Origin of the sequence: Sphaerisporangium krabiense (genome assembly GCF_014200435.1) — a bacterium.
Taxonomy (GTDB): domain Bacteria; phylum Actinomycetota; class Actinomycetes; order Streptosporangiales; family Streptosporangiaceae; genus Sphaerisporangium; species Sphaerisporangium krabiense.
Window position 1 is genome coordinate 509,383 of sequence record NZ_JACHBR010000002.1, and the last position, 230,686, is coordinate 740,068.

Here is a 230,686-nt window from a genome sequence, read left to right on the forward strand (position 1 = left end):
CAGGGTGAGCACCTCGGCGGCGGTCTGGGTGTCGAGCGCGCCGGTCGGCTCGTCGGCGAAGACGACCTCGGGCCTGGTCACCAGCGCGCGGGCGATCGCCACCCGCTGCTGCTGCCCGCCGGACAGCTCCGACGGCCGGTGCCGCGTGCGCCCGCCGAGCCCGACCCGCCCGATCACCTCGTCCAGCCAGGCGTGGTCGGGCCGCGTGCCGGCGAGCCGGAACGGCAGCAGGACGTTCTCGGTCACGCTGAGCGCGGGGATCAGGTTGAACGCCTGGAACACGAAACCCGCCTTGTCCCGGCGCAGCTCGGTGAGCTGGGTCTCGTTCATCCGGGACAGCTCGGTGCCGCCGATGTGGACGGTGCCCGACGTGGGGGTGTCCAGCCCGGCCGCGCAGTGCAGCAACGTGCTCTTGCCGGACCCCGACGGCCCCATGATGGCGGTGAAGTCGCCGCGGGGCAGGTCGACCGTGACGCCGCGCAGGGCGTGCACCCCCTTGCCGTACGTCTTCGTCACCGCGTTGAGGCGTACCGCGTGCGTCGCCATTTACCGTTCCTCGTTTCCAGCGGGTCTCTCGTCAAGGCCACCCTCACGGTAGGGATCCGGGTGTTCCGGGCACGAGCCCGCGGGCTGGACAGCGATGGTAGGGCTGGCTGTACCACCGGTGGTGGGGACGGGCATAGGACGTGGGGATGACAAGCTGCGTGGTGGTCCGGGCGGAGCGTGATTTCTACACTGTGGCCACGCGCCATGTAATGCCCGTAGTCAGGACGGAGTGCCAGGATCCCGGCCATCCCTAGGAGCCCCCTGTGACCATCAAGCGAGCCGTGTCGCACGCCCTGCTCGTCACGTGCGCCTTCGGCCTTTCCCTGACCATCGCCACCCCCTCGGCCGCCGGGGCCGCGTCGTCGGGCCGCGCCGCGTTCACGGTGACGAGCGCCGCCTTCACCGAGGGCGGCCTGATCCCGAAGGTGCACGAATGCACCAGCAGCGGCACCGGCGACCCGCGTCAGAAGAACGAGTCGCCGCCGCTGGCGTGGAGCGGCGCGCCCGCGGGCGCGCAGAGCTACGCCCTCGTCATGCGCGACCTGGACAACAACAACCTCATCCACTGGGTCATCTACGACATCCCGCCGGGCGTGACGTCCCTGCCGCAGAACGTCGACCACGCCTACCGGCCGTCGGTGCCCGCGGGATCCCGGCAGATCTACTACCGCGGGAGCGCGAGCCTGTACGGCTACCAGGGGCCGTGCTCGCCGAGGACGGTGAACACCTACGAGTTCGTCGTCCACGCGCTCAACCGGGCCACCCTGTCGGAGCTGACCTCCTCGTCCTCGACGACCACCGCGGCCCGCGTGATCACCGCCGCCTCGATCGGCTCGGCGAGGATCACCGGCGAGTCGTGAGCGGGGACGTCACATCTGCGCGCGGTTGTGGCCGGCCCCTGTGTCCCGCCGGGGCCGGCCACAACCGGTGACGGCCGGTCAGGTGACCAGGACCGCGGCCGCCTCGCGCGTCTCGTCGGTGAACGGCGTGGGGCGCAGGGTGGCGGGGTCGAGGTTGACGTTCACCCGGCGGCCTTCGGCGTGCACCGTCTCGCCGTCGGGTGACAGGACGCGGAAGCCGTACACGCCGCTGGTGGTGCCCATGTGCTCGATCCAGAACTGGACCAGCGGCTCGCCCACGCCCATGATCGGCACGTGGTAGGTGATCTGGAACTCGCGGACCGCGAGGAAGACGTCCTTGAACCGGGAGCGGGCGGGGTCGAAGTGCCAGCCGAGCTCGGCCCAGAAGGCGCTGATCGCCCGCTCCACCAGTACGCCGTAGCGGGCGTTGTGCAGCAGGCCCATGGCGTCGAGGTCGTCGAAGTGGACCTGGACGGGACGGGTGTGGGACACGGTCAGTCCTCCGGGAGGATCGAGGGGTCGGTGGCGAGCGCGCGCAGCCGGTCCAGGACCGCCGTGCGGGCGCGGCGGTAGGCGGCGTCGCCGGAGCGCATGCGGGCGTGGGTGACGGTGGCCTCGCCCAGCGCCTCGATCTCGTAGGCGAGCTGGGCGGGGTCGGCGGTGAGCTCGCCGAGGTCCACGGCGTCCTTGACCCGGCGTTCCAGGTAGCCGAGCCAGTCGCCCATGGCGGCGGCGACCGCGTCCCTGACGGGGCCGGGACGGTCGTCGAACTCGACCTGGGCGACGAAGAAGAAGCAGCCGCCGGGCAGCACGCCGTCGGAGTAGAAGGCGAGACGGGACTCGTGGAGGGCGAACAGCCGCCGCAGGCCCTTGGGGGCGGTGGCGGTGGGCGCGATCACGCGCTCCTCCCACAGGCGGCGGGCCCAGGCGACGCAGTCGAGCTGGAGCTGCTCCTTGTCGCGCCAGTGGGCGAAGAACCCCGACTTGCTGACCCCGGCGGCCTCGGCCAGGCGCGCGAGCGTGAGCCCGCCGAGGCCGTCCACGGACGCCAGCGCCACGGCCCGTTCCAGGATCGCCTCACGGCTGCGCTGGCCGCGCAACCTTCGTCCATCGTGCATGAGGGCACGCTAGCACAAAAAGAACGATCGGTCGTTTAGTTTTCTGGCCGGCGGCATCTGGTCGCCCGGCATCCTCCGTCGGCGGCTTCCGGCCGGCCTGGGCGACGGACGGCCCTCTGTCGAGGTGCCGGGGGAGGCCCGTGGGGTGGCGGGCGTGCCGTGTCCGTCGCTTCCGTGGTTCGACGTCGTGAAAGATGGTGAGCGGGGGATTTAATGCTCGACGCCGGAATTGCGGCTCTGTGTGCCGTTGAGGGGCGGAAGCTGGATTTGGACGGGGATCGCGGTGGTCGTTGTTCTTGCGCGGTGATAAGTGGGTGAATTCGGGTTATCGGGGCTTCGGCAGGGAATCCAAGCCGCGCTGGCAGACGGCCCACCGAATGTCCTCGCTCAAGGCGTTGGACAGCAGGACGCTGGCCACGATCGGGTCGTGACAGGGCGGGGTTCCGTGCTGGCTGCACCCGCCCTCGTAGGCCGTCGTGCCCTCCCGGTACCACTCGCGCGGCTGGGGTTCGAGTATTGACGTGATGGTTGACTTCATGGGGGGAAGCCTAAGAAACCCGGTCATTGTTCGCAACGGTCGTGCTTGTCCTCCCCGTGCCGTCCGTTTTCCCTATCGGTACTTCCGCGTCGCGTCACGCCGAGGCCGGACGGGTATTCCACGGGCGCGGTGCCGCTCATGGGGCACGAGAAATCTCTGATGTGCAGGAATCAAGGGATATGGGGGACCGGGTGATTCCTCGGGGGCAAGGGCTTCTCGCAGGTACATGGCTCGTGGCGCTCGCGCTCGCCGGAGCGGCCGTGGTGCTGTCCGCCCCGGCGCACGCCGAGGCGGCGGACGTCCACCGGCAGGGGGCGTCGCAGGACACGGGCCACGCCGCGCCGGCCGTCCCGCTCCAGCCCGCGGGCGACGACGAGGACGAGGTCGTCAGCACGAAGAAGAGCTGCGCGAAGTGCCCGCCCGGACCTCCTGGCCCGCCCGGACCGCGGGGCGTCTCCGACGGGATCGACTCCGCGGTGGCCACGCCGGCCGGCCTCACCGCGCCGACGCCCCTCATCTATGTCGCGGTGGCCCAGCCCAACGGCGTCGTGCTGGTCCGGGACCAGACCTCGCTGGGCCCGGCCAACCCGCCCTGGCACGACCTGTCCACGGTGACGAACTATCCGTCCGGCGTCACCGACGTCACGCTGGCCGCCGACCCGCACGGCGACGTCCTGAGCGTCGCGGTGCGCACCCGGACCGGATCGGTGCGCCGGAGCAACTGCGCGCTGTCGGTGAACGTGACCTGGCCCGCCAACTGCACGGCCTTCATCGACATCACCCCGCCGCTGTAGACCGCACCGCACGCCGCAGGGGTGAGGGCGCGCGCCGCCGCCGCGGCGCGCGCCGTTCCTCTAGCTCAGCGCCCCGTCGATGACGACACCCGGCGGCACCAGCAGGAAGACCTTGTGGGCGACGCGGTCCATGTCGCCCCGCAGGCCGAGGACGAGTCCGGCGGCGAAGTCCACCAGGGGCTTGGCGTCGGCATCGGTCAGGCCGGTCAGGTCCATGATCACCGGGAGCCCCTCCCGGTAGTAGTGCCCCACGAACAGGGCCTCGTTGTAGTCCCGGGGGTGCAGCGTCTTGATCATGGAAGGGTTCGGCCGCGGTGTCAGGGGGTCCGCTGGGGACGTGCGCGCGTCGGCGTCGCTGAAGCTCCGGGGGTCTGCCACGCCGCCGACGTTAACACCCGCCCTCCTCGTTCGGCGGGCAGCGCGCCGTGCTTGGGGGGATTCGCCCCGCTTATCCGGCCGCGGCGCCGTGCCGGTCGAGCCGCGGCCGGGGTACGGTCAGCGGGCGTCCCACTCGCTCAGGACGCGGGCCTCCTTCTCCGGCGCGATGCCGTGCCGCCGCCAGCTCGGCAGCCGTTCCTCCAGGGCGGCCACGTCACGGTCCTTCAGCCAGTCCCACGTGTCCCGGACGGTCTCGCGCACCGGACGGCACCGCAGCCCCGCCGCCTCGGCCCTGGCCGTCGCGACGCTCCACGCGCCGGCGTCGCTCTCGCCGGCGGGGATCCACAGCGGCAGCTCGGTCCACGGCTCCACCTCGCGCGCGTGCAGGAAGTCGTCGTCCACCCAGACGAACTCGGCGTCGGACCCGGTCGCCTCCGCGCAGTCGGCCAGCCAGCGGCCGAACGTGGTGTTGCCCGCGGGCCCGGTGAGCAGGAACCGCCCCTCGGTGCCCTTGGCGGCCTGGTCGACCGTGAACGTCGCGATGTCGCGGGCGTCGATGAGCTGCATCTCCTGGCCGGGATCGCCCGGCGCCAGCACCCGGCCTCCCCGGGCGATCCGGCGCAGCCACGCCGGCAGCCGCCCGACGTTCTCCCACGGCCCGAGGATCAGCCCCGGCTGGAGGATCAGCGCGCCGCCGTCGAAGAAGGTCTCCACCGCGCGCTCGCAGCCGGCCTTCAGGACGCTGTAGTCGCCGTCCTCGGGACCGGCCTCCGGGTCGCACTCCCACAGCGGGGCGGTCTCGTCGACGCGCTCGGCCGGCCACGTCGAGATGGCCGAGACGGTGGACACGAACGCGTACAGCGGGGCATGACCGGACAGGGCGCGTGCGGAGGAGGCCACCACCCGCGGCGTGAAGCCGCACACGTCGACGATCGCGTCCCACGTGCGGCCCTCGGCCAGCGCGCGCAGGTCGTCCGGATTCTCCCGGTCGCCGCGCACGGCCGTCACCCCGGGCAGGTCCTCGCCGGACCTGCCCCTGTTGAACGTGGTCACCTCGTGGCCCTGCCGCAGGGCCTCCTCTACGATGGACCGGCCGAGGAACACCGACCCACCGATCACCAGAAGTCTCATGCGACCACTGTGGTGCAGATCACCCGCGATGGCCGAGACGTTTCACAGTGAGCGAATCCGCCCACAGCGGATCACCCGGCCGCCGCGGGTCAGCGCGAGCCGGCCGACACGGGCGTGAAGCCCTCGCGGTCCAGGACGTGGACCCGCGCCGCGCCGATGTCGAAGTACAGCCCGACCAGCTTGAGCCGTCCCTCGGCCTCCAGAAGCGCGATCTCCGGATAGGTGCGCAGGTTGTCGAGCTGCTGGGCGACGTTCACCCGGCACAGCCGGTCGAGCGGCCCGTCCTCCCCGTCGCCCGGGTCGGACAGGATGTAGCGGGCCAGCGTGTGGTCGCCGTGCCGCAGCCAGCGCTCCAGCCCGTGCAGGCCGGAGATCTTCTCCCCGGCGCTCAGCAGGGCCGCCATCGCGCCGCACCCCGAATGCCCGCACACCGTGATCGTCTGGACGTTCAGCGCGGTCGTGGCGTACTCGATCGCCCCGGCCACCGAATCGTCCGCGAGAGCCGAACCGTGCCGGGGCACGAGGTTGCCGATGTTGCGCACCGTGAACAGGTCGCCCGGGCCGCTCGCGGTGATCAGGTTCGGCACCACCCGGGAGTCGGCGCAGGTGATGAACAGGTGCGACGGGTCCTGGGTGCGGGCCATGCGGGTGAGGAACGGCCGGACCAGGGGAGCGGTGCGGCGCTGGAAGTCCACCGCGCCCGCCAGCAGGTCGGGCACCGCGCCCGACTCCTGGCGCGGCGGGATCCACGCGCCGGAGTGCCGGACCGGGATGGCCGACAGCGGACCGCCCCTGCGGTACGCGCGGGGCAGCCACCAGCGCTCGGGAGCCTTCGGCGGCGACTTCGCGGGCGAGGCCCGCGTGCCCTTGGCCGCCGAGGTGTACCACTCGTCGTGCATCTCGTCGATCGTGACCGTGCCGCCCGTGCGCTCGTGCTCGAGGCGCCAGCCGTGCAGGGCCTCGAACGCGGCGTTGTCCATGAAGTCGACGTTCAGGTCCAGGTGGACGCCGGCGCCCGCGGGGACGCCCCGCAGGCCCTCGGTCAGGCGCGGCACGCCCACGAAGGTCAGCGAACCGGTCACCACGACGTGCCACCGGTCGTCCGGCTCCAGCGCCACGTGCACCCACACCTTGGTCAGGCGGCGCAGCGCGAACAGCGCGGCGAGGCCGAGGCCGAGCAGCACCCCCTCCGCCAGGCCGACCAGGATGACCGCGCCCATGGTCAGCACGTAGATCGGCAGCTCGCCGTGCCCGTGCAGCCCGCGCATCGTGCCCAGGTTCACCATGCGGACGCCGATGAACACCAGCAGCGCGGCCAGCGCCTCCAAGGGGATGAGCGTGACCATCCAGCCCAGGCCCACCGCGAACACCAGCACCCACACCCCGTGCAGGATCGCCGACCACCGGCTGCGCGCCCCCGCCCGGATGTTGGTGGTGGTGCGGACGATGACGCCCGCGACGGGCAGGCCGCCGAGCGCGCCCGACACCAGGTTGGCCACGCCCTGGCCGGTGAGCTCGCGGTCCAGGTCCGCGCGCGGGCCCTCGTGCAGGCGGTCGGCCGCCACCGAGCACAATAGCGACTCGACCCCGGCCAGCAACGCCACCAGCAGCACCGCGCCCGCGATGCCGTGCCAGTCGCCCGCCGGCCACACGGGGGAGGCCCACTCGCTGAAGCCCTTGGACAGGTCGGCGCGCGCCACGTCCCAGCCGAACGCCGCCGCGGTCAGCGCCGCGCACGCCAGCGCGGCCAGCGGCGCGGGCACCACGTTCACCCGGGGCAGGCGCGGCCACAGCAGCAGCACCGCGATGGTCAGCACGCCCACCGCGACCGCGTGGCTGTGGTTGTCGATGATCTGGTTCGGCAGCTCGATGAGGTTCTCGACCGCAGAGTTCTGCGGACGGCCGCCGAGCACCACGTGCAACTGGGAGAGGGCGATCACGACGCCGACCCCGGCCAGCATGCCGTGCACCACGGCGGGCGAGACGGCCAGCGCCGTCCGCGCCACCTTGAAGGCGCCGAGCACGATCTGCAGCACGCCCGCCATCAACGTGATCATGCAGGTGGCGCGCCAGCCGTACGTGCGCACCAGCTCCGCCACCACCAGCGCGAGCCCGGCCGCGGGCCCGCTCACCTGCACGACCGAACCGCCGAGCGCCCCCGCCACCAGCCCGCCCACGACGGCGGCGACCAGGCCCGCGATCAGCGGCGCCCCCGAGGACACCGCGATGCCCAGCGAGAGCGGCACCGCGACGAGGAAGACCACCAGAGAGGCGGGAAGATCGTGCCGGAGCACGGAGGTGAGACGCTCGGTCGTCGTACGGCTACTTTGCGTGTCCCCGGTCATGAGGCGACCATACGACGCCGGGGCCGATTGATTAAGCCTTTCCCGGATGCGTTTTACAACTGACGGTGGAAATCTGGGTGATCAGCGGTAATAGTCGGGATAGTCGGTCTCGGTCGGACGGCGGTGGCCGCCAGGCGACGACGACCCCTTCTGCTGCGCCGGATCCTCGCCCGGCCCGCCGTTCCCGTACAGCTCACCGTAGGAGGGCCAGCTTCCGCCGGTGTTCTGGCGCGGCTGCGACCACGCGGACGACACCGGGGAGGACGGGGTCGCGGCCGAGCCGGTGGGATACCCCGCGCCGTAGCCGCCGTAGCCCTGTCCGGAACCGGACGACGGCGGGTCCTCCCGCTTCGGCAGCTCGTGCGCCACCGTGGCGTCGTAGGCCGAGGCGTCGCGCCGGGGGGCCGGCGTGGACCCGGTCACCGCGTCGGAGTCGTCGATGGTCGCCCACCCCGGCCGCACCTCGTACGACTGGGCCGACGGTCCCGCCGGGTAGGCGGTCTCGGGCGTGTACGTCTCGTGCGCGGCGTACCTGTCCTGGCCGGGGAGCTGGTAGTCGGCGCTCTTCCACGTCTCCTTCGAGGACGACACGGCGGGCGTGCCCGCGGGCGGTGTGGCCGGTCCGTCCAGGATGTCGTAGGAGCCGGTGGCCGGGTACGCGGGCTGCGCCGGCCACGACCCGGCGGCCGCGCCGGGCGCGCCCGTGCCCAGCGGGTCGGGCGTGCGGCCGTAGGACGGGGAGGACGCGAACGGGCCGGTCTGCTCGGACCCGGCGCGCGGGGTCTCGAACGCGGGGGAACGGCCCGCGTCGCCCTGCGGACGCCGCCGGGAGTCCTCACCGGAGCGCGGCCGGGTCGCACCGCTGGGCAGCGGTCCGCTCGACAGCGGATCGCCCTGGATCGACGCCGCGGGGAACGCGCCGCCGGGCATGGGGCCGGTGGTCAGCGGGTTGCCGGACAGCGGATCCGCCAGAGGGTCGGCCGGGCGCGCGGCCTCGGGCCGGCCCTGACGGCCCGTCCCCACGGGGCCGGTCGCCGTACGGCCGGAGTCGGCGCGGTCGGAACGGGGGGCGTCGGAACGGCCGGGGGCCGGCGTGCGGCCGGAGTCGGCGCGCGTCGCCTCCGGCCGCGCCGGGGCCGAACGGCCGGGCTCGGCGGGCCTGCCGGGGCGGCCGCTCCTGCGCGGGTCGGCGGGCCGGGCGGGCGGGGTGGTGGCGCGGGAGGCGTCGCCCGCGTCGCCGCGCCGGCGCGGCTTGGTGCGGGAGGAGTCGACGCCGAGCGGGTCGGCCGGGTCGGGACGCGAGCCACGGCCCGGACGAGGGGCGGCCTGCGGGCCGGCGAGCGCGCCCAGCACGTCGGCGGCCGACGCCGCGGGCGGGGCGGACCCGGCGGCCGGCGGCTGCGGCACGGGGGCAGGGAAGGTGACGGTGCGTTCGGAGGCGGCGCCCGACGAGGAGGAAGAGGCGGCGGCGCGCGGAGCGTCCCCCTGGCCGGCATGGCCGGCCGGCCGGGGGGGCAGCGGAGCCTGCACGGTGGCCGCGTTGGCGTCCACCTCGCCGGCGGGCTTGGCCGCGTCGCGCGCGGCGGCCGGCTTGGCGGCCGGAGGGGAGGACGGCGAGGCGAGGTCGGGGCGGCTCGCGCCCATGCGCGCCGCGATCGTGCCGCCGAACGCGCCGTCGTCGGCCCGCACCCGCGTCCAGTAGTCGTCGTCGTAGTCGTCGGAGTCGCCCCACTCGTCGACGCCGCGCCGACCGCGCGAGGCGGCCGCCTGCTTGCCGCGCGGGGCCGAGCGACCGCCGGGCCGGCCCGCGGGCCGCGCCCCGGGCTTGCCGTTGCCCGGACGCAGCCGCGCCGTGGCCCGCTCGGGTTCCTGGAAGGCGTCGAACCCCTCCGGGAAGCTCTCGAAGAACGTCTCCTCGGCGGGGCGGCCGGGGCGTTTGGCCTTGTTGGGGTCCTCCGCCTGCTCGGCCATCTTGCGCAGCCGCTCTGGGGGCAGATTGCTCTCCCGGCGGTTCATCGACCGCATACCGAGTGCCACGACCATCAGTACGAGCAGCACGACGGCGACGAGGCCGACAATGACCGCGATAATCATTGCACCACCTTCATGGCCATGGCCTTCCAGTGGCGCTGGTGAGATCGCGCGGCCATCGACGCGACCTGCCCCCTTTGACCACCTGCGCTCAAGGATTGCACCTGATTCTGTCCGACCACTATGACCGTTGTCACACCCTACGAGAAGATCCGGTATCGAGTATCACCTTCGGTGCGCATCGCGTCACTCGATGTGGGAAGCCGAGAGACGTCCACGGGCGATGGTGTGCTGCGCGATGTGCTCCAACGTCTCTCGCAGGGCGGCGCCCTTCTTCAGATCCAGCGTCTCGTCGAGCGCGTAGACACTGAAACGATAAGTGTCATCTCGTCGGCACGGGGGCGAGTAGCCCACCTTGCCGCTCGACGTCATCCCTTGCACCGCGCCGCGCGGCACGCTGTTCTGCGCGAGCTCGGTCGTGAGCGGGTCGATGTTGAACACCACCCAGTGCACCTCCGCCGCTCCCTGCGCGTTGTTCGCGTCGACCACCAGGGCGATCGACTTCGTCAGCTTCTGCGCCACACCGGACCACCGCAGCGGCGGATTGCCCTCCTTGCCGGCACAGGAGTAATCGGCCGGCAGGGGCGCCTCGTCGCGGAACCTCGGGCTGGAGACGCTGAGCTCGCCCAGCGACCCGTCGGTCGGCGAATTGCTGCCGACGATGCCGCAGCCCGACGTCACGGCGAGCCCCGCCGCGACGACGACCGCACGCCAGTCGCGTCCCGGTCGCCCGGCGCCCACGGACTTTCTCGGCTGCCCCATGCCCGCTGATGCTACGCGGATCTGAGGAGTGCCCTGACCCCATCGCAGGAATGAGGGTCAACGGCGATCGGCCCGATCGGCCACAATCGAGGCATGGAAGGGGTGCGGGCGGTGGCACGGACCGGCTTCGCCGTGCTCGGGCCCCTGGAGGTCCGCCGCGACGGCGCGCCGGTGCGCCTCGGCGGCGGCCGCCTGCGTGCTCTGCTGACGTCGCTGCTGCTCAGCCCCGGGAGGACCGTCCCGTACGACCTCCTGGTCGAGGCCGTGTGGCACTCCGCACCTCCCGCCGGAGCAGGCAACGCGCTCCAGGCCCTCGTGTCACGCCTGCGCGCCTCGCTCGGCCGCGACACGATCCAGGCCACTCCCTCCGGATACCGCCTCGCCATCTCCCCTGAGCAGGTCGACACCCACCACTTCGCCCACCTGACCACCGAGGCCGCGAAGCGTCTGTCCCCCGCCGCGCACCTGTCCGCGTCGGCGTGCTCGCCGGACGCGGCGGAGGCGGTGCGGCTGCTGGAAGAGGCGCTGGCGCTCTGGCGCGGGCCGGCCCTGGCCGACCTGGCCGGGTCCCCGGTCGCGGCGGCCGAGGTCGCCCGGCTGGACGGCCTGCGCCTGACCGCCACCGAGGACCTCATCGACGCGCGCCTCCTGCTCGGCCGACACGAGGAGGTCATCGGCGAGATCGTCTCGCTGATCGCCGCCCAGCCGCTGCGAGAACGCCTGCGCGGCCAGCACATGCGGGCGCTGCACGCGTCGGGACGCCAGGTCGAGGCGCTGGCCGCCTACGAGGCCGCCCGCACCGACTTCGCCGAGCGCCTCGGCAGCGCCCCTTCCCCCGAACTCTCCGCCCTCCACGTCGGCATCCTCCGCGACAACTTCCCGCGCGCATCCGACGACCCGAGCCCGGCCGCCGGCCACCTCCCCCCGGCCCGCCCCATCCCGGCCGCTTCCCCTACGCCGATCGCGCAGGCGGCGACCCGGTCCCGGGGTGACGGCGCCGAGGGGGAGGCGCGGGGGAGCAGGAAGGGGAATCTGCGGGCGCGGCTCACGAGCTTCGTCGGCAGGGAGCGGGACGTCGAGCAGGCGGGGGCACTGCTCGCCCGGCACCGGCTGGTGACGCTGGTGGGGCCGGGCGGCGCGGGGAAGACGCGGCTGGCGATCGAGTCCGGGGCGGCGCTGGAGGACGGGACGCCGGACGGGGTGTGGCTCGCCGAGCTGGCGCCGGTGCGCGACCCGGCGGGCGTGCCGCAGGCCGTGCTGGCCGCGCTCGGCATGCGCGACCTCGGCCGCGCGCCCGTCCGCACGCCCGGCGGGGTCCCCACGGAGGTCGTGGACCCGGCCGACCGGCTGGTGACAGGGCTCGCCGGGCGGCGCAGCCTCGTCATCCTCGACAACTGCGAGCACGTCATCGAGGCCGCCGCGACGCTCGCCGAGAAGCTTCTCCTCGAATGCCCGGACATCCGCGTCCTCGCCACCAGCCGCGAGCCGCTCGGCGTCGCCGGCGAGCTCGTCTGGCCCGTGCGGCCGCTCGACCAGGCGAACGCCGAGGCCCTGTTCGCCGACCGCGCCGCGACGGCCAGGCCGGGGTACCGCGTCGAGGACGAGGCCGGGGCCGTCGCCCGCGTCTGCCGCGAGCTCGACGGCATGCCGCTCGCCATCGAGCTGGCCGCCGCGCGGCTGCGCAGCCTGTCCGCCGCGCAGATCGCCGACCGGCTCGACGACCGCTTCCGCCTCCTCACCGGCGGCAGTCGTACGGCCCTGCCCCGGCATCAGACGTTGCGGGCGGTCGTCGAATGGAGCTGGGACCTTCTCGACGAAACGGAACGGCTGCTCGCCGCGAGGTTCGCCGTCTTCGCCGGCGGCGCCACCCTCGAGGCCGCCGAGGCCGTCTGCTCCGACGCTCCTCCACCTCACGAACACCCTGGCCGCGCGCAGCCGCCACCCGCGTTCGAGTCCACCGCGGCGAACGGTCACCCGCGTCGCCTGCCCGGCGAGGGGAGCCCGGCCGACGGGCGCGCGGGCGGGGGAGTCGCGCGGGTCGGGGAGCAGAGGGTTCTGACGCGTGACCATCGGTCCGCGCGTGACGGGGGTCGTGCCGCGGTGTCGGCGGGGGCGCTCCTGCCGCGCGAGGACGTGCTCGATGTGCTGGCGCGGCTCGTGGACAAGTCGCTGGTGGTGCGCGAGGGCATGCGCTACCGGATGCTGGAGACCGTGCGGGCGTACGCCGCGGAGCGGCTCGCCGAGTCGGGGGAGCGGGACGCCGTTCGCCGGGCGCACGCCGCGTTCTTCCTGGACCTGGCCGCGACCGCCGACCCGGAGCTGCGCCGGGCCGGGCAGGTCGAGTGGCTCGCCGTGCTGTCCGCGGAGCACGACAACCTGACGGCGGCGCTGCGCTGGGCGATCGACGCGGCGGACCGGGATCTCGGGCTGCGGCTGGTCGGGGCGCTCGGCTGGTACTGGTTCCTCGCCGGCCGCCGTCTCGAAGGCGCGCGACGCGCCGCCGAGATCCTCGCCTTCGCCGCCCCCGCCCGGTCGCAGCTCCCCGCCTCCGTCACCACGCCATCACGACAGCCCCTTGCCGCCTCCTCCCCGCCGTCACGACCTGACCCCTTCGCCGCGACGGGGCCGGCGCGGCAGGGAGAGGCGGGGGCGGCGGACGACGGGGCCGTGGGCGTCGATGAGGCGCGGAGCTTCGTGCTGGCGCTCACCGTCCACGGCATCCTGCTGGCCGGCGGGACCGATCACTGGCAGGAGGCCAAGGAGGCGCTGGGGCGCGCGGTGGTGCTGGGCAGGGCCTGGGTGCCGCGTCCGTGGCCGCCGTTGATGTCCCTGGCCGAGCCGGTGCACGCGCTGTTCGTCGAGGACGTGGCCGACGCGCACGGCGTGGTGGGAGCGCTGTTCGAGGACCCGGACCCCTGGGTGGTGGCCTCGGCGCACCTGCTGCGCGCGCACGTGTACTACAACGCCGGGCGGATCGACCTGGGCGAGGCCGACCTGCGGGTGGCCGTCGACAGGTTCCGCGAGGTGGGCGACCGCTGGGGAGTCTCGGTGGCGCTGGGGTCGCTCGCCGAGGCGATCACCGTGCGCGGCGACAACACCACCATCATCGCGGTGATCAGGGAGGCGCTCGCGCTGACCGACGAGATCGGCGCCGTGGAGGACACGCCCTACCTGCGTACCCGGCTGGCGATGGCCCTCAGCGCGTCCGGTGACATCGCGGGAGCCCAGGCGGCGCTGGAGGAGGCGATAGAGATCTGCCGCGCCACGGGCGACCGCATGGGCGAGGTGGGCGTGCAGAGCGCGCGCGGCGACCTCGCGCGTGAGGCGGGCGACCATGTCACCGCCCGCCGGTTCTACGAGGAGGCGGCGGATCTGGTCGCGGACGGCCGGGACTTCCCGGCTCCGTTCACCGCGGTGCTGCACGCGTCGATGGGCATGCTCGCCGAGCAGGAGGGCGACCTGCGAGCGGCGCGGGCCTCGCACGCCGAGGCCCTGAGGCTGGCGCGGAGCACCCACGACAGCGCCGCGATCGGCCTCGTGCTGGTCGCCCGCGCCGGTCTCTCGGTCCGCGAGGGCGACCCCGCCACGGCGGCCAGGCTGCTCGGGGCCGCGGCGGGGATCCGCGGCGCCGACGCGGTGGTCGGGTACGACCACGCCCGCATCACCGAGGCCGTCACCGCCGCCCTCGGCCAGGGCCGGTACTCCCGGCACTTCGCGCACGGCCGATCGATGTCCCGCGAGCAGGCGCTCGGCCTCGCCCGGCCCTGACGGCGGCGAGGAGACGAGGCGGCGAGATGGCGGCATGGGACGGTGGGCTCAGGCGCGGGAGCGGAAGGCGCGCAGGGACAGGGGGATGAAGACGAGGGCGATGCCGAGGGCCCAGATCAGGGAGATGGTCGCGTGGGTGGCGACCGGGCCGCCGCCGAGCAGGCCGCGGACGGCGTCGGCCAGGTGGGTGACGGGGTTCACGTCGACCCATCGCTGCAACCACTCGGGCAGCGTCTTGGTGGGCACGAAGGCGTTGGAGGTGAAGGTGAGCGGCATCATCACCGAGAACGCGATGATCTGCACCTTCTCCGGTTCGGCGGCCGTCAGGCCGATGAGCACCGACATCCAGGACATCGCCAGCGCGAACGCGACCAGCAGCGCCAGCGCGCCGACCACCCCGACGACCCCCGTCTGCACCCGGTAGCCGAGCACGGCGCCGAGGCCGAGGAACAGCGCGAACGCCCAGACCTGCTTCAACGTGTCGGCGACGATGCGCCCGGCGAGCGGCGCGGACCGCGCGATGGGCAGGCTGCGCAGCCGGTCGAAGACGCCCTTGTGGATATCGGTGCTGAGCCCGATGGCCGTCGTCAGCGTCGCGAACAGCATGTTCTGGACGACCAGGCCGGGCAGCGAGAACTGCAGATAGTCGGTGGTCGATCCGGAGATCGCGCCGCCGAAGACGTAGGTGAACAGCAACAGGAACATGATGGGCTGGACCGACAGGTCGAGCAGTTCCATCGGGTTGTGCTTGATCTGCACGAGGCTGCGCCAGGCGAGCGTCATGGTGTGCCGCAGCCCGGCCGCCGGGCCGATCCGGCCGGGGACGGCCGCGCGGGGCGCGGTTTCGGTCAGCGAGGTCACGCGGGCACCTCTTCCTTCTGCTTCTGGGCCTGCTCGGAGGCGGACGGATCTTCGGCGCGGTGGCCGGTGAGGGCGAGGAACACCTCGTCGAGGCTGGACTTGCGCAGGCTGAGCTCGGCGGCCACGACCCCGAGGTCGTCGAGCCTGCGCACGATCGCCGGCACCACCGTGGGGTCCTTGATGTTCACGGTGGCCTCGCCGCCGGTCAGGTCGGGCCGTTCGCCGACGAGATCGGTGATCACCTCGGTCACGAGGGTGAGATGACGCTCGTCCATGGGCCGCACCTGGAGGACCTGCGCCCCGGTGGTCGCCTTGAGCTCGTCGGAGGTGCCCGAGGCGATGACCCGGCCGTGGTCGAACACCACGATGTCGTCGGCCAGCTCGTCGGCCTCCTGGAGGTACTGCGTGGTGAGCAGCACGGTGACGCCGTCGGCCATGAGGTCGCGCACGACGTTCCACAGGTCGGTGCGGCTGCGCGGGTCGAGGCCGGTGGTGGGCTCGTCCAGGAACAGCACCTGCGGGTGCCCGACGAGGCTCGCCGCGAGGTCGAGGCGGCGGCGCATGCCCCCGGAGAACGTCTTGGCCGCCCGGCCGCCCGCGTCCGTCAGGGCGAAGCGGTCGAGCAGCTCGGCGGCGCGCCGCTTGGCCGCGGCGCGGCTCAGGCCCAGCAGGCGCCCGATCATCACGAGGTTCTCGACGCCCGTCAGCGTCTCGTCCACCGCGGCGTACTGGCCGGTGAGGCCGATCTGGGAACGCACCTTGTGGGGCTCTTTGGCGATGTCGAAGCCGCCCACCGTGGCGTGGCCGGCGTCGGCGCGCAGCAACGTCGCGAGGATGCGCACGGCGGTCGTCTTGCCGGCGCCGTTCGGGCCGAGCACGCCGAGCAGACGGCCCTCGGGAATGGCGAGATCGACGCCGTCGAGCGCGCGCGTCTCGCCGTAGCGCTTCATCAGACCTTCGGCCTGGACCGCGTATCGCATGGCATGGACTCCTTGGTCACGGGTTGAGGGTCACACGGCCCGTGGGCCCGGTGACCGCTACGAAGTCTTGCGGACGCCACTGACATTTCTCTGAGCCGTGGAGGCTCAAGCCCCGCCCGGGCTGACATATCGCTGACAGGCCCACCCGAAGGTGGTGGACATAGGGGCATTTGGTGGGATGGAGAGCAGGTGATGGAGATGAGGGCGTTCTCCGGCGATCTAGCTAGGCTGTTTCCGTGACAGCTCCCCTGCGCGACCCCGCCCACAGGGTGGCGCGCCGCGCGATCACCCTGTGGCTGCTGGAGGCCCTGGTCGGGTTCGTCCTGCTGGTCGGCCTGTCCTCTCTGGCGGCGGCCTGGATCGGAGGGTCCGGCCGCCGCTTCCTGCCGGACTGGGTGACCGATCACATCTGGTGGGTTCCCGCCGTGCTCGCCATCGTGGAGCTGCCCTTCATCGTCGTCGAGCCGCTGTGGCGCTACGCCGTCCACCGCTGGGAGCTGTCGCAGGACGTCGTGTACGCGCGGTCGGGCTGGTTCAGCAGGAAGTGGGTCTTCGTCCCGGTCAGCCGCATCCAGACGGTGGACAAGGAGCAGGGCTGGTTCGAACGCCTGCTCGGCCTGGCGACCGTCGAGATCCGCACCGCCTCCTACGCGGGGTCGTCCTCCATCGAGGGCCTGGACGCCGGGGTCGCCGCCCGCCTGGCCGAGGATCTGGCCCACCGCGCCCACCAGCTCAGGGACGACGCGACATGACCGCCCCCGAGCCCACCCCTGCGGGCGAGGGTCCCGCGCCGGGCGGTGGCCCGTTGTGGGTGCCGCCGTCGCGGCTCAGCCCGCTGGTGATCCTGATCGACCCCGTACGCATGCTGCCCTCGCTGTTCCTGCCGCTGGCGGGCGTGCTGTTCTTCGGGGGCCTGTCCGGCAACTCCCTCATCTGGGCCTCGCTCGCGATCGTGGGCTCGGTCGCGTACGCCGCCGTGCGCTGGGCCACCTTCACCTACCGGGTGGCCGGGGACAGGCTGGAGCTCACCCGGTCGCTGGTGAGCCGCTCGGTGAAGACCATCCCCCTGGACCGCGTCCGCGGCGTGGACGTCACCACGCCGCCCATGCACCGCCTGTTCGGCCTCTCCGTCGTCCGGATCGACACCGGGGCGAGCGGCGGCGGCAAGCAGGAAGGGGAGCTGGACGGCGTCTCGCTGCCCGAGGCGGAGCGCCTGCGCGAGGTCCTGCTGCGGCGCAGCCGGACGGTACGCGGCGAGGCGGCGGGCGCGCCCGCCGGCGAGGCGCTGGGCACGGTCGCCGCCCCCGAGACGCCGGTGGAGGAGCGGGTCTACCTGCGCGTGCCCTGGCGGTGGCTGCTGTACGGCCCGCTGTCCGGCGCGTTCCTGTTCGCGCCGTTCGTGCTGGCCGGAGGCGCGATCGGCCTGGTCGTCCAGTGGGGCAACGATCTGGGCTTCGGCGACGACCTGCCGATCACGGTGGGGCAGTGGCTGTGGCATCGGCCGTTCCTGCTGGTCGCGATCGGGGTCGTGCTCGTGCTCGCCATGCCGGTGGCCGGGGGCGCCATGTACATGATCTTCAATTGGCACTTCACCCTCCGCCGCCGCGCCGCCTCGCTCGTCGCCGAACGGGGACTGATCACCCGGCGCAGCGTGGCGCTGGAGCACGCGCGGATACGCGGGTACGAGATCGCGGACGGGCTGCTCGAACGCAGGGCCAAGGTGGCGCGGCTCTGGGCCATCGTCACCGGCCTCGGCGACTCGCGCACCCGAGGGCAACTGCTGCCCGTCACGCCCCTGGCGTCCGTGGAGAAGATCGCCGGCGAGGCCGTCGGCCCCTTCACCGCGCCGCTGCGGGGGCATCCGGCGGCGGCGCGGCGCAGGCGGCTGTTCCGGGCCGTCGCGCCGGGCCTGGCGGTGGCCGCCGCGGGCTTCGTCCTCGGCTGGGCGTGGATCGGCCTGCTCGGACTGGTCGCCGCGGCCCTCGGCGTGCTCCTCGGCCTGGACCGCTACCGATCGCTCGGACACGCCTACGACGGCGCCCGGCTGTCGGTCCGCTCGGGGTCGCTGCCCCGGACGCGGGCGGTCGTCGAGCGGCGCGCGGTCGTCGGCTGGACGATCCGCCAGACGTGGTTCCAGCGACGTGCCCGTGTCCTGACGGTGATCGCGGGCGTCGGCGCGGGCAGCGGCGGTTACTCGGCGATCGACACGGGCGAGGCCCAGGGCGTCGCCTTCGCCGCGGAGGTCTCCCCCGAGTGGATCACCCCGTTCCTGGAACGAGGGAGCTGACCCGCACGGGAACGGCCGCCCGCCGGCCGTCCCGCTCGGGCGGCCGTCCCGTTCAGCCGGAGTGTCGCCGCCGGCGCACCACCCGATCGACCAAAGGGCCTCCATCCACGCGATCGAGGCGGCACCTCGGCGCGGCGAGCAGCTCTCCCGACAGCACGTGACCCGGGCCGGTCGTGATGACCGGCCCGGGTCACGGCGTGGACGCGGGCGGGGCGGGTCAGTCCTGGCGGCGGGCGCCGAACATGATCTCGTCCCAGGTGGGGACGGAGGCGCGGCGGCCTCGTCCGCCCTTGCGGACCGGGCGGGCGTTCGGCTTCGGCGCCTGCTGCGGGATGGGAGGCTCCGGCTTCGGCTTGGCCTCGCCCCCCGGAGCGTCCGGCTGCTCGATCTTGTCCGGCTCCGCGGCGGCGGCAGCGGGGCGGTTGGCGATCTCGCCGCTGTTGCGCGCGGCGGGCACGGCGACCGCGGCGTCCTCGGCCTCGGACTTCTTCGCCGCCGCCTTGCGTGCCGGGGTGCCGACAGGAGCGGGACGCGCGACCGGGGCCGCGGGCCGCGCCGCCTTCCCGGGACGGGGCTCCTCGGACGGCGTGTCGCCGCCGGTCCGCCCGGCCGGGCTCCGCGGGATCGGTGGCCTCGGGACGGGACGGCGCGGGGCACGGACCTCCGCCGCCTCATCGGGACCCGGCGTGCCGGGGGAGGGCGTCACGGGACGCTCCGCACGGTCCTGCGCTGCCGCGACCTCGGCCTCTTCCGGCGCGACCGATCCCTTCTGCGCGTCGGAGCGTTCCGGCGTGACGGGAACATCCGCGCTCTCCGGGACGGCACGCTCGGCCTGAGCCGGGGCGGGCTCCTCGGCCTGAGGCGGGGCGGGCCGCTCGGCCTGAGCCGGGGCGGGCCGCTCGGCTTGGGGCGAGGAGGTGGTGTCGTGCGCGTGGTCCGTGGTGGCTTCGGTCCCGCGAGGGTCCGCCTGCACGCTCTCGACCTCGGACACCGTCCGCTCGGACGCGGCGTGCTCGCTCTCGCGAGCCTCGGCGGTGCGCGCGGTCTCGACCTGAGGGGTCGTCCGCTCGGGTGTGGCCTGTTCGGGCGTGGTCGCCTGCGCCGGAGCGGCCGTCCGCTCAGCGGTGACCTGTTCCGGTGTGGCCGTGGTCGCGGGCGCCTCCGAGGACGCGGCGTCGCGGACCTCGACCGGCGCCGGCCGGTCCTGTGCCTCGACCGGCTCGACCGGGACGCGCGTGACCCTGCTCTCCTCGGCCGCCTCGCGTTCGGGGCGCTCCTCACGCTCCTCGCGCTCCTCGGCCGGAGGCGGGTCGGACTGCGTCATGGAAGCGCGGACGGCGCGGGCCACCGCCTCGGGCGTCGCGACGTCTCCCGCCCCGGCGTCTCGGTCCGGGAGGGCGTCCGTGGCGGATGGGGCGACCGGGCGTAGCGGGGTCGGCTGTGCCGGGGGCTCGGCGGCCTCGGACCGGACGCCGACGTGCTCGGCACGCGCGTCGGAACGCTCCTCACCGGCGCCGGCGAACTCCGGGCCGCGAGACGTCTCGACGGCACGAGACTCGACCGGGGCAGGCTCGGCGGCACGGGGCTCGCCGACATGCTGCTCGGCGGGACGGGAAGGCCGGTCGGCATGGGGGAACTCGCCGGCGTCCCTGGAAGCGCGGGGATCGGCGGACGGCCGGTGCCCGGGGGAGGCGTCGTGGTAGGCGGAGGGGGCTTCCCTCACGGTGGACGACGGCTCGTCACGGAAGCGCTCGTCACGGAAGGCCGCGGGCTCGTGCCGGAGCGCGGGGGGCTCTTCCCGGTAGGCGGCGGGCGCCTGGCGGAACGGATGGCCCTGGAAGGACGGCTCGTCGTGGGCGGACGAGGCATCGTGCCGAGACGGTCCGTCGCGGAACGCGGGCCGCTCCTCGCGGAACGCGGGCCGGTCCTCGCGGAGCGGGGGCTCGTCGCGGAAGACGGGCCGCTCTTCGCGTGGAGCGGGATCGTCGCGGAACGTGGGCCGCTCGTCGCGGAAGGGGGCCTCGTCCCGGAACGCGGGCGTCTGTTCGCGCGTGGAATGTCCGGTGGTGGGCACCGGGGCGAGCTTGGCGGCCAGGCGCGGCACGAACGGCGTGACCGTGGCCTCTTCGACCGGCTCGACGTACTCGGTGGCGGACAGCCGCAGCGCCTCGTCGTCGTACGGCGTCACGTGCCGCCGCCTGATGTCGAACAGCCACTCGGCGTTCCGGGTGTGACCGTTCCACACGAAGCCGAGCTTGATGCGCCACAGGCCGTCGTCGCGCTTGCAGGAGTCCCAGTCGATCTCGTCGCTGGGGACGCCGCGGCGGCTCAGCCGTTCGGTGACGAGTTCGCCGAGGGTGGGCCCCGGAGTGGACTCGCCCGGCAGGCGGACGGCGACACGCTGCGCCTGCTGCGCGGTGTACTCCCGTTCCTGCAGGACCGGTCCCTCGAACCAGCGGACACGCTCCACCGGGATACCCGCGGTGGCGGCGATCTCCTCCGCGGTCTCGCCCGCACGGATGCGGGCCTGGATCTCCTTGGGGCGCAACGGACTCTCCACTTCGATCTCGTACTGGCCGAGACGGGAGAAGTTGCCGCGGACCGCCGCGCGGAGCCGTTCGTCGACGGGAAGCGTGAATCGTGTACCCCGTCCGGCCGTAGCCAGAACGAGGTAGGTGCCGTCCTCGCTTACCGCGACGAGTCGGAGCTCCTGCATGCGAGTCCCTTCGTCGTCGTGCTCATCTTCCCCCGGACCCTTGAGTCTCTCGCGAGAGCCCGTCGCCTGCCAGCACCGTACCCGGCATGTCCGAACATCGCCTTGGTCAGAGGCATGGGGTGGTGATGAGAGGCGGGCAAATATGTCGCTTTCACCCTATCCAGCGGCTGCTCCATATGCAGCAAACGGGCTGGGCCTCCTTCCGGGATTCTCGCGAATCGCGGACCCGCGCGCCCTCCAGTTCACCCAAGAGACACCAGAAATGCCGCGAAGGCAAGGGGAACAAGGCGGCCAGGGGGCCGGGTCCTGCGTCGAGGGGGCGGCCCCGGCGGGACGGGGGACGAGCCCACGGATCCAGGAATCCACCTTCTACCGGGCAAAACCCGATCAAATGTTCAATTCCCCGCATCACGGATAGAAGCGATGTGGCGGGCTCCACAGGCGTGGGATCCGCCCGCGCGCCCCGGACGGGGAGGCGCCCACGGCACGCGAACGCACGAGCACGTCGTCAGGAGCGAGGGCCGATCCATGCGCGGCGAGGAGACGGATGGCTGACAAGAACCGGCTCGATCTCAGCGCCCCGCAGGTCGTGGGCAGCGCTCTGGCGGCGGCGACGGCGGCCGTGGCGGCGTCGTCCCTCGGAGTGGCGGGGACGGTGGCGGGGGCGGCCCTGGCCAGCGCGGCCACCACGGCCGGCAACGCGATCTACACCCACTACCTGCACCGCACCAGGGACCGCCTCAAGGAGGCCCACAGCCTGATCACCGGCGCGCGGGCGGCGGCGGAGGACCACGCCCACGAGGACGCCTCGCTCGCCAGGCCCGGCGAGGAGGGCCTCGCCACGGCCGTCCACGCCACCGTGCGCGACCACGGTCCCGCCGACCTGCCGCTCGACGACGCCGCGCCCCCGGTCGGCGCGGACCAGGCGCCCCCCTTGCGCGCGGAGGGCCCGCGCGTGCCGCTCTGGGCGACGGCGGCCGTGGCGGCGGTGGCGACCTTCGCGCTGAGCATGGGCGGCATCCTGGCGTTCGAGCTGGTCAGCGGCAAGCCGATGAGCGCGACCGTCCAGGGCAGGGGCGGCTCGGGGACCAGCTTCGGCGGACGGGTCTCCGAGCCCACGCACCCCGCCGTGGTCCCCTCCGGGACGAAAGAGCGGGACGCCCGCACGGCCCCGGACCGCGAGGCGCCGGCCAGGACCGCGGAGCCCGGCGGCTCCGCCCCCGCCACGACCGCGCCCGCGGCCCCGTCGGAGCGACCCCCGGCCTCCTCCGCGCCGTCGGCGCCGCCCGCGGACGGCACCGGTGAGGAGCCGCCGCGCGGCGCGGACACCGGCGACGGGAACGGTACGGACGGCGCTCCGGGCGACCAGGGCGGCACGACCGGTGAGGCGCCACGGGAGGTCACCGGAGAAGGCGCCCCCTCCGAAGGCTGACGGGGCGCGACGTCACGAGGCGGGACGAGGAAGGCACCTCAGCCGAGCACCTGGTCCAGGTAGTCGTTGGAGAAGAGACGGTCCGGGTCGAGCGAGTCGCGCAGGGCCACGAAGTCGCCGAACCGCGGGTACACGCCCGACAGGTACGCGGCGTCGCGCGTGTGGAGCTTGCCCCAGTGCGGGCGCCCGTCCAGGCGCACCATGATCTGCTCGACGGCCTCGAAGTAGGCGGGGTTCGGCGTGGGCCGGTAGACGTGGCAGGCGATGTAGGCCGACTCCCTGCCGTAGGCGGTGGACAGCCAGGCGTCGCTGGGCGGGGTGACCCGCACCTCGACGGGGAAGGTGATCCGCCAGTCGCTCAGCTCGATCAGGTCGCGCAGTTCGCGCAACGCCTGCCCGAGACAGGCCCGCGGCACGGCGTACTCCATCTCCAGGAAGCGCACGTCGCGCACGCTGGTGAACACCTTGTAGGCCGTGTCGGTGTGCTCGGAGGCGCCGAGCGCGCCCGCCGATACGCCGTTGAGCCGGGGCACGGCGGCGGGGAAGCGGGCGCCGACGGCGCACAGCGCGCCGAACAGGGTGTTCTCCAGGAACACCTCGTCCAGCCAGCGCCGCAGCGTCCCGGGCGGCGCGGCGGGGCCGGGGGAGCGGTTGTTGCGCTTCACCAGGCAGGTGTCGGTGTGCGGCAGCCAGAAGAAGTCCAGGTGCTCGTCCGCGGCGACGACCTCGTCCAGGGACGCCAGGATGCGGCTGAACGCCATGGGCGTGCGGACGCTGCGCAGCAGGAACGACGGCTCCACCCGGAAGGTGACGGCCGTGAGGACGCCGAGCGCGCCGAGGCCGACCCGTGCCGCGTCGAACAGGTCGCCCTCGGAGACGGTGGTGATCGACCCGTCGGCCAGCACCATCTCCAGTTCGGTCACCTGGTCGGCGAGGCCGCCGACGTCCCTGCCGGTGCCGTGGGTGCCGGTCTGGATGGCGCCGGCGACGGTCTGCTCGGTGATGTCGCCCATGTTGGCCAGGGCGAGCCCGCGCCGGTCGAGTTCCTCGTTGAGGACGCGCAGCGGGGTGCCGGCGGCGACCCGGACCCGGCCCTCACCGGCGGACAGCACGCCGGTGAGGGCGTGGGGGCGCAGGAGGATGCCGTCGGTGAGCGCGACCCCGGTGAAGGAGTGACCCGTGCCGGTCATGCGCACCCGTGTCCCGCGCGCGGCGGCGTCCCGTACGGCGTCGGCCACCTCCCGCGCGGAGGAGGGCACGCGTACCTCGGCAGGTTCGACGGCCTGGTTGCCGGCCCAGTTTCGGAAGACCGCTTTCATGCTGGAGCACGATAACCACGAACGCGCTGACAGACCAGATACATGAGCCGGGCTCATCATGATCCGGTGTCAGCACGTGCTGGGGGCCTCCGAGGGTCCGGTCTCGGGGGTGCGCAGCAGCGTGCCGCCCCCGACGCCGACCGCCAGGGCCAGCAGCGCGCACCCGTACGAGAAGACGTAGGCGTTGGACGGCCCGAACGCGTCGGTCATCCGCCCGCCGGCCCAGGCGCCGATGGCGACGCCGAGCCCGACCGCGGTGGAGATCCAGGACATGCCCTCGGTCAGCAGGTGGCCGGGGACCAGGCGCTCGACCAGCGCGTAGCCCGTGATGATGATCGGCGAGATCGCGAACCCGGAGACGAACGCGACCAGCGCCATGCTCCAGAGGCCGGAGACCAGCAGGATGGGGGCCATCCCGACGGCGAAGATGATCAGGCCGCGCGTGAACCGCCGGCCCAGCGAGATCTTCCAGGCGCGTGAGCCGAACCACAGGCCCGAGATCATGCTGCCGCCCGCGAACGACGCGAGCAGCAGGCCGGAGGCCGCCTTCGCGCCGTGCTCCTCGGCGAAGGCCACGGTGATCAGGTCGATCGAGCCGAACACCGCGCCCATCGCGAGGAACACGCAGGACAGCAGCGCCACCCCCGGGATCATGATCGGGCTGCCGCCGTGCTCGGTGACCGGACGCACCGGCGGCTCGGTGCCGCGCTGCAGGGAGAAGGCGACGGTCCCCGCGACCGTGCAGACCAGCGTGAGGATGAGCCCCGCGTACGGGTTGACCATGGTGGCGAGGCCGGTGACGAGCGCGGGCCCGGCCACGAAGATCATCTCATCGGCCACGGACTCGAACGAGAACGCCGTGTGCAGCATCGCCGAGCGGCCGAGCAGGTGGGACCAGCGGGCCCGGACCATCGAGCCGAGCGACGTCGCGGTGCCGCCGACGACGACGCCCGAGGCGAACAGCGTCCACTGCGGGGCGTCGTACTCGGCGAAGAGCATCATCGACGCCAGCGCGGCGCCGTGCGTCAGGACGAACGGGATGAGTACTCTGGCCTGGCCGAACCTGTCCACCAGGCGGCCCGAGAGCGGCGCCGCGATCGCGTAGGCGACGGAGACGGTCGCCGAGATCGCCCCGGCGGTCGCGTAGGAGCCGGTGAGCGCCGAGATGAGCAGCACGATGCCGATGCCGAGCATCGACATCGGCATCCGCCCGACGAACCCGGCGATGACGAACCCCTTGGCCCCGGGCATGCTGAACAGCCCACGATACGGCCCGACCACGACCCCGCCCCTTTCGCGCGCCCCCGGCGCACGTCGATACGAACCCGCCAAACCCTCGCGTACGGGACGCCGAGGCGGCAAGTGAATTTCGGGCAACCTACACGAATCCGGATTCCCACGGTTAACGTGGGTCGAGTGTCGCAACCTTCTCGGCCGATGCCGGTGGGCGCCGCCGTGGCCGGGCTCGCGCTGCTGATCGTCCTCGGTGTGACGGCCGCCGCAGCACTGCTGATCAGCCGGGACGCCGCCCATGACGGGGCCGCGGAGCGGACCGGGGCCGCGCGTACCGCGTTCGGCGACGTCCGCGACCTCACCGCCCCGGTCTCGCCCTTCCCCGCGCTGCCCGCCGGTCCCTCGTCCCCGGCCCGCGTCGTGCCCTCGTCCCTCACCGGCTCGGCCGTGCGGCTCACCCCGCCCCACCTGATCGCCATCGTGCGCCGCGCCCTCACGCCCGCGGCCCTGGACGGGATCTCCGCGCTGCGCGACGTCAGGAAGGTGGCCGTGGCCGACGCCGGGGCCATCCGCTTCTCCACCGCCACGCTGAACCTGCTCGCCGTGGACCCGGCGGAGTTCCGTGGCTGGGCCCCCAAGTCCGTCGCCAAGGAACCCGAGGTCTGGAACGCCCTCGCGCGCGGCGAGTTCGTGGCCGACTCCAAGATCGCCGCGTCCTATCTGCTGAAGCTCGGCGGCGAGTACGAGACCGGCGGCGGGTCGCGGCTCCGGGTCGCCGCCGCGGCGCCGCTCGGCCTGCCCGGCGTGGACGGCCTCGTCGGCAAGGAGACCGGCCGGGCGCTCGGCCTGCTCCCCGGCGTCGCGGTGCTGGTGCACACCGCGGCGGGCAAGGAGTCCGCCGTCGTCCCGCGGGTCAGGAAGCTGCTGGGCGCGGGGGCCCAGGTGGTGCCGGTCGGCCGCGCGGGGGCGCGCCTGCCCGCCTCCGCCGCGCCGTCCCCGCCGCTGGTGGCCGCCGGTGGCTCCTACCGGGTCGGGCGGCCGAGCAGCTACCTGGAGCTCTACAAGCTCGCCGCCGTCCGGGTCTGCCCCGGCCTGTCATGGACGGTCCTCGCCGCGATCGGCCAGGTCGAGAGCGGTCACGGGCGTAACAACGGCCCGTCGTCGGCGGGCGCGCTCGGGCCCATGCAGTTCATGCCCGCGACGTGGAAGGCGTACGGCGTGGACGGCGACGGGGACGGCACGCCGGACATCTGGAGCCCCTACGACGCGGTGCCGTCCGCCGCGCGCTACCTGTGCGCCAACGGCGCGGCCCAGGGCGGCGCCAAGCTGCGCTCGGCGGTGTACCGCTACAACCACTCGTGGGCCTACGTCGACAAGGTGCTGGGCATCGCCGACGGCTACGCCCGCGCCTACTCCTGAACGGCCTGAGCGGACTGCGCGGCCTGAGCCGCCTGCGTGGAACCGGCGGGCTCGGGACGGCCGGGACGCCGCGGCGCGGGGCAGCACGACGCCCCGCAGGCCGCGGGCTCCGGCTCCGCCAGCAGTTCGGCCACCATGGACACGAACCGCGGGTGGGTGCCCGCCGTCGCCGCCCGCGTCATGGGCAGCCCCAGCTCGCGCGCCTTGGCCGCGGCCTCGGTGTCCAGGTCGTACACGACCTCCATGTGGTCGGAGACGAAGCCGATCGGCACCAGCACCACCGCCGGGGCGCCGGCGGCGGCGAGCGCCTCCAGGTGGTCGCAGACGTCGGGCTCCAGCCACGGCACCTGCGGCGGCCCGCTGCGGCTCTGCCACACCAGGTCCCACGGCCGGTCGCCCGCGACCAGCGACGCGGTGGCGCGGAGCTGGGCCTCGTACGCCCCTCCGGACGGCCCCGAGGACGCGGCCATCGAGACCGGGATGCTGTGCGCGGTGAACACCAGGCGGGCGTCCGCGCGCAGCTCCGGGGGGAGCCGGTCCAGGGCCTCGCGCGTGTGGTCGGTCATGGCGGCGACGAAGCCGGGGTGGTCGAAGTAGTGGCGCAGCCGGACCACCTCCGGCGCGCCCGGCACCTCGGCGCGGGCCCGCGCGATGTCGTCCAGGTACTGGCGGCAACTGGAGTAGGAGCTGTAGGCCGCGGTGATGAACGCCGCCGCGCGCCGCACGCCGTCGGCGGCCATCTCGCGCATGGTGTCGGCCAGGAAGGGGTGCCAGTTGCGGTTGCCCCAGTAGATCGGCAGGTCGACGTGCGGCCGCAGGGCCTCGATCAGGTCGCGGCACTGCCCGTTGATGGGGCTGACGCCGCCGAAGCCCTGGTAGTGCGCCTCGACCTCCAGCAGCCGCTCGCGCGGCACCCCGCGGCCCCTGACGACGTTCTCCAGGAACGGCATGACGTCCTCGGGCTTCTCCGGACCGCCGAAGGAGACGACAAGCAGCGCGTCGTAACGTCCCATGGGACCATCCAACCGCATGTCCCGGGGTGCGGGTGCTATGGGACCGGCAGGCCATGAGGGTAGGTTCGGAAAAGTGAGCCTCTTTAAGGACATTCGCGAATATGTCGGTGTGCCGCGCGTGTTGTCGCTGCGGCTCTCTCCTGACGGATCCCGCCTGGTCTCCGTCGTCCAGGCGCTCGCCCCCGACGGCAGGTCGTACGGGACCTCGATCTGGGCGGTGCCCGTCGAGCCGGGCGGCGAGGCGTACCGGCTCACCCGTTCGGCCAAGGGCGAGACCGGCGCGGAGTTCACCGCCGACGGCGACGTGCTGTTCGTCTCGCGGCGCCCCGACCCCACGGCCGAGGACGAGCCCGAGGACGGGGCCGCCGCGCTGTGGCTGCTGCCCGCCGCGGGTGGCGAGGCGAGGAAGGTCGCCGGGCGTCCCGGAGGCGTCACGGGCGTGCGGTCCGGCGGCGGCACCGTGGTGTTCGGCGCCGACGTGCTGGACGGCGACGCCGCCACGGAGGGCGACCGGCGCAGGACCCGCAAGGAGGGCGGCGTCAGCGCGATCCTCCACGAGGGGTACCCGGTCCGCTTCTGGGACCAGGACCTCGGCCCGGGCCGCACGCGCCTGTTCGCCGCCCGCCTGCCCGGCCTCGCCGAGCCGCGCGACCTCACCCCCGACCCCGGCGGCGCGCTGCTGGAGGCGTCCTTCGCGGTGACGCCCGACGGCGGCGAGGTCGTCACCACCTGGCGCGTCGCCCTGCCGGCCGGCCGGTCCCGCTCGGAGCTGGTCGCCGTCTCCACGTCGACCGGCGAGCGGCGCGTGCTGGTCGCCGGCGACGACACCGACTTCACCGGCCCGGTCGCGGTCTCGCCCGACGGCCGGCACGTGGCGTTCGTCCGCGAGAGCCACGGCACCGAGGAGCGCGCCCCCGAGTTCTCGCTGCTGATCGCGGTCCTCGCCACCGGCGAGGTGGTCGCGCGCGCCGACGACCTGATCCCCGCCGGACTCGCCTGGGCCGCCGACTCCTCCGCGGTGTTCGCGGCGGGCGACCACCACGGCCGCCGCCCGATCTTCCGGGTGCGCCTGCAGGGCGAGGCGGAGCGGCTGACGGCCGGCGACGACTCCTACCAGGAACTGTCCGCCTCACCCGACGGCCGCTACCTGTACGCCCTGCGCAGCTCGCTCGGCCGCCCCCCGGCCCCGGTGCGGGTCACCCTGGACGGGGGAGAGGTCGCCGAGCTGGCCTCGCCCGCCCCCGCCCTGGAGATCCCCGGCACCCTCACCGAGGTGACCGCCGTCGCCGACGACGGCGCCGAGATCCGGGGCTGGCTCGCCCTCCCGGCGGGCGCGTCGGAGCACGACCCCGCGCCCCTGCTGCTGTGGATCCACGGCGGGCCGATCGCCAGCTGGAGCGACTGGATGTGGCGCTGGAACCCGTGGATCATGGCCGAGCACGGGTACGCGGTGCTGATGCCCGACCCCTGCATGTCCACCGGCTACGGCCAGGAGATGATCCAGCGGGGCTGGGGCGACTGGGGGCCGCGCACCCACGCCGACCTGATGGCGATCACCGACGCCTGCGTCGCGCGCCCGGACGTCGACGCGGGCCGCACCGCCGTCATGGGCGGCTCGTTCGGCGGCTACATGGCCAACTGGGTCGCCGGGCACACCGGCAGGTTCAAGGCGGTCGTCACGCACGCGTCCCTGTGGAACCTCGACCAGTTCGCGGGCACCACCGACTGGTCGATGTACTGGCAGCGCGAGTTCGGCGAGCCCGGGTCCGAGCGGTACCACAGGCTCTCGCCGCACAACTCCCTGTCCGAGATCACGAGCCCGATGCTGGTGATCCACGGCGACAAGGACTACCGCGTCCCGATCGGCGAGGCCCTGCGGCTGTGGTGGGACCTGCGCAGGTCGTCGGTGGAGTCGAAGTTCCTGTACTTCCCCGACGAGAACCACTGGATCCTCAAGCCCGGCAACATCGTCGCCTGGTACGAGACGGTCCTCGCCTTCCTCGCCCAGCACGTGCTCGGCGAGGAGTGGAAGCGTCCGGAGTCGCTCGGATGACCGGCTTCCTCGACCTGGCGGCCGGCATCGCCCGCGAGGCGGGGGAGATGCTGCTCGCCAAGCGGCCGGCGCGTCCCGAGGCGGTGAGCACCAAGTCCAGCGCGACCGACGTGGTCACCGCCCTGGACCGCGCCTCCGAGGATCTGATCAGGGCGCGGATCCGGGCGGCCAGGCCCGGCGACGCCGTCCTCGGCGAGGAGGGCGGCGAGAGCGCGGGGGAGGGCCGGGTGCGCTGGGTCGTCGACCCCATCGACGGCACGGTCAACTTCATGTACGGCCTGCCGGACTGGTGCGTCAGCATCGCGGTCGAGGTGGACGGCGAGATCGTCGCGGGCGTGGTCAACGTCGTGCCGCGCGGCGAGCTGTACGCGGCCGAGAAGGGCGGCGGGGCCGAGCTGCTGCGCGAGGGCCTGCCCGCCGAGCGGCTGCGCTGCAACACCGGCGTCCCGCTCTCCCGGGCGCTGATCGCCACCGGCTTCGGCTACCGCCCCGAGCGGCGCGCCGTCCAGGCCGAGGTGCTGGCCCACGTGCTCCCGCGGGTGCGCGACATCCGCAGGGGCGGGTCCTGCGCCGCCGACCTGTGCGCGGTGGCGTCGGGACGCGTGGACGGCTACTACGAGCGCGGCCCCGAGTACTGGGACTACGCGGCGGGCGGCCTGATCGCCGCCGAGGCCGGCGCCAGGATCGGCGGGCTCGACGGCCGTCCCTGCAACCCGGGCCTCACCCTGTGCGCCGCGCCCGGGCTCTTCGAGGAGCTCCACGACCTGCTCGCGCCCCTGGACCCCGAGCGCGACACGTAGAGCGGGGCTTTCGGTCCATGGACGCGACGAGGGCCCGCCCATGACATGGGCGGGCCCTCGGCTGGTCTGGTCGGAGAGAAGTCAGGGTTCGATCGAGACGCCGTTGTCCACGGCGATCCGCCTCAGATCTTCTATCTCGGCGGTGAGAGTGTCGGCGAGGAAGTCGTCGCCACTCGTGCGCGCCTCCTGAAGACCCTTGTAGGCCTGGTCGAGCCGGTGTTCGATCGTGGAGCTGAACTCGCCCATCTCACCTTCTTTCTACGAGGGGGGCGAAAGAGTGGTCGGCCCTTCCGGAGGCATGGGAGACAACCGATCTTCCCCGGCCTTCCCGTTGGGTCTTGGGATCTACCCACTGCGCTGTTGTGCTTAAACCAGGAATGTCGGATGTCCGTCATGTGCTTTACGTCACCGCCGTTGGCATGGTCGGCGCACGGTCGGCGCGTGCTTACCATGCGCTTAAGCCTGATGTGGCGACAATGAACCTTGCGGGTTCCGGCCCGTACCGCCGCGTGACGCGCGGCGCGGGACGGACGCCGTGACCGGCCGGCAGGGGCCGGCCGCGGGCGGGACTATCAGGAGGTGCCAGGAGCCGTGCGCGTGCTTGTGGTGGAGGACGAGCGGGTGCTCGCGGACGCGATCGCGACCGGGCTGCGGCGCGAGGCGATGGCCGTGGACGTCGCCTACGACGGCGCCGGGGCCCTGGAGCGCACGTCGTACATCGACTACGACGTGGTCGTGCTGGACCGCGACCTGCCGAAGGTCCACGGGGACGAGGTCTGCCGCAGGCTCGTGGCCGAACGCACCGCGACCCGCATCCTCATGCTCACCGCCTCCGGTGAGGTCGACGACAAGGTGGAGGGCCTGGAGCTCGGCGCGGACGACTACCTCGCCAAGCCCTTCGCGTTCATGGAGCTCGTGGCGCGCGTGCGGGCGCTCGGCCGGCGCTCGGCCCCCGCGCTGCCGCCGGTCCTGGAGCGGGCCGGGGTGCGCCTGGACCCGGGCAAGCGGCTCGTCACCCGCGACGGCCACGAGATCGCGCTCACCAAGAAGGAGTTCGCGGTCCTGGAGGAGCTGATGCGCGCCGAGGGCGCCGTCGTCAGCCAGGAGGACCTGCTGGACAAGGCGTGGGACGAGAACATCGACCCGTTCACCAACGTGGTCAGGGTCACGATGATGACCTTGCGCAAGAAGCTGGGCGAGCCGGCGGTGATCGAGACCGTGCCGGGAGTGGGATACAAGCTGTGACCGAGGAACGCGAGCGGAACCGGGTCACCGGCCCCGGACGCCCGACCTTCTCGTCGCCCCAGCCGCTGATCGCCCCCCCGGGGGGCGCGGCGCCCGGCGACGCCGCCTCAGCGCAGGGGCAGGGCTACAGCGCCGCGCACGCCCCGGTCTCGCCGCCGCTTGGCCCCTCCGCGACCGGCCCGGATGACGTGCCGGACGGCGCGCCCGCGCCGCGGCCCCCGGGGTTCCGCAGCGAGCAGCCGACCCTTCCGAGCGCCCGCGCCGCGCACCGCCCCAAGTCCCCTCCGCCGCCGCCGAGCGGGGCCCCCGCCTGGGACGGCCCGCCTCCGTTCGCCCCGCGGCCGGTCGCCCAGGACTGGATCACCCGGGCGCGCATGCTGCCCGGGCGCATGAGCATCCGGGTACGGCTGACCCTCACCTACGGCGGCCTGTTCTTCGTGGCCGGGGCCCTGCTGCTCTTCGTCATCTACTCCTTCGTCGCGCGCGCCATCTACGACTCCTGGCCCGAGTTCCCCGTCCCCCTCTCGGAGGACGCGCCGGCGGGCTGGGTCGCCAGCATCCAGAACAGCTGGGCCGCGATGCGCAGTCAGACCATCGCCGCCGCGCAGCACCAGATCCTGATCCGGTCGCTGCTGGCCTTGGCGGGGGTCGGCATCCTGGCCCTGATCCTCGGGTACTTCGTGGCCGACCGGGCGCTGCGGCCGATCCAGAAGATGACCTCCACGGCACGCAAGCTCTCGGAGACCTCCCTCGCCCACGAGCGCATCGACCTGGAGGGCCCGAACGACGAGATCAAGGAGCTCGCCGACACCTTCGACGCCATGCTCACCCGGCTCGGCCGCGCGTTCGACGCCCAGCGCAGGTTCGTGGACAACGCCTCCCACGAACTGCGCACGCCGCTGGCGATCAACAGGACCGTGCTGGAGGTCGCGCTCGGCGACCCGCACGCCTCGGAGGACCTCAAGGTGCTCGGCCGCACGCTGCTCGGCACCAACGCCAGGAACGAGCACCTCATCGAGGGGTTGCTGCTGCTCGCCCGTAGCGAACGCGAGCTGGCCGTGCGCAAACCGGTCGATCTCCTGGAGGTCGGGCGCACGGTGACCGAACAGCACGCGGCCATGGCCGAGGAGGCGGGCGTCACCGTGCACACCGACCTGCGTCCCGCCCTTACGATGGGCGATCCGGTACTGGTGGAGCGCCTGGTCGCCAACCTCGTCGAGAACGCCGTCAAGTACAACATCCCCTCATCGGGACAACTGTGGCTCCGCACGGGAATGGTGGACGGGGCTCCGGTTGTTCAGGTGGCCAACACCGGGCAGCATGTGCCGGCGTACGAGGTGGACGACCTGTTCGAGCCGTTCCGGCGGCTCAACTCCGACCGCGTGGAATCGGCGCGCGGCGCGGGGCTCGGGCTGTCCATCGTCCGTGCGGTGGTCCGCGCCCACCAGGGCATCGTCTCGGCGGTGCCCAGGGAAGGCGGGGGGCTGGTGGTGACGGTGCGACTTCCGGCGGCCTGATACGGCGGGGGTCGTCTCGTTCGCGCCAGACATGTGGTTGGATGTGCCGTCGAACACGATGGGTCCTGTCGCCAATGCTTAGGTTTTCGCCATATTTGGCTAACTCGATGGCGAAGGCGGCAAGGCACTCACGTGTGGGGAGGTTCGCCGACCGTGCCGACGGGGTACCGATTGCAAAATTCCCCGAGAGATACGGGCACAAGACGGACCGCCCAGACGTTACAGACGCGCGACGCGTGACGCGCACTCAATAGATGAGGGGGATGAATACGCAAATGGCCACCGATTACGACAGCCCACGCAAGACCGACGATGACCTGAGTGAGGACAGCCTTCAGGAGCTACAGGCGCGGCGGACCGACAAGTCGTCCGGCAGCATCGACATCGACGAGACCGATCTCGCCGAGTCGCTGGAGCTGCCCGGCGCCGACCTGTCGAACGAGGAGCTCTCGCTGCGGGTGATCCCGCGCCAGGCGGACGAGTTCACCTGCTCGCGATGCTTCCTCGTGCATCACCGCAGCCAGCTTGCCTCCGACAAGGGTGGGCAGCAGATCTGCCGAGAATGCGCCGCCTGACACTCAGGGAGGGTCCGTGACCTCTGGAGCGGATCGATCATCGCAGGACCGGCCCGGCCGGGACCAGGATGAGCCGGACGACGTGGCGGGTCCGCGTCACACCGACATCCCGGACGTCGAGGGCGCCGGGGACACCCCGGGCAGCGGGCTGACCCGGTACGGCGAGGCCGATACCGAGGTCGCCGAGCTGGTCGGGAAGCTTTCCGGCGCCGACGACATGGACGGGGCCGAGCGGCGGCGGCTGCTCGGCCGTCTCAGCATGTCGCTGGTCGCGGCGGCACGGCGGGCGCGGGTGACGGGCGCGGGGCGCGGCCGATGGCTGGCCGACCTCTTCGCGTCCATAGTGCCGCGTCTTCCCATCCGTGACCTCGCGACACTCCAGGAACACCACTACGGTCTCACCGGCGAGGCCCTCGCCGACGACCTGGTGCGCACGGCCGTCAAGGCCACCACCGCCGTCGGAGCGGTCGGCGGCGCCCTCGCGGCCGCCCAGTTCGCCGCCCCGCCGCTGCTGCTCTCCGCCCCCGCCCAGCTCGTCGCCGAGACCCTCGTGGTCGCCGCGATCGAGGTCAAGCTGATCGCCGAGCTGCACGAGGTGTACGGCGTGCAGGTCCCCGGTGCGGGCCCCCAGCGCGCGATCGCCTTCACCGTGGCGTGGACCAGGCAACGCGGCGTCGACCCGATGTCCCCCGCGACGGTCACGCTCGCCCTCGGCACCGCGGCCAAGGCGTCGCTGCGCAACCGCCTCCTTCGCACCCTCGGCCGCCATCTGACCACCCTGGGCCCGTTCCTGACCGGCGCCGTCGCCGGAGGCGCGCTCAACCGGATGGCCACCAAGCGGCTCTCCGAGGCCGTCAGGACCGATCTGCGCCGCCAGCGGGCCCTGCCTCCCGCCTGACCTGGCCCCGCGCGTTCCCCGCGTCCCCCGCGGTTCTTCCCCTCGCCCCACCCCACCTCGCGCGTCGCGGACGGCACCCCTTAACGGTCGCGCACCGCGTTGCGGTTTATGGGCCCATAACCCGATAAATGCCACTTATGTCGGGTACGTGCATACTCCTGCGCCCGAGGCCGTGTACGGAGGGCTGCGACCGGTTTCGTAAGGTAGTCATAAACCGATCACGAGGGAGGACATGTGCGCAGCTCATTCCTGATCGTCGCGAACCGGTTGCCCGTGGACCGGACGATCACCCCAGACGGGACCGCCTCGTGGCGGCGCAGCCCCGGCGGGCTGGTCACCGCGATAGCCCCCGTGATGCAGCGCCGCGACGGCGCCTGGCTGGGCTGGCACGGAGCGCCCGACGAGGAGCTCAAGCCCTTCGAGCACGACGGCATGAACCTGATCCCCATCCCTCTGTCGGCGGGCGAGGTCGAGCTCTACTACGAGGGCTTCTCCAACGCCACCCTGTGGCCGCTCTACCATGACGTGGTCGCCACGCCGGTCTACTCCCGCGTCCTGTGGGACGCCTACCGCGCGGTCAACGAGCGGTTCGCCCGCGCCGCGGCCGACACCGCCGCCGAGAACGCCGTGGTGTGGGTGCAGGACTACCAGCTCCAGCTCGTGCCCGCGATGCTGCGGGCCCTGCGCCCCGACGTGCGCATCGGCTTCTTCCTGCACATCCCTTTCCCGCCGGCCGAGCTGTTCTGGCAGCTCCCGTGGCGGCGCGAGATCCTGGAGGGCCTGCTCGGCGCCGACCTCGTCGGTTTCCAGCGCCCCGGCGGGGCGTCCAACTTCATCCGCCTGTGCCGCCGCCAGCTCGGCCTGCAGAACCAGCGCCAGGAGATCTCCTACGGCGAGCGGACCGTGCGCGCCGAGGCGTTCCCCATCTCCGTCGACTTCAGCGAGCTGGACACCCTGGTGCGCGAGCCGCACATCATGGCCCGCGCCAAGGAGATCCGCGCCGAGCTGGGCGAACCCGAGCACGTCCTGCTCGGCGTCGACCGGCTCGACTACACCAAGGGCATCGGCCAGCGCCTGAAGGCGTTCGGCGAGCTGCTCGCCGACAAGACCGTCTCCCCGGGCGAGGCGGTCTTCGTGCAGATCGCGACCCCGAGCCGCGAGCGCGTCGAGGAGTACCGCAACCTGCGCGACGACATCGAGCTGCGCGTCGGCCGCCTCAACGGCCAGTACGGCGTGCTCGGCGTCCCCCCGATCAACTACTTCCACCAGTCCTACGACCGCGACGAGCTGGCCGCGCTGTACTGCGCCGCCGACGTCATGGTCGTCACCCCGCTGCGCGACGGCATGAACCTCGTGGCCAAGGAGTACGTCGCCTGCCGCCACGACCTGCGGGGCGCGCTGGTGCTCAGCGAGTTCGCCGGCGCCGCCGACGAGCTCAAACACGCCTATCTGGTCAACCCGTGGGACGTGGACGGGCTCAAACGGCAGATGGTGGCCGCGATGCGGGCCACGCCGCACGAGCTGTCGCGCCGGATGCGCTCCATGCGGCGCCGCGTGGCGACCTACGACGTCGACCGGTGGGCCGGCGACTTCCTGGCGGCCCTGGAACGCTGAGCGGCGCCTCCGGCAGCGGCGACGGCGCCGAGGCGCTCCCCGCGCGCCTCCACGCCGTTCGCCGCCGCGGGCTAGACGACCTGCTCGGCCTTACGGGCCACGCTCTTCCACGCCTGGTAGCGCTTGTGGGCCGTACGGGTGGCCACGATGCGGGTGACCTCCATGCCGACGCCCATCACCACGGCGAAGCCGATCGCCTCGGCCAGGCTCGTCTCCAGCGAGTTCGGGTCCGCGGGAGGCTCCTTGCCGGTGGTCTTGCGCCAGCCGTACTCGATCGCCTTGCGGGCGACGAAGCCGACGCCGAGCCCGACCACCGCGCCGATCAGGCGCCACGCCATGTCCTGCTTCTCGGCCTCGGCCGACCTGCCGCCCATGATCTCTCCCCTCGTCGATCTGCCAAACCCTAGTCTGTCGTGCCCGGCGCCGCCGCGACGCCATACCATAGGGCGCCATGACCGAACAGCGACCGCACCGTGCCACCGTTCCCGACAGGCCCTCTCTGGACGGCCTCGAAGCGGTATGGGCGGCTCGCTGGGATGTAGACGGCACCTACCGTTTCGACCGGTCGAAGACCCGCGACGAGGTCTACTCGATCGACACGCCCCCGCCCACGGTGTCGGGGTCGCTGCACGTCGGACACGTCTTCTCCTACACCCACACCGACACCCTGGCCCGCTACCAGCGCATGCGCGGTCGTGAGGTCTTCTACCCCATGGGCTGGGACGACAACGGTCTGCCCACCGAGCGCCGCGTGCAGAACCACTTCGGCGTCCGCTGCGACCCCTCGCTGCCCTACGACCCGGCCTTCACGCCGCCCGCCGAGCCCGACCCCAAGCGCCCGGCGCGGGTCTCGCGGCGCAACTTCACCGAGCTGTGCGAGCGTCTCACCGCCGAGGACGAGAAGGCGTTCGAGGAGCTGTGGCGCCATCTCGGCCTGTCGGTGGACTGGTCGCTCACCTACGCCACCATCGACGCCGCCTCCCGCGCCGCCTCCCAGCGCGCGTTCCTGCGCAACCTGGCGCGCGGGGAGGCGTACCTGGCCGAGGGGCCCACGCTGTGGGACGTCACCTTCGGCACGGCCGTCGCCCAGGCCGAGCTGGAGGACCGCGAGTGGCCCGGCGCCTTCCACCGGATCCGCTTCGGCGGGGCGCCCGGCACCGCCCACGAGGACGGCGTGTTCATCGAGACCACCAGGCCCGAGCTGATCCCCGCCTGCGTGGCCCTGGTGGCCCACCCCGACGACGAGCGCTACCGGCCGCTGTTCGGCCGCACCGTCACCACCCCGATCTTCGGCGTCCCGGTCCCGGTCGTGGCGCACCGCCTCGCCGAGCCGGGCAAGGGCTCCGGCATCGCCATGATCTGCACCTTCGGCGACGTCACCGACGTCGTGTGGTGGCGCGAGCTGGACCTGCCGACCCGCCCGGTCATCGGCTGGGACGGCCGCCTGCTGCCCGAGCCCCCCGACGGCGTCCCCGCCGGGCCGTACGCCGAGCTGGCGGGGAAGACCGCCCACTCCGCCCGCGAGCGGGTCGTCCAGATGCTGCGCGAGTCCGGCGACCTGGACGGCGAGCCGCGCAAGATCTCCCGCCCGGTCAAGTTCTACGAGAAGGGCGACCGCCCGCTGGAGATCGTCACCACCCGCCAGTGGTACATCCGCAACGGCGGGCGGGACGCGGCCCTGCGCGAGGCCCTGGTGGAGCGCGGCCGCGAGCTGGAGTGGCACCCGCCGCACATGCGCGTCCGCTACGAGAACTGGGTGCAGGGGCTCGCGGGCGACTGGCTGATCTCGCGGCAGCGCTTCTTCGGCGTGCCGATCCCCGTCTGGTACCCGCTGGACTCCGAGGGCCGCCCCATCCACGAGTCGCCGATCGCGGCGGACGAGCGGTCGCTGCCGGTGGACCCGGCGAGCGACGCGCCGCCCGGGTACGCCGAGGAGCAGCGCGGCAAGCCCTTCGGCTTCGCCGCCGACCCCGACGTCATGGACACCTGGGCGACGTCCTCGCTGTCCCCGCAGACCGTCTCGGGCTGGGAGCGCGACGCCGACCTGTTCGCCCGCGTGTTCCCGATGGACCTGCGCCCGCAGGCCCACGAGATCATCCGCACGTGGCTGTTCGCCTCGGTGGTCAGGGCCCACCTGGAGAACGGCGTGCTGCCCTGGCGGCACGCGGCCATCTCGGGGTGGATCCTCGACCCCGACCGTAAAAAGATGTCCAAGTCCAAGGGCAACGTCGTCACGCCGATGGCCCTGCTCCAGGAGTACGGCTCCGACGCGGTGCGCTACTGGGCGGCCGGCGGGCGTCCCGGCACCGACACCGCCTTCGACACCGGGCAGATCAAGGTCGGCCGCCGCCTCGCCATCAAGATCCTCAACGCCTCCAAGTTCGTGCTCGGCCTCGGCGAGGCCCCCGCCGAGCCGAGGGAGCGCCACGCGCTGGACGCCTCCATGCTGGCGCGGCTCGCCGCCGTCACCGAGGAGGCCACCGCCGCCTTCGAGGCCTACGACTACACGCGCGCCCTGGAGGCCGCGGAGAGGTTCTTCTGGGAGTTCTGCGACGACTACCTGGAACTGGTCAAGGCCCGCGCCTACGGCGACGACGAGGGCGCCGCCTCGGCGCGCGCCGCGCTGCGCACGGCCCTGGACGTGCTCCTGCGGCTGTTCGCCCCGTTCCTGCCGTTCGTCACCGAGGAGGTCTGGTCCTGGTGGCGCCCCGGCTCGGTGCACCGCGCCGGCTGGCCGTCCCCGGCCGAGCTCGGCACGCTCCCCGGCGACCCCGGCGTGCTCGCCACGGTGTCGGAGGTCCTGCGCGAGGTCCGCAAGGCCAAGTCCTCGGCCAGGCTGTCGATGCGGGCCGAGGTCGCGCGGCTGAGCGTCGCGGGCGCGTCGGTGGCGCTCGTGCGCCCGGCCCAGGACGATCTGTGCGCGGCGGGCGCCGTCGAGGAGTTCGTCCTTCGGCACGACGAGGACGGCGACCTGCGGGTGGAGGTCACGCTCGCGCAGGCCGCTTCCGCCTGACCCCGGTCCCGGTCTTCTCCGTTCCCTCCACGCGTCCGTGAGGCCGCGTGGAGGGACACCGATGACGCCGGCGGACAAGTCGGAAACCGGTTCGGCCGCAACCGGCCGGTAAGCTGCGCGCGTTCGGCGTCCCGGGGTGCCAGTCTGGAGAGGTGATCGTGGAAAGGGAGAGCGACGGGCGCAGCGTGCCGCCCGTGCTGTCGGCGATGGCCGCGTGGAGCTGGCGTCTCATCGTCACGGGCGTGGTCGTCTGGTTCTCGGTGCAGGTGATCGTCAGGTTGAGCTTCGTGGCGCTACCGGTGGCCATCGCGCTGCTGCTCACCGCCCTGCTCTTCCCGCTCACCGACCGGCTGCGCGAGACGGGCATGCGCTCGATCTGGGCGACGTGGATCACCATGCTGCTCGCCTTCGCCGTCATCGTCGGGCTCGGGTTCATCATCGGCATCCGCGCCAACGACGAGTTCCCCCGGCTGGCCGAGCAGGTGCAGGTCACCGCGCGCGAGGTGCAGAACTGGCTGCTGACCGGGCCGTTCAAGCTCAAGGAGGCCCAGCTCACCGAGATCGTCAACGAGATCGTGCGGCAGATCAACACCCAGCGCAGCGCCATCACCAGCACGATCCTGTCCACGGCGACGGTCTTCGTCGAGGTGCTCGCCTCGATCGTCCTGCTGCTGTTCGTCACGTTCTTCCTGCTCAAGGACGGCGGCCAGATCTGGTCGTGGTTCCTGCGCGGGTTCGGCCGCGCCGCGCCGCGCGTCGACAGGGCCGGCCGCGCCGCCTGGCACACCCTGTCCCAGTACATCCACGGCACGGTCATCGTGGCCGCCATCCACGGCGTGGTCATCGGCATCGTCCTGTTCGGCATGGGCGTGCCGCTGTGGGCGCCGCTCGCCGTGCTCATCTTCGTGGCCAGCTTCATCCCGATCGTCGGCATCTTCTTCGCCGGCGGCCTCGCCACGCTCGTCACCCTCGGCGCCAAGGGCATCGTCTTCGCCCTCGTCTTCGTGGGCATCCTCGTCGTCGAGCAGCAGCTCGAGAACCATGTGCTCCAGCCGCTCATCGTCGGGCGCGCGGTGAAGTTCCACCCCCTGGCGATCATCCTGGTGCTGGCGATCGGCGGCGTGCTCGGCGGCATCGCCGGCGCGGCGATCGCCGTCCCGGTCGTCGCCGTCGTCTACCGGGCCCTGCCCGAGCTGCGCCGGCGGCCCCCCGAACTGCCGCCCGCCGTGCCCCACGAGCCCCCACCACCGCCCGAGCCCTCCGGCGACCGCGCGTCCGGCGCGGAGGAGGACGTCTCGCCTCAGCACAGCGGGTAAGGTCTCCCTTCATGAGCACACCGGTGACGCCGCGGCGCCACCGGTGGCGTAGCTTGAGGCTGAGGGCGACGAGGTGAACACATGATCGAGGTGCTGATCCAGCGACTCGACCCCGAACTCCCGATTCCCGCGTACGCCCACCCGGGTGACGCGGGGGCCGACCTCTACGCCGCCGAGGACGTCGAGCTCCTCCCCGGCGAGCGGGCGAAGGTCCGCACCGGCGTGGCCATCGCGCTCCCCGACGGATACGCGGCCTTCGTCCACCCTCGCTCGGGCCTCGCCGCCCGGTTCGGCGTCACGCTGGTCAACGCGCCCGGCACCGTCGACGCCGGCTACCGCGGCGAGATCCACGTGACCATGCTGAACACCGACACCAAGGACGCCTTCCACGTCCGGCGCGGTGACCGCATCGCCCAGCTCGTCGTCCAGCGCGTCGAGAAGGCGGCCTTCCATGAGGTGGAGCGCCTCCCCGGTTCGGCGCGCGGCGCCGGCGGGTTCGGCTCCACCGGCCGATGAGTCGATAAGGAGTGTGAGGGAAGTGTTCCGACGCCGCCGTCGCGACGAGACAGCGGAGACCGCACCGGCCGCCGCCGAGGATGCGACACCGGAGCCGGCCCGCGAGTCGGGACCGTGGGACTCCGAGGAGTCCTATCCCGACATCGACCGGGTGGATCTCGGCGGCATGCTGCTGCCGGTGGGCCCGGGGTTCGAGGTCCAGCTCAACGTCGCCGGCGACCAGCTCGTCGGCGCGGTCGTCCTGGTCGGCGAGAGCGCCCTGCAGGTCCACGCGTTCGCCGCGCCCAAGAGGAGCGGCATCTGGGACGAGGTCCGCGCCGAGCTGGCCCGCGAGGTGACCGGCGCGGGCGGCTCCTGCGAGGAGCGGGAGGGCCCGTTCGGCGCCGAGCTCGCCGCCGAGGTCGAGCAGGACGGCGGCCTCGCGCCGGTGCGGTTCATCGGCGTGGACGGGCCCCGCTGGTTCCTGCGCGGGGTCATCAGCGGTCGCGCCGTCACCGACGCCGAGATCGCCGGCACCCTGGAGGACGTCGTGCGCGACATCGTCGTCGTGCGCGGCGACCAGCCCATGGCGCCCAAGGAGCCGATCGAGCTGCGGCTGCCCACCGAGGCCCGCCAGGCGGTCGAACAGCAGGCGTCGCAGCAGGGCAGGAACGGCCTGAACCCCTTCGAACGAGGACCCGAGATCACCGAGACCCGCTGACGTAAGCTGCGGGCAGGATCGCAGGGGGCTCCCGGAGGAGTTGAGCGGAACATGAGTACGGCAGAGCCTGTCAAACGCGGGCTGCGCGGGTTCTTCCGTCGGCTGACGACGAGCAGGGCCGAGCAGGAGGCCGAGGAGCTCAAGGAGGACCTCGACCAGTACGGCGCCACGCCGATCGCCTCGTGCGCCCAGCGCCGCAGGTTCTGCGTGGCCGGCACGCTCAGGACGGTCACGCTGCGCCCCCGGGGCGGCGTGCCGTCCCTGGAGGCCGAGCTGTACGACGGCTCCGACGTCGTCGACCTGGTCTGGCTCGGCCGCCGCAAGATCGTCGGCATCGAGCCGGGGCGGGTGGTCAGGGCCGAGGGCCTGGTCAGCGTCCAGGACGGCCGCAAGGTCATGTTCAACCCCCGCTACGAGCTGCTGCCGGGCAGCGGCCAGTGACCACGGGTTCCACCAGCCGAGGAGACCAATGACCATGGACCGAGACGGCGCGCGGACGTCGGGCGAGACGCCCGCACCGCCCGGCGAGGGTCACGGGGCCGCGCCGGCGGGCGTCGCCGAGGCCGCGGCCGGCGAGCAGAGAGCCCACGACACCGTCGAGGCGGCCATCCGGGCGCAGCTCGCGAAGGCGCTCGGCGGCGTGCGCGGCATCGTCGAGGCCGCCGTCCCGACGGTGGCCTTCACGATCACCTGGATCACGAGCGAGCAGCTCAAGCTCTCCCTGATCGTCGGCATCGGCGCCGCCGTGCTGCTGCTGGTGGTGCGCCTGGCCCAGCGCTCCACCGTGCAGTTCGTGCTGAACAGCCTGATCGGCATCGGCGTCGGCGCGTTCTTCGCCAGCCGGTCCGGCGAGGCCAAGGACGTCTTCCTGCCCGGCATCTGGTACAACGCCGCCTACGCCGTCGCCATGACGTTCTCGGTCGTCGTGCGCTGGCCGGTGGTGGGCTTCCTGATCGGCTCGGTGACCGGCGACCCGACCGGCTGGCGGCGCGACCCGGGCGTGGTGCGGCTGTGCTCCCGGCTGACGTGGCTGCTGATCCTGCCGTGCCTGCTGCGCGTGGTGGTGCAGCTTCCGCTGTACTACGCGGACCAGGTGGCGGCGCTGGGGGTGGCCAAGATCGCGCTCGGCTGGCCGCTGCAGGTCGCCGGGCTCGCCGCGATGGTGTGGGTGCTCGCCCGGGGCAGGACGCCGATCTCGGGACCCTCCGCGCCGGGCGCCTGACGCCCGGCGCGGCCGGTGCGCTCAGTGCGGGGCCAGCAGGTGCGCCAGCTCCTGCTCGACCTCCTGGTTGGCCACGAACAGCAGCTCGTCGCCCGCCTCCAGCGGGTCGTCGTCGGAGGGCACCAGCACCCGCCCTTCGCGCAGGATCGCCACCAGGGCCGAGTCCTGCGGCCAGGGCACCGAGCCGGCCCGCTGGCCGACCACCGGGGCGTCCTCGGGCAGCGTGAGCTCCACCAGGTTGGCCTGTCCCTGCCGGAAGGTCATCAGGCGCACCAGGTCGCCGACGCTGACCGCCTCCTCGACCAGGGCCGACAGCAGGCGCGGGGTGGAGACCGCGACGTCCACGCCCCATGACTCGTTGAACAGCCACTCGTTCTTGGGGTGGTTGATGCGGGCGACCACCCGCGGCACGCCGTACTCGGTCTTGGCCAGCAGCGAGACCACCAGGTTGGTCTTGTCGTCGCCGGTCGAGGCGATGACCACGTGACAGTTGTTCAGCCCGGCCTCGTCCAGCGACGAGATCTCGCAGGCGTCGGCGAGCAGCCACTCCGCCTGCGGCACGCTGTCGATCTTGATGGCTTTGGGGTCGATGTCGACGAGCAGGACCTCGTGGCCGTTCTCCAGCAACTCGGCCGCGATGGACCGCCCGACGGCGCCCGCTCCCGCGATCGTGACGCGCATCAGTGCGACTCCTCCTCGGGTGCCGCCGCCAGCACCTTGTTGATCCGGTCCATGTCGTTCTCCGCGGCCATCACGTGCAGGATGTCGCCCTCCTGGAGCACGGTGTCCTCCTTGGGCAGCAGGGCCTCGCCCATGCGGTTGAGGAAGGCGACGCGGGTGCCCCCGGCCTCCTCCAGCGCGCTGGTGCGGGTGCCGATCCAGCCCGGGTGGTAGGCGACCTCGGCGAGCATGACCGTGCCGGTCGGGTCCCGCCACAGCGGCTCGGCGCCCTCGGGGAGGACCCGGCGCAGGATCTGGTCGGCCGTCCAGCGCACCGTCGCGACCGTGGGGATGCCGAGACGCTGGTAGACCTCGGCACGCCGGGGGTCGTAGATGCGGGCCACCACGTTGTCGACCCCGAAGGTCTCCCTGGCCACCCGGGCGGAGATGATGTTGGAGTTGTCGCCGCTGCTCACGGCGACGTACGCGCCGGCGGACTCGATGCCGGCCTCCTCCAGCACGTCGCGGTCGAAGCCGATGCCGGTGACGCGGCGCCCGCGGAAGCCCGGCCGCAGCCGCCGGAACGCCTGCGGATCCCTGTCGATGATCGCGACCGAATGGCCGCTGTCTTCGAGGATATGGGCCAGGGTCGAACCCACCCGGCCGCATCCCATGATGACGATGTGCATGCTCCCCCGCTGAAGGCTTAGCGGCGACTTGTGGACCTTATACAGCTACGAGGCCAAGTATGACCCGTTCCGCCAGCGCCGTGTGAGGAGCACCTACGGCCACGACTAGCATCTTCACTCGTGGCGAAGGTTGGAGATATGGTCAAGCGGTTACTCGTGGGCCGCGCGCTGAGAAGCGCGCAGGCGCACGAGCAGTTGCTGCCCAAACGCATAGCGTTGCCGGTGTTCGCCAGCGACGCGCTGTCGTCCGTCGCGTACGCCCCGCAGGAGATCCTGATCACCCTGGGCGTCGCCGGGCTGGCCGCCTATCACTTCACGCCGTGGATCGCCCTGGCCGTCGTCGTGATCCTGCTCACGGTCGTCGCGTCCTACCGTCAGAACGTCCGGGCCTACACCAGCGGCGGCGGCGACTTCGAGGTCGCCACCACCAACCTCGGTTCGAACTACGGCCTGGTCGTCGCCAGCGCGCTCATGGTCGACTACGTGCTGACGGTGGCGGTGTCGGTGTCGTCCGGCGTGGAGAACCTGGGGGCCGCGCTCCCGTTCCTGCGCGACCACAAGGTCGCCGCGGCGCTGGTGATCGTCGCGCTGCTCACGGTGATGAACCTGCGCGGCATCCGGGAGTCCGGCCTGGCCTTCGCCATCCCCACCTACGCCTTCATGATCAGCGTCTTCGGCATGATGATCTGGGGCGCGGGGCGGCTGGCGTTCGGGGCCGAGCTGAAGGCCCCCACGGCCGACTTCACCGTGACCGGCGAGAGCGTGGGCATCGGCGGCTTCGCCCTGTTCTTCCTGCTGCTGCGCGCGTTCTCCTCCGGCTGCGCCGCGCTGACCGGCGTGGAGGCCATCAGCAACGGCGTCCCGGCCTTCAAGAAGCCGAAGGGCAAGAACGCGGCCAACACGCTGCTGGCGCTCGGGCTGCTCGCCGCCACGATGTTCGCCGGAATCACCGCCCTCGCCTACATCACCGGCGCCAAGTTCGCCGACCCGACGGTGGGCAGCGAGGTCCGTGACTCCGCGGGGAACATAGTCGCCCACCCCGACCCGGTGATCGCCCAGGTGTCCCAGACCGTCTTCAGCAACTTCCCGGTGGCGTTCTACATCGTCACCGCGATGACCGCGCTGATCCTCGTGCTGGCCGCCAACACCGCGTTCAACGGCTTCCCGGTGCTCGGGTCGGTGCTGGCCCAGAACCGCTACCTGCCGCGCCAGCTCCACACCCGGGGCGACCGGCTGGCGTTCAGCAACGGCATCGTGATGCTGGCGGCCATGGCCGGGCTGCTGATCTACGCCTTCGGAGCCGACACCACCCGCCTGGTCCAGCTCTACATCGTCGGGGTGTTCGTGTCGTTCACGGTCAGCCAGACGGGCATGGTGCGGCACTGGAACCGGCTGCTGGGCACCGAGACCGACCCGAAGAAGCGCGGCCAGATGCAGCGGGCGCGGCTGATCAACGCGTTCGGCGCGACCGTCACGGGCCTGGTGCTGGTCGTCGTGCTGATCACCAAGTTCACCCACGGCGCCTGGATCGCCTGCGCGGCCATGGCCGTGCTGTTCGTGCTGATGCGGGGCATCAGGCGCCACTACGACAACGTGGCGGCCGAGCTGGCGACGCCGGAGGACACCCATGTCGACGAGTCGATACTCCCGGCGCGCAACCACGCCATCGTCCTGCTCTCCAAGATCCACAAGCCGACGCTGCGGGCGCTGTCCTACGCCAGGGCCACCCGTCCCTCGACGCTGGAGGCCATCTCGGTGGCCGTGGACTCCGAGGAGGCCAGGCAGCTTCAGCGAGAATGGGAGGAGCGGGGGCTGCCCGTCCCGCTGAAGATCCTCGACTCGCCGTACCGCGAGATCACCCGGCCGGTGCTCGAGTACGTCAAGAGCCTGCGCCGCCGCTCGCCGCGCGACGTCGTGACCGTCTTCATTCCCGAGTATGTCGTGGGCCATTGGTGGGAACATCTGTTGCACAACCAGAGCGCGCTCCGGCTCAAGGGACGGCTGCTCTTCCAGCCGGGTGTGATGGTCACCAGCGTGCCCTGGCAGCTGGTCTCCTCCGACCGGCTCAAGGGCAGGCCGGAGTCGTTCGCCCCCGGATCGGTCCGACGGCCCTACGCTGAGGCGCGTAAGGATGATCAGGTGAAGACGTGAGCGGGGGAACCGCAGTGCCGATCGAACTCGACGTGGAGCGCGTGGCCAACGGCGGCTGGTGCGTCGCCAGGCATGAGGGCCGCGTGGTGTTCGTCCGCCATGCCCTGCCCGGCGAGCGCGTGCTGGCGGAGGTCACCGACGAGACCACGCGCTTCCTGCGCGCCGACGCGGTGGAGATCCTCGACGCCTCGCCCGACCGCGTCACACCGCCCTGCCCGTTCGCCGGCCCCGGCCGGTGCGGGGGCTGCGACTGGCAGCACGCCACCCTCGCCGCCCAGCGCGGCTTCAAGGCCGACATCCTCGCCGAGCAGCTCAGGCGGCTGGCCGGGATCGAGGTGAAGGTCGACGTCGAGGAGGTCCCCGGCTCGCCGAAGGGCCTCGGCTGGCGCACGCGCGTGCAGTTCGCCGTGACGCCCGACGGCCACCCGGGCCTGCGCCGGCACCGCTCCCACGAGGTCGAGCCGGTGGACGCCTGCCTGATCGCCCACCCCGAGGTCGAGAGGATCGGCGTCGAGCGGGACAACTGGCGCGGCGCCACGGCCGTGGAGGGCATCGCCTCCTCCACGGGGGAGCGGGCCGTGGTCGTCACGCCGAAGGGCCACCGCACGGTCGCGGTGCCCGAGCTGGGCGCCGACGCCTACGTCCTGGTCGACGAGGGCCGCGGCCACGTGCGGGCCGTCCGGGGCCGCACCGCGCTCACCGAGCGGGTGGGCGCCCGCGAGTTCCGGGTCACCGGCAGCGGGTTCTGGCAGGTCCACCCCGGCGCCGCCGCGGTCCTGCTGGAGGCCGTCATGGAGTTCGCCGCGGTGCGTCCCGGCGACTGGGCGCTCGACCTGTACTGCGGCGTGGGATTGTTCGCCGCGGGCCTCGCCGAGGCCACCGGCCCCGAGGGCGCGGTGCTCGGCATCGAGTCCGACGCCCGCGCCGTCCAGGACGCCCGCCACAACCTGCGCGACCTGCACCAGGCCCGCGTGGAACGCGGCCGTGTCGAGGACACGCTGGACCGCCTGGGCGTCGAACGCGCCGACGTGGTCGTGGTCGACCCCCCACGCACCGGCCTGGGCCGTGACGTGGTCACCCGCGTGGCCGCTCTGGACGCCGCCAGAATCGTCTACGTCTCCTGCGACCCCGCCACCCTGGCCCGCGACCTCGCCTGGTTCGCCGACCACGGCTACCCCCTGGTAGACCTCCGCGCCTTCGACGCCTTCCCCATGACCCACCACGTCGAAGCCGTCGCCCTGCTGGTGAAGGACCCGTCCTAGGCCCTGACCGGGAGCCGTACGACAGATCAAGGGACGGCTACCTGCCGTCCCAGCCCGCGTGCGGGCGGCTCGGCCACGAACCGTCACATCGTTGGAGTGATTCGTCCCGCCCGTGAAGGTCCGGTCCGAGCACCCGGCTTGACCTGTGAGGTCCGGACCTTGCGTCAAGCCGCGGGCCTCAGGTGCTGCCGAGCCCATTCCTCGAAGCCGGTGAGGGAGAGGCCGAGGGCCCTGGCGTACCGCGGGCGGGCCGGCTGGCCGGCTATGTTCATCCACTCGTGTGAGGCGCCCATCGCCGGCATCCCGGCGGCGAGTGCCTGTTCCTCGGTCATGTCCGGCGCGGACAGGTGCGTGCCCAGCGCGCGGGAGAGTACCTCGGCGATCTCCGTCATCGACAGATGGTCACTCGCCAGTTCCAGTTCGACCCCGTGGAACCGCTCCGGCTCGGCGATGGCCGCGGCCGCCGCCCTGCCGATGTCGTCCACCGCGGCGAGGGACAGCCGGGTGTCCGGCTTCACGACGCTCACCAGACCGCCTTCGACGCCGCGCGGGAACAGGAAAGCCATGGACGGCAGGAAGTTCTCCATGAAGAAACCTGGCTTGAGGATGGTCCAGCGGGAGAAGCCGGCCGCGCGAACCCGGTCCTGGATCGTGCTCTTGGCTCCCAGGCTCCCGTCCAAGGAGCCCCACCGGCCCGCGATCCAGCCAGGAGCCTCGGTGTGCTGACCGGCGCCACTGGTGGACGTGTGGACGAACTGTGGCACTCCCGCGGTCTTCGCGCCCTCGATGAGGTTGACGGCCTGGGCCACCTCTCCTTCGAAATCGAAACCTTCGGCGGACAGGGCGGGCATCTGAACGGAGAAGACGGCGCGGACGCCCTTGGCGGCCCGCACCACCGAATCGCGATCGTGGAGATCACCCGTGACCAGGTCGGCGCCCAGCGCCTGGACGGCCTTGGCCCGCTCGGTGCCGGGGTGGCGCACCAGAGCGCGTACGGGAACGCCTGCGGCGAGCAGGGCGCGGGCGGTGGTGCCGCCCTGCCTGCCGGTGGCGCCGGTGACCAGGACGGGTGCGGAATACGCGGACATGGTGCTCCTCAGGGCACTAAACGGCGGGGGCCGCCGTTTCCTGTGCGATACGATATGGCGGACCCCGCCATTTAGCAACGCTGGAGACGACGCCCATGCCCGACCGTCGGCGCGCGGACGCCCGGCGCAACTACGCGCGCATCCTCGCCGTGGCTGAGGAAGAGGTCGCCGCGTACGGGGCCGGCGCCTCCCTGGAACAGATCGCCCGCATCGCGGGGGTCGGCTCGGCCACCGTGCGCCGCCACTTCCCGACCCGCCGGGCGCTGCTGGAGGCGGTCTCCCATCAACGGATCGAGGCCCTGGCCACCCGCGCCCGCGAGCTGACAGGCAAGGGCGACAGCCGCGACGCGCTCCTGGAATGGCTCGGTGACGTCGTCGCCTACTGCGTCGCGGCCCGAGGGCTGGCGGCGGCACTGGCCTACGACGGGGCCGAGCCCGACCCCGTACACGAGAACACCTGCTCGGCGATGATGGCAGAGGCGGGGAACCCCCTGCTGCAGCGCGCCGCGCAGGACGGGGCGGTGGCGGAAGGCGTCACCGTCGCCGACCTGATCGCGCTGATCGTCGGCGTCGTCCTCGCGACGGAGCACCACCCTGACCCGGCCGCCCGCGCGGACCGGCTGTTCCGGCTGGCCGTGGCGGGCCTGAGCCCGCGGGGCTGAGAAGCGTGGCGCGGCGGGCACCGGCGTCCCGGTGCCCGCCGCGGGGCGTTAGGGGCAGGTGGCCGAGGCCGAGTCGCTCCACCACGGCCGGCCCCGGGTGATACCGGCTCTTCTCGGATGTGGAACGGCGGTGCGGATCTCGCTAGGCTGCTTATTGCGAAATAGTCGCAATAGCTAATAGCTAGTATCTACTGAAAGGTCCGTGATGGGCGCGTACACCTTGCCGGACATGCCGTACGACTACGGAGCGCTGGAGCCGGCGATGTCGGGGGAGATCCTCGAGTTGCACCACAGCAAGCACCACGCCGCCTACGTCAAGGGCAGTAACGACGCCCTCGACGCGCTCGCCGAGGTTCGTGACCGGGGAGACTACGCCGCCCTGGTCGGTCTGGAGAAGACGCTGGCCTTCAACCTGTCCGGGCACGTCCTGCACTCGATCTTCTGGAACAACCTGTCTCCCGACGGGGGCGACCGCCCCGAAGGCGAGCTCGCCGCGGCGATCGAGGAGCACTTCGGCTCCTTCGACGCGTTCGCCGCCCAGCTGTCATCGGCGACCAAGACGGTGCAGGGGTCCGGCTGGGGCGTCCTGGCCTGGGAACCGCTCGGCCGCCGGTTGATCGTGGAGCAGGTCTACGACCACCACGGCAACGTCGGCCAGGGCTCCACTCCGATCCTGGTGTTCGACGCCTGGGAGCACGCCTACTACCTGCAGTACCGCAACGTACGCCCGGACTACGTCGACCGCCTGTGGAACCTGGTCGACTGGACCGACGTCACCGCGCGGTTCGCCGCCGCCCAGGCCGCCACCCCGGCGATCCCCGGCCTGGGATGAACCACCCCGACGTGGCGCAGCTGTTCCACCACGCCCAGCAGGCCGCCGGCGTGATCGCCGCCAAACACCGCGGTGACCCCGCCGGCGCCGAGGCTCTGCTCGCCGCGTTCCCCGACGACCCCGCCCGGGTCCGCGGGTTCTGCCTGCTCGCCGAACTGGCCTTGTCCCTGGTACGCGCGCGGACCGGGCAGAGCATGGACGACCTGGTGCGGGAACTCACCCTGCACATGGCCGCCGCCGTACTCGATCCGCCCCCCGGCCGCTGAGAGGACCGGTCGCCCGCCGCACCGGCCACGCCATCGCGGGGCCGAATGCGGCGGGCGTTTCCTCCTCGGACTCCGCGGGGGCGCGGTCCCGGGTGACTCGCTCACGCGGACGGTGGCGGCGCCCTGGGACGCCGCGGCGCAGGCACGACGGCCGGCCGGCGGCGTTTGACTCATGGGAACATCTCGGTGAACATTGCCTCAATGGACATTGAGGGAAATGCCCGGCGTGAGCGTGTCGCGCTGCATCACGCCCTGGCCGACCCGGCCCGGCTGGACATCGTGGACCGCCTGGTGGCCGGCGATCTGTCCCCCGGAGAGCTGGGACGGTCCCTCGGCCTGCCGTCCAACCTGGTGGCCCACCACCTGCGGGTGCTGGAGAACGCGGGTCTCATCGCCCGCACCCGGTCCCACGCCGACCGCCGCCGCTTCTACGTGCGGCTGATCCCCTCGGCGCTGGACGCGCTGACCCCCGGCGCGAGCATCACCGTGCCCCGGGTCGTGTTCGTCTGCACCCGCAACGCCGCCCGCTCCCCGCTGGCCGCCGCGCTGTGGGCCAGGCGCAGCGGCATCCCCGTCACCTCCGCCGGAACCCATCCCGGCCCCCGCCTCAATCCCCGGGCCGTCCACATCGCCCGGAAACACGGGCTGGACCTCGGCACCCGCGGCACCGCCCACGTCCGGGACGTGATCGACCCCGCCGACCTGGTCGTCACCGTCTGCGACAAGGCCAACGAGGAACTGACCCCCACGCCGCGCCGGGCGCACTGGTCGGTCCCGGACCCCGGCCCCGTCGACACCGACGAGATCTTCGAAGAGGTCCTGGCTCGGCTCGGCGAGCGCGTCGACCGGCTCGCCGTGCTCACCACGGTCGCGGGACGGCCCCCTGGTGCCGCGGATGGTGACATCTCACCCCCTTGATCCCGGCCGTCCCCGCACCACGACGCCCACAAGAAGGACACCGGTCTCACGTGAGCCCAGAGCTATCCAGACGGGATGACACTCCGGACGACCCGACCGGCCAGGACCGTGAAGCGGCCCGGCGCCGCCTGCGGGAGGTGGCGCTGGTGTTCCTCAAACTGGGCGCGATCGCCTTCGGCGGCCCGGCCGCGCATACCGCGATGATGCGCGACGAGCTGGTGCGCCGCCGCGGCTGGGTGGACGACCAGCGGTTCGTGGACCTGATGGGCGCCACGAACCTCATCCCCGGCCCGAACTCCACCGAACTGGCCATCCACCTGGGCTACGACCGGGCCCGCGGGCGCGGCCTCATCGCCGCCGGCGTGTGCTTCATCCTCCCGGCCGCGCTCATGGTCACCGCACTGGCCTGGGCCTATGTCACCTACGGTCACACCCCCGCCGTCGAGGGCATCCTGTACGGCGTCGTCCCGGCGGTGATCGCGATCATCGCGCACGCCCTGTTCGGCCTCCTCCGCACCGTCGTCAAGACCGTCTGGCTCGGCGCGCTGGCGGTCGCCGCCCTGGCCGCCTACCTGCTGGGCGTCAACGAGCTGCTGATCCTGGCCGCCGGCGCCCTGCTCGCCGCGGCCGTCCGGACGGCCCGCCGGTGGCGCCGCGACTCCGCCCAGGGGCTGCTGGCCGTACCGCTGCTCGGCCTCGGCGGCTCGCCGGTCTTCCCCGATCCCACCGGGGGGCAATTAGCGCAGTTGTTCCTCACCATGCTGAAGATCGGTTCGGTGCTGTACGGCAGCGGGTACGTGCTGCTGGCCTTCGTGCGCGGCGACTTCGCCGACCGGCTCGGCTGGGTCACCGACCAGCAGCTCATCGACGCGGTCTCCATCGGCCAGGTCACCCCGGGCCCGGTCTTCACCACCGCCACCTTCCTGGGCTACCTCGTCGCGGGCCCCGCCGGCGCGTTCCTGGCCACCGTCGCGATCTTCCTGCCCTCGTTCGTCTTCGTCGGCCTGCTCACCAAACTGACCGACAGGCTCCGCTCTCGCGACTGGACCTCCGCCCTGCTGGACGGCCTCAACGCCGCCGCGCTCGCCCTGATGGCCGGGGTGTCCTACGAGCTAGGCCGGACCGCCATCGTCGACTGGCCGACCACGGCCATCGCCCTGGCCACGCTGGCCCTGCTGTGGAGGACCCGCCTCAACAGCGCCTGGTACATCGCCGCGGGCGCCCTCATCGGCCTCGCCCACGCCACGCTGGGCTGACACCAGGCCGGTCAGCCGGGTGAGCGCGGTGAAGCCGTCGTCGGTGCCCGGCCAGTGCCGGCGGACGGCCTCCAGACCGGCGCGGCGGACGACCGAGCGCAGCACCGCGGTGACGACGATGGCGTCGTCGGCGTAGCCCAGAACGGGGATGAAGTCCGGCACCACGTCGATCGGGCACGCGAGATAGACCAGCAGCAGCGCCAGCCGCACACGAACGCCACGAGGCAGCGCCGGATCGGCCGCCAGCCGGCGGACCAGCCGCAACGTATCGGGCAGCAGCCGCAACGCCTCGCGCATCAGCCCGCCCCGGGGCCGGACGACGGCCAGCGCGCCGACCAGAACCACCCAGGTGACCACCAGCGCGCCCCCGAGCCCGATGACCAGGTCCCATCCCCACGATCCGGTCATGCCCGCCCCGTATCGCCGCGGCCGGTCGCCTCGGCCGCGGTTTCGGCGGACACACTGATCAACAAGCGACGTTGGTCGTCCGAATGAGCCATCGCTCAGATTGTCGCATCTGTACCATCAAGCGTGATCTGCGTGTTCGGCGCGGAGGCCCTGGAGGGCGGGTGAGCGCACACCATTTCCTTGTACTGCTGGCGGCTTCTGGCGCCGCCTTCGTGCTGGCGCTGGTCTCGGCCGTGGCCGGGTTCGGTGGCGGGGTGTTGCTGCTGCCTCACCACCCGAGTCCTGCTCTACGGCGCCGCACTGGCCCCTGCCACCCTGGCCTACCGCAGTGGTCCAACGCCTACAGCTACGCAGGGAACGATCCGATCGGGCTGTCGGACCCTACGGGCCTGAAGCCGGACCCCTGCAACGGAGATCTGGGTCTGTCTCAGAAACGCAAGAACGACTATCTGAAGCGAGGCCGACGTCGTCACCTTCACGGCGCCACGTCTGGGCGGGCAGGCTGGGAGAACGACATCGGTGACGACATCTCCACCAGGACCGGCTGGGACCTCTACGACTACGCGTCGTTCCATGGCCATATGAATCGAGGAAGCTCACGTTGAGGGAACTCTACGACGCCATCATGAGAAGCCTGCCGACCTACATCGAACTCCACGCGCAACAGTGAAGAAGAAGTGAGGACGCGCGTCGCCCTGGCGGCCTCGGCCGCGGGCGTTCTGCTGGTCGTGCTGGCGGCGTTCGGGGTCACGCGATACTGGACGGGTGACGCCGGCGCGGCGGACGTGAAGGATGTGTCCCCCGTCGTGCTCCTCGCCGGGAAGGACGAGTTGCCGGGTCTCGTGACGGCCACCGGGTACGCGGCGGTGCAGAACAAGGACGTCACCGTGCCGCCCGTTCCTCGGCCGTTCGGGGCGGACGGCTTCGCTTTCAGATCGTGGGGACGCTCGGAGGGCGTGCCGGCCTTCGCGCAGATGGTGCTCGAATACTCCTCCTCGCAGGAGGCCGAGCAGGAGTACGACCTCGCTCCCTACGGCAGGACGTACAACGACCCGGAGATGGGCAGGCTGACGCCCGAACCGTACGCGGGGGCCGCGCTGCGGGCCGACTCCTTCAAAGTCGCCTGCCTCCGGTCACCGACGGACCTACGCGCGGGGTGCTCCCGGTGGACGTTCCGCGCCCGCTACGGGAAGTATCTCGTCGAGGTCAACTTCGGTGTCGAAGAGGGCGCGCGGCCCGTCGAACTGGACGCGGAGACCTTCGACGTGATGCTGGCCTCGGTCGACGGGCACGTCGGCGTGGCCCTCCGCGACTGAACGGGAGGTGCGACACGGCCGATCGGCCGAGAGGCTGGGACGCGCCGTCGACAGGGGCGATCTCGACGTCGCCGCCGGAGAGACGGCGGCGATCATCGCGGCGGTGGCCGGGCCGATGACCGGCGTGGCCCTCGCGGTCTCGGTCGTGGCGGCCGCCGGCCCGGCCGTGCGCGGCGCACGCTCCAGCACCGTCAGCGCCCCGGCCGGTGCGGCACGCCCCCCGCGCCGCCCATGCTCCTCGGCGTCCTCGTGGGCGTCTCCCCAGGAGGGTTCCTGCTGTTCGCCGTCGTCGACACGCTCGCCGGCGGCGACGGCGAGAAGGCCACACTCGGGTGATCTCGGGTGGAAAAGGCGGTGACGGGGCGGCGTGGCGTCGAGCATTCTTGTGATCATGCTTGATGGCGCGGCCGTGAAGGCGTTCGTGGCGGACGGGTTCGTCCGGGTCGAGGGGGCGTTCTCGCGCGAGGTGGCGGGGGAGTGCCGGGAGATCATTTGGCGGGATCTGGGGGCCGATCCCGGGGATCCGGGTACGTGGCCGCGGACGGTGGCGGCGCGGGCGGGCTACGGGGACCCGCCGTTCCTGGCCGCGGGTGACACGCCGCGGCTGCGCGCCGCGTTCGACGGCCTCGTGGGGGAGGGGCGGTGGCTGCCGCGTGCCGATCTGGGGGGCTTCGTGATCCGCTTTCCCGGTGACGAGCCGGCCGTCGTCGACGGGTGGCACGTCGATGTGAGCTTTCCCGGGCGGGACTCGGGACCCCGCGACTACATGACCTGGCGGGCGAACGTCCGGTCCAGGGACCGCGCGCTGCTGATGTTCTTCCTGTTCTCCGACGTGGGGGAGGACGACGCGCCGACCCGCCTGCGCGCCGGCTCCCACCTGGACGTGGCGCGGGTGCTGGAGCCCGAGGGCGAGGACGGCCTGGACGCCAGGGAGCTGGCGCGGCGCGCGGAGGCGGCCAGCGGGCATCGGCCGATCGTCCACGCCATGGGCCGGGCGGGGGACGTCTACCTGTGCCACCCGTTCCTGGTGCACGCCGGCCGGCCGAACCGGGGGAGGCGGCCTCGTTTCCTGGGCCAGCCGAAGCTCGCCCCGGCCGTGCCGCTCCGGCTCGACCGGCCCGACGGGGCCTACTCTCCCGTCGAGGCCGCGATCAGAATGGGCCTCGGACGCGACTGACGCGGTTCCCGCCCGCACGCCGGGACTCCGGGAGTTCGTCAGAGCCGCCCCGATGGGCCGGCTCGACGTCGGAAGCACACGCGTCGCCGCCCTCCCCGAGGAGGACGGCGACGCGCGACCTGGCGTCGCCGCGGGTCAGCGCTTGTTGACCCAGTAGCTCTGGAGCGATCCCGTCGCCGGGATGCGCGCCGTCGAGACCGAGCCCACGGGAACCCACGGCCCGGCGTTGGTGAGGACGCCGACCTGCGGGTTCGGGTGCCGGGCGACCAGGTAGACCTGGTGCTCTCCCGTGCCGCTCGTGCAGAGGCTGGAGACGTAACCGTCCGCCACCCAGGTGGTGCAGTCGTCAGGGAGCGCGTAGGCGGTGCCGCCCGGCAGGGCGACGGCGAGCAGCGCGGCGAAGGAGAGGGCAGCCGCCCACTTCCTGGATCTCACGTGTGCATTCCTCCGGTGGTGAAAGGGGGTGGAGGTAGAGCTGGTGGCGGCCGGCCGATTCTTAGGAAAGTTTCCTAACCGAAAGATACCTGCGGGTCGGAGCGCGTCAAGACCCCGTCCGTGGCGGCTTTGCCGTCTTTTGGGGTGCGGTTTCTTATCCTGCGGCCATGGCGCGATGGGTGGGCGGCGGCGGGCACCTCGTGGAGGCGATCCGTCTGGACGGCCGGCCGCTGCTGCGCGTCAGCCAGTACGGCTACCTCGTCGCCTACTGCCGCTCGGTGGCCGAGCTGGCCGCGCACGTCGCGCTGGAGGACCTGGTCGAGGTGATCCCTCTGCGGGCCCGTGACCGGTGACGAGCCGATCGGGCGTGCGGGGGCCCAACCGGGACCGCGGCTTTCCGGAACCGTTTCACCGTTCCACGTCGATCTCACCTGATGAGAATTCAAGGCCGCGCCCCGTGGTAATTGTCCGGCCCATTTCGCGCCGCTTTATCGTGCCGGTGCCCGCGCGTCGTGGATGCACGGCTGGATGTACTCCGGGAATTGATTTCCGGACGTTCTCGGTCGCCCGTTGAGATTCCGGTGGCCCTGTCTTCCGATGTCCTCGTCCGCGGGCCGGCGCGGTGGCCGTGGGCCTTGTGGATGCCCGGACACGCCGGGGGGTCCGGTCGCGTCCGGCGGGATGACGCCGAGAAATATGAATGATACTCATAATGCCTTCCGTGGGATGCGAAGAGGCGGCTCCTCACGCGAATGCGGGGCGTCCGTCGCGCCGAGTGATTACCCGGGCAAGCGTTATCGAAAATAGACGGCCGGGGGCTTGTTGGGTGATATTCCGCTGGCTAGTGTCCAGCGCGGGGACCGCGATTAGGGGGCGACATGAATGTGCTTCTCGTCGAGGACGACCGTTGCCTGGCCGCCGCTTTCGCCGCCGGGCTGCGCAGGTACGGCTACGCCGTCGTTCACGCCTCCACCGGCAGGGAGGCCGGGCAGGCCACGGGGTACGACCTGGTCCTCCTGGACCTCGACCTGGCCGACGAGGACGGCCTCGCCCTCTGCCGGTCGATCCGGCGGTTCTGCGGCGTCCCGCTCATCCTGCTCTCCTCCAGGGGCGCCGAGCAGGACCGCGTCCTCGGGCTGCGCGCCGGCGCCGACGACTACCTGGTCAAGCCGTTCGGCATGGCCGCGCTGGAGGCGAGGATCCAGGCGGTCGTGTGCCGGCCCCGCGCCGCGGCGAACGCCACCATCGTCGTCGACGACCTCACCCTCGACCTCGCCGCGCGCACCGTGCGGCGCGCCGGGCGCGCCATCGGTCTCACCCCCAAGGAGTTCGGCCTGCTCGCGCGCATCGCCGAGCGGCGGGGGAAGGTCGTCCAGCGCGAGCAGCTCCTGCTGGAGATCTGGCACGACACGGGCAGGGCCGCGGCGCGCACCCTCGACGTCCACATCACCCACCTGCGCGCCAAGCTCGGCCGCCCGGCCATCCTGCAGACCGTGCGCGGCGTCGGCTACCGGCTGGGCACGGCGGGCGGCGGCTGATCGGGCGGCCCGGCGGCGCCGCCGCCCGTCATGGGGGGCGGCCCGGGATCCTCGCGGGTGACCTGGCCGGGCGCGAGGTCGCCGCGCAGCCCGCGCCAGGAGGGGTGGCGCAGCCGGTGGTCGGGGGTCCACTCGGCGTACTGCACCTCGCCGACCAGCTCCGGGTCCACCCAGCGCGCCTCCCTGGCCTGCTCGCGCGGCACCTCGTCGGCGAAGGGAGAGGTGTCCCTCTCCAGCGGCCTGAGGACCTCCAGCAAATCGCGCAGCGTCTCCTCGGTGAACCCGGTGCCGACGTTGCCCGCGTACACCAGCCGCCCGCCGTCGTGCACGCCGAGCAGGAGCGAGCCGATCGTGGCGGCGCGGCGGCCCTTGCCGGGGGTCCAGCCGCCGATCACCACCTCCTGCGCGCGGAAGTTCTTGACCTTGGTCCAATCGGGCGAGCGCCTGCCGGGCCGGTAGGGGGAGCTCAGGCGCTTGGAGACGATGCCCTCCATGCCGAGCCGCCTGCTGAGGCCGAGGGCGTGCACGCCGTCGTCGTGGAACCAGGCGGGCACCTGCCAGCGCGCGCCCGCCGACACGACCTCCTCCAGCAGCGCCCTGCGCTCCACGTACGGCAGGCCGATCGCCGGATCGGCGCCGACGTGCAGCACGTCGAACAGCATGAACGTGACGGGCACGGTCGCGACGAGGTGGCGGACGCGCGCCGGGTCGCGCTGGTGCATCCGGGGCTGCAGCGCCGAGAAGCTCGGCCGGCCCGCCTCGTCGAAGGCGACGATCTCCCCGTCGAGGACGACGTCGCGGCGGCCGACCGCGCCCGCCAGCGGGTACAGCTCGGGGTAGGCGGTGGTGACGTTCCTGCCGTTGCGCGAGACGAGCCTGAGCGCGGCGTCCTCGACGTACGCGAGGGCGCGCACGCCGTCCCACTTCATCTCGTGCCCCCACTGCTCGTCCACGGCGGGCGGGGGCAGCGGGCCGGGCTGGGCGAGCATCGGGGAGTACGTAGGAAGTCCCCCCATGGGCGTTTTCCTACCCGTTGCACCGCTGCGTACGAACCCCCCGTGCCTCAAGAGGTGATCATGCGATGTCGGGATAATGGGCCTTATGAAATTGAGGATCTTCACCGAACCCCAGCAGGGCGCCACCTACGAGGACCAGCTCCGCGTGGCCCAGGCGGCCGAACGGCTCGGGTTCGACGCCTTCTTCCGTTCCGACCACTACCTGAACATGGGCGGCGACCCCGGCCCGGGGCCGACAGACTCGTGGGTGACGCTCGGAGCCCTCGCCCGTGAGACCAGCACCATCCGGCTCGGCACCCTCGTCACGGCGGGGACCTTCCGCCTGCCGGGCCCGCTCGCGATCAGCGTCGCCCAGGTGGACCAGATGAGCGGCGGCCGGGTGGAGTTCGGCTTCGGCACCGGCTGGTTCGACGCCGAGCACAAGGCGTACGGGATCCCGTTCCCGCCGCTCGGCGAGCGGTTCGCCCGCTTCGAGGAGCAGCTGGAGATCATCACGGGCCTGTGGACCACCGAGCCGGGCGCCACCTACTCGTTCGAGGGCGCCTACTACCGCCTGGTGGACTCCCCGGCGCTGCCCAAGCCCGCGCAGCGCCCCCGCCCGCCGGTGATCATCGGCGGCACCGGCGCCAAGCGCACCCCGCGCATCGCCGCCAGGTTCGCCGACGAGTACAACGTGCCGTTCAACCCCGTCGACGACACCGCCGCCGCGTTCGGCCGGGTCCGCGACGCCGTCGAGGCGGCGGGCCGCGAGCCGATCGTGCTGTCGGCCGCGCAGGTCGTGTGCGTCGGCGCGGACGAGGCCGAGGTCGCCCGCAGGGCCGCCGCGATCGGCCGCGAGGTGCCCGAGCTGCGCCGCAACGGCCTCACCGGCACGCCGCAGGAGGTGCTCGACAAGCTCGGCACGTTCGCCAAGGCCGGGGCCGAACGGGTCTACCTGCAGGTCCTCGACCTGTCCGACCTGGACCACCTGGAGCTGATCGCCGCGGAGATCCTGCCGCACATCTGAGCCGCGCGGGCCTCGGGAATCCGGTGGCCGGGGTGATCGAGATAGGGAAAAATCGGGCGACGTGCTGCTCGCCATCTCGACGACCACGCGGCCGGCCACCGACCTCGGCTTCCTGCTGCACAAGCATCCCGACCGCGTGCAGGAGTTCGACCAGTCCTTCGGGGTCGCCCGCGTCTTCTACCCCGAGGCCACCGCCGACCGGTGCACCGCGGCGCTCATGCTCGACGTCGACGCGGTGCGCCTGGCCCGCTCGCGCGGCGCCGCGTCCTCGCCCGACTTCAGCCTCGGCCAGTACGTCAACGACCGGCCGTACGCGGCCTCGTCCATGCTCGCGGTGGCGCTCGCCGACGTCTTCAGGACCGCGCGCGCCGGCATCTGCAAGGCGCGGCCCGGTCTGGCCGCGGGCCCGATCGACCTGACGGTCACCGTGCCCGTGCTGCCCTGCCGGGGCGGCGCCGACCTGGCCGGCCTGCTGTTCGAGCCGCTGGGCTGGGGGGTCGAGGCCACGCCGATCCCTCTGGACGAGCGGTTCCCCGCCTGGGGCGACTCGCGCTACGTGCGCCTCGTCCTCACCGGCGCGGTCCGTCTGGCCGACGCGCTGAACCACCTGTACGTCCTGCTGCCGGTGCTGGACGACGCCAAGCACTACTGGATCGCCCCCGACGAGGTCGACAAGCTGATCCGCGCGGGGGAGGGCTGGCTGGCCTCCCACCCCGAGCGGGGGCGGATCACCCGCCGCTACCTCGGCCGCCGCAGCGGCCTTACGCACGCCGCGTTCGCCCGCCTGGCGGAGATCGGCGACGATGTCGAGGAGGACCTGGAGCCTCCAGTCGAGGAGGAGCCCGCGGCCGACACCGCCGAGCCGGCCGGGGAGCCCGCCGCCGATCCGGTGGAGGAGCCCGCCGCGGAGGCGGCAGAGGCCGCAGGGGAGGCTCCGGCACGGTCCGAGGCGCGCCCGCTCAACCTGCTGCGCGTCGACGCCGTGCTCGCCGCGCTGGCCGAGACCGGGGCCGGCTCGGTCATCGACCTCGGATGCGGCTCGGGCCGGCTGGTCGGCGAGCTGCTCAAGAACCCCGCGCTGACGAGGGTCACCGGCGCCGACGTCTCGGCGCGGGCGCTGGCCCTGGCCGCGCGACGCCTGAGGCTCGACCGCATGCCCGAGGCGCGCCGCGGCCGCCTCACCCTCTTCCAGGGCGCGCTGACCTACACCGACGCCCGGTTCGCCGGGTACGACGCGGCGGTGCTGATGGAGGTCGTCGAGCACGTCGACCCGCCGCGCCTGCCCGCGCTCGAACGCGTCGTGTTCGGCGTGGCCCGGCCCCGCACGGTGATCGTGACGACGCCGAACCGCGAGTACAACGCGCGCTACGAGTTCCTCACCGGCATGCGGCACCCCGACCACCGCTTCGAGTGGACCCGCGCGGAGTTCGCGGACTGGGCCGGGCGGGTCTGCGCCGAGCACGGCTACCGCGTGGCGTACCGGCCGGTCGGCGAGGAGGACCCCGAGCTCGGCCCGCCGACCCAGATGGGAGTGTTCACCCGTGACTGACCCCGTGGCAGAGTCATCGGACGTGCCCCTGGACGAGCGCGCGGCCGAGCCCGCGGAGGGCGTCAGGGAGGTCCAGGTGCCCGCGCTGTCGCTGGTCGTGCTGGTGGGCGTCTCGGGCAGCGGCAAGTCGACGTTCGCGCGCCGGCACTTCCTGCCCACCCAGGTCGTCTCCTCCGACTTCTGCCGGGGCCTGGTCGCCGACGACGAGAACGACCAGGCCGCGACGCCGGACGCCTTCGACGTCCTGAACTACATCGTCGCCACCCGCCTGCGCCGCGGCCTGCTCACCGTCGTGGACGCCACCAACGTCCAGTGGGAGGCGCGCAAGAAGCTGGTCGAGCTGGCCAGGAGCCACGACGTGCTCGCCGACGCGATCGTCCTCGACGTCCCCGAGGAGGTCGCCGTGGCACGCAACGCGCTGCGCCCCGAGCGGGACTTCGGCGCCCACGTCGTCGTCCGGCAGCGCAAGGACCTGCGCCGCTCGCTGCCGAGGATCTCCAAGGAGGGCTTCCGCCGCGTCCACGTGCTCAGGGGCGAGGCCATCGGCACGGCCACGGTCACCTACGAGAAGGCGTGGACCGACCGGCGCGAGCTGACCGGCCCGTTCGACATCGTCGGCGACGTCCACGGCTGCCGTGCCGAGCTGGAGACCCTGCTCACCACGCTCGGCTGGGAACTGCGCCGCGACGCGGCGGGCCGCCCGGTCGGCGCCTCCCACCCCGAGGGCAGGACGGCCCTGTTCGTCGGCGACCTCGTGGACAGGGGCCCCGACACGCCGGGCGTGCTGCGGCTGGTGATGGGCATGGTCGCCGCCGGGACGGCGCTGTGCGTGTCCGGCAACCACGAGCAGAAGCTGACCCGCGCGCTGGGCGGCCGCAAGGTGTCGATCACCCACGGTCTGGAGGTGTCCCTGGAGCAGCTCGCCGCGGAGCCGGAGGAGTTCCGCCGCGAGGCGATCGCGTTCATGGACGGGCTGATCAGCCACTACCAGCTCGACGGGGGCAGGCTCGTGATCGCCCACGCCGGGCTGAAGGAGGCCTACCACGGCCGCGCCTCGGGCCGGGTGCGCTCCTTCGCGCTGTACGGCGACACGACGGGGGAGACCGACGAGTACGGGCTGCCGGTCCGCTACCCCTGGGCCACGGACTACCGGGGCCGCGCGATGGTCGTGTACGGCCACACGCCGGTCCCCGAGCCGGAGTGGGTCAACAACACCCTGTGCGTGGACACCGGGTGCGTGTTCGGGGGCAGGCTGACCGCGCTGCGCTACCCGAGCCGCGAGGTGGTCTCGGTGCCCGCCGAGCGGGTCTGGTACGAGCCCACCCGGCCGCTCGCCGTTCCCCTGCGGCGCGACCCCGGCGTGCTGGCGATCGGCGACGTCCAGGGCACCCGGTACGTCGAGACGCGCTACGGCGGCAAGGTCAAGATCCGCGAGGAGAACGCCGCCGCCGCGCTGGAGATCATGAGCAGGTTCGCCGTGGACCCGCGCTGGCTCGTCTACCTGCCGCCGACCATGGCCCCGCCGGAGACGTCCCGGCTGGACGGGTACCTGGAGCACCCCGCCGAGGCGTTCGCCGAGTTCGCCGCCGCCGGGGTCGCCGAGGTCGTGTGCGAGGAGAAGCACATGGGCTCGCGGGCGGTCGCCGTGCTCGCGCGCACGCCCGAGGCCGCGGCGGCGCGCTTCGGCGTGACCGGCGGCGCCTGCGGGACCGTGCACACCCGCACCGGCCGTCCCTTCTTCGACGATCCCGGGCTGACCGGCGAGCTCGTCGCGGGGCTGCGGGCGGCGGTCTCCGACGCGGGACTGTGGGACCACCTCCGCACCGACTGGCTCGTGCTGGACTGCGAGCTGCTTCCGTGGTCGGCCAAGGCAGAGGGGCTGATCCGGGAGCAGTACGCCTCGGTCGGCGCGGCGGCGGGTGCGGCCCTGCCGGAGGCGGTACGGCTGCTGGAGGCGGCCGCGGCGCGCGGCCTGGAGGTGGCGGAGCCGCTCGGCCGGGCGCGGCGGCGCGCCGCCAACGCCGCGCTGTTCCGCGACGCCTACGCGCGGTACTGCGCGCCGGTGTCGGGCCTGGCGGGCATCCGGCTGGCGCCGTTCCAGATCCTGGCGGTGGAGGGACGGGCGACCGCGGCCGAGGAGCCGCACTCCTGGCACCTGGAGACCCTGGCCCGCCTGGACTCCCCGCTCATCGCCCCGACCCGGCACGTCTTCGTCTCCCTGGACGACGAGCGGTCCCGGGCCGCGGCGGCCGAGTGGTGGGAGGGGCTCACCTCGGCGGGCGGCGAGGGCATGGTCGTCAAGCCGGTCCACCCGGCCGCCGGGCGCGTCCAGCCGGGCGTCAAGGTGCGCGGGCGCGAGTACCTGCGGATCATCTACGGGCCCGACTACACCGAAGCCGTCGAGGCGCTGCGGGGCAGGTTCCTCGGCAAGAAACGGTCGCTGGCCCTGCGCGAGCACGCCCTGGGCCTGGAGGCGCTGGCGCGGCTGGCCGAGGGCGAGCCGCTGTGGCGGGTCCACGAGCCCGTTTTCGCGGTGCTGGCCCTGGAGTCCGAGCCGGTGGACCCGCGCCTGTGACGGCCGCTCAGGCCCCGGACCGCGCGGCCGGGGCCGGGAGCTCGGCCACCTCGCGGCGGACGTACGCCCGCAGCTCCTCGCCCTGCTCGTAGAGGTCCTTCAGGACGGCCAGGCAGGGGGCGATCACCTTGGGGTCGGTGATGCGGCGCCCGCCGAGGTGGGCGCCCGCGGCGTCGTACAGCACCTCGTACATGAGGCCGGGGGACAGGACCAGCAGCTCGGGCAGCGGCCCGGACGGCTCGTAGGGGCGCACGGCCGAGGCGGGCACGACGCGGGGACGCTCGCCCGCGTCGGCGCGCGCCGCCAGGACGTGCAGTTCCCACTGCATGTACGGGGTCAGGGGAGACTCGACGACCCGGGCGCGCCGGAACTCCGCGTAGCCCTCGTAGTCGGCGGGCAGGGAGCCGCGCATCTCGCCGATGAGTCGCAGGGAACGTTCCCAGTCGCCCTCGGTCATGGCCACCCAGGACGGCTCGTAGGGCTCGGAGAAGTGCTGGAGGCGTTCGAGCTTCCACACCACGCCCTCGGCGCTCTCGTAGGCGGCGCGAAACTCCGGGCCGTAGATCTCAGGGGGCAGCACCGCCGCCTCCGCCGCGCGCGCCCGCTCGAAGACCTCGGACACCGTGGACGCCTCGCGCGCGCGATGGTCAAGACGGTCGTCGGTGCTCGGGATCATGGGCGGCTCCTCGTCGTTGGATGCGGACTCCGCGCGGCGTCGCGCCGCGGAGCTGTGGCGAGAGGTACGGGGAGGTGCTGTGAGGTGCTGCGGACTGCTCGGCGATCGCTCGATTTCGCTCGGGGTCACTGGGACATCGCGGGAAGAACGTGCGCCACCATGCCCGGAGCCGTCGGCGACGAAACCCGGGAATGACAACGGTCTTCAGAAAACAGGCCGATCATGGGACGGCTGACATGGAGCGTCAAGGCCCAAATCCGGGCGGGGCGCGACGGCGCGGCCACGGAGGGCCACCGATGGCACGGGATCCCCTCCGGATGGGCGTGTCCGGAACGCTCCCCGGACACGCTGATGGCCGGACGGGCGTGGCGCCCGTCCGGCCGGGTGAGCTCACCCCGCGGCGGCGGTCAGAAGCGGCGGCCGGGACGGCCGTGGTGGTGGAGGCGGTGCGCCACGCCGAGCAGGGCGAGCACCAGCCACACCAGGAACAGCACCTTCAGCACGCCGAACATCACCCACAGCGAGCCGGAGACCAGCGAGACGATCAGGGCGACCGCCAGAATGATCATGAACGCCGGCGGGCCGCCGTGGTGGCGCCGGGCCCGGGCGCGCCGGGCGGCCCGCATGGCGTGGTGCGCGGCGAGGTCGCCGGTCCACGCCGGACCGGCCCACGGCGCGGGACCCGCGTGGGGCCCGGGGCGGCCCTGGTGCTCCCAGCGCGCCCACGGCGGGGGAGGCCCCCAGGGGCCGCGCCGGTCGTGCTCCGCGCGCGCGGGCGCGGGGCCGGGTAGGTCGGCCGTCACCCGGCGCAGATCGCCGGCCGTCCGGGCGGCGAGCACGGTGTCGAGTCGTTCGGTCAGCTCGTCATGGGTGAGGCGGCCCTGCGCGAAGTGCTCCCGCAGGGCGGCCATCACCTCGTCGCGTTCCGCGTCGCCGATCCGCAGATCGTCCCGCGAGGTCATCGAGGATCACTCCTCCGAGGTGTCGCCGTCGGCCAGGATCTGGTAGAGCTTGCGCCGGGTCTGGGCCAGGACCTGCTTGGCCTGCCCGATCTGCCCTTCGCTTCCAGTCTGCGCTATCTGGAAGAGCGCCGCGGCGGCCTGACGGGACAGATCGAACAACTCGTACACGGTGTCGTCGACGTCGGGCGTCATCTCCTCCCATGGGGCCCGCACCTCGTCCGGATGCTGGGCGACGTACTCCTGGCCGGTGGGCGTGAGCTGGAAGGTCTTGCGGCCGTCGGTCTCCTCGGCGCGCACCAGCCCCTCGTCGGTGAGCTGCTGCAGCGCCGGGTACACCGCGCCGGGGCTGGGCTTCCACCCGCCCTGGCTGCGCTGGGCGATCTCCTGGATGATCTGGTAGCCGTTGCGGGGCTCCTCGCTGAGCAGCGCCAGGATCGCGGCCCGCACGTCGCCGCGCTTGGCCTTGCGCCCGCCGCGGCCGAACCCGCCGAACGGCCCGCGCCCCCCGCCGAACGGGAATCCGGGGCCCCCGAAGCCGCGCCCGAATTCCCACGGGAACGGGCCGGGACCGCGGCGGCCCCGGTCGCGGCGCTCCCGGCGCTCGTCGTGGTCGTGGGGACCGTGCGAGCCGTGCGGGCCGTGCGGGCCGTGCGGGCCATGGTGATGCCCGTGGTCCCAGCCCGAGGCGGCGGCGCGCAGAGCGGCCACGGCGGCGTCCCCGATCATGCGCGGGTCGGGCAAGGGTCCGCGCCTCGCGTATGCGTACGACATGTCTTCCCCCTGTCTGAACGATCGACCATCGATCGCTCTCGATGCCTCAAAGATATATCGTTACCGTTCTCAGAACAACCCATGGACGAGGGAAAGGCGCGACCCGGCGGCGCGGGCGATCTGCGTGCCCCTGGTGACGCGAGCCCCGTGACGGCCGGGGATTCGCCGCGTCCGGCCCACGGAATCGGGGGCTCCTTCAGGCTGTGGTCAATGCCCAGCTAGGCACGGTCCAAAATTGAGTGACGCAGATCACGAAAATGCGGGAACAGACCGCGGGGTCCGAGCGTTAGCAGCTATCGACGGGTCCGTTCTGCTTTGAGAGGGCTGGGGGGTGCTCTTGGAGCGGAACGGCCCGTCTGCCTTTTCCTGGGCTCTTCCCCAGACTTCCCCGACGTACCGTCCCGTAACGTCTGCATCACCTGTCCGTAACCCGTCGTAGGCAGCATTTCCCGCCTCCGGGGGCAAGCGACACGCCGGTACGTTGATGGCAAACTTCCCGCGTATGGCAAGGATTTTGCCGTAAGGTCCCCGAACGTGATCTACGCATGATGGGGCATACGCACGCGCTGAGCGGGGCCGCGGCCTGGCTCCTCGTCGCGCCGGGGCTCGCCGCGCTTCCCGGCATGGGCGGTCCCCTGGCGGAGCTCGCCCCCATGGTCTCGGGGGTGCTGTCCCCGGGCGAGCTGATCGCCGGCGCGCTGATCTGCGCGGGCGCCGCCATGCTGCCCGACCTCGACCACCCGCACGCCACGATCGCCCAGACCTTCGGGCCCGCGACGTGGGTGCTGAGCAAAGTGGTCAACTGGGCCAGCGGAGGCCACCGCCACGCGACCCACTCGCTGGCGTTCGCGATCGTGGCCGGAGTGGGCACGCACTTCCTCGCCGACCGCTATCCCCTCGCGCGCGACATCGTGGTGGTCCTGATGATCGGCCTGGCGATCCGGGCCGTCGGCGTGGGCATCCCCGGCAAGACCATCACCTCGGCGCTGGTGAACATCGCGCTGACGGCCGCGACGTTCGTCTTCTTCCAGTCCCGCGGCCTGGACTACTACTGGCTCGGGCTCGCCGTCGCGATCGGGTGCCTGGCCCATGTGGTGGGGGACTGCCTGACCGAGCGGGGCTGCCCCGTCCTGTGGCCGCTCCAGCACCGCTGGCTGCTGCCCTGGAAGATCGGCATCAAGACGGGCAGGAAGTTCGAGGTGAAGATCCTCGGCCCGCTGCTGTCGGTGGTCGTGATCGGCCTGTTCGCCCTGCGGCTCATGCCCGCGGTGGCCTGAGGCCGCGCTCCCGTCCCGTCGGGGGTAACTTGATGTCGAGATACATGTCCCGATATCTTGATATCGAGACATCGTGCCGCCGAGGGTGAAGGTTAGGTCTACCTAACTACCAGCGGTGGTCGACCGGTGCGGCAGGATCTATGGGGCGAACCCGGCATTCAGCTGCGTGACCCATCATCATCAGTGGCGATGAGTGGAACAAGGAGGCGAGTCCCCGTGCCCGCAACGTCCGCGAACAGCTTCGGCAGCCGTGACACACTCCGTGTCGGTGACGCGGAGTACGAGATCTACCGGCTGGACGCCGTGGAGGGGTCGGCGCGCCTCCCGTACAGCTTGAAGATCCTCCTGGAGAACCTGCTCCGCACCGAGGACGGCGCCAACATCACCGCCGAGCACATCTCCGCGCTCGGCGCGTGGGACCCGAAGGCCGCGCCCAGCGTGGAGATCCAGTTCACCCCGGCCCGCGTGATCATGCAGGACTTCACCGGCGTGCCCTGCGTGGTGGACCTGGCCACGATGCGCGAGGCCGTGCGCGACCTCGGCGGCGACCCGGCCAGGATCAACCCCCTGGCCCCCGCCGAGATGGTCATCGACCACTCGGTCGTCGTCGACTTCTTCGGCGGCCCCGACTCCTTCCAGCGCAACGTGGAGCGCGAGTACGAGCGCAACCGCGAGCGCTACCAGTTCCTGCGCTGGGGCCAGACGGCCTTCGACGAGTTCAAGGTCGTCCCGCCCGGCACCGGAATCGTCCACCAGGTCAACATCGAACACCTGGCCCGCGTCGTGATGGTCCGCGACGGCGGGGCCCTGCCCGTCGCCTACCCCGACACCTGCGTCGGCACCGACTCCCACACCACCATGGAGAACGGCGTCGGCGTGCTCGGCTGGGGCGTCGGCGGCATCGAGGCCGAGGCCGCCATGCTCGGCCAGCCGATCTCCATGCTGATCCCGCGCGTGGTCGGCTTCAAGCTCACCGGCGAGCTGCCCCCCGGCGCGACCGCCACCGACCTGGTGCTGCGCATCACCGAGATGCTCCGGCGCCACGGCGTGGTCGGCAAGTTCGTCGAGTTCTACGGCGAGGGCGTCGCGGCCGTCCCGCTGGCCAACCGGGCCACGATCGGCAACATGAGCCCCGAGTTCGGCTCCACCTGCGCGATCTTCCCGATCGACGACGAGACGATCAAGTACCTCAAGCTCACCGGCCGCAGCGAGGAGCAGGTCGCGCTGGTCGAGGCGTACGCCAAGGCCCAGAGCCTGTGGCACGACCCCTCCCGCGAGCCGGACTTCTCCGAGTACATCGAGCTGGACCTGTCCACCGTCGTGCCGTCCATCGCCGGCCCCAAGCGCCCGCAGGACCGCATCGCGCTGGACGCCGCCAAGCAGACCTGGCGGCGCGACGTCCGGGTGTTCGTGCCGGAGAACGAGCAGGAATACGACGTGGTGGACGAGGAGGGCAAGGAGTCCTTCCCCGCCTCCGACTCGCCGGCCTCCAACGCCCAGGCCGACGGGCACGACAAGAAGGAGGGCCGGCCGGTCGCCGCGGGCGCCGGGACGGTCGCGGGCCGCCCGCACGCCCCCACCCCGGTCACCCTCTCCGACGGCTCCTCCTTCGAGCTGGACCACGGCGCCGTGGTGATCGCCGCGATCACCTCCTGCACCAACACCTCCAACCCCTACGTCATGATCGGCGCCGCCCTGCTCGCCAGGAACGCGGTGGACAAGGGGCTCACCCGCAAGCCGTGGGTGAAGACCTCGCTCGCCCCCGGCTCGCAGGTCGTGACCGGCTACTTCGAGCGCGCCGGGCTCACGCCGTACCTCGACAAGCTCGGCTTCAACCTCGTCGGCTACGGCTGCACGACCTGCATCGGCAACTCCGGCCCCCTGCCGGAGGAGATCTCCGCGGCGGTCCAGTCCGGCGACCTCGCCGTGACGGCGGTGCTGTCCGGCAACCGCAACTTCGAGGGCCGGATCAACCCCGACGTCAAGATGAACTACCTGGCCTCGCCGCCGCTGGTCGTCGCCTACGCCCTCGCGGGCACGATGGACCTGGACCTGAACACCGAGCCTCTCGGCACGGGCTCCGACGGCGAGCCGGTGTACCTCAAGGACATCTGGCCCTCCCCGGAGGAGGTCGCCGAGGTCGTCAACTCCTCGATCGGCGAGGACATGTTCAAGCGGGACTACGCCGACGTGTTCACCGGCGACGAGACCTGGCGGTCGCTGCCGATCCCGACCGGTGACACCTTCGAGTGGGACCCGGCCTCGACCTACGTCCGCAAGGCGCCGTACTTCGACGGGATGCCGAGCGAGCCGGAGCCGGTCACCGACATCGCGGGCGCCCGGGTGCTCGCCCTGCTCGGCGACTCGGTGACGACCGACCACATCTCCCCGGCGGGCTCGATCAAGGCCGACTCGCCCGCGGGCCGCTACCTCAAGGAGCACGGCGTCGCGCTCAAGGACTTCAACTCCTACGGGTCGCGCCGCGGCAACCACGAGGTCATGATCCGGGGCACGTTCGCCAACATCCGCCTGCGCAACCAGATCGCGCCGGGCACCGAGGGCGGCTTCACCCGCGACTTCACGAAGGACGGCGCACCGGTCTCCACGATCTACGACGCCTCGGCGAACTACCAGGCGGCCGGCGTCCCGCTGGTGGTGCTGGCGGGCAAGGAGTACGGCTCGGGCTCCTCGCGCGACTGGGCGGCCAAGGGCACCGCCCTGCTCGGCGTGCGCGCGGTGATCGCCGAGTCCTACGAGCGCATCCACCGCTCCAACCTCATCGGCATGGGCGTGCTGCCGCTGCAGTTCCCCGAGGGCCAGAGCGCCGCCTCGCTCGGGCTGACCGGCGAGGAGACCTTCGAGATCACCGGCGTCGAGGAGCTCAACGCGGGCACGACCCCGGCCACGGTGACGGTCAGGGCCGGCGACAAGGAGTTCGAGGCGGTCGTGCGCATCGACACGCCCGGCGAGGCCGACTACTACCGCCACGGCGGCATCATGCAGTACGTCCTGCGCTCCCTGCTGGCCAAGAGCTGAGCAGGGGAGGCGGGGCCGCGGCCCCGCCCTCGGGGGTCACGAGACTCCGATGAGGACCGGCCCGCGCGGCGCACCCGTCCGCCGGGCCGGTCGACCCCGGCCCGTCCCCGTACTGGGACGGGCCTTTTAACCTGTTGCGGCAGGTGGTGGGCCCGCGCCTACGTTGAGGCCCATGACTCATGATCTTTTAGTGCTTCTGATCGCCGGCTGCGTGGTGTTCGCCGGGGCGGTGGTCCAGGGAGGGGTCGGGTTCGGGCTGGGGCTGCTCGCCGCGCCGGTCATCACCGTCCTCGACCCCACGGTCATGCCCGCGGCCGTGCAGGTGGTCAACGCCGTGCTGCCGCTGCTCACGCTGGTCGTGGAGTGGCGCGCGATCGACTGGCGCGGCCTCGGCTTCGCGCTGCTCGGCAGGCTCCCCGGCGGCGCGCTCGGCGGGCTCGTCGTCGTGTACGTCAGCGGCCAGGTGCTCGGCGTGCTGGTCGGGGTGATGGTGCTGGCCGCGGTGGCGGTCACCGCGACCGCGGTGGCCGTCCCGCGCAACGGCGCCACGCTCGCCGCCGCCGGACTGCTCTCGGGGGTCACCGGCACGGCCACCGGCATCGGCGGGCCCCCGCTCGCGATCGTCTACCAGCACGACAAGGGCCCGAGGATCCGGGCGACGCTGGCGATGTACTTCTTCCTCGCGGCGGCGCAGTCCCTCGTGGTCCTCGCCGCGGTCGGCAGGCTGCCCCTCAGGGCGCTCGCCGCGGGCGCCCTGCTCGTCCCCTTCCTGGTGGCCGGATTCGCCGTCTCCGGGCCGCTCAGGCGCTTCCTGGACGGCGGACGCGTCCGCGCGGGCATCCTGCTCGTGGCCGCGGCGTCGGCCTTCGTGCTGATCATGCGCAGCCTGGCCTTCTGAGGAGGCCGCGGCCCAAGTGGATTCCTGGGTCAGGCCACCATCGCGGCGCCGGCGATCCAGGTGTTGCACGCGGAGGGCGCCGTCGCCTTGTAGCCGCGGCTCAGCCAGTTGGCGATGTTGCGGCCCTTGCCGTGGTCGCGCACGTCGGCGATCTCGTCGCCGCTGCGCCGGTCGGCGGCCACGAGGTCGTTCCAGTCCTCGGCCGTGCGGTCGAGCGAGGGCCAGACCGCGCCGATGAAGGCGCCCGCGAGGCACTCGGCCTGCAGCTCGTGCCGGCGGGTCTGCTCCAGGTACTCGTTCTTGCCGCGTCCGGGCAGCCCGTCGTAGGCCTTCCACATGCCGGCGAGGTTCTGGACGTGGTGGCCGTACTCGTGGGCGATCACGTCCATGAGGAACAGGTCACCGGGGTCGTTCACGATGCTCTTGTCCAGCAGGAACACGATCTGCCGCGTCGGATTGCAGTAGATGGCCTGGATGTTCTCGCCCCACTTGCGGCCGCACGCCCGCTGCGGCTTGGTGATGAACTTCACAGCGGGCTTCACGAAGGGGAGACGGGCCTTCTTGAACTGGGCGGCCCACACGGTGTCGAGGCACTTCACCAGCGGGACCAGATAGTTCTTGACCGAGGCGACGTCGCCCGCCTCCACCGGCGGCTCCGGGCAGGACGCCGGGCCGAGGGGGCCAGAGGCGTACAGCGCGTTGCGGGTGAGGATGGGGGCGTTCTTGATCGGGTAGGCCCAGGAACGTCCCTGCAGCGCCAGGGTCGTGACCAGGGTTAAAAGGATGGCGAGGGAGAGCTTTCGCATAGCCCGCTGAGGGTACTCGACACGCCCACACCTCGTAAAACCCATCTAATGTGGACAACTCATGGAGGTTTCGTGAGGGTCCAACGGGAGCGGCGCAGGGGTGGGATCCTTGGGCAAATAGACTCGGCGAACGGCGAACAGGCGGAGGAGATGATTCCGTGAGCGAGCGGAGCCAGCGGATCGGCGGTTCTGGCGAGGGCGTGCCCGACCTCTTGGCGTCGGTGAAGGGCCCCGGCGACCTCAAGCGCCTGCCGCCCGGCGAGCTGCCCGCCCTAGCCGCCCAGATCCGGGACCTCCTCGTCGCCACGACCTCGCGCACCGGCGGCCACCTCGGCCCGAACCTCGGCGTCGTCGAGCTCACCATCGCCCTGCACCGCGTGTTCGACTCCCCGCGCGACCGCATCCTGTGGGACACCGGCCACCAGGCGTACGTCCACAAGATGCTCACCGGCCGCGCGGCCGACTTCGCGACCCTCCGCCAGGAGGGCGGCCTGTCCGGCTACCCGAGCCAGGCCGAGTCCGAGCACGACGTCATCGAGAACTCCCACGCCTCCACGGCCCTGTCCTACGCCGACGGCCTCGCCAAGGCGTACAAACTGCGCGGCGAGGCCGGGCGCACGGTCGTCGCCGTCATCGGCGACGGCGCGCTCACCGGCGGCATGGCCTGGGAGGCGCTCAACAACATCGCCGGCCACGCCAAGGACCCCGACCTCCCGCTGGTGATCGTCGTCAACGACAACGGCAGGTCCTACTCGCCGACGATCGGCGGCCTGGCCTCCCACCTGGCCTCCCTGCGCATGACGCAGAACTACGAGCACATGCTGGAGTTCGTCAAGCACAACCTCGGCCGCGTCCCCGTCGTCGGCACCCCGCTGTACGACACGCTGCACGGCGTCAAGAAGGGCCTCAAGGACGTCCTGGCGCCCCAGGTCATGTTCGAGGACCTCGGCCTCAAGTACGTCGGCCCCATCGACGGGCACGACGAGCAGGCCGTCGAGGCCGCGCTGCGCCGGGCCCGCGACTTCCGCGGCCCCGTCATCGTCCACGTCCTCACCACCAAGGGGTACGGCTACTCGCCCGCCGAGAACCACGACGAGGACTGCTTCCACTCCCCGCAGCCGTTCGACCCGCTGACCGGCGAGGAGCAGCCCCGCCCGCACGGCTGGACCAACGTCTTCGGCCAGGAACTGGTCCGGCTCGGCGCCGAGCGGCCCGACCTGGTGGCCATCACCGCCGCCATGCTGCACCCCACCGGCCTGGCCTCGTTCGCCGAGGCGTACCCGGACCGCACCTACGACGTCGGCATCGCCGAGCAGCACGCCCTCACCAGCGCGGCCGGCCTGGCCCTCGGCGGCCTGCACCCGGTGGTCGCCGTCTACGCCACCTTCCTCAACCGCGCCTTCGACCAGCTCCTCATGGACGTCGCGCTGCACCGCCTGCCCGTCACCGTCGTGCTCGACCGCGCGGGCGTCACCGGCGACGACGGCGCCAGCCACAACGGCATGTGGGACCTGTCCATCCTCCAGATCGTCCCGGGCCTGTCGGTCGCCGCGCCCCGCGACGCCGCCCGCCTGCGCGAGCTGCTCGGCGAGGCCGTCATGGTCGAGGACGGCCCGACCGTGCTGCGGTTCCCCAAGGGCGCCGTCGGCCCCGACATCCCCGCCGTGGGCCGTCTCGGCGCGATGGACGTCCTGCGCGGCGGCGAGCCCGCCGACGTGCTGCTGGTGGCCGTGGGCCCCATGGCCTCGATCTGCCTGGACGCCGCCGCGCTGCTGGACGCGCACGGCATCTCGGCCACCGTGGTCGACCCCCGCTGGGTCAAGCCGCTCGACCCGGCGCTGGCCGGCGCCGCGGCCGCCGCCCGGCTCGTCGCCGTCGTCGAGGACAACGGCCGCGTCGGCGGCGTCGGGGACGCGGTGGCCCGCCTGCTCAGGGACTCCGACGTCGACGTCCCGGTGCGCACGTTCGGCGTCGCGCAGGAGTTCCTGAGCCACGCCAAGCGTGCCAAGATCCTCTCCGACCTCGGCCTCACCGGGCAGGATCTGGCCCGCCGGATCACCGAGACCGTCACCCGCCGTGCCCCCGTCCTGGAGGAGCACCCCGCCTCCTGACCGGCCCCGCGGGCCTCCGTCCGCGCGCCGCGCCACCGCTCTGCCGAATCGGGAAGGAATGTTCGACCGGCCGGGGGGTAGGCATGACCTGCGCTTTTCTTACGAAGGCGTACGACGTGGTCAACGGCGATCAGGGGCGTGCCGATGTCTGTACTTGGGTCGATGTTCCGCACGAAATCGATCGAGCGGTCGATCGAGGACACCGAGGCGCCCGAGCACCGTCTGCGGCGCAACCTGAGCGCCCTGGACCTGACGGTGTTCGGGGTCGGGGTCATCGTCGGCACCGGCATCTTCGTGCTGACCGGGCAGGTCGCCCGGGACACCTCCGGGCCCGCCGTCGCGGTGTCGTTCGTCATCGCCGCCGTCGTCTGCGGGCTCGCGGCCCTGTGCTACGCCGAGTTCGCCTCCACGGTGCCGGTGGCCGGCTCGGCGTACACGTTCTCCTACGCCACGCTGGGCGAGTTCCCGGCGTGGATCGTCGGGTGGGACCTGATGCTGGAGATGGCGCTCGGCGGCGCCGTCGTCGCGGTCGGCTGGTCGGGGTACTTCGCCGAGCTGATGGCCAGCCTCGGCATCGACCTGCCTCCCTCCCTGGCCGGCGACCACGCCACCATCAACGTCCCCGCCGTGGCGATCGTGCTCATCCTCACCGGCGTCCTGGTGGCGGGCATCAAGCTGTCCTCCCGGCTCAACCTCGTCGTCGTCACGATCAAGGTCGCGGTCATCCTCCTGGTCATCGTGGCCGGGCTGTTCTTCGTGAAGAGCGCGAACTTCACCCCGTTCATCCCGCCCGCGCAGCCCACCCCGGCCGTCGAAGGGCTCAAGGCGCCGCTGATCCAGTCGCTCTTCGGGCTCACCCCCGCCGCCTACGGCATGTTCGGCATCTTCTCCGGCGCGGCGATCGTCTTCTTCGCCTTCATCGGGTTCGACGTCGTCGCCACCGCGGCCGAGGAGACCAAGAGGCCCCAGCGCGACCTGCCCATCGGCATCATCGCCTCCCTCGCCATCTGCACCTTCCTGTACGTCGCGGTCTCCCTGGTCGTCGTCGGCATGCAGCCCTACGACCGGCTCAGCCGCTCGGCCCCGCTGGCCGGGGCGTTCCGCGTCGTCGGGCAGGACTGGCTGGCGAGCATCATCAGCGTGGGCGCGCTGGCCGGGCTGACGACGGTCGTGATGATCCTCATGCTCGGCCAGAGCCGCGTGTTCTTCGCGATGAGCCGCGACAGCCTGCTGCCCCGCAACCTCGCCGCCGTCCACCCCCGGTTCGGCACGCCGTACGTCATCACGATCATCATCGGGGCCGTCACCGCGCTGCTGGCCGGGTTCATCCCCCTGTCGGCCCTGGCCGAGCTGGTCAACATCGGCACGCTGTTCGCGTTCATCCTGGTCTCGGTGGGCGTCGTCATCCTGCGCCGCACCCGCCCCGACCTGCCCCGCGCGTTCCGCACGCCGCTCGTCCCGGTGGTGCCGATCCTCTCCGTGCTGGCCTGCCTGTACCTGATGCTGAACCTGCCGGCCGAGACCTGGCTGCGCTTCGTGCTCTGGATGCTCCTGGGCATCGCCGTCTACCTGTTCTACGGCCGGCGGCACAGCCGCGTCGAGAGCGGATCACGGGTGGCCGTCAAGTAGCGGCGCGACGCATCGGTTACCGTGCGTATGGGGGATGCGTACGGGGGGCACGGCACCGGGAGGCGGCCATGACCACGCTCGAAGACGTCGCCAAGCACGCGGGGGTCTCGCTGGCCACGGCCTCGCGGGTCCTGAACGGCAGCAGCCGCCACGTGGGGGCGGACATGCGGCGCAGGGTCGAGTCCGCGGCCGCCCGGCTCGGCTACCGCGTCGACGCCACCGCGCAGACTCTGGCGCGCGGGGCCAGCAACGTCGTCGGCCTGGTCATCCAGGACCTCATCGACCCCTACTTCTCGCTCATCGCCGACGGCGCCATCCGGGCGGCCGACCGGCACGGGATGGTCACCACCCTGGGCACCACCTACCGCGACCCCGAGCGCGAGATCGCGCTGGTGGCCACCCTGCACGCCCAGCGCGCCCGGGTGGTGCTCCTGGCCGGATCCCGCGTCGCCGACGAGGCCGTGCTGCGGCGGCAGCGCGCCGAGCTGGACGTGTACCGCTCCGCCGGGGGACGGGTCGCGGTCATCGGGCAGGACGTCCTCGGCACCGACACCGTGGCGCCGAGGAACCGCGAGGGCGCCTACGACCTGGCCGTGGCGCTGGCGGGCCTCGGACACCGCCGGTTCGCCGTGCTCGCCGGCCCGCCCGTGCTGCTGACCGCGATCGACAGGACCCGAGGGTTCTCCGAGGCGCTCGCCGACCTCGGCCTGCCGCCGCCGCTCCTGGTGCACGGCGACTTCGACCGGGACGGCGGCCGTGACGCCGCGTGCCGGCTGATGGCCATGGACCACGGCGTCACCTGCGTGTTCGCCGTGAACGACCTCATGGCGACCGGGGCGCTGGCCGCGCTGCGCGAGTACGGCGTCCAGGTGCCGCGCGATCTCTCCCTGGCGGGGTTCGACGGCACCAGCTACCTGCGCGACCCCGTGCCGTCCCTCGCCACCGTGCGGCTGCCGCTGGCGCGCATGGGCGCGATGGCGCTCGACCTGGCCCTCACCGACGAAGACGCGCCCCGGCGGCAGCACGTCTCCGGAGAGGTGGTGCTGCGCGACAGCGTCGGCCCCCCGGCATGGGCGTCCTCCGCCGCGTACGCGCCCTCCGCGCCCGTTGAGCCCGCTAACCCGTCAGCGGCGTCGCCGGAGGCTCGTCCAGCCCGCCCTTGACGACGAGCCGCACCAGCGCCTTGGACAGCGGGTGCGCCGTCAGCGCGATCTGCCACTCGCGCGCCCCGAGCTCCCGCAGCCGGGCCGACACCCCCTCGTCGCCGAGGTCGGCCGGCGGCTCCCAGGTCAGGCGGCGGATCGTCTCCGGCTGGAGCAGGTTCTCCGTGGGCATGTGGTGGGCGTCGGCGAGCGCGGCCACCGCGGCGCGGGCCGCGGCCAGGCGCTTGGCCGCGGCCGGGTCGCGGTCGGCCCAGCGGTTGGCGGGCGGCGGGCCGTCGCCGGGCCCGGTCGGCTGGGGGAGCTGCGACTCCGGCAGCGCCCGCGCCCGTCCGACGGCGTTCAGCCACTCGCGCAGATGGCGCCGCGCGCTGCGCCCGGTGAACGGCGCGATCTCGGTCAGCGCCTTGGTCGTGCGCGGCTGCTCCAGGGCGGCGGCGACGATCGCCGAGTCCGGCAGCACGCGGCCGGGGGCGAGGTCGGCGGTGCGGGCCAGCTCGTCGCGCAACGTCCACAGCTCGCGCACCACGGCCAGCCCGCGCAGGTTGCGCACCCGGTGGATGCCGGACGTCCGCCGCCAGGGGTCGGTGCGCGGCGGCGAGGGGGGAGTGGCCAGGATCGCGGCGAACTCCTCCTGGGCCCAGGCCAGCTTGCCGTCGGCGGCCAGCTCCTCGTGGAGCTTGTCGCGCAGCTCGACGAGCACCTCGACGTCGAGCACGGCGTAGCGGAGCCAGTCCTCGGGCAGGGGGCGCTGCGACCAGTCGGCGGCCGAGTGCCCCTTCTCCAGGCGCAGGCCGAGGACGTTCTCGACCATCGTGCCGAGGCCCACCCGCTCGTAGCCGAGCAGGCGCCCGGCCAGCTCGGTGTCGAAGAGGGCGCGCGGGACGAAGCCCAGCTCGGCCAGGCAGGCCAGGTCCTGCGTGGCGGCGTGCAGGACGATCTCGGCGCCGGCGAGTGCCGCGTCGAGTTCGGACAGGTCGGGGCAGGAGATCGGGTCGATGAGCACGCTGCCCGCCCCGGCGCGGCGTAGCTGCACCAGGTAGGCCCGGCCGCTGTAGCGGTAGCCCGAGGCGCGCTCGGCGTCCACGGCCACCGGTCCGGTGCCGCCCGCGAACGCGCGGACGGCCGCCGCGAGCGCGGCGGCGTCCTCGATGACCGGCGGGATGCCCTCACGGGGTTCCAGAAGCGGCACTACCTCGGATGCGGGGATGATTTCGTCGTCGGTCACGTCCTGAAGGGCTCCGGGTCTTCTCGACGCGCGGACCGCGGCGGGAGGGCCGCGACGTCAGGTGGCAGGGGTGGGATGCCCGCCGCGAGGCACATCAGGTCACACCAGGCGGCGACGTGGGCCGAGAGGTCCTCCTCCAGGGGGGACCACGACGCGCGCAGCTCCAGCTCGGTGGTGATCGGATCGGCGGCCTTGTTGCCGAAGCCCTCGGACACGGCGCGGGTCACGGTGCCGCCGGCCGCGGCGTACCCGGCCCCGTGGGACTCGAGGGACTCGGTCAGCCAGCTCCACGCCACGGGCCCGAGCATCGGGTCGGAGGTGATCTCCGGCTCCATGTCGGCGCGGACGTAGGCGACCAGGCGGAACGGGCCGTCCCAGCCGCGCTGGCCGTCGGGGTCGAACAGCATGATCAGCCGGCCGACGGCGAGCTCGTCGTCGCCGCGGTAGACCGACCCGCCGACCGCGCCGGAGTAGGGGGCCAGCCGCTGCGGCGCGGGGATGTCCTCCAGCTCGATCTCGGGCCTGACCTCGGCGGGACGCAGGCTCGCGAGGGCCCGCCTGAACGCTGCGGGGGCCGGCGGCGCGTCACCGATGGTCATGATGGCAGCGTAGGCCGGAACGGGTGGTGCCGGGAACAGGGGGGTATGCACGGAAAACATCGGTGGTGATCAAGCCCTCGTCACCGGGGCGCCACCACGCTCCGCACAGCTCCGGACGTGGCGTTCGTCGTGCCCGTGACGGCGGGCCGGCCACGTGGGCCGCCCGTGGCGCCGTCCGCGTTTCGCGCGATCTCCCCGTACTCCGCGTTCCTTGTGTTCTCCGCGCATTCCGCGCACAGTGCGGTGCTCGGAGGAACTCCACATCGCGGTCATCGCCGGGCCTTTCGTCGGATCCCAAGATCGAGAGTTCGCGCGGACAGGACTGGGCGCCGCCTGGCCGGCGCTCCCCCGCGGGCCTTGTCCGTGAACTCGAGGCTGGTCCGACGTTGACACGTCACGGCGACATTTCCCCGCAACGCGCTCGGCGTGTCCCGAAAGTGGTCACCGAATCGACGCCGCGCGGTGATTTGACGAACATTTGAACCAGCCGCGACATGATCACGGACCTCTCGTGAGACGTACTGTACCCGCGCCTGGGAGCGGGTTGACGAGGCCAGCCCTCCGCCGCGGGCCACGACCGGGCCGTCGAACCAGACATAGTGTACGGATCGCGGCCATCATCATCATGACCGGACATCCGCCCGGGAAATATCGTTTTCGCGGCAAGCTTTGGTATGGCCGCCGGGAAGCCCGCCGCCGTCCGGGAATCCGGCCTCCGGCACCTTCGGTCTGCGTGCGCGGGCGCGCGAATGCGCACGCGGGCGGTAGGTGGGCCGGCACCCGGTCATGGCACCCTGGAGGGGTGAATCCCGAGACCGACGAGTCAGCCTTCATCCGCGCCTGCCGGCGACTGCCCGTGCCGCACACCCCCGTCTGGTACATGCGGCAGGCGGGCCGGTCGCTTCCCGAATACCGCGCGGTCCGCGCCGACGTGCCGATGCTCACCGCGTGCGCGACGCCGGACCTGATCGTGGAGATCACGATGCAGCCCGTGCGCAGGTACGGCGTGGACGCGGCGATCTTCTTCAGCGACATCGTCGTGCCGCTCAAGGCCATCGGGGTCGACCTGGACATCAAGCCCGGCGTGGGCCCGGTCATCGCCGATCCGATCCGCGACCGCCAGGGGCTCGCCGCGCTGCGCCCCCTGGAGCCCGGCGACGTCCCCTACGTCACCGAGGCCGTCCAGGCGCTCGCCAAGGAGCTCGGGCCCATCCCCCTGATCGGCTTCGCGGGCGCGCCGTTCACGCTGGCGTCCTACCTCATCGAGGGCGGGCCGTCCAAGAACCACGACCACACCAAGGCCATGATGTACGGCGAGCCGGAGCTGTGGCACGCGCTCATGGAGCGCCTCACCGACATCACGGTGGCCCACCTGCGCGTGCAGGCCGACGCCGGAGCCTCGGCGCTCCAGCTCTTCGACTCCTGGGTCGGCGCGGTCGCGCCCGGCGACTACCGCGAGTTCGTCCTGCCCTACACCAGCCGCATCTTCGCGAGCCTCGCCGACCTCGACGTCCCGCGCATCCACTTCGGCGTCGGCACCGGCGAACTGCTCGGGCTGCTCGGCGAGGCCGGCGCCGACGTCGTCGGCGTCGACTGGCGCGTGCCCCTCCAGGAGGCCGCCGTGCGCGTCGGCCCCGGCAAGGCGCTGCAGGGCAACCTCGACCCCGCCGTGCTGCTCGCCCCGTGGGAGGCCATCGAGCGCCGGGCCCGCGAGGTCCTGGCCGGCGGGCGCGCGGCCGAGGGGCACGTGTTCAACCTCGGCCACGGCGTGCTGCCGAACACCGACCCCGACCGGCTCGCCCGCCTCACCGACCTCGTCCACGAGTCCACCGCCCGCTGAAGCCGCCGGACCACCCCAAGGAGGCGGGCCCGCATACCTGGGCGATCCCCCGGCCGCGCCGTCGGCGACCCGGCCGGGCCGAGTCGCCGACGGCGGCCCACTGCTCGCCGGCGGCTCGCGCGCGGGGGCCGGCCCAGGGGATCCCGCGCCGGCCGGGACTACGGGGCGGGCACCCCGGTGTCAGGCCCCGCGGCCGCCTGCTCGCGCTGGTCAGGGGAAGCGCCGTCGTCCTCGCCGCCGCGTGCGGACGCCGCCGCGCGACGCCTGGAGGGCCGTCGCACGAGCACGACCGCGAACCACAGCGCCGCCAGCACGACGAGCCAGGGGAGCAGCGCGCCCAGCACCATCAGCGCCACCTTCGCGCTGTTCACCATGGCGCGCCAGCCGTCCCGCAGCCCGCTCAGGAAGCCCTGGTCCTCCGGCTCCGGCTCGGTGACCACGGCGGCGGGCCCGATGAGGCGCAACGTCAGCGTGGCGGCGGCCGTCTGCGCGGCCAGGGCCTTCTGGCGGGCCTGCAGCGACTCGAGGTCGGCCTCGCGGGAGGAGATCTCGCGCTCGACCGACAGGACCTCTCCGATGGTCTTGGCCTTGCCGAGCAGCGTGCGGAGCTGACCCAGGGACGCCTGCGCCGACTTCAGCCGGCTCTCGACGTCGGCGACCTGCTCGGTCACGTCCTCGGTGGTCTGGCGCAGCGACTCGCGCTCGCCGAGGTCCTTGCCGAGCTGGGCGACGACGCGCTGGTACGCGTCCGGGGGGATCTTGAAGACCAGCGTCGCGTCCCCGTGCCGTCCGGACGAGGACGACTCCTCGCTGTCCAGGCGCCCGCCCGCGGCGGTGACGATCCGCTTGGCGTTCTCGGCGGCCGCGGTGACGTCCTTGGCGCGGACCGTCATCTCGCCCGTGTAGACGATCGTCCGCGTGGGCCCGGCGATCTCCACGCCGGGGCCGGTCCCGGTGGCGGCCTTCGTCCGCCCGGCCGCGGGCTCGCGCCGGGCGGCCTCTCCCGAGCCTCCGCTCTGGTCGGCGCTCTCGACCTGGACCGCGGGCACCGGCGCCCCGGCCGGAGCCCGGTCGCTGGTGGCGATGGAGCCGCGGTCGCCGCCGCCGCAGCCCGACAGCAGGAGGCCGGCCACCACGAAGGCCGCCGGCAGCGCCGTGCGGCACCGTAATCTGCTCATGCCTTGTTGACGGGCGCGGAGTGCCCCTGGTTGGGCGGCGCGCGTCACAATGCCGTCACGGTCCCCGGCGCCCGGGCCGCGGGGCCGTTCGTGGCCCGGTGGGGACGGCCGTCCACAGGCCCGGCCGGATCGGGACGCGTCGTCCACAGCAGGCCCGGCCGCCGCGCGGGGCGGCGACGCCGGCGGGTAACGTCTTGGGGCATGGAAGGCACTCGGCGGCACGTCGTGATCGTGGGCGGGGGAATCGCGGGTCTGGCGGCGGCGTGGCATCTGCGCCAGGAGGGCGACGGCCTCGCCGTCACCGTCCTCGACGGCGCCCCGCGGATCGGCGGCAAGCTCCGCGTCTCCGAGATCGCGGGCGTCCCCGTCGACGAGGGAGCCGAGGCCATGCTCGCCCGCCGCCCCGAGGGCCGCGAGCTCGCCCGCGCCGCCGGGCTGGGCGACGAGCTGGTCCACCCCGCGTCCGTCGGCGCCGCCGTCTGGAGCAGGGGCGCGCTGCGCGCCATGCCGAAGGGCCAGGTCATGGGCGTCCCCGCCGACCTCGGTGAGCTGGCCCGCTCGGGCATCCTCTCCCCGGCCGGCCTCGCCCGCGTCCCCGCCGACCAGATCCTCCCGGCCACGCTCATCACCTCCGACGTCTCCGTGGCCGCCTACATCCGGGCCCGCATGGGCGGCGAGGTCGTCGACCGCCTGGTCGAGCCGCTGCTCGGCGGCGTGTACGCGGGCCGCTCCGAGTCCCTCTCACTGGACGCGACCATGCCGCACGTCGCGGCCGTGGCCCGCACCGAGCGATCCCTGCTGAAGGGCGCCCGCGCCATCGTCGGCGACGCGCCCAAGGACGCCGGTCCGGTCTTCACGACGCTCAAGGGGGGCCTCGGCGGCCTGCCCGAGGCCGTCGCCCGCGCCTCGGGCGCCGAGATCAGGACCGGCGTCATGGTGCGCGAGCTGCGGCGCACGGCCGAGGGCTGGCGCCTGGTGACCGGCCCTACCAGGGCGCCCGAGACGATCGAGGCCGACGCCGTGGTGGTCGCGGTCCCGGCGCCCGCCGCGGGCCGGCTGCTCGCCTCCGACGTCCCCAAGGCCGCCGCCGAGCTCTCCCGCGTCGAGTACGCCAGCATGGCGATCGTCACCCTGGCCTACCCGCGCGCCGCGTTCCCCGAGCCGCCCTCCGGCAGCGGCTACCTGGTGCCGCCGGTCGAGGGCCGTCCCGTCAAGGCCGTCACGTTCAGCACGGTCAAGTGGCCTCATCTCGCCGAGGCCGATCCCGGCGTGCTGGTCCTGCGCTGCTCGATCGGCCGCCTCGGCGAGGAGTTCATGCTCCAGCGCGACGACGACGAGCTGGTGGCGCTCGCGATGAACGAGATGGCCGAGATCATGGGCGTGCGCGGCCTTCCCCTCGACACCCGGGTCACCCGATGGGGCGGCGCCCTGCCGCAGTACGAGGTCGGCCACCTGGACCGGGTGGCCCGCGTCCGGGCGGCCGTCGCGGTCCAGCCGGGCCTGGCCGTCTGCGGGGCCGCCTACGACGGCCTCGGGGTCCCCGCCTGCGTCGCCTCGGCCCGCGCCGCGGCGGCGAGCGTCCTCGCCTACTTCGCCGACCACCACGACGAACGAACCGGGCGCCGGCCGCGACACCGGGACCAGATCAAGCCCGCCCCCGGCCCCCACTGACCCAACGCCCCCCACATCACCCGCCACCGGCCCGCCCCTTACCGGCTGGACACCGCCCCACCCCTCACCAGCCGGACACGTCGCCTCCTCACCGGACCGGGGGCGTGGCGAAGGGTTCCGGGGGCGGTCTGGGGGAGGGGGCGGGACGGAGTGGTGCGGGCGGGTGGTTGGGTTGTGGTAGGAGCAGTGTTCTGATGGAAGGCGAGTGCGTTCAGTGACGGAGAGCAGTCCGCGGCCGAAGGCCCGCGATCTCAACCAGGTCATCCGCTACACCATGTGGTCGGTCTTCCGGGCGCGCGATCCTCTGCAGGGCGACCGGCAGCAGTTGGCGCACGAGGTCGAGGCCGTGTTCACGCAGGCCGCGGAGAAGGACGTCGTGACCCGCGGCGCGTACGAGGTGGCGGGTTTCCGGGCCGACGCCGACTACATGTTCTGGTGGCACGCCTCGACACCGGAGGATCTCCAGGAGGTCTACGGCCGCTTCCGGCGCACCACCGTCGGCCGCGCCGGCGAGCCGGTGTGGTCGGTCATGGCGCTGCACCGCCCGGCGGAGTTCAACAAGTCGCACATCCCGGCGTTCCTGGCCGAGGAGGAGCCGCGCGGCTACGTCTGCGTCTACCCCTTCGTGCGCTCCCTGGAGTGGTACCTCCTGGAGGACTCCGAGCGCCGGGCCATGCTCGCCGAGCACGGCAAGATGGCGCGCGACTACCCCGACGTGCGGGCCAACACGGTGTCGTCGTTCGCGCTCAACGACTTCGAGTGGATCCTCGCCTTCGAGGCCGACGAGCTGCACCGCATCGTGGACCTGATGCGCCACCTGCGCGGGGCCACGGCCCGCAGGCACACCCGGCTGGAGATTCCCTTCTACACCGGCACGCGCAAGCCGCTGGAGGAGCTGCTGGCCGCGCTGCCGTAGCGTCGAATCTGCATAAAGCGGACAACTGTCACCGAAGCCCCAAACGTCGCCATGTCTGATATTGCTGGAACAAGTCACGCGCGTTCCTGATCTTTGGCATACTCAGGTTGATTCCGGTGTCGACGTGAGGCAGACGGTGAACAGGGGCATAGGGGTGGCGCGTTCCAAGCGCGGGGGTCATCGGCGCCGCAGGACGGGTCGGGTGCTGGTACTGGAGGTCTTCTCGGGCGCGACCGCCGTCGCGGTCGTCGGCCTGGCCGTGGGCGGAGTGCTGGCCCGTCCGGGGGACCGTGCGGCCGCGGCGCCCGTGCCGTTCCCGGCCGCCGTCTCGCCGGGCGTGAACGCCGCGGCCGTCCCCGGCGACCCGGGCGGCGCGGAGGTGACGGCCGCGAGCGCGGGCTCGGCGAAGAAGGCCGAGAAGAAGCGGCGCGACGCCGAGGAGAAGGCCTCCGGGCCGTCCAAGCACACCGACGCCAAGGCCGTCACCTACTTCAAGGAGCGCTGGTCGGGCGACAAGGCCGTCAAGCGCATCACCGACATCAGGTCGGGGGGGAAGTACCTGCGCATCTACACCAACCTCCCCGAGTCTGCGCACAACTCCAAGGCCGCGCTGGACCTGTGCAAGCGGGGCATGGAGTATCTCCTGCAAGAGATGGGCGACCAGAGCCCGGTGGTGTTCGTCCAGGCCCGGTACGGCCAGAACGGCAACCCCGTCCTCGCCAACATCCTCGGCCCCGGCGACACCTCCTGCCGCCTCAGCGCCCCGCGCCCGCGCTGACGCTCCGCGGCCCGCGCGGGCGGGCCGCGACGGTGTGGTGTTCCCGTGACGGCGCCGGGGCCGGGCCGCGCATAGGCTGAAGGCATGGAAAAGGTGGTCAAGAGCGACGCCGAGTGGCGCGTCCAGCTGTCCCCCGAAGAGTTCCACGTGCTGCGCGAGGCGGGCACCGAGCGCGCGTTCACGGGCGAGTACGTCGACACCAAGGTCGAGGGCGTCTACTCCTGCCGCGCCTGCGGCGCCGAGCTGTTCCGCTCCGACGGCAAGTTCGAGTCCCACTGCGGGTGGCCCTCGTTCTTCGAGCCGTCGAAGTCGGAGGCGGTGACGCTGGTCGAGGACCGCTCGCACGGCATGGTGCGGGTCGAGGTGCGCTGCGCCCGCTGCGACTCCCATCTCGGGCACGTCTTCCACGGCGAGGGGTACCCGACGCCCACCGACGACCGGTACTGCATCAACTCGATCTCCCTGCGCCTCGAACCGGCCGGCTGACGGCCCGGTAGCCCTCCGTCGAGCGGGGCGGGCCGTCGGCGGCGGCCCGCCCCGCAGGCGCGTCCACGGGCCCATCCGGGAGTGATCGCGTGCCTGCGAAGAGTAATGAGGGGTGCTTGAGCGTGCCACGGGAGGGTAGACCCGAAACGGGGGTGTGACACCCGCAGACTCTGGTTCCGTTCCGTCTGGAGCTCTGTGCACATACGCCACAGGTGGGAGACCATCGAGGCCATCGGCCAGGTGGTGACCCAGCGTTGCAAGATCTGTGGCAAGACCCGGGTACGGGTGATGAAGCACCCGAAACCCCCTGAAACGCCGCCCTGAATGCCAGAACCGACTACTCCGGCGGTTCCCCGCGCGTCATCGCGGGACGCCCCCCGGCGCCCCCGGTTTCCGGACCGCCGCCGAGCCGATCGCGGGCCGGCCGATGCCCGGCCGCTTTCTGTCGCCCCGGCAAGGTACGGTCGGAACCATGGCGTCGCCGTTCATCGAGCTCAATGTCGGGGACCGGGTCATCAAGGTCACGAACCCGGACAAGATCTATTTCCCCGAGATCGGGGCGACCAAGCGCGAGCTGGTCGAGTACTACCTGTCCGTGGGCGACGGCGCGCTGCGCGCCCTCAGAGACCGGCCCACCTACCTCAAGCGCCACCCGGACGGCGTCGCCACCGAGGCGATCTACCAGAAGCGCATCCCCCCGAAACACCCCGACTGGCTCCAGACCGTCAAGATCCGCTTCCCGAGCGGCCGCTCGGCCGACGCCCTGCGGGTCACCGAGCTGGCCGCGATCGCCTACTGCGCCAACCTGGCCACGATCGACTTCCACCCCTGGCCCACCCGCGCCGACGACGTCGAGCATCCCGACGAGCTGCGCATCGACATCGACCCCCAGCCCGGCACCGGCTTCGACGAGGCCCGCGTCACCGCGTTCGCCGTCCGCGACGTCCTCGACGAGCTCGGCATGCGCGGCTTTCCCAAGACCTCCGGCACCCGCGGCATCCACATCAACGTGCGCATCGAGCGCCGCTGGTCGTTCACCGAGGTCCGCCAGAGCGCCATCGCCCTGGCCCGCGAGGTCGAGCGTCGCCGCCCCGACCTCGCCACCACCGCCTGGTGGAAGGAGGAACGCGGCGAGAAGGTCTTCATCGACTACAACCAGAACGCCCGCGACCGCACCATCGCCAGCGCCTACTCCGTGCGCGCCCGCCCGCACGCCCCCGTCTCCACCCCGGTGACCTGGGAGGAGCTGGCCGACGTCGACCCGCGCGACTTCGACATCCGCACGGTGCCGCCGCGCTTCGCCCGGCTCGGCGACGTCCACGGAGAGATCGACGACCGCGCCTTCACGATCGAGCCGCTGCTGGAGTGGTACGCCAAGGACGAGCGCGGCGACATGCCGTACCCGCCCAACTACCCCAAGATGCCCGGCGAGCCGCCGCGCGTACAGCCCTCACGGGCCCGTCCCCAGGCGGAGGACGCCGGCTGAGCGCGGGGCGGCTCAGCCGAAGACGATGTGCCAGCCGAACCAGGCGAGGAAGCCGAGCAGCGCCGCGCTGGTGGCGAGCCGCCAGTGTTTCACCGGCCTGATGCCGAGCCACTCGCGCAGCCGCTCCGACAGCGTGTCGCCCTCCTGCTTGGTGAGCAGCGCCCACGTCTCCAGGATGGCGAACGACCCCACCGCCAGGCCGGCCCACCACAGCCACACGGTGTTCATCGGCTTCACCGCCTGTCGGTTCCGCGCCTTGTCGGCCCGTCGCCCGCGGCCGGGGCTGGCCGCGCGGGCGACACCACAATAACCGCCCGGCAAGCCCTGGACGGAGGGCCTTTCCGGGGAATTCATCCCAAGTCCGGTCGCTTGAGCCGCACCGGGAGAGCAGGTGCGGATCAGGAGCGGAACAGGGCCTCGGCGAGGGCGCGGTAGCCGTCCAGGGGGTCCTGGCCGGGCGGGGTCACGAGCTGGATGTTCACGTGGTCGGCGCCCGCGGCGAGGTGGGCGTCCACGCGCCGCTTGATCGCGGACGGGTCGCCCAGCGCGACCACCGCCTCGATGAGCCGGTCACTGCCCCCGCCCGACAGGTCCTCGTCGCCGAACCCGAGCCTGCGCAGGTTGGCCACGTAGTTCGAGAGGCTCAGGTACGGCGCCACGGCCTGCCGGGCGACCGCCAGCGCCTCCCGCGGGTCGTCCGACACGACGACCTTCTGCTCGGGCGCGAGCAGCGGCCCCGCGCCGAGGATCTCGCGGGCCTGCCGCGTGTGCTCGGGGGTGGTGAGGTAGGGGTGGGCCCCGGCGCTCCGCGCGCCCGCCAGCCGCAGCACCCGCGGCCCGAGCGCGGCCAGCGCCCTGCCCTCCACCGGCACCCCGGCCGCGTCCAGGCCGTCGAGGTAGGCGGTCAGCGCCTCGTACGGCTTGGCGTAGCGCGCGGTGGCCTCACGGTGCCCGGCGCCGACGCCGAGCAGGAACCGCCCCGGGTGGGCGGCGGCGATCCGCCGGTAGGCGGCCCCGACGGCGGCGGCGTCGTCGTTCCAGATGTTGACGATGCCGGTGGCGACGGTGAGCGTGGAGGTCGCCGCGAGCAGCTCGTCCACCTCGCGCAGGTCGCCGCCGGGGGAGCCGCCGAGCCAGATCGCGCCGTAGCCGAGCTCCTCCAGCGCGGACGCCAGGGCGGGCGTGACCTGCTCGTCGGCGCGCCGCCACACCCCCACCTCGCCGAGCGCGGGCCATGTCGTCATGCTGCTCCTTCACGGTCGGTCGGTCACCCGGGAGCGCGCTCGCCGGGGAGGGCGTTCCCGATCATCAGGTGTCAGTGCCAACCCTGCCATGCGAGCGGCCATTCCCGGCGGCGCGCCGGCTCCGTGCGGCACGCCCGCGGGGCGTCAGGCCTTGCGCCTGTCGGGCAGGTCGGCCCCGGTCGCGACGTCGGCGTGCAGGGACATGGTGGCCGCCGCGCGCCGTACGGCGCCGACCGGCACGGTCGGGACGAGCCGGTCGAGGAAGGCGTAGCGGCGGGCCAGGGACTCGACGTAGGCGCCGCCGTGCCCCGCGGCCTCCCGCACGTCGTGCCACCAGTCCGCGATGTCCCCCCAGCCGGGCGCGGCCAGCGACCCGCCGAACTGCTGCACGGCCAGCGCCGAGCAGACCCCCGCGAACGCCAGCCGGTCGGCCAGCGGCCAGCGCGCCAGCGTCCCCAGCACGAGGCCCGCGCCGAACACGTCGCCCGCGCCCGTCGGGTCCAGCGCGGTGACCCGCAGGGCGGGCACGTACGCCTCCTCGCCGGTGGTGGAGTCGATGGCCATCGCGCCGTTGGCGCCGTCGGTCACCACGGCCAGCGGCACCCGGTCGGCGATCGCGTACAGCGCCTCGCGGGGCGTGTCGGTGTGGGTGTAGGCCATGGCCTCGACGGCGTTCGGCATGAAGGCGTGGCACACCTCCAGCTGGTCGAGCAGGGAGGGGGCCCAGGTCTCGGAGGGGTCCCAGCCGACGTCGGCGAAGACCAGCGCGCCGTCCTTGCGCGCCAGGTCGGCCCAGGTGCCGGAGTCGGAGCTGCCGAGCGGCTCCTCGACCGACAGGGGCGCGATGACGGCGCTGGAGCGGGGCGGGCGGCCGATCATCTCCGTGGCGCCCATGGGCGGCGGGTGGCCGTGGGTGACCATGCTGCGGTCGCGGTTGACGGCCATGGAGACGGTGACGGGGGAGTGCCACTGCCGGAACCTGCGCGACCGGGACAGGTCCACCGACTCCTGCTCGGACAGGATGCGCCAGTTGAAGGCGGCGTAGTCGTCGTCGCCGAACGCGGCGGCCATGGAGGTGCGCAGCCCGAGGCGGCTGGCGGCGATGGCGAGGTTGGCGATGCCGCCCGGGCAGGATCCCATCCCCTCCGCCCACACCTCGGTGCCGGCGGCGGGCATCGCCTGAAGGCCGGTGAAGACGATGTCCAGGAACACGGTTCCGGCGGTGAACACGTCGAACTCCGGTCCGCCGGGAGTGCGTAGTGCGGCCAGTGGGTCGTAGGACTGGACTGACACGGAGCGGGTCCTCCTCGACACTGCGAAGAATGTGCGCACTCTTGCACGTTTTGGCGGTCCGTATCAAGAGTCGACGGCCATTGGTGCTCATTTTTGCTTAGTTGTGCGCGCTGATGACTGATACGATCCTCGCGTGCTCCAGCGCGCCCGGCATGCCGAGATCATGCGGCGTGTCCGTCTCGCCGGGGCGACGAGCGTCCGCGAGCTGGCCGCCCAGTTCGGCGTCAGCCCTTCGACGATCCGCCGCGACCTTCGCGCCCTCGACCGCGACGGCACCCTCAGGCGCGTGCGCGGCGGGGCCCTGGCCGACGCCGAGCCGCACGCCGAGCCACGGGGAGAGCCGCCTGGCGAGCCCGCCGCCTCCGGAGCCGACGCGGACGAGGAGGCGGTGGCCGCCCGCGCCGCCGCGCTCGTCGGCGACGGCGACGTCGTGCTGCTCGACGTCGGCACGGCCACCACGCGCCTCGCCCGCCACCTGCGCGGCCGGCCCGTCACGGTCGTCACCTCCAGCGTGGCCGTCCTCGACGTCCTGCGCGGCGATCCCGCGGTCGAGATGCTGCTGCTCGGCGGCATGCTGCGCCGCGCGCGCCACTCGCTGGTCGGCGTGCTCACCGAGCAGGCCCTGCGCCAGGTGTCCGCCGACCACGTCTTCCTGAGCGCCGGCGGCGTGCGGCCCGACGGGCGGGTCACCGACTCCGCCCGCGCCGAGGTGCCGCTGAAGCGCGCCATGATGGCGGCGGCGGGCCAGGTCGTCCTGCTGGTGGACCGGCACAGGTTCCCGGGCACCGGCCCGCTGCGGGTGTGCGGGCCCGACGAGGTCGACATCGTGGTGACCAACGACGGCGCCGACGAGGCCACGCTGCGCGCGCTCGGCGCGGCGGGCGCGCGGGTGCTGCTGACATGACCGACCGGCCCGCGCCCGGGCCCGGCGAGCACGAGGAGCAGGCATGAGGTTGACCATCCTCGGAGGCGGCGGCTTCCGCGTCCCGCTGGTGTACGGCGCGCTGCTGCGCGACGCCGGACGGCCGCGGGTGGAGGAGGTGGTCCTGTACGACCTGTCGCCCGAGCGTCTCACCGCCGTCGGCCACGTCTGCGCGCAGCTCGCGGCCGGGCACGACGACGCGCCCCGGGTCCGCCTCACCACCGGCCTGGACGACGCCCTGCGCGACGCGACGTTCGTCTTCTCCGCGATCCGCGTCGGCGGCCTGGAAGGGCGCACGGCGGACGAGCGGGTCGCGCTCGACCTTGGGCTGCTCGGCCAGGAGACCACGGGACCCGGCGGCGTCGCGTTCGGGCTGCGCACGATCCCGGTGGCGCTGCGGGTCGCCGAGCGCGTCGCCGCCGTGGCCCCGCGGGCGTGGGTGATCAACTTCACCAACCCGGCCGGCATGATCACCGAGGCCATGCAGCGGGTGCTCGGCGACCGCGTGATCGGCATCTGCGACTCCCCGCTGGGGCTGGTCCGGCGGGCGGCGCGGGCCCTCGGCGTGGAACCCGGCCGCGTCGCCCCCGACTACGCCGGGCTCAACCACCTCGGCTGGCTGCGGGGCCTGACCTACGAGGGCAGGGACGTGCTGCCCGATCTGCTCGCCGACGACGCCGCGCTCAAGGGCGTGGAGGAGGCGCGGCTGTTCGGCGCCGACTGGGTGCGCTCGATCGGCGCGCTGCCCAACGAGTACCTCTATTACTACTACTTCACCCGCGAGGCCCTGGCCGCCATCGGCGGCGCTCCGCGCACCCGGGGCGAGGCGCTGCTGGAGCAGCAGTCCCGGTTCTACGCCGCCGTCGCCCGCGAGCCCGGGAACGCCCTCGCCGAGTGGCGGCGGGCGCGCCGGGAGCGCGACGCCTCGTACATGGCCGAGACCCGCGACGCGGCGCAGGCGGGGGAGCGCGACGAGGCGGACCTCCAGGCGGGCGGGTACGAGGGCATCGCGCTCGCGCTCATGTCCACCATCGCGCGGGGCGGCACCACCACCATGATCCTCAACGTCCGCAACGGCACGGCGGTGGCCGGGCTGCCGCAGGAGGCGGTGGTGGAGGTGCCGTGCGTCGTGGACCCGGGCGGGGTGCGGCCCCTCGCCGCACGTCCCCTGCACGGCCAGTTCCTCGGCCTCGTCCAGCAGGTCAAGGCGGTCGAGCAGCTCGCCATCGAGGCGGCGGTCACCGGCTCGGCCCGCGTCGCCCTGCGCGCCTTCGCCTCGCACCCGCTGGTCGACTCGCTGCCGGTGGCCCGCGCCCTCCTGGACGGCTACCGCGCCCGCATCCCCGAACTGGCCTCCGTCCTCCACCCGGCCGGATGACCCCCCGCTGACCGGCACCCCGGGGTCCGCCCGCAGGGGTGCCTCGCGCGTCAGTCCTGTCGGGATCAGGCGGCCGGGCGGGCGGAGTTCAGCTCGGCGGCGAGGCGGCGGACGTCCACCCCGCCGGCGCGCAGGACGCGCAGTGCGGGGTTGGTGTGGTCGCAGAGCACGCCCCACAGGAGGTCCTCGCCGCGCACCGGCCCCGGCTCCCGCCACCTGCCGGCGGCGACCTCGATCACCTTCCTGGCCCTGCCGGTGAGGACGAGATCGCCCGGCGGGCCGGACAAGGTCACCCGCAGCGGGCGCAGCCGGGCCCGGTGGAGCCGCCACAGCGCCGGGTCATCGAGCGCGACGAGCCCGCGCAGGCGGCGACGCACCTCGTCCAGGTCGACGCCCAGCGCGGCGAGCAGATCGCGGTCGCGCGCGTCCCGGTCGCCGAGCGGGTCACGGTCCCGTGCGTCCCCGCCGTCCGCGCCGTCCGCGCCGTCCATGGCGGCCCGTGTCGCGTTCGGGGTCAGCGTGAAGGCGGTGGGCGGCCGGTCGAAGGGGCGGGTTTCGGTCAGGGCGAGGAGGATGTGGACGTCGTCGAGCGTGTGCCGTCCGGCGTCGGCCGCAAGTATTCCCGCCCGCGCCATGGCGCGCCGGGCCGCCGCCGTGTAGGTGTCCAGGGCGTTGGTCATTCGTGTCCCTCCGTCACGGGCGTGATGATCCGGCGCGCGTGCTTCCTGTGGGCGGTCTGCCGTTTGACGCCGAGGGCGGCGGCGATGGCCTCCCAGGACCAGCCCTGGGCGCGGGCGTTGCCGACGTGCGCCGCCTCCACCTCCTCCAGCAGGCGGCGCAGCGCGGCCACGGCGGCCAGGCCGACGGCGGGGTCGCGGCTGTCGACCGCCTCGGCGAGTCGGGTCGCTGTCGTCATGTACGTCAGCATAAGCTGACAAAGCCTTCCTGTCAGCATAAGCTGACATCTCGATCGGGCGCCGGGATCCACCGTCCAGGGTCGCCCGCGCATGACACGGGCATGACGTGCTCGTGACGCCGCCGCCGCACCTGAGTTCCGCAAACGATGCGCAAGACCGGACGAATGCCCACAAACCCGGGTACATAGCGGGGAGGAACGGCGACGGGAGGGGCTGCTAACCAGACGATTCGCTTTCCGCGTGAGAGGTAGCGGAGCTATGGAGAGCGGCGACCGGCCCGCGATGCGGGTGGTTCTTCTGGGTGGCTTCCGGCTGCTTGCCGGAGACGAGCAGGTGACGGTCTCGGGCGGGTCCGAACGCCTTCTGTCCTTCGTGGCCCTGTCAGGCCAGGCCGTCCCCCGCACGCTCATGGCGGGCCGTTTGTGGCCGGACAGGCCGGAGCGGCGCGCGTACGCGAGCCTGAGGTCCGCGCTGGCCAGGCTGGAGGACGCCGGGCGGCGCGCGCTGGACATCGCCGCGGGCGAGGTGCGCCTCAGCCAGGACGCCAGGGTCGACGTCGAGGAGGCCCGGGCGCTGGCCCGCCGCGTCCTCGACCCCGGCCTCGCCACGCCCGCGCGGGACCTCAGCGCCGACTCGGTGGAGACCCTGTCGGTGGACCTGCTCCCCGGCTGGTACGACGACTGGGCGGTCCAGGAGGCCGAGGAGTGGCACCAGTTGCGCCTGCACGCGCTGGAGGCGCTCGCCGACGACTTCGTCGCGGCGGGCAGGTTCGCCGACGCCGTCGCCGCCGCGGGCGTGGCCGTCCGGGCCGAACCCCTGCGCGAGAGCTCGCACGCCGCGCTGATCCGCGCCCACCTGGCCGAGGGCAACCAGGCCGAGGCGCTGCGCGACTACGAGCGCTACGAGCAGCTCCTGGAGGCCGAGATGGGGCTGCGGCCGACCGCGCTCGTGAGCGATCTCGTCGCCGGGCTGCGCGCGGTCGCTCAGCCCTGACACCGGCGGGCGGGACCGCCGCCGGTCACGTCCGCGTCACGGTGCCGTGGCGGACCGCCCGTAAGGCTGGGATTCGACGCCACGAGGCCACCTGGAGCGTCCGGACGATCAGCGTGGGTGGCCCGCGACGAAAGGATTCGGCCATGGTCAGCAAGCGTCGCCTGATGGTTCTGGGGCCTGCGGTCCTGTCGCTCGGCCTCTTGTCGGCGGGGGTCGCGCAGGCATCCGCCGCACAGCCCTCCCTCGCGCGGCCGGTGGTCGCCTCCGGCGCCGTCACGACGGCCGGCCCGGACCTCCTCCCGCGTGACGAGAAGGACGAGGCCGACTACAACCGGGGCTACGCCGCCGGTCACGCCAGCGGGCGGACGGCCTGCCTGGCGTCGCTGCACTCGCAGGAGATGCCGAGCGTCGCCGGGGTCTCCGAGTTCTACAAGTCCGGCGTACGGCAGGGATTCTCCGACGGTCTCGCCGTGTGCGAGGCCAACAAGAAGGCGCCGGAGGAGGAGCCCGGCGAGTCCCCGGGCGAGGAGTCCGGCAAGATCACTCCTCCGGGGTCGGAGGAGGAGAAGCCCGGCCACAGTCCCGAATCGGAGCAGAGCCAGACCTCCGAGAAGCCGGGCAAGGCCTCCCACACCTCCGGTGAGGCCGGCGAGATCTCCCACGAGCGCATCACCACCGGCGGGATCTCGCAGGAGTCGCTCCAGAAGCCGATGACCGAGGAGGCCGGCGACCGCATCGCCGAGCAGCCCGGCGAGTAGCCCCGGCGGCCGGGAACGGACGAGGGTTGCGGGCCGCGGCCCGCACCCCTCCCGTGCTCAGCGCGCCAGGATGTCGTCCAGGTTGTAGCCGACCGGCAGGTCGAGCTGGTCGTAGGTGCAGGACTCGGGGGTGCGGTCGGGGCGCCACCTGCGGAACTGCGCGGTGTGCCGGATCCTGTTCCCCTCCATCTGCCCGTAGGCGACCTCGACCACCAGACGCGGCTCCAGCGGGATGAACGACAGGTCCTTGGTGGCGTTCCACCGGGAGATCGCGCCCGGCATGCGCTGGGTGGTGTTCTCGTCCTGCGCCGTCCACGAGCTCCACGGGTGGGCGCTCAGATCGGTGAGAAGGTACGGCTTGAGCTCGTCGATCAGCTCGGCCCTGCGCTTCATCGGGAACGACGCCGACACCCCGACGTGGTGCAGCACGCCCGCCGCGTCGTACAGGCCGAGCAGCAGGGACCCGACGATCGGGCCGGACTTGTGCTCGCGGTACCCGGCCACGACGCAGTCGGCCGTGCGCTCGTGCTTGACCTTCAGCATGGTGCGCTTGTCGGGCTCGTACGGCTGGTCGGAACGCTTGGCCACGAGGCCGTCCAGCCCGGCCCCCTCGAACATCTCGAACCACTCCGCCGCCCGCTCGTCGTTGGCGGTGACAGGGGTCAGCCGGATCTGCGCGCCCGCCCCGGCCAGCGCCTCGACCAGGCGGGCGCGCCGCTCGGCGAACGGGGCCTGCATGAGGTTCTCGTCGCCGATGGCGAGCAGGTCGAAGGCGACGAACGACGCCGGGGTGGCCTCGGCGAGCAGCCGGACCCGCGAGGCGGCCGGGTGGATGCGCTGCTGCAGCGCGTCGAAGTCGAGGATCTGCCCCTTGCGCAGCACGATCTCGCCGTCGACCACGCAGCGCTCGGGCAGCTCCCGCTTGACCGCCTCGACGAGCTCGGGGAAGTAGCGGTTGAACGGACGCTCGTTGCGGCTGCCCAGGTACACCTCGTCGCCGTCGCGGAACACGATGCAGCGGAAGCCATCCCATTTCGGCTCGTACAGCAGCCCGCCGTCCTGCGCGGGCACGTTCTTGATCGCCTTGGCGAGCATCGGCGCCACCGGCGGGACGACCGGCAGGCTCATCTCGGGGATCGTCGGTTCCTGCGGCGCTGGCATCAGGGCTCCCGGGTGTACTTGCAGAAGAGGAAGCCGTCTTCCTCAAGGACGTGGGCGAGGGCGAGGCGGACGAACGAGGCGGGGCCGTTGAGGATGCGAGCGGCGTCCCCGCCGGTCAGGACCGGGCTGATCGTCAGGCACAGCTCGTCCACCTGCCCGGCCGCGGCGAGCTGGGCGTTCAGCCGGGGGCCGCCCTCGCACAGCACCCGGCCGAGGCCGCGCTCGCGCAGCGCCTCGACGGCCAGGGCGAGGTCGACGCGCTCGGCGCCCGCCACGATCACCTCGGCGTTCCTGGCGGCCTCCGCGCGGCGGTCGGCGGGCGCGCTCTCGGTGGTGATCACGATGGTGCGTGCGGCCGGCTCGGCCCCGGTGAACAGCGGGCCGCCGAGGTCGAGGTCCAGCTTGCGGGTCACGACGGCGATGGGCGGCACGGGCGGGCGTCCCTCGCGCAGCGCCGGCCACGACGGGCCCGGGCGGGCCGGGCCGTACCCCTCGGTGCGCACGGTGGAGGCCCCGGCCAGCACGACGTCCGCCAGCCCGCGCAGGACGTGGAAGACCCGGCGGTCGCCCGGCCCGGAGAGCCCCTTGGACACCCCTTTCAGCCAGGCGCCGCCGTCGGCTCCGGCGACCATGTTGAGGCGCAGCCAGTGGTCGCGGGGGTAGGCGTAGGCCTCGGCGAGATCCGCTTCGCCCGCGGGGGTGGGAAGGACGCGTCGCACGCTCTCTACCTTGGCACACGGGCCCGGTGGGGCGTGCGCGCGGCCCCGTCAGCGTCGCGCGGTGGACCGCAGGATGCGTATCGAGCGACCGGCCACCGGGACCGCGGCCCCCGGCTCCCATCGCTCGCCCGTGCGGTCGTCGCGGCAGGGCCGCTCGTCGGCGGTGTCCAGCACGGCCTGCCACCCGGGGGCGAACTCGTGGCCGGGCAGCGTGAAGGTGATGTGCTCGTGGTGGCCGTTCACCGCCAGCAGGAACGAGTCGTCGGTGATGCGCTCGCCGCGCGGCCCCGGCTCGCTGATCGCCTCCCCGTTGAGGAACACCGCCATCGCCTTGCCGAACCCGCTGTGCCAGTCGCCCGGCGTCATCTCCTTGCCCGAGGGGGTGAGCCAGACGATGTCCCCGAGGTCGCCCCGGTCCGCGCCGCCGGGCGCGCGGCCCAGGAAGAAGCGGCGGCGCCGGAACACCGGGTGGTCGCTGCGGAAGCGGGCCAGCGTCCTGACGAACTCCAGCAGGTCCTCCTCCTGCCGCAGGACCGACCAGTCGACCCAGGAGACCTCGTTGTCCTGGCAGTAGGCGTTGTTGTTGCCCCGCTGGGTGCGCCCGATCTCGTCGCCGTGCGAGAGCATGGGCACGCCCTGCGAGACGAACAGGGTGGTGAGCAGGTTGCGGCGCTGCCGCCGCCGCAGCCGGACGATCGCCGGATCCTCCACCGGGCCCTCGGCGCCGCAGTTCCACGAGCGGTTGTCGTCGGTGCCGTCGCGGTTGTTCTCGGCGTTGGCCTCGTTGTGCTTGCGGTTGTAGGAGACCAGGTCGGTGAGGGTGAAGCCGTCGTGGCAGGTGACGAAGTTGATGGAGGCGACCGGGCGGCGCCCGCTGGAGGCGTACAGGTCGGAGGACCCGGCCAGGCGCGAGGCGAACTCCGGCAGCACCGACGGGCTGCCCCGCCAGAAGTCGCGCACGCTGTCGCGGTACTTGCCGTTCCACTCGGTCCACAGCGGCGGGAAGTTGCCGACCTGGTAGCCGCCCGGCCCGACGTCCCACGGCTCGGCGATCAGCTTGACCTGGGAGATCACCGGGTCCTGCTGGATGAGGTCGAAGAACGCCGACAGCCGGTCGACGTCGTGCAGCTCGCGGGCCAGGGCGGCGGCCAGGTCGAACCGGAAGCCGTCGACGTGCATCTCCATCACCCAGTAGCGCAGCGAGTCCATGATGAGCTGCAGGGCGTGGGGGGAGCGGACGTTCAGGGAGTTGCCGCAGCCGGTGTAGTCGAGCAGCAGGCGGCGGTCGCCGTCGATCAGGCGGTAGTAGGAGGCGTTGTCGATGCCCCGGTAGGCGAGGGTGGGGCCCATGTGGTCGCCCTCGGCGGTGTGGTTGTAGACGACGTCGAGGATCACCTCGATGCCGGCCTCGTGCAGGGCCTTGACCATGGCCTTGAACTCCAGGACCTGCTCGCCGCGCTGGCCGGAGCTGGAGTAGGTGTTGTGCGGGGCCAGGAAGGCGATGGTGTTGTAGCCCCAGTAGTTGGTGAGGCCGCGCGCCACCATGGCGTGCTCGGGCACGAACTGGTGCACCGGCATGAGCTCGACCGCGGTCACGCCCAGGCTCTTCAGGTGGTCGATCACGGCGGGGTGCGCCAGACCGGCGTAGGTGCCGCGCTGCGCCTCGGGCACGTCGGGGTGGCGCATGGTGAGCCCGCGCACGTGCGCCTCGTAGATCACGGTCTCGTGGTACGGCGTGCGGGGCGGGCGGTCGTTGCCCCAGTCGAAGAACGGGTTGACCACGACGTTCTTCGGCATGTTCGGCGCGCTGTCCTCGGTGTTGCGCAGGCCGGGGTCGGAGAACTGGTAGGAGAACAACGAGCGGTCCCAGCGGACCTCGCCCTCGATCGCCTTGGCGTAGGGGTCGAGGAGCAGCTTGGAGGCGTCGCAGCGGTGCCCGGCCGCGGGGGCGTACGGCCCGTGGACGCGGTAGCCGTAGCGCTGCCCGGGCATGACGCCGGGCAGGTAGCCGTGCCAGACGAAGCCGTCGACCTCGGGGAGGTCGACGCGGCTCTCGTGGCCGTCGTCGTCGAAAAGGCAGAGCTCTACCCGCTCGGCGACCTCGGAGAAGAGCGAGAAGCTCGTTCCGACGCCGTCCCAGGTGGCGCCGAGGGGGTACGGCTCTCCAGGCCAGACCTCACGCATGTAGCCTCATTGTCGTCGTGGAACGGTCCGCGGTGCCGCTCGATCGCGTGCCTTGTCTCCCTCGTTTCCCTCTCATGATCCGGTGCCTCGTGTCGCCTCCTTGAAGGCTCCGTCCGCGTCCTTGTGCGTTCCTGTGGCGGAAGTGCGGGGGTCATGCCTGCGTCCGGCTCTACCGTCGATAGTAGGGCCGGCGGTCCGAATTTCCAGACACTTCCGAGCAGGTGGGGGCGCTCGCCGGACGTCCGCGGGTCGGTCGCGGCGAACCCCGACTTCCGGGTCGCGGGCCAACAACGTACATCAAAACGGACAGTCTTGTATATACCACTTTTACTATCCGTTAACCCGACAGATAGGATCAAGTTGGATGTGGCGCGGCCCCCGCGCGCCGGGTCGCGCGCGGGGGCCGCGGGCCGGGCCCCGGGTGGGGCTCCGGATGAGGCTCAGCCGGCCAGCTCGGCGTTCAGAGTGATCGTGGTGCCGGCGAGGGCCTTGCTGACCGGGCAGTTGGCCTTGGCGTTCTCGGCGGCGGCCTGGAAGTCCTCCGCGGAGATGCCCGGAACCTGCGCCCGCACCGACAGCACGATGCCGGTGATGCCCTCGCCCGGCTGGAAGGTCACGTCGGCCCTGGTCTCGACGCTCTGCGGCGGCGTGCCGGCCTGGGCCAGGCCGTGCGACAGGGCCATCGAGAAGCAGGACGAGTGGGCGGCCGCGATCAGCTCCTCGGGGCTGGTCTTGCCGTTGGCCTGCTCGGCGCGCGAGGGCCAGGAGACGTCGAACCTCCCTACCCCGGAGGAGTTCAGCGCGACGGTGCCATAGCCGTCCAGCAGCGCGCCCTTCCACTCCGTGGTCGCGGTACGTGTCGTCGCCATAGCGATCATCCCTTCGATCATGAGGTGATTCCTAGCCGAACCTACACGCGCGCCCCTCGCGCGCGACGCCCGGCTCGGACGACATCCTCCCGCCCGGCCGGGTCCCCTCCGGACTTTCCCCGGCCCGCGCCGCGAGGCGCCCGTCCTGAAGAAGTTTTTCGTCTCATCCCAATCGCCGGGAAGAACGCGAACAAGGCGACCCGTCGCGTGCGGAACTTCTCTAGAAAGGGGAGGCGCATAGCACATTGTCAAAATTGCCCTGACTTGTGGGGTGCGGTAGGGGTTGTGTGGGGTGTTGAATATGCCCCGGAGGTCCCATTGGAGAAGGGAGGTGCGGGACCGACGCCAGCCCTCCGGCGCCTGGAACCGCAGCCAGCGGATCGGCGTACCCGGGAGGCGTAAGAAACAGTCGCAAGTGGTAAATGGAAAGGGGCCTACTATGGCCATCGCCGAAGGACGCACACCCCCCCTCGTCCGTGCCGGCTCCTCGGAGGTCACAGTCCCCGCCCAGTACATCTGGGCAACCGCACGTATCGCCCTGGGATGGGTCTTCCTGTGGCCGTTCCTCGACAAGCTGTTCGGCCTGGGCTTCGCCACCCCGGCCGACCGCGCGTGGATCGCCGGCGGCAGCCCGACCACGGGCTTCCTCAAGGGCACCGGCCAGCACGGCCTCGGCGGGTTCTTCACCGCCCTCGCCGGGCACGCCTGGGTCGACTGGCTGTACATGCTCGGCTCGCTGGGCATCGGCGGCGCCCTGATCGTCGGCGCCGGCGTGCGGATCGCCGCGATCACCGGCACCATCCTGCTGCTCATGCTGTGGGCGGCCCAGCTCCCGCTCGTCTACAACCCCTTCCTGGACGAGCACATCCTTTACGCCATCGTGCTGATCGGCCTCGCGTCGGTCTCCGCCGGGGACACCTTCGGCATCGGCAGGTGGTGGGGCGAGACCGCCCTCGTGCACAGGTATCCCATCCTCAAGTGACCGATACCTGACGGTCCTCGCAGTGCCCGTCATGACGGGCACTGCGGCGCGACGCCCGGAACCCCGCTCCGGGCGTCCGCCCCGACGACACGCATATCCCCAAATCCCCATAAGTAGCGCGATAGGGTCGGCGCAGCGCCGGTGGACGCGGTCACCGGAGTTCCGGGGGAGGGACGTCTGTGGACTTCGTGGGGACGCTCGTCATCGTCGTCGCGATCCTCGTCCTGATCGGCCTGTTCTCGCTGGTGGCCAGGCGACTGCTCGACCTGCGGTTCGGCCTGGTGCGCGCGTTCGTCGCCGGGGCGCTCGCCTACCTGCTCGCCGGGCCGCTCGCCCAGGCGCTCGCCGGCTCCGTCCCCTTGGGAAGCTCCGGCATCACGCCGCTGTGGTTCCTGATCCTCGCCGTCGCCTGCGCGCTGCTCGCGGCCATGACGTTCCTCGCCATCGCCGAGGCCCTGGTGCCCACCGGGTCCGTGCCCGGCCCCATCGAGCTGGCCCGGTCGCTGCGCGGCAGGGTCGTGCGGTCGCGCCGCTACTTCGCCATCGTCGGCGTCCTGGTCCGCCACGGCCTCGGCCCCTACCTGCGCGGCCGCAGCCCCGACGTCGAGGCCCCCTCCGGGCGGGCACGGCTCGCCCGGTCGCTGCGCGGCGCCCTGGACGACGCGGGCGTCACGTTCGTCAAGCTGGGCCAGATCCTCTCCACCCGCCCCGACCTGTTGTCGCCCGAGTTCATCGACGAGCTGACCCTGCTGCGGGACAGGGCCTCGCCCGCGCCCTGGGACGAGGTCGAGGGCGTGCTCGCCGCCGAGCTGCCCGGCCCCCTCGAGGAGGTGTTCCCGGAGTTCGACCGCCGTCCGCTCGCCTCGGCGTCCATCGCCCAGGTCTACGCGGCGCGGCTGCGCTCGGGGGAACGGGTGGTGGTCAAGGTCCAGCGCCCCGGCATCGCCGACGTCGTGGAGCGCGACCTCGACATCATGGCCAGGCTGGCCGCCTCCCTGGAGGTCCGCACGCGGTGGGGGCGCGCCCTCGGGGTGCGCGACCTGGTGCGCGGGTTCGCCGACGCGCTGCGCGAGGAGCTGGACTTCCGCGTCGAGGCGGCCAACATGACGGCGGTGGCGGCGGTCTCGGCCGGTACGGCGGTGCACGTGCCCGCGGTCCACGCCCCGCTCTGCGGGCGCCGGGTGCTCGTCATGGAACGCCTGGACGGCAGTCCTCTCGGCGAGGACCCGGCTCCCTCCCGCGCGCCCGCGCCGTCCGGAGAGGCCGCCGACCCGCCACCGGGCGGGCCCGAGCCGGCCGCCGGAGACGCCGACCGGAGCGAACTGGCCCGGACGCTGCTGGAGGCGCTGCTCCGGCAGATCATGCTGGACGGCGTCTTCCACGCCGACCCCCACCCGGGCAACATCATGCTGCTGGCCGACGGGCGGCTCGGCCTGCTCGACTTCGGGTCGGTGGGACGGCTCGACGCCGGCCTGCGCGCCTCCCTTCAGCGGCTCCTGCTGGCCATGGACCGCGGCGACCCCCTCGGCGTGTCCGACGCCTTGCTGGAGGTCGTCCCGCGGCCCGGCGAGATCGACGAGCCGCGCCTGGAACGCGAGCTGGGGCGCTTCATGGCCCGCCACCTGAACCACGGCCCGGCGGGCGGCGTCCGGATGTTCACCGACCTGTTCCGGATCGTGTCCGGCCACGGCCTGGCCGTCCCGCCCGAGGTCGCGGCCGTCTTCCGGACGCTCGCCACCGTCGAGGGGACGCTCACCGGGCTGGCCCCCGGCTTCGACCTGATCGGCGAGGCGCGGGCGTTCGCCGGGCGGCACTTCGCCGAGCGGCGCGACCCGGCGGCGATCAGGAAGGCCGCCACCGACGAGCTCGCGGCCCTGCTGCCCATGCTGCGCAGGCTGCCCCGCCGCGTGGAGCGGATCGTCGGCGCGGCCGAGCAGGGCAGGCTCACCGTCAACGTCCGGCTGCTCGCCGACGAGCGCGACCGGCGGCACGTCACCGGGATGCTCCACCAGGTGCTGCTGACCGTGCTGGCCGCCACGACGGGCCTGATGGCGGTCCTGCTCCTCGGCGTCGAGTCGGGGCCGAAGGTCACCGCCGCGGTCACCCTCTACCAGCTCCTCGCCTACAACCTCCTGGTGGTCGCCGCCGTCCTGGCCCTCCGCGTCCTCGTCCTGATCTTCCGCCGCGACCTGTGACCGCGTCCGCGGAGCCGCCTGGATCAGGCGCCGCCACTCCGCGTCCCGGAGCCGCGGTGATCAGTGGTAGGCGTGGACCACGGCGTGGCCCTTGCCGCGGCCGATCAGCCAGCGGTTGACCGGCAGGGTCACCGTGAACGCGAGCGCCAGGGAGAAGGCGAGCGCGCCCCAGAAGAGAACGGTGGCCAACCCCGCGTCCATGGCGCCGGGCACGGCCACCATGACGGTGTTGTCGATGAGCTCCATCACGACGATGGACACGGTGTCGGCCGCGACCGCGACCTTCAGGGCCTGGCGCAGCGGCACGTTCGCGCGCAGGACCCCGCGCACGGTGAGCGCGTAGCCGAAGACGAAGGCCAGCGCGATCGAGATCACCACCGTGGCGGCGTTGTGGAGGCCGGCCGCGGTGCCGATGACCATGCCGAGCACCTCGCCGATGGCGCATCCGGTCAGGCAGTGCAACGTCGCCTGGGCGGCGGTCCGCCACGAGGTCGTGCCGCCGCCTCCGTGGTGCCCGCCGTGGCCGCCGTGCCCGTCGTTTCCGTGCGCATCCGCTCCGTGGTCGCCGGCTCCGTGATCGTCGACTCCGTGTCCGGGGTTGTCGTGGTGGACGTGCGCGGAGTGGTCCATGACGCGCCTGCCTTTCGTAGCCGGTCGATATGACCGGGTCTGCCCGGAGTGCATCTCTTCACACCCCTAGGGGGTATGGTAGCGTACCGCCGAGCGATACCCCCACTAGGTAAATGAAAGGGACATCATGTGCACTGCGTGTGCTTGTGGCACCGAGGACCGGGCCGCGGAGCCGGTCGCCGTCGCCGACGCCGACGAGAAGGCCGGTGACGAGCTCGCCGGGGCCGCGTCCTAGGTGATCGGGTGGTGGGCGCGTACCGATGCGCGCCCACCAGCGAACTTTCCGGAATACCATAGAGGGGTATGGTGTTCCGTACAGAGAACGTCAACGGGGGGAGGCCGCGAGATGGCGGGATACAGCGGTACCAAGCAGGACCATATGCGGCGGCTGCGCAGGATCGAGGGGCAGGTGCGGGGCCTGCAGCGGATGGTCGAAGAGGACAAGTACTGCATCGACGTCCTCACCCAGGTCTCGGCGAGCACGAGCGCCCTTCGATCCTTCGCGCTCGCCCTGTTGGAAGAGCACTTGGCGCACTGCGTCGCGGACGCCACCGCCAAGGGAGGCGACGAGGCCGCGCTCAAGGTCAAGGAAGCGTCCGAGGCCATAGAGCGCCTCGTACGGTCATGAGGTCCGACATGCCGCGATCACAGAGGAGGGAGAGCATGTCCTCGTTCACCGATGAGAGGCCGCCGGGCGCCGGCGGGTCCGTCGAGCTCTCGATCGGCGGCATGACCTGCGCGTCATGCGCCAACCGCATCGAACGCAAGCTCAACAAACTCGACGGCGTGACGGCGACGGTCAACTACGCGACCGAGAAGGCCAAGGTCAGCTTCCCTGAAGGCCTGGATCCGCAGGCGCTGGTCGCCGAGGTGGAGAAGGCCGGATACACCGCCGAACTTCCCGCCCCGCCCGCCCGGGAGGACGAGGGGCAGGCCGAGAGGGCCGACGAACTGGCTCCGCTGCGGCAGCGGCTGATCACGGCCGTCGTCCTGTCGGTCCCGGTCATCGCGATGGCCATGATCCCCGCGCTGCAGTTCTCCAACTGGCAGTGGCTGTCGCTCACCCTCGCCGCCCCGGTCGTGGTGTACGCGGGGTGGCCGTTCCACAAGGCCGCCTGGACGAACCTGCGCCACGGCGCCGCCACCATGGACACCCTGGTCTCGCTGGGCACGATCGCCGCGCTCGGCTGGTCGCTGTGGGCGCTGTTCCTCGGCCGGGCGGGCGTGCCGGGCATGACCCACCCGTTCGCGTTCACCATCGAGCGCACCGACGGCTCGGGCAACATCTATCTGGAGGCCGCCGCGGGCGTGACGGCGTTCATCCTGGCGGGCCGCTACTTCGAGGCGCGCTCCAAGCGCCGGGCGGGCGCCGCGCTGCGGGCGCTGCTGGAACTGGGCGCCAAGGACGTCGCCGTGCTCCGCGGCGACACCGAGGTGCGCGTCCCCAGCGATCAACTGGTGGCCGGGGACCGCTTCGTCGTCCGGCCGGGGGAGAAGATCGCGACCGACGGCGTGGTCGAGGAGGGCTCCTCGGCGGTGGACGCCTCGATGCTGACCGGCGAGTCGGTGCCGGTGGAGGTCGGTCCCGGCGACGCGGTGACCGGCGCCACCGTCAACGCGGGCGGGCGGCTCGTCGTGCGCGCCACCCGCGTCGGGTCCGACACCCAGCTCGCGCAGATGGCCAGGCTGGTGGAGGAGGCGCAGACCGGCAAGGCCGCGGTCCAGAGGCTCGCCGACCGCATCTCGGGGGTGTTCGTCCCGGTCGTGATCGCGCTCGCGCTCGGCACGCTCGGATTCTGGCTGGGCGCCGGCGCCGGCCCCGCGGCCGCCTTCACCGCGGCGGTCGCCGTGCTGATCATCGCCTGCCCGTGCGCCCTCGGCCTCGCGACGCCCACGGCCCTGCTCGTGGGCACCGGCAGAGGCGCCCAGCTCGGCATCCTGATCAAGGGACCCGAGGTCCTGGAGTCCACGCGTTCGGTCGACACGGTCGTGCTGGACAAGACCGGCACCGTGACCGAGGGCAAGATGTCGCTGGCCGAGATCCACGTGGCCGAGGGGCAGGACGAGACCGAGGTGCTCCGTCTCGCCGGGGCGCTGGAGCACGCCTCCGAGCACCCCATCGCCCAGGCCATCGCGCGCGGCGCGGCGGAGAGGACGGGCCGGCTGCCGGCGCCGGAGGATTTCGCCAACATCGAAGGGCTCGGGGTCCAGGGCGTCGTCGACGGGCACGCCGTGCTGGTCGGCCGCCGCAGGCTGCTGGAGGAATGGTCCCAGCACCTACCGGCCGGCCTCGAGCGCGCCGCCCGGGCGGCGGAGGCGGCGGGCCGTACCGCCGTCGCCGTGGGCTGGGACGGTCAGGCCCGCGCGGTCCTGGTCGTCGCCGACACCGTCAAACCCACCAGCGCGCGGGCCGTGCGGGACCTGCGGGCCCTCGGCCTCACGCCGGTCCTGCTGACCGGCGACAACGAGGCGGTCGCTCGCACGGTGGCCGCCGAGGTCGGCATCGAGGAGGTCATCGCCGAGGTGCTCCCCGCGGACAAGGTCGACGTCGTCAAGCGCCTGCAGTCCGAGGGGCGCACGGTCGCGATGGTCGGGGACGGCGTCAACGACGCCGCCGCGCTCGCCCAGGCCGACCTGGGCCTGGCCATGGGAACCGGCACCGACGCCGCCATCGAGGCGTCCGACCTGACCCTGGTGCGCGGCGACCTGCGGGTGGCCGCGGACGCCATCCGCCTTTCCCGGCGCACTCTCGCCACGATCAAGGGCAACCTGTTCTGGGCCTTCGCCTACAACGTGGCCGCCCTGCCGCTGGCGGCCGCGGGTCTGCTCAACCCGATGATCGCCGGCGCCGCCATGGCCTTCTCCTCGGTGTTCGTGGTCACCAACAGCCTGCGACTGCGCCGCTTCACCTGAACGACGCGCCGGCGATGCCCGCCCCCGGACGACCGGAGGCGGGCATCGCCGTGAGCGGAGCCGGATCGGCCGGCTGCGCCCGTTGACTTGGACCGGTCCAGACTCCAGCATCGTCAGCTGTCGCCGTCGCCCGGCTCCGGGCGTGGGATCAAGGGAGAGATGTCATGTCGATCGATTCTTCGTCCGGTGCGGTGCTGCCGAAGGGCTGGCAGGCGTTCGCCGCGAAGCCCGATGACCCCACCGCCAAGGCGGTGGCGCAGGCGCTGGAGACCATGAGCCCGTCCGCGGCGCTCGGGTCCGCGCAGCTCATCGCCGACACGCTGGCCAAGCGCCCAGCGCACGAGCGCAGCACGATGTCCCGGCTCATCATGTCGCGGCTCATGGGCGACCTCGCCCGCGGCTTCATGCGGGCCACCGCCGCGGTGCCCCTCGTCCCCCCGGCGCCGGAGAAGCGGGTGCCGCAGCACGAGAACGTGCTCCACAGCCTCGACCTCTTACCCCCGGAGAAGCTCGGCGGGCTCCCCAAGGAGACCCCGGGCGGCCGCGATCGGCTGACGTTCGAGGCGCTCGACCTCGCCGCGGCGGGCCAGGTCACCGTCGACCTGGTCGAGCTGGAGCGGCGCACCGACGACGTGCGCGACTTCTCCTCGGTGGGCCACCTGCTGGAGGTGCTGGAGACCGTCAACGCCATCGGCGGCAAGACCACGTACTCCAAGCGGCGCCGCGCCGAGCTCGGGCTGACGGCCGTGGCGGGCACCAGCCAGGATCACCTCGTCGAGCAGATCGGCTTCCGCGCGGCGAAGACCCAGCGCTCCGACAAGGGCGGCCTGTCCCCCCAGAACGAGCTCGCGGCCAGCTACTGGCGCACGAACTTCCGTGACGTCGCCAAGGACTTCCTGAACAAGCTGCCGCTGACCGTCGAGCTCGGCAAGGGCGACATCCTGGTCAACAGCCCGCGGGTGCTGCGCAAGCTGGAGATGATGGTCGCCACGGACGTGCTGGCCGGGCTCACCGTCACGCCGCTCGCCGGGCGGTCCGGCGTCAGCGTGCTGAGCGGCACCGGCAAGTACGACGACATCGAGTGGGACATGATCCTGGAGGAGCTCGGCGCGACCCCCTCGGCGTACCAGCTCTACGAGCTCATGGACACCGGCAAGAACCCGCCCAAGACCGACTTCACCGTCGACACGCGGGCCGACCTCGTGGAGCTCATCACCGGCAGCCCGTTCTCCCGCCTGCAGGAGATCGCGCGCGGGCGGAGCGGGCTGGCGCCGGTGTGCGCGATGATCGAGCACCTCGTGCTCGGCCTGACCGGCGACCTCGGCCCGAAGCGGTTCGACACGCTGACCGCCAACGCCATGGGGTCGCTGAGCCGGCTCGTCGACATCGTCGTGCAGAACGACGGGAACCCGTCGGTGGCGATGCGCGCCGTCGACCTGATGGTGGACGAGATCGGCCTCGTGCTCGCCGCGGCCCAGAACTACACGTGGACCGACTACCGGCAGACGATGCGGGACATCCTGCTGGAGCGGGCGCCGAGCATCGCGCCGCTGACCGGCGAGCGGATCCGGCTCGACAGCCACCACATGTCCAGCGGCATGGACGCGCTCGGGACGGCGCTGTGGATCGCGCTGTCGTCGCGGGACCACGGCCAGGTCTCCCGTCCCACCGAGAAGATCGACTACTTCGAGACGGGACTGCTGCTCGGCAAGCTCAAGAAGGGCCAGATGGTGACGCCGCGCGACGACGTGCTGATCGCCGCGCTGAACCCCAGCACCCCCTTCGACGCGCCGTCGGCGGAAGGGCTGGTGAGCGCCGTGCTGAAGGCCCTGGAGTCGCGCAAGAAGGGGGACGCGCCGTTCGCGCTGATCCTCGACAGCACCATCGAGGTCGCGCTCAAGCCCCGCGACGGCAGGACCCAGCTCGACGTCGTGCTCGGCGGCCTGAAGGAGGCCATCGCCGGCGGCGGCCTGGAGGTCTTCCTCTGCAAGAGCTTCCAGAAGTACGCCTCGTTCGGCACCGGCAAGGTGGCCGCCGGCGATCTGACGATGCTGTCGATGACGGGCAACCTCGCGTCCGCGTTCGCCCGGTCCGAGGCGCTGCTGCAGGACCTCGCCCTCGATCTCGCCCGGCTCGACGAGGCGCAGCTCGTGGTGCACATGCTCAAGCACGGGCACCGCGACGAGCTGGCGCTGATGCGCAGCGCCTCGGCCAACGCCAAGTTCGTGGACGAGTTCTGCTGGCCGATCGACCGGGAGGACCGCAGGCAGGGGTCCTCCTACGTGGACGGCATCCCGCTGATCCTGCGCTCGACGCCCACCGGCAGCGTCGACAAGCTGTTCGAGAACCTCGTCATGATCGATCGGCGGGACAGCTTCTCGTTCCTGCGGACGTCGTACGTCGGCGGGATCCCGGGGCCGTACGCGCGCGTCAACACCGGCCACGAGTCGAAGGAGACGATGGTCGAGTGCTTCTACGCGCTCGGCCACCTGTCGGCCGGCACGCCTCCCGGCGCGCAGGAGCCGAGCAAGACGCAGGTCAGGCTCGACGCGTTGCAGCTCAGCGCGGTCCAGGAGCATCTGGAGGCGCTGCGCCTGGTCCCGGAGACCGGCCCCGCCGGCATCGTGCGGTACCGCGACAGCATCGTGGCCTCGTACTGCGCGTTCGCGGTCCAGAACGTGCGGCCCAAGGGCAGCGTGGCGCCGCTGCTCATCGCGTTCTTCGCGGAGCCGGCCGGCCGCGTCACGATCGAGACCCAGCGCTACCTGGCCGGTGAGCTGTTCGCACTGGTGCAGACCAAGCCCATCGAGTCGGACCCCACCGTCCTCGCGGCCCTGTGCCGCGCGGCGGTGATCCTGCCCACCTGGTCGTTCGCGTCCATCGCCGGAAAGCTCAAGCTCGACCAGACCGGCGATTCCGACGACGCCAAGCGGCTACGCCGGCTCGTCGCCCGGGCCCTCGGCCTCTGACGGCGGAGACCACCGCCTGGACGAGATCGCCGGTCTCGACTAGGCGGTGGTCACGGCGGCCCTGTCGATGATGGCGGTGAGGTCCGCTCCAGGGGGAAGGCCGCCGAAGGCGAGGCCGCGATCGGAGGTGAGGCGGGAGGCGCAGAACGCGTCGGCGAGCGCGTGGGGGCTGTGCCTGACCAGCAAGGACCCCTGGAGGACGAGGGCGAGTCGCTCGGCGACCTGGCGGGCGCGGTGTTCGAGGGTGGCCGTGTCGGCGAGGAGGTCCCTGGCGGCGCGGACGGCGGCGTCGAGGCGGGGGTCGGCGCCCTTGGCCAGCTCGACCTCGTGGAAGAAGGCGTCCAGGGTGTCCGGTTCCCTGGTGATCGACCGCAGGAGATCCAGCGCGGCGACGTTGCCGGAGCCCTCCCAGATGCCGTTCAGCGGGGACTCGCGGAACAGCCGGGGCATCTGCGAGTCCTCGACGTAGCCGTTGCCGCCCAGGCACTCCAGGGACTCGGCGGCGTGGGCGGGGGCCCGCTTGCACACCCAGTACTTCGCCGCCGCCAGGGCCGTGCGCCGCAGGGCGCCCTCGCCGCGCACGCCTCTGATGGCCTTGTCGGTCGCGCCGGCCAGGCGGATCATCAGCGCGGTGGCCGCCTCCGACTCAAGGACCAGGTCGGCGAGCACGTTGCGCATCAGCGGCTGGTCGGCGAGCCGCGCGCCGAACGCCGACCGGTGGCGCGCGTGGTGGACGGCCTGCGTCACGCCGTACCGCATGCCGGCCGCCGAGCCGATCACACAGTCCAGCCGGGTCATGTTGACCATCTCGATGATGGTCCGCACCCCGCGCCCCTCCTCGCCGACCAGGTGCGCGACCGCGCCCTCGTACTCCACCTCGGCCGAGGCGTTGGACCGGTTGCCGAGCTTGTCCTTCAGCCGCATGAGCCGCATCGCGTTGCGCGTGCCGTCCGGCAGCACCCGGGGGAGGAGGAAGCACGACAGCCCGCCCGGGGCCTGCGCCAGCACCAGGAACGCGTCGCACATGGGCGCGGAGTTGAACCACTTGTGCCCGGTGAGCGCGTAGGTGCCGTCACCGAGCGGCTCGGCCCTGGTGGTGTTCGCGCGCACGTCCGACCCGCCCTGCTTCTCGGTCATCGCCATGCCCGCCAGCACGCCCCGCTTGGCCGCGGGCGGGCGCAGGCCGGGGTCGTAGGCGCGCGAGGTGAGCAGCGGCTCCCACACCGAGGCCAGCGCGGGACTGTGCCGCAGCGCCGCCACGCTCGCGTACGTCATCGAGATCGGGCAGCCGTGCCCGGCCTCCACCTGCGACCAGACATGGAACTTGGCGGCGCGGGCCACGTGCGCGCCGGGGCGGGGCGACGCCCACGGCGTGGCGTGCAGCCCGTGCTCCACCGCCACGCCCATCAGCTCGTGCCAGGCCGGGTGGAACTCCACCTCGTCGATCCGGCCGCCGTACCGGTCGTGGGTGCGCAGCACGGGGGGATGCTCGTTGGCCAGCCGTCCCCACTCCTGGGCCCTGGCGGACCCGGCCAGCGTGCCGAGGGCGCGCAGCTCGCCCAGCGCCCAGTCGGCGCCCTCGCGGCGCACGCCTTCCACCAGGGCCGGGTCGGCGGACACGTCGTGGCCGGTGAGCGGGGGCGCCTGGTTGAAGACGGCGTGTGTCACGGGATCCTCCCGGCGGGTCGTTGCGCGGTCGTCGTCCGACGCGCGGGGTTGCCTTGCGCGTCCGCTCTCCATCTCAGCATTTGTCGACAAGAATGGGGTGCGGGGGTGGCCGACGGTGGCGGACCAAGCGAAGGGGGCCCGGTGGAGACGCCTGGAACCGACGACCGGTCGCTTCACCAACGCGTCGTCGGCGGCGACGAGAGCGCGCTCGGCGAGGTGCACAGCCGTCACTACCCGCTGGTCCTCAGCCTGGCGCTGCGCGTCACCCGCGACCGCGTGGTGGCCGAGGACATCGTCCAGGAGGTGTTCGTCACCTTCTGGGAGCGCCCGCTGGCCTTCGACCCCGACCGGGGTTCGCTACGCTCCTGGCTCGCCACGATCGCCCACCGGCGCGCCGTCGACCACGTGCGCAGCGAGCAGCGGCACCGTGTCTCGGTCCTCGGCCCCCGCCTGACCGAGCCCGAGCCGAGCCCGAGCCCCCTGGAGGACTGGGTGCTGGCCGCCGACGAGGCCGCCCGGGTGCGGCGCGCGGTGGCGAGGCTCCCCGGGGGATTACGCGAGCCCATCGAACTCGCCTACTACCGTGGCCGTACCTATCGGCAGACGGCCGAGGACCTCGGTCTGCCGGAGGGGACGGTCAAGTCACGGATCCGCATGGGCCTTCGCAGGCTCGCCGACGAACTGGCCGAAGAGGAGGTGTGATGGAGCGCCATTACGGCCACGGCGACGAGATCCCCGGAATTTCCGACCCGCTCACCCGCCTGAGCCTCGACGTGCTGGCCGAGACGGCCACGCCCCCGCCGGGCGCCGTGGACCTGCTGCTGTCGGCGGCACGCTCCGCCCGCCGTCCCGCGCCCCCCGCCGGGTTCACCGCGCCCTTCGCCGCCCGGGTCGCGGCCATGGACGCCCTGCTCGCCTCGGCCACGCGGGCCGACTGGTCCCAGAAGATCGTCGAAGGCTGGACGCTGCAGGAGCTGGTGGCCCACCTCGCCGCCACCGACAGCCTGGTCGCGGACGCGATCGAGGCCCCGGTGGCGGGCCCGCCGCTCACGGAGAACGACGTCCCGCGCCGTACCGCCGACATGATCGCCTACGCCGGCGGCCGGACGCCGCAGGAGACCCGCGCCGAGTGGCGCGCCCAGGCCGAGGCGATCCGCGCCCGCGCCGCCGAGATGGACCCGGGCACGCCGATCGCGCCCGGCGGGATGTCGTTCGCGCTGGCGGACCACCTGCTGGCCCGCATGCTGGAGACCTGGATCCACACCACCGACGCGGCCGCGGTGATGCGCGTGTCCCTTCCCCTGCCGGTGGCCGCCCATGTCCACCCGACCGCCGACTTCTGCGCGCGGCTGGTTCCCTGGACGATGCTGCTGTCCGGCGTGGACGGCGGCGCGCGCGCCGTGCGGCTCACGCTGACCGGGCCGGGCGGCGGCGCGTGGCACGTGCCGCTCGACGTCCAGGTGGTGGCCCGGCCCGACGACGGCGCGCTCGCCGAGACGGAGATCGTCTGCGACGTGGTGGACTTCTGCTTCCTGCTCGGCGGCCGGCGCGTGCCGGAGGAGTTCCCCGCGACGATCATCGGGGACGCCGGTCTGGCCCTGGACGTGCTGCGCTGCGCCCCCGCCCTCTCCGGGCCGTGAGGTTCTCGTTCTCAAGACCTAGCGCGTTTCGTCCTTGCGGAGGATCGGACGAGTGTGTACGAACGCGCTAGATTCATGGCATGAACGATGCGGGTGGAATGCGGGCCTCGGACGCCGAGCGCGAAGCGGCAGTCGAACGGCTGCGGCAGGCATCGGTCGAGGGCAGGCTCACGCTGGCCGAGCTGACGGAGCGCACGGAGGCCGCATACCTGGCGCGCACTCACACGGAGCTGGCGCAGCTCACCGCCGACCTGCCCGGCGCGCCCGGCGTGCCCGCCCCCCCTCCGCCCCCGTACGCCGCGCCCGCACGCGCGGGCGGCGCCCGGCGCTGGTTCGTCGCGATCATGAGCGAGAACAAGCGGCGGGGCAAGTGGCGGGTGGACCAGGAGATCGGCGCGGTCGCGGTCATGGGCGAGGTGACGCTCGACCTGCGCGAGGCCGAGGTCCGCTCCAACCAGATCGACGTCGTCGCCACCGCGGTCATGGGCAGCGTCAAGATCATCGTGCCCGACGGCGTGGACGTCGACCTCGAAGGCGTCGCGATCATGGGGGAGAAGAAGGCCAACGTCATCGAGGCGCCCCCCGGGCAGAACGTCCCGGTCGTCCGGGTCCGCGCCTACGTGCTGATGGGCGAGATCAAGGTCGTCGGCGACTCCAGGTCCAGGCCGATCCGCCGCGCCCTGAACGAGTGGAGCGAGTGGTGGCTGGAGCGCAGGGCCGAGGTGCGCGGCGACGTCCGCGACGCCCTGCGCGACGTGCGCGACCAGCGGCACGAGCTGCACCGCTCCATCCACGAAACGATGAGGGAACAGCGCCGCGAACAGCAGGAGATGCGCCGGGAGTACCGCCGCGAGGCGCAACGCGCCCGCCGCGAGGCCCGCAGAGAATGGAGGGACGGCGCCTGACGACGCCGTCCCCGCCCCCGTCCCGCTGACCTCCTCCCGCCGGCGCCTCACGCCGCGGCAGCGGCGGCGGCGGCCGCCTGGATCGCCTTGTTCAGGGCCCACGGCACGGGCGCGACCACCTGGGCCAGTTCCTCGCTGCGCCCCCGCCCCGCACGCCACTCCGCCCTCGGCAGCACCGTCTTCAGCCGCACCGTCGCGGCCAGGGCCGCCAGCGCCGCGTCCCGGGGCTCCAGCCGCGAGAGCGGACGGGCGCCGCGCACGGCCGCCGACACCGTCGCCGCGAGCTGCCTCGGCACCCGGCTGTCCCGGACGGTCACGTCGGCCATGGGGATGAGCCCGAGCAGGCGGCGGTGCTCCACGCGGATCCAGCCGCCCTCCTCCAGGCGGTCGCGCACCTGGCGCACGGCGGCCCCGGAACCCTTGCTCACCCAGTGCTGCCAGGTGCGCCGCCGGGAGGCCGCGATCTGCTGGAGCGCCCCGTCCAGCAGGGGATCGGCCACCGCGGGCCTCTTGGCGACCGGGCCGCCGGTGGCGTCGGCGAGATCGCCGCGCAGCAGCAGCTCGGCCAGGATGCCCGCGCGCATCATGAGGCCGAGGTTGGACCGCGCGGTCACGCGCTTCCTGCGCGTGTCGTAGGCGAGTAGGTAGAGCCGCTCGGGCAGGGTGCCGGGCACGTCCACCATCACTTCTCCTCGTCATCGCCGGCCGTGCCGGCGTCCTCGGTGACGTCCACGACGTCGGTCACTTCGTCGCCCCCCGCCGCGCCGTCCGCGGCCGGGGTCTTGCGGGGCCGGCCGCGCCTCGGCATGCCCTTGGCGTCGGCCGGGAGTCTGCCCGCCCCTCCCAGCGCCTTGCGGAGCAGGAACTCGATCTGCGCGTTGGCGCTGCGCAGCTCGTCCCCCGCCCACTTGACTATGGCGTCGTAGACGGCGGGGTCGAGCCGCAGGAGGATCTTCTTGCGTTCGCTCACTGGTACAGCGAGCCGGTGTTGACGACCGGCTGGACGTCCTTGTCCCCGCACAGGACGACCAGCAGGTTGCTCACCATCGTCGCCTTGCGCTCGTCGTCGAGGTCCACCACGTCGGCCGCGTCGAGCCGCTGCAGCGCCGCCTCGACCATGCCGACCGCGCCCTCCACGATGCGCTGCCGCGCGGCGACCACCGCGCCGGCCTGCTGGCGGCGCAGCATGGCCTGGGCGATCTCCGGCGCGTAGGACAGACGGGTGATGCGGGACTCGATGACCCGGACGCCGGCGGAGGAGACGCGGGCGGAGATCTCGGCCGACAGCTTGGCGGTGATCTCGTCGGCGTTGTCGCGCAGCGAGAGCTGGGTGTCGTCGTGGGCGTCGTAGGGGTAGTTGCCCGCGATGTGCCGGACGGCGGTCTCCGTCTGGATCGCGACGAACTCCACGAAATCATCCACCTCGAACGTCGCCTTGGCGGTGTCCTCCACCTGCCACACCACGACGGCGGCCATCTCGATGGGGTTTCCGTCCAGGTCGTTGACCTTGGCGACGTCGGTCTCGTGGTTGCGGATCCGGGTGGAGATCTTGCGCTTCTGGGTGAAGGGGATCACCCACCGCAGGCCGTCGGTGCGGACGGTGCCGAGGTAGCGGCCGAGGAGCTGCACGACCCTGGCCTCGCCGGGGGCCACCGCCATGAGGCTGCCGAGCACCAGGGCCGCGAGGATCACGAGCGCGACACCGGTGACGAGCAGCGCGGGGCTGCCGTCGCCCTCAGAGCCCTGGACGATGACCGCCACGCCGCCGGCCAGCATGAGCAGGCCGAGCCCCAGCATGGGCCAGCCGTTGAGGTCGAACGGCCGCCGCTCCCTGACCCGCGCCGCCGGCATCTCCACGGCCACTTCTTCGATCTCGTTCACGTCCGCCACCGTCCCGGGGGTCTGCTGTGTCATGGCACAACCATAGCAAAGTGATATCACTTTTCAAGCCCAATTCCTGGTGGTCGCGCAGGCGGCGTCAGGTCGAGGCCCTGGGGCGTGGCCGGACGGACCCTCGTGGCCGGGGGAGCCCGGGAATCGGGAGATCATCGAAGGTCCAGAAGGCGCGGTAGGTCGCGCCGTTCCGGGGTGGCCGGGTCGTGGTGTCAGCGACCGCCGCCGGCCGTCTGCCCGCCTTCCCTGGTGATCAACTCGGTGAACAGGTCGGCGGCGTCGTCGACCGCCGCCTGATCGCCGGTCGCGAGGAGGTCCAGAAGCAGTCCGCGGCCGACGGCGAGGGAGAGCCTGGCCCGCCGGGCGGCTTCGCGCGGGGGGACCCCGCGCCCGGCGAGCATCTGGGCGACGGGATCGGTCCAGGCCGTGATGACCGACTCGCGGAAGGAGGCGGCCCAGGGGCGGCCGTTCAGCGCGTGCGCGTAGATCTCGAAGAACAGCCGCTCGGCCGGCGCGAGCGCGGGGTCGCTGACGCGCTTCCAGAACGCCCGCGAGAGCTCGGCGAGATCATCGGTCTCCGCCTCGAGTTCCGCGAGGACGGCGCGCTGGTGCGCCTCGATGAGGTTCACGATCTCCACCAGGAGGCCGTTTCGTGACCCGAAGTGGTACAGCAGCATGCGGTGGCTGGTTCCTACGGCCGCGGCCAGCTCGCGCATGCTGAGGTCGCTGAACCCCACCTCCTGGAGGTGCCGGACGCAGCGTTCCAGCAGTGCCCGCTTCGCCGGACCGGGTCCCCCCGCGGTACGCGCCATGTTCCATATGGTACATGTACCGATTGGTACAACCGGCCCTCGCATCCGGAACGGAGACCTCCATGCGAACGTCGATCACCATCGCGGCCCCGGCCGCGACGGTCTGGAAGGCCCTGTGCGACATCGACCGCTGGCCCGCCTGGACCAGCACGGTCACCGCCGCCACCTGGCTCGACCCGGGCCCGATCCGGATCGGGCACCGCGCCCGCCTCACCCAGCCCCGCCTGGGCACCGCCACGTGGGAGGTGAGCGAGCTGGAACCGGAGAGCTCCTTCGTCTGGACCCGGCGCTCACCGGGTGTGACCACGGCCGGTGCGCACACCCTGACGGCCGCCCCGGACGGCGCGACGGTTCTCACCCTCGGCATCGACCACTCCGGCCCCGCGGCGGGCATGGTCCGCTTCCTCACCGACCGCCTCACCCGCCGGTACATCGAGACCGAAGCGCGCGGGCTGAAGGCGTTCTGCGAAGACGCACCGCATGGCGGCTGACGGCCGCCCCTCCTCCCCGGCGCGAGCCCGCCGCCAGCGTTCCTGAACTCTGTGCCCAAGCAGGGGGTGAAGGAGACGGCGCCGGTTCAGGATGGGGCCTGGTGTGACGGAAAAATGTAGGTGAATTGCAAGCGGGAATGTTTATCCTTGACCCGTATCCACAGATCTCGTTCTCCGTATCAGCGCACGTCCCGGCTCATCGCGAAGTCCCATTCCGGTGAACCCGCATGGGGCGTGCCCGGATTTCGGGTGAGCCGCCTTACCCGTCCCTGTACGGAAGCGCGGAGCCTCACCTGTTCGGTATGCACCGGTCCAGGTGGTCGCGGGTGCGGCCACATGGGCCGATCCCGGCCCGGGCCATCCGGGGGCCAGGGTCCCGGCCGGTATCGCCGGGCGTTCATTCGCTGTCCCACGATCGGAATTGGAGGACCTGGTGTCTGGCAAGGGAGCGGGCATCGCGGTCGCGCTCATCGGGGCGGGGGCGGCCATCATCGCGGCGCTCATCACATCAGACGCACCAATTTGCCCGGATTTCATTTGCGGCCCGGACAAGGCCACCGCGCAGGACCGTCCCAGCGGTGGCAGCGGGGGCAAGCAGATCATCAAGGTGCCCGGCGGCGCGGCGGGCGTCGAGATCACCCCGACCGAGATCACCTGCACCGCCGAGGGCGGTTGCGACAGCGACGTGCGCATCGAGAGCGTGGGGGACGCCACGCTGAAGGTCACCTACATGGAGGTCACGGGCGAGGGCAGGGCGCACTTCAGCAAGGACGGCGGGTGCGAGCGTAAGAACCTCGCGCCCGGGGTGGTCTGCTCGTTCGGCGTGACGTTCACGCCCCCGTCCGACGGCGCCGCCGTCCAGGCCACCCTCGTCATCCATCACAACGTCGGCGCCCACCCCACCCGCGTCACCCTCAAAGGCGAGGCGTCCAACGTGCCCACGGAGGCCCCGCCCAGCGAGTTCCCCACCGACGGCTGACCCGCCGCGCCCGGCCCGCGCGTCCGCGGTCGTTCGTGACCCCGTCCAGCAGCGCGGCGAGCAGGGCCCGCCCTCCCGCCGGGCGGGACGGATCGGCCGGTGGCGGGGGCAGGGACGGATCAGCCGGTGGCCGGGATCCGGGCGGATCAGGCCGGGGCCGGGGCCGGGGCGCCCGCACGGAAGGCCGCCACGGCCTGCGCGTGACGTTCCAGCAGGACGGCGACCACCTCGGGGGCCGGGCCGAGCGGAGCCGCCACGGTGTGGGCGCCCGCGTCCAGGGTGGTGCGGCGCACCTTGTCGGCGAAGTACCCCGGGGCCAGCAGATACGGGGCCACGACGACGCGCGCGGGGCGTCCGGCGCGGCCGTGCGGTCCGGCCAGGGCGCGCAGCACGGCCTCCTCCGGGGACGGGGAGGCCGCGGAGGCGTAGGCGGGGGTGACCGAGTGCCAGCCGCGGGTACGCGCCCAGTCGCGGGCCATGCGGGCGATCACCGCGTTCGCCCGGGCGTCGCTGGACCCCGCGGAGACCAGGACCACGGCGGTGCCGGGATCGCCGGGCTCCACGCCCGCCTCGGCGAGCCTGCGCTCCAGGGCCGTGACGAGGAGGGGATGCGGTCCGAGCGCCGCCCCTTGGTGGACGCGGAACGGCGGAGGGGCGTCCGGGACGGGGAGCGGCAGAGGACCGTCCTGGACGTGAAGGGCCACGCGGGACTCCGCGAGGCCGGACGAGGGCTCGGGGGAGTGGCCGGCCGGGTGGTGCGGCGCGGCGTGGCGGGCCCAGGCGCGGCGGGCACGTTCCTCGCGCAGGGCGGCAGGGATGTCGACGCGGCTGTGGTAGGCCTCGGTGAGCAGCAGCGGCAGCACCACGGCCTCGCCCAGCCCGGCCAGGGCCTCGCCGAGCGACGGCCGCGAATGGTCCAGGTACGCGCCGAGGACCGCGAGGCCGGGCCGCGCGCGCCGCACGTCCTCCAGCAGGGCCTCCACCGTCGCCGAGGCGCGCGGGTCGCGGGAACCGTGCGCCACCGCCACCAGCGGCGGCGCGGAGACCGGGGACGGCCCGGGCGGCGGCGCGGAGGCCGGCGGCCCGGGAAGCGGCGCGGATACGGAAGGAGCCACGGGGAGCGGCGCGCGGGATGACGCGGGAAGCGGCGCGGGGAGCGGTGCCGGCGGCGCCCCCTGAATCAGGGCGCCTCCGATACCGTACGACCGCCTTCGCCCGGTCCCGGCCTGGTCCGGGCTCAGAGGTGGATACCGCATTCCGTCTTGCCCAGGCCCGCCCACCGGCCGCTGCGCGGGTCCTCGCCGGGGGCGACGCGGCGGGTGCAGGGGGCGCAGCCGATCGATGGGTAGTCGTCGTAGTGCAGCGGGTTCACGAGGACCCCGTTGTCGGCCATGTAGTTGTCCACGTCGTCCTGGGTCCAGCGGGCGATGGGGTTCACCTTGACCATCTGGCGCTTGGCGTCCCACTCCACGACCCGGGTGTTCGCCCGCGTCGGCGACTCGTCGCGGCGGATGCCGGAGATCCACGCCAGGTAGGGCTCCAGCGCCCGGTTCAGCGGCTCCACCTTGCGCAGGAAGCAGCACAGGTCGGGGTTGCGGCCGTGCAGGCGCGGGCCGAGCTCGCGGTCCTGCTCCTCGACGGTCCTGGACGGCTTGACGTTGATCACGTTGACGTCGTAGACCTGCTGCACGGCGTCGCGGGTGCCGATGGTCTCGGCGAAGTGGTAGCCGGTGTCGATGAACAACACGTCGACGCCGGGCTTGACCCGGCTGACCAGGTCGATGAGCAGGGCGTCGCTCATCGAGGAGGTCAGGCAGAGGCGGTCGCCGAACGTGGCCGCCGCCCAGCGGATGATCTCGCGCGCGGGGGCGTCCTCGAGGAACTCGGCGGCGGAGTCCACGATGCCGCGCAGGTCCAGGACGCCGCGCTGGCGTTCAAGCCCGTTCTCGATCTCCACCAGTGTCATGAGTCGCTGCTCCTCGTTCGTCAAGTCCGTGAAGTCCATGCGGGGCGCCGCCGGGCTCAGGGGGGCCCGGGGCCGGCCGCCTGTCATGAGCGCACGCCGATGCCGAGAAATTTCAGCTTGAAGGCGCGGGCGCACGACCGGCAGTACCAGCCGCCGTCGCCCTCGTAGGGTTCGAGGTCCTCTTCGCCGCAGTACGGGCAGTGGAACGGGACCGCGCGCTCGCTCATGCGCGCGCCCCGTGCCGCCGCGGCGCCGGGCGGGGGCTCATTTGAGATCCGCCTCCTCGGCGCGCTGCACCCAGTCGGCGAAGGTCTCCCCGTCGTTCTTCTGGCTCTGGAAGTTCTTCAGGACCCGCTCGATGTAGTCGGGAAGCTCGGCGGCGGTGGCCTTGAGCCCGCGGACCTTGCGGCCGAAGCCGGGGTTCACGCCGAGCGAGCCGCCGAGGTGGATCTGGAAGCCCTCGACCTGCTCGCCGGAGCCGTCGGTGACGAGCTGGCCCTTCAGCCCGATGTCGGCGGTCTGGATGCGGGCGCAGGAGTTGGGGCATCCGTTGACGTTGATGGTCAGGGGGTCGGTGAAGTCCGGCAGGCGGCGCTCCAGCTCGTCGATGAGGTCGGAGGCGAGCCCCTTGGTCTCGACGATCGCCAGCTTGCAGTACTCGATGCCCGTGCAGGCCATCGTCTGGCGGCGGAACGTGCTGGGGTTGACCTGCAGGTCCGCGGCCTCCAGTTCGGCGACCAGGCCCTCGACCTTGGACTGCTCGACGTCCAGGATCACCATCTTCTGCTCGACGGTGGTGCGGACGCGGTCCGAGCCGTACCGCTCGGCCAGGTCGGCGATGAGGTGCAGCTTGTCGCCGTCCAGCCGCCCGACCCGGGGCGCGAACCCGACGTAGTAGTTGCCGTCCTTCTGCCGGTGCACGCCCACGTGGTCGCGGCGGCCGTCGCGCGGAAGCTCGGGCGCCGGCCCGTCGGCGAGGGTGTACCCGAGGTACTCCTTCTCCAGGATCTCGCGGAACCGCTCGGCGCCCCAGTCGTTGACCAGGAACTTGATGCGGGCCCTGTGCCGCAGCCTGCGGTAGCCGTAGTCGCGGAAGATGCCCGCGATCCCGGCCCAGACCTCGTGGACCTGCTCGGGGCGCACGAACGCGCCGAGCCGCTTGGCCAGCATCGGGTTGGTGGACAGGCCGCCGCCCACCCAGATGTCGAAGCCCCGCTCGCCCTGCTCGTTCACGACCCCGACGAACGCCACGTCGTTGATCTCGTGCACGGTGCAGTGCGCCGGGCAGCCGCTCATCGCCGACTTGAACTTCCGCGGCAGGTTGGAGAACAGCGGGTCGCCGATGTAGCGCGCGACCGTATCGGCGAGCGGGCCGCTCGCGTCGATCACCTCGTCGGCGTCGATGCCGGCCAGCGGGCAGCCGATCATGACGCGCGGGGTGTCGCCGCACGCCTCGGTGGTCGACAGCCCGACGGCCTCCAGCGCCTCCCAGATGGCGGGGACCGACTCGATGTCGATCCAGTGGAGCTGGATGTTCTGCCGGTCGGTGACGTCGGCCGTGCCCCGGGCGTAGGTGTTGGCGATGTCGGCGATCGTGCGGAGCTGCCGCAGGTCGAGCTGCCCGCCGTCGATGCGGACGCGCAGCATGAAGTAGCGGTCGTCCAGCTCCTCCGGCTCGAGGACGGCGGTCTTGCCGCCGTCGATGCCCGGCTTGCGCTGGGTGTAGAGGCCGAACCAGCGGAACCGGCCGCGAAGGTCCGCGGGGTCGATCGAGTCGAACCCCAGCTTGGAGTAGACGTCGATGATCCTCTGGCGGACGTTCAGGCCGTCGTCGTTCTTCTTGTTCTCCTCGTTCTTGTTGAGCGGCTCACGGTAGCCGAGGGCCCACTGGCCTTCGCCTCGCGGGCGCTTGTGGTGGCGGTTCGCGGGCCTGGGCGGGCTGGTCATGAGGGCGGCGTCCTTTACCGAGGATGGTCGTCGGGGCGCGTGGACGCGCGCAGGCGAGCCGCCCGGCTCGATGGCTACAGGCCGGTGGGCATGAAAAAGACGCCTGTCACGCGCCCAGGCTGGCAGAATTCGACAGCGGGGCGGCGGTCAACAAGCGTCGCTACAGATGGCACTGCGGACACGCAGGAAGTCGACGTGGCGTCGCACGACGAGAAGCGGGTCCGCTGGCATGTACCAAACCATACCCTCCGCGTGTCAGATGTCCAATATCTCGTCCAGACTCTGGACAAACGACGGCGAAAGGGGCGGGTCAGCCCTGGCGTCGCCAGGAGAGGACCGAGTCGTCCGGAGGGCGCGGCGGGCGGTGCTGGCAGTCGCACCACGAGCCGCCCCGGCACCTGTCGTGCCTGCCCTCCTTGCATTCCCGGCATATCACGGGCCCATTGTCCCCCACGGTGTACTGCTGGCGCACATCACCGCAGGTCAGGTGGGTTGTCAGGGGTGCGCGGCGGATAGTATTGGGCGTTGCGCCGACCGCGCCGGATATGGAGGCGTCTCATCGGGTAGGCGCCACGACGGAGATCGTTCACAAGGTGGTGTCGTGGTGGAAGCGCGTTGCCAATACCTTGGGGTGCCATGACGTCCACCGGCGCGCCCACGAGGTCGTCCGCCTCCTCGGGGCGGGTGTCCCGATGGCGGTTGGTCAGGGCCAAGGCCCGGCGCAACGCCGAGGCCGGCCTGTCGACCCTGCGCGGCGCCAAGGCGTGGGAGTCGCGGCTCTGGACGCTCGTCCGCGCGACCACCATCGCGAACTTCAACTACCGGGTGACCGGGCTGGCGGGGGAGGCCGCGTTCTTCGCGCTGCTGTCGCTGCCGCCGTTCGTCCTCGGCCTCATCGGCCTGCTCGGCCACCTGAGCGGCGTCCTCGGCCCCGGCACCGTCGCCGACACGCGCGGCTGGGTGCTGGACCAGTCCCATCTGCTGTTCACCGACAACACGGTCGAACGGGTGGTGCGCCCCCTGCTCGACGACGTCCTCAGGGGCGGCCAGGTCTCGCTGATCTCGCTGGGCTTCCTGCTCAGCCTGTGGTCGGGCTCGCGGGCGCTGTTCGTCTACGTGGACCTGATCTCCATCGCCTACGGCCTCGGCGAGGCGCGCGGCATCATCCGCACCCGCATCCTGTCCTTCGGGCTCTACCTGGCCGCGCTGGTGATCGCGCTGATCGTCATCCCGGTCCTGGTCATCGGCCCCACCCTGCTGTCGGGGGCGTTACCTCAGTACAGCGGCGTCGTGGCGGTGCTGTACTGGCCGGTGGTGGTGATCGGCTCGGTCCTGGTGCTGACGCTGCTCTACCACGTGAGCGTGCCCGTGCGCACGCGATGGTGGCGCGAGGTGCCCGGCGCCGTGCTGGCCCTGGTCATCTGGATCGCCTGCGCGGCCGTGCTGCGCGAGGTCCTCGCCGCGTGGTTCACGCCCCTGTCGATCTACGGCTCGCTGGCGGCGCCCATCGCGGTCCTGCTGTGGCTGTACATCACGGCGCTCGCGGTGCTCATCGGGGCGACGCTCAACGCCGAGTTCGACCGCCTGTGGCCGGACGGCGGGGTGGGCAGAAACGGCGAGTCCGCTATCGTCTAACGCGACGTGACCGGCGCGCGTGGGTGGGCCACCACCAGGGAGCGAACAGGGCGGGGGCCGGGCGCCTGGGTCCTCGCCGGATCCAATCCAACGAAGGGTAGGGCCATGAGTTCTCTTTCCGACGTCGACCCGGAGATCGCCGAGTTGATCAGCGCGGAGGAGCGGCGCCAGGCCGACACCGTCAAGCTGATCGCCTCGGAGAACTACGTCTCCCGGGCCGTGCTGCAGGCGACGGGCACGGTCCTGACCAACAAGTACTCCGAGGGGTACGCGGGCAAGCGCTACTACGAGGGTCAGCAGGTCATCGACCAGGTCGAGGCCGTGGCCATCGAGCGCGCCAAGGCGCTGTTCGGGGTGAACCACGCCAACGTCCAGCCGTACTCGGGGTCGCCGGCCAACCTGGCGATCTACCTGGCGTTCCTGAACCCGGGCGACACGGTGATGGGCATGGGCCTGCCGTTCGGCGGCCACCTCACCCACGGCTGGTCGGTGTCGGCGACCGGCAAGTGGTTCAACCCCGTGCACTACGGGGTGCGCCGGGACACCGGCCGCATCGACATGGACGAGGTGCGCTCCCTGGCCCTGGAGCACCGTCCCAAGCTGATCTTCTGCGGTGGCACCGCGATCCCCCGCACGATCGACTTCCCGGCCTTCGCCGAGATCGCCCGCGAGGTCGGTGCCATCCTGGCGGCGGACATCGCGCACATCGCCGGCCTCGTCGCGGGCGGCGCCCACCCCTCGCCGGTGGGTCACGCCGACGTGATCTCCACCACCACGCACAAGACGCTGCGCGGCCCGCGCGGCGCGATGCTGATGGCCTCCGACGAGGAGCACGCCAAGGCGCTGAACAAGGCGGTCTTCCCGGGCCTGCAGGGCGGCCCGCACAACCACACGACGGCCGCCATCGCCGTGGCGCTGAAGGAGGCGTCGGGCGACGACTTCAAGGCCTACGCCCACCAGGTGGTCGCCAACGCCAAGGCGCTGGCCGAGGAGCTGACCGCGCGGGGCTTCGAGCTGGTCTCGGGCGGCACCGACAACCACCTCATCCTGATCGACCTGACCTCCAAGGGCGTGGCGGGCAAGCCGGCCGCGCAGGCCCTGGACCGCGCGGGCCTGGAGACGAACTACAACACGGTCCCGTTCGACCCGCGCAAGCCGTTCGACCCCTCGGGGCTGCGGATCGGCACGCCGTCGGTGACCAGCCGCGGCATGGGCGAGGCCGAGATGCGCCAGATCGGCGCCTGGATGGACGAGGTCGTCACCGCGCTCGCCAAGGGCGACGAGGCCGAGGACGTCATCGCGCGCGTCCACGGCGAGGTCAGCGAGCTGACCTCGCGGTTCCCCGCGCCCGGCCTCGGCTGAGCCGCCCGCCACGGCGTAAATGTGTTGCCCGGAGGAGCCGGGCCCGCGATACAGTGGGCCCGGCTTCGCCGTCTCGGAGAGAGGCGGCCGCGACGACCAGGAGGTGAGGAATATGCGGGTCTTCTTCGTCATGCCCGTGTCCGATTTCTCCTGGGTGCCGTCCGCGCGCTGAAGCCGCGGCACCCGTTCCCGAAGGGTGCCTGAGTTGACCACTCACGGTCATGATCTTTCTTCTCTGGGCTGGAACGAGTCCTTCGCCGCCGACCTGCCGGCCGGCGCCGTCCCCGCCCGCGTCGCCCGCGTCGACCGCGGCGCCGCCGAGGTCATCACCTCCGGCGGACACCTCCAGGCCGTCTACTCCGCGCCGTTGAGGCGCGCGGCGGCCGAGGACCCCGTGGCCCTGCCCTGCGTGGGCGACTGGGCCGCGCTCACCCTCCTCGCCGAGGGCCGCCACGAGCTGGCGTCGCTCCTGCCGAGGCGCACGGCCTTCGTCAGGGGCGGAGTGCGCCGCGACTCGCGCGGCGGGCTGTCCGGCGACTCCCAGGGCCAGGTGCTGGCCGCCAACGTCGACGTGGTGTTCGTGGCCGAGCCGTCCGTGCACGGCGGCGACTTCGCCGACCTCGGCCGCGTCGAGCGGCTGCTCGCCCTGGCCTGGGAGAGCGGCGCCCAGCCCGTCGTGCTGATCACCAAGGCCGACCTCATCGGCGAGCACCTCGCCGACCTGCTCGCCGACGTCGCCGCGGCGGCGCCCGGGGTGCCGCTGCACGCCGTCTCCTCGCTCCTGGGCGAGGGGCTGGAGGTCGTCAGGAGCCACTTGAGCGGCTCTCGGACGGCCGTCGTGCTCGGCGCCTCGGGCGCGGGCAAGTCGACGCTGGTCAACGCGCTCGCGGGGGAGGAGGTCATGGAGACCCAGCAGGTGCGCGCCGGCGACGGCCGCGGGCGGCACACCACCGTCCACCGCGAGCTGATCCCGCTGGCCGCCGGCGGCCTGATCATCGACACGCCCGGGATACGCCGCGTCGGCCTGTACGACATGAGCCAGGGCGTGGACCTGGTGTTCTCCGACATCGAGGAGCTCGCTCAGGAGTGCAGGTTCGACGACTGCGCCCACGAGAGCGAGCCCGGCTGCGCCGTGCTGGCGGCGCTGGAGTCGGGGGAACTGCCCGAGCGGCGGCTGGCGAGCTGGCGCAAGCTGCAGCGCGAGGCGCAGTGGATGGCCGGCCGCACCGACGCGCGCCTGCGCGCCGAGCAGGCCCGCAAGTGGAAGGTGATCCACAAGTCCATGCGCGGCCGGTCACGGCCGTGACATGAGGGGATGTCCCCGCTTGCCACCCAGGTCAAGGGGTACGAAAGGGGCATGAGCGCTAGCCGGCGCCTGTCCCTCCCGTTCGCCGACCGGGAGCAGGCGGGGACACTGCTCGCCGAGATGCTCGCCGACGCGGGCCTGGCCGACCCGGTGATCCTCGCCTTGCCCCGCGGGGGAGTGGCGGTCGCGGTGCCGGTGGCCGAGCGGCTCGCGGCGCCGCTGGAGGTGCTGGTGACCAGGAAGATCGGCCACCCGCTGCAGCCGGAGCTCGGCCTCGGCGCGATCGCCGAGGGCGGCGAGCCGGTGTTCGACCAGGGGCTGCTGGAGCAGCTCGGCGTGGAGGAGGACGAGCTCGCGCCGATCGTGGCGCGTGAACGCGAGGAGCTGGACCGCAGGGTGCGGGCCTACCGGGGCGACCGCCCGCTGCCCGCGCTCGCGGGGCGGGACGTGGTCGTCGTGGACGACGGGCTGGCGACCGGCGGGACGGCACGCGCGGCACTGCGCGCCGTCCGGCGTTCCAAGCCCGGGAGAACCGTGCTCGCCGTGCCGGTCGGGTCATCGAGGACGGTCACGGCGCTTCGCGACGAGGCGGACGAGGTGGTCGTGCTCGCCACCCCGCCCGGCTTTCACGCGGTCGGTCAGTGGTACGTGCGATTCGGGCAGCTGACCGACGCGGACGTCCTGCGCTTGTTGCGTCAAGGACGGTGAAACGGATTTATCGCCTTCATCGGGGTCGGGGGGAATTCGGGCGCCCCCCGTCTCCGGGAGGAACCCGCACGATCATGCGGCAATTTCGGCCCTGGAGGCGTACAGGAGCGGAAAAGCCGCATGATCATTGCGTGGCGGAAAAGTGCCGGTGGAGGTTCAGGCAGCACTGATGCCGGCGCTTGCGGCACGCCGCATGCGACGACGACGCTCGGACGCGCGCTCGTCCTCGTTGAGCCCGCCCCACGTGCCGTACTTCTCGGGACGTGAGAGGGCGTAGTCGAGGCACTCCGCGCGGACAGGGCACTGGGCGCAGATGGCCTTGGCCTTGCGCTCGCGGATGTCGCGCTCCGGCTGACGCTCACCGTCAGGACCGAAGAAGAGCACAAGGTCCTCTCCCCGGCACGCGGCATCATCCTGCCAACCCCAGCTGGGGCGCGGGCGGGCGATCTGCCGACGTACCTGAGACATGAGAAACCACCTTAGGTGAGATGTATTCGGTGTTTGTGCCGCTTTGGACGCGTATGACGTCCCTCGTTCCAACGCCGAATAAGCCCGTGGTGTTCCCGGGCCCCTATAGGGGCCCCTAGGTCAGCGCGGGCGTGCCGCACTGGAGAAGCTCCAGCGCCGCCCGCCTGTAGGTCATGATCGTCTCGGCGCACGCCATGCCGCACGGCGCGAACACCGTGCGTTCGACCACAACCCGGAACCGGACGTCCCCATGGCGCACGATCGCCTCGGTGACGTCACCGTCCGACCTGGTGGATTCCACGGCCACTCCGCCTACCGACAGCTCGCCCGTATGTGCCCGGACGAAATGCTCGGCGGCCTGCGATGGCTCAGGGATGCCTGCGCGTCCCCGGAAACGGTCGAGGACGACCTCGCCGCGCCGGTACGCGTTTGCCGCCGCGATCGCGGCAGCCTGAGACATGCTGCCGTAGTAAAGCCCGTGTGGCAAGCACACGAGGTTGGCGGCGTATCGATCGCCGCCAACATGAGTGGTTTCCCACACTCTTCCCGGCTGGCTCTCACCCAAAACCCGCGCCAGGGGGAGCCCGAGTCGGGCACAGCACGCATTGCGCTTGGCATGCGTGCAGACCAGGAACACCGGCTCCTTCACCAGTATGCAGGACTCGGGCACCACTCCGCGCACGAGAGATCCCAGGTCAAGATCTCGGACGTCCTCGAACCGGCCCTCTGCGGCCCACGGGACCCGGGCCGTGGTATCGGCCACCATCACGTGGCGGGGGATCGCGGTCGCGGTGCGGCGGCCGGGGCGGCGGATGAGCTGCGGGCGGACCCCCAGCTCGGTCGCGCGGCCGATCAGCGCGTGGACGTCCTCGGGCAGGTCACAGTCGGGAAGGTGGGACTCCCAGGGGCCGGTGTGCTCGATGAGCAGCCAGAACCGGGCGCCGACCGTCGCGCTCGCGTGCGCCGGCACGGCGCCCGAGTGGCATCCGGCCAGGTGGTCGCACCCCCGAGCCCGGTCCTCCGTCACGCATCCCCCTTCGAACACTTAGGTAAGACTAACCTAAACGGTCGCGACAGTATCCCGGTCCCCGGACGTCCGTTCCGGCTCCCCTCGGCGTGGTGTGCGCCGGGACGGGTCGTGTGAGATTAATCACGTTCCCATTTCCCTTGGTTCGCTTGCCGGGCGATCACGCGATGGCTAGGGGCCGTCACCGGGACGGGCCACCCCGGCCCGCGTGCTCCCGCAGCACGCGCTCGGCGGCCGGCAGCGCGACCGCACGGTCCTCGGGGACCAGCCCGAGACGGGTGCGCCGGTCCAGCAGATCGCCCGCGTCCAGCGCGCCCTCGTGCCGCACCGCCCACACGAGCTCGGCCACCGTCACCCCGGTCGGCAGCGTCCCGGCCGCGGCCGGGTCCCGCAGGGCGATCTAGTGCACCGCCGCCGCCTCCGCGCCGTACCGCGCGGTCAGCCGGGCCGGCACGCCCGCGCCGGCCCCGCCGCGGGCGCCCACCAGCGGCAGGCGCGCCGTGCGGCTCGGCGGCGCCGCGGGGAACGCCGCGTCCACCGCGTCGGCCGCCATCGCGCGGTAGGTGGTGAGCTTCCCGCCCACGATCGTCACAACGCCGTCAGAGCCCTTCAGGACCGCGTGCCTTCGCGAGAGATCGGCCGACCGCCCTTCGCCCGCCAGCAGCGGCCTCAGGCCCGCGTAGGCCCCCGCGACGTCCGCGCGGACGATCGGCGTCTCCAGGACGGAGTTCAGGACGCCGAGCAGCGCCGCGACGTCCGCCTCCGGCGCCACCGGGACGTCGGGCACCGGCCCGTCCAGCGGCTCGTCGGTCAGCCCGACGTACACGCGCCCGTCCGGCTGGGGGAGCACCAGCGCGAAGCGCGCCGCCTCGCCGGGGATCGGCACGTGCAGGCCCGCCCGCAGATCGCCCAGCACGCCGGGGCGCAGCACCAGGTGCGAGCCCAGGGACGGCCGCAGCTCCACCGACGGCGACAGCGTGCCCGCCCACACGCCCGCCGCGTTCACCACCCGGCGGGCCCGCACCGCGAACGTCTCGCCCGTCAGCTCGTCGCGCAGCTCGGCGCCGTCGCCCGCCAGCGCCAGCGCGCGGCACCGCGTCAGCACGCGCGCGCCGTACGCGGCCGCCGTCCTGGCGATCGCCACCACCAGCCGCGCGTCGTCCACCACCCGGCCGTCGAACGAGACCAGCCCGCCGCGCAGCCCCCGCGCGCGCAGGGCCGGCGCCAGGGCCCGGGCGCGCGCGGCCGTCACGCGGGACGGGCCCGGCAGCGCGGAGCGAGGAGTGCCGGCGCAGGCGCGCAGCACGTCGCCGAGCCGGTACCCGGCCATCAGCGTCGCGGCCTCGCCGCGGGACACCTGCGGGGTCAGCGGCAGCAGGTACGGCTGCGCGCGCACCAGGTGCGGGGCCGTGCGGGTCAGCAGCACCCCGCGCTCGGCGGCGCTCTCCCAGGCCACCCCGACCTGCCCTCTGGCCAGGTAGCGCAGGCCGCCATGGATCAGCTTGGAGCTCCAGCGGGAGGTGCCGAACGCCAGGTCATGGGCGTCCACGGCGGCCACCGACAGCCCCCGCGCCGCCGCGTCCAGCGCGACGCCCGCCCCGGTGACGCCGAGGCCCACCACCAGCAGGTCCACCACGCGCTCGCGGACCTCGGCCAGCTCACGCGCCCGCCGCGCGGCGTTCAGCGAGGAGCCGGGGAGCGCGGGGCGGCAGGCCGGCGGGTCACCGCGTCCGGCGGAGGCGCCGACGCGGCAGGCGGCGGATGAGTCGGCGGGGAGGTCGTCACGTGGGGCGGAGACTCCGACGCGGCTATCGGCGGGTGAGCCCTCGGAAAGGTCGTCGCGTGCGACGGAGGAGTCGACGCGGGAATCGGCGGGTGAGCCCTCGGGCGGATCGTCGTGTCCGGCGGAGGAGTCGGCGGGGGAACGGGTCACGGCCTCGCCCCCTTCCGGCGGACGCCCGGCCGGGCCGACGCGCGCCGGGCGTGTCAAAGTGTAGGGCGTGGAGATCCCCGACACCGCGGCCGAACCGATGCTCTGGTCCGGCTGGGGCGACCCCGCCAAGGCCGCCGGCCTGCCGGAACCGGTGCGCGGCCTGCTGCGCGAGCTGCTCGGCGTGCGCGAGCCCGCCCGGCCCGCGGCCACGTTCGGCGAGGTCCGGCTGAATCCCCCGGCGCTGACCCCGCAGGCGCTCACGAGCCTGCGCGCGGCCGTCGGCGACGGGCACGTCCGCGCCGACGACGACGCGCGGATCCGCCACACCCGGGGCAAGTCGACTCCCGACCTGCTGCTGATGCGCGCCGGAGACGGCTCCGACGCCCCCGACGCCGTCGTGCTGCCCGGCTCGCACGCCGAGGTGTGCGAGATCCTGCGCGTCTGCGCGCGGCACAGGATCGCCGTCGTGCCCTTCGGCGGCGGCACCTCGGTGGTGGGCGGCCTCGTCGCCTCCCGCGACGGGTACGCCGGGGTGATCGCCCTGGACCTGCGCCGGCTCGACCGGCTGCTGTCGGTGGACGCCGAGTCCATGGTCGTCCACGTGGAGCCCGGCCTGCGCGGCCCCCAGGCCGAGCGGCTGCTCGCCGGGCACGGGCTGACCCTCGGCCACTTCCCCCAGTCCTACGAGTACGCCACCCTCGGCGGGTTCGCCGCCGCCCGCTCCAGCGGCCAGGCGTCCTCCGGGTACGGGCGCTTCGACGACATGGTGGTGGGCCTCACCGTCGCCACCCCGCGCGGCACGCTGGAGCTCGGGCGGGCGCCCAGGTCGGCGGCGGGCCCCGACCTGCGCCAGCTCGTCCTCGGCTCCGAGGGAGCCTTCGGGGTGATCACCTCGCTGCGGCTGCGCGCGCGGCGGGCGCCGTCCGAGAAGGCGTACGAGGGCTGGCGCTTCGCCTCCTTCCCCGAGGGCGCCGCCGCGCTGCGGCGCCTGGCCCAGGAGGGCCCCGCGCCGACCGTGCTGCGCCTGTCGGACGAGACCGAGACCATGGTCGGGCTCGCCAGGCCGGAAGAGATCGGCGCCCTCCCGTCCGGCGGCGGCTGCCTGGCCGTCCTCGGCTACGAGGGCGAGCCCGGCGAGGTCGCCGCGCTGCGCGAGCGCGCCGCCGCCGCGCTCTCCGCCCTCGGCGGCGTCCCCCTCGGCCCCGAGCCCGGCGAGGCGTGGGCGCGCGGCCGGTTCGGCGCCCCCTACCTGCGCGACGCGCTGCTGGAGGCCGGCGCGACCGTCGAGACGGTGGAGACCGCCTGCTTCTGGTCGGGTGTTCCCCGCCTCTACGACGCCGTGCGCCGGACGCTCGCCGCCGCGCTCGGCACGCCCGGTGGCGCGGGACCGCTGGTCATGTGCCACATCTCCCACGTGTACGCCACGGGCGCCTCCCTGTACTTCACCGTCGTGACCGCGCAGGCCGCCGACCCGCTCGCCCAGTGGGCCGCCGCCAAACGCGCGGTCAGCGAGGCGATCGGCCTGGCCGGCGGCACGATCTCCCACCACCACGGCGTCGGCAGGGACCACCGCGACGCCTACGCCGCCGAGATCGGCGAGATCGGCGTCGAGATACTGCGCGCGGTCAAGGAGCGCCTCGACCCGGAGGGCATCCTCAACCCCGGCGTCCTGATCCCCTGACGTTCGCCCGATCCGTCCGGAAAGCCCGGCGGGTTCGGCGATCCGGTGTGCGGGCGGGGAAGATCATGGCGAAGATAGGGACATGGTCGATGTGGAACGGGCGGCGGAAGCCGGCAGGCGTGCCTCCTCGCGGGTCTCCGAAGAGGGGGCCGGATGGTCCTGCTCGCAGATCGGCACGTTCCAAGCCCTGCGCCCGAGCCGCACGGGCTTCTCCTGGCTGCGGCCCGCCGTGTTATGGCGCTCGCGCAACGAGATCCTCGCCCAGATCTTCGGCGACCCGTCCAACGAGGTCCGCGCCCGCTGGATCATGGCGCGCCGGGCGCAGGGCGCCGACGCGGGCTTCCGGATCCGCCCGCCCGTCGGGGACGGCTACAGCTTCCTGATCGTCGGCGACACCGGCGAGGGCGACGCCTCGCAGTACGCCGTCGTGCCCGGCCTGCTCAAGATCGGCGCGGAGACGTCCTTCGCGGTCATCGCCAGCGACGTCATCTACCCGACCGGCTCGGGCAACGAGTACCCCGACAAGTTCTTCCGCCCCTACAAGGACTATCCCGCGCCGATCTACGCGATCCCCGGCAACCACGACTGGTACGACGGCCTCGGCGGCTTCATGCGCGTCTTCTGCGACGCCCCCGCCCTGGAGGCGCGGGCCGCGGGCTTCTCCCTCTCGCCCGCCGGCCTTCGCGGGCTGCTGTGGAAGAAGCCGGAGCCCATCGACGAGGCCCGGCTCGCCGCGGCCCGCGCCCTGCGCGCGCGGCCGGAGCAGCGGGCCGCGCAGCCCGCGCCGTACTGGGTGATCGAGCTTCCCGGCCTGCTGCTCGTGGGCATCGACACCGGCATCCGCGGCACGCTCGACCGCGAGCAGGGCGAATGGCTGCGCGAGACGTCGCGCGCCGACCCCCGTCCCAAGATCCTCATCACCGGCAAGCCGATCTACGACCGCAACACCTACCACCCGTGCCCCATCGACGGCGGCGGCACGGTGGACGACATCGTCAGGGACCCGGCGTGCAACTACGTCGCGGCGATCGGCGGCGACACCCACAACTACCAGCGCTATCCCGTCGACGTCGGCGGGCGCGTCATCCAGTACGTCGTCTCCGGCGGCGGAGGCGCGTTCATGCACGCCACCCACACCATCCCCCGGGTCGACGTGGGCGGGGTCCACGAGGACGACTTCCGCTGCTACCCGCTGCGCGGCGACTCGCTGTCGTTCTACAGCAAGCTCTACCGCCGGCGCCTGCGCATGCGCTGGCTCTACCTCACCCCCGACCAGGGCCTGGTCCTGATGTCCCGCCAGATCGGCAACACCCCGCCCCGCCGCCCCGGCACCGGCGAGGCCCCCACGGTCGACGGAGACCCCCAGACCCCCCTGGACGGCCAGGACGGCGAGGGCCGCGACGGGGGCCGGAACGGCGGCGTCGCTTCGGCCGGCCAGCCCGGGTCGCCGCCCGCGCAGGGCCCGGTGAAGATCACGGCGCGCATGAAGTGGGCGGCCCGCGTGCTCGGCGGCTGGCCGATGCCCTTCCGCCTCCCCGTGGGCCGCACCTTCCACCGCTGGTTCTCGGAGCTCTCCGACTGGGACACCCCGCCCTTCTTCAAGAGCTTCCTCCACCTCTCGGTCGAGTCAGGCGTCCTCCGCGTCCGCTGCTTCGCCGCGACCGGCTGCCTCGCCCAGGAAATCCAGCCGCCGGTGGAGGACGAGTTCACGATCCAGCTCTGATGGCGCTGTGCCTATGGCGCGGCCTTCGGCCGCGCGGCGTGAGGGCGCTCTTGAGCCGGTGCTCTTCGGTCGTCGGGCGCAAGGGATCGTTCCTCACCCTTGCGCCCTCCTCCCTCAGAGCACCGGCGCGCCCTCACGGGTGGCCAGGAATCCTGAAACCGGGATTTCAGGGCAGCTATAGAGGCGAGGGAATCAAGAGCCGGCTTTGAAGCTGCTCCAGAGGACGGCCATGATCTGGCGGGTGTCGGGTTCGTCCCATTCGGCGTCCGGGGCGGTGAAGGTGACCTGGTAGGCCGTGTCGCGGTCGACGGAGACGTGCCGGGTGATCGCGTGCGTGGTGACGTTGTTGAGCGCGGTGTAGGTGTACTCCCAGACGCTCGCCTTCCAGGGGCCGTCCCCGAACGGCGACGACTCCAGCCGGATCTGGCCGTAGTCGGTGAGCGTGGTCTCGTCCTTCGTCTTGGTGAGCGCGGCGAGGCCGTCGTCGCCGGTGGCCGGCACCTTCCTGACCTGGACGCGTCGCCCGGAGTTCCTGGCCCCGGCGTAGGTCACGGCCTGCTCGGAGGCGGAGACCGTCCAGTCCTGGGGGACGGCCACCGTCACGCCCGCGGCCGTGCGCGCCTTGAACCCGGCGGGGATCTCGGTGGAGGCGGGAACCTCCTCGGACGGGGCGGTGGCGCCCGCGTCGGGCGCGGCGGTGCCGAACGGGTCGGCGGTGGTGGGCAGCGGGGCCGCCTCCTCGGGAGGCGGCGTCGCCGACGGCCAGAGGACGAACAGCAGCGCGGCGATCACGCCGACGATCCCGACCCCGGCCAGCAGGAGCAGCACGGGGGAGCGGCCCTCGCGCGCGTCGTCGCGGTCCTCGCGGGCGGCGCGCGTGCGGATCCCGGGGTCGTCGGCGCGACGGGTGCCGGGGGCGGGCCGCGGCGGCCTGGTGAAAAGGTTCTCGCTCGCGATGTCCTTGGCGAGCCGGTCGGCGAGGTCGGGGGAGGCGGTGGCGGGCCAGGCCCGCGAGCCGGTGGTTCCCGCCACGAGCGCGTCGCGGGGCGATCCCGTGCCGGCGGGCGGGTCGAACACCGCGCCCGGCCGCGACTCGGCGGGCTTCCTCAGCGCCTCGCGGCGATCCTGCGGCCCCGGCTCGCTCCTCAGCGCGTCGTGGGAGTTCGCCGGGGGATCGGAAAGGCTCCTGAGCGCGTCGTAGGGGTCCGGCCGCGAGCCGGAGGGGCTTCCAAAGGCGTCGTAGGAGTTCGGCTGGGAGCCGGAGGGGCTTCCGAACGCGTCGTAGGAGTTCGGCTGGGAGCCGGAGGGGCCTCCGAACGCGTCATGCCGGTCCCGCTGCGGCCCTGACGGACTTCTCAGCGCGTCATAGGGGTCCGGCTGAGGTCCTGACGAGCTGCGCGGCGCGACGTACGGGTCTTGCGACCCGGACGGGCTCCGCAGCGCGTCATAGGGATCCGGCCGCGCGCCCGAGGCGCCGCCCAGGGCGCCGGGCCGTGACCCGTTGCCCGGCACCTCGTAAGGCCCGGCGGCGTCGCGCAACGCGTCATACGGATCCCGTGAGGCCCCGTTCCGCGCGCCCGCGGCGCCGTGAGCTCCCTGCCGCGCGCCGGTCCCGCCGTTGAGTGCGTCGTACCCGGCCGCGGCCTCGGCGGGCACGCGCACCGGACCGGACGGCGTCTCGATGACGCGCGACGCCCCACGCGCGAGCGGGTCCGGCGTCACCGCGGGCGCGGCCTCGTCCCGCGTGGGCAGCGGCGCGGACAGGTGACGCTCGCCGTCCCGCACCGGAAGCCCGGACCCGTGGTTGCGCAGCACCCGCTCCAGCAGCTCGGCGGCCTGCGCGGCGGGCATGCGGTCGGCCGGGTTCTTGCGCAGCAGACCTTCGATGACGGGCAACAGCGCCCCGGCCCGGTGCGGCCGGTTGGGCTCCTGCGTGAGGACCGCGCCGAGGACGGCCACCGCGTCCGGCCCCTCGTACGGCGGACGTCCCTCGACGGCGGCGTACAGCGTGGCGCCGAAGGACCACAGGTCGGCGGCGTGCGTGATCGGACGGCCCTGCAGCCGCTCGGGCGGGATGTAGGCGGGCGAGCCCATCAGCAGCCCGGTCTGGGTGATCGTGACGTCGCCCTCGATCGCGGCGATGCCGAAGTCGGTGAGCACCACGCGGTCGGCGGTCAGCAGCACGTTGCCCGGCTTGACGTCCCGGTGCAGGATCCCCGCGGCGTGCGCGTGGCGCAGCGCGTCGAGGACGCGGACGCCGATCTCGGCGGCCTGCATGACGGGGAGGGGCCCGCTCTGCAGCACGGCCTGCTCCAGCGACCAGGCGCGGACCAGCTCCATGACGATCCAGGGGCGGCCGTCCTCCTCGACGACGTCGTGGACGGTGACGATGCCCGGGTGGCTGAGGCGGGCGGCGGACCTGGCCTCGCGCAGCATGCGCCGGTGGGCGACCTGCTTGCCCGCGTGGTCGAGACCGTAGGGGAGGATCAGTTCCTTGACGGCGACGTCACGGTCGAGGAGCACGTCGTGGGCGTGCCAGACCATGCCCATGCCCCCGCGGCCGACCGGCGACAGCAGGCGGTAGCGCCTTCCGACCAGCCGGCCCTGGCCTTCCGGGGCGACGCCCGCGCCCCCCAAGAGGTTCGTCCCCTCTGGCATGGAAGGTGGCCTCCCGAGCGCGTGATCCGACGTCATACCGCGGTCCCCAATTCAGGCTCGTCCGCGTCATATCCCCAGTTTGGATCATGTATCGAGGTTTTCGTCACCATGACGCTGACCCACGATATTAGGGTGAATCAGGGGTCAAAGGGAATTCGGTCTTCCTTTACTCATCGGCCAGCGCGGCCAGCGCCGCGGTGAACGCCTCGACCGGCGGGCTCACCAGACCCGCCCCGACCTGCCCGGTCCCCGCCACCCGCCCGGCGATGCCCGTGTTGACCACCGGCAGCACCCCCGTCCGCGCGACCAGCGCCACGTCGACGCCCACCGGCGTACCCCTGAAACCCAGCCCCGGGATCTGGTACGCGGGGTGCTCGGCCAGCGTGATCTCGTACATCCCCCTGGTCGCGGCCACGGCGTCCGCCACGTCCCCGCCCACGAAACGGACGATCGCCGGGGCCGCCGCCATCGCGAACCCGCCGAGCCCGGAGGTCTCCGTGATGGTCGAGTCGCCGATGTCGGGATTGGCGTCCCCGGGTCCGTACGCGCCCAGATAGAGGCCGTCGGGAACGCCCGCGGGACCGGTGAACCACCGATTTCCGAGCCCTGACACCTGGATCCCGAAATCGGTGCCGTTGCGCGCCATCGCCACCACCAGCGAGGACCCCGGCACGTCCCGCGCCGCGTCCGCTCCCGCCTTCCCCGCGGCCATTCCCGCGTTCAGGAAGAAATGGTCGTTGCCGTTGATGAAACGCAGCACCTCGGCCGCGCGGCCGGGCGCCGCGTCCACGATCGCCGGGGCGAGCTCGCGGACGAACAGCGACGTCGCGGCCCGGTTGCGGTTGTGCAGCTCGTCGCCCATCTGCAGCGCCTGCGCGATCAGCGCGCGCAGGTCCACCGGCCCGCTCAGCGCCAGCGCCGCGGCGAGCGCGGGGCCGAGCACCTCGCCCATCCAGCGCAGCCGCTCGATCACCTCGGGCCCGTAGGCGCCGTACCGCAGCACCTTGCCCAGGCCCTCGTTGAGCGAGCAGTACGCCGTGCCGCCGTGCTCGGCGTCGGCGACCTCGAACATCCACATCGACGGGCTCACCACGCCCGCCATCGGCCCCACCGCGCGGTGGTGGTGGCAGGGCTCCAGCGTGACGCGGCCCGAGGCCAGCAGCCGCGCGGCCTCCCCGGCGTCCGCGGCCAGGCCCTCGAACAGGACGGCGCCGATCAGCGCGCCGCGCATCGGTCCCGAGGCCCGCTCCCAGTCGATGGGCGGCCCCGCGTGCAGGAACGTGCCGGACGGCAGGCCGAGCACCTCACGCGCCAGCCGCACGCCAACCAGGTGCGGCCGTGCGGAGATCAGCCTGCCGACGGCGATCTCGTTCGCCCGCGCCCGCCGCGGATCGGCGAGCACCTTGCCCAGGGCCTGCGCGGTCCCCGGCAACGGCGGCCGCCACTCGACGCCGACCCGCGGCACCGCCTGCCGGTCGAGCGCCTCCGCGAGCACCCCTGCCCCGACACTGATCACCCGCGGTTCCGCGCCCAGCAGCGCCACGGCGGGCGTCGTGGACGGCCCGGACGGTATGCCGGTCGGTATGGATGACATGGGCGACATCACCCCGCGCTTCCGGCCAGGGCCGCGGCGTGGCGTGCGGCGGCGGCGTTGGAGACGAACACCGAGGCTCCGGCCTGCGCCAGCGCGTCCGCCTGCCGGCGCAGCCCCTGCGGGTCGGAGTCGGTGCCGACCAGGGCCACGACGACGTCCACCCCGCGTCCCCGCGCCGCACGGACGGCGGGCGCGAGCCAGGCGGCCGGATCGAGGTCGGCGGCGTGGCCGAGCACCACGTCCATGAGCACCACGCCCTCCGCGCCCGCCAGCGCCTCCAGGCGCAGCGACGGGTCGATCATCGGGTGTGCCCGCCCACGCGTGTACGCGTCGTCCCCGTAGTCGGTGAAAACCCCCGCCCCCGCGACGATCCGCGCCTCCTCGCACAACGTGCCCCCCGAATACAGCCCCCGCACCCCGCGCCCCGCCCCGGCCCGGGAGCCGCCAGGCGTGGCCTCCCGTGCCGCCGGCCAGGACGGCCACCGCGGGACCGGCACGCCGAGCGCACGCAACGCCTTCTCGGTGGCCGCCGTCAGGTCGTCCGCGCCGGGACCGAGCAGCGCGAGGACGACGGGCGTGCGCAGGCCCGCGACGGCCCGGCGCACCGTGCCGGCGACCTCGGGCGCGGGCGGCTTGGAGACCAGCACGATCAGGCCGGTGGACGGGTCGGCGTCCAGGGCCGCCAGCGCGGCCAGCGTCGAACGGCCCCCGACCGCCGCGGACAGGTCCCTGCCGCCGACGCCGAGGACGTGGCTCACCCCGGCGCCCGCCAGGTCGAGCAGGCAGGAGACCTGCTGCGCCCCGGTCCCCGACGCCGCGACCACGCCGACCCGGCCGGGCCGCACGACGTTGGCGAAGCCCAGCCCCGCGCCGCCGACGATCGCCGTGCCGCAGTCCGGGCCCATCACCAGCACCCCGCGCTCGCGGGCGCGTTCCTTGAGCAGGACCTCCTGCTCGACGGGCACGTTGTCACTGAAGATCATCACCGAGAGCCCGGCCTCGACGGCGTCCACGGCCTCGGCGAAGGCGTGCTCGCCCGGCACCGACACCAGCGCCAGCGTCGCGTCGAAGCCCCGGGCCGCCGCCCGCGTCGTACGCGGCGCGACCTCCGCCGTCCCGGCCCCACCGCCGCCGGTCAGCGCCCCGAACTGCCGCTCAAGCTCCTCGGCGGCCTCGTCCAGGTCCGCCGCCGAGGCCGCGCGGATGGCCACCAGCAGGTCGCCGGGCCCCGCCGCGGGCACGGTGAACCCCGCCTCGCGGGCCAGGCCGACGTTCAGCTCCGTCGCCATGGCCACCACCGCGACCTCCACCCCGGGACGCGCGGTCAGCGCCCGGCTGACCCGCATGAGACTCACCGAGTCGTGGTAGACCCCGGCGCGTACCTCGACAAGATCGGTGCCCGTGGTCAACGGCCCCCACCGTCCCTCCGCCTCCGGTCCTCGCCCGCGCGCCGCGGCGCCTCACGCCCCCGCACGCGCCTTCTCGCCCAGGGCCACCACCGCGGCCACGCCGGTCCGCAGCCCCCAGGCCAGGTCGGCGCCCGAGGTGTGACCGAGCTGCAGCAGCCGCCGTACGGCGGGGCCAAGGGGATGGTTTCCGGTCACGGCGCGCAGCACCGTCACCGCGTCCGCGCACGCCTCGCCCTGGGCCGCGTGGTGCAGCAGCGTCGCCGAGATCGGCGTCGTGCGGGTGCGGGCGTCGAAGGCCACGGTCGCCGCGAGCCAGTCGGCCAGCCACACGGCCCGGTCCACGCCCGCCGCCTCCCCGAGCCTGCGCAGCGCCACCAGCACGCCGGCGAGCATGTCGTCGCCGCTCGGCGTCAGGCCGGGGCCGAGGCCCATGAGCTGCTCGGCCGCGGTGATGGCCGACACCAGGGACCCGTCCGCGCACCCCTGGGCGAGCAGCGCCGGGCACCCGCCCGGATTCAGCCCCGGCCTGCGCGGCGAGGCCGCGCACACCTCGTCGAACCGGGGCAGCACGCCCGCCAGCCGTTCCAGGGCCACCGTGCCGAGCGGCGGCGCGGGATCCCACCAGCGCCGCACCCGCACGGTCACGCGGCCGATCTCGATGCCGCCGTCCCCGACCGCCGCCTCGTCGCCCACCGCGGCGCGCGGCAGCGGGTCGGCGAGCAGCACGGCGTTCGGCAGCCGCGTCGCCTCGCCGGTGATCAGGGCCAGCACGGACGGCTCGACGTCCGTGCGGACCTCCAGGTAGACGCCGAGCGGGAACACCGCGAGCACCCGGGCGGGCCGCTTCGGCGCGTCCAGCGCCGCGCGCAGGGATGCGCTCGCCGCGCCGAACGCCTCGATGTGCGCAGGCGTGTGCGCGCGTGTACGCGTGCCCAGAGTCACTCGGCCTCCCGCTGGTCTGGGGAGAACGTAGAACGGTCCCACGCGCCCCCCGTACGGAGAAAGGTGCCAACAGTTCCCCGGAGAGTTGGCTCTTGTTGACAGAGATGATGTTCCGTCAGAATCACCCAAACGGCGCTTCACCCTGGAGCATGACCATGACTGCGGACCCATCACCCCCGGCGATGCGATCGGCCTCCACGGGCACGATCATCCACGGCGTGTCCGTGGGGGAGGTGCTCGGCGTCTCCACCCTGGCGGGAGCCCGCCTGATCGGCGGCAGGAGCGGCCTCGGCCGCATCGTCCAGCGGCTCAACGTCATGGAGGTCCCCGACATCCTCGCCTGGGTCAAGCCCCACGAGCTGCTCCTCACCACCGGCTACCCCTTGCGCAACACCCCGCAGTCCCTCGGCAGGCTCGTCGCCGACCTCGACGAGCGCGGCCTCGCCGCCCTCGGCATCAAGCTCGGCCGGTACGTCGACGAACTGCCCGCCGAGATGGTCGAACAGGCCGACCGGCTCGGCTTCCCACTCATCCTCCTGCCCAACGACGTCGGGTTCGACGACATCCTCAACCAGGTGCTCACCGACATCCTCAACCGGCAGGCGGCCCTGCTGGCCCGCACCGAGGAGGCCCACCGCGCCCTCGTGCAGATCGTGCTGGCCGGGGGAGGGCTGCGCGAGATCGTCGCCGAGGTCGCCGGGCTGCTCGGCCTCGCCGTCGCCGTCGTCGACCCCACCGGCCAGGTGCTGGAGTCGTCGGGGGACCCGGCCCGGCTGCGCGCCGCGCCCGCCGCCTCCGGCGGCGACTACACCGTCGTCCCCGTCGTCGCCGGCGGCCACCACCACGGCCGCATCGTCGCCCACAGCCCGGCCGGCGCCATCAGGGACGGCGACATCGGGATCCTCGAACGCGCCGCCACCGTCGCCGCCCTCGTGGTCACCCGCCAGGAGGCCGTCACCGCCGTCGAGAGCAAGTACCGCGCCGACTTCCTCCGGGACGTCCTCACCGGCAGAGGCGGTCCCCGGGTCGTCGCCCGCGCCCGCGCGTTCGGCTGGGACCTCGAACGGCCGGTCGGCGTCCTCGTCGCCGAGATCGACCCCGAGTGCGACATCCCGCCCGACCGGCTGCTCACCGCCTGGACCACCGCCCTGCGCCGCCACGACCCGCGCGGCGCCGTCGCCGGATTCTCCCACGAGGTGGTCGCGGTCGCGGGCGCCGACGTCGACCCGGCCCGCCTGGCCAAGGACGCCGTCGCCGCCTTCGCCGACTGCCGCCCCGCCACCTTCTCCACCGGGATGAGCAGGATCGCGCCCGGCGCCGACGCGCTGCCCGACGCCTACGGCCAGGCGCTCAAGGCCGCCAGGGTCGGCCGCCAGCTCCACGGCTCCGGCGCGCTCGCCCACTTCGACCAGCTCGGCGTCTACCGCCTGCTGTCCCTGGTCAACGACACCGCCGAGCTGCACGCCTTCGTCAAGGAGACCCTGGGCCACCTCGCCTCCGACGACGACGCCGAGAACGCCGACCTGCGCCGCACCCTCCAGGTCCTCCTGGAAACCAACCTCAACGTCGCCGAGACCGCCCGCCGCCTCCACTTCCACTACAACACCCTCCGCTACCGCATCGGCAAGCTGGAACGCCTCCTAGGCAACTTCACCGAAGACCCCCACCTCCGCCTGAACCTCACCCTCGCCCTCCACGTCCTCCGCATGCGCGGCATCTGACCCGCGCCCCGGCCGTGTCAGGACCGGTCCTTGGCGCAGCCCGCGGCGTGAGCGTCGTTCTCGCCGCACATCCGGATGCCGAACGGCACGCGCAGCACATGAGTCCGCCCGCCGCTCAGGTACGTCATCCGCAGAGCCGGGCTGTATCCCGTCCTCGGACCGGTACGAACGGCCTGCACCACCCACTCCGCGAACTCTTCACGGACGTCCCCCTCCGGCGCGCACGTCTGAGCGACGGTGTGGTTGACGCTCAGCCCGCGCCGAGCGAGCGTCCGCGGATCCCCGGGCCTGACCCCGGCCGTCCCAAGAGACGCATAGAACGGCCGGAACGTGAACGCCTGCACGGCCATCCCACTACCGGCCCCACCCTCGAACCCCACGGAGACGACCCGCACCTCCCCCTTCCTGTCCAGACACACGACGTCCGACCCGAAGAGATAGGGCGCACCGATGACGGTCTTCTCCAGGACGAAAATGGACTCCTGATCACCCGTGGTGAGCAGAGGAGCCCCGTTTCCCCAGCGCGAACGCCCACCCGCGCAACCACTCACCATAAAGACCATGACGATCAGGGCCACGCGGACGAGCACCCGTGACACGTGCGCGCTCCTCACAGCTCGTGTTCGTATTACTCCCTAACAAGCCATTTTCCAGACCTCGAAACCATGGGAACACATGTACCGCCCGCGGAAATGGTCCTCGCTCCGCTCGGGCTGTGTTCATTGGCGCTTCGCCCACGCTGGGCATCGGTGTGGTCGTCGCTCACGAGGAGGACACAACGAGAGGACTCAGAACAAAGATGCGCCGGGTCAGCGACAGGGGTGTGGAGTCCCTACCGTGAACTCAGGTGATCGTTGCTTTCCACCAGCCGCGTGACAGCATGATCTTCCCGGTGGGATCGATCGACACCTTCGACCCGAGTAGCGGCAACTCACCGTTGCGCATCCAGTGATGCCGGACCTCGTCAAGGGTGTCCCACAATCGGCGCGGTCCGCCTTGATGCACCGTCGGGAGTTCATCCCATATCGCGCTGGCCCGGGCCCACGAACCGTCACGATGAGCCATCCACGCCGTTTCCCTGCCGTCGTCGCTGGATTCCCTGTAACGGTGTTCGATAGAAGCTAGGCGAGTTCATCGCTCTCTCGGACATTCCGTCCTCCACCCTTTGAAACCATGTGACCATACGGGCCCGCCGTGAAATGGGCCTCGCTTCGCTCGGGCTGTGTTCATTGGGGCTTCGCCCGCCTTGGGCATAGGTGGGGGTGTGGCCGTGTCAGGGGGGCGTTGTGATGCCTAGGGAGCGGAGTTGTTCGTCGAGGGTGCGGATGTGTTTGTTGCCGGACCAAGGGTGAAGGTGGGCTCGGGTCTCTCGGATGGAGTCGGTGAGGCGGCCGGAGCTGTGACCTACGGTGATCTGGGCCGCTTCGCGGATCTTGTCGGCGGCGGCGGGGATTTCGCGCTTCTGGATGAGGGCCTCCGCGTATTCGAGGAGGGTTCTGCCACGTGCGGGCCTGCGCATCTCCCCTGCCAGGGCTCGTTCCGCCGTGTGGATCGCGTCGTCGGGGCGGCCCCAGGCGAGCGTGCAGGCCGCCGTGTGCCTTTCGACTCCCTTGGCGGACCACCAGTAGAGGTAGGAGGGGTCGGCCTCGGTTCTCGGCTGTTCCGCGAAGTGGAGTGACCGGCCGAGCGCCTGGGCGCTGTCGCGGGCGCTTCCGTGTACGGCGAGGATCCGGGCGAGGTCCACGGCGTGCACGGATCGAAGGAGGGGGCTCGGGCTGTGACGCACCCATCCCTCTGCGGCGTAGATGTGGTCGAGGGCCTGCCCGATGTGGCCTTGGTAGCGGGACAGGTTGGCGAGACACGTGTGCAGGTAGGCGATGAGGGTGCGGTCGGCGATCTGGTGGGCGGCGGTCAGCCCCTCCTGATATCGGAGGCGGGCTCCGGCATGGTTCAGCAGATCGTGATGCAGCCATCCGGCGAGTTGGCTGAGTTCCGCGTACGTGCGGGTGAGCCGGTCCCGCAAACCCGGCGGCAAGATCTCGTTGGAGAGGAAATCGGCTACGAGCGAGCGTTGGCCGTCCACGATCGGCAGCACGGTCCCGGGGCCGAAGTCGTCGTCCAGGCGGCGGCACCGGGCGGTCAGTTTCTCGATGATCTCGACGGTTGCCGTGTCGACTCGGTTCGAGGCGTGGACGGCTGTCACCAGCCGGTCCTTCTCGGGCGGCGACAGGTGCCGTAGAAGGACCAGAGCGGGGGCGCCGCCGAGGGTCAGGGTGAGTTCGAAGAGTAGATCGCGACGTTTCACATCGGCCTCCTCGGCTGCGAGGGCACGCAGCAGGGCGGCGCAGTCCTTGGGGGTGAGGACCGGGGCCATCGGGCGTGCCGCTTCCTGACTCATGGTGACATGGCGGGCGGGTGCGGCCGGGGCGCGATGGGTTCGGTGGGATGGGTGCGAGCCGTGGTCCGTGCGGTCGATGAGGTCGCGGTCGGCGGGGGTGTAGGACGCGTAGACGGCGTCGGTGACCAGGTGGCGGGCGGAGGTGCGGTAGACGTGGGCGAACAGGGCTATCGCGCGGGCGGACGGGCGTATGCCGTGGCGCGGCCAGTACTCGAACTCGTACAGCCGCGACTCCCGCAGCGCGGCCGTGCCCGCCGGGTCCACGTCGTTGTACCGCGCGGCGGCCTCGGCGGCGGTGAGCCCGTAGGCGTAGCGGTACAGCCGCAGCGGACTGACATCGTGGTACATCGAGAAGACCTCGGCGATCTGGTCATAGCTGTAGCCCTTGCCGCGCAGCGTCGCACTGCGCCGCCGGCACTCCATCAGGGTGTGAATTCCTTCGCCCGACATGCCGCGCGCCTCCCAGGTCCTTCGCACAGTCAAGAAATCATCTACGCAGAGTACTCGTTCAACTACGTAGAATGATGTTCATTGCGATATCCGGCCCGCGACCAACTGGGAATGATCTCTTCGCCGCGCGCGTTTCCCCACGTCGCCGTGAGGTTTCCGTGGGAGGTCGCCTGGGGTGAGGGCGGGATCAACGACGTACGTCCGCACGGCCATCGTTTGGCCCGTGTCCTTGTCTTCCCATCCTCAGCAGGAACCGTGCCACCCGCAGCCGGAGGAGGCGCCCATGGCGGCGACCAGACCACCCGACCAGGCCGACCAGGCCGACCAGGCCGACCAGGCCGGAGAGCCTGGACGGGAAGGGCGGGGCTCGCTCGATCACGGGCGCGCGTCCCCCTTCGCGCCGCTGGACGAGTCCGTACGGCTCGGCCCGGAGCTCCTCATGTGGAGACGCGCCTACCTCGGTAGCCCCGACCAGGTTTCGCAGAGCAGGAGGTTCGTCCGGTTCCTCCTTGGTGACACCATGTTCGCCATCGACGCCGAGCTGATCGTCGGTGAGCTGGCGGGCAACGCCGTGCGTCACACCCGCAGCGGGGCGTCCGGCGGCCACTTCACCGTGGAGGTCACCTTCACCTCGGCTCGTCAGAGGCCGCTCAGGAGTCCGGCGGCTGCCGCGGGCGTGCTGATCACGGTGTACGACCTCGGCGGGGGAGGAGTCCCCCGGCTGGGGGGCGAGGACCTGCCGGGGAGTCCCCGCGAGGCCGATGGCCGTGATCCCGCGATCGGAGAAAGCGGTCGCGGGCTGACGATCGTCTCCGCTCTCGCCCGCCGATGCGGTCACCAGGGCGGTCCCGTGACCGGCCATCGCGTATGGGCTTATCTGAGCGCGCCCATCGACCACGGCCCTCTGGAGTGGCCGACGTTCGATGGAGGCGGTGCTCCCGTCACCAGAGAGGAGATCACGGAAACGATCTGCCGAAATCTCGCCGGACGTTGAGCATGATCGGGCGGAAGAGGGCCGGTTCCCGGCGAAGCGTCTAGGAACAGAGCCCGAGCGCGGCGTCGCGTAAGGAGATTGCGGGGGCGCGGGGCACGTTTGGCAGGTCCTTACCGTGTCGGTGGCGGGGAACGGGTCTAATCTGCCCGCAGCGGGAGAGGAACCGGGCGGTCACGGTGAGCGCGCGGGGCCTGGCCCGGGCGTGGTGGTATGGCACCACGTACGACAGGAAAGCGCCGCGGAGGTCCGCCTGCGGGGTGGCCACCGACCCCCGGCCCGGCTAGCGAAGGGGCTGCAATGGTCTGGAAGGTGCACGGGGACGGGCGGGGACTGGCGCCCGGCGAGGTGGTCAGGCCGGACGAGCGGCTGAGCTGGCCGCGGATGGCCGGGTTCGGCGCGCAGCACGTCATCGCCATGTTCGGCGCGACGTTCGTGTTCCCGCTGATCATGGGCCTGAACGCCAACGTAGCGATCATGATGTCCGGTGTCGCCACGATCGTCTTCCTACTGATCGTGCAGGGGAGGATCCCGAGCTACCTGGGCACCTCGGCGTCGTTCGTCGGGGCCGTGGTCGCGATCCGCGCGGCGGGCGGCGACGACGCCACGGTGACCGGGGCGATCCTGGTGGCGGGCGTCGTGCTGGCGCTGTGCGGCGTGGCCATCCACTACCTGGGCGTGCGGTCCATCAACCGCGTCTTCCCGCCGGTGGTGACCGGCGCGGTCGTGATGCTGATCGGGTTCGGCCTCGCGTACGTCGTGGCCGACGTCTACTGGCCGCAGGACCAGTGGATCGCGCTGATCACGATGCTCGTCACGTTCGTCGTCATCGTGGCCTTCAAGGGCTTCGCCGGCCGCATCGGCATCCTGCTCGGCCTGGTCGCCGGCTTCCTGCTCTCGGTCGGCGCCGACAAGGTCTTCGGGAACATCACGGCGTACAACGCCGCCACCGGCAAGGTGGACTCGCACGCCCGCGTGAATTTCCAGCCGGTCGCGGACGCCCCGTGGTTCGGCCTGCCCGACTTCCACGCCCCCGGCTTCACCGGGTCGGCGATCGTGCTCGTCCTGCCGGCCGTGATCGCGCTGATCGCCGAGAACATCGGCCACGTCAAGGCCGTCGGCGAGATGACCGGCGCCGACGTGGACCCGTACATGGGCAGGGCCGTCCTCGCCGACGGCGTCGGCACGGTGGTGGCGACGGCGGTCGGCGGCTCGCCCACCACGACCTACGCCGAGAACATCGGCGTCATGGCCGCCACCCGCGTCTACTCCACGGCCGCCTACTACATCGCCGCGGTCGTGGCCATCCTGTTCGGTCTGTGCCCGAAGTTCGGCGCGCTGATCGCCGCGACCCCGGGTGGCGTCCTGGGGGGCATCACCGTCATCCTGTACGGCATGATCGGCCTCCTGGGCGCGAAGATCTGGATTGAGAACCGCGTCGACCTCTCCGACCCCGTCAACATGGTGCCGGCCGGCGCGGGGGTCATCCTCGCCATCGGCCCGGTGTCGCACCAGATCAGCGACCACTTCTCGCTGGCCGGCATCGCGCTCGGCACGATCGTGGTGCTGGGCGGCCACCACCTGCTGCGCGCGATCGCGGGCACACGGCGGCCTTCGCCCGGCGCGTCGCCCGCGGCCGTGAGGGAGAGCGAAACCGGCACGTGAAGCCACCTCCGTTCGACTACCACGCTCCCCGGGACGTGGCCGAGGCCCTGGAGGTCCTGGCCGCGTCCGGGGAGGGCGGCAAGGTGCTGGCCGGCGGCCAGAGCCTGATCCCGCTGCTGAACATGCGCCTGGCCGCACCGTCGGTCCTGGTGGACATCAACCGCGTCGCCGCGCTCGACGTCCTGGAGGTCGAGCCGGGCGGGGTGCGCGTCGGCGCGCTGGCCAGGCACGCGGCCGTGGAGAGGTCGCCGGCGGCGTCGCGGGTCCAGCCGCTGTTGCGCGCCGCGCTGCGGCTGGTGGCGCACCCGGTGATCCGCAACCGGGGCACGGTCGTCGGCAGCCTGGTCCACGCCGACCCTTCGGCCGAGCTGCCCGCCGTGCTGGCCGTGCTCGGCGGCTCGGTGCGGCTGGCGCGGCACGGCGGCGCCGTCCGCGACGTCCCGGCGGCCGCGTTCTTCACCGGGCCGCTGGAGTCGGCCCTGGAGGCGGGGGAGCTGGCCGTGTCGGCGTTCTTCCCGTCCCTGCCGCCCCGCACGGGGGCGGCCTTCCAGGAGGTCGCGCGCCGTCACGGCGACTACGCGATCGCCGGCGCCGCCGCCGTGGTGGGCTTGGACGAGGACCTGCGCGTCACGGCGGCCAGGGTCGCGTGCGTCAGCGCGGGGCCCGTCCCGGTGACGGTGGACGTGACGGACGCCTGCGCGCGCCGTCCCGCCGCGTCGGTCCCCTGGGACGCCGTGGCGGACGCCGTGCGCGGGAACGTGGATCCCGAGGAGGACGTCCACGCGTCCGCGCACTACCGCAGGCACCTGACCGGGGTGCTGGCCGTGCGGGCGCTGCGCCTGGCCGCCGCCGAGGCCGCGCGGGCGGCGCACGGAGCGGCGGGCGGAATGACCGGGGGAGTGGCAGGCCGGCCGGAGGGAGTGGAGTGAGCGAGCGGCTGCACCCGATCGCGCTGACCGTCAACGGCGTCGTGCGCGAGGCCGAGGTGCCCGCCCGCAGGCTGCTGTCGGACTGCCTGCGCCACGACCTCGGCCTCACCGGCACCCACGTCGGCTGCGAGCACGGCGTCTGCGGGTGCTGCACGGTCCTGCTGGACGGCGCGCCGGTACGCTCGTGCCTGACGCTCGCGGTGACGGCCGACGGCCACGAGATCACCACGGTCGAGGGCCTGGCCGGGCCGGACGGCGCCCTGTCGCCGGTGCAACGGGCGTTCGCCGAGTGCCACGCCCTGCAGTGCGGCTTCTGCACCCCGGGCTTCCTGTGCACGGTCACCGCGCTGCTGCGCGACAACCCCGCCCCGTCCGACGACGAGGTGGTCGAGGGCATCTCGGGCAACCTGTGCCGGTGCACCGGCTACCAGAACATCGTGAAGGCGGTCCACCGCGCCGCGGAGCTGACCGCGGAGACGGGAGAAGAGCCGGTGACGGGTGGGCGGGCGTGACGACGAAGCTGTTCGGCGAGCCGGTCCAGCGCAGGGAGGACCCCCGGCTCCTCACCGGGCGGGGCCGCTACCTGGACGACCTCGGGCGCACGGCGCTGGCCGCCGCGTTCGTCCGCTCCCCGCACGCCCACGCCCGCGTCCGCGACATCGACGTCTCCGCGGCCCTGGACGTGGACGGCCTGGTCGCCATCTACACCTGGGAGGACCTGCCGGAGCGGGTGCGCGACCCGCTGCCCCTGCTGATCCCGCACCCGGCGCTGACGCACGGGCGCACCGCCTATCCGCTGGCGAGAGAAGTCGTGCGGCACGTCGGCGAGCCGGTCGCCATGGTCGTGGCCCGCGACCGCTACCTCGCCGAGGACGCCGCCGCGCTGGTCCGGGTGGACTACGAGATCCTCGAGCCGGTGGTCGGCATCGAGGAGGCCGCGCGGGGCGCCCACCTGGTCCACCAGGACGTCCCCGGCAACGTCGGCGCCCACCTCGTCCAGGAGGTCCCCTCCGCGGCGGGTCTCGGCGCGCGGGACGCGATCGCCGCGGCCCCGCACAGCCTGGAGTTCCGGCTGGACATCGAGCGCAGCGCGTCCATGCCCCTGGAGGGCCGCGGCGTGTACGCCCGGTGGGACGCCGACGACCGCTCGCTGCGCGTCTACACCTCCACCCAGACCTCCACCAGCGTCCGCATGGCCGTCGCCGCCAAGCTCGGCCTGCCCCTGCCGTCGGTCGAGGTGATCGCCCCGGACGTCGGCGGCGGCTTCGGCGTGAAGATCGTGCATCCCTGGCCGGAGGAGGTGCTGGTCCCGTGGGCGGCCATGCTGCTCGGCCGCGAGGTGAAGTGGGCCGAGGACCGCCGCGAGCACTTCGTCTCCTCGGCGCACGAGCGCGGCCAGGTGCACCGGGTGCGGGCGGGCTTCGACGGCGAGGGCCGGCTGCTCGGCCTGGACGTGACGATCCTGCACGACCACGGCGCCTACACCCCGTACGGCATCATCGTGCCGATCATCACCAGCACCCAGCTCCTCGGCCCCTACCGCGTCGGCGCCTATCGCGTCGAGTTCTCCTCGATCTACACCAACACCGTGCAGGTCACGCCGTACCGGGGCGCGGGCCGCCCGCAGGCCGCGTTCTGCATGGAGCGCACGATGGACAAGATCGCCGCGCACCTGGGGCTGGACCGGGCGGCCGTGCGCGAGGCCAACTTCATCCAGCCCTCGGAGTTCCCCTACGACCAGGGGCTGATCTTCCAGGACGGCCGTCCCCTCATCTACGACAGCGGCGACTACCCGGCCTCGATGCGCATGCTCAAGGAGATGATCGGCTGGGACGGCTTCGCGGCGGAGAAGGCCCGCGCCGCCGCCGGCGGGCGCCGCATCGGCATCGGCCTCGCCTGCTACGTGGAGGGCACCGGCGTCGGCCCGTACGAGGGCGGCCACGTGCAGGTCACCTCCGACGGCCGGGTGCACGTCTCGACCGGGCTCACCTCGCAGGGGCAGGGGCACGAGACGGTGTTCGCGCAGATCGCCGCCACCGAGCTCGGCGTCCCGCTGGACGCGGTCTCGGTGGTGACCGGCGACACCCGGCGCTTCGGCTACGCGGTCGGCACCTTCGCCTCCCGGGCCGCGGTGATGAGCGGCAACGCCATCGCGCTGGCCTGCCGCAAGGTGCGCGAGAAGGCGCTGCGCGTGGCCGCGGAGGCGCTGGAGGCCGATCCCCGGGACCTGACGATCGAGGACGGCGAGGTGCGCGTGGCCGGAAGCCCCGGGGTGTCGATCCCGCTGGCGACCGTCGCCGTGCTGTCCAACCCGCTGCGCTACGCCTTCGACGAGGAGGCCGCGCGGGCCACCCAGTTCTCCGGCGCCGCCTCCCCGGACCGCCCGCCGATCGAGGAGGGCGAGGAGCCGGGCCTTGAGGGCCGCGACTACTACTCGCCGATCCGCTCGACGTTCGCCTCCGGCATGCACGCGGCCATCGTGGAGACCGACCCGGACACCGCCGAGATCCGTATCCTGCGCTACGCGGTCGTGCACGACTGCGGCAGGCTGATCAACCCCATGATCGTGGAGGGACAGATCCACGGCGGGGTGGCACAGGGCGTCGGCGGGGCGTTGTACGAGCGCATGGCCTACGACGGGCACGGTCAGTTGCTCAACGCCTCCTTCATGGACTTCCTGATGCCGTACGCCACCGAGGTGCCGCGCATCGAGACCGCGCACCTGGAGACCCCCTCGCCGCTGAACCCGCTCGGCATCAAGGGCGCGGGGGAGGCCGGGGTCATCCCGGTCTCGGCGGTGATCGCCGCGGCCGTCGAGGACGCCGAGGGGATCGCGATCGACCGGATGCCCATCTCGCCCTCCGACCTGCACGACCTGCGGGTACGCGACCGGCCCTGACCTGTCGTGTCCATAGCGGCACGGTGAGTGTTTTCCGTCCCGGCCGTCCGAATCGTGTGACCGGCGATCCAGATCACAGTGCGTCGCGATATTGCTACAGTCCGTGACGGAAGACGCCGGGAGATCGCCGCCGCCGGCGGCCGGTCTCCCCGCACGACCGACACGAGGAGGAAAGCGTCATGAAGCCAGCGTCCTGGAGTGCGCGGATCGCCGCGGCGGCCGGTGTCGCCGGAGTGGTCATGGTGGCCATCGCTGGCCCGGCTCCGGCGGGCACGACGGGGGAGAAGGGCGCGAACAGGGGGCCCGGCGACATCTGCCTCTGGTCCGGCAAGGACTACACCGGCAGCTCGTGGTGCTGGAACCCGGGGAACGGCTACGTGGACGTGCCGCCCGCCCTGCACGACAACGTGGGGTCGTTCAAGGCCGACGCCGACGGCTGCTTCATCAACTGGATCCACGTCCCCGACCGCAAGGAGACGCGGGTGGTCCGCAAGGGCGACTACCGCAAGGTCTACAAGAACGACTTCGGCGGCAAGATCGACGCCGTCGCCCCCCGCTGCTGAACCGGCGGAAGGCGAAGCGGGCGCGGACCCACCAGGTCCGCGCCCGCGGGCGTCTCCGGCTCAGGCCGTGACGCGCTTGCGGAACACCCAGTACGTCCACGCCTGGTAGGCGAGCACGAACGGCAGCGCGATGAGGCCGATCCAGGTGAGCAGGCCCAGCGTGTACGGCCCCGAGGCGGCCCCCGCGACCGTCAGCCCGGGCAGCGGGGCCTGCCACAGCACCGCGAACACCGTGGCGGTGAGCAGCGTGATCGACCCGGCGGTCGCCGTGAACGCCCAGCCCTCGCGCCGCCGCCAGATCAGCGCCACTCCGGCGGCCAGCGCGACCATCGCGGCCACCGCCGCCGCCCACACCAGCGGGTGCGCCGTCCAGTCCGCGCCCGCGGCCCCGTCCGGCCTGATCGACGCGGGCACCCCCGGCAGGGCGAGCGCCGCGGCGGGGACGGCGACGGCCGCGGCCGTCAGCGCGGCGCGCCGGGCGCGGGCCCGCAGCGGGCCGGCCGTCTTGAGCGCCAGGAACACCCCGCCGTGCAGCATGGCCAGCGAGAGCGACAGCGCCCCGCCGACCAGCGTGCCGGCGAGCGTGCCCGACAGCATGTGGCCGAAGATGCCGCCCCACAGGAACGCCGTCAGCACGCTGCCGGTGACGATGCCCGCGTCGCACAGCGCCCGCTCGCGGCCCTCGACCTTGCCGCGCCACTCCAGGGCGACGCCGCGCACGATGAGCCCGGCGAGCACCATGACCAGCGGCAGGTAGAAGCCGCTGAGGAATCCGGAGTACCAGGCGGGGAAGGCGGCGAACATCGCGCCGACGGCCGTGATCAGCCACACCTCGTTGCCGTCCCATACCGGGCCGATCGTGGCGAGCGCCTGGCGCCGCTCGGCCTCGTCGCGCGTGACCAGGGGCAGCAGCGCGCCGACCCCGAAGTCGAAGCCTTCGAGCACGAAGTAACCGGTCCACAGGAACGCGACGACCAGGAACCAGAAGGTGGTGACGTCCATGGGGTCCTCCTAGTACATGAGGGTCGGCGCGAGCCGCACGGGCTCGGCGTCGTCGGGGACGCGCGGGGCGGGGACGACGGGCTCGGGTCCCGCCTTGACGTGGCGGGCCAGCAGCCACCCCTCGGCGACCGCGAGCGCCCCGTACAGGGCGGTGAACAGCGCCAGGGAGATCGCCACCTCGGTCACGCTCACGCCGGGGGACACGCTGGCGGCGGTCAGCAGCTCGCCCTGGACGGTCCACGGCTGGCGTCCGATCTCGCTGAGCAGCCATCCGGCGACGATGGCCAGCGTGGGCAGCGGCAGGGCGAGCAGGCACGCGCGGGCGAACCAGTCGGGGGTGCCCCGGCGGCGCCGGGTCAGCCACAGCCCGAGGACCGACAGGCCCACGGTGGCCAGCCCGAACCCGATCATGACGCGGAAGGACCAGAACACGACCGGCACGTTCGGCCGGTAGTCGGCCTCCCCGTACCGCTCGGCGTACCGCCGCTGGATGTCCTCCACGCCCTGGACCTCGGCGTTCGGGTCGTGCGCGGCCAGCAGGCTGAGCACGTACGGCACCTCGACGCCGGGGACGATCGAGGCGGGCGCGCCCTTCCGGTCGTGCGGCAGGCCCTCGGCGGCGGCCAGCTTCATCGGCTGCTGCTCGCGCAGCAGTTGCCCGGACATGTCGCCGGTGCCCGCGACGACCGCCCCCGCGATGGCGGTCATCACCAGCGCGGCGCGCAGGCTGGTGCGCCACATCATCGGGTCGGCGGGGCCGCGCCCGCGGGCGGGCCTGGCCATCGGCACGGTCGCGTCGCCGTCGGCGATCATTCGGCGCTCGCGGAGGATGCGGTAGCCGCTGACCGCGATCACGAACCCGCCGGCGACGATGAAGGCCGCCGCGACGACGTGCGGCACCTGCGCCAGCGCGGTGGAGTTGGTCAGCACGGCCCACAGGTCGGTCATGCGGGCCTTGCCGTCCACGACCTCGTAGCCGACGGGGTGCTTCATCCAGGCGTTGGCGGCCAGGATGAAGTACGCCGACAGGTTCGAGCCGATGACGGCGGCCCACAGGCAGGCGAGATGGATCCGCTTGGGCAGCCGGTCCCAGCCGAAGATCCACAGGCCGAGGAACGTGGACTCCAGGAAGAAGGCCAGCAGGGCCTCCAGCGCCAGCGGCGCGCCGAAGACGTCACCGACGAACGTCGAGTAGGCGCTCCAGTTCATGCCGAACTGGAACTCCTGCACGAGGCCGGTCACGACGCCCATCGCGAAGTTGATCAGGAACAGCTTCCCGAAGAACTTGGTGAGCCGCAGGTAGTGCGCCTTGCCCGTGCGGTGCCAGGCGGTCTGGAGGCCGGCGACGAAGACGCCGAGTCCGATCGTCAGGGGTACGAAGAGAAAGTGGTACACGGTGGTGACCCCGAATTGCCACCGTGCCAGGTCCAATGCGTCCATGCGTCCCTCACGTCAGAAGCTCTACGTCTCGTAGTGCTACATCCAGTAGTACTACACGCTGTAGAGCTGATGCTCAGGGGAGGCCCCGCGCGTTCTGCGATCTTCGTCACACCGGCCGCGCGCCCCTCCCCAGGCTCGCGCGCGGCCCATCGCCCCCTTGGCGCGGCGACCCCATCATCGTGGGCGGGGACCCGCGGCGGCGTCCGCCCACGGGGTGATTCGCCGGTACGCCGTCCGAGGGACGGCCGCGGGCCTTGCGGCCCTCTCCGCGATCTCTCATGTCCCCCGTTAGCCGTCCGCAAGGTCCCCGCAAGGAGTTTCTCCCATAGTTGAAAAACCAACGAACGGCACATCAATCGGCAGGACGCGGTACTCGGAACCTGCCACCAGTACGTCAGCTCTGTGAGGTCGTCCGGCACCCGGTCGTCGGCGCGCGGGACCCCCTCACCACCGACAGCACGGGTGGGGGCCCGGGCTCCGATCGGCCGGCGGGACGCCGGCCACGTCGCACTGGAGGATGACCATGACCGGCCCCGATATCGGGCGGCGCCGTGAGATTCGCAAGGTGGGGGTCTGGCCTCCCGGCAGCCTGCTCGGCGGCCTCGGCGAGGCGGCCAGGGACGGGTTCCTCGCGCTGGGGACGCCCCGGCAGCTCACGGCAGGCGAGACGCTGATCGCCGAGGGCGAGACCCCGGCCGAGGTGTTCCTCCTCCTCGACGCCTGCGTCAAGATCACCGCCAGGACGGCGGGTGGCAGGTCCGCGCTGCTCGGGCTGCGCGTCGGCGGTGACCTCGCCGGTGACCTCGCCGTCCGCGACGGCCGCCCCTCGGCCGTGACCGCCACCGCGGCGGGCCACTGCCTCATGCGCGCCGTCCCGCGCCAGGCGTTCCTCGGCTTCCTCGCGCGCTGCCCCGAGGCGGCCTCGGCGGTGCAGCGCGCCGCCCAGCGCGCCTCGGCACGGCGGCGCGTCGAGTTCTCCACCCTCCCCCCGCTCACCCGCCTGACCCGCGTCCTCGCCGAACTCGCCGACTCCTACGGCACCTCCGTGCGCGAAGGCGTCATGATCGACGTGGACCTCACCCAGCCCGAACTGGCCGCCCTCGTCGGCGCGTGCGAGCCGACCGTCCACCGGGACCTCGACGTGCTGCGCCGAGGAGGCATCCTCGGCACCGGCTACCACCACCTCGTCGTCCACGACGCCCGCAGGCTGCGCCGCCTCGCCGGGCTCGGCGGGCACTCCTGGGAGTACGAGGTCCCGGCGTGACCGGGGAACGGCGCTGGCGCGGCCTCGGCCCCTGCGTCGCGCGCAAACCCCCGGTCAACGAGCCCGGCGGCCCGGTGCGCCGGCTCTGCATCGCCCTGGACGCCCACGGGCACGGCGCGGCCGGACGGCCCCTCGTCCCGATCGTCGAGGACGCGAGCGAGCGGGCCGGCCTCGACCGGCTCTACCTGGCCGAGCGCGGCGCCCCCGCGGGGCCGCGGCGGTCCGGAGGCCTGCTCCTGCTGCTCCCGCCCGGCGTGGACGAGGCCCGCGTCATCGCCGGGTTCGTCGGCGAACTGCGCCTCGCCCTTCGACGGCACAACGACCGTCCCGGCGAGGACGCCAGGACCCGGGTGCGCGCCGCCTTCCACCAAGGGCCCACGCGCGTCGGCGAGGGCGGCGTCGTCGGCAGGGCCGTGGACACCGTGTGCATGATGCGCGACAGCGACGCGCTCAAGGACGCGCTGCGGCGCCACCCCGGCTCCGACCTCGCCGTCGCCATCTCGGCCCAGCTCTTCGAGGACGTCATCGAGCACGAGCAGCGCGACCTCAGGCGGCACGCCTTCCACCCGCTCACCATCAAGGCGCAGGGCGCGCCCGCCGAGGCGTGGATCAGCGTCCCCGGCGCCGACCGCCACGTGTTCCGCCGCGATCGGCTCCTCGGCGTCCCCCGGCGGCGGCGCGCCCGTCCCGGTCCGGTCGTCAACATCGACGAGTTCTGAGATGACCGCGATGCCCGACGACGAGGAGAGCCGGGACGCCGGCCCCGGGAGCCGCCCGCCCGGGGAGCGGCGGCCCGGGTACGGCGAGGTCCACGAGGGCCTCGACGACCTCGTCCGCGCCGTGGAACGGTACAAGCACGGCGCGGGACGGCGTCCTTCCGCGGCCGACGCCGTCCGCGGAGCCTTCTACGCGGCACGCGACGGGCTCGCCGCCGTCGCCGCTCTGCCCGCCCGCCTGTGGCGTGCGCTGCGCCGCCGCTTCCCGAGGTGACAAGACGGTGGGCGAGCGGCCGGGCGGCGGGTACGCGGTGGGCGGCCGGGTGAGGTGTTAGCGTGATCGGCACCGCGGGCGTTTCGGCATCGGAGGTGTCCATGAAGGTCGTCGGCAGTGCCGTGGTGGGGGCCGATCGCGGCCGCGTCTGGGCCGCGCTCCAGGATCCGGCGGTGCTCGTGCGCACCATCCCCGGCTGCCGCCGCCTGGAGGCCGCCGGGTCCGACACCTACCGCATGACGGTCAGCGCGGGCGTCGCCTCCATCAAGGGCGTCTACGAGGGCGAGGTCGCGCTGTCGGAGCCCGACGAGCCGGAGGCGTTCACGCTGCGCGCCCGCGGGACCGGGGCGCCCGGCACCGTGGACGCGACCGTGCGCATCCGCCTCAGCGAGGTCGAGGGCGTCGACGGCGGCGCGACCCGCGTCGACTACGCCGCCGAGGCGGTGGTCGGCGGCATGATCGGCGGCGTCGGGCAGCGCGTGCTCGGCTCGGTCGCCAAGAAGACGGCAGGCGAGTTCTTCACCGCCGTCGACCAGCACCTCCGCCAGACCGCCCCCGCCGCCGTCCCTGTCGCGGGCCCTTCCGCCGGCGAGGTCGTCCCCGTGCCGGCCGGGACGGCGACAGCCCTCCCCGGAACGCTTCCGGCCGGGGCGCTCCCCGCGGTCCCCGGGGCGGTGCCCGCGGTCCCGGGGACGGTTCCCGCCGGGGCGGCGGATCTCCTCACGCATGCCGCGCCGGGGCAGGTCTTCGAGCGCCCACGTCCCGAGCGGGCCGGCACGCCGGTCTGGCCGGTGCTGACGGCGTTCGGCATGGGCGCGGGCGTCGCACTGGGCAGCGCCGTCATCGGCTGGCTCCTCGGCCGCTCCGGCCGCCGCCGCTGAGCCCCGCGCCCCGGTGGGCCGCCGCGAACGCCGGTCCCCTGCGCCGGTCGGCGTATGCCGGTCCGCGTAGGTCTCCGCGAACGCCGTACCCGCTCGTTGTGCGCGGTCGCGAGGGCCCGGCGTCCGACGTCTACCGGTCGGAGCGCGTGGTGGGCTTCGAAACCGGTGGCGCTCGGCGGGCGTGGGGGAGAGCCCGGTCACGCCTCTCAGGGCCGTAGATTTTTCCACTGCTCGCGGGGAGGTTCGGGTACGTCGCCGTGCCGGGTTCGCCGCAGCCTTTACCCCCCGCCGGTTGCGCGTCACCGCCCCGCCCCGGCCACGCGGGCGCCGTCCACCCGGGGTAGATCCCGATCTTGTTACGGTGTCTCGCGGAAGAGGATCTCCCGGCGTAACGTGGTGGGCATGCGAGAGTTCCGTGCGGAAGACGCCCGGACGCAGGCCCGGCGGCTCATCCAAGACCTGCTCGGCGAGGAGCACCCGACGGCGGCGTCCCTGCTGGACGCGGCCGGAGCCGCGCTCGGCGGTGACCGCGCGGCCCGCTGCGCCGAGCTCGCGCAGGGAGCGCCCCTCATCCGGCGCTCCTCCGAGCTGGCCGCCATCGCGGGCCTCCTCATCGGCACGCGCGCGCTCGGCGAGACCTGGTGGACGTCCGCGCGCGACGGGAAGATCCCCGCCCCCGACGAGGTCCTGGCCGTGGGCACGGCCATCGAGCCCTGGACGGACCTCACCGTCCTGGAGATGCTCGCCTCCTGGATCTCGGAGGACGCCGCCGACGTCGCGTGGGGCCGGCCGATCGCCTCGGTCGACCTCAACTCCTGGCAGGCCGAGGACCGCGTCGAACTGCCCTCCGACGTGCTCCCCGGCGCGCGCCTCGTCGTCGCCTTCGACGCGGGCGGGCGCGTGGACGCCGTCGTGGTCGAGCGGCTGGACGGTTCGCTCGGCTCCAACCTCGACTTCGCGTCCCTGCGCTACTCCCGTCCCGCCGAGGCGCAGTGGAGCTGGGGCGTCGCCGCCGGCCTCGGGCCGCACCCCCTGCCCGGCGAGGACCCGGACCCGTACGCCGTCACCGTCGACCAGCGCGTGGCCGAGACGCTGCGCCACTGGGCCCTGCGCCACGGCGCCACCGCCGAGCAGATCGGCCCGTGGTGGCAGGCCAAGGGCGACGTGGTCGCCGCCGTGGAGCGCTCCGACTGGATGTGGCGCAGCGGCGAGTGGTTCGCCTGGTGGCGCGCGGCCTCCGCCCTGCTCGGCGGCGACCCCGTCCAGATCGCCGCCCGCATGGACGACATCGCCTCCGCGCCCTGACCCGCGACATCGCCTCCCCGCCCTCACCCGCGCCGACGGGCGGGCCGGAGCCGCGGGTGCGCGGTCCCGGTCAGGCCGGGGTGACGGCCGGCAGGAGGGGCTCCGCGACCGGCCCCAGGTCGCCGCTGCGGTAATGCCGCCGGCACAGCACCCGGTAGTGCACCTGCGCGCCGTCGGTGTCGGCGATCACGACCTGCTCGCCCGTGCGCGCCATCACCCCGTCGACGATGCGCGCGTTCAGCCTGCCCTGCCGCCCGCACCAGCACAGCACCTCGACCTGCAGCCGCAGCACCTCGTCGGCCAGCTCGAACAGCCGCTGCGCCGCCGGGAACATGCGCGAGCGGAAGTCCGAGGCCAGGCCGAACGCGTACACGTCCACGCCGTGCCGGTCCACCAGGTCGGCGAGCTGCTCGATCTGGGCGACGGTGTAGAAGCACGCCTCGTCGCAGATCAGGTAGTCGATGCCGTCGCGCGAGCGGACCAGCTCGACCAGGTCGAGGTCGTCGTCCACCTCGATGGCCGCGAGTCCCAGCCCGATGCGGCTCGTGACCCGCGCGCCGCCGGACCGGTCGTGCTTGGTGAGCACCAGCCCGCGCCTGCCCTGCCGGGCGTGGTTGTAGTTCATCTGCAGGGCCAGCGTGGACTTGCCGCAGTCCATCGGACCGTGGAAGAACCGCAGCACGCCGTCCCGGCGCGTGTCGGGCAGGGGCGGGAGGGGGGTTTCGCTCACGGCCCAGCAGCATACAGACGCACGCCCGCATCCCCTCCCCGCCGGGTCACGAGGCCGGGTCGGCACCCCGAGCCTCAGGGGTGCCCGGTGGGGCGGCCGGGAAGCCGTGCCCCGGCGGCCCGGGTCAGACGGCCGGGACGGCGAAGCGCAGGGCCGTCATGCCGGCGATCGGCGTCCGGGACGTCTCCCTGCCACCCGCGCCGTCCCGTGCCTCGAACCGGAGCGCGGTGCCGGGCACCCCCGCGTACACGACGCCGTCCTGGCCCGTCGCGATCCCGGCGGCCGTCCCCGGCAGCCGCCACTCCTCGCGCGCCTTGAGCGTCTCGCCGTCCACCACCTGGACCGACGACCCGGCGGCCACGTACAGCCGAACGCCCGCCGCGACGGCCGAGGCCGTGCCGCCGGCGGCGTCGATCCGCGCCGTGCGCTCGATCCGCAGCGTGTCGGTGCCCGCCCGCACGACCGTCCCGCTCGCCGCGTCGTACACGAACAGCGCGCCGCCGTGGACGGCCAGCGCGTGCCCCCGCGCCGCGCCCCTGCCGAACGGCTCGGGCAGGTCCAGGCAGTACGCCCACCGCTGCTCCAGATCCAGCACGTGCACGAACGCGTGCACCCCCGTCCCGCGCCCGGCCACCAGATCACGGGTGTGCAGGTGGCCGGGCTGGTGGGTGTAGAGCGTGTACAGCCGCCGGTGGTCCGGCGCGAGCACCGCGACCCGGCCCTCCCCGCGCATCGTCTCCTCCGCGCCCGGCGGCACCGGCTTCTTCTCCCGCGTGAGCAGCGGCCCGAGCGTGCCGGAGTCCAGGTCGCACACGCGCACGCGGTAGCGGTCCGGCCTGGTGGCGGGCAGGTATTCGAGGACGAACAGCGCGGTCCCGCCGAGGCTGAAGGAGTCCGGCTCGAAGTTGCCCTTCAGGCGCAGGGTCTTCGGGGGCCTGTCACCCGACGGGTCGGCCACGACGACGGTCGTCTCCCGCCGCCCGGGACCGCCGTACGGCGAGGCGGGCGCGGGGGCGGCGAGGGCCACCACGGTGCCGGACGGCGCCACCGCCCGCGCCACCAGGCCCGGCGGGACGGAGGTCCGCGTCAAGGTTCTGCCGGTCCGGGCGTCCAGCGTGATGAGCGCGTTAGCCGCCGTGACGCTGTACAGGAGCCGCTGGTCGGCCCCGGGGACCGCGTCCTTCAGGGACAGGATGGTCGCGCCGGTGGCGGCGTCCACGGCGGACAGATGGGTCGAGACGTCGGCGTACAGCACGTCCCCGGCGGGCGGGGAGGCGCCCGCGGCCACCCGGCCCGGATCCGGGGAAGGGGGGTCCTCGCCGGGACCCGTGCACGAGGTGAGCAGGGCGGCCCCCGCGAGACCGCCGGTGACCCTCAGGAAGTGTCGTCGCTCCATGCCCTGCATACCGCCCCCGCCGCCGCGGGGTTCCCGCGTCCCCGCGGCGTTCCGGAGATCGGCGCGGCCGGGCACACCTGCCGACGACACGGCGATTCCTTGGCGAACGTTGCTGATTCCCCAGGCCGTGGCGCTTCAGTAAACACTGAGAGCATGCGCAACGTCCGTATCGGCGTCGACACCGGGGGCACGTTCACCGACGTGGTCGCGGTGGACGAGCAGACCGGCCAGATCACCACGACCAAGACCCCGTCCACGCCCGCCGACCCCGCGGTCGGCTTCATGAACGGCGTGCGCAAGGTGCTGTCCGGGCTGAGCCTCGCGGACGTCGGCGGCGTCGTCCACGGCACGACCGTCGCCACCAACCAGCTCCTAGAGGACCGGCCCCTCGACCTGGGGTTCATCACCACCGAAGGGTTCGCGCACATCCTGGAGATCGCCCGCCAGAGTGTCCCCGACGGCTACGGCAACTCGTACTTCTGGGTCAAACCCCCGCGCATCGTGCCCGTGCACCGCGTGAAGACCGTCGGCGGACGCCTGGACCACCTCGGCCACGAGGTACGCCCCTTCGACGAGGACGAGGCGGCCCGCGTCGCCCGCTGGTTCCGCGACCAGGGCGTCACCGCCCTCGGCGTCTGCTTCCTGCACTCCTACGCCAGCCCCGCCCACGAGCACCGCATGCGCGCCGTGCTGGAGCGCGAGCACCCCGCCGCCGTGGTCTCGCTGTCCAGCGACGTGCTGCGCGAGTACCGCGAGTACGAGCGCTCGGTCACCACCCTGGTCGACGCGGCCGTCAAGCCCACCATGCGCCGCTACATCGCCGGCCTGTCCGACCGGCTCGGCATGCCGTTCTCGGTGATGAAGAGCAACGGCGGCGTCCTGTCGGCGGCCGAGGTCGTCCACCAGCCCATCACCACCGTGCTGTCCGGGCCCGCCGCCGGAGCCCTCGGCGCCGCCCTCATCGCCGAGACCGCCGGCCACCCCTCGGTGATCACCCTGGACGGCGGCGGCACCTCCACCGACGTCGCCGTGGTGGTGAACGGCGAGCCGTCCCTCACCACCGAGGGCTCCATCGGCCGGTACCCGTGCAAGATCCCCATGATCGACATCGTGACCGTCGGCGCGGGCGGCGGCTCGGTCGCCTGGATCTCCCCCGAGGGCACGCTGAAGGTCGGCCCGCGCTCCGCCGGCGCCGACCCCGGGCCGCTGTGCTACGGCAAGGGCGGCACCGAGGTCACCGTCACCGACGCGCACGTCTTCCTCGGCCGCGTCCCCCCGCACCTGCTCGGCGGCGAGATCCCCCTGGACGTGGACGCGGCCCGCGCGGGCGTCGAGGCGCTGGCCGGCCGGCTCGGCCTCGGCCCCGCGCGCACGGCCGCCGGCATCCTGGAGATCAGCGCGTTCAACCAGTCCAACGCGATCCGCCAGATCACCGTGCGACGCGGCCTCGACGTGCGCGACTTCCCGATGGTCGCCTTCGGCGGCTCCGGGCCGCTGCTGGTGTGCCGCCTCATCGACATCCTCGGCCTGCCCGCGGTCCTCGTCCCGCCCGGGCCGGGCAACGTGTCGGCGTTCGGGCTGCTCACCGTGGACGTCAAGAACGACTACGTCCGCACCCACGTCACCCGCGACCTGCGGCCCGAGACCGCCGCCGCGATCCTCGCCGAACTGACCGGCCAGGCCGCCCGCGCCCTCGACCGCGAGGGCTTCCCCGGCGACCGGCACGTGTACGCGCGCAGCGCCGACCTGCGGTACTACGGACAGGCGTACGAGGTCCGCGTCCCCGCGCCCGGGGGTCCGGTGGACGAGGCGTGGCGCGCCGAGGTGCTCGACCGGTTCCACGACGCCCACCAGCGGCTCTACGGGTACGGCTACCGCGACGACCCGCGGCACGCCGTCGAATGGGTCAACCTGCGCGTCTCCGGCGTCGGCCCCATCACCCGCCCCGCCGTCCCCGGCCTGCCGCCGCGCGACGGCGGCTCCCCGGCACCGGCGGGGGAGCGGCGCGTGTACTTCGACGAACCGCCCCCGTGGCCCGCCACGCCCCTCTACCGGCGTGACGAGCTGCGCCGCGGCGACGTGCTGACCGGGCCCGCCGTCATCGAGGAGTACGGCTCCACGCTGCCCCTGCACCCCGGCTTCACCGCCGAGGCCGACGCCCACGGCAACCTCGTCGTGCGCCGCGCGGCCGCCCGTCCCCCGCATGGAGGAGGCGCATGACCGCCGTCGACCCCGTCCTGGTCGAGATCGTCGAGGGCACGCTCGCCTCGGTCGAGCGGGAGGTCGAGACCGCCATCGCCCGCACGGCCCGCTCGCCGATGATCCGCGACGCGCACGACTTCCGCGCCGGCATCCACGACGCCCGCATGCGCAAGCTCACCGGCCGCTCCTACTCCGCGCTCGTCCAGCCCGTCGTCCGCGACTTCCCCGTCGCCGAGATGAACCCCGGCGACGTGTACTTCCACAACGACGTCTACCTGTCCGAGGGCGGCATCGGCCACCTGCCCGACCTGTGCGTCACCGTCCCGGTCTTCCACGACGGCGACGTGGTCGCGTTCGTCCAGGCGTTCGGCCACCACGACGACATCGGCGGCGCCGTCCCCGGCTCGATGCCCTCGCACGCGCGCAGCGCCTTCGAGGAGGGCCTGATGGTCCCGCCGATCAAGCTGTGGGACCGGGGCGTGCCCAACCGGGCCGCGCTCACCATCATGACCCGCAACTCCCGCATGCCCGACTCCCTCGCCGGGGACCTGGACGCCGAGTGCTCCGCCTGCCTGATGGGCGCCCGCCGCCTCGCCGACCTGTTCGCCCGGTACGGCAGGGCGGCCGTCGAGGCGTGCTTCGACGCGATCATCTCGAACACCACCGAGACGTTCCGCCGCGAGCTGCTGGCCAAGATCCCCGAGGGCGTGTACGTCTGGGAGGACTATGCCGAGCACGACGGCGTCGACCCGCCCCGCCTGCACGCCCAGCGCATCACCCTCACCGTCGACCACGCCGCCGGCCGTCCGCTCGTCATCGACTTCACCGGCACGTCCCCGCAGGCCAAGGGCCCTATCAACCACGCCGGCGACTACGCGGACGGGGTGTTCCTCAAAAAGTGGCTCGCCCCGATCCTGCGCAACCTCGCCGACACCCCCGAGCGGATGGCCGAGCTGGACGTCAACGAGGGCGTCGTCCCGCTCATCGAGATGCGCTTCCCCGCGAAGGGCACGCTGCTGACGCCGGTGTTCCCCGCGCCGACCAACGCCCGCACGTTCGTCATCCTGCGCCTGCTCGGCGTGCTCGCCGGCGTCCTGGCCAAGGCCACCGGGGGACGCATGCCCGCCGACCAGGAGACCATCCGCTACACCGGCGTCTACGGCGAGGACCACGACGGGCGGCCGTACCTCATGCGCGAGGTGCTCGGCGGCGGCTCGGGAGGCCGCTGGTACGCCGACGGCGAGGACACCATCCACGTCGTCCCCGACTCCCGCAACATCCCCGTCGAGTTCGCCGAGGCCCGCTGGCCCTTCCGCGTCGAACGCCTCGGCCTCGCCCGCGACTCCGGCGGCCCCGGCCTCCACCGGGGCGGGCTCGGCTACGACAAGCACATCCGCATGCTGCGCGACGCCTCGTTCATGTCCATCGCCGACCGCTCCATCCTCTCGTGCTGGGGCGTCAACGGCGGCCGGGCGGGCCGCCCCTTCCTCGTCACCGTGGACGGCCGCGAGATGGACGGCCTGGTCGACGACTTCCCCGTCGCCGCCGGCCAGACCATCCGCGTCCGCACCACCGGCGGCGGCGGCTGGGGCTCCCCCTACGACCGCGACCCGGCCCTGGTGGCCGCCGACGTCCGCGACGGCAAGGTCTCCCTCGACGCCGCCCGAACGGACTACGGCGTCATCCTGACCGGCCCCGCCGACGCCCCCGCGGTCGACGAGCCCGCCACAACGGCCCTGCGCGCCACCCTCCGCACCACCGCCCCTCGCCCGTTCTTCGACCGCGGCCCCGGCTACCCCACCCTCTCCGGCGGCCACCCCCACGCCGACGTCGACCCCCGATGACCCATGGGACGCCAGAACCGGCCCTGTGAGGCCGGCGCCCGATGCGACCCGGCGCGCCGGCCCCGTGGACGCGCCGGGTCCCATCCCCCCTGAGGACCCGACAGCCGTACCCGGCCCGTGTCCTGTCCGACGGCGCGGCGCGCGTGGTCCGTCAGGCCGTGGCCAACGACCCGGTCACCGCGGCCTACCTGGCGGCGGCCATGCGCATGATCGAGCGCCACCTCGGCCCCGGCGCCGAACGCGTCCCCGTGGACCCGGAGGACGAGAACTCCCTGGCCCGCCCGCTGTTCGGCTTCCTGTCGCAGCGGGCGGTGGCGGCGGAGGTCGCCGGCAACCCCGTGCCCTTCCCACAGGTGGGCAACGTCTCAACGCTGAGGAGCACCTGGAGGTCGCGTCGGATTTCATCGCCGACCTGCTGCGCTTCGGCCTGTGGTCGCAGTACCAGCCCACGCACTGCGACCCCGCCGGCACCCTCGACATCATCGAGGACCTGCAGAACGGCCCCGACTTCGTGAGTGCCGTCCAGCGTTTCGGCTACGCCACCTTGACGGGGCTGCTCGACAGCCCGAAGTTCCGGCTGGAGCTGATCGCCGTGGCGGGCGCCGAGGAAGACGAGACGATTCGGGAGGCCCTGGCCGAGAACTACCTCGGCCTCGTCGAACCGTGGAAACAGGTGTGCGCCGAGATACTCCGCGCCAGAAGGTTCAAGCTGCGGCCCGGGATCACCCTGGACACCCTGGTGAGCATGCCCACCGCGACCGCGGAGGGCGTGGCCCTGCGCGCCCTGATCGACCCTGGCGTCGGCGTCGTCGACCACACCGGCCGGCGATCCCTACTCGGGACGGCGATGCTGGCACTGCTGGTGGGATGCACCGAACCTGCCGACGTGATCGGCGGAACCTCCCTCGAGCAGGTCGTCCAAGACCTCCACTCTGGTCCCGATCGCACCACACCGGCCGCTACGAGGAGCCAAGCCGCGCCGAGTGGCTCGCGGTCCCGGCCAGCGCCAGCAGACCGAGGCCGACGATCAGCGTGAGCGTCTCGGCGCCGGCGGCCGCGACGCCGGGCGCCGAGGTGAAGCAAGCCGGCAGTCCGCCCGGCCGGCCGGGCGTGTCCGCGAGCGCCTGGTGCAGCCCCATGGTGTCGATGAAGCTCAGCACCGCCGACAGCATCGTGCCCAGCACCAGCGGACGGACCGGCCGCAACCCCGTGAGGACGGCCAGCACGAGCGTCACCAGCAGCATGCCGAGAACGCTGAGCCCGCTGTCACCCAAGGCCGCGTTCTCGCTGCCGGGCAGGTCCCAGAGCGACAGCGTCGCCGTCCCGGACCGCGCGTCGCGCACCCACGGACGCATGCTGGTGAGCAGGAGCAGCGAGGAAAGGCCCAGACACCACACCCCGTATCGAATCCGCTGCGTCATCGTGAACGGCTCGGACATGACCGGAACGTTGGACATGCGACTCTCTTTCGGATCTCAGGATCTTGCGCGCGTTTCTGGGACGTCCGCGCCCGGCCCCCACGGGGAACTCGGGAGCGGGTGATTCACTCCACGGGCGTCGGCGGTGGGCCGAGGGTGAACCAGACGACGCAGCGCGGATGCTCCTCGATGAACCCCCACTGGTCGGAAAGCGCCCGCAGGAGCCGGATCCCCCTGCCGGACTCCGCCAGATCCCCGTCGCTGGAGTGGCCACAGACGCACGGCGAGGTCTCCGCGCCCTCGTCGACGACCTCGATCTGAAGGCGGTCGTCCTCGTCGGCGAGAAGCACGACGCCGATCACTGCGGACCGGGTGTGCACGACGGAGTTGGTGAACGTCTCCGACAGCAGTAGCACGGCGTCATCGCAGCGGGGATGACCTGCGAGGAGCTTGCCCAGCCACCGCCGGGCCTGGGCCACGGAGGTCTCGGCCGAGGGGAAGGCGGCCCTCTCGACCAGCCACGTCCTGGGAATGGTGTTGGCGTCTTCGCGCATGGATGTCCTTCGCGAGGGGGCGTCGCAAGATGCCCGGGACAGACGGACGGCACCGCGGCGACCTCGCGGCGCGGTCGCCCGGTCCTCCGCACGGTGAGGCGACGCTAGAAGGCCGGGCAGGCCGGCGAGCACCACGCGAATGCGCCGCGACCGGCCGCCGAACCGTCGGCCGCGAGGCTTCTCCTTGTCCTACGCGGCCGGCCCCGAGCGGTCCTCGTGACCGGTAGGCGTGGGAGGCCGTACGCCCGCCGACGCTGGAGCGGTCGGCGATGCGTCGTCACAGGTCTCCAAGCGATCGCCGAGGTGTCTTCTCCGTGCCGTCAGACGGAAGCGCGAGCAAAAATGTCGGTCGGGTGAGCTTTACTGTGAGCGATCGATTACGTTGCGTACGTGCATGATCGCGGAGGGTGTGTGATGCCGATGTCCAGCCGGCAGACCTTGCTCAAGGTGTTGCTGATGAAGCGTCACCAGGAGACGCATCGGGCGTTCTGCCTGGAGTACGACAAGGTGGCCAGGAGCATCGATCGGCACCTGATCGGCTCCTCGCCCAGCCGCGAGGCCTACGGACGCTGGTTGAAGGGCCACCTGAAGACCAAGCCGCAAGCGGACCACTGCCGGGTCCTGGAACGCATGTTTCCCGGCCACACCGTTGCGGAACTCCTCGCGCCGTACGACCCTGGACTCAAGAACCCCGGCGTTCAGGAATCGCGCCCCGACCCCCGGGAGGCGGCCACGAACAGGCGAGAAGTATTCCAACTCGGCGCCACCACCATGGCCCTGGGCCTGACAGAAGGCATCTGCCGCGGCCCCGACCTCTTCGAACAGGTTCTGGACTCGAACAATGTCGGCGAAGCCCGGCTCCTCTACCTGGAGAACGAAGCCGACCGGCTGGGGCGGACGGTCCCGCCCGCGGACCTGTTGCCTGACGCCCTGCTCCACCTGACGAGCGTCCGGGAACTTCTCACGCACAGGCAGCCGGCCCAGGCCCAGCGCCGCCTCACCAAGGTCGGAGCCAAGCTCTCCATCGTGATCGGCGAGATCATGTTCTGCGCCAACCACTTCCCCCTGGCCAGGCGCTGGTATGGGACGGCGGCGCGCGCATCGGCCGAGGCCGGAGACGGTCATCTCGCGGATCTCACCCTGGCCAGCTCGGCCCTCCTCCCGACCTACTCCTCGGATCCGAGATCCGTCCTCGCCATGGTCGGTCCCCGGCTCGAGCAGGCGGTCGGCGCGACTCCAGCACTGGCATGGATGTGGGGTCTGGCCGCCCTCGCGCACGCCTCTCTGGGAGACCGGACGGCCTTCGAACGCGCCAACACCAGGTCCCGCAATACATTGGAGCGCTGTTCCGCCGACGCTTCAGGTCCGGGAATCCTGTCGTTCCAGCCCGAGAGGCAGACGTTCTATGAGGCGCGGGGCCGTGCCGACCTCGGTGATCTGGACGGGACCGCCGACGCGGTCACCCGGACATTGTCGTCCTCCGACGCCGCCGACTCCAACGATCCCGCCCTTGTCCGCCTCGCCTACGCGTGCGCTCTCGCCAAGGCCGGCGAGGTGGAGGAGGCCTGCCGCTTCGCCACCGCCGCGATACGTGACACCCCTACAGGACAGAGCATCACCGTGGTAGTCCGCGCGCACGAGTTCGACGCGCTGCTCACCTCAGGCGGCTCCGCAACCGCCGACTGGCGAGAGGCGCTATCCGAGGCCCGCGCCCCCGACCCAAGAACGCTGCCATCCCTCTCATCACCGCGAACTTGAAGCTATCTCACGATCTTTCCCTCACAGGAAGGGCACGATTGCTTCCACGACGGGCTGGCTATGACGCGGCATCGGTTATGACCAGCCGCTCATGGCGGCTGCCGCCGCCCGTGAAACCTTGCTCGGAGTAGACCGCAGCTCCGCCTCAAGCTCGGCCAGTACGTGCTGAACGGCCGTCTTCACCCGCGCCCTCCGCCCGTTCAACTCCTCACCAAAGGCACGAGCGGTCGGTCCCACCCACACCGCATGCCCGCCGAACTGCGCACATGCCGGATCGAGCGCGGTTTCCAGCACACGAACATGCGCCCGCACGGCGGCAAGCGCTGCCTCTAGGTCCTGGTGCCGTGGATTGGACACCAGATCATCATCGATGGGCAAGGCCGAACTCCTGCTGCGGTGAAAGCGTCGGTCAAGATGTAGATACTAGGTGGCGCAGCGCTTCTCCCTGAGATTATGTGGGGCGCTACCGGGTCCCGGCCAGACGTGGAGGCGAAGACGATGCTAATCCTGTCCAGTCCCGCAAAGCTCCGCCGTAAGGCGACCGTCGTCGCGCTTCTCGTACCGCTGGCCCTAACCGCCTGCACTTCAGACAAAGGCCCCACTGTCGCCCAGGCCGGTCAAACCCTAAAAAGTCACATCCTGCAACTCTTAAAGGAGAGTAACGCCCAGAATGTGACTATCGCCGACCCTGGTGGCAAGAACATTCCCTGTGAGGAAGGAAAAGCAAAGCAGACCTTCGCTGCTATAGCGGTAGACAGTGAGTCGCTATCCAAACCTCAAATAGTTAAAGATGGGTTGATTTCCGCCCTGAGTCGTGTGGCGCCATACAAGATCGTTTCTGACGGGTTTGATGATAAGCCGATTCAATTGGAGAATGCGGCGACTGGTACGATCCTTTATATCGGATCCTCTGGACATGGTGAGATTGATGTGCGCGGGCAAACTCAATGCCTTAGTGTGGCTTAGTTTTCGATGTCGAACTGAAGTGCTCGACTTTTGGCGCGGATCTTTCGACCTTCGTGGGTGGTAGCGAAATGATCCGATCTTCCCCCCAGGGATTGCGACTCGACGCCGTTCATGCCGTTTTCTAGGAACCAGCGGTCCAGGGCGACCAATCCCTTGTCACCACTTTTGGCGATATCCGCGAACGGGCGAAGGTTGCCGTTGTCGTCAGAGATTGCGACACCGGGTGGGCAAGTGGCTTGGTAGTCGTGAGGTGACACCTTGGGCTTGAACCCCGCATCCATTAGCGACTGTGCTATGGCATGCTGGCGACCGAGAGTTGCGAGGTCGTCCGCGCTTCTGATCTTTTCGACCTCCTTCTCCTTCTCTGGCTTGTACGTGTCGATGGTCGACCACTCTGTGCTAAGAGCCGTCCAAAATACAGCTCCCGCCATGCCCGGCACGGCAAGACCGACTGCACCTAACATGTTCCCAGAAACCCAACTAAAAGCCTTGCTCGCCTGTTCTTCGGCATCATCTTTGGCCTTCCCGATTTTCTCCGTTGCGGCCAATTGCAGTCCGGTTACGTTTCCTAGTGCGGCGAAGACGTTGTCAAGTCGAGTGGGGTCATTGCTCCGCATCATGACGGGAACTTCTGTCTTGATTAATCGGCTTGCTAGATTTCCCATTCCTTCCCGGAACGGCATCTGGTTCTCTGTGCTATCGGCGAATGTTTTGATAAACCGATAGGTGTCCTCTGGGCTGAGGTGGAACATCGGTGTGAGCCCCGGGGTCTGAGATGTAACGTCACCGAACCGGCTCGGTAGTAACCGATCCTCGTCGCTCAGGTTCGCGCCCTCCGTTATCTCGGTTGCATACGCACCTGCAATCTCGGAAAGGTGTACTCGCATTGCTTGCCCGATTTTGAGATCACCCATCGTCGTCATGATGGTGAAGCCAAGCGCTGCGGCGTCCTTACTGTGCTTGCCATCCTCCTCGTCGTAGGCGCCTGAAGCGGCGGCGAGCAGACGACCGAAGGCATCAGCTTCGGCATCCGTGGCGTAGGGACCGGTTGTCCGTTCGCTCACTTGCTGCAGAAACGTCGTGAGTTTCGTTGCATTCCCTGTGGTCACCGCTTCCATCGCGAATCTTGCAGCAGCAGGGTTATTCGCCAGTGCATAGAGGTAACCCGAATCGATCTTGTTGGGTATCGCAAGTCCGCGTGCGGTCACCACGCGTGCCAACCACTCTGGGGGGAAGGTCCCGGCGCTCAGCAGAAGGCTGCCACCGAAGCTACTCCTGCTGGACAGATTCGAGTTCTGGAGTGCTTCGATAATCCGTGAGAAGCCGGGAACATGTGAGCCGGCAGAGACTGCGGTAGCGAATGCCTGACTGACTGTGCGGATCGTCTCGTCTCGTGGCCGGGGTGGTGCCAGGGTAGCTTCTTCTCCTGGTTGGAGGTGTTCTCGTAGGATCACTGGAAGTCGGAGTGTTCCGTCCAGGCCTAGGGCTGTGAAGAAGGCGGCTGTGAACTCTGGGTCATGGATGTGAGAGGCCAGGCCTTCGAGAATTTTTCTGCATATCTCTGTACGGTCTGATTGAAAGAGTGCGTCAGGATCGATTTTCTTGTACTCGGCGGCCAGGGCGATGCCTAGGCGGCGAGCCTCCGCAAGGGGGAGGTCGCTTGTTTCGTCGTAGGGAACGAGTCCGGTTGGGATGTCAGGCGACCAGCTTGGGAGACGCGCTGTGGCGTGAGCGAGTTTGATGCGGCGGCGGAGATCCGGGAGTTTTTGGTCGATCCAGGCTTCAATTTCGGCAATAGGAGTGAGGGATGCGGCGGGGATGTCTTTGGCGGTGAAGATGCGGCGGATGGCCTCGGTGTGTTCACCGATGATGCTGCGGGCATGTTCCATTTCGGTGATGAAACTGTCCATCAGGTTCGGGTCGATTCCCGTGAAGTCGGGCGACAGTGGCCCCGTCCCCGGCGGCACCATGCTCATGCGTTCACACCCCGTCTGATCGTGCTCACATCCCGTCCGACCCTGTTCACGGCTGCATGTGCTGACCGAGCCGCTCGGCGTGTACATCTTGGCGATCCCGTCACGCGGTCACACGCTCCGGGCCGTCGGCATCCACGGTGTTGCTAGTGCCCGACGACCAAAGTAACGCAGGAAAGCACAAAAAAAGGGGGGTATTCGAGAGTAGGTAGGCCGGAATCGTCTGGATGCGTCCGATTGGACGTCAATCGTCTCGTCGCTCAGTCGGGTAACGCGTACTGTTCTTACCTCGGTAGTTCGGTTGCTGCGAGGTCGGGGAGGTTGCGGTCGTTCAGGTCGGCGCGTTGGCCGGATTCTCTGCCGCTGTAAAAACCCTCACGGTCCAAGGGGGACGAACGGGCGGGGCGGAGGCCGGGGAAGCGGTGGTTGAACTCGGCTTCGACCAGGGCGGTGCGGTCGAGGAGGATGAGTTCGGCGCCGGTGCCCTTGACCTCGGTGGTGATTTCGGTGACGCGGTCGCGGAGTTTGGTGGCGACGCCTGTGCCGAAGCCGACGTAGAAGGCGCGGCGGAAGTCGGCGGAGGCGCGGGCGCGGCGGTCCTTGTCGGTTACGGCCGCGAGCGCCGTGGCGGTGTGGCGGCGCAGGGCGGGTCTGACCTGGTTCTCCATTTGGAGGGTGAGGGACGGCAGGAGGACGCGCAGGCCGTCGAGGACGAGGTCGGGGCCGATGACGGTCATGGTGACGCGGGTGGCTCCCCGGATGCCGCGGCCCTTGACGCCCGTCCAGCGGTGCGCGCCCTTGCAGCCGAGCGCCTCGCACACCAGGTGCAGCGCCCAGCAGCGCTCGCGGGCGTGGCCGCCGCGGTTGGAGACCTCGAACTCGATGCCGTCGATCGTCTCGGCGCCGCCCGTCGTGCCGCGCCGCACGGCGGAGGCGTCGAGGCCGTAGCGGAGCATCAGGGCGGCGGCGTGGGCCGAGGCGAGCGTGGCCTCCTCCTCGCCGGTCGCGGGATGTTCGGCGAGGTCGAGGAGCCGCCGCACCCGCTCCATGATCTTGGGCGGAACGGCCTCGCGGGCGCCGCTCAGCCGAGCCTCCTGGGGGTAGGCAGGGCGTCCGGCGATGCCTGCGGTGGCGTGTTCATGTGGCGTCTCGACCTTCTGGTGGCGTGCGGGGTCCTCCCGTGCCGCCGGGGGAGCGGGTGAAGGGTTGCTGGGGGACCAAGGTAACGGACGGTGGTCGCTGTCCCGGTGCGGGCGGGGTGGATGTTGTGGTTCCGCCCCGCAATCGTCACTGGTTGTCCTGTTTTTCCAGCTAGTGGGCACACTGGGTGATTGGCCGGGAGTGTCGGGGGTAGCCGTTCAGTGGTAACGGTGACCGAGCGATGGTGGTGACGAGATGGCGTCGATGATCGATCGCATCAAGGAGTACCTGCGCAGCCCGAAGGGCCGCGAGCACGTCGAGAAGGCCAAGACGATGGCCAGGGACCCGCAGAACCAGCGCAAGCTGCGCGAGATGGTGGACAAGTGGCGCGCCCGGAAGACGACCCACCACGGGTGACGGGCGGTCCGGGCCCCAGGGATTCGCGGGTCTGGTGGCGGGCCTTGAGAACTCCCAAGGCCCGCGGGTCCGGTGACGGCGCTTCTCGACAGGGGCCTCCTGCTTGTGGCGGATTTCTCTGGGGTCGGTGAGCGTGTGCTCCGATCGTGGTGCTTCCTGCCTGGGCTGGATCATCCAGAGCCGCTGAACGGGTCGCGTGGCGGTGGTTCCGGCTGGGGCCGGAGGTTTCGGGGACGGGGAGCGCGGTCGCGGGCCGGGGGAGGTTCCAGGAGGGGCATCGAGGCGGCGGCGGGGTATGGACGGGAAGGGCGGGGCTGGCAGGCTTGCGGGTGGGGATTATGATGCTCCCCCCGACCCCCGTGGAGGCTACTTTGCAGGGACCTCTGAGCGACATCGTGGTCCTGGACCTGTCCCGGGCGCTCGCCGGGCCGCACGGCGCGCAGATGCTGGGCGATCTGGGCGCCACGGTCATCAAGGTGGAGCATCCCGAGGGCGGAGACGAGTCGCGGGGCTGGGGGCCGCCCTTCGTGGGCCCGGCGGGTGACATCTCGACGTACTTCCTGGCGGCCAACCGCAACAAGAGGTCCCTCACCCTGGACCTGAAGTCCGAGGAGGGCGCCGCCCTGCTCACCCGCCTGGTGCGGCAGAGCGACGTGCTGGTCGAGAACTTCCGCACCGGCGTGCTCGACCGGCTCGGCTTCTCGATGGAGCGCCTGCACGAGCTGAACCCGCGCCTGGTGATCCTGTCCATCACGGGCTTCGGCCACGACGGCCCGGAGGGGGGCAGGCCGGGGTACGACCAGATCGCGCAGGGCGAGGCCGGCCTGATGAGCCTGACCGGGCCTTCGCCCGCCGAGCCGTACCGCGTGGGCGCCTCGATCGCCGACCTGCTCGCCGGGATCCACGGCGCGTACGGGGTGGTGGCCGCCCTGTACGAGCGGGAGCGCACGGGCAAGGGCAAGGTCGTGCGCACGTCCCTGCTGGCCTCGGTGGTCGGCGTGCACTCCTACCACGGGACGGCGTGGACGGTCGGGGGCAAGGTCCCTGTGGCGGCGGGCAACCACCACGCGTCGATCGCGCCCTATGGGGCGTTCCGCTGCGCGGACGGCATGATCCAGATAGCCGTGGCCAACGACGTCCAGTGGCGCAGGCTGGCCCCGGTGCTCGGCGTCGACCCCGCCGATCCGAGGTATGAGGACAACCGGCGGCGGTTCGCGAACCGCGACGCGCTGATCGCCGACATCGAGGGCGCGCTGGCCCGCCACGACCGGGCGCACTGGCTGGCCGTGCTCGCCGAGCGCGGCATCCCGGCCGGCGCCATCCGCTCGCTGGACGAGGTCTACGCCTGGGAGCAGACCCGCTCGCAGGGCCTGCTGGTCACCGTGGACCACCCCGACCTCGGGACGATCGAGCTGCCCGGGTCGCCGCTGAGGTTCGACGACGCCCCACCGGCCGAGCACACGCCCCCGCCACGGCTGGGGCAGGACGATCAGGCCGTGCTGCACTGGCTGGCAGAGCGCGAAGGGTGACCACGCCCGACGGGGCCGCCCTCAAAAGGCCCGACGCCCGCACGCTCATCGACACCGTTCTCGACCCCGGCTCGTGGAAGTCCTGGGACGAGCCACCGCGGGACCCCGCGCCGCCCGGGTCCGCCTACGCCGACGAGCTGGCCGCGGCGCGCGCCAGGTCCGGCTACGACGAGTCGGTCGTCACCGGCGAGGGCCTGCTGGAGGGCCGCAGGGTGGCGGTGATGGCCTGTGAGTTCTCCTTCATGGCCGGGTCCATCGGCGTGGTGGCGGCCGAACGGCTGGTGCGGGCCGTCGAGCGCGCGACGGCCGAGCGCCTGCCGCTGCTGGCCGCGCCCGCCTCGGGCGGCACCCGCATGCAGGAGGGCGCGCTCGCCTTCGTCCAGATGATCAAGATCGGCGCGGCCGTGGCGGGCCACCGGGCCGCGGGCCTGCCGTACATCGTGTACCTGCGCCATCCGACGACCGGCGGGGTGTTCGCCTCGTGGGGCTCGCTCGGCCACGTCACCGCCGCCGAGCCGGGCGCGCTGATCGGCTTCCTCGGCCCGCGGGTCTTCGAGTCGCTGTACGGCTACCCGTTCCCGGAGGGCGTGCAGGTCTCGGAGAACCTGTTCCGGCACGGCCTGGTCGACGCGGTGGTCTCGGCGGAGCACGCCCGCGCGATCGCCGCGCGCGCCCTGGCCGTGCTGTGCGCGCCGACGCGCGGGCTGGAGCGCGGCCCCGAGCCGGTGGAGCGGCCGGTGGAGGTCGAGGCGTGGGAGGCGATCAGCCGGTCGCGGCGCGACGACCGGCCGAGCGTCAGGGCGCTGCTCAAGCTCGGCGCCTCGGACGTCACGCCGCTGAACGGCACCGGCGTGGGCGAGAACGACCCGGGGCTGCTGCTGGCGCTGGCCAGGTTCGGCGCGGCGCCCGCCGTCGTGCTCGGCCAGGACCGGCGGCGGCAGCGGACCGGCCGCCAGCTCGGCCCCGCGGGGCTGCGGGTGGCGCGCCGCGGCATGCACCTGGCCTCCGAGCTGGGCCTGCCGCTGGTCACCGTGATCGACACGGCGGGCGCGGAGCTGTCCAAGGCGTCGGAGGAGGGCGGGCTGGCGGCCGAGATCGCCCGGTGCCTGGCCGACCTGGTGGCGCTGGACGCGCCGACGGTGTGCCTGCTGCTCGGCGAGGGGGCGGGCGGCGCGGCCCTGGCCCTGCTGCCCGCGGACCGGGTGCTGTGCGCGCAGCACGGCTGGCTGTCGCCGCTGCCGCCCGAGGGCGCCTCGGCGATCCTGTACCGGACGATCGACTTCGCGCCGGAGATCGCCAAGGCGCAGGGCGTGCGGGCCGTGGACCTCCAGCGGGACGGCATCGTTGACCGGATAATCCCGGAATTCCCGGACGCCGCCTATGAGCCACGTCCGTTCTGCGAGCGGGTGGCCAGAACGCTCGAGTACGAGATCACCGGCCTGCTGAACCGCCCCGCCGCCGACCGCCTGTCCACCCGCCTCGCCCGCTACCGAGGACTCGGCCTCCGCCCGGACTGAGGCGGGCAGCCCTGTCGGCGCGAGGACGTGGCAGGTTCCCTCCCGCAGCGGGCGGGATCGTGCGCGGGGCGCCCCGGAAGAGCCGTGCTAGGGCGTACGGTCTGGCCCGCTCGGTGCGGGCCGCGGGCCGCTGCGCGTGGGCTCCGTGCCGGGGATGGGGGAGCTCAGCCAGAGGGGTGGGTGGGCGGGCTCGTCGTGGTGCCAGAGCTCTTTGCCCGTCCTGTCCAGGCCCCGGATTCGGTATCCGGACAGGTTCACGTCCTCGCCGGGCTCGACGGGGGTCGCGAACAGGACCACGTCCTGCTGCCACGGGTCGGAGACCGTCGCCGCGTGTATCGTTCGCCGGCGGGGCAGGGTCAGCTCGACCCGGGCCGTCCCCGCCCTGGCGTAGCCGAACCACTGTCCGGCCGCGAAGTGTGACGCCACCGGGACCGTCGTGACCCCATCGGACAGGTGGCCGTCAGGCGGAGAGACGGCCATGTTTCCAGCGAAGTCCGCGCCGACGATCCGGTCTCCGAGCCGCCACACCAGCGACCCGTCGTCGTACATCCGCGCCACCGGCCCCGCCGGCAGGCGCAGCGCCGCACCCACCGGTCTCGCGTCGGACGCCCCCACCGGTTCGGGCACGTCGGGACCGGCCTGCAGCGTCTGGACGATCTCGCCCCCCGCGCCGGAGAACTCGTACCTGTCGGCCGTCGCGCCGTAGGGGTACGTCACCGTCCAGATCGCCAGGGGAGCGCCGGGCAACCGGTGCACCCGCCCCTCGATGCGGGCGCCGTCGGCGCGGACGGCCGCCACTCCGGTGACGCCGTCCACGGCGGTGCCGTAGGCGGTCCGCCGCTCGGGCAGCGGCCAGCCGTGCCCGGTCTGGCCGGCCAGCCGGGCCCGCTCGCCGGGGTGCCCGGCGAGGTCGTCGCCGGACTGACATCCGGCGCTGCTGCCCCCGCGGGGCGTCTGGGTCGCCACGCACAGCTCGACCCCCGGGGCGCCGTCCCGCCGCGCGGCGAACCACAGCCGCATGGGCCGGTTCACGGCGGGGTCGTCCAGGGTCAGCGTCGCGCCGATCGGCGGGCGCGTGGCCGTCTCGGTCTCGTAGGCGTCGTCGCCGGAGGGCGATGTGGTGGGCGATGTGGTGGCGGTCGTCGTCTGCCCGCCCGCGTTCATGACGACGAGGGACGCCCCGCCCAGCACGGCCCCCGCCGCGAGCGGGACGGCGGCCAGCGTCGCCCACGAGCGGCGGCGGGCCCTGGTCAGACGGCGCTGGACGCCGTCCCAGGCGCGAGGATCGGCAGGGTAGGTGGCGGCGCGGGCGCGCAGGGCCTCGCGCAGGTCGTCCTCAATCATCGTTCTTCTCCTCGAGCGCACGGCCGAGTGCCGCGATCGCGCGGCTGGTATGGCTCTTGACCGAGCCGGGGGTGACGCCCATCGCGTCGGCGATCTCGCGCTCGGACAGGTCGAGCCAGTAGCGCAGCACGACGGCCTCGCGCTGGCGGCGCGGCAGGCCGTCGACGGCGGCGAGGAGGTCGCGGTGCCGCTCGGCGATCAGGAACGCCTGCTCGCCGCTGATGGCGGGTGTGGGCGGCTCGGGGCGCCGCAGCCGGGCGATTCGCAGGTGGCGGACGCGGTTGCGGGTCAGGTTGCAGACGATCGCCCGGAGGTAGGGTACGGAGGCCGCGTCATCGCGCAGCCGCCCCCGTCTTCGGTGCAGGCGGGCGAACGCCTCCTGCGCGATGTCCTCGGGGTCGTCCGCGCCGAGCAGCCCGGCCAGCCGGACCATCGCCGGGTAGTGCGCGGCGAAGATGTCGGCGAACGCGGGACGCTCGCGGGACGCGGTCGGAATTCGGGTCACATGCCAGAGACACTCGCGCCCTGGGCCGGTTGACCCGGGATCGGGACGCGTTCCACGCGGATCGAGTGGACCTCGTCGTGCGGCACCACGACCTCGTAGGCGCCGTGGTCGACCATCCAGTAGCCGAGGGCCTCGGCCTTCGGGCCGCTGTGGCCGGTGTAGGCGATGTGCAGGCCGTCGTCGTCCTCGTCGAGGACCACGCAGGGCTCGCCGCCGAACGCGCCGACCGTGCGCAGCAGGACCAGCCACTGCAGGTCCTCGCGGCGGACCCGGCGGCGCCAGTAGCCGCCGGCCCGCTCGAAGCCCTCGCGGGGCTCCTCGCTGAACAGGACGACCTCGCCGGGCCCGGGGCCGAGCGCGGCGGCGTAGGTCTGGTCGTGCTGGCGGGCGATGAAGCCGAGGCCCACGGGCTCGATGTCGCTCATGCCGCCCGCCGCCAGGTCAGCCCGTCGTAGTCGGCGAAGCGCCGCTCGCCCTTGGCGGTCATGTGGTGGATCTCGGCGCCGGCCGGGATCGGCATCGGCGTGGTGTGGAACTGGGGGACGACGTGCTGGCGCGAGGTGGTGAAGCCGTTGCCGGCGAAAGGCGGCGAATCGTTCCAATCTCCGCCCATGTGCGGGCCGTAGGGGACGACGTAGGCGTCGGACTCGCGGGCCTGCCACCGCAGGATGTACAGCTCGGGCACAGCGGGCGTCAGTTCCGAGCCCTCGAAGGTCAGGTCGAGGGCGGAGACGAGCTGCTCGGGGGTCGATAACCGTGAGCAGTCCTGGACGCGGTAGACGTAGCCCGAGATGATCGTGCGCTGGCCCGCGAGGTAGGGCACCAGCAGCCGAGGGGGGATGACCTTCTGCATCTGGGTGCTTGGTGCCGGCTCGCTCACACCCGGTATTTTACGATCTGGCGACCTCGGCTTTCCGCACGGTGCCGTAAATATCCGCGCGGCGGTGCGCGAGGCTCGGCAGGGTGGCGCGCACCCGCTCGGTCTCGCCGGGGTCGATCTCGACGACCTGGACGCACGGCGCGGGCCCGAGGTCGGCGCGCACCACGCCCATGGGGTCGACCAGCATGCTCCTGCCCACCCCGAAGCCGTCCCTGGCCTCGGGGTTCGGGGCCTGGCCCACGGCGATGGTCCAGGTGGTGTTCTCGATGGCGCGGGCCTTGACCAGCGTGGTCCAGTGCTCCTCCTTCATCGGCCCGGAGCCCCAGGCGGCGATGACGGCGAACGCGTCGGCGCCGAGGTCGACCAGGGCGCGGGTCAGCTCGGGGAACCGGACGTCGTAGCAGGTGACGAGCCCGATCCGCAGCCCGGCCACCTCCGCGACGACCGGCTCGGCGCCGGGGGCGACCAGGTCGGACTCGCGGGCGCCGAAGGAGTCGAACAGGTGGATCTTGCGGTACGCCGCGACCCGCGTGCCGTGGCGGTCCAGCGCGACGGCGGTGTTGTACACCCGGCCGTCCGCGGGCTCGAACGTGCCGAGCACGACGGCCACCTCGTGCGTGCGGGCGGCGGCGGCCACGGCGGTCATGAAGGGCCCGTCGAGCGGCTCGGCGTGGTCGGCGACGGCCTTGCCGAACCGGGTGAGCGTCGCCTCGGGGAAGACGGCGAGGGCGGCGCCCCGCGAGGCGGCCCTGCCGAGCGCGTCGCGCACGCGTTCGAGGTTGGTCTTCGGGTCGTCGGACACCGGGATCTGGCACAGGGCGATGCGGGTCACCCGACCAGCGTAAGCGCGGGCGGGGTCAGTTGCCGAGATCCCCGGCCGCGTGGCCGGGGGACGGGAGCGGCGCGGGGGAGGCGCGCCGGTTCGGCACCACCTCCCACCAGGTCAGGCAGCGCCACGCCCACTCCAGGGGTCCGTAGCGGAAGCGCGCCAGCCACCAGTGCGCGAAGGCGGCCAGCAGGGCGAGCAGCGCGGCGCCGAACGCGACGGCGGTGAGCCGGGTGGTGTCCCGGGCCAGCAGCGGGGCGGCGGCGACGGCGCAGAGGCCGCCGGACAGGTAGGCGGTGAGCGTGATCCGCCCGAGCGGCCGGAGGAACGCGGCCAGGGCGGGACGCGCGCGGACCAGCAGGAGCACCCCGGCGCAGTACGCGGTGGCGGCTGCCAGCCCGGCCAGCGGGTACACGGCGGGCGTGTAGCGGAACTCGAACGTCTCCGGGTGCGTCCACAGGTGGTTCCAAGCCCAGGTGAGCGCGACGGCGAGCGGCGCGCTCACCGCCAGCGTGGGCACGAGGACGCGCGGGCCGGGCCTGTACTCGATCACGGCCATGCCGAGCAGGAAGAGCCCCGGAACCAGCCAGATGCCACCGAACTGGAGGAACGTCGCCCACGCGGTGGCGGCGATCCCGGCCGCGAGGACCAGCCACCGGGGGAGGAAGGACGCGGGCAGCAGCACGACCGCCCCGGTGATCGCGTACGGCAGCAGCACCTCGCCCGGGCTGGCGAGCCCGTGCAGCAGCCCGAGGCAGGCCAGGACGGCGAGTCTGCGCAGCAGCGGCCACCACGGGCGGGGCGTCCGATGGGCCGCCGAGCGGAGGAAGAGGACGAAGCTCACGCCGAAAAGGACGGAGAAGATCGGATAGAAGCGGCTTTGCAGGAGGTTGTCGAAGACCCAGTCCGCGGGGGCCGGGGGGTGCTCCGCCAGTTCTCCCATGGTGTGCTGCCAGGTGTTCACCAAGGTGATCCCGCAGACCGCGAAACCGCGCAGGGCGTCCAGTTCGTGGATGCGCGTCCCCGGGACGGCCTCGCTTCGCATGCCCTATATATACGGCTATTTCTGACATTCGCCCGAGGGGTCGACGCCGGAAGGCCCGATAGGCTGCTGCGCGTGAGCGAACCTCTGGTGGCGCGCATGCGCGAGTTCGGCACGACCGTCTTCGCCGAGATGACGGCGCTCGCCGTCCGGACGGCCTCGATCAACCTCGGGCAAGGGTTCCCCGACACCGACGGCCCCGAGGCCATGCTCGAACGCGCCGTGGCCGCGATCAGGGAGGGCCTCAACCAGTACCCGCCCGGCCCCGGCGTCCCCGAACTGCGGCAGGCGGTCGCCGAGCACCGCAAGCAGCACTACGGCCTGGTCTACGACCCCGACGGCGAGGTCCTCGTCACCGTCGGCGCGACCGAGGCGCTGGCCGCGTCCGTCCTCGCCCTGTGCGAGCCCGGCGACGAGGTCGTCGTCTTCGAGCCCTACTACGACTCCTACGCCGCCGCGCTCTCCCTGGCCGGCGCCGTGCGCAGGCCGGTGACGCTGCGGCCGGTGGAGGGCCGGTTCACCTTCGACCCCGCCGAGCTGCGCGCCGCCGTCGGCCCGCGCACCCGGGCCATCCTCGTCAACTCCCCGCACAACCCGACCGGCACCGTCTTCACCCTGGAGGAGCTGACGGCCATCGCCGCCGTCGTCGAGGAGCACGGGCTCATCGCCATCACCGACGAGGTGTACGAGCACCTGACCTTCGACGGCGTCCGGCACATCCCCCTCGCCACGCTGCCGGGCATGCGCGAGCGCACCGTCATGATCTCCTCGGCCGGCAAGACGTTCTCGGTGACCGGCTGGAAGACCGGATGGGTGTGCGCGCCGCGTGAGCTGGTGACGGCCGTCCAGACCGTCAAACAGTTCCTCACCTTCACCTCCGGCGCTCCCTGGCAGCTCGCGGTCGCGCACGGGCTGCGCGAGGAGCTGGCCTGGGTCGGCGGCATGCGCGACGGACTGGCCGCCAAGCGCGACCGGCTCATGGCCGGCCTGTCCGCCGCCGGGTTCGAGGTCTACCGCCCGGCGGGGACGTACTTCGTGCAGACCGACATCACGCCGCTCGGCTTCACCGACGGCCTGGACCTGGCGCGGCGGCTGCCCGAGCTCGCCGGCGTCGTCGCCATCCCGACGCAGGTCTTCTACGACCGCCGCGAGCTGGGCAGACGCTTCGTCCGCTTCGCCTTCTGCAAGAAGGACGAGGTCATCGACGAGGCGGTGGCCCGGCTCGCCCGCCTGCGCGGGGCCGTCTGAGGACTCGGGAACGCGCGAGAAGGCGCGGCGGCGGTCCGGGCCGGTGCCGGTCCGCCGCCGCGCTCGGGGTCGGATGGTCAGTTCTGGACGGCGTACGCCCGAATGATCGTCTGCTTCACCTGGACACCGCCGGGGCCGGTGGCGGTGGCGCGCAGGGTGACGGGGCCGGGGGTGGCGGGGTTGGTCACCGAGGTGGTCCAGCCCTCGCCGTTCCGGCGGACCTGCAGCGTCCGCCAGGTGGCGCCGTCGTCGAAGGAGGCTTCGACGACGGGGGTGTCCAGCTCGCCGCCGTCGGCGGTGATCGGGATCTCGGTCACCGTGCCGGGCCTGGCCCGGTTGTAGGCGTCCAGCCCCTCGGGGGCGAATCGCACCGACGGCACCGCGAGTGGCGTGCTGTCGTCGGTGTGGGCCGAGGTGAACGTCCAGGAGGCGTCGATCGCGGTGGCCAGCGCGGCGTAGGGGACGTCACGGCGGGCGGAGACGTTCACGGTGTAGTCGCCCTCGCCGGCGGGGACCCGCGCGGCGAGGCGGCACCAGTCGGCGACGAAGCAGTCTTCCAGCTCGATCCGCTCCAGGACCTCGCCGTCCTTGGCCAGGGACACCGTGCCGGTGACGTTGCTGTCCCAGCCGGTGTGGCCGATGCCGCCGTCGGTGAACAGCCCCTCCGGCGTGTAGGCCAGTTCGTCGCCGGTCCGCGTCACGCGTGGCGCGGAGGGGCCGGTCACCGCCGCGTTCCACAGCTCGGCGGACTGCCCGGCCCGCACGGGCCGCTGCTGAAGGTCGACGAGGGAGTACCCACCCTGCGTGAGCCGGCCGGACCAGAGCAGGTCCTGTCCCGGCGTCAGGTAGTTGTCGACCGTGCTCGGCATCGTGACGGTGGTGGGGGCACTGCGCAGTTCCTCGTCCGTGCCGCGAAGGACGAACCACCTGGCGAACTGCGCCGTGGCGTCCGCGTTCTGGGCGCGGAAGGTCATGCTGACCTTGGCGAGGTCGGCCTTCGCGAATCGCCTGGCCGGGTCGGCGGGGATCTGGCCGGTGCGGCGGTCGACCAGGTCGTACCGGATCGGTGCCGCGCCACCCCCCGTCAGCACCTGGTATGCCAGGTATTCCAGGCCCGGCCGGCTGGAGGGCAGCGTGTACGCGGCCTCCCCCTGGGGGACGAGGTATTCGCGCACGTACCCGTTGCCCCCGGTGTTGCCCAGATTGATCGCGAGCTGGCCGGTGGGTTCGGCCGCGGGGTCGTCCACCGTGAGGCTGATCCGCCGGCCCAGGCGGGCGTCGAGCGTCAACCTCACGGCCGCGGGGCCGATCGTGAACGCGCGGTCGGTGAACGTGCTTACGCCCTTCTCCGACAGTTGCGCGTTGAGGTTCCACTCGCCGGGCCCCAGACGGACCTCCGCGACGCCGTCGACGAACCGCAGGCTGGAGCGTTCACCGGTCTTGAGGTTGAACAGCGCCGCGTCGACCTCCTGAACAGGACCGCCGTCCCTGCCGACGGCCCTGACCGTCAGGTCGTAGGACTCGGGTTCGATATAGGCGCCGGCCAGGGTGCGTACGGTGAGCTCGCCCGCGGTGGCGGTGAGCGTACCGGTGTAGACGCCCGGTCGCAGGCCGGAGTCCAGGGTGAGGGTCACCGAGGCGTCGCCGCCCGCCGGGACGGTGAGGTGGCCGGCGGACAGCGTGTAGGGACCGTCTTCGGTCAGCGCGAGCTCCACCGGCTCCTGGGAGGCGTTGGTGTAGGTGACCTCCTTGGTGACGTCCTCGTCGTTGTGGGGCCAGGCGAGGTAGGTCCAGAGGTTGCCGGTGTCGTTCGTCACGCTCTGCGTGACCGCGCGGGCCACGTCGACCCGGCCGGCGCCTTGCTCGTAGGGGGTCATGCCGGCGCCCGGCCTGGCCGTGGCGATGAGCGCGGCCTTGAGGCGTTCGCCGTTCCAGCCGGGGTGCTGCTGGGCGAGAATGGCGGCGGCGCCGGCCACGTGCGGGGCCGCCATCGAGGTGCCGCTCATGGCCACGTACGGGTCGCCGGGGCCGCCGGCGCCGCTGCGTGCCGCGACGATTCCCATGCCCGGTGCGGTGATGTCCGGTTTGACGGCTTGGTCGATGATGCGCGGGCCCCGGCAGGAGAACGGGGCCAGGACGTCGTTCCGGTCCACCGCCCCCACCGTCAGCGCGGCATCGGCGCTGCCGGGACTGCGGACGGGCTCCCCGGCTTTCCTCAGGTTGCCGGCCGCGACGACGAACAGGGTTCCCGTCTGCTCGCTGAGGGTGTTCACCGCCTCTTCGAGCGGGTCCAGCCCGCGGGTGTCCGGCACGCTGAGGCTCATGTTGACCACCGGCGCCTTGATCTCGGTGGCCGCCCACTCCATGCCGGCGATCACATCGGACACCTGGTTGTCACCGCCGGCCCCCAGGACCTTGCCGACGGCGATCTTGGCGTCGGGGGCGACGCCCTTGTACCTGCCGCCGGAGGCCGCGCCCGAGCCCGCGACGGTGGAGGCCACATGGGTGCCGTGGTCGACCAGGTCCCGCATGTCGGGCTCGTCGGTGAAGTTGGCGGTCTGCGAGACGACGCCCTTGAGGTCGGGGTGGTCGGGGTCGTAACCGGTGTCAAGGACGGCCACCGTGACGCCCTTGCCCGTGAGACCCTTCTTCCACGCCTCGGGGGCGCCGATCTGCGGGACGCTCTTGTCCAGGGCCGGGGAGACCCCGCCGTCCAGCCACAGCTTGGCCACGCCGGACGCGAGCGTCCTGGCGCCCGCGGCGGGGCGTAGCTGCCGCCAGACCGCGGCGGCCTGCGCCTTGGGCACCTCGGCGGCCCTCAGGCCGACGGAGCGCAGCGTGCGCCCGGCGGCGGCGGCCTTGGGGGCCGCGCCGCCCTTGGTCATGATGGGGATGCTGGCGCGGTGGGCGTCGTCGTAGCCCCACTCCAGCAACTGCGTCACGTCGAACAGGCGCTCGTCCACCAGGCCTTCGCCGATCAGCGGCGCCGCGTCGGAGGGCAGCACGTAGGTGTGCCCGGCGACCTTCTCGATCGAGAAGGAGACCGTGCGCCCGGGGCCCGGCGTCACCTGGTATCCCCGCGGGGCGCCCGGCGTCTCCGACACGCTCACCCGGTCCCCGGTGATGAGCGTGACGGTGCCGAGCGCCCGTGAGGGGGCGGGTCGTGCCGCGGCCGTGCCGGCGGCCGAGGGCGTCGCCGGCACGCCCAGCGCGGTCAGAGCCGCGAGGGCGACCGCTGCGGTTATTCGTTTCATCGACATCCTTTGCGAATGGTTTAATTTCCGCTCCTTTCATTTGTAGGCGAAAAAAACGGCGCATGGTGATCTAATTTCACGGAGTTCTTTCCGAATAAGTCGCGCGCATTTTCCCGGCGGCCGGTGAGCGGCCCCGATCGAGACGCGGTCACCTTCGCCGCCGCGCCCCGGCGGTCCGGAGAGCGGGCGGACATGACGCGGCGGCGGGCCGGTGTCCCGGTCCGCCGCCGCGCCGTCGTCAGATCATCGGTGGACGGCGTACGCCCGCGTGATCGTCTGACTCACCTGGAGGCCGTCCGGGCCGCCCGCCGAGGCGCGCAGCGACACGAAGCCGCGCGAGCGGGGGTTGGTCACCGTGGTGACCCATCCCTTGCCGTCCTGGCGCACCGGTAGCGCCCGCCAGGTCCTGCCGTCGTCGAAGGACGCCTCGACCTTCGGGGTGGAGATCTCGCCGCCCTTGGCGGTGATCGGGATCGTGGTCACCGAGCCGGGCAGGGCGCGGTTGTAGGCGTCCAGCCCTTCGGGGGCGTAGGTGATGGAGGGCACCGCGATCCGCTCTCCCACCGTCGTGTGCGCCGACCTGAACGTCCAGGTCGATTGGACGGCGGTGGACAGCGCGGCGTAGGGCGCCTTGCGGCGGGCCGACACGTTCAGCGTGTAGGTCTCCGGGCCGGCCGGGACCGGCACCAGCAGGACGCACTGGCCGGCGTGGTCGCAGATCTTCAGGTCGGCCCGCTGCAGCACCGTGCGGCCCTTGGCGAGGGTGGCCGACCCCGTGACGTTCCCGTCCCAGCCGGGACGGCCCTGCCCGCCGTCGGTGAACAGCCCGTCCACGATGTAGGCGATCTCGTCCCTGAACCGCAGCACGGGAGGCGCCGCGGGGCCGGCGACGGCCGTGTTCCACACCTCGGACGAGTGACCGGGCGGCGCCGGGCGGCCTTCGCCGTCGAGCAGGACGTAGGCCCCGTCCTCGTGCGTGAACATCGCGTACCACGACAGGCCGAGCCCGGGGGTGACGTAGTCGGTCAGCGTGCCGGGGACCTTGACGTCGGACGAGCCGACGCCGAGCACGAAGGCCCCGTAGCGGGGCAGGCCCGGCGTGCGGTCGAACTGGGCGGAGGCGGACACGCCCTGCGCCCGCAGGTCCGTGGTGACCTGGGCGAGCTCGGCCCTCCTGAATCGGCCGCCCGGGTCGGCGGGGATGCCGTCGGCCCGGTAGTCGGCCAGGTCGTACCGTGCCGTGCCGCTCCCGTCGCTCCCGTCGCTCCCGCCGCTCTCCCACACCGCGCGCAGCAGGTACTCGAGGCCGGCCTGGCGGGAGGGCAGGGCGTACAGCCCGCGCCCGGGGTCGCGGCCCTGCGCGGTGGTGCTCTCGAACAACGAGTCGCCGTCGGTCAGGCGCAGGCTGAGCTGGAACGCCCCCGTGGGCCTGGCCTCCGGGTCGTCCACGGCGAAGCGGACCGGAGCGGCCTGGCGCGTGTCCAGCGCGAGATCGACGTCCGCCTTGTCGATCCTCACCCGCTGGTGGGTGAAGGTGTACGCGCCGGGCTCGAACAGGTCGGCGATCAGGTTCCAGTCGCCGCGCGGCAGCCGCGTCGCACCGGCCCCGCCGGAGAACGGCACCTCCTCCATCTCGCCGGTCTTGACGTCGTAGAGGAGCGCGGCGACGCCGTCGAGGGGCTTGCCGTCCCTGCCGGTCGCCGTCATCTTCAGGTCGTAGGACTCCGGTTCGACGAAGGCGCCGGCCAGGCTGCGCACGGTCGTCTCGCCCGCGGTCGCGGTGACGACGCCCGGGTGGCCGCCCGTCTCCAGGCCCGCGTCCAGGGTGAGGCGCACCGACGCCGTGCCGCGCGCGGGGACGGTGAGACGGTCGGCGGCCAGGGTGTACGGACCGTCCTCTGCCAGGGCGAGGTCCACCGGCGCGTCAGAGGTGTTGGCGTAGGTGATCTCCTTGGTGACGGGCTCGGCGCCGCCGCCGGGCCATGGGATGAAGGTCCAGACGTTCGGCGTCTCGGCCACCACGGTCTGGGTGAGCGCGCGCGCCACGTCGACCCGCCCGGTGCCCTCCTGGTACGGCGTCAGCCCCGCGCCCGGCTTGGCCGACGCCATGAGCGCGGCCTTGAGCCGGGCCCCCTTCCAGTCCGGGTGCTGCTGGGACAGGATCGCGGCCGCGCCCACGACGTGCGGGGTGGCCATCGAGGTGCCGCTCTTGGAGACGTAGCGGCCGGTCGTGGTGCCCTTGGCCCCGGCGGCGACGATGCCGGAGCCGGGGGCGGTGATGTCCGGCTTGGCCGCGCCGTCGTCCATGCGCGGGCCCTGGCTGGAGAAGTAGGCCAGGGCGTCGGCGTGGTCGACCGCGCCGACCGTCAGCGCGGCCTCGGCGCTGCCGGGGCTGTTGATGGACTTGGCCTTGCCGGAGTTGCCGGCCGCGATGACGAACAGCGTGCCGGTCCGCTCGCTGAGGGTGTTCACCGCCTGCTCGACCGGGTCGAGGCCGCGGGTGTCCGACCCGCCGATGCTGATGTTGACCACGGGGGCCTTGACCGTCGTCGCGGCCCACTCCATCCCGGCGATCAGGTCGGACTCCTCGACCCCGTAGAGCCCGCCGACCTTGCCGAAGGCGATCTTGGCCCCCGGGGCGACGCCCTTGTACTTGCCGCCCGAGGCCCGGCCCGAGCCCGCGACGATGGAGGCCACGTGAGTCCCGTGGCCGACCAGGTCCTTCGTGTCGGGCTCGTCGGAGAAGTTGACCGCCTGAGTGACGACCCCTCGCAGGTCCGGGTGGCGGGCGTCGTAGCCGGAGTCGAGGACGGCCACCGTCACGCCCTTGCCGGTCAGGCCCTTCTTCCAGGCCTCGGGGGCGCCGATCTGCGGGACGCTCTTGTCGAGCGTGAAGGAGAGCCTGCCGTCCAGCCAGAGCTTGGTGACCCCGGCCGCGAGCGTCTTGGCGGCGGCGCCGGGGCGCAGGTCCCGCCACACGCCGGCGGCGCCGGCCTTCGGCACCCGTGCCGCGGACAGGCCCATGCCGGCCAGGGCGCGCCCGGCCGTCGCGGCCTTGGGCGCGGCGCCGCCCTGGGTCATGATCGGGATGTCGGCCCGGTGGGCGTCGTCGTAGCCCCACTCCAGCAACTGCGTGACGTCGAACAGGCGCCGGTCGACCAGGCCCCTGCCGACGAGCGGGGCCGCGTCCGACGGGGTCACGTACGTGTGGCCCGCGAACGTCCGGACGGAGAAGGAGACGTCACGCCCGGCGCCCGGCCTGATCTGGTAGGCGTGCCGGCCTCCGGGTGTCGCCGACATCGTCACACGGTCGCCCGTGACGAGCGTGACGGTGGCGGTCGGGGCGCCCGGTAAGGCGCCGGGCTGTGCCGTGGCCGTCGCGCGGGCCGACGGCACCGCCATCACCCCCAGCGCGGTCACGGCCGCGAGGGCGAGTGTTGTGGCTTTGTGCGTCATATTCGTCCCTTTGCGGTTCGCTTAACTACCGGTCAATAACGTAGTACGCGACAAAAGGGACGAATAGCTTTCCGGCTCGCAGCAATACTTACGGACAAGTCGGATATAGATGGCTTTAAGGGATGTCGAGTGATATATCGCTCGACGAAGCCGGTTGGCGCGGCGGCGGGCCGGGACGCCGGTCCGCCGCCGCGCCGTCCTCAGATCAGCGCTGGACGGCGTACGCCCGCGTGATCGTCTGCTTCACCTGAACCCCGTCCGGGCCCTCGCCCGTGGCGCGCAGGGACACGAAGCCGGGGGAGGAGGGGTTGGTCACCGAGGTGGACCATCCCTTGCCGTCCCGCCGCAGCTGCAGCGCCCGCCAGGTCTTGCCGTCGTCGAACGACGCCTCGACCGTGAGCGTGGTCAGAGTGCCGCCGTCGACGGTCACCGGGATCCTGGTCACCGAGCCGGGCGCGGCCCGGTTGGAGGCGTCCAGCCCCGCGGGGGCGTACCGCACCGCCGGCAGCGACAGCGTCGCGTACTCGTCGGTGTGCGCCGAGCGGAACGTCCAGGAGGCGTCGAGCGCGGTCGCGAGCGTGGAGTAGGGCACGTCACGGCGGGCCGACACGTTCACCGTGTAGCTCGCCGCGCCGGCGGGGACCGTCGCCTGCAGGGCGCACTGGCCGGGGAAGTCGCAGTCCTCCAGCCCGATCTCCTGCAGGACCTTGCCGTCCCCGGTCAGGGACGCCTTGCCCGTGATGTTGCCGTCCCAGCCGGACCGGGGCGCGACGTCGCTGAACAGGCCGTCCGCGATGTAGACCAGCTCGTCCTGGAACCGCAGCGCGGTCTGCGCGGACGGGCCGGTCACCGCCGCGTTCCACACCTCGGAGGTGTGCCCGCGCCGCACGGTGCGACCGCTGAAGTCGAGCGAGGTGTAGTAGCCGTCGACCGTGTGCGCGAACCCGGCGAACCAGTCCAGGTCATGACCCGGCGTCACGTAGCTGTGCAACGTGCTCGGGACCGTGACCGGGGCGGAGGTTGCGCCGAGGACGGCGAACTCCGCGTTCGGCATGCCGACGGACCGGTCGAACTCGGCGGCGGCGTTCACGTTCTGCGCCCGCAGGGTCGTGTCGATCCTGGCGAGCTGGGCCTTCTTGAACCGGCCGCCGGGGTCGGCGGGAATCTGGCCGGCCCGGTAGTCGACCAGGTCGTACCGGCTCGGCTCCGCGCCGCCGCTCGTCAGCGCCGTGCGCGCCAGGTACTCCAGCCCGGCCTGCCGGGAGGGCAGGGCGAACACGCGGAGCGACGGGTTTCCGGACGCGGTGAACACGTTCTCGTAGGAGTTGTCGCCCTCCTTTCTGCGCAGGCCGATCTGGTAGATGCCGTCGCCCTTGGCGGCGGGGTCGTCCAGGGAGAAGCGGACCTGCTTGCCCTGGCGGGCGTCGAGCGCCACGGTCAGGTCGCGCGTGCCGACGGTGACCGCGCGGTGGGTGAAGGTGTAGTCGTCACCCTCGAGCAGGTCGGCGGTGAGGTTCCACTCGCCGCGCTGCAGGCGGATCTTCCCGGCGCCGTTCGAGAACCGCACGTCCTCGAATCCACCGGACTTCAGGTCGTACAGCGTCACCCACGCGTCGTCCAGGGGCCGGCCGTCCCTGCCGGTCGCCGTCACCGTGACGTCGTAGGACTCGGGCTCGACGTAGGCGCCCGCGAGGCTGCGCACGGTGACGTCGCCCGCGGTCGCGGTGACCGTCCCGGGGTAGGTGCCCGGCTTGAGGCCGGAGTCGAGCGTGAGCGTCACCGACGCCTTACCGCCCGCCGGGACGGCGAGGTGGCCGGCCGAGAGCGTGTACGGGCCGTCCTCGGCCAGCGCCAGGTCCACCGGCGCGTCGGAGGTGTTGGCGTAGGTCAGTTCCTTGGTGACGGCCGGTCCGCCGCCGGGCCAGCGCACGAACGTCCAGAGGTTCGGCGTGTCGGCCACGACGGTCTGGGTGACGGCGCGCGCCACGTCGACGCGCCCGGCGCCCTGCTGGTAGGGGTTCAGGCCCTCGCGCGGCTTCGCGCTGGAGATCAGCGCGGCCTTCAGCCGGGCCCCGTTCCAGTCCGGGTGCCGCTGGGCCAGGATCGCCGCGGCGCCGACCACGTGCGGGGTGGCCATCGAGGTGCCGCTGTGGGCGGCGTACGGGTTGGCCGGGGCGCCCCCGGCGTTGGCCGCGGTGATGTCCACGCCGGGCGCGGTGATGTCCGGCTTGACGGCGCCGTCACCGACGCGCGGTCCCTGGCTGGAGAAGTCCGCCAGCGCGTCGTTCTTGTCGACCGCGCCGACCGTCAGCGCGGCGTCGGCGCTGCCCGGGCTGCCGATCGACCGCGGGCCGTCGTTGCCCGCCGCGATGACGAACAGCGTGCCGGTCTCCTCGCTGAGGGTGTTCACGGCCTGCTCGACCGGGTCGAGGTCGCGGCCGTCCGGCCCGCCGATGCTGACGTTGACCGCCCGCGCCTTGACCTCGGTGGCGGCCCACTCCATGCCGGCGATCAGGTCGGACTCGTCGATGCCGTACTCGCCGCCCACCTTGCCGAAGGCGATCTTGGCGTCCGGGGCGACGCCCTTGTACTTGCCGCCCGACGCCTGACCCGACCCGGCGACGATGGAGGCCACGTGCGTGCCATGGCCGACCAGGTCGTCGGTGTTCGGCTCGTCGGAGAAGTTGGCCGACTGGCTGATCACCCCCTTGAGGTCGGGGTGGTCGGGGTCGAACCCGGAGTCCAGGACGGCGACCGTCACGCCCTTGCCGGTCAGGCCCTTCGCCCACGCCTCCGGCGCGCCGATCTGCGGAACGCTCTTGTCGAGCGAGAAGGACAGCTTGCCGTCCAGCCACAGCTTGGTGACGCCCGCGGTGAGGGACCTGGCCCCCGCGGCCGGCTTCAGGTCCTTCCACACGGAGGCGGCCTGCGCCTTGGGCACCCGGGCCGCCGACAGTCCGGCGGCGTCCATGGCGCGGCCGGCCCTGGCGGCCTTAGGTGCGGCGCCGCCCTGGGTCATGATCGGGATGTCGGCGCGGTGCGCGTCGTCGTACTTCCAGTTCAGAAGCTGTGTCACGTCGAACAGGCGGCGGTCCACCAGCCCCCTGCCCACGAGCGCCGCCGCGTCCGAGGGGACCACGTAGGTGTGCCCGGCGATCTCACGGATCGAGAACGAGACCTTCCGTCCCGCGCCGGGCGCGACCTGGTAGGCCCGGGGGCCTCCCTTCGCGCCCGACACGGTCACCCGGTCGCCCGTGATGAGCGTGACGCTGCCGAGCCCTCGCGCGGGCCCGGGTCGTGCCGCGGCCGCGGCCGTGGCGGCGGCCGAGGGCACCGCCATCACGCCCAGTACGGTCGTCGCCGCGAGGGCGATTGTTGCGGCTTTTCGCTTCATCGTCGTCCTTTGCGGTTCGTTTACTACCGGTCATCTCAGTAGTACGCGCTAAAAACGACGGATGGTTGCCAGGGTTGCGGAAATATTTTCTGAAAAAGTCGGACTTTGGCGACATTAAAGGATGAAGAACGTTTTAATAGTCGCTAGTTCCTGAGGCTCCGGCACTCCCGGCCGGGGCGCCCGGTCACCCTCTGTTGTCGCGGCCGCCCGTTCTCGTGATCGCGTAGGCGAGGTTCACGGCGGCGATGACCGCGAACACCAGCAGGATCGGCACGGTGGCGTGGTCCACGTTCAACGACACGATCGCCACCAGGGGCACCGACAGCGCGAGCGACCCGAGACCGAGCGTCATCTGCGCCCAGTCGGGGCCCGGACGCCGGGGCGATGCGGCCAGTCGCTGGTCGATCACGGCGTTCACCCGGTCGACCAGCGACTGGGCGAGTTCGAGCTCGTACTGGGGGCCGAGTTCGCGGCGTGCGGACATGGCGGCGGCGACCTCGTCGCGCTCTAGTTTCTGGGGTTCCACGCCCCGATTCTGCCCCGCGCCGTGGCGGGCGCGGCGAAAAACCCTCCGATCATCAGGACAGCGTTATGAGGAATATGTCAGAAACGGCATTTCGGACGGGAAAGAGGCAGGCTTGGGGCCTTTGTATCGGCGAGATGTTCCTAAAGGACCCTGTTTCATGGGCAATGATGGCCAATGACGCGAACGCCGAGGGCGAAGAGCCTCGCGCTCACTCCGCCGGGCGCCGTGGCGGGCCGTGGGGGCGGACGGCGAGGGGTGCGGGAGGCGCCGCCGGGGAACGTCCGGCCGGAGAAGGACGTCCGGCCGCGGCGCGGCCGGGCGCAGACGTGAGAGGTGGAACACATGCCCGATCCGATCGAGGTGCGCAAGGTCGCCATCGAGAGCGTCACCGACGCCTCCGGGCTGGAAAGGCTCATCGACGACGGCGTGATCGAGGCCGACCGCGTGCTCGCCGTGATCGGCAAGACCGAGGGCAACGGCGGCGTCAACGACTACACCCGCATCCTCGCCGACCGGGCCTTCCGCGACGTGCTGACCGCCAGGGGGACGCGCTCGCCCGAGGAGGTGGCACAGGTGCCGCTGGTGTGGTCGGGCGGCACCGACGGCGTCCTCAGCCCGCACGCCACGATCTTCGCCACCCTCGACCCCGCCCGCGTGACGCCCTCGGAGGAGCCACGCGTCTCGGTCGGGGTCGCGATGAGCGACGTGATCCTGCCCGAGGACATCGGACGTCCCGCGATGGTGGAGAAGGTCGCCGCCGGCGTGCGCGAGGCCATGAAGATCGCCGGGATCGAGGACCCGGCCGACGTCCACTACGTCCAGACCAAGACGCCGCTGCTCACCCTCGCCACGATCGGCGACGCCAGGACGCGCGGGCAGGACGTCGTCATCGAGGACACCGGGCCGTCGATGGACATCTCCAACTCCACCACCGCGCTCGGGATCGCGGTCGCGCTCGGCGAGATCCAGACGCCGCGGGCCGAGCAGATCCACCGTGACCTGTCCCTGTACTCCAGCGTCGCCTCCTGCTCCTCCGGCGTCGAGCTGGACCGGGCGCAGATCGTCGTGGTCGGCAACGTCCGCGGCATCGGCGGCCGGTACCGCGTCGGGCACGGCGTCATGAGGGACGCCCTGGACGCCGACGGCATCTGGGACGCCATCCGCGACAGCGGCATCGGCCTGCCCGAGCGGCCGCATCCGGGCGATCTCGGCGGCAGGCTCGTCAACGTGTTCCTCAAGTGCGAGGCCGACCCCGGCGGGCGCGTGCGCGGGCGCAGGAACATCATGCTCGACGACTCCGACGTGCACTGGCACCGCCAGATCAAGGCCGCGGTCGGCGGCGTGGCGGCGAGCGTCACCGGGGACCCGGCGGTGTTCGTCTCGGTGGCCGCCGTCCACCAGGGCCCCTCCGGCGGCGGCCCGGTGGCCGCCATCGCCGACCTCGGCTGATCACCGCGCCCCACCGACGATCACGGGGGCTCGGGTGTCACCGGAGGGCGGCGGCCACCGCGCCGAGGAGGATGAAGGGGCCCAGCGGGAACTGGGTCTTCGCCGTCGCCCTGCGGGTGAACAGCAGCGCCATCGCGTACAGGGCGCCGAGGAACTGGCCCGCCAGCGCGCCCGTCACCCACGCCTCCAGGCCCAGCGACCCCATGAGCATGCCGGCCAGCCCTGCCAGCTTCACATCGCCGAACCCCAGCGCGTCCGGGCGCGCGAACCACAGCACCCCATAGGCGCCTGCCAGGGCGAGGCCGCCGAGCAGCCCGCCCGGCAGGTGCCCCGCCAGGGCGAGGAGCACCGCGACGATCGGATAGGACGGCAGCGTGATCGCGTCCGGCAGCCGCCGCGTCCGCCAGTCGATCATCGCGAGCGCGCAGCCCGCGACCGCCGCGTACAGCCAGGCGGCCAGGTCCGCCGAGCCCGCGAACCTCCAGGCGGCGAAGGCGCACGCGGCCGCCACCCCCGCCTCCGCCCAGGGCGGCCACCCCGGCCACCGGCCCTGCCGCACCGCCCCGCGGAACGCCGCCCGCGCCTCCGCCCGGTAGGCCCTCTGCTCTTCCTGGTAGGCCCTCCGCGCCTCCTCCTCGGCGGGGGAGAAGCCGCTCGCCAGGGCGCGGACGTAGGGCCCGGCCAGGAACCCGAGCAGCGCGGCCCCGGCGACGATGACGCTCACGTGCCGACCCTAGCCGCCCCGATCGGCCCACCGGCGGCGAACGGCCCGCGTGCGGCTCCCGGCGGGGAGGTCCGCGCGCCGGTCGGCGGCGGGGTGGCGGGGAGGTAGGCTCGCGGATCGTGCCGAGCATTCCGCAGCCGCTCCTTCCCGAGGACGACGGCGCCGCCGACCCGGCGGTGGCCGCCGCGCTCGCCGCGTTCGCCGCGGGCACGGGCGACGTCGCGCGGGTGGCGGCGGCGCTGGGCACGGCGAGGCTCCTGGTCCCCGTGGTGGCGGTGCTGACCTCCACCGAGATCGGGGAGAACGGGCTCGCCCGCGAGAAGGAGAGCGAGATGGCGCTGCCGGTGCTGGTCGGCGCCGACGGCAGGAAGGCCGTCCCCGCCTTCACCGGGTCGGAGCCGTTGCGGCGGTGGCGCGCCGACGCCCGCCCGATCCAGGCCCTGACGCCGCAGGTCTGCCGGGCCGCTCTCGGCGAGGGCGCCGACGCCGTGGTGGTCGACGTGGCCGGGCCGGCGCCGTTCGCGATCGAGGGCGGCGTGCTGCGCGCCCTGGCCTCGATCGGCGGAGCGCCCGCGGACGGCGACGGCGTCCAGGGGCTGCTCCAGGGACTCGCCCCGCACGCCGAGGTGACGGTCGCCCGGGTCCGCGAGCCCCGCCGCGGCCTGTTCCGCCGCCGCCGCTGACACCCCTGGCCCCTCCGCCTCGCGTGGGTTGCGGGGAGACGGCTTCGCGCAGGTGGGGGTGGGTGGGACGGCGGTGAGGTGCGGGGCGGGCGTCGGCAGTGGACGGCGCATGGAAGACTTGTCACCATGTTGCGCTGGTTGACCGCGGGCGAGTCGCACGGCCCCGAACTCGTCGCGATCCTCGAAGGGCTGCCCGCCGGGGTCGCGGTGACGTCGGCCGATGTCCGGGAGGCCCTGGCCCGGCGCCGCCTGGGCTACGGCCGGGGCGCGCGCATGAAGTTCGAGCAGGACGAGGTGACCATCGTCGGCGGCGTCCGCCACGGCCGCACCCTCGGCAGCCCGGTCGCGATCCGCGTGGGCAACACCGAGTGGCCCAAGTGGGAGACCGTGATGGCCGCCGACCCCGTGGACCCCGAGGTGCTCGCGGCCCAGGCGCGCAACGCCCCGCTCTCGCGTCCCCGCCCCGGCCACGCCGACCTGTCGGGCATGCAGAAGTACGGCTTCGACGACGCCCGTCCCGTGCTGGACCGCGCCAGCGCCCGCGAGACCGCGGCCAGGGTCGCGCTCGGCCAGGTCGCCCGCAACTTCCTCAAGCAGGCCCTCGGCGTCGACATCGTCAGCCACGTGATCGCCATCGGCGCGGTGGAGGCCCCCGGCGACGTGATCCCCGGCCCCGGCGACCTCACGGCGGTCGACGAGCACCCGGTGCGCTGCCTGGACGCCGGCGCGGGCGCGGCGATGATCGAGGAGATCGACACCGCCAAGAAGGAGGGCGACACGCTCGGCGGCGTCGTCGAGGTCGTCGCCTACGGCCTGCCGCCGGGCATCGGCAGCTACGTCCACTGGGACCGCCGCCTCGACGCGCGCCTCGCCGCGGCCCTCATGGGCATCCAGGCCATCAAGGGCGTCGGCGTCGGCGACGGGTTCGAGACCGCGCGCCGCCGCGGGTCCGAGGCCCACGACGAGATCGAGAACACCGCCGCGGGCGTGCGCCGGGTCACCAACCGGGCCGGCGGCGTCGAGGGCGGCATGACCAACGGCGAGCCGCTGCGGGTGCGCGCCGCCATGAAGCCGATCTCCACGGTGCCCCGCGCCCTGTCCACCGTCGACGTCCTGACCGGCGAGCCCGCCAAGGCGATCAACCAGCGGTCGGACGTCTGCGCGGTCCCGGCCGCCGGTATCGTCGCCGAGGCGATGGTCGCGCTGGTGCTCGCCGACGCGGCCGTCGAGAAGTTCGGCGGCGACTCGGTGGAGGAGGTCGCCCGCAACCTGTCCGGCTACCTGTCCTCTATGGTGATCAAGTGACCTCTCCTGCGCGAAGCCCCCGCGGCGCGACGCCGCGGGCGGTGCTGATCGGCCCGCCGGGCTCGGGCAAGTCCACGGTGGGCACGCTGCTGGCCGGGCGGCTCGGCGCGGCGTTCCGCGACACCGACGCCGACGTCGAGGCCACCGCCGGAAAGCCCGTCTCCGACATCTTCGTCGACGACGGCGAGGAGCGCTTCCGCGCGCTGGAGGCCGAGGCCGTGCGCCTGGCCCTCGCCGAGCACGACGGCGTGCTGTCGCTCGGCGGCGGCGCGGTGCTGGACGCGGGCACCCAGGCCCTGCTGGCCGGGCATACGGTGGTCTACCTGCGGGTCGGCCTGTCCGACGCCGTGGCCAGGGTGGGGCTGGCGCAGGCGCGCCCGCTGCTGGTGCTGAACCCGCGCAGTCAGTTGAAGAAGCTCATGGACGAGCGCCGCCCCGTCTACGAGCGGCTGGCCACCATGATCGTCGACACCGACGGCCGCGAACCCGAGGACATCACCGACGAGATCGTCAAGGGGCTCCCCGCGTGACCAGCACCCGCATCCAGGTCAAGGGGGAGCGCCCCTACGACGTGGTCATCGGCACCGGCGTGCTCGCCGAGCTGCCGGGCCTGCTCAGCGAACGCGTCCGCACGGTCGCCGTGGTGCGCCCGGCGGGCCTGCCCGAGATCGCCCGCCCGGTCTGCGAGGCGCTGACCGCCGCCGGGCACGCCGTGGTCGAGCTTCCCGTCCCCGACGGCGAGCACGCCAAGTCCGTGGAGGTCGCCGCCGAGCTGTGGTCGGCGTTCGGCCGCTACGGCGTCACCCGCTCCGACGCCGTGGTGGGCGTGGGCGGCGGGGCGACCACCGACCTGGCCGGGTTCGCCGCCGCCACCTGGCTGCGCGGCGTCGAGGTCGTCCAGGTGCCCACCACCCTGCTCGGCATGGTGGACGCGGCGGTCGGCGGCAAGACGGGCATCAACACCGCCGAGGGCAAGAACCTCGTCGGCGCCTTCTACCCGCCCGCCGGGGTGCTGTGCGACCTGGCGACGCTGACCTCGGTCCCGCGCGAGGACTACGTGGCGGGGCTCGCCGAGGTCATCAAGGGCGGCTTCATCGCCGACCCGACGATCCTGCTGCTGGTCGAGGACGACCCCGAGGGCGCCCGGCTGCCCGAGGGCCGCCACACGCGGGCGCTCATCGAGCGCAAGGTCCAGGTCAAGGCGGACGTCGTCGGCGCCGACCTCCGCGAGTCCGGCGTCCGCGAGATCCTCAACTACGGCCACACGCTGGCGCACGCGATCGAGCGCGTCGAGAACTACCACATGCGGCACGGCGAGGCCGTGGCCGTCGGCATGGTGTACGCGGCGGAGCTGTCGCGGCTGGCCGGGCACGCGAGCCCCGCCCTGGTCGAGCGCACCCGGGCGATCCTCGACGCCGTGGGCCTGCCCACCTCCTACCGCGGCGACGCCTGGCCGGACCTGCGCGACCACATGCGGGTCGACAAGAAGAACCGGGGCGAGACCCGGCGCTTCGTGATCCTGGACGACGTCGCCCGGGTCACCCGCCTGGAGGATCCCCCCGAGGAGTTGCTGGAGGCGGCCTTCCGCGAGGTCGCCCGGTGAGCCGGCGGCACGGGGCAGAGCGCGCCGACGGGCGCACGGAGCGGCGCAGGGAAAGGACGACGACACCGCGATGAGGACCGTGTTCGTGTTCAACGGCCCCAACCTCTCGCGCCTCGGCACCCGCGAGCCGGACGTCTACGGCGCCGACACCTTCGCCGACCTGGAGGCCCTGTGCCGGGGCGTCGGCAGGGAGCTCGGGCTGTCGGTCGAGGTCCGCCAGACCGACGACGAGGCCGAGCTGGTCTCCTGGCTGCACGAGGCGGCCGACGGCGCGATCCCCGTCGTGCTGAACCCCGCCGCGTTCACCCACTACTCCTACGCGCTGCGCGACGCGATCGCCCAGCGCACGGCCCCGCTCGTCGAGGTGCACATCTCCAACCCCGCCGCCCGCGAGGAGTTCCGCCACACCTCGGTCGTCGCCGCCGTGGCCACCGGCACCATCGCCGGGTTCGGCCTGCGCTCCTACGAGCTGGCGCTGCGCGCCATCGCCGAGGAGCAGGCGTGAGCGGGCCGTACACCTCGTTCGTCGCGATCGGCGACAGCTTCACCGAGGGGCTGAACGACCCGGGGGCCGACGGCCGGTTCCGCGGCTGGGCGGACCGGGTGGCCGAGCGGCTGGCCGCGCTGACGCCGGGGTTCCGGTACGCCAACCTGGCCGTGCGCGGCAGGCTGCTGGACCAGATCGTCGAGCGGCAGGTCCCCCTGGCGATCGACCTCAAGCCGGACCTGGTCAGCCTGTGCGCGGGCGGCAACGACCTGCTGCGGCCGGGCGCCGACCCCGACCGCATGGCCAAGACGCTGGCGGGCGCCGTCCGGGAGCTGCGGGCGGCCGGGGCCGAGGTGCTGCTGTTCACCGGGGTCGACCCGCGCGACACGCCGCTGATGCGCCGCGCCCGTGGCAGGACCGCGGTGTTCTACCTGCACATCCGCTCCATCGCCGACGTGTACGGCTGCCACCTGGTCGACCAGTGGTCGATGCAGTCGCTGCGCGACTGGCGCGCCTGGAGCGAGGACCGGCTGCACATGAACGCCGAGGGCCACCGGATGGTCGCGGCGAAGGTGTGCGAGGTGCTCGGCGTGCCCACCGAGGACCGCTGGCGGTACACCTGGCCGCCCCGCGCGCACGTCGACCGCAGGGTCAGGCTCCGCGAGGACCGGCTGTGGGTGCGCGAGCACCTGCTGCCCTGGGTGGGCCGCCGCCTGCGCGGCACCTCCTCGGGCGACGGGGTCGAGCCCAAGCGGCCCGGCCTGACGGCGTTCGAGGCGGGGCCGCCCGCCGACGCGCCCCGCCCGTAGCGCCGCCGGTCAGCCCGCCTGGACGGCGAGGTCGAGGAAGAGCGCGGCCGACCAGCCGAAGCTCCGCGCCGCGCGCCGCGCCGGCCGCCCGGTGAGCGGGTTCCAGTACTCATGCAGCCCGCCGCCGTCGCGCACCATGGCGAGCGTGCGCTCGGCCAGCTCCCCGGCGGCGTCCGGATGGCCGGAGCGGCGCAGCCCGTCGGCGAGCATGTGGTTGACGTTGAGCCACACCGGGCCGCGCCACATCGCCTCGGGGTCGAAGTCGGGGTCGTCGAACGCCACGCTCGGCACCGGGCGCTCGCCCCAGAAGGACGGCGAGCGCAGGTCCGCCACCAGCGCCGCGGCGACCCGCTCGGGCAGCCTGCCGGTGAACAGGGGCATCAGCTCCAGCGGGGTCCGGGTCCGCGCCGCCGCGGGCGGCCCGGAGGCGCCGCCGACCAGGGTCACGAAGCGGGCGCCGTTCCAGCGCAGCCGGACCATCAGCGCGACGTGGGCGCGGGCCTTCTCCCGCCACGCCCGCGCCTCCTCGTCGCGGCCGAGCACGCCCGCGATGTCGGCGAGGCGGTCGTACTGCAGGGCCAGGTAGGAGTTGAGGTCGGGCGGCTCGGCGCGCGGGCCGTGGTCCCAGATCGGGCTGTCGTCCAGGCCGGAGGAGTAGGGGTGCAGGTACTCGGCCAGCCCGTCGCCGTCGGGGTCGGAGCAGGCGAGCCACCAGCGCTGCCATCGGACGAGCGGCTCGTACACCTCGGCGAGGAAGTCGCGGTCCGGCGCGGCCTCGTGGACCTTCCACACCGCCCAGGCGGTCACCGGCGGCTTGGTCACCGGGACCAGCCCGCCGACGATCCCGCCCTCGGCCGCGCCGCCGACGTGCCGGGCCAGGCGCAGGTGGTCCGAGCGGGGCAGGTCGGTGGTCTCGGCCAGCACCCCGTGGTCGTGGACGACGTCGGGGAGCCGCCCGTCGGGGAGCCGGTGGTCCAGCAGGATGCGGATCTGCTCGCGGGCCAGGGCGGGGTCGCCGTGCCGGAGCCCGACCGCGTGGAAGCAGGCGTCCCAGTTCCACAGGCCGACGTACCCGGCCTTGGACGGCACCAGCGCCTCGCGGCCCCCGATGGCGATCACGTTGGCGGCGAGCGTCCACCACGCCTCCTTCGCCCGGGCGCGCAGGTCGGCCCGGACGGCCGGCATGCGCGCGAACCAGGCGTCCCAGCGGGCGGCGGCGCGGGCCAGGACGTCGGCCGGGTCGAAGGTCCCGGCGCCGGTGAGCGTGCGGCAGCCGGCGACCTCCGCCGCGCCGCCGTCCCACACCGCCCGCACGCCGTCCCCGGTCAGCACGAGCGTCTCGGGGCCGGCGAAGACCAGGCAGACGCCGCCGTCGAACTCCACCCGGTCGGGCAGGGCGGCGCGGACCGGCAGCGGGCGGTCGGCCGACAGCACCCGCAGGCCGGACAGCACGGTCTCAGGGTCGGCCTCGTAGCGGGCGCGGGAGACGCGCAGCGCGCCGTCGGGGCCCGCGGTGACCATCAGCCGCGACCCTCGGTCGGTGAAGGGGCGTTCGCGCAGGTCGAGCACGTTACCGTCCTCCCAGGCCGGATGCGGCCATGGCGTTGATGATCTTCTTCTGGCCGATGAGGAACGCGATCAGGGTCGGGATCACCGAGATCGCCGAGGCGGACAGGATGAGCCCGTAGTCGACGGCGGAGTGCCCTCCGGCGAACTGGCTGAGCAGCAGCGGCACGGTGGCGAGCTCGGGGGAGTTCAGGAAGACCAGGGGGAAGAAGTAGGAGTTCCAGGAGGCCAGGAACACGATGATACCGAGCGCCCCGAGGCCGGGCCTGATGTTCGGCAGCACGATCCGCCAGAAGATCGTCCAGCGGCCCGCGCCGTCTGTCCTGGCCGCCTCCTCCAGCTCGATCGGCACCGCGCGGATGAACTGGCGCAGCAGGAAGACCGCGAAGGGGTTGGCGACGGTCGGGAAGATCAGCGCCAGGTGCGAGTCCACCCAGCCGAACTTCGCCAGGACCAGGTAGAGCGGCACGATCGTGACCTGCGTCGGCACCATCTGGGTGGCCAGGAACAGCACGAACAGCGCTCCCGACCCGCGGAACCTGATCCTGGCGAAGGCGTACGCCGCCATGGCCGAGGTGAGCAGCGTGAGCGCCACGTTGAGCGCCGCGATGTAGAGGCTGTTCCAGTAGGCCAGGCCGAACGGCATCTTGGCCAGCGCGTCGGGATAGTTCTGCGGCCGCCACGGGCTGGGCAGCCAGGCGGTGGGATCGTTCAGCATCTGGTGCACGCCCTTGAAGGAGGTGAGCAGCATCCAGGCGAACGGGAACAGCATGAGCAGGCCGCCGAGGGCCAGGGAGGCGTGCAGCGCGAGCTGCCGCGCGGCCGGACGCGAGCGCATCGAGGCCCCCTAGGAGTCGTAGTGGACGAAGCGCTTCTGCGCCGCGAACTGGACGAGGGTCACCAGCAGCGTGAGCACGAGCAGGATGAGCGCGGCGGCGCTGCTCATGCCGAACTGGAAGTCCTTGAAGCCGAGCTTGTAGACCTGGTAGACGATGGTCCGGGCTCCCTCGTTGTGCGCCGGGTTGACCAGCACGTAGATCTGGTCGAACGCCTGGAACGAGCTGATCACCGCGACCACCGTGGAGAAGAAGATCGTCGGGGACAGCATGGGTAGCGTGATCGACCGGAAGATCCGCGCGCTGGAGGCGCCGTCGATGCGCGCCGCCTCGACGATCTGCGGCGGGATGGTCTGCAGCCCCGCCAGGAAGATGACCACGTTGAGGCCGAGCGACGACCAGATCGTCACGATCGCGATGGCGACGATCACCCAGCCGGGGTCGCCGAGCCAGTCGGGCCCGTCCAGGCCGAGCCGCCGCAGCGTGGAGTTCAGCACGCCGTTGTCGTCGTCGGCGAGGATGACCTGCCAGATCAGCGCCACCGCGACCGAGCTGGTCACGACCGGCATGAAGTACAGCACCCGGTAGAAGCCGCTGCCCTTGATCCCGGCCAGCCCGGCCGCGATCAGGACCGCAAGGACCAGGCCGACCGGCACGGTGATCAACGCGAGCTTGGCGGTGTTCCACACCGCGCGCAGGAAGTCGGCGTCGGTGAGCTGGGCGGTGAAGTTGCCGAGGCCGACGAAGGTCTTGGGGCCGAAGCCGTCCCACTGGACCAGGGACAGGTAGACGGCGTAGCCGAGCGGGACGACCAGGAAGACGAGCAGGAAGGCGACCTGCGGGGCGAGGAAGAGGCCGGCCCACCAGCCGTCGCGGGTGCGCACCCCCCGGCCCGCGCGGGCGGGCCGGGCGGGCGCCTTGGCGATGGCGGCCACGGTCAGCCCGTCATGCCGTCGACGGTCTTCTGCAGCTCGGTCATGCCCCGGTCGAACGGCACCTTGCCGGTCCACACCTTCAGCAGCTCGTCGTTGATGGCCGCGGTGAGGCCGGGCACGGCGACCTCGTCGGGGTAGTTGGCGAAGCCGGTGTCGCGCACGTCGAGGAACGTCTGGGCGTGCTGCGGGTAGCCGTCCAGCACGACCTGCTCGGCGCCCTTGATCGAGGGGACCGCGCCGCCGCCCTTGAGCCGCAGGAGCTGCCCCTCCTTGCTGACGAACTCGGTGAGGAAGGTGAACGCCGCCTTCGCGTTCTTGGCGTCCTTGTTGATCGCCATGTAGGAGGCCGCGACCGCGCCGGGCATCGGCTTGCCGTCGGGGGAGGGGAACGGGACGATGTCGTAGTCGTCCAGCTCGCCGCCCTTCCTGAGGCTGTCGATCACCCACCGGCCGCCCGCGTAGAACCCGGCGTCGTGCTTGAGGAACCGGGTGGAGGCGCTGTTGCTCTCCGGCAGCACGTCGGCCGACAGGAACGTCTTGTCCAGGTACCCCTTGGCCAGGGTCTGCAGGGCCTTGCGCGCGTTCGCGTCGGTGGTGGCGACGAACCGGCCGCCGTCCCACACCTTGCCGCCGAACCCGTTGATCACGCTGTAGGTGGAGCCGTACCAGTTCCAGAAGATGGACCCGGCCTTGCCCGCCGCCTTGAGTCTGGCGTTCATGTCCAGGTACTTGTCCATGGTCCACTGGCCGGCGGCGTACAGGTCGGCGGGGTTCTCGCCGATCCCGGCCTCCTTCAGCGCCTTCTTGTCGAACCAGAGCACCTCCGGGTTGGTGTCGTTGGGAACGCCGTAGATCCGGCCGTCCTTCTTGGCGCCGCCGTAGATGCCCTCGAAGAAGTCCTCGGGCCTGCTCTTGGAGTCGGGGCCGGCGAGCAGTCCCTCCAGCGGGGTGAGGACGCCCGAGGAGACGAACTTGCCGATGTTGTCGTCGCCGACGAAGAACACGTCGGGCGCGGTCTTGCTGGTGAGCTGGGTGAACAGCTTGGGGTGGTAGTCGGCGTAGTCGGACACCGACTCGAGCTTGAGCTTGATGTTCGGGTGGCGCTTCTCGAAGTCCCGGGTGAAGCCGTCGTAGAGCTTGATGTCGTCGGCCGTGCCCCAGGTGGACCAGCGCAGGACGACCTGGTCGTCTCCGGCGGCCCCGGGGGCGGCGCCGCCGCCCGAGCCGCTGCACGCGGCCGTGGCCGCCGTCGTCGCCATCAGGGCCAGTAGGGCTATTGCGCGCTTCATGCTTGGTTCCTTGCGGTGGGGGTGCGGGTGGTGCGTCAGGCCAGGCCGCCGCCGTCGACGACGAGGGCCGTGCCGGTGATGTAGGAGGAGGTGTCCGCGGTGAGGAAGAGAACGGCCTGGGCGATCTCCTCGGGGGTGCCCGCGCGGCCCATGGGACGGTCGGCCGCGTCGGCGGCGAAGGCCGCCCAGTCCTCCCGGAGCTGGCGGGCTTCGTCCCGCAGCATGGGAGTGTCGGTGTCGCCGGGGTTGACGGAGTTCACCCGGATCCCGGCCCCGGCGTGGTCGATGGCCAGGGCCCGCGTCATGTTGACGACGGCGGCCTTGGAGGCGCAGTACGACACCGCGTTGCCGCCGCCCTTCAGGCCCCACCCCGAACCGGTGTTCACGATCGCGCCGCCCTCGGTCATGGCGGGGATCGCGTACTTGCACATCAGGAAGACCGAGCGGACGTTCACCGCCATGACCCGGTCCCATTCGTCCACGCCGAGGTCGAGCGCCGTGCTGCGGCGGATGATCCCGGCGTTGTTGAACAGCGCGTGGAGCCCGCCGAAGCCCTCGACGGCGGTGCGGACGACGCGCTCGCAGTCGGCGGGCGAGGAGACGTCGGCCTGGACGGCGATCGCGTCGGCGCCGCCGGCGGCGATGCGCCCGGCCGTGTCCTCGGCGCCCGGGCCGTCGATGTCGGCGACGACGACCTTGGCGCCCTGGGCGGCGAACAGCAGCGCCGTCGCCCTCCCGATGCCGGAGGCGCCGCCGGTGACGATCGCGACCCTGCCCTTCAGAGCGTCCTCCAGAGTCTTCACTGCGCGTACTCCTCACTCGCGGCCGCGATGCGGTAGACGGTGCTCTCGTGATGTCCGGTGATCACCTGGACGTGCCCGGCGAGCCCGAGGTCGGTGTCGGGGTCGCCCGTGTCGGCGAGCAGGGGCCGTCCCCGGAGTCCCGCCAGCTTCTGCTGGGTCGCCAGGACCACCAGGGCGCGCCGCCCGGGGCCGCCGCGCGCGACGGCCCGCAGGACGCGGGGGGAGATCTGCTGGTTGCCTCGGCCGAGCACGAAGCCCTGACCGCCGATCACCGAGAGCACCAGAAGCGCCTCATGCCCTCTGACCAGGTCGAACAGCCTAGCCTCCGTCACGTCCGCCCCCAGCAGCCGGGGCCGGGGACCGGCCTCCACCACGTCCACGCCGAGCAGCGTGGTGGCCAGCCCCAGCTCCCTTCCGACGGCCATGGTGGTCGCGCCGGGGCCGAGCGCGTAGCGCACGCCCGGCCGCATCCGGGAGACGACCTCCCGGGCCACGCCCTCGGCGGAGCCGGGCCCCGCGGCCGACGAGCCGGTCTTCCTGCCCGACAGCCGGCGCGCGTCGGCGGGCACCCGCACGGTGCCGTACAGCCGCGGGCCGACCAGCCCGTCGCGGTACAGCTCCTCGTCCAGGTCGACCACCTCGGCCTCGGCGACGGCGCCGGGCGTGTACCCGGCCGCCACCAGGCCCGCGGCGGCCGGGCTCACCGCGAAGCAGCCCGAGTAGACCTTGACGCCCGCGGGCACGCCGAGCACCGCCGGGGCGTCCGCGCCGAGCGGGCGCAGCGCGTCCAGCACGTCCCGCGCGGTGCCGTCCCCGCCCGCGAAGAGCACCAGGTCCGCCTCCGCCATCGCGGCGACGGCGGCCCGGGTGTCGGCCGCCGAGGTCGCCCCCGCGGGCCGCGCCTCCCCGGTCAGGCGGGGCGAGCCGCCCGCCGCGCGGACGCTGTCCTCGCCCATCGCGCCCGCCATCGTGACCAGGCGGACGCCCGGCGCGGCGGCGAGCAGGGCGCGCACGGCCCGCGCCGCCCTGGCGCCCGCCCGCGGCACCGAGCCGCGGGCCAGCGCCTCGCGCTGGACGTCCGCGCCGTCGCTGCCCTTCAGGCCCGCCGGGCCGCCGAGCCCGGCGACCGGGTTGACGACGAGCCCGACGGTGAGACCGGCGCCCGTGCCGGCCGTCGCGGAGATCTGGTGCTCCATCGCGGCTCAGGCCAGGTGCTTGCGGACGTAGGCGCGCCAGGTGGGCGCCCACTGCCGGGGGTCGTCCAGCGGCGTGGGGTCGATCTTGTGGATCGGGCTGTTGTACGGGGCGCCCTTGACCAGCTCCGGATCGGTGCGGGCCTCGGAGGCCACGTGCGCCAGGATCGCCGCGTACTCGTCCAGGTCCTCCTTGGAGTAGGACTCGGTGGGCTCCAGCGTGAACGGCTCGGGCACCAGGTAGGGGTGGTGGCTGGTCCAGTAGTGGACCCCGAAGTCCGCGGCCCGCACGCCGATCTCCTCGGAGTGGACGCCCGTCTCCTCCGACAGCTCCTGCCAGGAGTAGCGGACCTGCTCGATGCGGCGCCGGTCCCAGGGGGCCGACGCGCCCGGTATCTGGAGCACCTTGTGCATCAGGTAGTTGTTGTTCAGCGCCGCGGTCTCGGCGACCTGGCGCAGCCCCTCGGCGCCGAGCGTCATGATCCAGGCGTAGGCGCGCACGACGTTCGGGGTCACGCCGAGGAACGGGCGGATCTTGCCGATCGAGCGCGGCGGCGTGACCAGCGAGAACCTCCCGTCCTGCTCGGCGACCACCGGGCCGGGCAGGAACTCCGCCAGCGCCTCCGACACCCCGCACGCCCCCGCCGCCGGGCCGCCGCACGCGTGCGGGGTGGAGAAGGTCTTGTGCAGGTTGAAGTGGCACAGGTCGAACCCGGCGTCGCGGGCCCGCGTGATGCCGAGGATGCCGTTGGCGTTGGCCTGGTCGTAGCACGCCAGCCCGCCCGCCTGGTGGACCAGCTCGACGAACTCCGCGATCCGCGGGTTGAAGATGCCGGTGTCCTCGGGGTTGGTGATCAGCAGCGCGGCCGTGCGCGGGCCCACGGCGGCGCGCAGCGCCTTGATGTCGGGGTAGCCGTCGGCGTCCGGCATCAGCGTGATGACCTCGTACCCGGCCGTCTTGGCGCACGCGGCGTTGGACGGGTGGGAGAACATCGTGGTGATCACCTGGTCGCGGTGCTCCTCGCCGCGGGCGGCGTGGTAGGCGCGGATCATCGCGATGTTGGCGTAGATCGCGGCCGACCCCGAGCCGGGCTGCAGCGAGACCCGCGCCATGCCGGAGATCTCCGCCAGCATGCGCTCCAGCCGCCAGTAGATCTCCAGCACGCCCTGGAGGGTGTCGGGGTGCTGCAGCGGGTGCAGCTCGGCCACCGCCCTGGCGAAGGAGTCGTTGACCTTGGGGCTGTACTTCATCGTGCAGGTGCCCTGGCCCACGTCGACGTTGAGGTCCACGCCCAGGCTCTCCTGCGACAGCCGCACGTAGTGCCGCAGCACGTGCAGCTGCGACATCTCCGGCAGCGCGGGCGGCGCGGCCCGCCGCACCGAGTCCGGCAGCTCCACGGCGGGCGCGCCGGGCCCGGGCACCGCGATGCCCCGCTGCCCGGGCCGCGACTGCTCGAAGATGATCGGCTCGTCCCAGCGGGCCTGGTGGAAGCGGCGCAGCGGCGGCTTCGGCCCCACCGGCAGCTTGGCGAACGGTTCCGCGGCGTGCCCGCTCATCGCCGGCCTCCCTCGTCGTCGGCGCGCCGGGCGGACGCCACGGCCGCGGCCAGCCTGTCGATGTCGGCGATCGAGTGCCGCTCGGTGACGCAGACGAGGATCGTCCGGTCGTCCAGCGGCACGCCCCCGTAGATCCCCTGCGCGCGCAGCCGGTCCAGGAGCGCGGCCGCGTCGTCGACCTCGACCGCGAACTCCCGGAAGTGCACGGCCCCGTCGTGCAGGACCCGCAGTCCCGCGCCGGCCAGCGCGTCCATCGCGTACCGGGTGCGGGCCAGGATCGTCTCGCCCACCTCCCGCATGCCCTGCGGCCCCATGAGGGCCAGGTAGACCCCGGCGGTGATGCCCCACAGGGCGGCGGCCGTGCCCACCCACTCCTTGCCCTCCTCGCGCAGGGCGAAGGAGGTGCGCTCGTAGAACACGTCGCCGAAGCCGTACTCGCCGGGCACCGTGGTCGGCGCGATGCCGAACAGGCGCGAGGGGAACTGGGCGACCAGCGGCTCGTCGTCGTGCGTGGCGATGTACCCCGCCTGGCCGCCGCCGTGGTTCTGGTGGACGCCGAGCGACTGGATGTCGCCGCAGGCGATGTCGGCGCCGTAGGCGGCCGGCGGGGCCAGCACCCCGAGCGAGATCGGGTCGGCGCTCACGACCAGCAGCGCGCCGTGCGCGTGGGCCAGCTCGGCCAGCTCGCGGCCCCGGGTCTCCACCACGCCGTAGACGTTCGGGGTCTCCAGGTAGATCGCGGCGAACGTGTCGTCCAGGACGACCTCGCCCATCTCGCCGCCGGGGCCCACCGGGGCCGCGACGATCTCGATGTCCGGGGCCAGGAAGTCGCGCAGCTTGCTGAGCTTGTCGGCCGCGACCGCGCCGCTGACCAGCACCTTGGCGCGGCCGGTGTGGCGGCAGGCCATGCGCAGCGCGGTGCCCGCCGCCTGGAAGCCGTCGTAGGTCGGGACGTTGACGACGTCCATCTCCAGCAGCTCGCCCATCATGCTGACGTACTCGAACAGCGCCTGGAAGCGGCCGTGGTCCTCGTACGGCTCGCCCGCGTAGGCGGTGAGGAACTCGCCCCGCGAGTTGACCTCGTCGCAGACGGCGGGCACGTGGTGCGGGTAGCAGCCGTGGCCGAGGAAGCTGAGCGCCTCCTCCGTGCCGGTGTCACGGCCGAGCAGGGAGCGCATGTGGCGCACCAGGTCGTGCTCGGCCACGAACGGCTCGGGCAGGTCGAGCGGGCGGTCCAGGCGCAGCTCGGGCGGGATGTCGGCGTAGAAGTCCTCGACGCGCGCGGCGCCGATCGCCGCCAGCATCTCCGCCCGCACGCCCGGCTCGGCGTTCGGGATGTATGGGTGGGTCACTGGTCTCCTTCGATCCTCAGCACGACGGCGTCGCGCGCGGCGAGGGTGATCTCGCCGCGCAGGGGCCGTCCGGTGAGCAGGTCGGTGCCCGGCGCGGGCAGGGTGAGCGCGGCCGGGGAGGTCGTGTGGTTCAGCAGGAACAGGTGGCGGCCCCGGCGGGCGGCCTCGACGCCGGGCGGGACCTCGGCCACGGGCCGCACCCCGGCCGCCGCCAGCTCGGCGCGCAGCACGGGCGTCACGTCGTCCAGCAGGCAGCTCACGTAGGTGGCCCGGCCCCGGCGCACGACCGCGGGCCGGCCGTCCAGGTCGCCGCCGGCGTAGCGGGCCAGGGGCTCGGCGTCCAGCGGGGTGATCCACTCGGCCCACGTGGACGCGGTCGCGCGCTCCCCGCCGTGCAGGACGACCTCCTGGCGCGCGCCGTCCGGCAGTGGCCAGAACTCCTCCACCGCCACGCCGAGCAGGTCGCGCAGCGGGCCGGGCGCGCCGCCCGCGTGGACCTGGTCGGCGGCGTCCACCACCCCGCTGAACGGGCCGACGACCAGCCGCCCGGGGGCCGCGGCGAGCGCGGCGGCCTGCTCCTCGGTGCACAGGTAGAGGTTCGGGGCGATGACCAGCCGGTAGCCGGACAGGTCGCGGCCGGGCGGGACCAGGTCCACGGCGATCCCGGCGGCGTGCAGCGGCGCGTACCAGGCGAGCAGCATCTTCTTCAGGTCGAGCCGGTTGGACGGCATCGACTCCGGCGCCTGGAGCCCCCACCAGGAGTCCCAGCCGAGCACGAGCGCCACCTCGGCGGTCGTGGCGCTCCCGGCGACCTCGCCGAGCGCCCGCAGGTCGCGGCCGAGGCGCACCGTCTCCCGCCAGGTGCGCGTCTCGGTGCCGCCGTGGGGGAGCAGCGCCGAGTGGAACTTCTCCGGGCCGTACTTCGCCTGGCGCCACTGGAAGAACATCGCCCCGTCCGAGCCGTGCGCCACGGCCTGCAGGCTGTGCAGGCGCATCACGCCCGGCGGTTTCGGCGCGTTGACCTCGCGCCAGGAGACCGCCGAGGGGGCCGACTCCAGCAGCAGCCAGGGCCGGTTCTTCAGCGAGCGCATCAGGTCGTAGCTGAGCGCGGTCGCCACGTGCGCGCCGGGATCGGCAGGGTCGGGGTAGGCGTCGTCGCTGACCAGGTCCTCCTCGGCGGCCCACTTCCAGTAGTCGAGCCCGTGCAGGAGGCTCATGAAGTTGGTGGTGACCGGCACCTCGGGGGTGATCTCGCGCAGCGCGTCCCGCTCCAGCGCGAAGCACTCCAGCAGCGCGTCGGAGCAGAAGCGCCGCCAGTCGAGCGTCTGGGCGGGGTTGAGCGGGCCCGGGGCGCGGCGGGGCGGCTCCACCTGGTCCAGGCTCGTGTAGTGCTGGCCCCAGCAGGAGGTGCCCCACGCCGCGTTGAGCCCGTCGGCGTCGCCGTACCGGGCGGCGAGCCAGCGGCGGAAGTGCGCGGCCGAGACCGGGCAGAAGCATTCGAGGGTGTGGTCGGCGTACTCGTTGCCGACGTGCCACATCGCGAGCGCCGGGTGGCCGCCGTAGCGGGTGGCCATCGCGCGGGCCAGGCGCACGGTGTGCTCGCGCCAGACCGGTGAGCTCGGGCAGTAGCCCTGGCGTGAGCCGAACTCCAGCCGGGTGCCCCCCGCGTCCACCGGCATGACCTCCGGATGCTCGCGCACGAGCCAGGGGGGCGGGGTGGCGGTGGCGGTGGCCAGGTCGGCGGCGACGCCCTCGGCGTGCAGCAGGCCGAGCACGCGGTCCAGCCAGCCGAAGTCGTAGGCGCCCCGGCGCGGTTCCAGGCGCGACCACGAGAACACCGCGACCGTGACCAGGTTGATCCCGGCCTCCCTCATCAGCCGCACGTCCTCGGCCCACACCTCCTCGGGCCACTGCTCGGGGTTGTAGTCGCCGCCGAACAGCAGGCCCGGCACCCGGGTCAGCACACGCTCCTCCTGACATGACCGGAAGCCCAGTTCCGGTCGGGCCGCATCAGTAATATTTTGTGTTCAGAATTCATAGTGCATTATTTTGAGTGCCGTCAACGGGTAAGATTCGGTAAAGATCACTCAGGTCGTCGGGGAGGAGAGCCATGCCGATCGAGCGGCGTCCGCTGAGGGAGCAGATCAGAGAGGAACTGCTGCTCAGGCTCGATCGAGGCCACTTCGCCGCGGGCACCGACGTCAACGAGGCCGCGCTCGCCACCGAGCTCGGCGTCAGCCGCACCCCGCTGCGCGAGGCGCTGATCACGCTCGCGGGCGAAGGGGTCCTGGAGAGCAACCAGGGGCGGGGGTTCCGATTCGCGCCGGTGAGCCGCAAGGAGTTCCGCGAGCTGTGCGCGATCGTGGCCGCGCTGGAGGCTCTCGCGCTGGAGACCTCCGACGCCGCCCACCTGCGTGCCATCGCCCCCGAACTGCTGCGCATGGCGCGCGACTTCCCCGACGCGGTGGCCGAGCAGCAGGTCATCGAGCGCCACGACGACGAGTGGCACGATCTGCTGCTCAGCGGCTGCCCCAACGAGCGCCTGCTCGACCTGATCACCAGCGTCAAGGCGGGCATGCGCAGGTACGCCCACCTGCTCGCCGGGGACGACGCTCCCCTCGAGCGCGAGGCGGCCGAGCACCGCCGCATCGCCGAGCTGCTTCAGGCCGGCGACCTGCCCGGGGCGACCGGCGCCCTGCGCGACAACTGGGTCAACGGCATGGAACGGATGATGGCCCGCATCCCGGAGTAGCCCGCGCGGGCGGGCTACAAGGGGGGTGTCACGGGCGCCCGGCGGGTTCGGCTACGAGGCGGGCGCGGTGAGGCGCCGCAGAGCGGCGCGCACCTTCTGCGGGTCCGTCGTGGTCCAGAACGGCGGCAGCGAGTCGAGCAGGAAGCTCCCGTAGCGCGCCGTCACCAGGCGCGGGTCCAGCACGGCCACCACCCCCTTGTCCCCCTGGCTGCGCAGCAGCCGCCCGGCCCCCTGGGCCAGCAGCAGCGCCGCGTGGGTCGCGGCCACCGCCATGAAGCCGTTGCCGCCCTTGGCGGCGACGTGCCGCTGCCGGGCCGAGGCCAGCGGGTCGTCCGGGCGGGGGAACGGCACCCTGTCGATGATCACCAGGCTCAGCGACGGGCCCGGCACGTCCACGCCCTGCCACAGCGACAGCGTGCCGAACAGGCAGGTCGCGGGATCCTCGGCGAACTGCTTGACCAGCAGGGAGGTGGAGTCGTCGCCCTGGCACAGCAGCGGCGTGGCGAGGCGCTCGCGCAGCGCCTCCGTCGCGGCCTTGGCGGCGCGCATCGAGGAGAACAGGCCGAGCGTGCGCCCGCCCGCGGCCTCGATCAGCTCGGCGATCTCGTCCAGGTACTCCTTCGGCAGGCCGTCGCGCCCGGGCTGGGGGAGGTGCTTGGCGACGTAGAGGATGCCGCTGCGGGCGTGGTCGAACGGCGAGCCCACGTCCATGCCGGTCCACGGCTTGCGCTTGTCGTCCGGGGCGCCCTCGCCGCGGGCCGGGCCGAGGCCCCACTGGCGCGCCATGCCGTCGAAGGTGCCGCCGAGGGCCAGCGTGGCGCTGGTGAGGACCACGGTGCGGTCGGCGAAGAGCTTGTCGCGCAGCATGCCGCCCACGCTCAGCGGCGCGACCCGCAGCACGGGCGGGCGGCGGTCGGTCGCCCCGTCCAGCCACACCACCTCGGCCCGGTCGACCTCGGAGTCGCCGCCGAACGCCTCCAGGATGCGCACGGCCGTGTCGTGGACCTCGTCCAGCGCCGTGAACGCGGCCTTGCGCTGCCCGGCCTTCTCGGGGTCGTCGTTCTTGCCGCCGCCCCAGGACTCCCCGCCGCGCCCGCCCATGGCGGTCAGGCACGCCGCCGCGGCGTCCCGCACCAGCGCCAGCGTCACCCCGAGCACCTGGGGGAGCTGGTCGACGCGGCCGGGCGGCGCGACGGCGAGCAGCGCCTTCAGGTCCTCGCCCGCCTCCTGGAGCCGGTCGGCCACGGCCTGCTCGATCAGCCGCCCGACCCGGCGCACGGCCGCCGTGACCGATGTCTCCGACAGCTCGTCGGTGACCACGCTCGTGACCCGGTCGACCAGCTCGTGCGCCTCGTCCACCACGACCACGTCGTGGTCGGGCAGCACGGCGAACTCCTCCATGGCGTCGATGGCCAGCAGGGCGTGGTTGGTCACGACGACGTCCACCTGGCCGGCGCGCTCGCGGGCGCGCTCGGCGAAGCACTCGGCCCCGCTCGGGCAGCGCTGGGCGCCCAGGCACTCACGGGCGCTGACGGAGAACTGCCGCCACGCCTGTTCGTTGACGCCCGGCACGAGCTCGTCGCGGTCGCCGGTCTCGGTCTGCTCGGCCCATTCCTGGATGCGCTGGACCATGCGCCCGGTGGCGCTGACCTCGCGCGGGTCGAAGAGCTGGTCCTCCTCCTCGTCGGGCCAGACCGCGGTGACCTTGTAGCGGCAGAGATAGTTTCGCCTTCCCTTGAGGATGGCGAACTGTGGCTCATGGGGTAGATAGTCGGCGAGGGCCTCGGCGAGCCGGGGCAGGTCGCGATCGACGAGCTGACGCTGGAGGGCGATGGTGGCGGTGGAGACGACCACGGCGCTGTCGGACTCGATGGCGTGCCGCAGCGCGGGCACGAGATACGCCAGCGACTTGCCGGTGCCCGTGCCGGCCTGGACGGCGAGGTGCTCGTCGTTGTCGATGGCGTGCCGGACGGCCTGCGCCATCTTCACCTGGCCGGGACGCTCGGCCCCGCCCACCCCCGCCACCGCGGCGCCGAGCAGTTGCTCGACCGAGGGCAGCTCCTCTTCCTCGCCGGGCGCGTCGTCCTCCTCGCCGGAGAACTCACCGGAGAGCTCGCCGGTGAGGTCGCCGGGGAACCCATCGCGGGTGTCGAGGGCTTCTGCGGTGGGGTCCAGGGAGTCGTCGAGCACGACACGCAACGCTACCCGTCCCGGAGGGGTCGCCGTGCCGGGGGCGCTGGACGGCCCGCGGTGCGTTCCGGGTGCATCTCGGCATTCCGGAACCCGGACGGCGCTTCGCGTGGCAGACTTGCGGCATCGGTTCCGGGGGGTCAACGACGATCTGCCACCCGCCCCTGCCCGTTCCGGGGCTCGTGTGCCGCGAGTGGTCGAAGGGGTCGGCCATGTCGCTGGCGTAGACGGTTCGGTAGGGTTTTCTGAGGTTGAGTGGACGAATAAAGGCTGGTTAAAGCACGATGTCTGCCATGTCGGAAGTTGTCCCACTGCCATCGTTCGGTGAGGTGTTCTTCGACGCCCGGGGCCAGGAGCGCGTCCTCCGGGTCACCTGGCACGACGGCACGCTGGTTCTCAGCCTCTGGCGAGGCGAGATGTGCACCGCCAGTTTCCGCATGCCGATGGAGGACGTAGGCCGCCTGCTCGACACCCTGGAAGAGGGGTACGCCGAGGCGGGCGGCGAGTACGCCGACGGGGGCCACGGGCACGAGGGCGACCACGGCGACTACGCCGACGAGGGCGAGTACGCCGAGTACCCCGAATATCCGGGCACCGGGCAGTACGCGAGCCCCGCGCGCGGCGAGGACGAGCACGGCGAGTACACGCAGGCGCTGCAGTACCCCGGCGACCACGACGACCCCGACCACGCCGACGACCGGTACTCCGAGCACTACGCCGACGGCTACGCGGGCGAGGACGACCACGGTCACGACCCGGCGTACGGCAGGGCGGCCGAGGGCCAGGTCCCCGCGCACGGTCCCAAGGACGTCCTGGTGGCCCGGGGCTCCGTGCCCGCCGCCGACAAGCTGGTCGCCTCCGGCCCGCGCCCGGCCGACGCCGCTCCCCGCGAGGAGCGCGCGGCCGAGTTCGCCCCCGAGGGCAGGGGGCCGTCGCGGGCCCCCGCGCACGTGCCGCCGCAGGCGCCGCCCGCCCCGGCCGAGTACCCGGGCGCCATGCCGATGCCCAGCACCGGCGCGCAGGCCGTCCCGCCCGGCGCCGCCGAGTACGCCGCCCGCGGCGAGTACGGCGAGCGTCCCGGCCGCCGCGCCGCCACCGACTACCAGCCGCCCTCCGACTACGCCGCGGCGTCCCCTGAGTACGACCGCGCCTCCGACTACGACCGGACCTCCGAGTACGGCCGGGGCGTCGACTACGACCGCGCCCCTGAGTACGACCGCGCCCCTGAGTACGACCGGCCGCCCGGATACGACCGCGCCCCCGAATACGATTCCGCCCCGGGACGCGGCGCCGCGCCCGACTACGACCCGGTCTCCGAGTACGGCCGGTCCCCGGAGTACGGCCGCGCGGCCGGCCCCGCCCAGGAGGACTACGGCCCGCGCCCGGTCTACGGCTCCCCGTCCGAGCCGCCCGCCGGCGCTCCCGAGTACGGCGCCGGGTACCAGGGGGGCGCCGAGCCGGGTGGCGGTGAGTACGGCCGGGCGCCGCAGTACGGCGGCGTGCCCGACTACCGTGGCGTGGCCGACCACCCGTCCGATCCGGCGCAGTACGGCGGCCCGCGGGACCAGGCCCCCGCGTACGGCGCCGGGCCCGACTATCCGGCGCCCTCGCAGTACGGCGCTCCTGGCGCCGAGCACGGCGGCCCCGCCGACCCCGGCGTCAATCCCGACTACACGCCCCCCAGCGGGTACAGCTTCGACGCCGAACGCCTGGCCGCGCCGGCGGAGGGCCCCCGTGGCGACTACGCCGCTCCCGGCGGGTACGCCCCACGGGAGGACGCGGGCGGGTACCCGCCGCGCGAGGAGCACGGCCCCGGCGGCTACGGCCCGAGCGACCATGGCGCGACGGGCGAGTACGGCTACGGCCGGGCGCCCGCCGACCCGCAGGACCCGTTCGCCGCCACGCCGCCGCTGGACTATTCGGGCCGCCCGGGCTACGGCGGCACGGCCGAGTTCCCTCCGCCGTCCGAGTACGGCGGCGCGCGGTACGGGGCCGACCCGGGTGACGTCGTGCCCCGGGAGAACCTGATCGTCAACGACTCCCTGCCCTTCGGCGCGCCGCCCGCCGGCCACCAGGCCGGGGACGCCGAGGAGTACGGCTGGGGCAACCACCGCCAGGGCCAGACGGCCGTGGACCCCGCCGACCCCCTCGGGCTGGGGTCGATCGCCCCGCAGCCGATGGACTCCACCGACCCGCGGCTGTCGCGCCCGTACGTGCCGGACGCGGTGAACACCACCGGCGAGCGCGCGCGCCCCGAGGGCCGTCCGCACCCGGACGAGGCCGGGCGCGGCTACCCGGAGGAGAAGGGCCGCGAGTGGTGACGCGCACCCCCTGACAGACGTGCCACGGCCGCCGCCTCCCGTGGGGGCCGTGGGAACGGTCGCGCAACGGCCGGTGTCGGGCGTCCGGCCATGGGAAGGCGGTGCGGGGACGGGGGCGGCGCACTGCACGTACGAGGCCGTCGCCCTGATGACAAGCTGCTTTGCCGCGCTTGACCACTTATTCTACTGATCATGGATCTCACGACGGTGTTGCAGCTCGTGCTGCTGCCCGCCGGTGCGGTGGCGGTGGCCGGATTCGCACGATGGCGAGGTTGGTCGGTCCCGTTGCTGCTCGTCTCCGCCGGCCTGGTGGTCGGCCTGATCGCGGCACAGGTGCCCGGCGCCCCCGAGTACGAACTGGACCCCGAGCTCGTCCTGTTCGGGTTCCTGCCGCCCCTGCTGTACTCGGCCTCTCTGGACAGCTCCTACCTGCGGCTGCGCGACGTGCGCCGCCCGGTGGCGCTGCTGTCGATCGGGCTCGTGCTGTTCAGCGCCGCGGTCATCGGCCTGCTGACCCACCTCCTGGTGCCCGGCCTGCCGCTGGCCGCGGCCTTCGCCCTGGGCGCGATCGTGGCGCCGCCCGACGCGGTCGCCGCCATCGCGGTGGCCCGCAGGCTCGGCCTGCCCCGCAAGATCATCACGATCCTGGTGGGGGAGAGCCTGTTCAACGACGCCACCGCGCTGACGGCCTTCCGGGTCGCGGCCGGGGCGGCGGGCGGGGCCGGTCTGGTCGTGGGCGGGGTGGGCTTCACGCTGGTGACCGCGGCGGGCCAGCTCCTGTACGCGGCGGGCGTGGGGCTGGCCATCGGCCTGGTGCTGGCGTTCGCCTTCGGCAAGCTGATGAACGTCGTGCGCGATCCGCTGATCACGAATGCGATCTCGCTGCTGATCCCGTTCGGGTCCTACCTCGCGGCCGAGGCGGCGCACGCGTCCGGGGTGCTGTCGGTGGTGGTGGTGGGCGTCTACCTGGGCCATCGCATGAACCGCACGACGTACGGCACGCGGGTGGTGTCGTACGCGGTGTGGAAGGTGGTCGACTTCCTGCTGGAGACCGTCGTCTTCCTGCTCATCGGCCTCCAGCTCCCCCTGATCCTGCGCGGCCTGGCCGGGCAGGATCCCGTGCGCGTGGCGGGTTACGCCCTGGCGGTGTTCGCCGCGGCGATCGTGGCCCGCGTGATCTGGGTGTTCGCCGGAACCCACCTGCCGCGCATGCTGTCCGCCAAGATCCGCGCCCGGGAGGAACGGCCGCCCGCCTCGCACATCATGGTGATCGGCTGGGCGGGCATGCGCGGGGTGGTGTCCCTGGCCGCGGCGTTCACGCTCCCGGCGGACTTCCCCGGCCGCGACCTGATCCTCTTCCTGACCTTCGTCGTCGTCATCGGCACGCTGCTGGTGCAGGGGCTGTCGTTCCCCTGGCTGATCAAGAAGCTGCGCGTCACCAGCGAGGCGGAGGTCTTCCGGGACAACCTCTCGGAGGCGGCGGCGCAGCAGGCCGCGGCGGGGGCGGCGCTCGCCCGGCTGGAGGAGCTGACCAGGGAGGGCGTGCTGGAGACGCACGCCGACGTGGTCGACCGTCTGCGCACGCACGCCGAGCGCCGCGCGATGGGCGCCTGGGAGCGGCTCGGCGGCGGCACGGGCCCGGAGGGCGAGGAGACCCCCAGCGCGCTGTACAAGAGGCTGCGGCGGGCCATGCTGGAGGCGGAGCGCTCGGTGCTGGTGCGCATGCGCGACGAGCGGCGCATCGACGACGAGGTGCTGCGCCGGGTGACCCGGGAGCTGGACTACGAGGAGGCGACGCTGGCCCGCGAGTAGCCGCGATCTGCCCTAAAGTGCCTATTTGTGTCGATAAACCGGCATAAACCGGCAGGAGGCATCATGGCGCGGGAAGCGGTGGAGGGCGAGGATCTGCGGATCGGCGTCGCGGGGTTCGGCCTGCGCGGGCCGGTGGCCGTCGAGGCGCACCGGCCCGGACGCGGCAGCCGGGTCGTGGCCGTCTGCGACACCGGCGAGGCCGGCCGGGAGGCCGCGCGGCGCGCGCTCGGCCCGGTGCGCCTCACCGGCGACTTCGCCGACCTGCTGGAACCCGGCATCGACGCCGTCATGATCCTGACCCCCGACCACACGCACGCCGGGCTCGCCGTGCGGGCGCTGGAGGCGGGCAAGGCGACCTTCGTCGAGAAGCCGCTCGCCGTCACCCTGGAGGACTGCGACCGGGTGCTGCGCACCGCCTACGAGCGGCGGGCCCGGCTGTACGTGGGCCACAACATGCGGCACATGCCGGTGGTGCGCGTGATGCGGCGGCTCGTCGCCGAGGGCGCGATCGGCGAGGTGAAGGCCGTCTGGTGCCGCCACTTCGTCGGGGACGGCGGCGACTACTACTTCAAGGACTGGCACGCCGACCGGCGCAACACCGGGGGCCTGCTGCTGCAGAAGGGCGCCCACGACATCGACGTGATCCACTGGCTGGCCGGGTCCCGCACGGCGCGGGTGACCGGCATGGGCGGCCTCACCGTCTACGGCGAGATCACCGACCGCGCCCCCGGCCTGCCGCAGGACTGGTACGACCCGGCGCGCAACTGGCCCCCGCTGGCGCAGAAGGGCCTGAACCCGGTGGTGGACGTCGAGGACCTATCGATGATGCACATGCTCCTGGAGAACGGCGTCTACGCCAGTTACCAGCAGTGCCACTACACCCCCGACTACTGGCGCAACTACACCGTCATCGGCACCGAGGGCAGGCTGGAGAACTTCGGCGACCTCGGGGCGGGCGCGGTCGTGCGCGTGTGGAACGCGGGCCGCCGCGCCTACGATCCCGAGGGCGACCTGACCGTGCCGGTCGTCGCGGGGGAGGGCGGGCACGGCGGGGCGGACGAGGAACTGGTCGATGAGTTCGTCCGGTTCGCGCGCGCGGGCGGCGCGACGGACACCTCGCCGGTGGCGGCCAGGGACAGCGTCGCCGCCGCGCTGGGCGCGACCGAGTCGCTGCGTGGCGGTTCGGTGCCGCTGGACGTGCCGCCTCTGGCCGGCGATCTGGCGGAGTATTTCGCGAACGGCCAGTTCTAGGGGAATTCGGTTAGGGTCGAACGCATGCGACTCCTCCCCCTGGCCGCGGCCGCGGCCGTCGGATTCACCGTGCTGACGACGGGGTGCAGCACCGTCGACAAGGCCCAGGCCTGCATCGAGGCCAACCGGGTGCTCGCGGACACCGCCGCCAAGATCAGCGGTCTGGTGGACGACCCCAAGGCGATGGAGCAGGCCCTGCGGGACGGCGCCGTCAAGCTGGAGGGCGTGGCGGACAAGGCGGGCAACACCACGCTCAACGAGGCCCTCCAGGACCTGGCGGACACCTTCAAGAAGCTGAACATCGACGACGCCAACGCGGCCGTGGACGCGGCCCAGAAGGTGGCGACCGACACCGCGCGGACGGTGAACACGATCGCCCAGGAATGCACGTGATATTGGCTAAAACCCAACTACTCTAGGGGAAAAGGGCATAAACTACCCTTTTTTCTATGGACGTGGAAGGAAAGGAGCCGGACCCGAGGTTCACGCTCGCCAACGAGCGTACGTTCCTGACCTGGCTCAGCACCTCGCTCGCGCTCAGCGCCGGCGGCCTGGCCATGGCGGTCGTGCCGAAGGGCGTCTTCGTGCCCTGGGTGCGGGTCGGGCTCGCGGTCGTGCTCGTGATGCTGGCGGCGCTGGCGGCGGCCCTGGCCTATCCCCGTTGGCGGGGCGTGCAGCGCGCCCTGCGGCGCGAGGCGCCGCTGCCCAGCCTCACGTTGGCCCCCGTGTTCGGGTACGGGGTCGCGGCGGTGGCCGTGCTGGCGCTCGTCCTCATCCTCGTGGCCGGGTGAGCGCGGTGCCCGGTGAGGACGGCGGGGGGGAGCGTCCCGGCCTGTACGTCGAGCGCACGCTGCTGGCATGGATGCGCACGGCCCTGGCACTGGCGGCGGGCGGGCTCGGCGCGGCGGGCGCCGCGGCGCGGCAGTCCGGCGACGGCATCGGGGCGCTCCCGTTCGTGCTCGTCGCGCTGTGCGGGGCGGTCCTCCTCGCGCGTACCAGCGTGCGCTACTGGCGCGCCGAGCGGGCGGTCCGGGAGGGCGGCCCGCAGGACGTCCATGTGGACGTGATCATCGCCTGGCTGGGCACGCTCGCCGTGGCCGTGGGGACGGCCGTCTTCGTGGTCATCACGGCCTGAGCCCACGGCGGACGGGCGCGATGGGCGGCGATCAGCCGGAGGCGCCGAGCTCGACCGTGGCGGCGACCTCGGCGGCCCGCTCGGCCTCCTCGGCGGCGAACCGCTCGGTGTCGAGGCGGTCGGCGATCTCCTCGTCCTGCCGCATCAGCGCGTCCAGGTTCTGACCCGCCATGTCCAGCACGCCCATGTCGGCGTACGCCTTCTGCAGCCGCTCGCTCCACAGGCCGATGTCCTTGACGCAGGGCACGATGCGGCTGAACAACAGGGAACGGAAGAGCCGGAGGTACTGCGACTCGTCCACGGCCTTCATCGCGTCCTTGACCTCCTGCGGCGACAGGCCGAGGTTCTCCCACTGCTCGACGCCGCGCAGCCGGTCGCGCATCAGGTAGCAGCCCTCGATGACGAAGTCCTCGCGCTCGCGCAGCTCGGCGTCGGAGAGCTGCTTGTAGTAGTCGCGCAGGGCCATGCGGCCGAAGGCGACGTGCCGGGCCTCGTCCTGCATGACGTAGGCGAGGATCTGCTTGGGCAGCGGCTTGGTGGTGATGTCGCGCATCACGCCGAACGCGGCCAGGGCCAGGCCCTCGATCAGCACCTGCATGCCGAGGTAGGGCATGTCCCAGCGCGCGTCGCTCAGCGTGTCGTCCAGCAGCGCCTTGAGGTGCTTGTTGATCGGGTAGGCGATGCCGACCTTCTCCTGCAGGAAGCGGGCGTAGGTCTCGGCGTGCCGGGCCTCGTCCATGGTCTGGGTGGCGGCGTAGAACTTGGAGTCCAGGTCGGGCACCGACTCCACGATGCGGGCCGAGCAGATCATCGCGCCCTGCTCGCCGTGCAGGAACTGCGAGAACTGCCACGACGCGCCGTGCCGCCTGACCTCCCTGCGGTTGTTCTCGTCCATCTTGTGCCACAACGGGGTGTCATAGATGGCGATCGACGTGTCGGGGAGGCCCAGCACGTCGTAGGGGTCGACCTCCAGGCCCCAGTCGATGCGCTTGACCGAGTCCCACTGCTTGTCCTTGCCCTTCTGGTACAGGGCCAGCATCCGATCGCGGCCTTCATCGTATTCCCAGGTGAAACGGGAAGAACCGGCCATCGTCACATCCCAGGTCGAAAGCTCCGCGGGGATGGTGTAGATCTCGTGCGTCGACACAGGACCTCCAGAGGGGGACGTACACCGTACGTGCTCTTGGGAGAGTGACACGTACGCTGTACGTACGTCAATGCGCGAGGAGACGACGCACTCATGCCCGAACCCCTCACCCGAGCCCGCATCGTCGCCGCGGCCATCGACCTCATCGAGCGGGAGGGCGCCGACGCGATCTCGATGCGGCGCATCGCGGCCGATCTCGGGGCGGGGGTCATGTCGCTCTACAACCACGTGCCCAACAAGGCCGCGCTGCTCGACGCCGTGGCCGAGAGCGTGTACTCGCGGATCGAGTTCACCGACGACCCCACGGCCGAGTGGACCGAGCGCGTCCGTGCCCAGGCCAGGGCCTTCCGGCAGATCGCGCACCACTACCCGCGCTCCACCATGGTCGTCATCAGCCGCCAGCTCAGGTCGCCCGCGGGCATCCTGCCGGTGGAGCACGCCCTGGTCACGCTGCGCGAGGCGGGCTTCGGCGGCGAGGACGCCGTGCGGCTGCTGCGCACGTTCATCGCCTACATCATCGGCTCGCTGCTGCGCGAGGTCGGCGTCACGCCCACCTTCGCGCCCGCGCAGGGCCAGGACAAGACCCCTGTGGCCGACCCCGCGCTGTTCCCCGAGGTCGGCAGGCTGGCGCCGCTGCTCGGCTCCTGCGACCACGAGGACTCGTTCGAGTTCGGGCTCGACATGCTCATCCGGGCCGCCGCCGACCGCCTGCAAGAGGTGAGGGCGGCCGCCCGGGACGCGGAGGCGGAGGAGCGCTCCGCGGAGGAAGAGGCGCGGAGCGGCGGGGAGGCCGCCGGGGCCGCGCGCAAGGGAAGCGCCCGGGGGTGATCCCCCGGGCGCCGGAGTGCTCCCTTCCCCTGGGCACTCGCGCGCGGCGCTGTCAGTACCAGTTGTGCGACCGGAAGTGGCCCCACGCGCCGCAGGGGGAGCCGTAGCGCCCCCGGATGTACTTCAGACCCCACCGGATCTGGGTCGCCGGGTTGACACGCCAGTCGTGCCCGACGCCGACCATCTTGTTCCCCGGCAGCGCCTGCGGGATCCCGTAGGCGCCGGACGAGGGGTTCTGCGCCCGGTGGTTCCAGTTGCTCTCCCGGGTCCACAGGCTGTCCAGGCAGTGGAACTGCGTCACCGGCCAGGCGCGCCGGGTGACCATGCGGTAGGCGATCGCCTTGTTCCTGCCCTTGGGCGTCTGTGGCGCCCACACCTTCACGGCCGGGCGCGCGCTGGTCGTCCACACGCGGCGATGCACCCGGTAGGGCGCCTGCCACGCGGCCGTCGCCGGTGCCTTGGCCGTGGCCGGCGCCTGGACGGCGGCCTTGGTGGTGGCCGGGGCCGCGGGTGCCTTGGCGGCCTTGGTGGTGGCCTGGGCGGCGGGCGTCCTGGCGGTGGTCCTGGTCCCGACCTTCGCCGTGGCGGGCGCCTTCGCGGTGGTCCTGGTGGTGACCTTGGCCGCGGGCCGGAGCGCCTTGGCCGCTTTGGCGGCTCTGACGGCTCTGGTGGCCTTGCCCTTCGCCGCCGCTCTGCCCGCCGTGGTGGCCTTGGCCGCCGTGACGGTCTTCGCGGTGGCCTTCGCGCCCGGTACGGCGGCCTTTCCCGCCGCCTTCGCCGGGGTTGTCGCCGGCGTGGTCGCCGGCAGCCGCACCGCGCCCGCGCGGGTCCACACCGGGCGGGCCGGTGGTTCGGCGCCCGTGTGCGCCGCGCCCGTCGCCGGCCTCTCCGCCGGGACGGCCGCCGTCTCCCGCGCGGACTTGTCCATCTGCTCGACGTACGCCGCGTAGGCCTTCGCATAGGCGGCGTACGCGGTGTAGACCTGCTGGGCCGCCTCGTGTCGCGCACCCGGGGCCACCCCGCCCGCGTGGGCCGTGCCCACCGCCTGCGCCGTCTCCGCGGAGTGGGCGGCCTCGACGGGCTGAGTGGGCTGAGCGGCCTCGGCGGGCCCGGCGATCGAGGGCCCGGCTTCGACGGCGGGGGTCCCCTCGGGGACCAGGGCCGCCTGTGCCGTCTCCGTGACGGTGCCCGCCGGGCCGTCGACTCCGGCGGTGGCCTGGGCCGCGCCCGCCATCGCCGCGTTGACGGCGACCGTGGCGATGAGCGCGGCGACGGCGCCATGAATAGCGCGTTTACTGTCCAAATCTGTCCTATTCATCGGGTCGCGTGCGGAGGGGGCCGCCAGGGGCGGCCGCTCTCGTCGCGCGCCGGTGGCTCCAGGCGTGCGACGTCCGCGCGGCCGTTCCGGAGTCTGTTGAAGACAGGGCGAAGCTGTCTCCCGGAAGGCGCCGCGACGTGTTCTAGGGCGGTTTCTAATCGGTGCCCCGCGCGCCGCCGGTGTTCCGCGACACGCTCCGGGCGGATGTTTGCCATCGGGGCATGACATCTCTGCCGTCTCGCGGGGCCTGGTTGGCGCGCGCCGCGCGGGAGATGAGCCGGGCGTGGCCGGGAAATGCCGCCGCGTTGAGGTTTGGCGCGGGCCAGGCCCACGACACAGGCGGTGTGGTGAATTGGCTCACGGCGAGCCGCGCTCCGAACCGATGCCCCCTTAGGGTGGCTTCATGAGTCTTCGGGATATTCCGGTGCGCACGCTGGACGGCGCGCCGACGACGCTCGGCCGGCTGGCCGGCGACAAGGTCGTCCTGCTGGTCAACGTGGCGTCCAAGTGCGGTCTGACCCCTCAGTACACCGGGCTGGTCGAGCTCCAGGGACGCTACGGGCCGCGCGGGTTCACCGTCGTCGGCGTGCCGTGCAACCAGTTCGCGGGGCAGGAGCCCGGGACGGCCGAGGAGATCCAGGAGTTCTGCTCCGTCACCTACGGCGTGGACTTCCCCCTGCTGGAGAAGGCGGACGTCAACGGCGAGGACCGTCACCCGCTGTACGCCGCGCTGGTGGAGCTGCCCGACGCCGAGGGCGCCGCGGGCGACGTCCAGTGGAACTTCGAGAAGTTCCTGATCGGCAGGGACGGCGAGGCGGTCGCCCGCTTCCGCCCGCGCACCGAGCCCGGGGACGCGGCGGTGACCGGGGCGGTGGAGAAGGCGCTCGGCTAGCGCCGCGCCGCGCAGCTGCCCCTGACGATCAGCTCGGTGGGCAGCGTCACCCCCCGCGTGCGGCGGCCCTCGCGCAGCACCAGCTCGGCCGCGCGGTAGCCCATGTCCTGGGCGGGCTGCGAGATCACCGTGAGCGGGGGGGAGCACAGCTCCGCCCACGGCACGTCGTCGAACATGATCAGTGAGACGTCGCGCGGCACGCGCAGGTCGAGCTCGCGTGCCGCGAGCACGGCGGCCTCGCCGAGCATGTTGCCGCCGGCCAGCACCGCCGTCAGGTCGGTGCGGTGCTGCAGGAGCCCGGCCGCCGCCGCGTAGGCCGAGTCGCGGGTGGCGCGCGCCCGCACGATCAGCTCCTCCTCGACCGGCAGCCCGAGCGCGGCCATCGCCTCGCGGAAGCCCCGCACCCGCTGCTCCTGGCCGTGCCGCGCGAGGAAGGCGACGCGGCGGTGGCCGAGCCCGGCCAGGTACTCGACCGCCGTGCGCATGCCGGAGCGGTCGTCGGCCACGACGGCGGGGACGTCCTCGCGTCCCCGGACCGGCCGCTCGGCGAACACGACGCTCAGCCCGGCGCGGAAGGCCGGGCCCCACATCTCGCCGTCGCCGGAGGGCACGGCGATCACGCGTTCCACGCTCTCCTCGATGAGGGAGCCGATCAGCTCGGCCTCCCGCTCGGGGTCGTCGCGGGTGGCGCCGATCATCACCGGTTCGCCCGCCGCCTGCGCGCAGGTGAGCACGCCGTCGGCCAGCCGGGCGTAGAAGGTGTCGGTGATGTCCGGCACGAGCAGGCCGATGCCGCCGGTCCGCCTGCGGCGGAGGTTGCGGCCGAGCGCGCTCGGGCGGTAGTCGAGCCGCGCCGCGGCGGCCAGGACCTTCTCGCGCGTCGCCGGGCTCGCCGACCCTCCCGACAGCACCCGCGACACGGTCGCGACCCCGACCTCCGCCGCCTCGGCCACGTCCTTGATCGTCGTACGCCGCTGCTCGCTCATCCGCATGGAAACGATTCCATCATGGTTTCCATGGGTCGGCCAAGCCCGCACCGGCATCCGAAGAGGTGAAGCGCCTATTTTTCTGGAGGGCTTGACAGAGATGTCCGGTTCAGATGAGATTCATGAAAACGTATCCACATCCGGCGGCACCCCGGACGCACGAAGGACTGCCATGGCATCAATCGTTCTGCGCAACGTCGACAAGATCTACGCCGGCGGAGTGAAGGCCGTGAACGGCCTCAACCTGGAGATCAGGGACGGCGAGTTCATGGTGCTCGTGGGCCCGTCGGGATGTGGCAAGTCCACCGCGCTGCGCATGATCGCCGGACTTGAGGACATCAGCGGCGGCGAGATCTCCATCGGCGACCGGGTGGTCAACCACCTGCCGCCGAAGGACCGCGACATCGCGATGGTCTTCCAGAACTACGCCCTCTACCCGCACATGACGGTGGAGGAGAACCTGGCGTTCGGCCTCAAGCTTCGCAAGATGCCCAAGGCCGAGATCGCCAAGCGCGTTCAGGAGGCCGCCAAGATGCTCGGCCTCGACCAGTACCTCAAGCGCAAGCCCGCCGCCCTGTCCGGCGGCCAGCGCCAGCGCGTCGCGATGGGCCGCGCGATCGTCCGCGAGCCGCAGGCGTTCCTCATGGACGAGCCGCTGTCCAACCTGGACGCCAAGCTCCGCGTCTCCATGCGCGCCTCGCTCAACACTTTGCACGAGCGCCTCGGCGTCACCACGGTGTACGTCACCCACGACCAGGTCGAGGCCATGACCCTCGGCGACCGGGTCTGCGTGCTGCGCGACGGCATCCTGCAGCAGGTCGACACCCCGCAGAACCTCTTCGACAGCCCGGTCAACCTGTTCGTCGCCGGCTTCATGGGCTCCCCGTCCATGAACTTCGTCAACGCCGAGCTCGTGCGCGGCGACGGCGGCGCCGCCGTGGTGTTCGGCGGCCACCGGCTCCCGGTGCCCGACTCGACGTTCGCCGAGAAGCCGGGCCTTGACCAGTACCTGGGCAAGAAGCTGATCCTCGGCATCCGCCCCTCCGACTTCGAGGACGCCGCGGCGGCCAACGGCGGCGCCGGCGGCTGGGCGCGCTTCCCCGCCCGCGCGGAGGTCACCGAGGAGCTGGGCAGCGAGATCAACGTGCTGTTCCTCATCGACGCCCCGCCGGTCGAGCACCGCGACACCGTCGCCGCCCAGGACAACGAGGACGACGAGGCCGCGCTGCCCCTGGTCGGCGACAAGTCGCTGTGGACCGCCCGCGTGAACTCCCGCAGCCACGTCCGCCCCGGCCAGAACATCGAGCTCGCCGTGGACGTCCACAACCTGCACTTCTTCGACACCGACAGCGGCCTGGCCGTCGGCCACCCCGCCAACGTCGGCCGCTGAGGCGCTACAGACCACTTCTCCATCCCTGCGGAGAGCCCCCGCCGTGTACCCCTCCCACGGCGGGGGCTCTTCGCGTTCAAGGAAGGCGGAACGGGAAGGCGATGGTTCCGCAAAACCGGTGCGCCGGACGCCTGACGTCCCGCTTAGGTGCATAGAACGGTTGCGTCGACATCTCGCTCGGCTTACGGGCGATGTCTCCCACAGCCGGAAACGCGCCCATCGGAGAGTCTGAATGGCTGGGAAACGCACCATACCTATGTTTGTGGCATTGATTCTGACCGGGGTGACCGGGTCGGGAACCGCGTCGGCGGCAACCGTCGTCACCGCGTCGGCCGCCGCGGGGCCCGTCGCGCACGTGGAGCAGTCCGTGTCCCGTGTCCCGGCCGTGCCTCCGAACGCACCGAGGAATCTGCGGCTCGTCCAGATCACCGCCAACCTCATCAGGCTGCGGTGGGATCCGCCCGGGGGCGACCCTTACCCGCCGCGCCCCGGCGTGGTCGCCTACGACATCTACGCCACCGGCTCGCCGTTCCGGCTGATCGCCACGGTGCCCGGCACCGTCCTGACCTACCTGAACCGGCGCCGGTTCTGCGACACGGTCTCGTACTTCGTCAGGGCACGGAACGCGGCGGGCGAAGTGTCGGCGCCGAGCAACGTCGTCACCCGCCACCGCTCGGAATGCAAGCGGCACCATGACGAGGACGCCGTGGACGACGAGTTCGACGCCAGGAACAAGAAGGACGATGTCGTCGACGACAGGCACCACCACGACTCCGGGAACGACCAGGAGATCATCAGGGCCGACAAGGTGCTCGCCCTTGAAGACTCCTCCAACGGCGGCGGCGGAGGCCACGAGTCCGACCACCACGAGGGACACGGGGGCGCGGGCGCGGAGGCGCACGCGGCCGGCGGACCGAAGGCCGGCGGCGAGGAGCACGCGGCCGAGCAGCACGCCGGCAAGCAGCTCCCCTTCACCGGCGCGCCCGTGGCCGCGCTGGCCGGAGTCGGCGGGGCCCTGCTGGTCTCCGGAGCCGCCGGTGTCCTGATCTCCATGCGGCGCCGCCGATCCACTGGTGCGCGCTAGAAGGCGCCGGCGCGTCGCCGCCGCCGCGCTCCTGCCGGTTCTCGTCCTGACGTCGTACGGGGGCTGGTCGGCGTATGCCGGGCTGAGCGTGCGCGACCACCTGCAGGCGACCAGGGACGCCCTGGTGCACCTGCGCGCGGTGATGAGCGCCCGTGACCTCGCCCGGATCCGCGTGACGCTGGCGGACGCCCAGCGTCACGCGGCCGAGGCGCGGCGCCTCACCTCCCGCGCCGACTGGGCGCTGCTCACCCACCTGCCTCTGGTGGGGGACGGCGCCACGACCGTGCGCGGGATCGCCGCGTCGGCCGCCGAGGTCACCGGCGTGCTGACCGGCGTCCAAGGGGTCGGCGCGTCCCTCCTCACCGCCGGTTCCGGCGCCGACGACGCCGACCGGCTCCTGAACGGTCTCAGGACGGCGGCCCCGGTCCTGCACGGCGCCGCCGCCCGGCTCACCCGGGCCCGCGACCACCTGGCCGCCACTCCCGCCCGCACCCGGGTCGCCTCCCTGGACGAGGCGCGGGGCAGGCTCCTGTCCGAGCTGGACCGGCTGCGCGGCTGGATCGGCTCCGCGGCGACCGCCGCGGAGCTGCTGCCCCCCATGCTCGGCGGCGACGGCCCGCGCCGCTACTTCCTGGCCTTCCAGACCAACGCGGAATCGCGGGGGACCGGCGGTCTCGTCGGCGCCTTCGGCATCCTGTCCGCCGACCACGGCCGTGTCCGCGTCACGCGGCTGGCAGCCAACAACGACCTCACCCCCGGGGCCCGCCCCGTCGTCGACCACGGCCCCGCGTTCCGCGAGCGGTACGGCGAGGGCGCGGCCACGCTCCTCTCGGTCTCCAACCTCTCCCCGCACTTCCCCTACGCCGCCGGCACCTGGACCGCGCTATGGGAGCGGAAGACCGGCCGGCGGCTGGACGGCGCCCTCGCGATCGACCCGGTCGGCCTGTCCTACGTGCTCGCCGTGATCGGGCCGGTCACGCTGCCGGGCGGGGAGCGGGTGACCGCCTCCAACGTCGTCGACCTGACCGAGCGCGCGGCCTACGCGCGCTATCCCGACCCCGTGCGCCGCAAGCGCTTCCTCATCGCGATCGCCGCGGCCGTCGGCGAGGCGCTGCCCAAGGCGTTCCCTGCGCCCTCCCACCTGCTGCCCGTGCTGAAGCCCATGGCCGAGGAGCGCAGGCTCCAGATCTGGAGCCGCCACGCCGCCGAGCAGCGCCGCCTGTCCGGCACCGCGCTCGGCGGCGTGCTGCCGCGGCGACCGGGGCCGTACGCCGGGCTCGTGGTCAACAACTCGGCCGGCGGCAAGCTGGACTACTACCTGAACCGCTCGGTGGAATACACGCTGGGCCCCTGCCGGGGCGGCCGGCGGTCGTCGCGCGTGCGGGTCCGGCTCACCAACGACGTGCCCGGCGTGGCGCTGCCGTCCTATGTCACCGGCAGGCTGGACAGCCCCGACCGGCCGCACGCGCCCGGCTCCAACCTGCTGTGGGTGTCGCTGTACGCCGGGGTGGGCAGCGAGCTCACCGGGACCCGGGTGGACGGCCGCACCGTCTGGGCCCGCACGGAGACCGAGAGGTCCCACCCGGTCCACTCCATCCTCCTGGAACTCGCGCCCGGGCAGTCCAGGACGTGGGAGCTCGACCTCGTGGAGCCGGCCTCCGGGGCGGCTCCCGTGGTCCCGGCGCAGCCCTTGGCCCGTCCCCAGCAGAGCCGGGTCGACCAGGATCGGCATGGCTGCCCGCCCTGACCCGTGGTGCCCCGCGCCGCGCGAGGAGGGCTTCCGCCTGCTGTTCGTCTGCACCGCCAACATCTGCCGCTCCCCGATCGCCGAGCGGTACGCCCGCGCCGCGCTTGGCGCGGGCTCACCCGTCGTCGTGGCGAGCGCCGGCGTGTGCGCCGTGCCCGGACGGCCGATGGCCCGCGGGGCGGCGCGCGCGCTGGAGAGGCTGGGCGGCGACCCTTCGGGGTTCGCCTCGCGCCGGGTCACCTCGCGGATGCTGGAGGAGGCCGACCTGGTGCTGACCGCCACGACCGCGCACCGCGCGGCCGTGGTCCAGAAGTGCCCGCGGATCTCCGGCCGGGCCTTCACCATCGCCGAGTTCGGGGCGCTGGCCGGGGCCGTGCCGGCGCGGTCCCGTGCGGACCTCGCCCGGGCGGGGGGCCCGGCGATGCGGGCCCACCTCCTGCTCGCCCGGGCGCGGGCGCTGCGCGGGCTGGTCCGCGTGGAGGAACCCGACGTGGCGGATCCCTACGGCGGACCGGGCCGCGCCTACAGGTCGGCCGCCCGGCGGATCGCCGAGGGACTGTCGGCACTGCTGGAGACGCT

The 230,686-nt window shown here is 72.7% G+C and carries 199 protein-coding genes and 2 pseudogenes (3 of these 201 only partly in view); 108 read left to right on the plus strand and 93 right to left on the minus strand.

Annotated features, from left to right (window positions below; genetic code table 11):
* A protein-coding gene (locus BJ981_RS30280; protein WP_184616832.1) for an ABC transporter ATP-binding protein crosses the window boundary here: on the minus strand, positions 1-546 show its 5' portion. The gene continues 192 nt to the left of window position 1, outside the view; 546 of the gene's 738 nt are visible here — the first part of the coding sequence; the start codon lies at positions 544-546; its stop codon lies off the left edge, out of view.
* A gap of 263 nt (positions 547-809) precedes the next feature.
* Here BJ981_RS30280 and BJ981_RS30285 point away from each other — a divergent pair, with 263 nt between their 5' ends.
* Positions 810-1,406, plus strand: a complete 597-nt coding sequence (locus BJ981_RS30285) for a YbhB/YbcL family Raf kinase inhibitor-like protein (protein WP_204070294.1) — start codon at positions 810-812, stop codon at positions 1,404-1,406.
* A gap of 78 nt (positions 1,407-1,484) precedes the next feature.
* Here the strand turns inward: BJ981_RS30285 and BJ981_RS30290 are convergent, their stop codons facing one another.
* The 3 genes from BJ981_RS30290 to BJ981_RS30300 all read right to left on the minus strand — a co-directional run bounded on the left by BJ981_RS30290 (position 1,485) and on the right by BJ981_RS30300 (position 3,062).
* Positions 1,485-1,898: an acyl-CoA thioesterase gene (locus tag BJ981_RS30290; RefSeq protein WP_204070293.1), complete on the minus strand. Its 414-nt coding sequence runs from the start codon at positions 1,896-1,898 to the stop codon at positions 1,485-1,487.
* Between the two features lie 2 nt (positions 1,899-1,900).
* Entirely contained in the window at positions 1,901-2,524 is a 624-nt protein-coding gene (locus tag BJ981_RS30295; protein WP_184616833.1) for a TetR/AcrR family transcriptional regulator, read from the minus strand.
* 325 nt (positions 2,525-2,849) lie between these two features.
* On the minus strand, positions 2,850-3,062 hold the full coding sequence (locus tag BJ981_RS30300) for a hypothetical protein (protein WP_184616834.1): 213 nt from the start codon (positions 3,060-3,062) through the stop codon (positions 2,850-2,852).
* 233 nt (positions 3,063-3,295) lie between these two features.
* Here BJ981_RS30300 and BJ981_RS30305 point away from each other — a divergent pair, with 233 nt between their 5' ends.
* Positions 3,296-3,856 carry a hypothetical protein gene (locus BJ981_RS30305; RefSeq protein ID WP_184616835.1) on the plus strand — a complete coding sequence of 187 codons (561 nt, stop codon included), beginning with the start codon at positions 3,296-3,298 and terminating at the stop codon, positions 3,854-3,856.
* Positions 3,857-3,916: 60 nt separating this feature from the next.
* On the opposite strand, the gene BJ981_RS30310 is transcribed toward BJ981_RS30305, so the two are convergent.
* The 5 genes from BJ981_RS30310 to BJ981_RS30330 all read right to left on the minus strand — a co-directional run bounded on the left by BJ981_RS30310 (position 3,917) and on the right by BJ981_RS30330 (position 10,563).
* Complete coding sequence (locus tag BJ981_RS30310; RefSeq protein WP_372436912.1) at positions 3,917-4,234, minus strand: cell division protein SepF; 318 nt, start codon at positions 4,232-4,234, stop codon at positions 3,917-3,919.
* 117 nt (positions 4,235-4,351) lie between these two features.
* Positions 4,352-5,365: an NAD-dependent epimerase/dehydratase family protein gene (locus BJ981_RS30315; RefSeq protein WP_184616836.1), complete on the minus strand. Its 1,014-nt coding sequence runs from the start codon at positions 5,363-5,365 to the stop codon at positions 4,352-4,354.
* 89 nt (positions 5,366-5,454) lie between these two features.
* The gene (locus BJ981_RS30320) at positions 5,455-7,710 is read right to left on the minus strand and encodes a SulP family inorganic anion transporter (RefSeq protein ID WP_184616837.1); all 2,256 of its coding nucleotides are present in this window, start codon (positions 7,708-7,710) and stop codon (positions 5,455-5,457) included.
* Between the two features lie 81 nt (positions 7,711-7,791).
* Positions 7,792-9,804, minus strand: coding sequence for a hypothetical protein (locus BJ981_RS30325; protein WP_184616838.1), 2,013 nt, complete (start codon positions 9,802-9,804; stop codon positions 7,792-7,794).
* A gap of 183 nt (positions 9,805-9,987) precedes the next feature.
* The gene (locus tag BJ981_RS30330) at positions 9,988-10,563 is read right to left on the minus strand and encodes a YbhB/YbcL family Raf kinase inhibitor-like protein (RefSeq protein ID WP_184616839.1); all 576 of its coding nucleotides are present in this window, start codon (positions 10,561-10,563) and stop codon (positions 9,988-9,990) included.
* A 93-nt stretch (positions 10,564-10,656) separates the two neighbouring features.
* Here BJ981_RS30330 and BJ981_RS30335 point away from each other — a divergent pair, with 93 nt between their 5' ends.
* Positions 10,657-14,331 (plus strand): AfsR/SARP family transcriptional regulator, encoded by a 3,675-nt coding sequence (locus BJ981_RS30335; RefSeq protein WP_184616840.1) that lies wholly within the window; start codon positions 10,657-10,659, stop codon positions 14,329-14,331.
* A 48-nt stretch (positions 14,332-14,379) separates the two neighbouring features.
* Here BJ981_RS30335 and BJ981_RS30340 read toward each other — a convergent pair whose 3' ends face one another.
* Positions 14,380-15,192, minus strand: coding sequence for an ABC transporter permease (locus BJ981_RS30340; RefSeq protein WP_239139281.1), 813 nt, complete (start codon positions 15,190-15,192; stop codon positions 14,380-14,382).
* Positions 15,189-16,172: an ATP-binding cassette domain-containing protein gene (locus BJ981_RS30345; RefSeq protein WP_184616841.1), complete on the minus strand. Its 984-nt coding sequence runs from the start codon at positions 16,170-16,172 to the stop codon at positions 15,189-15,191. Before BJ981_RS30345 ends, BJ981_RS30340 begins: the two co-directional genes overlap by 4 nt.
* Before the next feature lie 236 nt (positions 16,173-16,408).
* Between BJ981_RS30345 and BJ981_RS30350 the strand changes: the two genes are divergently transcribed.
* Complete coding sequence (locus BJ981_RS30350) at positions 16,409-16,924, plus strand: PH domain-containing protein (RefSeq protein ID WP_239139280.1); 516 nt, start codon at positions 16,409-16,411, stop codon at positions 16,922-16,924.
* The gene (locus BJ981_RS30355) at positions 16,921-18,459 is read left to right on the plus strand and encodes a PH domain-containing protein (protein ID WP_221315413.1); all 1,539 of its coding nucleotides are present in this window, start codon (positions 16,921-16,923) and stop codon (positions 18,457-18,459) included. The genes BJ981_RS30350 and BJ981_RS30355 overlap by 4 nt, the downstream gene beginning before the upstream one ends.
* Before the next feature lie 217 nt (positions 18,460-18,676).
* On the opposite strand, the gene sepH is transcribed toward BJ981_RS30355, so the two are convergent.
* The gene (sepH, locus tag BJ981_RS38755) at positions 18,677-21,175 is read right to left on the minus strand and encodes a septation protein SepH (RefSeq protein ID WP_239139279.1); all 2,499 of its coding nucleotides are present in this window, start codon (positions 21,173-21,175) and stop codon (positions 18,677-18,679) included.
* Positions 21,176-21,722: 547 nt separating this feature from the next.
* On the opposite strand from sepH, the gene BJ981_RS30365 reads away from it, so the two are divergent.
* Entirely contained in the window at positions 21,723-22,607 is an 885-nt protein-coding gene (locus BJ981_RS30365; RefSeq protein WP_184616842.1) for a hypothetical protein, read from the plus strand.
* A 38-nt stretch (positions 22,608-22,645) separates the two neighbouring features.
* Here the strand turns inward: BJ981_RS30365 and BJ981_RS30370 are convergent, their stop codons facing one another.
* Positions 22,646-23,926 carry a D-arabinono-1,4-lactone oxidase gene (locus tag BJ981_RS30370; protein ID WP_184616843.1) on the minus strand — a complete coding sequence of 427 codons (1,281 nt, stop codon included), beginning with the start codon at positions 23,924-23,926 and terminating at the stop codon, positions 22,646-22,648.
* A gap of 69 nt (positions 23,927-23,995) precedes the next feature.
* Positions 23,996-25,177 (minus strand): MFS transporter, encoded by a 1,182-nt coding sequence (locus tag BJ981_RS30375; protein WP_221315414.1) that lies wholly within the window; start codon positions 25,175-25,177, stop codon positions 23,996-23,998.
* 165 nt (positions 25,178-25,342) lie between these two features.
* Here BJ981_RS30375 and BJ981_RS30380 point away from each other — a divergent pair, with 165 nt between their 5' ends.
* Entirely contained in the window at positions 25,343-26,578 is a 1,236-nt protein-coding gene (locus BJ981_RS30380) for a lytic transglycosylase domain-containing protein (RefSeq protein WP_239139278.1), read from the plus strand.
* Here BJ981_RS30380 and BJ981_RS30385 read toward each other — a convergent pair.
* A complete protein-coding gene (locus BJ981_RS30385) occupies positions 26,569-27,591 on the minus strand; it encodes a ferrochelatase (RefSeq protein WP_184616845.1) in 1,023 nt (340 codons plus the stop codon). The genes BJ981_RS30380 and BJ981_RS30385 overlap by 10 nt on opposite strands.
* A 37-nt stretch (positions 27,592-27,628) precedes the next feature.
* Between BJ981_RS30385 and BJ981_RS30390 the strand changes: the two genes are divergently transcribed.
* Positions 27,629-29,644, plus strand: coding sequence for a S9 family peptidase (locus BJ981_RS30390; RefSeq protein WP_184616846.1), 2,016 nt, complete (start codon positions 27,629-27,631; stop codon positions 29,642-29,644).
* Complete coding sequence (locus BJ981_RS30395) at positions 29,641-30,444, plus strand: inositol monophosphatase family protein (protein ID WP_184616847.1); 804 nt, start codon at positions 29,641-29,643, stop codon at positions 30,442-30,444. Before BJ981_RS30390 ends, BJ981_RS30395 begins: the two co-directional genes overlap by 4 nt.
* A gap of 81 nt (positions 30,445-30,525) precedes the next feature.
* Here the strand turns inward: BJ981_RS30395 and BJ981_RS30400 are convergent, their stop codons facing one another.
* Positions 30,526-30,690: a hypothetical protein gene (locus BJ981_RS30400; RefSeq protein WP_184616848.1), complete on the minus strand. Its 165-nt coding sequence runs from the start codon at positions 30,688-30,690 to the stop codon at positions 30,526-30,528.
* A 345-nt stretch (positions 30,691-31,035) separates the two neighbouring features.
* Here BJ981_RS30400 and BJ981_RS30405 point away from each other — a divergent pair, with 345 nt between their 5' ends.
* The 5 genes from BJ981_RS30405 to BJ981_RS30425 all read left to right on the plus strand — a co-directional run bounded on the left by BJ981_RS30405 (position 31,036) and on the right by BJ981_RS30425 (position 36,293).
* Positions 31,036-31,689, plus strand: a complete 654-nt coding sequence (locus BJ981_RS30405; protein WP_184616849.1) for a response regulator transcription factor — start codon at positions 31,036-31,038, stop codon at positions 31,687-31,689.
* Positions 31,686-33,206 carry a sensor histidine kinase gene (locus BJ981_RS30410; protein WP_239139277.1) on the plus strand — a complete coding sequence of 507 codons (1,521 nt, stop codon included), beginning with the start codon at positions 31,686-31,688 and terminating at the stop codon, positions 33,204-33,206. Before BJ981_RS30405 ends, BJ981_RS30410 begins: the two co-directional genes overlap by 4 nt.
* A 275-nt stretch (positions 33,207-33,481) precedes the next feature.
* Positions 33,482-33,781: a DUF4193 domain-containing protein gene (locus BJ981_RS30415; protein ID WP_114029376.1), complete on the plus strand. Its 300-nt coding sequence runs from the start codon at positions 33,482-33,484 to the stop codon at positions 33,779-33,781.
* 82 nt (positions 33,782-33,863) lie between these two features.
* The gene (locus BJ981_RS30420; RefSeq protein ID WP_372436911.1) at positions 33,864-34,679 is read left to right on the plus strand and encodes a hypothetical protein; all 816 of its coding nucleotides are present in this window, start codon (positions 33,864-33,866) and stop codon (positions 34,677-34,679) included.
* Positions 34,680-34,913: 234 nt separating this feature from the next.
* Entirely contained in the window at positions 34,914-36,293 is a 1,380-nt protein-coding gene (locus BJ981_RS30425; protein ID WP_184616851.1) for an alpha,alpha-trehalose-phosphate synthase (UDP-forming), read from the plus strand.
* A gap of 71 nt (positions 36,294-36,364) precedes the next feature.
* Here BJ981_RS30425 and BJ981_RS30430 read toward each other — a convergent pair whose 3' ends face one another.
* On the minus strand, positions 36,365-36,667 hold the full coding sequence (locus BJ981_RS30430) for a DUF4235 domain-containing protein (RefSeq protein WP_184616852.1): 303 nt from the start codon (positions 36,665-36,667) through the stop codon (positions 36,365-36,367).
* Positions 36,668-36,744: 77 nt separating this feature from the next.
* On the opposite strand from BJ981_RS30430, the gene valS reads away from it, so the two are divergent.
* The 6 genes from valS to BJ981_RS30460 all read left to right on the plus strand — a co-directional run bounded on the left by valS (position 36,745) and on the right by BJ981_RS30460 (position 43,060).
* On the plus strand, positions 36,745-39,306 hold the full coding sequence (gene valS, locus BJ981_RS30435) for a valine--tRNA ligase (protein ID WP_184616853.1): 2,562 nt from the start codon (positions 36,745-36,747) through the stop codon (positions 39,304-39,306).
* 152 nt (positions 39,307-39,458) lie between these two features.
* Positions 39,459-40,622 carry an AI-2E family transporter gene (locus tag BJ981_RS30440; protein WP_204070292.1) on the plus strand — a complete coding sequence of 388 codons (1,164 nt, stop codon included), beginning with the start codon at positions 39,459-39,461 and terminating at the stop codon, positions 40,620-40,622.
* 81 nt (positions 40,623-40,703) lie between these two features.
* Complete coding sequence (dut, locus tag BJ981_RS30445; protein WP_184616854.1) at positions 40,704-41,138, plus strand: dUTP diphosphatase; 435 nt, start codon at positions 40,704-40,706, stop codon at positions 41,136-41,138.
* A 22-nt stretch (positions 41,139-41,160) separates the two neighbouring features.
* On the plus strand, positions 41,161-41,838 hold the full coding sequence (locus BJ981_RS30450; RefSeq protein ID WP_239139276.1) for a DUF3710 domain-containing protein: 678 nt from the start codon (positions 41,161-41,163) through the stop codon (positions 41,836-41,838).
* Between the two features lie 51 nt (positions 41,839-41,889).
* The gene (locus BJ981_RS30455; RefSeq protein WP_184616856.1) at positions 41,890-42,279 is read left to right on the plus strand and encodes an OB-fold nucleic acid binding domain-containing protein; all 390 of its coding nucleotides are present in this window, start codon (positions 41,890-41,892) and stop codon (positions 42,277-42,279) included.
* A 28-nt stretch (positions 42,280-42,307) separates the two neighbouring features.
* On the plus strand, positions 42,308-43,060 hold the full coding sequence (locus tag BJ981_RS30460) for a DUF3159 domain-containing protein (protein WP_239139275.1): 753 nt from the start codon (positions 42,308-42,310) through the stop codon (positions 43,058-43,060).
* Positions 43,061-43,081: 21 nt separating this feature from the next.
* Here BJ981_RS30460 and BJ981_RS30465 read toward each other — a convergent pair whose 3' ends face one another.
* Positions 43,082-43,741, minus strand: a complete 660-nt coding sequence (locus BJ981_RS30465; RefSeq protein ID WP_184616857.1) for a potassium channel family protein — start codon at positions 43,739-43,741, stop codon at positions 43,082-43,084.
* The gene (locus BJ981_RS30470) at positions 43,741-44,409 is read right to left on the minus strand and encodes a potassium channel family protein (protein ID WP_184616858.1); all 669 of its coding nucleotides are present in this window, start codon (positions 44,407-44,409) and stop codon (positions 43,741-43,743) included. The genes BJ981_RS30465 and BJ981_RS30470 overlap by 1 nt, the downstream gene beginning before the upstream one ends.
* Before the next feature lie 138 nt (positions 44,410-44,547).
* On the opposite strand from BJ981_RS30470, the gene BJ981_RS30475 reads away from it, so the two are divergent.
* Both BJ981_RS30475 and BJ981_RS30480 read left to right on the plus strand, forming a co-directional pair.
* Positions 44,548-46,560 (plus strand): APC family permease, encoded by a 2,013-nt coding sequence (locus BJ981_RS30475; RefSeq protein ID WP_204070291.1) that lies wholly within the window; start codon positions 44,548-44,550, stop codon positions 46,558-46,560.
* A 14-nt stretch (positions 46,561-46,574) separates the two neighbouring features.
* Positions 46,575-47,822: a class I SAM-dependent RNA methyltransferase gene (locus tag BJ981_RS30480; RefSeq protein ID WP_184617674.1), complete on the plus strand. Its 1,248-nt coding sequence runs from the start codon at positions 46,575-46,577 to the stop codon at positions 47,820-47,822.
* A gap of 164 nt (positions 47,823-47,986) precedes the next feature.
* Here the strand turns inward: BJ981_RS30480 and BJ981_RS30485 are convergent, their stop codons facing one another.
* A complete protein-coding gene (locus tag BJ981_RS30485) occupies positions 47,987-48,910 on the minus strand; it encodes an NmrA family NAD(P)-binding protein (RefSeq protein ID WP_184616860.1) in 924 nt (307 codons plus the stop codon).
* 95 nt (positions 48,911-49,005) lie between these two features.
* Between BJ981_RS30485 and BJ981_RS30490 the strand changes: the two genes are divergently transcribed.
* From BJ981_RS30490 to chrA, 5 genes are all read left to right on the plus strand, one after another.
* Positions 49,006-49,572 (plus strand): TetR/AcrR family transcriptional regulator, encoded by a 567-nt coding sequence (locus BJ981_RS30490; RefSeq protein WP_184616861.1) that lies wholly within the window; start codon positions 49,006-49,008, stop codon positions 49,570-49,572.
* Positions 49,573-49,777: 205 nt separating this feature from the next.
* The gene (locus tag BJ981_RS30495; RefSeq protein ID WP_184616862.1) at positions 49,778-50,404 is read left to right on the plus strand and encodes a superoxide dismutase; all 627 of its coding nucleotides are present in this window, start codon (positions 49,778-49,780) and stop codon (positions 50,402-50,404) included.
* Positions 50,401-50,670, plus strand: coding sequence for a superoxide dismutase (locus tag BJ981_RS30500; RefSeq protein WP_184616863.1), 270 nt, complete (start codon positions 50,401-50,403; stop codon positions 50,668-50,670). Before BJ981_RS30495 ends, BJ981_RS30500 begins: the two co-directional genes overlap by 4 nt.
* A gap of 201 nt (positions 50,671-50,871) precedes the next feature.
* Entirely contained in the window at positions 50,872-51,588 is a 717-nt protein-coding gene (locus BJ981_RS30505) for an arsenate reductase/protein-tyrosine-phosphatase family protein (protein WP_184616864.1), read from the plus strand.
* Positions 51,589-51,638: 50 nt separating this feature from the next.
* Positions 51,639-52,844: a chromate efflux transporter gene (chrA, locus tag BJ981_RS30510; protein ID WP_239139274.1), complete on the plus strand. Its 1,206-nt coding sequence runs from the start codon at positions 51,639-51,641 to the stop codon at positions 52,842-52,844.
* Positions 52,845-52,964: 120 nt separating this feature from the next.
* Here the strand turns inward: chrA and BJ981_RS39505 are convergent.
* Positions 52,965-53,252, minus strand: a pseudogene (locus BJ981_RS39505) (YkvA family protein); the annotation flags it as partial.
* 161 nt (positions 53,253-53,413) lie between these two features.
* Between BJ981_RS39505 and BJ981_RS37585 the strand changes: the two are divergent.
* The 3 genes from BJ981_RS37585 to BJ981_RS30530 all read left to right on the plus strand — a co-directional run bounded on the left by BJ981_RS37585 (position 53,414) and on the right by BJ981_RS30530 (position 55,745).
* Positions 53,414-53,857: an RHS repeat-associated core domain-containing protein gene (locus BJ981_RS37585; protein WP_204070289.1), complete on the plus strand. Its 444-nt coding sequence runs from the start codon at positions 53,414-53,416 to the stop codon at positions 53,855-53,857.
* 72 nt (positions 53,858-53,929) lie between these two features.
* Positions 53,930-54,568, plus strand: coding sequence for a hypothetical protein (locus BJ981_RS30525; protein WP_184616865.1), 639 nt, complete (start codon positions 53,930-53,932; stop codon positions 54,566-54,568).
* 391 nt (positions 54,569-54,959) lie between these two features.
* Positions 54,960-55,745, plus strand: coding sequence for a phytanoyl-CoA dioxygenase family protein (locus BJ981_RS30530; RefSeq protein WP_184616866.1), 786 nt, complete (start codon positions 54,960-54,962; stop codon positions 55,743-55,745).
* Positions 55,746-55,880: 135 nt separating this feature from the next.
* On the opposite strand, the gene BJ981_RS30535 is transcribed toward BJ981_RS30530, so the two are convergent.
* Positions 55,881-56,180, minus strand: coding sequence for a hypothetical protein (locus tag BJ981_RS30535; protein ID WP_184616867.1), 300 nt, complete (start codon positions 56,178-56,180; stop codon positions 55,881-55,883).
* A gap of 167 nt (positions 56,181-56,347) precedes the next feature.
* On the opposite strand from BJ981_RS30535, the gene BJ981_RS30540 reads away from it, so the two are divergent.
* Positions 56,348-56,533, plus strand: a complete 186-nt coding sequence (locus tag BJ981_RS30540) for a transposase (RefSeq protein WP_184616868.1) — start codon at positions 56,348-56,350, stop codon at positions 56,531-56,533.
* 525 nt (positions 56,534-57,058) lie between these two features.
* The gene (locus BJ981_RS30545) at positions 57,059-57,718 is read left to right on the plus strand and encodes a response regulator transcription factor (RefSeq protein WP_184616869.1); all 660 of its coding nucleotides are present in this window, start codon (positions 57,059-57,061) and stop codon (positions 57,716-57,718) included.
* Here BJ981_RS30545 and ligD (BJ981_RS30550) read toward each other — a convergent pair.
* Positions 57,688-58,734 carry a non-homologous end-joining DNA ligase gene (ligD, locus tag BJ981_RS30550; RefSeq protein ID WP_184616870.1) on the minus strand — a complete coding sequence of 349 codons (1,047 nt, stop codon included), beginning with the start codon at positions 58,732-58,734 and terminating at the stop codon, positions 57,688-57,690. The genes BJ981_RS30545 and ligD (BJ981_RS30550) overlap by 31 nt on opposite strands.
* Before the next feature lie 85 nt (positions 58,735-58,819).
* Here ligD (BJ981_RS30550) and BJ981_RS30555 point away from each other — a divergent pair, with 85 nt between their 5' ends.
* The 3 genes from BJ981_RS30555 to BJ981_RS30565 all read left to right on the plus strand — a co-directional run bounded on the left by BJ981_RS30555 (position 58,820) and on the right by BJ981_RS30565 (position 63,864).
* Positions 58,820-59,740 carry an LLM class F420-dependent oxidoreductase gene (locus BJ981_RS30555; protein WP_184616871.1) on the plus strand — a complete coding sequence of 307 codons (921 nt, stop codon included), beginning with the start codon at positions 58,820-58,822 and terminating at the stop codon, positions 59,738-59,740.
* Between the two features lie 61 nt (positions 59,741-59,801).
* Positions 59,802-61,289: a 3' terminal RNA ribose 2'-O-methyltransferase Hen1 gene (locus tag BJ981_RS30560; RefSeq protein ID WP_184616872.1), complete on the plus strand. Its 1,488-nt coding sequence runs from the start codon at positions 59,802-59,804 to the stop codon at positions 61,287-61,289.
* Positions 61,290-61,317: 28 nt separating this feature from the next.
* Positions 61,318-63,864, plus strand: a complete 2,547-nt coding sequence (locus BJ981_RS30565) for a polynucleotide kinase-phosphatase (RefSeq protein WP_184617676.1) — start codon at positions 61,318-61,320, stop codon at positions 63,862-63,864.
* Between the two features lie 7 nt (positions 63,865-63,871).
* On the opposite strand, the gene BJ981_RS30570 is transcribed toward BJ981_RS30565, so the two are convergent.
* From BJ981_RS30570 to BJ981_RS30580, 3 genes are all read right to left on the minus strand, one after another.
* Positions 63,872-64,540, minus strand: coding sequence for a DUF6879 family protein (locus BJ981_RS30570; RefSeq protein WP_184616873.1), 669 nt, complete (start codon positions 64,538-64,540; stop codon positions 63,872-63,874).
* A gap of 407 nt (positions 64,541-64,947) precedes the next feature.
* Positions 64,948-65,502 (minus strand): DUF1707 SHOCT-like domain-containing protein, encoded by a 555-nt coding sequence (locus BJ981_RS30575; RefSeq protein ID WP_184616874.1) that lies wholly within the window; start codon positions 65,500-65,502, stop codon positions 64,948-64,950.
* 6 nt (positions 65,503-65,508) lie between these two features.
* A complete protein-coding gene (locus BJ981_RS30580; protein WP_184616875.1) occupies positions 65,509-66,273 on the minus strand; it encodes a PadR family transcriptional regulator in 765 nt (254 codons plus the stop codon).
* A gap of 545 nt (positions 66,274-66,818) precedes the next feature.
* On the opposite strand from BJ981_RS30580, the gene BJ981_RS30585 reads away from it, so the two are divergent.
* The 3 genes from BJ981_RS30585 (at position 66,819) to BJ981_RS30595 (ending at position 71,484) form a co-directional block, all read left to right on the plus strand.
* A complete protein-coding gene (locus BJ981_RS30585) occupies positions 66,819-67,550 on the plus strand; it encodes a metal-dependent hydrolase (RefSeq protein ID WP_184616876.1) in 732 nt (243 codons plus the stop codon).
* 216 nt (positions 67,551-67,766) lie between these two features.
* On the plus strand, positions 67,767-70,586 hold the full coding sequence (locus tag BJ981_RS30590) for an aconitate hydratase (RefSeq protein WP_184616877.1): 2,820 nt from the start codon (positions 67,767-67,769) through the stop codon (positions 70,584-70,586).
* A 190-nt stretch (positions 70,587-70,776) separates the two neighbouring features.
* Positions 70,777-71,484 (plus strand): TSUP family transporter, encoded by a 708-nt coding sequence (locus BJ981_RS30595; RefSeq protein ID WP_307837824.1) that lies wholly within the window; start codon positions 70,777-70,779, stop codon positions 71,482-71,484.
* 29 nt (positions 71,485-71,513) lie between these two features.
* On the opposite strand, the gene BJ981_RS30600 is transcribed toward BJ981_RS30595, so the two are convergent.
* On the minus strand, positions 71,514-72,290 hold the full coding sequence (locus tag BJ981_RS30600) for a neutral zinc metallopeptidase (RefSeq protein WP_184616879.1): 777 nt from the start codon (positions 72,288-72,290) through the stop codon (positions 71,514-71,516).
* A 200-nt stretch (positions 72,291-72,490) separates the two neighbouring features.
* Between BJ981_RS30600 and dxs the strand changes: the two genes are divergently transcribed.
* From dxs to BJ981_RS30615, 3 genes are all read left to right on the plus strand, one after another.
* Entirely contained in the window at positions 72,491-74,401 is a 1,911-nt protein-coding gene (gene dxs, locus BJ981_RS30605; RefSeq protein ID WP_184617677.1) for a 1-deoxy-D-xylulose-5-phosphate synthase, read from the plus strand.
* Positions 74,402-74,563: 162 nt separating this feature from the next.
* Complete coding sequence (locus BJ981_RS30610) at positions 74,564-76,030, plus strand: amino acid permease (protein ID WP_275422300.1); 1,467 nt, start codon at positions 74,564-74,566, stop codon at positions 76,028-76,030.
* A 68-nt stretch (positions 76,031-76,098) separates the two neighbouring features.
* Positions 76,099-77,193 carry a LacI family DNA-binding transcriptional regulator gene (locus BJ981_RS30615; protein WP_184616881.1) on the plus strand — a complete coding sequence of 365 codons (1,095 nt, stop codon included), beginning with the start codon at positions 76,099-76,101 and terminating at the stop codon, positions 77,191-77,193.
* Here the strand turns inward: BJ981_RS30615 and BJ981_RS30620 are convergent.
* Positions 77,147-78,418, minus strand: coding sequence for an HRDC domain-containing protein (locus tag BJ981_RS30620; RefSeq protein WP_239139273.1), 1,272 nt, complete (start codon positions 78,416-78,418; stop codon positions 77,147-77,149). The two genes, BJ981_RS30615 and BJ981_RS30620, sit on opposite strands and share 47 nt — an antisense overlap.
* Positions 78,415-79,017, minus strand: a complete 603-nt coding sequence (locus BJ981_RS30625; protein ID WP_184616882.1) for a DUF3000 domain-containing protein — start codon at positions 79,015-79,017, stop codon at positions 78,415-78,417. The genes BJ981_RS30620 and BJ981_RS30625 overlap by 4 nt, the downstream gene beginning before the upstream one ends.
* A gap of 802 nt (positions 79,018-79,819) precedes the next feature.
* Between BJ981_RS30625 and hemE the strand changes: the two genes are divergently transcribed.
* A complete protein-coding gene (hemE, locus tag BJ981_RS30630) occupies positions 79,820-80,857 on the plus strand; it encodes a uroporphyrinogen decarboxylase (RefSeq protein WP_184616883.1) in 1,038 nt (345 codons plus the stop codon).
* Between the two features lie 158 nt (positions 80,858-81,015).
* On the opposite strand, the gene BJ981_RS30635 is transcribed toward hemE, so the two are convergent.
* Positions 81,016-82,035, minus strand: a complete 1,020-nt coding sequence (locus BJ981_RS30635; RefSeq protein WP_184616884.1) for a DUF4349 domain-containing protein — start codon at positions 82,033-82,035, stop codon at positions 81,016-81,018.
* A 201-nt stretch (positions 82,036-82,236) separates the two neighbouring features.
* On the opposite strand from BJ981_RS30635, the gene hemG reads away from it, so the two are divergent.
* From hemG to ligD (BJ981_RS30660), 5 genes are all read left to right on the plus strand, one after another.
* Positions 82,237-83,706 (plus strand): protoporphyrinogen oxidase, encoded by a 1,470-nt coding sequence (gene hemG, locus BJ981_RS30640; protein WP_184616885.1) that lies wholly within the window; start codon positions 82,237-82,239, stop codon positions 83,704-83,706.
* 205 nt (positions 83,707-83,911) lie between these two features.
* Positions 83,912-84,622: a hydrogen peroxide-dependent heme synthase gene (gene hemQ, locus BJ981_RS30645; protein ID WP_311745839.1), complete on the plus strand. Its 711-nt coding sequence runs from the start codon at positions 83,912-83,914 to the stop codon at positions 84,620-84,622.
* Positions 84,623-84,824: 202 nt separating this feature from the next.
* The gene (locus BJ981_RS30650) at positions 84,825-85,400 is read left to right on the plus strand and encodes a hypothetical protein (RefSeq protein WP_184616886.1); all 576 of its coding nucleotides are present in this window, start codon (positions 84,825-84,827) and stop codon (positions 85,398-85,400) included.
* Between the two features lie 84 nt (positions 85,401-85,484).
* Positions 85,485-85,886, plus strand: coding sequence for a peptide-methionine (R)-S-oxide reductase MsrB (gene msrB, locus BJ981_RS30655; RefSeq protein WP_184616887.1), 402 nt, complete (start codon positions 85,485-85,487; stop codon positions 85,884-85,886).
* A 472-nt stretch (positions 85,887-86,358) separates the two neighbouring features.
* The gene (ligD, locus tag BJ981_RS30660) at positions 86,359-87,372 is read left to right on the plus strand and encodes a non-homologous end-joining DNA ligase (RefSeq protein WP_184616888.1); all 1,014 of its coding nucleotides are present in this window, start codon (positions 86,359-86,361) and stop codon (positions 87,370-87,372) included.
* A gap of 12 nt (positions 87,373-87,384) precedes the next feature.
* On the opposite strand, the gene BJ981_RS30665 is transcribed toward ligD (BJ981_RS30660), so the two are convergent.
* The 3 genes from BJ981_RS30665 to BJ981_RS30675 all read right to left on the minus strand — a co-directional run bounded on the left by BJ981_RS30665 (position 87,385) and on the right by BJ981_RS30675 (position 89,909).
* Positions 87,385-87,600 (minus strand): hypothetical protein, encoded by a 216-nt coding sequence (locus tag BJ981_RS30665; RefSeq protein ID WP_184616889.1) that lies wholly within the window; start codon positions 87,598-87,600, stop codon positions 87,385-87,387.
* A gap of 170 nt (positions 87,601-87,770) precedes the next feature.
* Positions 87,771-88,616, minus strand: a complete 846-nt coding sequence (locus BJ981_RS30670) for an LLM class F420-dependent oxidoreductase (protein WP_184616890.1) — start codon at positions 88,614-88,616, stop codon at positions 87,771-87,773.
* 144 nt (positions 88,617-88,760) lie between these two features.
* Entirely contained in the window at positions 88,761-89,909 is a 1,149-nt protein-coding gene (locus BJ981_RS30675) for a PfkB family carbohydrate kinase (RefSeq protein WP_184616891.1), read from the minus strand.
* A 133-nt stretch (positions 89,910-90,042) separates the two neighbouring features.
* Here BJ981_RS30675 and BJ981_RS30680 point away from each other — a divergent pair, with 133 nt between their 5' ends.
* Both BJ981_RS30680 and BJ981_RS30685 read left to right on the plus strand, forming a co-directional pair.
* Positions 90,043-90,813: a DeoR/GlpR family DNA-binding transcription regulator gene (locus tag BJ981_RS30680; RefSeq protein WP_184616892.1), complete on the plus strand. Its 771-nt coding sequence runs from the start codon at positions 90,043-90,045 to the stop codon at positions 90,811-90,813.
* A gap of 43 nt (positions 90,814-90,856) precedes the next feature.
* A complete protein-coding gene (locus BJ981_RS30685) occupies positions 90,857-92,209 on the plus strand; it encodes a 6-phospho-beta-glucosidase (protein ID WP_184616893.1) in 1,353 nt (450 codons plus the stop codon).
* Positions 92,210-92,274: 65 nt separating this feature from the next.
* On the opposite strand, the gene BJ981_RS30690 is transcribed toward BJ981_RS30685, so the two are convergent.
* Positions 92,275-92,889: a Clp protease N-terminal domain-containing protein gene (locus BJ981_RS30690; RefSeq protein WP_184616894.1), complete on the minus strand. Its 615-nt coding sequence runs from the start codon at positions 92,887-92,889 to the stop codon at positions 92,275-92,277.
* Entirely contained in the window at positions 92,886-93,125 is a 240-nt protein-coding gene (locus tag BJ981_RS30695; protein WP_184616895.1) for a helix-turn-helix domain-containing protein, read from the minus strand. The genes BJ981_RS30690 and BJ981_RS30695 overlap by 4 nt, the downstream gene beginning before the upstream one ends.
* Before the next feature lie 259 nt (positions 93,126-93,384).
* On the opposite strand from BJ981_RS30695, the gene BJ981_RS30700 reads away from it, so the two are divergent.
* Complete coding sequence (locus BJ981_RS30700) at positions 93,385-94,119, plus strand: AfsR/SARP family transcriptional regulator (protein WP_184616896.1); 735 nt, start codon at positions 93,385-93,387, stop codon at positions 94,117-94,119.
* Between the two features lie 143 nt (positions 94,120-94,262).
* On the plus strand, positions 94,263-94,877 hold the full coding sequence (locus BJ981_RS30705; protein ID WP_184616897.1) for a hypothetical protein: 615 nt from the start codon (positions 94,263-94,265) through the stop codon (positions 94,875-94,877).
* Positions 94,878-94,934: 57 nt separating this feature from the next.
* Here the strand turns inward: BJ981_RS30705 and BJ981_RS30710 are convergent, their stop codons facing one another.
* The 4 genes from BJ981_RS30710 to BJ981_RS30725 form a co-directional block, all read right to left on the minus strand.
* Positions 94,935-96,038: an ATP-dependent DNA ligase gene (locus BJ981_RS30710; RefSeq protein ID WP_239139272.1), complete on the minus strand. Its 1,104-nt coding sequence runs from the start codon at positions 96,036-96,038 to the stop codon at positions 94,935-94,937.
* Positions 96,038-96,757, minus strand: coding sequence for a pyrimidine reductase family protein (locus BJ981_RS30715; protein ID WP_239139271.1), 720 nt, complete (start codon positions 96,755-96,757; stop codon positions 96,038-96,040). The genes BJ981_RS30710 and BJ981_RS30715 overlap by 1 nt, the downstream gene beginning before the upstream one ends.
* 48 nt (positions 96,758-96,805) lie before the next feature.
* Positions 96,806-98,941 (minus strand): glycogen debranching protein GlgX, encoded by a 2,136-nt coding sequence (glgX, locus tag BJ981_RS30720; protein ID WP_184616898.1) that lies wholly within the window; start codon positions 98,939-98,941, stop codon positions 96,806-96,808.
* Positions 98,942-99,381: 440 nt separating this feature from the next.
* Positions 99,382-99,810 (minus strand): OsmC family protein, encoded by a 429-nt coding sequence (locus BJ981_RS30725; RefSeq protein ID WP_184616899.1) that lies wholly within the window; start codon positions 99,808-99,810, stop codon positions 99,382-99,384.
* Between the two features lie 439 nt (positions 99,811-100,249).
* Between BJ981_RS30725 and BJ981_RS30730 the strand changes: the two genes are divergently transcribed.
* The gene (locus BJ981_RS30730) at positions 100,250-100,792 is read left to right on the plus strand and encodes a hypothetical protein (RefSeq protein WP_184616900.1); all 543 of its coding nucleotides are present in this window, start codon (positions 100,250-100,252) and stop codon (positions 100,790-100,792) included.
* A gap of 179 nt (positions 100,793-100,971) precedes the next feature.
* Positions 100,972-102,987 carry an ABC1 kinase family protein gene (locus BJ981_RS30735; protein ID WP_184616901.1) on the plus strand — a complete coding sequence of 672 codons (2,016 nt, stop codon included), beginning with the start codon at positions 100,972-100,974 and terminating at the stop codon, positions 102,985-102,987.
* Positions 102,988-103,047: 60 nt separating this feature from the next.
* Here the strand turns inward: BJ981_RS30735 and BJ981_RS30740 are convergent, their stop codons facing one another.
* Positions 103,048-103,617, minus strand: coding sequence for a DUF4396 domain-containing protein (locus BJ981_RS30740; protein WP_184616902.1), 570 nt, complete (start codon positions 103,615-103,617; stop codon positions 103,048-103,050).
* Positions 103,618-103,963: 346 nt separating this feature from the next.
* Between BJ981_RS30740 and BJ981_RS30745 the strand changes: the two genes are divergently transcribed.
* The 3 genes from BJ981_RS30745 to BJ981_RS30755 all read left to right on the plus strand — a co-directional run bounded on the left by BJ981_RS30745 (position 103,964) and on the right by BJ981_RS30755 (position 109,499).
* On the plus strand, positions 103,964-104,245 hold the full coding sequence (locus tag BJ981_RS30745; protein WP_184616903.1) for a metal-sensitive transcriptional regulator: 282 nt from the start codon (positions 103,964-103,966) through the stop codon (positions 104,243-104,245).
* Positions 104,246-104,280: 35 nt separating this feature from the next.
* A complete protein-coding gene (locus BJ981_RS30750) occupies positions 104,281-106,530 on the plus strand; it encodes a heavy metal translocating P-type ATPase (protein WP_184616904.1) in 2,250 nt (749 codons plus the stop codon).
* Between the two features lie 164 nt (positions 106,531-106,694).
* A complete protein-coding gene (locus tag BJ981_RS30755; protein WP_184616905.1) occupies positions 106,695-109,499 on the plus strand; it encodes a hypothetical protein in 2,805 nt (934 codons plus the stop codon).
* Positions 109,500-109,538: 39 nt separating this feature from the next.
* Here the strand turns inward: BJ981_RS30755 and BJ981_RS30760 are convergent, their stop codons facing one another.
* The gene (locus tag BJ981_RS30760) at positions 109,539-111,167 is read right to left on the minus strand and encodes an isovaleryl-CoA dehydrogenase (protein ID WP_239139270.1); all 1,629 of its coding nucleotides are present in this window, start codon (positions 111,165-111,167) and stop codon (positions 109,539-109,541) included.
* Positions 111,168-111,308: 141 nt separating this feature from the next.
* On the opposite strand from BJ981_RS30760, the gene BJ981_RS30765 reads away from it, so the two are divergent.
* From BJ981_RS30765 to BJ981_RS30775, 3 genes are all read left to right on the plus strand, one after another.
* A complete protein-coding gene (locus BJ981_RS30765) occupies positions 111,309-111,869 on the plus strand; it encodes an RNA polymerase sigma factor (protein ID WP_184616907.1) in 561 nt (186 codons plus the stop codon).
* Positions 111,869-112,807: a maleylpyruvate isomerase family mycothiol-dependent enzyme gene (locus tag BJ981_RS30770; protein WP_184616908.1), complete on the plus strand. Its 939-nt coding sequence runs from the start codon at positions 111,869-111,871 to the stop codon at positions 112,805-112,807. Before BJ981_RS30765 ends, BJ981_RS30770 begins: the two co-directional genes overlap by 1 nt.
* An 80-nt stretch (positions 112,808-112,887) precedes the next feature.
* Positions 112,888-113,712, plus strand: a complete 825-nt coding sequence (locus tag BJ981_RS30775; RefSeq protein ID WP_184616909.1) for a DUF1707 SHOCT-like domain-containing protein — start codon at positions 112,888-112,890, stop codon at positions 113,710-113,712.
* A gap of 47 nt (positions 113,713-113,759) precedes the next feature.
* Here the strand turns inward: BJ981_RS30775 and BJ981_RS30780 are convergent, their stop codons facing one another.
* From BJ981_RS30780 to BJ981_RS30795, 4 genes are all read right to left on the minus strand, one after another.
* On the minus strand, positions 113,760-114,395 hold the full coding sequence (locus BJ981_RS30780; protein ID WP_184616910.1) for a GOLPH3/VPS74 family protein: 636 nt from the start codon (positions 114,393-114,395) through the stop codon (positions 113,760-113,762).
* Positions 114,395-114,682: a type II toxin-antitoxin system antitoxin gene (locus BJ981_RS37590; protein ID WP_204070287.1), complete on the minus strand. Its 288-nt coding sequence runs from the start codon at positions 114,680-114,682 to the stop codon at positions 114,395-114,397. Before BJ981_RS37590 ends, BJ981_RS30780 begins: the two co-directional genes overlap by 1 nt.
* Positions 114,679-115,626, minus strand: a complete 948-nt coding sequence (locus BJ981_RS30790; RefSeq protein ID WP_184616911.1) for an SPFH domain-containing protein — start codon at positions 115,624-115,626, stop codon at positions 114,679-114,681. The genes BJ981_RS37590 and BJ981_RS30790 overlap by 4 nt, the downstream gene beginning before the upstream one ends.
* Positions 115,627-115,817: 191 nt before the next feature.
* Positions 115,818-116,417: a TetR/AcrR family transcriptional regulator gene (locus tag BJ981_RS30795; protein ID WP_184616912.1), complete on the minus strand. Its 600-nt coding sequence runs from the start codon at positions 116,415-116,417 to the stop codon at positions 115,818-115,820.
* Between the two features lie 62 nt (positions 116,418-116,479).
* Here BJ981_RS30795 and BJ981_RS30800 point away from each other — a divergent pair, with 62 nt between their 5' ends.
* Both BJ981_RS30800 and BJ981_RS30805 read left to right on the plus strand, forming a co-directional pair.
* Complete coding sequence (locus BJ981_RS30800; protein ID WP_184616913.1) at positions 116,480-116,908, plus strand: SRPBCC family protein; 429 nt, start codon at positions 116,480-116,482, stop codon at positions 116,906-116,908.
* Positions 116,909-117,341: 433 nt separating this feature from the next.
* A complete protein-coding gene (locus BJ981_RS30805; RefSeq protein WP_184616914.1) occupies positions 117,342-117,887 on the plus strand; it encodes a hypothetical protein in 546 nt (181 codons plus the stop codon).
* Positions 117,888-118,033: 146 nt separating this feature from the next.
* Here the strand turns inward: BJ981_RS30805 and BJ981_RS30810 are convergent, their stop codons facing one another.
* The 4 genes from BJ981_RS30810 to BJ981_RS30825 form a co-directional block, all read right to left on the minus strand.
* Positions 118,034-118,915: a sirohydrochlorin chelatase gene (locus BJ981_RS30810; protein ID WP_239139293.1), complete on the minus strand. Its 882-nt coding sequence runs from the start codon at positions 118,913-118,915 to the stop codon at positions 118,034-118,036.
* 209 nt (positions 118,916-119,124) lie between these two features.
* Positions 119,125-119,853 carry a phosphoadenylyl-sulfate reductase gene (locus BJ981_RS30815; protein ID WP_184616916.1) on the minus strand — a complete coding sequence of 243 codons (729 nt, stop codon included), beginning with the start codon at positions 119,851-119,853 and terminating at the stop codon, positions 119,125-119,127.
* A gap of 83 nt (positions 119,854-119,936) precedes the next feature.
* Entirely contained in the window at positions 119,937-120,080 is a 144-nt protein-coding gene (locus BJ981_RS30820) for an Insertion element protein (protein WP_184616917.1), read from the minus strand.
* A 37-nt stretch (positions 120,081-120,117) separates the two neighbouring features.
* Positions 120,118-121,800, minus strand: coding sequence for a nitrite/sulfite reductase (locus BJ981_RS30825; RefSeq protein WP_184616918.1), 1,683 nt, complete (start codon positions 121,798-121,800; stop codon positions 120,118-120,120).
* Positions 121,801-122,436: 636 nt separating this feature from the next.
* Between BJ981_RS30825 and BJ981_RS30830 the strand changes: the two genes are divergently transcribed.
* The 4 genes from BJ981_RS30830 (at position 122,437) to BJ981_RS30845 (ending at position 126,811) form a co-directional block, all read left to right on the plus strand.
* Positions 122,437-123,435, plus strand: a complete 999-nt coding sequence (locus tag BJ981_RS30830) for a YihY/virulence factor BrkB family protein (RefSeq protein WP_184616919.1) — start codon at positions 122,437-122,439, stop codon at positions 123,433-123,435.
* 105 nt (positions 123,436-123,540) lie between these two features.
* Positions 123,541-124,797: a serine hydroxymethyltransferase gene (gene glyA, locus BJ981_RS30835; RefSeq protein WP_184616920.1), complete on the plus strand. Its 1,257-nt coding sequence runs from the start codon at positions 123,541-123,543 to the stop codon at positions 124,795-124,797.
* 196 nt (positions 124,798-124,993) lie between these two features.
* The gene (gene rsgA, locus BJ981_RS30840; protein ID WP_184616921.1) at positions 124,994-126,103 is read left to right on the plus strand and encodes a ribosome small subunit-dependent GTPase A; all 1,110 of its coding nucleotides are present in this window, start codon (positions 124,994-124,996) and stop codon (positions 126,101-126,103) included.
* A gap of 51 nt (positions 126,104-126,154) precedes the next feature.
* Positions 126,155-126,811 (plus strand): phosphoribosyltransferase, encoded by a 657-nt coding sequence (locus BJ981_RS30845; protein WP_184616922.1) that lies wholly within the window; start codon positions 126,155-126,157, stop codon positions 126,809-126,811.
* A 156-nt stretch (positions 126,812-126,967) separates the two neighbouring features.
* Here BJ981_RS30845 and BJ981_RS30850 read toward each other — a convergent pair whose 3' ends face one another.
* The 3 genes and pseudogenes from BJ981_RS30850 to BJ981_RS30860 form a co-directional block, all read right to left on the minus strand.
* Positions 126,968-127,279, minus strand: a complete 312-nt coding sequence (locus tag BJ981_RS30850) for a WhiB family transcriptional regulator (protein WP_093171423.1) — start codon at positions 127,277-127,279, stop codon at positions 126,968-126,970.
* Positions 127,280-127,394: 115 nt separating this feature from the next.
* Entirely contained in the window at positions 127,395-128,306 is a 912-nt protein-coding gene (locus BJ981_RS30855; RefSeq protein ID WP_184616923.1) for a sucrase ferredoxin, read from the minus strand.
* 181 nt (positions 128,307-128,487) lie between these two features.
* Positions 128,488-129,990: pseudogene (locus BJ981_RS30860) on the minus strand (glycerol-3-phosphate dehydrogenase/oxidase).
* 346 nt (positions 129,991-130,336) lie between these two features.
* Between BJ981_RS30860 and BJ981_RS30865 the strand changes: the two are divergent.
* Both BJ981_RS30865 and BJ981_RS30870 read left to right on the plus strand, forming a co-directional pair.
* On the plus strand, positions 130,337-131,920 hold the full coding sequence (locus BJ981_RS30865; RefSeq protein ID WP_184617682.1) for an FAD-binding oxidoreductase: 1,584 nt from the start codon (positions 130,337-130,339) through the stop codon (positions 131,918-131,920).
* 82 nt (positions 131,921-132,002) lie between these two features.
* On the plus strand, positions 132,003-133,643 hold the full coding sequence (locus tag BJ981_RS30870) for a metallophosphoesterase family protein (protein WP_239139269.1): 1,641 nt from the start codon (positions 132,003-132,005) through the stop codon (positions 133,641-133,643).
* A gap of 192 nt (positions 133,644-133,835) precedes the next feature.
* Here the strand turns inward: BJ981_RS30870 and BJ981_RS38775 are convergent, their stop codons facing one another.
* From BJ981_RS38775 to BJ981_RS30895, 4 genes are all read right to left on the minus strand, one after another.
* The gene (locus BJ981_RS38775) at positions 133,836-136,301 is read right to left on the minus strand and encodes a serine/threonine-protein kinase (protein ID WP_184616924.1); all 2,466 of its coding nucleotides are present in this window, start codon (positions 136,299-136,301) and stop codon (positions 133,836-133,838) included.
* A gap of 166 nt (positions 136,302-136,467) precedes the next feature.
* Entirely contained in the window at positions 136,468-137,895 is a 1,428-nt protein-coding gene (locus tag BJ981_RS30885; protein WP_184616925.1) for a YlbE family protein, read from the minus strand.
* A gap of 8 nt (positions 137,896-137,903) precedes the next feature.
* A complete protein-coding gene (locus BJ981_RS30890) occupies positions 137,904-139,304 on the minus strand; it encodes an AllF/FdrA family protein (RefSeq protein WP_239139268.1) in 1,401 nt (466 codons plus the stop codon).
* Positions 139,305-139,355: 51 nt separating this feature from the next.
* Positions 139,356-140,246, minus strand: coding sequence for an oxamate carbamoyltransferase subunit AllH family protein (locus tag BJ981_RS30895; RefSeq protein ID WP_239139267.1), 891 nt, complete (start codon positions 140,244-140,246; stop codon positions 139,356-139,358).
* 155 nt (positions 140,247-140,401) lie between these two features.
* On the opposite strand from BJ981_RS30895, the gene BJ981_RS30900 reads away from it, so the two are divergent.
* Positions 140,402-141,967: a PucR family transcriptional regulator gene (locus tag BJ981_RS30900; protein WP_184616927.1), complete on the plus strand. Its 1,566-nt coding sequence runs from the start codon at positions 140,402-140,404 to the stop codon at positions 141,965-141,967.
* Between the two features lie 17 nt (positions 141,968-141,984).
* Here the strand turns inward: BJ981_RS30900 and BJ981_RS30905 are convergent, their stop codons facing one another.
* The 3 genes from BJ981_RS30905 to BJ981_RS30915 all read right to left on the minus strand — a co-directional run bounded on the left by BJ981_RS30905 (position 141,985) and on the right by BJ981_RS30915 (position 144,842).
* A complete protein-coding gene (locus tag BJ981_RS30905; protein ID WP_184616928.1) occupies positions 141,985-142,566 on the minus strand; it encodes a hypothetical protein in 582 nt (193 codons plus the stop codon).
* Between the two features lie 244 nt (positions 142,567-142,810).
* Complete coding sequence (locus BJ981_RS30910) at positions 142,811-143,032, minus strand: hypothetical protein (RefSeq protein WP_184616929.1); 222 nt, start codon at positions 143,030-143,032, stop codon at positions 142,811-142,813.
* Between the two features lie 208 nt (positions 143,033-143,240).
* Positions 143,241-144,842 (minus strand): NsdA family TPR-like regulatory protein, encoded by a 1,602-nt coding sequence (locus BJ981_RS30915; protein WP_504747766.1) that lies wholly within the window; start codon positions 144,840-144,842, stop codon positions 143,241-143,243.
* Between the two features lie 256 nt (positions 144,843-145,098).
* On the opposite strand from BJ981_RS30915, the gene BJ981_RS30920 reads away from it, so the two are divergent.
* The 6 genes from BJ981_RS30920 (at position 145,099) to BJ981_RS30945 (ending at position 151,862) form a co-directional block, all read left to right on the plus strand.
* Complete coding sequence (locus BJ981_RS30920; protein ID WP_184616931.1) at positions 145,099-145,809, plus strand: ATP-binding protein; 711 nt, start codon at positions 145,099-145,101, stop codon at positions 145,807-145,809.
* A gap of 297 nt (positions 145,810-146,106) precedes the next feature.
* Positions 146,107-147,471 carry a uracil-xanthine permease family protein gene (locus BJ981_RS30925; RefSeq protein ID WP_184616932.1) on the plus strand — a complete coding sequence of 455 codons (1,365 nt, stop codon included), beginning with the start codon at positions 146,107-146,109 and terminating at the stop codon, positions 147,469-147,471.
* Entirely contained in the window at positions 147,468-148,400 is a 933-nt protein-coding gene (locus BJ981_RS30930; RefSeq protein WP_184616933.1) for an FAD binding domain-containing protein, read from the plus strand. Before BJ981_RS30925 ends, BJ981_RS30930 begins: the two co-directional genes overlap by 4 nt.
* Positions 148,397-148,912 (plus strand): (2Fe-2S)-binding protein, encoded by a 516-nt coding sequence (locus tag BJ981_RS30935; protein WP_184616934.1) that lies wholly within the window; start codon positions 148,397-148,399, stop codon positions 148,910-148,912. The genes BJ981_RS30930 and BJ981_RS30935 overlap by 4 nt, the downstream gene beginning before the upstream one ends.
* Positions 148,909-151,299: an aerobic carbon-monoxide dehydrogenase large subunit gene (gene cutA / locus BJ981_RS30940; protein WP_184616935.1), complete on the plus strand. Its 2,391-nt coding sequence runs from the start codon at positions 148,909-148,911 to the stop codon at positions 151,297-151,299. The genes BJ981_RS30935 and cutA overlap by 4 nt, the downstream gene beginning before the upstream one ends.
* Before the next feature lie 179 nt (positions 151,300-151,478).
* Positions 151,479-151,862 (plus strand): peptidase inhibitor family I36 protein, encoded by a 384-nt coding sequence (locus tag BJ981_RS30945; protein ID WP_184616936.1) that lies wholly within the window; start codon positions 151,479-151,481, stop codon positions 151,860-151,862.
* Between the two features lie 60 nt (positions 151,863-151,922).
* Here the strand turns inward: BJ981_RS30945 and cydB are convergent, their stop codons facing one another.
* Complete coding sequence (cydB, locus tag BJ981_RS30950) at positions 151,923-152,864, minus strand: cytochrome d ubiquinol oxidase subunit II (RefSeq protein ID WP_184616937.1); 942 nt, start codon at positions 152,862-152,864, stop codon at positions 151,923-151,925.
* A gap of 9 nt (positions 152,865-152,873) precedes the next feature.
* Positions 152,874-154,304: a cytochrome ubiquinol oxidase subunit I gene (locus tag BJ981_RS30955; protein ID WP_184616938.1), complete on the minus strand. Its 1,431-nt coding sequence runs from the start codon at positions 154,302-154,304 to the stop codon at positions 152,874-152,876.
* Positions 154,305-154,827: 523 nt separating this feature from the next.
* Between BJ981_RS30955 and BJ981_RS30960 the strand changes: the two genes are divergently transcribed.
* The 5 genes from BJ981_RS30960 to BJ981_RS30980 all read left to right on the plus strand — a co-directional run bounded on the left by BJ981_RS30960 (position 154,828) and on the right by BJ981_RS30980 (position 158,744).
* Positions 154,828-155,568, plus strand: a complete 741-nt coding sequence (locus tag BJ981_RS30960) for a Crp/Fnr family transcriptional regulator (protein ID WP_184616939.1) — start codon at positions 154,828-154,830, stop codon at positions 155,566-155,568.
* A complete protein-coding gene (locus BJ981_RS30965) occupies positions 155,565-156,287 on the plus strand; it encodes a hypothetical protein (protein ID WP_184616940.1) in 723 nt (240 codons plus the stop codon). The genes BJ981_RS30960 and BJ981_RS30965 overlap by 4 nt, the downstream gene beginning before the upstream one ends.
* 1 nt (position 156,288) lies before the next feature.
* Entirely contained in the window at positions 156,289-156,558 is a 270-nt protein-coding gene (locus BJ981_RS30970; RefSeq protein ID WP_184616941.1) for a hypothetical protein, read from the plus strand.
* A gap of 62 nt (positions 156,559-156,620) precedes the next feature.
* Positions 156,621-157,439, plus strand: a complete 819-nt coding sequence (locus BJ981_RS30975; protein ID WP_239139266.1) for an SRPBCC family protein — start codon at positions 156,621-156,623, stop codon at positions 157,437-157,439.
* A gap of 402 nt (positions 157,440-157,841) precedes the next feature.
* Positions 157,842-158,744, plus strand: a complete 903-nt coding sequence (locus tag BJ981_RS30980) for a hypothetical protein (protein WP_184616942.1) — start codon at positions 157,842-157,844, stop codon at positions 158,742-158,744.
* A gap of 70 nt (positions 158,745-158,814) precedes the next feature.
* On the opposite strand, the gene BJ981_RS30985 is transcribed toward BJ981_RS30980, so the two are convergent.
* Positions 158,815-159,474, minus strand: a complete 660-nt coding sequence (locus BJ981_RS30985; RefSeq protein ID WP_239139265.1) for a thymidine kinase — start codon at positions 159,472-159,474, stop codon at positions 158,815-158,817.
* 124 nt (positions 159,475-159,598) lie between these two features.
* Positions 159,599-160,870 (minus strand): PQQ-binding-like beta-propeller repeat protein, encoded by a 1,272-nt coding sequence (locus BJ981_RS30990; protein ID WP_184616943.1) that lies wholly within the window; start codon positions 160,868-160,870, stop codon positions 159,599-159,601.
* Between the two features lie 153 nt (positions 160,871-161,023).
* On the opposite strand from BJ981_RS30990, the gene BJ981_RS30995 reads away from it, so the two are divergent.
* From BJ981_RS30995 to BJ981_RS31005, 3 genes are all read left to right on the plus strand, one after another.
* Positions 161,024-163,090 carry a hydantoinase/oxoprolinase family protein gene (locus tag BJ981_RS30995; protein WP_184616944.1) on the plus strand — a complete coding sequence of 689 codons (2,067 nt, stop codon included), beginning with the start codon at positions 161,024-161,026 and terminating at the stop codon, positions 163,088-163,090.
* Positions 163,087-164,916, plus strand: coding sequence for a hydantoinase B/oxoprolinase family protein (locus BJ981_RS31000; RefSeq protein WP_184616945.1), 1,830 nt, complete (start codon positions 163,087-163,089; stop codon positions 164,914-164,916). Before BJ981_RS30995 ends, BJ981_RS31000 begins: the two co-directional genes overlap by 4 nt.
* A gap of 511 nt (positions 164,917-165,427) precedes the next feature.
* The gene (locus tag BJ981_RS31005; protein ID WP_184616946.1) at positions 165,428-165,952 is read left to right on the plus strand and encodes a hypothetical protein; all 525 of its coding nucleotides are present in this window, start codon (positions 165,428-165,430) and stop codon (positions 165,950-165,952) included.
* On the opposite strand, the gene BJ981_RS31010 is transcribed toward BJ981_RS31005, so the two are convergent.
* Entirely contained in the window at positions 165,876-166,373 is a 498-nt protein-coding gene (locus tag BJ981_RS31010) for a hypothetical protein (protein WP_184616947.1), read from the minus strand. The two genes, BJ981_RS31005 and BJ981_RS31010, sit on opposite strands and share 77 nt — an antisense overlap.
* 86 nt (positions 166,374-166,459) lie before the next feature.
* Positions 166,460-166,888: an ATP-binding protein gene (locus tag BJ981_RS31015; RefSeq protein WP_184616948.1), complete on the minus strand. Its 429-nt coding sequence runs from the start codon at positions 166,886-166,888 to the stop codon at positions 166,460-166,462.
* A gap of 414 nt (positions 166,889-167,302) precedes the next feature.
* Between BJ981_RS31015 and BJ981_RS31020 the strand changes: the two genes are divergently transcribed.
* A complete protein-coding gene (locus BJ981_RS31020) occupies positions 167,303-168,646 on the plus strand; it encodes an NsdA family TPR-like regulatory protein (RefSeq protein ID WP_184616949.1) in 1,344 nt (447 codons plus the stop codon).
* 75 nt (positions 168,647-168,721) lie between these two features.
* Here the strand turns inward: BJ981_RS31020 and BJ981_RS31025 are convergent, their stop codons facing one another.
* The gene (locus tag BJ981_RS31025; protein ID WP_184616950.1) at positions 168,722-169,024 is read right to left on the minus strand and encodes a hypothetical protein; all 303 of its coding nucleotides are present in this window, start codon (positions 169,022-169,024) and stop codon (positions 168,722-168,724) included.
* Between the two features lie 120 nt (positions 169,025-169,144).
* Between BJ981_RS31025 and BJ981_RS31030 the strand changes: the two genes are divergently transcribed.
* On the plus strand, positions 169,145-169,612 hold the full coding sequence (locus BJ981_RS31030) for a hypothetical protein (RefSeq protein ID WP_184616951.1): 468 nt from the start codon (positions 169,145-169,147) through the stop codon (positions 169,610-169,612).
* Here the strand turns inward: BJ981_RS31030 and BJ981_RS31035 are convergent.
* Positions 169,609-171,588 carry a DUF6571 family protein gene (locus BJ981_RS31035; protein WP_184616952.1) on the minus strand — a complete coding sequence of 660 codons (1,980 nt, stop codon included), beginning with the start codon at positions 171,586-171,588 and terminating at the stop codon, positions 169,609-169,611. The genes BJ981_RS31030 and BJ981_RS31035 overlap by 4 nt on opposite strands.
* A 281-nt stretch (positions 171,589-171,869) precedes the next feature.
* Entirely contained in the window at positions 171,870-172,634 is a 765-nt protein-coding gene (locus BJ981_RS31040) for a DUF2786 domain-containing protein (protein ID WP_184616953.1), read from the minus strand.
* Between the two features lie 355 nt (positions 172,635-172,989).
* On the opposite strand from BJ981_RS31040, the gene BJ981_RS31045 reads away from it, so the two are divergent.
* From BJ981_RS31045 to BJ981_RS31055, 3 genes are all read left to right on the plus strand, one after another.
* Complete coding sequence (locus tag BJ981_RS31045; protein ID WP_184617795.1) at positions 172,990-173,142, plus strand: hypothetical protein; 153 nt, start codon at positions 172,990-172,992, stop codon at positions 173,140-173,142.
* A gap of 371 nt (positions 173,143-173,513) precedes the next feature.
* On the plus strand, positions 173,514-174,671 hold the full coding sequence (locus BJ981_RS31050) for a CaiB/BaiF CoA transferase family protein (protein WP_239139264.1): 1,158 nt from the start codon (positions 173,514-173,516) through the stop codon (positions 174,669-174,671).
* Positions 174,668-176,188 carry a carboxyl transferase domain-containing protein gene (locus BJ981_RS31055; protein ID WP_184616954.1) on the plus strand — a complete coding sequence of 507 codons (1,521 nt, stop codon included), beginning with the start codon at positions 174,668-174,670 and terminating at the stop codon, positions 176,186-176,188. The genes BJ981_RS31050 and BJ981_RS31055 overlap by 4 nt, the downstream gene beginning before the upstream one ends.
* 87 nt (positions 176,189-176,275) lie before the next feature.
* On the opposite strand, the gene BJ981_RS31060 is transcribed toward BJ981_RS31055, so the two are convergent.
* The 6 genes from BJ981_RS31060 to BJ981_RS31085 are packed head-to-tail and all read right to left on the minus strand — an operon-like array spanning position 176,276 to position 180,788.
* Positions 176,276-177,532, minus strand: coding sequence for a hypothetical protein (locus BJ981_RS31060; RefSeq protein WP_184616955.1), 1,257 nt, complete (start codon positions 177,530-177,532; stop codon positions 176,276-176,278).
* The gene (locus BJ981_RS31065) at positions 177,525-178,037 is read right to left on the minus strand and encodes an RNA polymerase sigma factor (protein WP_239139263.1); all 513 of its coding nucleotides are present in this window, start codon (positions 178,035-178,037) and stop codon (positions 177,525-177,527) included. The genes BJ981_RS31060 and BJ981_RS31065 overlap by 8 nt, the downstream gene beginning before the upstream one ends.
* Positions 178,034-178,462 (minus strand): UCP033725 family protein, encoded by a 429-nt coding sequence (locus BJ981_RS31070; protein WP_184616956.1) that lies wholly within the window; start codon positions 178,460-178,462, stop codon positions 178,034-178,036. The genes BJ981_RS31065 and BJ981_RS31070 overlap by 4 nt, the downstream gene beginning before the upstream one ends.
* Entirely contained in the window at positions 178,459-178,917 is a 459-nt protein-coding gene (locus tag BJ981_RS31075) for a hypothetical protein (RefSeq protein WP_239139262.1), read from the minus strand. Before BJ981_RS31075 ends, BJ981_RS31070 begins: the two co-directional genes overlap by 4 nt.
* Before the next feature lie 10 nt (positions 178,918-178,927).
* Entirely contained in the window at positions 178,928-179,749 is an 822-nt protein-coding gene (locus BJ981_RS31080; protein ID WP_184616957.1) for a carbon-nitrogen hydrolase family protein, read from the minus strand.
* A gap of 25 nt (positions 179,750-179,774) precedes the next feature.
* Positions 179,775-180,788, minus strand: a complete 1,014-nt coding sequence (locus BJ981_RS31085) for a DUF418 domain-containing protein (RefSeq protein ID WP_184616958.1) — start codon at positions 180,786-180,788, stop codon at positions 179,775-179,777.
* Positions 180,789-180,860: 72 nt separating this feature from the next.
* On the opposite strand from BJ981_RS31085, the gene BJ981_RS31090 reads away from it, so the two are divergent.
* The gene (locus tag BJ981_RS31090) at positions 180,861-182,033 is read left to right on the plus strand and encodes a pyridoxal phosphate-dependent aminotransferase (RefSeq protein WP_184616959.1); all 1,173 of its coding nucleotides are present in this window, start codon (positions 180,861-180,863) and stop codon (positions 182,031-182,033) included.
* A 77-nt stretch (positions 182,034-182,110) separates the two neighbouring features.
* Here the strand turns inward: BJ981_RS31090 and BJ981_RS31095 are convergent, their stop codons facing one another.
* From BJ981_RS31095 to BJ981_RS31110, 4 genes are all read right to left on the minus strand, one after another.
* Positions 182,111-185,287, minus strand: a complete 3,177-nt coding sequence (locus tag BJ981_RS31095; protein WP_184616960.1) for a S8 family serine peptidase — start codon at positions 185,285-185,287, stop codon at positions 182,111-182,113.
* 243 nt (positions 185,288-185,530) lie between these two features.
* The gene (locus BJ981_RS31100; RefSeq protein WP_184616961.1) at positions 185,531-188,743 is read right to left on the minus strand and encodes a S8 family serine peptidase; all 3,213 of its coding nucleotides are present in this window, start codon (positions 188,741-188,743) and stop codon (positions 185,531-185,533) included.
* Between the two features lie 205 nt (positions 188,744-188,948).
* Positions 188,949-192,137 (minus strand): S8 family serine peptidase, encoded by a 3,189-nt coding sequence (locus tag BJ981_RS31105; RefSeq protein ID WP_184616962.1) that lies wholly within the window; start codon positions 192,135-192,137, stop codon positions 188,949-188,951.
* 184 nt (positions 192,138-192,321) lie between these two features.
* The gene (locus BJ981_RS31110) at positions 192,322-192,663 is read right to left on the minus strand and encodes a hypothetical protein (protein ID WP_184616963.1); all 342 of its coding nucleotides are present in this window, start codon (positions 192,661-192,663) and stop codon (positions 192,322-192,324) included.
* 342 nt (positions 192,664-193,005) lie between these two features.
* Here BJ981_RS31110 and bar point away from each other — a divergent pair, with 342 nt between their 5' ends.
* Positions 193,006-194,112: a barbiturase gene (gene bar, locus BJ981_RS31115; RefSeq protein ID WP_184616964.1), complete on the plus strand. Its 1,107-nt coding sequence runs from the start codon at positions 193,006-193,008 to the stop codon at positions 194,110-194,112.
* 37 nt (positions 194,113-194,149) lie between these two features.
* Here bar and BJ981_RS39510 read toward each other — a convergent pair whose 3' ends face one another.
* Positions 194,150-194,836 carry a prepilin peptidase gene (locus BJ981_RS39510; protein WP_184616965.1) on the minus strand — a complete coding sequence of 229 codons (687 nt, stop codon included), beginning with the start codon at positions 194,834-194,836 and terminating at the stop codon, positions 194,150-194,152.
* A gap of 119 nt (positions 194,837-194,955) precedes the next feature.
* On the opposite strand from BJ981_RS39510, the gene BJ981_RS31125 reads away from it, so the two are divergent.
* From BJ981_RS31125 to BJ981_RS31150, 6 genes are all read left to right on the plus strand, one after another.
* Positions 194,956-195,519 (plus strand): SseB family protein, encoded by a 564-nt coding sequence (locus BJ981_RS31125; protein ID WP_184616966.1) that lies wholly within the window; start codon positions 194,956-194,958, stop codon positions 195,517-195,519.
* A 126-nt stretch (positions 195,520-195,645) separates the two neighbouring features.
* On the plus strand, positions 195,646-196,824 hold the full coding sequence (gene aroC, locus BJ981_RS31130; protein WP_184616967.1) for a chorismate synthase: 1,179 nt from the start codon (positions 195,646-195,648) through the stop codon (positions 196,822-196,824).
* Positions 196,821-197,354, plus strand: coding sequence for a shikimate kinase (locus tag BJ981_RS31135; RefSeq protein WP_239139261.1), 534 nt, complete (start codon positions 196,821-196,823; stop codon positions 197,352-197,354). The genes aroC and BJ981_RS31135 overlap by 4 nt, the downstream gene beginning before the upstream one ends.
* A complete protein-coding gene (aroB, locus tag BJ981_RS31140; RefSeq protein WP_184616968.1) occupies positions 197,351-198,427 on the plus strand; it encodes a 3-dehydroquinate synthase in 1,077 nt (358 codons plus the stop codon). Before BJ981_RS31135 ends, aroB begins: the two co-directional genes overlap by 4 nt.
* 70 nt (positions 198,428-198,497) lie before the next feature.
* On the plus strand, positions 198,498-198,932 hold the full coding sequence (aroQ, locus tag BJ981_RS31145) for a type II 3-dehydroquinate dehydratase (protein ID WP_184616969.1): 435 nt from the start codon (positions 198,498-198,500) through the stop codon (positions 198,930-198,932).
* A complete protein-coding gene (locus BJ981_RS31150; protein ID WP_184616970.1) occupies positions 198,929-199,723 on the plus strand; it encodes an SGNH/GDSL hydrolase family protein in 795 nt (264 codons plus the stop codon). Before aroQ ends, BJ981_RS31150 begins: the two co-directional genes overlap by 4 nt.
* Before the next feature lie 9 nt (positions 199,724-199,732).
* Here BJ981_RS31150 and BJ981_RS31155 read toward each other — a convergent pair whose 3' ends face one another.
* From BJ981_RS31155 to BJ981_RS31195, 9 genes are read right to left on the minus strand one after another with little or no spacing between them, the layout of a single operon-like run.
* Entirely contained in the window at positions 199,733-201,292 is a 1,560-nt protein-coding gene (locus tag BJ981_RS31155) for an amylo-alpha-1,6-glucosidase (RefSeq protein ID WP_239139260.1), read from the minus strand.
* Between the two features lies 1 nt (position 201,293).
* Positions 201,294-202,127: a carbohydrate ABC transporter permease gene (locus BJ981_RS31160; RefSeq protein WP_184616971.1), complete on the minus strand. Its 834-nt coding sequence runs from the start codon at positions 202,125-202,127 to the stop codon at positions 201,294-201,296.
* A gap of 9 nt (positions 202,128-202,136) precedes the next feature.
* A complete protein-coding gene (locus tag BJ981_RS31165; protein WP_239139259.1) occupies positions 202,137-203,060 on the minus strand; it encodes a carbohydrate ABC transporter permease in 924 nt (307 codons plus the stop codon).
* Between the two features lie 2 nt (positions 203,061-203,062).
* Positions 203,063-204,349 carry an ABC transporter substrate-binding protein gene (locus BJ981_RS31170; RefSeq protein WP_184616972.1) on the minus strand — a complete coding sequence of 429 codons (1,287 nt, stop codon included), beginning with the start codon at positions 204,347-204,349 and terminating at the stop codon, positions 203,063-203,065.
* 35 nt (positions 204,350-204,384) lie between these two features.
* On the minus strand, positions 204,385-205,152 hold the full coding sequence (locus BJ981_RS31175) for an SDR family NAD(P)-dependent oxidoreductase (protein ID WP_311745859.1): 768 nt from the start codon (positions 205,150-205,152) through the stop codon (positions 204,385-204,387).
* Positions 205,149-206,348, minus strand: a complete 1,200-nt coding sequence (locus BJ981_RS31180) for an ATP-NAD kinase family protein (protein WP_184616973.1) — start codon at positions 206,346-206,348, stop codon at positions 205,149-205,151. Before BJ981_RS31180 ends, BJ981_RS31175 begins: the two co-directional genes overlap by 4 nt.
* A gap of 6 nt (positions 206,349-206,354) precedes the next feature.
* The gene (gene gcvPB, locus BJ981_RS31185) at positions 206,355-207,902 is read right to left on the minus strand and encodes an aminomethyl-transferring glycine dehydrogenase subunit GcvPB (protein ID WP_184616974.1); all 1,548 of its coding nucleotides are present in this window, start codon (positions 207,900-207,902) and stop codon (positions 206,355-206,357) included.
* Positions 207,899-209,254, minus strand: coding sequence for an aminomethyl-transferring glycine dehydrogenase subunit GcvPA (gene gcvPA / locus BJ981_RS31190; RefSeq protein WP_184616975.1), 1,356 nt, complete (start codon positions 209,252-209,254; stop codon positions 207,899-207,901). Before gcvPA ends, gcvPB begins: the two co-directional genes overlap by 4 nt.
* Positions 209,251-211,218 carry a beta-galactosidase gene (locus BJ981_RS31195; RefSeq protein WP_239139258.1) on the minus strand — a complete coding sequence of 656 codons (1,968 nt, stop codon included), beginning with the start codon at positions 211,216-211,218 and terminating at the stop codon, positions 209,251-209,253. Before BJ981_RS31195 ends, gcvPA begins: the two co-directional genes overlap by 4 nt.
* A 146-nt stretch (positions 211,219-211,364) precedes the next feature.
* On the opposite strand from BJ981_RS31195, the gene BJ981_RS31200 reads away from it, so the two are divergent.
* Complete coding sequence (locus BJ981_RS31200) at positions 211,365-212,006, plus strand: GntR family transcriptional regulator (RefSeq protein WP_184616976.1); 642 nt, start codon at positions 211,365-211,367, stop codon at positions 212,004-212,006.
* Between the two features lie 51 nt (positions 212,007-212,057).
* On the opposite strand, the gene BJ981_RS31205 is transcribed toward BJ981_RS31200, so the two are convergent.
* Positions 212,058-214,064, minus strand: a complete 2,007-nt coding sequence (locus tag BJ981_RS31205; RefSeq protein ID WP_184617694.1) for an ATP-dependent DNA helicase — start codon at positions 214,062-214,064, stop codon at positions 212,058-212,060.
* A 425-nt stretch (positions 214,065-214,489) separates the two neighbouring features.
* Between BJ981_RS31205 and BJ981_RS31210 the strand changes: the two genes are divergently transcribed.
* The 6 genes from BJ981_RS31210 to BJ981_RS31235 all read left to right on the plus strand — a co-directional run bounded on the left by BJ981_RS31210 (position 214,490) and on the right by BJ981_RS31235 (position 220,715).
* Positions 214,490-216,517, plus strand: coding sequence for a hypothetical protein (locus tag BJ981_RS31210; RefSeq protein ID WP_184616977.1), 2,028 nt, complete (start codon positions 214,490-214,492; stop codon positions 216,515-216,517).
* A gap of 192 nt (positions 216,518-216,709) precedes the next feature.
* A complete protein-coding gene (locus BJ981_RS31215; protein WP_184616978.1) occupies positions 216,710-218,329 on the plus strand; it encodes a Na+/H+ antiporter in 1,620 nt (539 codons plus the stop codon).
* A 63-nt stretch (positions 218,330-218,392) separates the two neighbouring features.
* Positions 218,393-219,580 (plus strand): Gfo/Idh/MocA family protein, encoded by a 1,188-nt coding sequence (locus BJ981_RS31220; protein WP_184616979.1) that lies wholly within the window; start codon positions 218,393-218,395, stop codon positions 219,578-219,580.
* Positions 219,581-219,604: 24 nt separating this feature from the next.
* A complete protein-coding gene (locus BJ981_RS31225; RefSeq protein WP_184616980.1) occupies positions 219,605-219,973 on the plus strand; it encodes a DUF8711 family protein in 369 nt (122 codons plus the stop codon).
* 56 nt (positions 219,974-220,029) lie between these two features.
* Positions 220,030-220,371, plus strand: coding sequence for a YidH family protein (locus BJ981_RS31230; protein ID WP_184616981.1), 342 nt, complete (start codon positions 220,030-220,032; stop codon positions 220,369-220,371).
* On the plus strand, positions 220,368-220,715 hold the full coding sequence (locus BJ981_RS31235; RefSeq protein ID WP_239139257.1) for a DUF202 domain-containing protein: 348 nt from the start codon (positions 220,368-220,370) through the stop codon (positions 220,713-220,715). The genes BJ981_RS31230 and BJ981_RS31235 overlap by 4 nt, the downstream gene beginning before the upstream one ends.
* Positions 220,716-220,746: 31 nt before the next feature.
* Here the strand turns inward: BJ981_RS31235 and BJ981_RS31240 are convergent, their stop codons facing one another.
* Positions 220,747-221,862, minus strand: a complete 1,116-nt coding sequence (locus tag BJ981_RS31240) for a ferritin-like domain-containing protein (protein ID WP_184616982.1) — start codon at positions 221,860-221,862, stop codon at positions 220,747-220,749.
* Between the two features lie 93 nt (positions 221,863-221,955).
* On the opposite strand from BJ981_RS31240, the gene BJ981_RS31245 reads away from it, so the two are divergent.
* Positions 221,956-222,690 carry a TetR/AcrR family transcriptional regulator gene (locus BJ981_RS31245; RefSeq protein WP_184616983.1) on the plus strand — a complete coding sequence of 245 codons (735 nt, stop codon included), beginning with the start codon at positions 221,956-221,958 and terminating at the stop codon, positions 222,688-222,690.
* 52 nt (positions 222,691-222,742) lie between these two features.
* Here BJ981_RS31245 and BJ981_RS39725 read toward each other — a convergent pair whose 3' ends face one another.
* A complete protein-coding gene (locus BJ981_RS39725) occupies positions 222,743-223,993 on the minus strand; it encodes an aggregation-promoting factor C-terminal-like domain-containing protein (RefSeq protein WP_372436908.1) in 1,251 nt (416 codons plus the stop codon).
* 418 nt (positions 223,994-224,411) lie between these two features.
* Between BJ981_RS39725 and BJ981_RS31255 the strand changes: the two genes are divergently transcribed.
* Positions 224,412-224,900: a glutathione peroxidase gene (locus BJ981_RS31255; RefSeq protein ID WP_184616984.1), complete on the plus strand. Its 489-nt coding sequence runs from the start codon at positions 224,412-224,414 to the stop codon at positions 224,898-224,900.
* On the opposite strand, the gene BJ981_RS31260 is transcribed toward BJ981_RS31255, so the two are convergent.
* On the minus strand, positions 224,897-225,892 hold the full coding sequence (locus tag BJ981_RS31260; protein ID WP_239139256.1) for a LacI family DNA-binding transcriptional regulator: 996 nt from the start codon (positions 225,890-225,892) through the stop codon (positions 224,897-224,899). The genes BJ981_RS31255 and BJ981_RS31260 overlap by 4 nt on opposite strands.
* A gap of 166 nt (positions 225,893-226,058) precedes the next feature.
* Between BJ981_RS31260 and BJ981_RS31265 the strand changes: the two genes are divergently transcribed.
* The 4 genes from BJ981_RS31265 to BJ981_RS31280 all read left to right on the plus strand — a co-directional run.
* The gene (locus BJ981_RS31265) at positions 226,059-227,276 is read left to right on the plus strand and encodes an ABC transporter ATP-binding protein (protein ID WP_184616985.1); all 1,218 of its coding nucleotides are present in this window, start codon (positions 226,059-226,061) and stop codon (positions 227,274-227,276) included.
* 262 nt (positions 227,277-227,538) lie between these two features.
* On the plus strand, positions 227,539-228,360 hold the full coding sequence (locus BJ981_RS31270) for a fibronectin type III domain-containing protein (protein WP_184616986.1): 822 nt from the start codon (positions 227,539-227,541) through the stop codon (positions 228,358-228,360).
* A complete protein-coding gene (locus BJ981_RS31275) occupies positions 228,350-230,107 on the plus strand; it encodes a DUF4012 domain-containing protein (RefSeq protein WP_184616987.1) in 1,758 nt (585 codons plus the stop codon). The genes BJ981_RS31270 and BJ981_RS31275 overlap by 11 nt, the downstream gene beginning before the upstream one ends.
* A protein-coding gene (locus BJ981_RS31280; protein WP_184616988.1) for an arsenate reductase/protein-tyrosine-phosphatase family protein crosses the window boundary here: on the plus strand, positions 230,091-230,686 show its 5' portion. It continues 61 nt past the right edge of the window; only the first 596 of its 657 coding nucleotides appear in the window; it begins with the start codon at positions 230,091-230,093; its stop codon lies off the right edge, out of view. The genes BJ981_RS31275 and BJ981_RS31280 overlap by 17 nt, the downstream gene beginning before the upstream one ends.
* On the minus strand, positions 230,630-230,686 hold the 3' end of the coding sequence (locus BJ981_RS39515) for a tyrosine-protein kinase domain-containing protein (protein ID WP_184616989.1). 1,389 nt of this gene lie beyond the right edge of the window; only the last 57 of its 1,446 coding nucleotides appear in the window; the start codon falls outside the window, past its right edge — the gene reads right to left on this strand; it ends in the stop codon at positions 230,630-230,632. The two genes, BJ981_RS31280 and BJ981_RS39515, sit on opposite strands and share 118 nt — an antisense overlap.

Bases quoted from the DNA above. Each gene is read 5' to 3' on its own strand.
- BJ981_RS30295 (WP_184616833.1), bottom strand. From the start codon at position 2,524: ATGCACGATGGACGAAGGTTGCGCGGCCAGCGCAGCCGTGAGGCGATC.
- BJ981_RS30300 (WP_184616834.1), bottom strand. From the start codon at position 3,062: ATGAAGTCAACCATCACGTCAATACTCGAACCCCAGCCGCGCGAGTGG.
- BJ981_RS30315 (WP_184616836.1), bottom strand. From the start codon at position 5,365: ATGAGACTTCTGGTGATCGGTGGGTCGGTGTTCCTCGGCCGGTCCATC.
- BJ981_RS30320 (WP_184616837.1), bottom strand. From the start codon at position 7,710: ATGACCGGGGACACGCAAAGTAGCCGTACGACGACCGAGCGTCTCACC.
- BJ981_RS30325 (WP_184616838.1), bottom strand. From the start codon at position 9,804: ATGATTATCGCGGTCATTGTCGGCCTCGTCGCCGTCGTGCTGCTCGTA.
- BJ981_RS30330 (WP_184616839.1), bottom strand. From the start codon at position 10,563: ATGGGGCAGCCGAGAAAGTCCGTGGGCGCCGGGCGACCGGGACGCGAC.
- BJ981_RS30335 (WP_184616840.1), top strand. From the start codon at position 10,657: ATGGAAGGGGTGCGGGCGGTGGCACGGACCGGCTTCGCCGTGCTCGGG.
- BJ981_RS30345 (WP_184616841.1), bottom strand. From the start codon at position 16,172: ATGCGATACGCGGTCCAGGCCGAAGGTCTGATGAAGCGCTACGGCGAG.
- BJ981_RS30355 (WP_221315413.1), top strand. From the start codon at position 16,921: ATGACCGCCCCCGAGCCCACCCCTGCGGGCGAGGGTCCCGCGCCGGGC.
- sepH (WP_239139279.1), bottom strand. From the start codon at position 21,175: ATGCAGGAGCTCCGACTCGTCGCGGTAAGCGAGGACGGCACCTACCTC.
- BJ981_RS30365 (WP_184616842.1), top strand. From the start codon at position 21,723: ATGGCTGACAAGAACCGGCTCGATCTCAGCGCCCCGCAGGTCGTGGGC.
- BJ981_RS30370 (WP_184616843.1), bottom strand. From the start codon at position 23,926: ATGAAAGCGGTCTTCCGAAACTGGGCCGGCAACCAGGCCGTCGAACCT.
- BJ981_RS30375 (WP_221315414.1), bottom strand. From the start codon at position 25,177: ATGCCCGGGGCCAAGGGGTTCGTCATCGCCGGGTTCGTCGGGCGGATG.
- BJ981_RS30385 (WP_184616845.1), bottom strand. From the start codon at position 27,591: ATGGGACGTTACGACGCGCTGCTTGTCGTCTCCTTCGGCGGTCCGGAG.
- BJ981_RS30390 (WP_184616846.1), top strand. From the start codon at position 27,629: ATGGGACCGGCAGGCCATGAGGGTAGGTTCGGAAAAGTGAGCCTCTTT.
- BJ981_RS30395 (WP_184616847.1), top strand. From the start codon at position 29,641: ATGACCGGCTTCCTCGACCTGGCGGCCGGCATCGCCCGCGAGGCGGGG.
- BJ981_RS30400 (WP_184616848.1), bottom strand. From the start codon at position 30,690: ATGGGCGAGTTCAGCTCCACGATCGAACACCGGCTCGACCAGGCCTAC.
- BJ981_RS30415 (WP_114029376.1), top strand. From the start codon at position 33,482: ATGGCCACCGATTACGACAGCCCACGCAAGACCGACGATGACCTGAGT.
- BJ981_RS30430 (WP_184616852.1), bottom strand. From the start codon at position 36,667: ATGGGCGGCAGGTCGGCCGAGGCCGAGAAGCAGGACATGGCGTGGCGC.
- valS (WP_184616853.1), top strand. From the start codon at position 36,745: ATGACCGAACAGCGACCGCACCGTGCCACCGTTCCCGACAGGCCCTCT.
- dut (WP_184616854.1), top strand. From the start codon at position 40,704: ATGATCGAGGTGCTGATCCAGCGACTCGACCCCGAACTCCCGATTCCC.
- BJ981_RS30455 (WP_184616856.1), top strand. From the start codon at position 41,890: ATGAGTACGGCAGAGCCTGTCAAACGCGGGCTGCGCGGGTTCTTCCGT.
- BJ981_RS30460 (WP_239139275.1), top strand. From the start codon at position 42,308: ATGACCATGGACCGAGACGGCGCGCGGACGTCGGGCGAGACGCCCGCA.
- BJ981_RS30465 (WP_184616857.1), bottom strand. From the start codon at position 43,741: ATGCGCGTCACGATCGCGGGAGCGGGCGCCGTCGGGCGGTCCATCGCG.
- BJ981_RS30470 (WP_184616858.1), bottom strand. From the start codon at position 44,409: ATGCACATCGTCATCATGGGATGCGGCCGGGTGGGTTCGACCCTGGCC.
- BJ981_RS30475 (WP_204070291.1), top strand. From the start codon at position 44,548: ATGGTCAAGCGGTTACTCGTGGGCCGCGCGCTGAGAAGCGCGCAGGCG.
- BJ981_RS30485 (WP_184616860.1), bottom strand. From the start codon at position 48,910: ATGTCCGCGTATTCCGCACCCGTCCTGGTCACCGGCGCCACCGGCAGG.
- BJ981_RS30490 (WP_184616861.1), top strand. From the start codon at position 49,006: ATGCCCGACCGTCGGCGCGCGGACGCCCGGCGCAACTACGCGCGCATC.
- BJ981_RS30495 (WP_184616862.1), top strand. From the start codon at position 49,778: ATGGGCGCGTACACCTTGCCGGACATGCCGTACGACTACGGAGCGCTG.
- BJ981_RS30500 (WP_184616863.1), top strand. From the start codon at position 50,401: ATGAACCACCCCGACGTGGCGCAGCTGTTCCACCACGCCCAGCAGGCC.
- BJ981_RS30505 (WP_184616864.1), top strand. From the start codon at position 50,872: ATGGACATTGAGGGAAATGCCCGGCGTGAGCGTGTCGCGCTGCATCAC.
- BJ981_RS30530 (WP_184616866.1), top strand. From the start codon at position 54,960: ATGCTTGATGGCGCGGCCGTGAAGGCGTTCGTGGCGGACGGGTTCGTC.
- BJ981_RS30540 (WP_184616868.1), top strand. From the start codon at position 56,348: ATGGCGCGATGGGTGGGCGGCGGCGGGCACCTCGTGGAGGCGATCCGT.
- BJ981_RS30545 (WP_184616869.1), top strand. From the start codon at position 57,059: ATGAATGTGCTTCTCGTCGAGGACGACCGTTGCCTGGCCGCCGCTTTC.
- ligD (WP_184616870.1), bottom strand. From the start codon at position 58,734: ATGGGGGGACTTCCTACGTACTCCCCGATGCTCGCCCAGCCCGGCCCG.
- BJ981_RS30555 (WP_184616871.1), top strand. From the start codon at position 58,820: ATGAAATTGAGGATCTTCACCGAACCCCAGCAGGGCGCCACCTACGAG.
- BJ981_RS30570 (WP_184616873.1), bottom strand. From the start codon at position 64,540: ATGATCCCGAGCACCGACGACCGTCTTGACCATCGCGCGCGCGAGGCG.
- BJ981_RS30575 (WP_184616874.1), bottom strand. From the start codon at position 65,502: ATGACCTCGCGGGACGATCTGCGGATCGGCGACGCGGAACGCGACGAG.
- BJ981_RS30580 (WP_184616875.1), bottom strand. From the start codon at position 66,273: ATGTCGTACGCATACGCGAGGCGCGGACCCTTGCCCGACCCGCGCATG.
- BJ981_RS30585 (WP_184616876.1), top strand. From the start codon at position 66,819: ATGATGGGGCATACGCACGCGCTGAGCGGGGCCGCGGCCTGGCTCCTC.
- BJ981_RS30600 (WP_184616879.1), bottom strand. From the start codon at position 72,290: ATGCGAAAGCTCTCCCTCGCCATCCTTTTAACCCTGGTCACGACCCTG.
- BJ981_RS30610 (WP_275422300.1), top strand. From the start codon at position 74,564: ATGTTCCGCACGAAATCGATCGAGCGGTCGATCGAGGACACCGAGGCG.
- BJ981_RS30615 (WP_184616881.1), top strand. From the start codon at position 76,099: ATGACCACGCTCGAAGACGTCGCCAAGCACGCGGGGGTCTCGCTGGCC.
- BJ981_RS30625 (WP_184616882.1), bottom strand. From the start codon at position 79,017: ATGACCATCGGTGACGCGCCGCCGGCCCCCGCAGCGTTCAGGCGGGCC.
- BJ981_RS30635 (WP_184616884.1), bottom strand. From the start codon at position 82,035: ATGAGCAGATTACGGTGCCGCACGGCGCTGCCGGCGGCCTTCGTGGTG.
- hemG (WP_184616885.1), top strand. From the start codon at position 82,237: ATGGAAGGCACTCGGCGGCACGTCGTGATCGTGGGCGGGGGAATCGCG.
- msrB (WP_184616887.1), top strand. From the start codon at position 85,485: ATGGAAAAGGTGGTCAAGAGCGACGCCGAGTGGCGCGTCCAGCTGTCC.
- ligD (WP_184616888.1), top strand. From the start codon at position 86,359: ATGGCGTCGCCGTTCATCGAGCTCAATGTCGGGGACCGGGTCATCAAG.
- BJ981_RS30665 (WP_184616889.1), bottom strand. From the start codon at position 87,600: ATGAACACCGTGTGGCTGTGGTGGGCCGGCCTGGCGGTGGGGTCGTTC.
- BJ981_RS30670 (WP_184616890.1), bottom strand. From the start codon at position 88,616: ATGACGACATGGCCCGCGCTCGGCGAGGTGGGGGTGTGGCGGCGCGCC.
- BJ981_RS30685 (WP_184616893.1), top strand. From the start codon at position 90,857: ATGAGGTTGACCATCCTCGGAGGCGGCGGCTTCCGCGTCCCGCTGGTG.
- BJ981_RS30690 (WP_184616894.1), bottom strand. From the start codon at position 92,889: ATGACCAACGCCCTGGACACCTACACGGCGGCGGCCCGGCGCGCCATG.
- BJ981_RS30695 (WP_184616895.1), bottom strand. From the start codon at position 93,125: ATGACGACAGCGACCCGACTCGCCGAGGCGGTCGACAGCCGCGACCCC.
- BJ981_RS30700 (WP_184616896.1), top strand. From the start codon at position 93,385: ATGGAGAGCGGCGACCGGCCCGCGATGCGGGTGGTTCTTCTGGGTGGC.
- BJ981_RS30705 (WP_184616897.1), top strand. From the start codon at position 94,263: ATGGTCAGCAAGCGTCGCCTGATGGTTCTGGGGCCTGCGGTCCTGTCG.
- BJ981_RS30710 (WP_239139272.1), bottom strand. From the start codon at position 96,038: ATGCCAGCGCCGCAGGAACCGACGATCCCCGAGATGAGCCTGCCGGTC.
- glgX (WP_184616898.1), bottom strand. From the start codon at position 98,941: ATGCGTGAGGTCTGGCCTGGAGAGCCGTACCCCCTCGGCGCCACCTGG.
- BJ981_RS30725 (WP_184616899.1), bottom strand. From the start codon at position 99,810: ATGGCGACGACACGTACCGCGACCACGGAGTGGAAGGGCGCGCTGCTG.
- BJ981_RS30730 (WP_184616900.1), top strand. From the start codon at position 100,250: ATGGCCATCGCCGAAGGACGCACACCCCCCCTCGTCCGTGCCGGCTCC.
- BJ981_RS30740 (WP_184616902.1), bottom strand. From the start codon at position 103,617: ATGGACCACTCCGCGCACGTCCACCACGACAACCCCGGACACGGAGTC.
- BJ981_RS30745 (WP_184616903.1), top strand. From the start codon at position 103,964: ATGGCGGGATACAGCGGTACCAAGCAGGACCATATGCGGCGGCTGCGC.
- BJ981_RS30750 (WP_184616904.1), top strand. From the start codon at position 104,281: ATGTCCTCGTTCACCGATGAGAGGCCGCCGGGCGCCGGCGGGTCCGTC.
- BJ981_RS30755 (WP_184616905.1), top strand. From the start codon at position 106,695: ATGTCGATCGATTCTTCGTCCGGTGCGGTGCTGCCGAAGGGCTGGCAG.
- BJ981_RS30770 (WP_184616908.1), top strand. From the start codon at position 111,869: ATGGAGCGCCATTACGGCCACGGCGACGAGATCCCCGGAATTTCCGAC.
- BJ981_RS30775 (WP_184616909.1), top strand. From the start codon at position 112,888: ATGAACGATGCGGGTGGAATGCGGGCCTCGGACGCCGAGCGCGAAGCG.
- BJ981_RS30780 (WP_184616910.1), bottom strand. From the start codon at position 114,395: ATGGTGGACGTGCCCGGCACCCTGCCCGAGCGGCTCTACCTACTCGCC.
- BJ981_RS30790 (WP_184616911.1), bottom strand. From the start codon at position 115,626: ATGACACAGCAGACCCCCGGGACGGTGGCGGACGTGAACGAGATCGAA.
- BJ981_RS30795 (WP_184616912.1), bottom strand. From the start codon at position 116,417: ATGGCGCGTACCGCGGGGGGACCCGGTCCGGCGAAGCGGGCACTGCTG.
- BJ981_RS30800 (WP_184616913.1), top strand. From the start codon at position 116,480: ATGCGAACGTCGATCACCATCGCGGCCCCGGCCGCGACGGTCTGGAAG.
- BJ981_RS30815 (WP_184616916.1), bottom strand. From the start codon at position 119,853: ATGACACTGGTGGAGATCGAGAACGGGCTTGAACGCCAGCGCGGCGTC.
- BJ981_RS30820 (WP_184616917.1), bottom strand. From the start codon at position 120,080: ATGAGCGAGCGCGCGGTCCCGTTCCACTGCCCGTACTGCGGCGAAGAG.
- BJ981_RS30825 (WP_184616918.1), bottom strand. From the start codon at position 121,800: ATGACCAGCCCGCCCAGGCCCGCGAACCGCCACCACAAGCGCCCGCGA.
- BJ981_RS30830 (WP_184616919.1), top strand. From the start codon at position 122,437: ATGACGTCCACCGGCGCGCCCACGAGGTCGTCCGCCTCCTCGGGGCGG.
- glyA (WP_184616920.1), top strand. From the start codon at position 123,541: ATGAGTTCTCTTTCCGACGTCGACCCGGAGATCGCCGAGTTGATCAGC.
- BJ981_RS30845 (WP_184616922.1), top strand. From the start codon at position 126,155: ATGAGCGCTAGCCGGCGCCTGTCCCTCCCGTTCGCCGACCGGGAGCAG.
- BJ981_RS30850 (WP_093171423.1), bottom strand. From the start codon at position 127,279: ATGTCTCAGGTACGTCGGCAGATCGCCCGCCCGCGCCCCAGCTGGGGT.
- BJ981_RS30865 (WP_184617682.1), top strand. From the start codon at position 130,337: ATGCTCTGGTCCGGCTGGGGCGACCCCGCCAAGGCCGCCGGCCTGCCG.
- BJ981_RS30870 (WP_239139269.1), top strand. From the start codon at position 132,003: ATGGTCGATGTGGAACGGGCGGCGGAAGCCGGCAGGCGTGCCTCCTCG.
- BJ981_RS38775 (WP_184616924.1), bottom strand. From the start codon at position 136,301: ATGCCAGAGGGGACGAACCTCTTGGGGGGCGCGGGCGTCGCCCCGGAA.
- BJ981_RS30885 (WP_184616925.1), bottom strand. From the start codon at position 137,895: ATGTCATCCATACCGACCGGCATACCGTCCGGGCCGTCCACGACGCCC.
- BJ981_RS30900 (WP_184616927.1), top strand. From the start codon at position 140,402: ATGACTGCGGACCCATCACCCCCGGCGATGCGATCGGCCTCCACGGGC.
- BJ981_RS30910 (WP_184616929.1), bottom strand. From the start codon at position 143,032: ATGGCTCATCGTGACGGTTCGTGGGCCCGGGCCAGCGCGATATGGGAT.
- BJ981_RS30920 (WP_184616931.1), top strand. From the start codon at position 145,099: ATGGCGGCGACCAGACCACCCGACCAGGCCGACCAGGCCGACCAGGCC.
- BJ981_RS30925 (WP_184616932.1), top strand. From the start codon at position 146,107: ATGGTCTGGAAGGTGCACGGGGACGGGCGGGGACTGGCGCCCGGCGAG.
- BJ981_RS30945 (WP_184616936.1), top strand. From the start codon at position 151,479: ATGAAGCCAGCGTCCTGGAGTGCGCGGATCGCCGCGGCGGCCGGTGTC.
- cydB (WP_184616937.1), bottom strand. From the start codon at position 152,864: ATGGACGTCACCACCTTCTGGTTCCTGGTCGTCGCGTTCCTGTGGACC.
- BJ981_RS30955 (WP_184616938.1), bottom strand. From the start codon at position 154,304: ATGGACGCATTGGACCTGGCACGGTGGCAATTCGGGGTCACCACCGTG.
- BJ981_RS30960 (WP_184616939.1), top strand. From the start codon at position 154,828: ATGACCGGCCCCGATATCGGGCGGCGCCGTGAGATTCGCAAGGTGGGG.
- BJ981_RS30970 (WP_184616941.1), top strand. From the start codon at position 156,289: ATGACCGCGATGCCCGACGACGAGGAGAGCCGGGACGCCGGCCCCGGG.
- BJ981_RS30980 (WP_184616942.1), top strand. From the start codon at position 157,842: ATGCGAGAGTTCCGTGCGGAAGACGCCCGGACGCAGGCCCGGCGGCTC.
- BJ981_RS30990 (WP_184616943.1), bottom strand. From the start codon at position 160,870: ATGGAGCGACGACACTTCCTGAGGGTCACCGGCGGTCTCGCGGGGGCC.
- BJ981_RS30995 (WP_184616944.1), top strand. From the start codon at position 161,024: ATGCGCAACGTCCGTATCGGCGTCGACACCGGGGGCACGTTCACCGAC.
- BJ981_RS31000 (WP_184616945.1), top strand. From the start codon at position 163,087: ATGACCGCCGTCGACCCCGTCCTGGTCGAGATCGTCGAGGGCACGCTC.
- BJ981_RS31010 (WP_184616947.1), bottom strand. From the start codon at position 166,373: ATGTCCAACGTTCCGGTCATGTCCGAGCCGTTCACGATGACGCAGCGG.
- BJ981_RS31015 (WP_184616948.1), bottom strand. From the start codon at position 166,888: ATGCGCGAAGACGCCAACACCATTCCCAGGACGTGGCTGGTCGAGAGG.
- BJ981_RS31020 (WP_184616949.1), top strand. From the start codon at position 167,303: ATGCCGATGTCCAGCCGGCAGACCTTGCTCAAGGTGTTGCTGATGAAG.
- BJ981_RS31030 (WP_184616951.1), top strand. From the start codon at position 169,145: ATGCTAATCCTGTCCAGTCCCGCAAAGCTCCGCCGTAAGGCGACCGTC.
- BJ981_RS31035 (WP_184616952.1), bottom strand. From the start codon at position 171,588: ATGAGCATGGTGCCGCCGGGGACGGGGCCACTGTCGCCCGACTTCACG.
- BJ981_RS31040 (WP_184616953.1), bottom strand. From the start codon at position 172,634: ATGGAGCGGGTGCGGCGGCTCCTCGACCTCGCCGAACATCCCGCGACC.
- BJ981_RS31045 (WP_184617795.1), top strand. From the start codon at position 172,990: ATGATCGATCGCATCAAGGAGTACCTGCGCAGCCCGAAGGGCCGCGAG.
- BJ981_RS31060 (WP_184616955.1), bottom strand. From the start codon at position 177,532: ATGATTGAGGACGACCTGCGCGAGGCCCTGCGCGCCCGCGCCGCCACC.
- BJ981_RS31070 (WP_184616956.1), bottom strand. From the start codon at position 178,462: ATGAGCGACATCGAGCCCGTGGGCCTCGGCTTCATCGCCCGCCAGCAC.
- BJ981_RS31085 (WP_184616958.1), bottom strand. From the start codon at position 180,788: ATGCGAAGCGAGGCCGTCCCGGGGACGCGCATCCACGAACTGGACGCC.
- BJ981_RS31095 (WP_184616960.1), bottom strand. From the start codon at position 185,287: ATGAAACGAATAACCGCAGCGGTCGCCCTCGCGGCTCTGACCGCGCTG.
- BJ981_RS31100 (WP_184616961.1), bottom strand. From the start codon at position 188,743: ATGACGCACAAAGCCACAACACTCGCCCTCGCGGCCGTGACCGCGCTG.
- BJ981_RS31105 (WP_184616962.1), bottom strand. From the start codon at position 192,137: ATGAAGCGAAAAGCCGCAACAATCGCCCTCGCGGCGACGACCGTACTG.
- bar (WP_184616964.1), top strand. From the start codon at position 193,006: ATGCCCGATCCGATCGAGGTGCGCAAGGTCGCCATCGAGAGCGTCACC.
- aroC (WP_184616967.1), top strand. From the start codon at position 195,646: ATGTTGCGCTGGTTGACCGCGGGCGAGTCGCACGGCCCCGAACTCGTC.
- aroQ (WP_184616969.1), top strand. From the start codon at position 198,498: ATGAGGACCGTGTTCGTGTTCAACGGCCCCAACCTCTCGCGCCTCGGC.
- BJ981_RS31160 (WP_184616971.1), bottom strand. From the start codon at position 202,127: ATGCGCTCGCGTCCGGCCGCGCGGCAGCTCGCGCTGCACGCCTCCCTG.
- BJ981_RS31170 (WP_184616972.1), bottom strand. From the start codon at position 204,349: ATGAAGCGCGCAATAGCCCTACTGGCCCTGATGGCGACGACGGCGGCC.
- BJ981_RS31180 (WP_184616973.1), bottom strand. From the start codon at position 206,348: ATGGAGCACCAGATCTCCGCGACGGCCGGCACGGGCGCCGGTCTCACC.
- gcvPB (WP_184616974.1), bottom strand. From the start codon at position 207,902: ATGAGCGGGCACGCCGCGGAACCGTTCGCCAAGCTGCCGGTGGGGCCG.
- BJ981_RS31200 (WP_184616976.1), top strand. From the start codon at position 211,365: ATGCCGATCGAGCGGCGTCCGCTGAGGGAGCAGATCAGAGAGGAACTG.
- BJ981_RS31210 (WP_184616977.1), top strand. From the start codon at position 214,490: ATGTCGGAAGTTGTCCCACTGCCATCGTTCGGTGAGGTGTTCTTCGAC.
- BJ981_RS31215 (WP_184616978.1), top strand. From the start codon at position 216,710: ATGGATCTCACGACGGTGTTGCAGCTCGTGCTGCTGCCCGCCGGTGCG.
- BJ981_RS31220 (WP_184616979.1), top strand. From the start codon at position 218,393: ATGGCGCGGGAAGCGGTGGAGGGCGAGGATCTGCGGATCGGCGTCGCG.
- BJ981_RS31225 (WP_184616980.1), top strand. From the start codon at position 219,605: ATGCGACTCCTCCCCCTGGCCGCGGCCGCGGCCGTCGGATTCACCGTG.
- BJ981_RS31230 (WP_184616981.1), top strand. From the start codon at position 220,030: ATGGACGTGGAAGGAAAGGAGCCGGACCCGAGGTTCACGCTCGCCAAC.
- BJ981_RS31245 (WP_184616983.1), top strand. From the start codon at position 221,956: ATGCCCGAACCCCTCACCCGAGCCCGCATCGTCGCCGCGGCCATCGAC.
- BJ981_RS31255 (WP_184616984.1), top strand. From the start codon at position 224,412: ATGAGTCTTCGGGATATTCCGGTGCGCACGCTGGACGGCGCGCCGACG.
- BJ981_RS31260 (WP_239139256.1), bottom strand. From the start codon at position 225,892: ATGCGGATGAGCGAGCAGCGGCGTACGACGATCAAGGACGTGGCCGAG.
- BJ981_RS31265 (WP_184616985.1), top strand. From the start codon at position 226,059: ATGGCATCAATCGTTCTGCGCAACGTCGACAAGATCTACGCCGGCGGA.